The organism is Brevundimonas sp. FV2ps16, assembly GCF_058681075.1.
On record NZ_CM178728.1, the window covers coordinates 456,043 to 679,657 of the forward strand.

At 66.2% G+C, this 223,615-nt stretch carries 217 protein-coding genes, 2 tRNA genes, 2 pseudogenes and 1 riboswitch (1 of these 222 cut by a window edge); of the genes and pseudogenes, 90 read left to right on the forward strand and 131 right to left on the reverse strand.

The annotated features are described in order from the left end of the window. Positions 1-226 precede the first annotated feature (226 nt). Positions 227-859, reverse strand: a complete 633-nt coding sequence (locus tag ACW170_RS02110; RefSeq protein WP_492088062.1) for a TetR/AcrR family transcriptional regulator — start codon at positions 857-859, stop codon at positions 227-229. 109 nt (positions 860-968) lie between these two features. Between ACW170_RS02110 and ACW170_RS02115 the strand changes: the two genes are divergently transcribed. From ACW170_RS02115 to ACW170_RS02125, 3 genes are all read left to right on the forward strand, one after another. Then, a complete protein-coding gene (locus ACW170_RS02115; protein WP_492088063.1) occupies positions 969-1,943 on the forward strand; it encodes an SDR family NAD(P)-dependent oxidoreductase in 975 nt (324 codons plus the stop codon). A gap of 192 nt (positions 1,944-2,135) precedes the next feature. Continuing rightward, positions 2,136-2,882: an SDR family oxidoreductase gene (locus ACW170_RS02120; protein WP_492088064.1), complete on the forward strand. Its 747-nt coding sequence runs from the start codon at positions 2,136-2,138 to the stop codon at positions 2,880-2,882. A gap of 23 nt (positions 2,883-2,905) precedes the next feature. Further along, entirely contained in the window at positions 2,906-3,529 is a 624-nt protein-coding gene (locus ACW170_RS02125; protein ID WP_492088065.1) for a RidA family protein, read from the forward strand. A 240-nt stretch (positions 3,530-3,769) separates the two neighbouring features. Here ACW170_RS02125 and ACW170_RS02130 read toward each other — a convergent pair whose 3' ends face one another. Next, complete coding sequence (locus ACW170_RS02130; RefSeq protein WP_492088066.1) at positions 3,770-4,639, reverse strand: LysR family transcriptional regulator; 870 nt, start codon at positions 4,637-4,639, stop codon at positions 3,770-3,772. A 141-nt stretch (positions 4,640-4,780) separates the two neighbouring features. On the opposite strand from ACW170_RS02130, the gene ACW170_RS02135 reads away from it, so the two are divergent. The 3 genes from ACW170_RS02135 to ACW170_RS02145 all read left to right on the forward strand — a co-directional run bounded on the left by ACW170_RS02135 (position 4,781) and on the right by ACW170_RS02145 (position 6,920). Next, positions 4,781-5,488: a peroxiredoxin-like family protein gene (locus tag ACW170_RS02135; RefSeq protein ID WP_492088067.1), complete on the forward strand. Its 708-nt coding sequence runs from the start codon at positions 4,781-4,783 to the stop codon at positions 5,486-5,488. 259 nt (positions 5,489-5,747) lie between these two features. Further along, on the forward strand, positions 5,748-6,044 hold the full coding sequence (locus tag ACW170_RS02140; RefSeq protein ID WP_492088068.1) for a putative quinol monooxygenase: 297 nt from the start codon (positions 5,748-5,750) through the stop codon (positions 6,042-6,044). A gap of 486 nt (positions 6,045-6,530) precedes the next feature. Continuing rightward, a complete protein-coding gene (locus ACW170_RS02145) occupies positions 6,531-6,920 on the forward strand; it encodes a hypothetical protein (protein ID WP_492088069.1) in 390 nt (129 codons plus the stop codon). A 142-nt stretch (positions 6,921-7,062) separates the two neighbouring features. Here ACW170_RS02145 and ACW170_RS02150 read toward each other — a convergent pair whose 3' ends face one another. Together ACW170_RS02150 and ACW170_RS02155 are read right to left on the reverse strand one after the other, a co-directional pair. Continuing rightward, positions 7,063-7,785: a rhomboid family intramembrane serine protease gene (locus ACW170_RS02150; RefSeq protein WP_492088070.1), complete on the reverse strand. Its 723-nt coding sequence runs from the start codon at positions 7,783-7,785 to the stop codon at positions 7,063-7,065. A 314-nt stretch (positions 7,786-8,099) separates the two neighbouring features. Next, positions 8,100-8,738, reverse strand: a pseudogene (locus ACW170_RS02155) (IS110 family RNA-guided transposase); the annotation flags it as partial. A gap of 217 nt (positions 8,739-8,955) precedes the next feature. On the opposite strand from ACW170_RS02155, the pseudogene ACW170_RS02160 reads away from it, so the two are divergent. Further along, positions 8,956-9,681, forward strand: a pseudogene (locus ACW170_RS02160) (response regulator); the annotation flags it as partial. On the opposite strand, the gene ACW170_RS02165 reads toward ACW170_RS02160, so the two are convergent. Continuing rightward, complete coding sequence (locus ACW170_RS02165) at positions 9,618-10,994, reverse strand: methyl-accepting chemotaxis protein (RefSeq protein WP_492088071.1); 1,377 nt, start codon at positions 10,992-10,994, stop codon at positions 9,618-9,620. The pseudogene ACW170_RS02160 and the gene ACW170_RS02165 sit on opposite strands and share 64 nt — an antisense overlap. Positions 10,995-11,867: 873 nt before the next feature. Here ACW170_RS02165 and ACW170_RS02170 point away from each other — a divergent pair. Then, on the forward strand, positions 11,868-12,074 hold the full coding sequence (locus ACW170_RS02170) for a hypothetical protein (protein ID WP_201100159.1): 207 nt from the start codon (positions 11,868-11,870) through the stop codon (positions 12,072-12,074). Between the two features lie 637 nt (positions 12,075-12,711). Here the strand turns inward: ACW170_RS02170 and ACW170_RS02175 are convergent. Further along, entirely contained in the window at positions 12,712-13,353 is a 642-nt protein-coding gene (locus ACW170_RS02175) for a site-specific integrase (RefSeq protein ID WP_492088072.1), read from the reverse strand. A gap of 219 nt (positions 13,354-13,572) precedes the next feature. Between ACW170_RS02175 and dusA the strand changes: the two genes are divergently transcribed. Further along, complete coding sequence (gene dusA / locus ACW170_RS02180) at positions 13,573-14,553, forward strand: tRNA dihydrouridine(20/20a) synthase DusA (RefSeq protein WP_492088073.1); 981 nt, start codon at positions 13,573-13,575, stop codon at positions 14,551-14,553. 157 nt (positions 14,554-14,710) lie between these two features. Further along, a complete protein-coding gene (locus tag ACW170_RS02185) occupies positions 14,711-15,280 on the forward strand; it encodes a 3D domain-containing protein (protein WP_492088074.1) in 570 nt (189 codons plus the stop codon). A gap of 63 nt (positions 15,281-15,343) precedes the next feature. On the opposite strand, the gene ACW170_RS02190 is transcribed toward ACW170_RS02185, so the two are convergent. The 3 genes from ACW170_RS02190 to ACW170_RS02200 form a co-directional block, all read right to left on the reverse strand. After that, positions 15,344-16,234: a hypothetical protein gene (locus ACW170_RS02190; protein WP_492088075.1), complete on the reverse strand. Its 891-nt coding sequence runs from the start codon at positions 16,232-16,234 to the stop codon at positions 15,344-15,346. 90 nt (positions 16,235-16,324) lie between these two features. After that, positions 16,325-16,648 (reverse strand): Mpo1-like protein, encoded by a 324-nt coding sequence (locus tag ACW170_RS02195; protein ID WP_492088076.1) that lies wholly within the window; start codon positions 16,646-16,648, stop codon positions 16,325-16,327. Positions 16,649-16,686: 38 nt separating this feature from the next. Next, positions 16,687-18,591, reverse strand: a complete 1,905-nt coding sequence (locus ACW170_RS02200; protein WP_492088077.1) for a DEAD/DEAH box helicase — start codon at positions 18,589-18,591, stop codon at positions 16,687-16,689. A gap of 196 nt (positions 18,592-18,787) precedes the next feature. On the opposite strand from ACW170_RS02200, the gene ACW170_RS02205 reads away from it, so the two are divergent. Then, on the forward strand, positions 18,788-18,997 hold the full coding sequence (locus ACW170_RS02205; RefSeq protein WP_492088078.1) for a flagellar basal body rod C-terminal domain-containing protein: 210 nt from the start codon (positions 18,788-18,790) through the stop codon (positions 18,995-18,997). On the opposite strand, the gene ACW170_RS02210 is transcribed toward ACW170_RS02205, so the two are convergent. From ACW170_RS02210 to ACW170_RS02220, 3 genes are all read right to left on the reverse strand, one after another. Then, entirely contained in the window at positions 18,994-19,524 is a 531-nt protein-coding gene (locus ACW170_RS02210) for a hypothetical protein (RefSeq protein WP_492088079.1), read from the reverse strand. The two genes, ACW170_RS02205 and ACW170_RS02210, sit on opposite strands and share 4 nt — an antisense overlap. A 114-nt stretch (positions 19,525-19,638) precedes the next feature. Then, complete coding sequence (locus ACW170_RS02215) at positions 19,639-21,525, reverse strand: methyl-accepting chemotaxis protein (RefSeq protein WP_492089125.1); 1,887 nt, start codon at positions 21,523-21,525, stop codon at positions 19,639-19,641. A 97-nt stretch (positions 21,526-21,622) separates the two neighbouring features. Then, complete coding sequence (locus tag ACW170_RS02220) at positions 21,623-22,312, reverse strand: winged helix-turn-helix transcriptional regulator (RefSeq protein WP_492088080.1); 690 nt, start codon at positions 22,310-22,312, stop codon at positions 21,623-21,625. A 58-nt stretch (positions 22,313-22,370) separates the two neighbouring features. Here ACW170_RS02220 and ACW170_RS02225 point away from each other — a divergent pair, with 58 nt between their 5' ends. Genes ACW170_RS02225 through ACW170_RS02235 form a run of 3 tightly spaced genes read left to right on the forward strand, consistent with a single transcriptional unit; the run spans position 22,371 to position 23,648 of the window. Next, the gene (locus tag ACW170_RS02225) at positions 22,371-22,817 is read left to right on the forward strand and encodes a VOC family protein (protein ID WP_492088081.1); all 447 of its coding nucleotides are present in this window, start codon (positions 22,371-22,373) and stop codon (positions 22,815-22,817) included. A 13-nt stretch (positions 22,818-22,830) separates the two neighbouring features. After that, the gene (locus tag ACW170_RS02230) at positions 22,831-23,289 is read left to right on the forward strand and encodes an SRPBCC family protein (protein WP_492088082.1); all 459 of its coding nucleotides are present in this window, start codon (positions 22,831-22,833) and stop codon (positions 23,287-23,289) included. An 11-nt stretch (positions 23,290-23,300) separates the two neighbouring features. Continuing rightward, complete coding sequence (locus ACW170_RS02235) at positions 23,301-23,648, forward strand: DUF1428 domain-containing protein (RefSeq protein ID WP_492088084.1); 348 nt, start codon at positions 23,301-23,303, stop codon at positions 23,646-23,648. A gap of 5 nt (positions 23,649-23,653) precedes the next feature. Here ACW170_RS02235 and ACW170_RS02240 read toward each other — a convergent pair whose 3' ends face one another. The 6 genes from ACW170_RS02240 to ACW170_RS02265 form a co-directional block, all read right to left on the reverse strand. Then, positions 23,654-24,103: a hypothetical protein gene (locus ACW170_RS02240; protein WP_492088085.1), complete on the reverse strand. Its 450-nt coding sequence runs from the start codon at positions 24,101-24,103 to the stop codon at positions 23,654-23,656. A gap of 32 nt (positions 24,104-24,135) precedes the next feature. Further along, a complete protein-coding gene (locus ACW170_RS02245; protein ID WP_492088086.1) occupies positions 24,136-24,876 on the reverse strand; it encodes an extensin-like domain-containing protein in 741 nt (246 codons plus the stop codon). Positions 24,877-24,932: 56 nt separating this feature from the next. After that, a complete protein-coding gene (locus ACW170_RS02250; protein WP_492088087.1) occupies positions 24,933-25,112 on the reverse strand; it encodes a DUF2256 domain-containing protein in 180 nt (59 codons plus the stop codon). Positions 25,113-25,164: 52 nt separating this feature from the next. Continuing rightward, a complete protein-coding gene (gene rpoD / locus ACW170_RS02255; RefSeq protein ID WP_492088089.1) occupies positions 25,165-27,111 on the reverse strand; it encodes an RNA polymerase sigma factor RpoD in 1,947 nt (648 codons plus the stop codon). A 379-nt stretch (positions 27,112-27,490) separates the two neighbouring features. Next, a complete protein-coding gene (gene dnaG, locus ACW170_RS02260; protein ID WP_492088090.1) occupies positions 27,491-29,353 on the reverse strand; it encodes a DNA primase in 1,863 nt (620 codons plus the stop codon). 298 nt (positions 29,354-29,651) lie between these two features. Beyond that, a complete protein-coding gene (locus ACW170_RS02265) occupies positions 29,652-30,488 on the reverse strand; it encodes an LD-carboxypeptidase (RefSeq protein ID WP_492088091.1) in 837 nt (278 codons plus the stop codon). Between the two features lie 69 nt (positions 30,489-30,557). Between ACW170_RS02265 and ACW170_RS02270 the strand changes: the two genes are divergently transcribed. After that, positions 30,558-31,964 carry a UDP-N-acetylmuramate--L-alanine ligase gene (locus ACW170_RS02270; RefSeq protein WP_492088092.1) on the forward strand — a complete coding sequence of 469 codons (1,407 nt, stop codon included), beginning with the start codon at positions 30,558-30,560 and terminating at the stop codon, positions 31,962-31,964. On the opposite strand, the gene ACW170_RS02275 is transcribed toward ACW170_RS02270, so the two are convergent. The 14 genes from ACW170_RS02275 to ACW170_RS02340 all read right to left on the reverse strand — a co-directional run bounded on the left by ACW170_RS02275 (position 31,949) and on the right by ACW170_RS02340 (position 48,243). After that, positions 31,949-32,755, reverse strand: a complete 807-nt coding sequence (locus ACW170_RS02275; RefSeq protein ID WP_492088094.1) for a glycoside hydrolase family 16 protein — start codon at positions 32,753-32,755, stop codon at positions 31,949-31,951. The genes ACW170_RS02270 and ACW170_RS02275 overlap by 16 nt on opposite strands. A gap of 56 nt (positions 32,756-32,811) precedes the next feature. After that, positions 32,812-34,158, reverse strand: a complete 1,347-nt coding sequence (locus ACW170_RS02280; RefSeq protein ID WP_492088096.1) for a sulfite reductase subunit alpha — start codon at positions 34,156-34,158, stop codon at positions 32,812-32,814. 11 nt (positions 34,159-34,169) lie between these two features. Beyond that, positions 34,170-35,264, reverse strand: coding sequence for an FAD:protein FMN transferase (locus tag ACW170_RS02285; RefSeq protein ID WP_492088097.1), 1,095 nt, complete (start codon positions 35,262-35,264; stop codon positions 34,170-34,172). Between the two features lie 9 nt (positions 35,265-35,273). Next, positions 35,274-36,074 carry a DUF4198 domain-containing protein gene (locus ACW170_RS02290; RefSeq protein WP_492088098.1) on the reverse strand — a complete coding sequence of 267 codons (801 nt, stop codon included), beginning with the start codon at positions 36,072-36,074 and terminating at the stop codon, positions 35,274-35,276. Between the two features lie 11 nt (positions 36,075-36,085). Then, complete coding sequence (locus ACW170_RS02295; protein WP_492088099.1) at positions 36,086-36,595, reverse strand: DUF2271 domain-containing protein; 510 nt, start codon at positions 36,593-36,595, stop codon at positions 36,086-36,088. An 11-nt stretch (positions 36,596-36,606) separates the two neighbouring features. Beyond that, positions 36,607-37,287 (reverse strand): PepSY-associated TM helix domain-containing protein, encoded by a 681-nt coding sequence (locus ACW170_RS02300; protein WP_492088100.1) that lies wholly within the window; start codon positions 37,285-37,287, stop codon positions 36,607-36,609. A 70-nt stretch (positions 37,288-37,357) separates the two neighbouring features. Continuing rightward, positions 37,358-39,415: a TonB-dependent receptor gene (locus ACW170_RS02305; RefSeq protein WP_492088101.1), complete on the reverse strand. Its 2,058-nt coding sequence runs from the start codon at positions 39,413-39,415 to the stop codon at positions 37,358-37,360. Between the two features lie 89 nt (positions 39,416-39,504). Beyond that, positions 39,505-40,191, reverse strand: coding sequence for a Fe2+-dependent dioxygenase (locus tag ACW170_RS02310; RefSeq protein ID WP_492088102.1), 687 nt, complete (start codon positions 40,189-40,191; stop codon positions 39,505-39,507). 74 nt (positions 40,192-40,265) lie between these two features. Next, a complete protein-coding gene (locus ACW170_RS02315) occupies positions 40,266-42,620 on the reverse strand; it encodes a TonB-dependent receptor (protein ID WP_492088103.1) in 2,355 nt (784 codons plus the stop codon). A gap of 106 nt (positions 42,621-42,726) precedes the next feature. Next, complete coding sequence (locus ACW170_RS02320; protein WP_492088104.1) at positions 42,727-43,509, reverse strand: proteasome-type protease; 783 nt, start codon at positions 43,507-43,509, stop codon at positions 42,727-42,729. A 64-nt stretch (positions 43,510-43,573) separates the two neighbouring features. Then, positions 43,574-44,413, reverse strand: coding sequence for a transglutaminase family protein (locus ACW170_RS02325; protein ID WP_492088105.1), 840 nt, complete (start codon positions 44,411-44,413; stop codon positions 43,574-43,576). A 2-nt stretch (positions 44,414-44,415) separates the two neighbouring features. Continuing rightward, the gene (locus ACW170_RS02330; protein ID WP_492041545.1) at positions 44,416-45,354 is read right to left on the reverse strand and encodes an alpha-E domain-containing protein; all 939 of its coding nucleotides are present in this window, start codon (positions 45,352-45,354) and stop codon (positions 44,416-44,418) included. Continuing rightward, entirely contained in the window at positions 45,354-46,775 is a 1,422-nt protein-coding gene (locus ACW170_RS02335) for a circularly permuted type 2 ATP-grasp protein (RefSeq protein WP_492088107.1), read from the reverse strand. Before ACW170_RS02335 ends, ACW170_RS02330 begins: the two co-directional genes overlap by 1 nt. Positions 46,776-47,037: 262 nt before the next feature. Continuing rightward, positions 47,038-48,243: an NAD(P)/FAD-dependent oxidoreductase gene (locus ACW170_RS02340; protein WP_492088109.1), complete on the reverse strand. Its 1,206-nt coding sequence runs from the start codon at positions 48,241-48,243 to the stop codon at positions 47,038-47,040. A 152-nt stretch (positions 48,244-48,395) separates the two neighbouring features. On the opposite strand from ACW170_RS02340, the gene ACW170_RS02345 reads away from it, so the two are divergent. The 13 genes from ACW170_RS02345 (at position 48,396) to ACW170_RS02405 (ending at position 60,663) form a co-directional block, all read left to right on the forward strand. Further along, the gene (locus tag ACW170_RS02345; RefSeq protein WP_492088110.1) at positions 48,396-48,686 is read left to right on the forward strand and encodes a YerC/YecD family TrpR-related protein; all 291 of its coding nucleotides are present in this window, start codon (positions 48,396-48,398) and stop codon (positions 48,684-48,686) included. Between the two features lie 10 nt (positions 48,687-48,696). Next, positions 48,697-49,578, forward strand: coding sequence for an ATP phosphoribosyltransferase (gene hisG, locus ACW170_RS02350; protein ID WP_183198808.1), 882 nt, complete (start codon positions 48,697-48,699; stop codon positions 49,576-49,578). After that, positions 49,578-50,885, forward strand: coding sequence for a histidinol dehydrogenase (hisD, locus tag ACW170_RS02355; RefSeq protein WP_492088112.1), 1,308 nt, complete (start codon positions 49,578-49,580; stop codon positions 50,883-50,885). Before hisG ends, hisD begins: the two co-directional genes overlap by 1 nt. Continuing rightward, the gene (gene hisB, locus ACW170_RS02360; protein WP_492088113.1) at positions 50,882-52,306 is read left to right on the forward strand and encodes an imidazoleglycerol-phosphate dehydratase HisB; all 1,425 of its coding nucleotides are present in this window, start codon (positions 50,882-50,884) and stop codon (positions 52,304-52,306) included. Before hisD ends, hisB begins: the two co-directional genes overlap by 4 nt. Continuing rightward, positions 52,303-52,905: an imidazole glycerol phosphate synthase subunit HisH gene (gene hisH / locus ACW170_RS02365; protein WP_492088114.1), complete on the forward strand. Its 603-nt coding sequence runs from the start codon at positions 52,303-52,305 to the stop codon at positions 52,903-52,905. Before hisB ends, hisH begins: the two co-directional genes overlap by 4 nt. A 145-nt stretch (positions 52,906-53,050) precedes the next feature. Beyond that, positions 53,051-53,782, forward strand: a complete 732-nt coding sequence (gene hisA / locus ACW170_RS02370) for a 1-(5-phosphoribosyl)-5-[(5-phosphoribosylamino)methylideneamino]imidazole-4-carboxamide isomerase (RefSeq protein ID WP_492088115.1) — start codon at positions 53,051-53,053, stop codon at positions 53,780-53,782. Continuing rightward, positions 53,779-54,546, forward strand: coding sequence for an imidazole glycerol phosphate synthase subunit HisF (hisF, locus tag ACW170_RS02375; RefSeq protein ID WP_492088116.1), 768 nt, complete (start codon positions 53,779-53,781; stop codon positions 54,544-54,546). Before hisA ends, hisF begins: the two co-directional genes overlap by 4 nt. Then, a complete protein-coding gene (hisIE, locus tag ACW170_RS02380; RefSeq protein WP_492088117.1) occupies positions 54,543-55,175 on the forward strand; it encodes a bifunctional phosphoribosyl-AMP cyclohydrolase/phosphoribosyl-ATP diphosphatase HisIE in 633 nt (210 codons plus the stop codon). Before hisF ends, hisIE begins: the two co-directional genes overlap by 4 nt. 42 nt (positions 55,176-55,217) lie before the next feature. Next, complete coding sequence (zwf, locus tag ACW170_RS02385) at positions 55,218-56,675, forward strand: glucose-6-phosphate dehydrogenase (RefSeq protein ID WP_492088118.1); 1,458 nt, start codon at positions 55,218-55,220, stop codon at positions 56,673-56,675. Further along, on the forward strand, positions 56,668-57,384 hold the full coding sequence (gene pgl, locus ACW170_RS02390) for a 6-phosphogluconolactonase (protein ID WP_492088119.1): 717 nt from the start codon (positions 56,668-56,670) through the stop codon (positions 57,382-57,384). Before zwf ends, pgl begins: the two co-directional genes overlap by 8 nt. A gap of 1 nt (position 57,385) precedes the next feature. Further along, complete coding sequence (edd, locus tag ACW170_RS02395; protein ID WP_492088120.1) at positions 57,386-59,275, forward strand: phosphogluconate dehydratase; 1,890 nt, start codon at positions 57,386-57,388, stop codon at positions 59,273-59,275. A 29-nt stretch (positions 59,276-59,304) separates the two neighbouring features. Further along, complete coding sequence (gene glk / locus ACW170_RS02400; protein ID WP_492088121.1) at positions 59,305-60,276, forward strand: glucokinase; 972 nt, start codon at positions 59,305-59,307, stop codon at positions 60,274-60,276. Between the two features lie 81 nt (positions 60,277-60,357). Further along, positions 60,358-60,663: a hypothetical protein gene (locus ACW170_RS02405; protein WP_492088122.1), complete on the forward strand. Its 306-nt coding sequence runs from the start codon at positions 60,358-60,360 to the stop codon at positions 60,661-60,663. Between the two features lie 48 nt (positions 60,664-60,711). On the opposite strand, the gene ACW170_RS02410 is transcribed toward ACW170_RS02405, so the two are convergent. The 28 genes from ACW170_RS02410 to ACW170_RS02545 form a co-directional block, all read right to left on the reverse strand. After that, on the reverse strand, positions 60,712-61,521 hold the full coding sequence (locus tag ACW170_RS02410) for a DUF1295 domain-containing protein (protein ID WP_492088123.1): 810 nt from the start codon (positions 61,519-61,521) through the stop codon (positions 60,712-60,714). 62 nt (positions 61,522-61,583) lie between these two features. Then, a complete protein-coding gene (locus ACW170_RS02415) occupies positions 61,584-62,159 on the reverse strand; it encodes a DUF3885 domain-containing protein (protein ID WP_492088124.1) in 576 nt (191 codons plus the stop codon). A gap of 59 nt (positions 62,160-62,218) precedes the next feature. Then, positions 62,219-62,800 carry a nucleotidyltransferase family protein gene (locus tag ACW170_RS02420; protein ID WP_492088125.1) on the reverse strand — a complete coding sequence of 194 codons (582 nt, stop codon included), beginning with the start codon at positions 62,798-62,800 and terminating at the stop codon, positions 62,219-62,221. A 478-nt stretch (positions 62,801-63,278) separates the two neighbouring features. Continuing rightward, positions 63,279-64,076 (reverse strand): bifunctional hydroxymethylpyrimidine kinase/phosphomethylpyrimidine kinase, encoded by a 798-nt coding sequence (gene thiD, locus ACW170_RS02425; protein ID WP_492088126.1) that lies wholly within the window; start codon positions 64,074-64,076, stop codon positions 63,279-63,281. Further along, entirely contained in the window at positions 64,073-64,417 is a 345-nt protein-coding gene (locus ACW170_RS02430; protein WP_154726412.1) for a DMT family transporter, read from the reverse strand. The genes thiD and ACW170_RS02430 overlap by 4 nt, the downstream gene beginning before the upstream one ends. Positions 64,418-64,457: 40 nt before the next feature. Continuing rightward, complete coding sequence (gene folP, locus ACW170_RS02435; RefSeq protein ID WP_492088127.1) at positions 64,458-65,261, reverse strand: dihydropteroate synthase; 804 nt, start codon at positions 65,259-65,261, stop codon at positions 64,458-64,460. After that, on the reverse strand, positions 65,258-65,560 hold the full coding sequence (locus tag ACW170_RS02440; RefSeq protein ID WP_271164614.1) for a winged helix-turn-helix domain-containing protein: 303 nt from the start codon (positions 65,558-65,560) through the stop codon (positions 65,258-65,260). Before ACW170_RS02440 ends, folP begins: the two co-directional genes overlap by 4 nt. 3 nt (positions 65,561-65,563) lie before the next feature. After that, positions 65,564-66,217, reverse strand: a complete 654-nt coding sequence (locus tag ACW170_RS02445) for a hypothetical protein (RefSeq protein ID WP_492088128.1) — start codon at positions 66,215-66,217, stop codon at positions 65,564-65,566. A 60-nt stretch (positions 66,218-66,277) separates the two neighbouring features. After that, complete coding sequence (locus tag ACW170_RS02450; protein ID WP_492088129.1) at positions 66,278-67,492, reverse strand: acyltransferase family protein; 1,215 nt, start codon at positions 67,490-67,492, stop codon at positions 66,278-66,280. 289 nt (positions 67,493-67,781) lie between these two features. Next, positions 67,782-69,743 carry an ATP-dependent zinc metalloprotease FtsH gene (gene ftsH, locus ACW170_RS02455; protein ID WP_492088130.1) on the reverse strand — a complete coding sequence of 654 codons (1,962 nt, stop codon included), beginning with the start codon at positions 69,741-69,743 and terminating at the stop codon, positions 67,782-67,784. Further along, the gene (tilS, locus tag ACW170_RS02460; protein ID WP_492088131.1) at positions 69,740-71,104 is read right to left on the reverse strand and encodes a tRNA lysidine(34) synthetase TilS; all 1,365 of its coding nucleotides are present in this window, start codon (positions 71,102-71,104) and stop codon (positions 69,740-69,742) included. Before tilS ends, ftsH begins: the two co-directional genes overlap by 4 nt. Continuing rightward, the gene (locus ACW170_RS02465) at positions 71,095-71,943 is read right to left on the reverse strand and encodes a tol-pal system protein (protein WP_492088132.1); all 849 of its coding nucleotides are present in this window, start codon (positions 71,941-71,943) and stop codon (positions 71,095-71,097) included. Before ACW170_RS02465 ends, tilS begins: the two co-directional genes overlap by 10 nt. 43 nt (positions 71,944-71,986) lie before the next feature. After that, positions 71,987-73,123 carry a DUF3667 domain-containing protein gene (locus tag ACW170_RS02470; protein WP_492088133.1) on the reverse strand — a complete coding sequence of 379 codons (1,137 nt, stop codon included), beginning with the start codon at positions 73,121-73,123 and terminating at the stop codon, positions 71,987-71,989. A 116-nt stretch (positions 73,124-73,239) separates the two neighbouring features. Beyond that, positions 73,240-73,794, reverse strand: coding sequence for a peptidoglycan-associated lipoprotein Pal (pal, locus tag ACW170_RS02475; protein ID WP_492088134.1), 555 nt, complete (start codon positions 73,792-73,794; stop codon positions 73,240-73,242). A gap of 117 nt (positions 73,795-73,911) precedes the next feature. Continuing rightward, on the reverse strand, positions 73,912-75,288 hold the full coding sequence (gene tolB, locus ACW170_RS02480) for a Tol-Pal system beta propeller repeat protein TolB (protein ID WP_492088135.1): 1,377 nt from the start codon (positions 75,286-75,288) through the stop codon (positions 73,912-73,914). 119 nt (positions 75,289-75,407) lie between these two features. Beyond that, the gene (locus ACW170_RS02485; protein WP_492088136.1) at positions 75,408-76,235 is read right to left on the reverse strand and encodes a hypothetical protein; all 828 of its coding nucleotides are present in this window, start codon (positions 76,233-76,235) and stop codon (positions 75,408-75,410) included. A gap of 4 nt (positions 76,236-76,239) precedes the next feature. Then, the gene (locus tag ACW170_RS02490) at positions 76,240-76,695 is read right to left on the reverse strand and encodes an ExbD/TolR family protein (RefSeq protein ID WP_492088137.1); all 456 of its coding nucleotides are present in this window, start codon (positions 76,693-76,695) and stop codon (positions 76,240-76,242) included. A gap of 3 nt (positions 76,696-76,698) precedes the next feature. Next, positions 76,699-77,448, reverse strand: coding sequence for a protein TolQ (gene tolQ, locus ACW170_RS02495; protein ID WP_492088138.1), 750 nt, complete (start codon positions 77,446-77,448; stop codon positions 76,699-76,701). 144 nt (positions 77,449-77,592) lie between these two features. Continuing rightward, positions 77,593-78,018, reverse strand: a complete 426-nt coding sequence (locus ACW170_RS02500; protein WP_492088139.1) for a hypothetical protein — start codon at positions 78,016-78,018, stop codon at positions 77,593-77,595. A gap of 29 nt (positions 78,019-78,047) precedes the next feature. Further along, positions 78,048-78,506 (reverse strand): tol-pal system-associated acyl-CoA thioesterase, encoded by a 459-nt coding sequence (gene ybgC / locus ACW170_RS02505; protein ID WP_492088140.1) that lies wholly within the window; start codon positions 78,504-78,506, stop codon positions 78,048-78,050. 9 nt (positions 78,507-78,515) lie between these two features. Beyond that, positions 78,516-78,911 carry a hypothetical protein gene (locus ACW170_RS02510; protein WP_492088141.1) on the reverse strand — a complete coding sequence of 132 codons (396 nt, stop codon included), beginning with the start codon at positions 78,909-78,911 and terminating at the stop codon, positions 78,516-78,518. A gap of 54 nt (positions 78,912-78,965) precedes the next feature. Then, on the reverse strand, positions 78,966-79,997 hold the full coding sequence (gene ruvB, locus ACW170_RS02515) for a Holliday junction branch migration DNA helicase RuvB (protein ID WP_154727095.1): 1,032 nt from the start codon (positions 79,995-79,997) through the stop codon (positions 78,966-78,968). 148 nt (positions 79,998-80,145) lie between these two features. Further along, a complete protein-coding gene (gene ruvA, locus ACW170_RS02520) occupies positions 80,146-80,763 on the reverse strand; it encodes a Holliday junction branch migration protein RuvA (RefSeq protein ID WP_492088142.1) in 618 nt (205 codons plus the stop codon). Then, positions 80,760-81,278, reverse strand: a complete 519-nt coding sequence (gene ruvC, locus ACW170_RS02525) for a crossover junction endodeoxyribonuclease RuvC (RefSeq protein ID WP_008259243.1) — start codon at positions 81,276-81,278, stop codon at positions 80,760-80,762. Before ruvC ends, ruvA begins: the two co-directional genes overlap by 4 nt. 46 nt (positions 81,279-81,324) lie before the next feature. Further along, entirely contained in the window at positions 81,325-82,020 is a 696-nt protein-coding gene (locus ACW170_RS02530; RefSeq protein ID WP_492088143.1) for an MgtC/SapB family protein, read from the reverse strand. 45 nt (positions 82,021-82,065) lie between these two features. After that, positions 82,066-82,584, reverse strand: coding sequence for a hemerythrin domain-containing protein (locus ACW170_RS02535; protein WP_492088144.1), 519 nt, complete (start codon positions 82,582-82,584; stop codon positions 82,066-82,068). Between the two features lie 117 nt (positions 82,585-82,701). After that, positions 82,702-84,051 carry a hypothetical protein gene (locus tag ACW170_RS02540; protein ID WP_492088145.1) on the reverse strand — a complete coding sequence of 450 codons (1,350 nt, stop codon included), beginning with the start codon at positions 84,049-84,051 and terminating at the stop codon, positions 82,702-82,704. A 152-nt stretch (positions 84,052-84,203) separates the two neighbouring features. Further along, on the reverse strand, positions 84,204-84,977 hold the full coding sequence (locus tag ACW170_RS02545; protein ID WP_271164637.1) for a YebC/PmpR family DNA-binding transcriptional regulator: 774 nt from the start codon (positions 84,975-84,977) through the stop codon (positions 84,204-84,206). Positions 84,978-85,150: 173 nt separating this feature from the next. Between ACW170_RS02545 and ACW170_RS02550 the strand changes: the two genes are divergently transcribed. Continuing rightward, positions 85,151-85,348 (forward strand): hypothetical protein, encoded by a 198-nt coding sequence (locus ACW170_RS02550; RefSeq protein ID WP_492088147.1) that lies wholly within the window; start codon positions 85,151-85,153, stop codon positions 85,346-85,348. Between the two features lie 43 nt (positions 85,349-85,391). Here the strand turns inward: ACW170_RS02550 and ACW170_RS02555 are convergent, their stop codons facing one another. Next, positions 85,392-87,125: a cellulase family glycosylhydrolase gene (locus ACW170_RS02555; protein ID WP_492088149.1), complete on the reverse strand. Its 1,734-nt coding sequence runs from the start codon at positions 87,123-87,125 to the stop codon at positions 85,392-85,394. Between the two features lie 233 nt (positions 87,126-87,358). Then, on the reverse strand, positions 87,359-87,793 hold the full coding sequence (locus tag ACW170_RS02560) for an acyl-CoA thioesterase (RefSeq protein ID WP_492088151.1): 435 nt from the start codon (positions 87,791-87,793) through the stop codon (positions 87,359-87,361). A gap of 114 nt (positions 87,794-87,907) precedes the next feature. Here ACW170_RS02560 and ACW170_RS02565 point away from each other — a divergent pair, with 114 nt between their 5' ends. After that, the gene (locus ACW170_RS02565) at positions 87,908-89,038 is read left to right on the forward strand and encodes a zinc-dependent alcohol dehydrogenase family protein (protein ID WP_492088152.1); all 1,131 of its coding nucleotides are present in this window, start codon (positions 87,908-87,910) and stop codon (positions 89,036-89,038) included. 29 nt (positions 89,039-89,067) lie between these two features. Here the strand turns inward: ACW170_RS02565 and ACW170_RS02570 are convergent, their stop codons facing one another. The 3 genes from ACW170_RS02570 to ACW170_RS02580 all read right to left on the reverse strand — a co-directional run bounded on the left by ACW170_RS02570 (position 89,068) and on the right by ACW170_RS02580 (position 95,740). Continuing rightward, a complete protein-coding gene (locus tag ACW170_RS02570) occupies positions 89,068-91,539 on the reverse strand; it encodes a S9 family peptidase (RefSeq protein ID WP_492088153.1) in 2,472 nt (823 codons plus the stop codon). A 164-nt stretch (positions 91,540-91,703) separates the two neighbouring features. Then, positions 91,704-95,054 (reverse strand): autotransporter domain-containing protein, encoded by a 3,351-nt coding sequence (locus ACW170_RS02575; protein ID WP_492088154.1) that lies wholly within the window; start codon positions 95,052-95,054, stop codon positions 91,704-91,706. Positions 95,055-95,314: 260 nt separating this feature from the next. Beyond that, a complete protein-coding gene (locus ACW170_RS02580; RefSeq protein ID WP_492088155.1) occupies positions 95,315-95,740 on the reverse strand; it encodes a hypothetical protein in 426 nt (141 codons plus the stop codon). A gap of 108 nt (positions 95,741-95,848) precedes the next feature. On the opposite strand from ACW170_RS02580, the gene ACW170_RS02585 reads away from it, so the two are divergent. Beyond that, a complete protein-coding gene (locus ACW170_RS02585) occupies positions 95,849-96,634 on the forward strand; it encodes a hypothetical protein (RefSeq protein WP_492088156.1) in 786 nt (261 codons plus the stop codon). 30 nt (positions 96,635-96,664) lie between these two features. Here ACW170_RS02585 and ACW170_RS02590 read toward each other — a convergent pair whose 3' ends face one another. Both ACW170_RS02590 and ACW170_RS02595 read right to left on the reverse strand, forming a co-directional pair. After that, on the reverse strand, positions 96,665-97,513 hold the full coding sequence (locus ACW170_RS02590; protein ID WP_492088157.1) for a ribokinase: 849 nt from the start codon (positions 97,511-97,513) through the stop codon (positions 96,665-96,667). Beyond that, entirely contained in the window at positions 97,513-98,448 is a 936-nt protein-coding gene (locus ACW170_RS02595; protein WP_492088158.1) for a nucleoside hydrolase, read from the reverse strand. The genes ACW170_RS02590 and ACW170_RS02595 overlap by 1 nt, the downstream gene beginning before the upstream one ends. A gap of 127 nt (positions 98,449-98,575) precedes the next feature. Further along, positions 98,576-98,685, forward strand: a riboswitch (TPP riboswitch). Between the two features lie 56 nt (positions 98,686-98,741). Between ACW170_RS02595 and thiC the strand changes: the two genes are divergently transcribed. The 4 genes from thiC (at position 98,742) to ACW170_RS02615 (ending at position 102,773) form a co-directional block, all read left to right on the forward strand. Beyond that, entirely contained in the window at positions 98,742-100,652 is a 1,911-nt protein-coding gene (gene thiC / locus ACW170_RS02600) for a phosphomethylpyrimidine synthase ThiC (protein WP_492088159.1), read from the forward strand. 80 nt (positions 100,653-100,732) lie between these two features. Next, positions 100,733-101,161, forward strand: coding sequence for a hypothetical protein (locus ACW170_RS02605; RefSeq protein ID WP_492088160.1), 429 nt, complete (start codon positions 100,733-100,735; stop codon positions 101,159-101,161). Positions 101,162-101,175: 14 nt separating this feature from the next. Continuing rightward, positions 101,176-101,682 carry an ImmA/IrrE family metallo-endopeptidase gene (locus ACW170_RS02610; RefSeq protein WP_492088161.1) on the forward strand — a complete coding sequence of 169 codons (507 nt, stop codon included), beginning with the start codon at positions 101,176-101,178 and terminating at the stop codon, positions 101,680-101,682. An 11-nt stretch (positions 101,683-101,693) separates the two neighbouring features. Beyond that, positions 101,694-102,773, forward strand: coding sequence for a beta family protein (locus ACW170_RS02615; protein WP_492088162.1), 1,080 nt, complete (start codon positions 101,694-101,696; stop codon positions 102,771-102,773). 4 nt (positions 102,774-102,777) lie between these two features. Here ACW170_RS02615 and ACW170_RS02620 read toward each other — a convergent pair whose 3' ends face one another. Further along, positions 102,778-103,452 (reverse strand): sce7726 family protein, encoded by a 675-nt coding sequence (locus ACW170_RS02620; RefSeq protein ID WP_492088163.1) that lies wholly within the window; start codon positions 103,450-103,452, stop codon positions 102,778-102,780. Between the two features lie 53 nt (positions 103,453-103,505). On the opposite strand from ACW170_RS02620, the gene ACW170_RS02625 reads away from it, so the two are divergent. Both ACW170_RS02625 and ACW170_RS02630 read left to right on the forward strand, forming a co-directional pair. Then, positions 103,506-103,769 (forward strand): hypothetical protein, encoded by a 264-nt coding sequence (locus ACW170_RS02625; RefSeq protein WP_492088164.1) that lies wholly within the window; start codon positions 103,506-103,508, stop codon positions 103,767-103,769. Beyond that, positions 103,766-103,945 (forward strand): hypothetical protein, encoded by a 180-nt coding sequence (locus ACW170_RS02630; RefSeq protein WP_492088165.1) that lies wholly within the window; start codon positions 103,766-103,768, stop codon positions 103,943-103,945. Before ACW170_RS02625 ends, ACW170_RS02630 begins: the two co-directional genes overlap by 4 nt. Positions 103,946-104,486: 541 nt before the next feature. Here the strand turns inward: ACW170_RS02630 and ACW170_RS02635 are convergent. The 5 genes from ACW170_RS02635 to ACW170_RS02655 form a co-directional block, all read right to left on the reverse strand. Beyond that, entirely contained in the window at positions 104,487-105,158 is a 672-nt protein-coding gene (locus ACW170_RS02635; RefSeq protein WP_492088166.1) for a DsbA family oxidoreductase, read from the reverse strand. A gap of 67 nt (positions 105,159-105,225) precedes the next feature. After that, a complete protein-coding gene (locus ACW170_RS02640; protein WP_492088167.1) occupies positions 105,226-106,134 on the reverse strand; it encodes a DUF1206 domain-containing protein in 909 nt (302 codons plus the stop codon). Positions 106,135-106,191: 57 nt separating this feature from the next. Then, a complete protein-coding gene (locus ACW170_RS02645; RefSeq protein WP_492088168.1) occupies positions 106,192-107,658 on the reverse strand; it encodes a sensor histidine kinase in 1,467 nt (488 codons plus the stop codon). Further along, the gene (locus ACW170_RS02650) at positions 107,655-108,335 is read right to left on the reverse strand and encodes a response regulator transcription factor (RefSeq protein ID WP_166622061.1); all 681 of its coding nucleotides are present in this window, start codon (positions 108,333-108,335) and stop codon (positions 107,655-107,657) included. The genes ACW170_RS02645 and ACW170_RS02650 overlap by 4 nt, the downstream gene beginning before the upstream one ends. Further along, the gene (locus ACW170_RS02655; RefSeq protein ID WP_492088169.1) at positions 108,335-108,670 is read right to left on the reverse strand and encodes a PepSY domain-containing protein; all 336 of its coding nucleotides are present in this window, start codon (positions 108,668-108,670) and stop codon (positions 108,335-108,337) included. The genes ACW170_RS02650 and ACW170_RS02655 overlap by 1 nt, the downstream gene beginning before the upstream one ends. Before the next feature lie 227 nt (positions 108,671-108,897). Between ACW170_RS02655 and ACW170_RS02660 the strand changes: the two genes are divergently transcribed. Further along, complete coding sequence (locus ACW170_RS02660) at positions 108,898-109,269, forward strand: hypothetical protein (protein ID WP_492088170.1); 372 nt, start codon at positions 108,898-108,900, stop codon at positions 109,267-109,269. A 72-nt stretch (positions 109,270-109,341) separates the two neighbouring features. Here the strand turns inward: ACW170_RS02660 and chrR are convergent, their stop codons facing one another. Both chrR and ACW170_RS02670 read right to left on the reverse strand, forming a co-directional pair. Continuing rightward, a complete protein-coding gene (gene chrR / locus ACW170_RS02665; RefSeq protein ID WP_492088171.1) occupies positions 109,342-109,980 on the reverse strand; it encodes a cadmium/peroxide/UV radiation responsive anti-sigma factor ChrR in 639 nt (212 codons plus the stop codon). Further along, the gene (locus ACW170_RS02670) at positions 109,977-110,615 is read right to left on the reverse strand and encodes a sigma-70 family RNA polymerase sigma factor (RefSeq protein ID WP_492088172.1); all 639 of its coding nucleotides are present in this window, start codon (positions 110,613-110,615) and stop codon (positions 109,977-109,979) included. The genes chrR and ACW170_RS02670 overlap by 4 nt, the downstream gene beginning before the upstream one ends. A 65-nt stretch (positions 110,616-110,680) precedes the next feature. Here ACW170_RS02670 and ACW170_RS02675 point away from each other — a divergent pair, with 65 nt between their 5' ends. Beyond that, a complete protein-coding gene (locus ACW170_RS02675) occupies positions 110,681-112,033 on the forward strand; it encodes an NAD(P)/FAD-dependent oxidoreductase (protein WP_492088173.1) in 1,353 nt (450 codons plus the stop codon). Further along, positions 112,030-112,812: a DUF1365 domain-containing protein gene (locus ACW170_RS02680; RefSeq protein ID WP_492088174.1), complete on the forward strand. Its 783-nt coding sequence runs from the start codon at positions 112,030-112,032 to the stop codon at positions 112,810-112,812. The genes ACW170_RS02675 and ACW170_RS02680 overlap by 4 nt, the downstream gene beginning before the upstream one ends. 27 nt (positions 112,813-112,839) lie before the next feature. On the opposite strand, the gene ACW170_RS02685 is transcribed toward ACW170_RS02680, so the two are convergent. The 4 genes from ACW170_RS02685 to ACW170_RS02700 all read right to left on the reverse strand — a co-directional run bounded on the left by ACW170_RS02685 (position 112,840) and on the right by ACW170_RS02700 (position 115,935). Continuing rightward, positions 112,840-113,670, reverse strand: a complete 831-nt coding sequence (locus tag ACW170_RS02685) for a S1 family peptidase (protein ID WP_492088175.1) — start codon at positions 113,668-113,670, stop codon at positions 112,840-112,842. Positions 113,671-113,689: 19 nt separating this feature from the next. Then, positions 113,690-114,130 (reverse strand): DUF350 domain-containing protein, encoded by a 441-nt coding sequence (locus tag ACW170_RS02690; protein ID WP_492088176.1) that lies wholly within the window; start codon positions 114,128-114,130, stop codon positions 113,690-113,692. A 263-nt stretch (positions 114,131-114,393) separates the two neighbouring features. Continuing rightward, a complete protein-coding gene (rlmN, locus tag ACW170_RS02695) occupies positions 114,394-115,554 on the reverse strand; it encodes a dual-specificity RNA methyltransferase RlmN (RefSeq protein ID WP_492088177.1) in 1,161 nt (386 codons plus the stop codon). An 81-nt stretch (positions 115,555-115,635) separates the two neighbouring features. Continuing rightward, a complete protein-coding gene (locus ACW170_RS02700; RefSeq protein WP_492088178.1) occupies positions 115,636-115,935 on the reverse strand; it encodes a DUF6356 family protein in 300 nt (99 codons plus the stop codon). Positions 115,936-116,118: 183 nt separating this feature from the next. Between ACW170_RS02700 and ACW170_RS02705 the strand changes: the two genes are divergently transcribed. Both ACW170_RS02705 and ACW170_RS02710 read left to right on the forward strand, forming a co-directional pair. After that, entirely contained in the window at positions 116,119-117,426 is a 1,308-nt protein-coding gene (locus ACW170_RS02705; RefSeq protein WP_492088179.1) for a trypsin-like peptidase domain-containing protein, read from the forward strand. 344 nt (positions 117,427-117,770) lie between these two features. Continuing rightward, positions 117,771-118,106: a DUF2794 domain-containing protein gene (locus tag ACW170_RS02710; protein WP_492088180.1), complete on the forward strand. Its 336-nt coding sequence runs from the start codon at positions 117,771-117,773 to the stop codon at positions 118,104-118,106. On the opposite strand, the gene ACW170_RS02715 is transcribed toward ACW170_RS02710, so the two are convergent. After that, a complete protein-coding gene (locus ACW170_RS02715; protein ID WP_492088181.1) occupies positions 118,103-119,059 on the reverse strand; it encodes a class I SAM-dependent methyltransferase in 957 nt (318 codons plus the stop codon). The two genes, ACW170_RS02710 and ACW170_RS02715, sit on opposite strands and share 4 nt — an antisense overlap. A 257-nt stretch (positions 119,060-119,316) precedes the next feature. Next, positions 119,317-120,066 (reverse strand): Bax inhibitor-1/YccA family protein, encoded by a 750-nt coding sequence (locus tag ACW170_RS02720; RefSeq protein WP_492088182.1) that lies wholly within the window; start codon positions 120,064-120,066, stop codon positions 119,317-119,319. Between the two features lie 130 nt (positions 120,067-120,196). Between ACW170_RS02720 and thpR the strand changes: the two genes are divergently transcribed. The 5 genes from thpR (at position 120,197) to mmcB (ending at position 123,123) form a co-directional block, all read left to right on the forward strand. Next, positions 120,197-120,736 (forward strand): RNA 2',3'-cyclic phosphodiesterase, encoded by a 540-nt coding sequence (gene thpR, locus ACW170_RS02725; protein ID WP_492089126.1) that lies wholly within the window; start codon positions 120,197-120,199, stop codon positions 120,734-120,736. Further along, the gene (locus tag ACW170_RS02730) at positions 120,733-121,323 is read left to right on the forward strand and encodes a GNAT family N-acetyltransferase (protein ID WP_492088183.1); all 591 of its coding nucleotides are present in this window, start codon (positions 120,733-120,735) and stop codon (positions 121,321-121,323) included. Before thpR ends, ACW170_RS02730 begins: the two co-directional genes overlap by 4 nt. 61 nt (positions 121,324-121,384) lie before the next feature. Continuing rightward, complete coding sequence (locus tag ACW170_RS02735; protein WP_492088184.1) at positions 121,385-121,903, forward strand: lipocalin family protein; 519 nt, start codon at positions 121,385-121,387, stop codon at positions 121,901-121,903. 126 nt (positions 121,904-122,029) lie between these two features. Continuing rightward, positions 122,030-122,566: a carbonic anhydrase gene (locus ACW170_RS02740; RefSeq protein WP_492088185.1), complete on the forward strand. Its 537-nt coding sequence runs from the start codon at positions 122,030-122,032 to the stop codon at positions 122,564-122,566. Positions 122,567-122,676: 110 nt separating this feature from the next. Continuing rightward, on the forward strand, positions 122,677-123,123 hold the full coding sequence (gene mmcB / locus ACW170_RS02745; protein WP_492088186.1) for a DNA repair putative endonuclease MmcB: 447 nt from the start codon (positions 122,677-122,679) through the stop codon (positions 123,121-123,123). A 260-nt stretch (positions 123,124-123,383) separates the two neighbouring features. Here mmcB and ACW170_RS02750 read toward each other — a convergent pair whose 3' ends face one another. After that, positions 123,384-124,187: a C40 family peptidase gene (locus ACW170_RS02750; protein ID WP_492088187.1), complete on the reverse strand. Its 804-nt coding sequence runs from the start codon at positions 124,185-124,187 to the stop codon at positions 123,384-123,386. Positions 124,188-124,363: 176 nt separating this feature from the next. Here ACW170_RS02750 and ACW170_RS02755 point away from each other — a divergent pair, with 176 nt between their 5' ends. Continuing rightward, positions 124,364-124,846, forward strand: a complete 483-nt coding sequence (locus ACW170_RS02755; RefSeq protein ID WP_492088188.1) for a hypothetical protein — start codon at positions 124,364-124,366, stop codon at positions 124,844-124,846. A gap of 2 nt (positions 124,847-124,848) precedes the next feature. Here ACW170_RS02755 and ACW170_RS02760 read toward each other — a convergent pair whose 3' ends face one another. Then, a complete protein-coding gene (locus ACW170_RS02760) occupies positions 124,849-126,231 on the reverse strand; it encodes a leucyl aminopeptidase family protein (RefSeq protein ID WP_492088189.1) in 1,383 nt (460 codons plus the stop codon). 75 nt (positions 126,232-126,306) lie between these two features. Between ACW170_RS02760 and ACW170_RS02765 the strand changes: the two genes are divergently transcribed. Both ACW170_RS02765 and ACW170_RS02770 read left to right on the forward strand, forming a co-directional pair. Then, positions 126,307-127,107, forward strand: a complete 801-nt coding sequence (locus ACW170_RS02765) for a tetratricopeptide repeat protein (RefSeq protein WP_492088190.1) — start codon at positions 126,307-126,309, stop codon at positions 127,105-127,107. Between the two features lie 39 nt (positions 127,108-127,146). Continuing rightward, entirely contained in the window at positions 127,147-127,818 is a 672-nt protein-coding gene (locus ACW170_RS02770) for an HAD-IA family hydrolase (protein WP_492088191.1), read from the forward strand. A gap of 7 nt (positions 127,819-127,825) precedes the next feature. On the opposite strand, the gene ACW170_RS02775 is transcribed toward ACW170_RS02770, so the two are convergent. After that, positions 127,826-129,544 carry a methyl-accepting chemotaxis protein gene (locus ACW170_RS02775; protein ID WP_492088192.1) on the reverse strand — a complete coding sequence of 573 codons (1,719 nt, stop codon included), beginning with the start codon at positions 129,542-129,544 and terminating at the stop codon, positions 127,826-127,828. Between the two features lie 216 nt (positions 129,545-129,760). Further along, complete coding sequence (locus ACW170_RS02780; RefSeq protein WP_492088193.1) at positions 129,761-130,960, reverse strand: OprO/OprP family phosphate-selective porin; 1,200 nt, start codon at positions 130,958-130,960, stop codon at positions 129,761-129,763. A gap of 883 nt (positions 130,961-131,843) precedes the next feature. On the opposite strand from ACW170_RS02780, the gene ACW170_RS02785 reads away from it, so the two are divergent. Continuing rightward, positions 131,844-132,890 carry a DUF2332 domain-containing protein gene (locus ACW170_RS02785; RefSeq protein ID WP_492088194.1) on the forward strand — a complete coding sequence of 349 codons (1,047 nt, stop codon included), beginning with the start codon at positions 131,844-131,846 and terminating at the stop codon, positions 132,888-132,890. On the opposite strand, the gene ACW170_RS02790 is transcribed toward ACW170_RS02785, so the two are convergent. Next, positions 132,887-133,678: an SDR family oxidoreductase gene (locus ACW170_RS02790; RefSeq protein WP_492088195.1), complete on the reverse strand. Its 792-nt coding sequence runs from the start codon at positions 133,676-133,678 to the stop codon at positions 132,887-132,889. The genes ACW170_RS02785 and ACW170_RS02790 overlap by 4 nt on opposite strands. Positions 133,679-133,816: 138 nt before the next feature. Between ACW170_RS02790 and ACW170_RS02795 the strand changes: the two genes are divergently transcribed. The 4 genes from ACW170_RS02795 to ACW170_RS02810 all read left to right on the forward strand — a co-directional run bounded on the left by ACW170_RS02795 (position 133,817) and on the right by ACW170_RS02810 (position 138,037). Continuing rightward, on the forward strand, positions 133,817-134,200 hold the full coding sequence (locus tag ACW170_RS02795) for a hypothetical protein (protein WP_492088196.1): 384 nt from the start codon (positions 133,817-133,819) through the stop codon (positions 134,198-134,200). Positions 134,201-134,813: 613 nt separating this feature from the next. Continuing rightward, entirely contained in the window at positions 134,814-135,560 is a 747-nt protein-coding gene (locus ACW170_RS02800) for a TonB-dependent receptor plug domain-containing protein (RefSeq protein ID WP_492088197.1), read from the forward strand. A gap of 2 nt (positions 135,561-135,562) precedes the next feature. Then, positions 135,563-137,083 (forward strand): alkaline phosphatase D family protein, encoded by a 1,521-nt coding sequence (locus ACW170_RS02805; protein WP_492088198.1) that lies wholly within the window; start codon positions 135,563-135,565, stop codon positions 137,081-137,083. 39 nt (positions 137,084-137,122) lie between these two features. Continuing rightward, the gene (locus ACW170_RS02810; protein ID WP_492088199.1) at positions 137,123-138,037 is read left to right on the forward strand and encodes a LysR substrate-binding domain-containing protein; all 915 of its coding nucleotides are present in this window, start codon (positions 137,123-137,125) and stop codon (positions 138,035-138,037) included. A gap of 174 nt (positions 138,038-138,211) precedes the next feature. Here ACW170_RS02810 and ACW170_RS02815 read toward each other — a convergent pair whose 3' ends face one another. The 5 genes from ACW170_RS02815 to ACW170_RS02835 form a co-directional block, all read right to left on the reverse strand. Beyond that, a complete protein-coding gene (locus ACW170_RS02815; protein ID WP_492088200.1) occupies positions 138,212-139,501 on the reverse strand; it encodes a ComEC/Rec2 family competence protein in 1,290 nt (429 codons plus the stop codon). A 2-nt stretch (positions 139,502-139,503) separates the two neighbouring features. Then, positions 139,504-141,882: a TonB-dependent receptor gene (locus tag ACW170_RS02820; RefSeq protein ID WP_492088201.1), complete on the reverse strand. Its 2,379-nt coding sequence runs from the start codon at positions 141,880-141,882 to the stop codon at positions 139,504-139,506. Positions 141,883-141,974: 92 nt separating this feature from the next. Beyond that, on the reverse strand, positions 141,975-142,877 hold the full coding sequence (locus ACW170_RS02825; RefSeq protein ID WP_492089127.1) for a FecR family protein: 903 nt from the start codon (positions 142,875-142,877) through the stop codon (positions 141,975-141,977). 19 nt (positions 142,878-142,896) lie between these two features. Then, positions 142,897-143,400: an RNA polymerase sigma factor gene (locus ACW170_RS02830; RefSeq protein WP_492088202.1), complete on the reverse strand. Its 504-nt coding sequence runs from the start codon at positions 143,398-143,400 to the stop codon at positions 142,897-142,899. Positions 143,401-143,898: 498 nt separating this feature from the next. Beyond that, complete coding sequence (locus ACW170_RS02835; protein ID WP_492088203.1) at positions 143,899-144,219, reverse strand: hypothetical protein; 321 nt, start codon at positions 144,217-144,219, stop codon at positions 143,899-143,901. Positions 144,220-144,355: 136 nt separating this feature from the next. Between ACW170_RS02835 and ACW170_RS02840 the strand changes: the two genes are divergently transcribed. The 9 genes from ACW170_RS02840 to ACW170_RS02880 all read left to right on the forward strand — a co-directional run bounded on the left by ACW170_RS02840 (position 144,356) and on the right by ACW170_RS02880 (position 152,969). Then, positions 144,356-145,915 carry a recombinase family protein gene (locus ACW170_RS02840; RefSeq protein WP_444585063.1) on the forward strand — a complete coding sequence of 520 codons (1,560 nt, stop codon included), beginning with the start codon at positions 144,356-144,358 and terminating at the stop codon, positions 145,913-145,915. Next, positions 145,912-146,790 carry a plasmid partitioning protein RepB C-terminal domain-containing protein gene (locus ACW170_RS02845; RefSeq protein ID WP_444585064.1) on the forward strand — a complete coding sequence of 293 codons (879 nt, stop codon included), beginning with the start codon at positions 145,912-145,914 and terminating at the stop codon, positions 146,788-146,790. The genes ACW170_RS02840 and ACW170_RS02845 overlap by 4 nt, the downstream gene beginning before the upstream one ends. Continuing rightward, the gene (locus ACW170_RS02850) at positions 146,790-147,680 is read left to right on the forward strand and encodes a plasmid partitioning protein RepB C-terminal domain-containing protein (protein WP_492088204.1); all 891 of its coding nucleotides are present in this window, start codon (positions 146,790-146,792) and stop codon (positions 147,678-147,680) included. The genes ACW170_RS02845 and ACW170_RS02850 overlap by 1 nt, the downstream gene beginning before the upstream one ends. 310 nt (positions 147,681-147,990) lie before the next feature. Further along, the gene (gene hxsB, locus ACW170_RS02855) at positions 147,991-149,436 is read left to right on the forward strand and encodes a His-Xaa-Ser system radical SAM maturase HxsB (protein ID WP_492088205.1); all 1,446 of its coding nucleotides are present in this window, start codon (positions 147,991-147,993) and stop codon (positions 149,434-149,436) included. A gap of 200 nt (positions 149,437-149,636) precedes the next feature. Further along, positions 149,637-150,593 carry a His-Xaa-Ser system radical SAM maturase HxsC gene (hxsC, locus tag ACW170_RS02860; RefSeq protein WP_492088206.1) on the forward strand — a complete coding sequence of 319 codons (957 nt, stop codon included), beginning with the start codon at positions 149,637-149,639 and terminating at the stop codon, positions 150,591-150,593. Between the two features lie 85 nt (positions 150,594-150,678). After that, positions 150,679-151,539 (forward strand): His-Xaa-Ser repeat protein HxsA, encoded by an 861-nt coding sequence (hxsA, locus tag ACW170_RS02865; protein ID WP_492089128.1) that lies wholly within the window; start codon positions 150,679-150,681, stop codon positions 151,537-151,539. Positions 151,540-151,778: 239 nt separating this feature from the next. Then, a complete protein-coding gene (locus ACW170_RS02870; protein WP_492088207.1) occupies positions 151,779-152,015 on the forward strand; it encodes a DUF2188 domain-containing protein in 237 nt (78 codons plus the stop codon). Positions 152,016-152,021: 6 nt separating this feature from the next. Continuing rightward, positions 152,022-152,321 (forward strand): hypothetical protein, encoded by a 300-nt coding sequence (locus ACW170_RS02875; RefSeq protein WP_492088208.1) that lies wholly within the window; start codon positions 152,022-152,024, stop codon positions 152,319-152,321. Positions 152,322-152,492: 171 nt separating this feature from the next. Next, the gene (locus ACW170_RS02880) at positions 152,493-152,969 is read left to right on the forward strand and encodes a hypothetical protein (RefSeq protein WP_492088209.1); all 477 of its coding nucleotides are present in this window, start codon (positions 152,493-152,495) and stop codon (positions 152,967-152,969) included. A 16-nt stretch (positions 152,970-152,985) separates the two neighbouring features. Here the strand turns inward: ACW170_RS02880 and ACW170_RS02885 are convergent, their stop codons facing one another. The 6 genes from ACW170_RS02885 to ACW170_RS02910 all read right to left on the reverse strand — a co-directional run bounded on the left by ACW170_RS02885 (position 152,986) and on the right by ACW170_RS02910 (position 160,778). Beyond that, complete coding sequence (locus ACW170_RS02885; RefSeq protein WP_444759788.1) at positions 152,986-153,648, reverse strand: nucleotidyltransferase family protein; 663 nt, start codon at positions 153,646-153,648, stop codon at positions 152,986-152,988. Positions 153,649-153,695: 47 nt separating this feature from the next. Continuing rightward, the gene (locus ACW170_RS02890) at positions 153,696-155,603 is read right to left on the reverse strand and encodes a hypothetical protein (protein WP_444759789.1); all 1,908 of its coding nucleotides are present in this window, start codon (positions 155,601-155,603) and stop codon (positions 153,696-153,698) included. After that, complete coding sequence (locus ACW170_RS02895; protein ID WP_444759790.1) at positions 155,596-156,513, reverse strand: TniB family NTP-binding protein; 918 nt, start codon at positions 156,511-156,513, stop codon at positions 155,596-155,598. Before ACW170_RS02895 ends, ACW170_RS02890 begins: the two co-directional genes overlap by 8 nt. After that, on the reverse strand, positions 156,510-158,678 hold the full coding sequence (locus ACW170_RS02900) for an integrase catalytic domain-containing protein (protein ID WP_444759791.1): 2,169 nt from the start codon (positions 158,676-158,678) through the stop codon (positions 156,510-156,512). Before ACW170_RS02900 ends, ACW170_RS02895 begins: the two co-directional genes overlap by 4 nt. Beyond that, on the reverse strand, positions 158,675-159,478 hold the full coding sequence (locus ACW170_RS02905; protein ID WP_008263392.1) for a TnsA endonuclease N-terminal domain-containing protein: 804 nt from the start codon (positions 159,476-159,478) through the stop codon (positions 158,675-158,677). The genes ACW170_RS02900 and ACW170_RS02905 overlap by 4 nt, the downstream gene beginning before the upstream one ends. Positions 159,479-160,508: 1,030 nt before the next feature. Then, positions 160,509-160,778 (reverse strand): hypothetical protein, encoded by a 270-nt coding sequence (locus ACW170_RS02910; protein ID WP_492088210.1) that lies wholly within the window; start codon positions 160,776-160,778, stop codon positions 160,509-160,511. A gap of 183 nt (positions 160,779-160,961) precedes the next feature. Here ACW170_RS02910 and ACW170_RS02915 point away from each other — a divergent pair, with 183 nt between their 5' ends. Then, complete coding sequence (locus ACW170_RS02915) at positions 160,962-164,462, forward strand: S8 family serine peptidase (RefSeq protein ID WP_492088211.1); 3,501 nt, start codon at positions 160,962-160,964, stop codon at positions 164,460-164,462. Positions 164,463-164,558: 96 nt separating this feature from the next. Further along, complete coding sequence (locus tag ACW170_RS02920) at positions 164,559-165,917, forward strand: ComEC/Rec2 family competence protein (RefSeq protein ID WP_156796461.1); 1,359 nt, start codon at positions 164,559-164,561, stop codon at positions 165,915-165,917. Here ACW170_RS02920 and cap2-3 read toward each other — a convergent pair. Beyond that, positions 165,907-168,114: an anti-phage 6A-MBL system cap2_3 protein gene (cap2-3, locus tag ACW170_RS02925; RefSeq protein ID WP_492088212.1), complete on the reverse strand. Its 2,208-nt coding sequence runs from the start codon at positions 168,112-168,114 to the stop codon at positions 165,907-165,909. The two genes, ACW170_RS02920 and cap2-3, sit on opposite strands and share 11 nt — an antisense overlap. Next, a complete protein-coding gene (mblB, locus tag ACW170_RS02930; RefSeq protein ID WP_492088213.1) occupies positions 168,111-169,229 on the reverse strand; it encodes an anti-phage 6A-MBL system MBL-fold protein in 1,119 nt (372 codons plus the stop codon). Before mblB ends, cap2-3 begins: the two co-directional genes overlap by 4 nt. Positions 169,230-169,505: 276 nt before the next feature. On the opposite strand from mblB, the gene ACW170_RS02935 reads away from it, so the two are divergent. From ACW170_RS02935 to ACW170_RS02945, 3 genes are read left to right on the forward strand one after another with little or no spacing between them, the layout of a single operon-like run. After that, the gene (locus tag ACW170_RS02935; RefSeq protein ID WP_492088214.1) at positions 169,506-169,778 is read left to right on the forward strand and encodes a helix-turn-helix transcriptional regulator; all 273 of its coding nucleotides are present in this window, start codon (positions 169,506-169,508) and stop codon (positions 169,776-169,778) included. Beyond that, on the forward strand, positions 169,775-170,293 hold the full coding sequence (locus ACW170_RS02940; protein WP_008260190.1) for an ImmA/IrrE family metallo-endopeptidase: 519 nt from the start codon (positions 169,775-169,777) through the stop codon (positions 170,291-170,293). The genes ACW170_RS02935 and ACW170_RS02940 overlap by 4 nt, the downstream gene beginning before the upstream one ends. Positions 170,294-170,302: 9 nt before the next feature. Beyond that, positions 170,303-171,733 (forward strand): exonuclease domain-containing protein, encoded by a 1,431-nt coding sequence (locus ACW170_RS02945; protein WP_492088215.1) that lies wholly within the window; start codon positions 170,303-170,305, stop codon positions 171,731-171,733. A 242-nt stretch (positions 171,734-171,975) separates the two neighbouring features. Here ACW170_RS02945 and ACW170_RS02950 read toward each other — a convergent pair. The 14 genes from ACW170_RS02950 to ACW170_RS03015 form a co-directional block, all read right to left on the reverse strand. Then, positions 171,976-172,052 (reverse strand) — tRNA-Arg (locus ACW170_RS02950). 216 nt (positions 172,053-172,268) lie between these two features. Next, positions 172,269-172,739 carry a chemotaxis protein CheE gene (locus tag ACW170_RS02955; protein WP_492088216.1) on the reverse strand — a complete coding sequence of 157 codons (471 nt, stop codon included), beginning with the start codon at positions 172,737-172,739 and terminating at the stop codon, positions 172,269-172,271. A 10-nt stretch (positions 172,740-172,749) separates the two neighbouring features. Next, positions 172,750-173,343, reverse strand: coding sequence for a response regulator (locus ACW170_RS02960; RefSeq protein WP_492088217.1), 594 nt, complete (start codon positions 173,341-173,343; stop codon positions 172,750-172,752). A 4-nt stretch (positions 173,344-173,347) separates the two neighbouring features. Next, complete coding sequence (locus tag ACW170_RS02965) at positions 173,348-173,689, reverse strand: DUF8776 family protein (RefSeq protein WP_271165176.1); 342 nt, start codon at positions 173,687-173,689, stop codon at positions 173,348-173,350. Further along, entirely contained in the window at positions 173,689-174,234 is a 546-nt protein-coding gene (locus ACW170_RS02970; RefSeq protein ID WP_492088218.1) for a chemotaxis protein CheD, read from the reverse strand. The genes ACW170_RS02965 and ACW170_RS02970 overlap by 1 nt, the downstream gene beginning before the upstream one ends. Continuing rightward, the gene (locus tag ACW170_RS02975) at positions 174,231-174,620 is read right to left on the reverse strand and encodes a response regulator (protein WP_492088219.1); all 390 of its coding nucleotides are present in this window, start codon (positions 174,618-174,620) and stop codon (positions 174,231-174,233) included. The genes ACW170_RS02970 and ACW170_RS02975 overlap by 4 nt, the downstream gene beginning before the upstream one ends. Positions 174,621-174,638: 18 nt before the next feature. Continuing rightward, positions 174,639-175,679, reverse strand: a complete 1,041-nt coding sequence (locus ACW170_RS02980; protein ID WP_492089129.1) for a protein-glutamate methylesterase/protein-glutamine glutaminase — start codon at positions 175,677-175,679, stop codon at positions 174,639-174,641. Then, positions 175,679-176,539 (reverse strand): CheR family methyltransferase, encoded by an 861-nt coding sequence (locus ACW170_RS02985; protein WP_492088220.1) that lies wholly within the window; start codon positions 176,537-176,539, stop codon positions 175,679-175,681. The genes ACW170_RS02980 and ACW170_RS02985 overlap by 1 nt, the downstream gene beginning before the upstream one ends. Further along, entirely contained in the window at positions 176,536-176,991 is a 456-nt protein-coding gene (locus tag ACW170_RS02990) for a chemotaxis protein CheW (RefSeq protein WP_492088221.1), read from the reverse strand. The genes ACW170_RS02985 and ACW170_RS02990 overlap by 4 nt, the downstream gene beginning before the upstream one ends. Positions 176,992-176,994: 3 nt before the next feature. After that, a complete protein-coding gene (locus ACW170_RS02995) occupies positions 176,995-179,262 on the reverse strand; it encodes a chemotaxis protein CheA (protein WP_492088222.1) in 2,268 nt (755 codons plus the stop codon). Positions 179,263-179,289: 27 nt separating this feature from the next. Then, positions 179,290-179,664, reverse strand: a complete 375-nt coding sequence (locus ACW170_RS03000) for a response regulator (RefSeq protein ID WP_492088223.1) — start codon at positions 179,662-179,664, stop codon at positions 179,290-179,292. Next, positions 179,661-179,948: an STAS domain-containing protein gene (locus tag ACW170_RS03005; RefSeq protein WP_492088224.1), complete on the reverse strand. Its 288-nt coding sequence runs from the start codon at positions 179,946-179,948 to the stop codon at positions 179,661-179,663. The genes ACW170_RS03000 and ACW170_RS03005 overlap by 4 nt, the downstream gene beginning before the upstream one ends. Before the next feature lie 73 nt (positions 179,949-180,021). Continuing rightward, positions 180,022-181,956 (reverse strand): methyl-accepting chemotaxis protein, encoded by a 1,935-nt coding sequence (locus ACW170_RS03010; RefSeq protein ID WP_492089130.1) that lies wholly within the window; start codon positions 181,954-181,956, stop codon positions 180,022-180,024. 355 nt (positions 181,957-182,311) lie between these two features. Further along, positions 182,312-183,079: a CHASE3 domain-containing protein gene (locus tag ACW170_RS03015; protein ID WP_492088225.1), complete on the reverse strand. Its 768-nt coding sequence runs from the start codon at positions 183,077-183,079 to the stop codon at positions 182,312-182,314. Positions 183,080-183,484: 405 nt separating this feature from the next. Between ACW170_RS03015 and ACW170_RS03020 the strand changes: the two genes are divergently transcribed. From ACW170_RS03020 to ACW170_RS03035, 4 genes are read left to right on the forward strand one after another with little or no spacing between them, the layout of a single operon-like run. Continuing rightward, positions 183,485-184,792: a sensor histidine kinase gene (locus ACW170_RS03020; protein WP_492088226.1), complete on the forward strand. Its 1,308-nt coding sequence runs from the start codon at positions 183,485-183,487 to the stop codon at positions 184,790-184,792. Next, entirely contained in the window at positions 184,789-185,400 is a 612-nt protein-coding gene (fixJ, locus tag ACW170_RS03025) for a response regulator FixJ (RefSeq protein ID WP_492088227.1), read from the forward strand. The genes ACW170_RS03020 and fixJ overlap by 4 nt, the downstream gene beginning before the upstream one ends. A 58-nt stretch (positions 185,401-185,458) precedes the next feature. Further along, positions 185,459-187,963 carry a helicase-related protein gene (locus ACW170_RS03030; protein WP_492088228.1) on the forward strand — a complete coding sequence of 835 codons (2,505 nt, stop codon included), beginning with the start codon at positions 185,459-185,461 and terminating at the stop codon, positions 187,961-187,963. After that, entirely contained in the window at positions 187,960-188,238 is a 279-nt protein-coding gene (locus tag ACW170_RS03035) for an RNA-binding S4 domain-containing protein (RefSeq protein WP_492088229.1), read from the forward strand. Before ACW170_RS03030 ends, ACW170_RS03035 begins: the two co-directional genes overlap by 4 nt. Here the strand turns inward: ACW170_RS03035 and ACW170_RS03040 are convergent. Further along, positions 188,225-188,851, reverse strand: a complete 627-nt coding sequence (locus tag ACW170_RS03040) for a YceI family protein (protein ID WP_492088230.1) — start codon at positions 188,849-188,851, stop codon at positions 188,225-188,227. The genes ACW170_RS03035 and ACW170_RS03040 overlap by 14 nt on opposite strands. 183 nt (positions 188,852-189,034) lie before the next feature. Between ACW170_RS03040 and fdxA the strand changes: the two genes are divergently transcribed. From fdxA to ACW170_RS03055, 3 genes are all read left to right on the forward strand, one after another. Beyond that, positions 189,035-189,376: a ferredoxin FdxA gene (gene fdxA, locus ACW170_RS03045; RefSeq protein WP_017505910.1), complete on the forward strand. Its 342-nt coding sequence runs from the start codon at positions 189,035-189,037 to the stop codon at positions 189,374-189,376. A 325-nt stretch (positions 189,377-189,701) separates the two neighbouring features. Then, entirely contained in the window at positions 189,702-190,232 is a 531-nt protein-coding gene (locus tag ACW170_RS03050; protein WP_008260268.1) for a CarD family transcriptional regulator, read from the forward strand. A 117-nt stretch (positions 190,233-190,349) separates the two neighbouring features. After that, positions 190,350-190,733, forward strand: coding sequence for a hypothetical protein (locus ACW170_RS03055; RefSeq protein ID WP_492088231.1), 384 nt, complete (start codon positions 190,350-190,352; stop codon positions 190,731-190,733). 3 nt (positions 190,734-190,736) lie between these two features. Here ACW170_RS03055 and ACW170_RS03060 read toward each other — a convergent pair whose 3' ends face one another. Next, positions 190,737-191,264, reverse strand: coding sequence for a DUF3617 domain-containing protein (locus tag ACW170_RS03060; protein WP_492088232.1), 528 nt, complete (start codon positions 191,262-191,264; stop codon positions 190,737-190,739). 219 nt (positions 191,265-191,483) lie between these two features. Here ACW170_RS03060 and rpmB point away from each other — a divergent pair, with 219 nt between their 5' ends. Both rpmB and ACW170_RS03070 read left to right on the forward strand, forming a co-directional pair. Beyond that, entirely contained in the window at positions 191,484-191,780 is a 297-nt protein-coding gene (gene rpmB, locus ACW170_RS03065) for a 50S ribosomal protein L28 (protein WP_292123861.1), read from the forward strand. Positions 191,781-191,891: 111 nt separating this feature from the next. Beyond that, positions 191,892-193,622, forward strand: coding sequence for a M1 family metallopeptidase (locus tag ACW170_RS03070; RefSeq protein WP_492088233.1), 1,731 nt, complete (start codon positions 191,892-191,894; stop codon positions 193,620-193,622). A 164-nt stretch (positions 193,623-193,786) separates the two neighbouring features. Here the strand turns inward: ACW170_RS03070 and ACW170_RS03075 are convergent, their stop codons facing one another. Then, entirely contained in the window at positions 193,787-194,563 is a 777-nt protein-coding gene (locus ACW170_RS03075; RefSeq protein ID WP_492088234.1) for a transglutaminase-like domain-containing protein, read from the reverse strand. Between the two features lie 267 nt (positions 194,564-194,830). Here ACW170_RS03075 and ACW170_RS03080 point away from each other — a divergent pair, with 267 nt between their 5' ends. Both ACW170_RS03080 and ACW170_RS03085 read left to right on the forward strand, forming a co-directional pair. Next, the gene (locus ACW170_RS03080) at positions 194,831-197,014 is read left to right on the forward strand and encodes a histidine kinase dimerization/phosphoacceptor domain -containing protein (protein WP_492088235.1); all 2,184 of its coding nucleotides are present in this window, start codon (positions 194,831-194,833) and stop codon (positions 197,012-197,014) included. A gap of 57 nt (positions 197,015-197,071) precedes the next feature. After that, entirely contained in the window at positions 197,072-198,010 is a 939-nt protein-coding gene (locus ACW170_RS03085; RefSeq protein WP_492088236.1) for a DMT family transporter, read from the forward strand. Between the two features lie 18 nt (positions 198,011-198,028). Here the strand turns inward: ACW170_RS03085 and ACW170_RS03090 are convergent, their stop codons facing one another. Both ACW170_RS03090 and ACW170_RS03095 read right to left on the reverse strand, forming a co-directional pair. Further along, complete coding sequence (locus ACW170_RS03090) at positions 198,029-198,232, reverse strand: cold-shock protein (RefSeq protein ID WP_008264090.1); 204 nt, start codon at positions 198,230-198,232, stop codon at positions 198,029-198,031. A gap of 197 nt (positions 198,233-198,429) precedes the next feature. Next, positions 198,430-199,191 carry an extensin-like domain-containing protein gene (locus ACW170_RS03095; RefSeq protein ID WP_492088237.1) on the reverse strand — a complete coding sequence of 254 codons (762 nt, stop codon included), beginning with the start codon at positions 199,189-199,191 and terminating at the stop codon, positions 198,430-198,432. Positions 199,192-199,441: 250 nt separating this feature from the next. Between ACW170_RS03095 and ACW170_RS03100 the strand changes: the two genes are divergently transcribed. Then, complete coding sequence (locus ACW170_RS03100) at positions 199,442-201,127, forward strand: peptide MFS transporter (RefSeq protein ID WP_492088238.1); 1,686 nt, start codon at positions 199,442-199,444, stop codon at positions 201,125-201,127. 72 nt (positions 201,128-201,199) lie between these two features. Here ACW170_RS03100 and ACW170_RS03105 read toward each other — a convergent pair whose 3' ends face one another. After that, entirely contained in the window at positions 201,200-203,272 is a 2,073-nt protein-coding gene (locus ACW170_RS03105; RefSeq protein WP_492088239.1) for a TonB-dependent receptor plug domain-containing protein, read from the reverse strand. Between the two features lie 170 nt (positions 203,273-203,442). Between ACW170_RS03105 and ACW170_RS03110 the strand changes: the two genes are divergently transcribed. Next, on the forward strand, positions 203,443-204,360 hold the full coding sequence (locus ACW170_RS03110; protein WP_492088240.1) for a TraB/GumN family protein: 918 nt from the start codon (positions 203,443-203,445) through the stop codon (positions 204,358-204,360). Positions 204,361-204,364: 4 nt separating this feature from the next. On the opposite strand, the gene ACW170_RS03115 is transcribed toward ACW170_RS03110, so the two are convergent. The 3 genes from ACW170_RS03115 to ppk2 form a co-directional block, all read right to left on the reverse strand. Beyond that, positions 204,365-204,682, reverse strand: coding sequence for a hypothetical protein (locus tag ACW170_RS03115; protein WP_492088241.1), 318 nt, complete (start codon positions 204,680-204,682; stop codon positions 204,365-204,367). A 59-nt stretch (positions 204,683-204,741) separates the two neighbouring features. Continuing rightward, the gene (gene tldD / locus ACW170_RS03120; protein WP_492088242.1) at positions 204,742-206,172 is read right to left on the reverse strand and encodes a metalloprotease TldD; all 1,431 of its coding nucleotides are present in this window, start codon (positions 206,170-206,172) and stop codon (positions 204,742-204,744) included. Between the two features lie 424 nt (positions 206,173-206,596). Next, positions 206,597-207,346 carry a polyphosphate kinase 2 gene (ppk2, locus tag ACW170_RS03125; protein ID WP_492088243.1) on the reverse strand — a complete coding sequence of 250 codons (750 nt, stop codon included), beginning with the start codon at positions 207,344-207,346 and terminating at the stop codon, positions 206,597-206,599. A 148-nt stretch (positions 207,347-207,494) separates the two neighbouring features. Here ppk2 and ACW170_RS03130 point away from each other — a divergent pair, with 148 nt between their 5' ends. Then, the gene (locus tag ACW170_RS03130; RefSeq protein ID WP_492088244.1) at positions 207,495-208,616 is read left to right on the forward strand and encodes a serine hydrolase domain-containing protein; all 1,122 of its coding nucleotides are present in this window, start codon (positions 207,495-207,497) and stop codon (positions 208,614-208,616) included. A gap of 99 nt (positions 208,617-208,715) precedes the next feature. Next, entirely contained in the window at positions 208,716-209,873 is a 1,158-nt protein-coding gene (locus tag ACW170_RS03135) for an N-acetyltransferase (RefSeq protein WP_492089131.1), read from the forward strand. A 14-nt stretch (positions 209,874-209,887) separates the two neighbouring features. Here the strand turns inward: ACW170_RS03135 and mscL are convergent, their stop codons facing one another. The 7 genes from mscL to aroA all read right to left on the reverse strand — a co-directional run bounded on the left by mscL (position 209,888) and on the right by aroA (position 215,356). Beyond that, positions 209,888-210,310 carry a large-conductance mechanosensitive channel protein MscL gene (gene mscL / locus ACW170_RS03140; protein WP_492088245.1) on the reverse strand — a complete coding sequence of 141 codons (423 nt, stop codon included), beginning with the start codon at positions 210,308-210,310 and terminating at the stop codon, positions 209,888-209,890. A gap of 29 nt (positions 210,311-210,339) precedes the next feature. After that, positions 210,340-210,630 (reverse strand): integration host factor subunit beta, encoded by a 291-nt coding sequence (locus ACW170_RS03145; protein WP_267514773.1) that lies wholly within the window; start codon positions 210,628-210,630, stop codon positions 210,340-210,342. A gap of 246 nt (positions 210,631-210,876) precedes the next feature. Further along, positions 210,877-212,580 (reverse strand): 30S ribosomal protein S1, encoded by a 1,704-nt coding sequence (gene rpsA, locus ACW170_RS03150; RefSeq protein ID WP_492088246.1) that lies wholly within the window; start codon positions 212,578-212,580, stop codon positions 210,877-210,879. 195 nt (positions 212,581-212,775) lie between these two features. Then, the gene (cmk, locus tag ACW170_RS03155; RefSeq protein WP_492088247.1) at positions 212,776-213,420 is read right to left on the reverse strand and encodes a (d)CMP kinase; all 645 of its coding nucleotides are present in this window, start codon (positions 213,418-213,420) and stop codon (positions 212,776-212,778) included. Beyond that, the gene (locus ACW170_RS03160; protein ID WP_182714921.1) at positions 213,420-213,728 is read right to left on the reverse strand and encodes an addiction module antidote protein; all 309 of its coding nucleotides are present in this window, start codon (positions 213,726-213,728) and stop codon (positions 213,420-213,422) included. The genes cmk and ACW170_RS03160 overlap by 1 nt, the downstream gene beginning before the upstream one ends. Next, the gene (locus ACW170_RS03165) at positions 213,718-214,044 is read right to left on the reverse strand and encodes a type II toxin-antitoxin system RelE/ParE family toxin (RefSeq protein ID WP_492088248.1); all 327 of its coding nucleotides are present in this window, start codon (positions 214,042-214,044) and stop codon (positions 213,718-213,720) included. Before ACW170_RS03165 ends, ACW170_RS03160 begins: the two co-directional genes overlap by 11 nt. A 4-nt stretch (positions 214,045-214,048) precedes the next feature. Beyond that, positions 214,049-215,356 (reverse strand): 3-phosphoshikimate 1-carboxyvinyltransferase, encoded by a 1,308-nt coding sequence (aroA, locus tag ACW170_RS03170; protein WP_492088249.1) that lies wholly within the window; start codon positions 215,354-215,356, stop codon positions 214,049-214,051. A gap of 124 nt (positions 215,357-215,480) precedes the next feature. Between aroA and ACW170_RS03175 the strand changes: the two genes are divergently transcribed. The 3 genes from ACW170_RS03175 (at position 215,481) to ACW170_RS03185 (ending at position 217,392) form a co-directional block, all read left to right on the forward strand. Then, entirely contained in the window at positions 215,481-215,936 is a 456-nt protein-coding gene (locus ACW170_RS03175) for a TIGR02300 family protein (RefSeq protein ID WP_492088250.1), read from the forward strand. A gap of 223 nt (positions 215,937-216,159) precedes the next feature. Then, positions 216,160-216,235: transfer RNA gene (locus ACW170_RS03180), tRNA-Ala, on the forward strand. Positions 216,236-216,315: 80 nt separating this feature from the next. After that, on the forward strand, positions 216,316-217,392 hold the full coding sequence (locus tag ACW170_RS03185) for a mechanosensitive ion channel family protein (protein WP_492088251.1): 1,077 nt from the start codon (positions 216,316-216,318) through the stop codon (positions 217,390-217,392). 20 nt (positions 217,393-217,412) lie between these two features. On the opposite strand, the gene ACW170_RS03190 is transcribed toward ACW170_RS03185, so the two are convergent. Beyond that, positions 217,413-219,551: a malate synthase G gene (locus ACW170_RS03190; protein ID WP_492088252.1), complete on the reverse strand. Its 2,139-nt coding sequence runs from the start codon at positions 219,549-219,551 to the stop codon at positions 217,413-217,415. Positions 219,552-219,791: 240 nt separating this feature from the next. Between ACW170_RS03190 and ACW170_RS03195 the strand changes: the two genes are divergently transcribed. Next, positions 219,792-220,166, forward strand: a complete 375-nt coding sequence (locus tag ACW170_RS03195) for a hypothetical protein (RefSeq protein ID WP_492088253.1) — start codon at positions 219,792-219,794, stop codon at positions 220,164-220,166. 21 nt (positions 220,167-220,187) lie between these two features. Here the strand turns inward: ACW170_RS03195 and ACW170_RS03200 are convergent, their stop codons facing one another. Continuing rightward, positions 220,188-220,343: a hypothetical protein gene (locus tag ACW170_RS03200; protein WP_492088254.1), complete on the reverse strand. Its 156-nt coding sequence runs from the start codon at positions 220,341-220,343 to the stop codon at positions 220,188-220,190. 219 nt (positions 220,344-220,562) lie between these two features. Here ACW170_RS03200 and ACW170_RS03205 point away from each other — a divergent pair, with 219 nt between their 5' ends. Further along, positions 220,563-222,140, forward strand: coding sequence for a tetratricopeptide repeat protein (locus ACW170_RS03205; RefSeq protein WP_492088255.1), 1,578 nt, complete (start codon positions 220,563-220,565; stop codon positions 222,138-222,140). Between the two features lie 31 nt (positions 222,141-222,171). Further along, positions 222,172-223,615: the 5' portion of a peptide chain release factor 3 gene (locus tag ACW170_RS03210; protein ID WP_492088256.1), read on the forward strand. Its footprint extends 185 nt past the window's final position; 1,444 of the gene's 1,629 nt are visible here — the first part of the coding sequence; it begins with the start codon at positions 222,172-222,174; the stop codon falls past the right edge of the window.

Sequence of the window (223,615 nt, forward strand, 5' to 3'; positions counted from 1 at the left end):
CGCTCCAATGCGCCACGGATTGACCACCTTAGTTCCTGCGCTACGACAAGCTCCCAAGCGTAACCATCATGAGCGTTCGAATCGCTCCGGGCGCACCTATGTCAGGAGTTTCCTGGAGCTTCCCAGAGGCGCCGATTGTTTCCTGCAGGCGCCGAAAGCGGACGTCGCCAAAGGCGGTGAAGGGCGGGTAGGAGCCCTTGGCGTTCGACGTCCGCGCCATCCAGCATCAACCTTCCGGCGCTGCATTTCCACGCCGTGGCAGGAGGACCAAGTCCGCCGCTTCCTCAGCGTCGTTGAGCAGCGTCTTGCGCGGCGTGCCCATCTGCGCACGCATGGTCAGACCGCGCGACAGGTCGAGAACCTGGCTCGCACGCACCGCCACGGGAAAGTCGGACGGGATTTCCCCCGTGCTGATCCCGTCGCAGAAGCGGCGTTCCACGAGCGCTATGCCGCCAGCTATGGCGTTCTTCAGGAACTGCCTGACCTCAGCGTCGTCTACGAGGGGCGCGACGCACACCATTAGACATCCTGGGGCGGCTCCTTCCTGGGTCGCGCTTTCAACGGCGTGCCTGAGGAAGCCTACGAGCGAGTCGCGAAGCGTCGCCGGCGAAAAGAGCGCCTTCGCAGCGCGAGCGCCCTTCGCATCTGCGTACGCCCTGAGAGCGCGCAAGAATATCGTCCGCTTGTCCCCGAAGACGGAATACAGGCTTGGCCGTCCCACACCCATGCCCGCGACGAGATCGTCGATGGTCACGCCGTCATAACCCTTGGCGCGAAAGACCTCCGTCGCCTTTGTCAGCGCATCACCCTCGTCGAAGTTTCGCGGCCGCCCCCGCGATTTGGCCGCATTCTGAATCATTCAGTTCAAAAATCCTTGACCGTGACGAACCACGCCAATATATAACTGAACGGTTCATAATTAGCAAGTCCGCCCCCGAACCTCGCGCCCCCTAACCACGGAACCTACCATGGGACATTCGACTGCTCTCGTCACCGGCGCCACCTCTGGACTCGGTTTTACGGCAGCCCGCTTGCTCGCCGACGGGGGATGCCCGGAGATCGTAGTCACCGGACGCAGCCTGGCGCAGATCCGGGAAGCGGCCGATCAACTCAAAGCTAAGGCAAACATTGGCGCCTTCACGCCGCTGGAGCTGGATCTCAACGCGCCGGCCAGCGTTCAGTCCGCCCTCGCGGCGCTAGTCAAGCGTGGTCGGCCGATCGATTTCCTACTGCTCAATGCCGGGCTGGTTCCAGGTAAGGAGCGGGTGATGACTGCGGCGGGCGTCGAGGCTTCTGAAGCCCCGCTGATCGGCCATCATCAACTAACTGTCGGTTTGCTCCGCGCTAACCTGCTGAGCCCCAACGCGCGGATTGTTATCACCAGTGCGGAGCCTGCACGCGGGGGCGTACCCCTGTTCAAGTACACGGACGTGCCAGCCTTCGCGGCCAAGTACTTCCGGGGTGACCGTACCGTCGCTATTGAAGCCATGATACGCAGCGGGCCAAACGTGAAGTACGCGCCGCACAATGCGTATGCCGACGCGAAGCTCCTTATCGCTTGGTGGGTCGCGGCGCTGGCGCGCCGGCTACCACCCGGCATGGCCGTGTACGCCGTCTCGCCCGGCGCGTCGAACGCCACCAACGTGGCGCGAAACGCCGGCCCATTGTTGAAGTATCTGATGATTCCAATCACGAACCTCATTCCCGGAATGAATCAGACGCCGGAGACTGCGGCCGGTCGGTACCTCCAGGCGTCGGAGTTCGGAACCGATGTCTCAGGGCAATTCTTCGCCTCCGCTGCAGGGAAGTTCTCAGGCCCAATGGAGTTGCAGCGCCAGCCACACCTCCACGATCGCGCCAGCCAGGAAGCGACGTGGCAGGCCGTGGTCAAGGTCTCGGGCATCGACTTGCCTAGCCCGGACGCCTTAAGCGCGGTGTCCTGAAGGCGCGCGTCGCGGCAAAGGATCCCGGCGCCGCACCAGCCGGTGATTGCTGAGCTGGGCGGCTACGCGCTTAGTCTTTCGGTATTTCGAAGCAAACTGTCGGAAATGAGCCGGATCGCAGACTTCGCGGGCAAATAACATATTAAATAGTTAAAAAATATAGGCGCCAGCGACGCCGCAAGGAGAGCGCACATGGAACGGTACCAAGATAAGAAGGCAGTGATCATCGGCGGCACCAGCGGCATGGGGCTTGCGACAGCCAAGATGCTCCTCGACGGGGGCGCGCGGGTTCTTGCGACGGGTCTCTCGCAGGCCGGCGTGGAATCCGCGCTGAATGAGCTTGGGACGGGCGCCATCGTGGTTTCGAGCGATGTGCGATCGTTGACGGATATTGACGCCCTCGCCGCTCGGGTGAAGACCGAGTTCGACACGTTCGACCTGCTTTTCGTCAACGCCGGGTTCAGCATCCGCGCACCCCTGGAGAGCGTGACCGAGGCGGGCTACGACGAGATGTTCAACGTGAACGCCAAGGGTCCCTTTTTCACGATCCAGAAGCTGGCGCCGCTGATCAATCGGGGAGGCTCAGTCGTCCTCACCACCTCGATCGCGAACGTCAAGGGAATGTCCGGCAACGCCACCTACGCCGCCGCCAAGGCTGCGCTACGTTCCTTCGCTCGGGTGCTCTCCACTGACCTTCTTCCTCAGGGCATCCGGGTCAACGCGGTGTCGCCAGGCCCCACGGACACGCCGATCTTGAGCAAGATGGGCATGGACAAAGAAACGATCGCCAAAATGCAGGAGCAAATGAAAGGCATGGTTCCCATGAAGCGCTGGGGGACCCCGGAGGAAATCGCCAAGGCCGTCCTCTTCCTAGCGTTCGACGCGACCTTCACGACCGGCGCCGAGCTGCCTGTCGACGGCGGCTGGACACAGCTCTGAAATCGAACACCTGGCCGAACCTGATGGCCGACCTCGGGAAGCCTCTGATGACTCACCCAGCGCCTCATTCAGTCCTAAAGCAGGGGAAACTTCGCCGCGCCTTCGCGGTTGTCAGGGACTTCCTGAAAGCGCTGGAGTCCGGCAGCTCCGGCTATACGTTTGATCGCATCGAACGCTTGGAACGGGAGGTGGGACTACTGCTGGAGGAATCGCGGCAAAGCCGGGATCCGAGCGCAGCTCGCGCGTCAGCCTCGGTGAGCCGCCGCAACCCTCCCGCCATGTGGGATATGGCATCGCGCGGATGGTCGCAGATCAGCGTCGCGGAACCCGGTCGCCTCGCTTTCCTGTCCGGCCAGATCGCAGCGGCGCCGGGAATTAAAGAGGTCCCCGAGGACATTGCTGGCCAAGCAAAGCTTGCGACTGCCAGCCTCGCCGTCGCACTCAAGGACCTGGAGGTAACTTCGCAAGACATCGTCATGCTGCGTGTCTACGTCGTGAATGCGACCAGCGAATCGTTCGGGCAGGCCATAACCCCTCTTCGTGAACTACTCGGGCACGCGATGCCTAGTATCACCACGATTGGGGTCCAGGCGCTCTATACACCAGAAATGAGGGTCGAGATTGAAATGGTGGTGCGTCTCCCCTGAAGGGGGCATCACCCTGCTGATACTATATATCCTGTAAGAATGGCCGCTACCTTAGCCGCCGCAAGCCAGGAATCGCGCTCTAGAGGGCCAACGGCCACTCATAGTTCTCATGGGTGTCCGTATCAGCGCACCTATGTCAGTAGTTTCCTGGAGCTTCCCGGAGGCGCCGATTGTTTTGCCGCAGGCGCCTAAGGCGCACGTCGCCGAGGGCGGGGACTCTCCCAGCGCTGGGCTTGGCCGCTAGGTCTTCGAGAAGATCTCTTCAAACCAGCTGACGAATGCGCGCGCCTTCGCCGTCGGTAGCCTTCCAGTCGGGAAGAGGGCCCACAAATCTGCGTTGGGAAGCTTCCAATCGGTCAGCACCGGGACCACGCTCCCGCTCGCGAGTTCCGGGTCCATGACCCATCGCGAAGTGATCGCGAGGCCGAGGCCGGCGATCACCGCCTCACGAATGCCCTCGGCCGCGCTGAACGACAGCCGCGTGGGGATGCGAACGGACGTATCCTCTCCGGCGCGACGAAAGCGCCATTCCTCCGCGATCAGCCCCTGCGTGTAGACAAGCGCTGTGTGTTTGAGCAGTTCACCAGGACTGGAAGGAATGCCCATCCGCGCGAGGTACGTCGGGCTCGCAACGACAAATCGCTCGCAGGTGGCAAGTTTTCGTGCGGTCAGGCCTGAGTCTGAAAGCTCCCCCCCACGCAGCGCTACGTCGATATTCTCGCCCATCAAGTCGATGAAGCGATCGTCCAGGACGAAATCGACACGCAGATTGGGATGCCTCTCCAAGAATTCGCCGATCCTAGGAATGACGTGCAGTCTGGCGAATGTAACGGGCGCGCAAACGCGCAGCCGCCCGTCCAGCCCCTTGCCGAATCCGCGGGCGGCGGTCTCGGCCTCATCGGCCTCCGCAACAGTGCGGCGCGCCCGCTCGTAGAAGGCCTGGCCAGCTTCGGTCGGGTGAAGTTGGCGCGTCGAGCGGACCAGAAGCCGCACCTGAAGATGCTCCTCCAACGCCGCGACCAATTTCGACACATTGGGCTGGCCGATCCGCAAATCGCGCGCGGCGGCTGAGAAGGAGCCGGTCTCGACGACGCGGACAAAAACTTCCATCGCGTGCAATCGATCCATCGGGCGCCAACTATTCCATTTCTGAATAGGTGATATCGCCGCAACCACCCTGCTGCAATATTGCGGAATAAGTCATTTGAGCGTCACGCCAGCGATGATGCTGCGCTGCACAGGACAAGCTCGATGACTTTCCAGGAAACTTTCGCCAAGATCTTGCAATCCGATCTGCCGCTGCAAGGCAAGCTCGACGCGTTCAAGGTCGAATTCGATACCCGCCTGGCGCCCCCGGCGGCCGTCGAGGCCCTGCATCGCTCGGTGGACGAACTCATCGCATCGGGTGCGCCGGATCGCGCGCTGAAGGTCGGAGACGTGGCGCCGGCGTTCACGCTTCCCGACCCGGACGGCAATCCTGTTTCGTCCGAGGCGCTGCTGGCCAAAGGTCCCTTGGTGGCGACCTTCTATCGCGGCGTCTGGTGCCCGTACTGCAATTACGAGCTGACCGCGCTTGAGGCGGCCCGCCCACAGATAGAGGCGCGCGGCGCGAGCCTGGTGGCGATCTCCCAGCAATTGGCGCCTAACAGCCGCAAGTCGCAGCGGCAGAACGCGCTCAGCTTCCCAATCCTGGGCGACCATGGCGGCGAAGTGGCCGCGCAGTTCAACCTGCGCTGGACGCTGCCGGAGTATCTGCGCGTGGCCCACAGGACGCTCGGCGCCGACCTGCCGCAGTTCAACGGCGAGGACAGCTGGACCCTGCCGATGAGCGCGCGCTACGTCATCGCGCAGGACGGAACGATCGCCTATGCCGAGGTGAACGGCGATTATACCCGCCGCCCCGAGCCCTCCCTGATGTTCCCGGTCCTCGATCAGCTGGCGACTCAGCGCGCCGCCTGACTGCCCTTCACTGTCGCTCGATCCGCATTCCGGCGCCTTGGAGCGCCCAGGACAGGGGTCGGCGAAGCGAAATGCCGTCTGCGCGCCACCATCGTCCGATGCCGCTCCGGTACGGCGCGGCGCGGGTCCGCGCGCCGGTGGCAAGCAGACGCTCTCAAACGCGTAAGTCGAGATTTACGGCACGAAATTGAGCTGGCGATGAAGCCAGCTGAGTCCTGCGCGCGCAGCCGCGTGCGCATGTCAACCAAGGAGCAATGAAATGGCTAAGTTCGCATTCCTGATCGAGATGAGGGCCAAGCCTGGCAAAGAGGCCGAAGTCGAGGCGTTTCTCGCGAAAGAAGCATCGTTGGTAAAGGACGAGGCTGGAACCCTGACCTGGCACGGCTCGAAGGTCGAAGGGGAGCCGGGCGTCTATCGGGTGTTCGACACGTTCGTCGACGAGGCTGCTGGCGCAGCTCATATGAGCGGCCCTCCCGGACAGGAGTTCGTCGAGCGGGCAGACGATCTGTTCGTTGAGACCAAGGTCCTTCGCCTGCAGGTGATCGTCCACAAGTAAGGCCACACGTCGGCGCTTGATCGCCAATACCAACAAGCCTCCTGGGCGGCTTGGCGCGACGAATGCGCCAGCCGCCTAACCGCCCTCGGCAGGCATGATCTCCGGCGACTTAGCGGGTTTTCCTTTCGGCCAACATGGATGGTCATCGATGGCACCGGGAATGCGCTTCAAATCGCCAGCGCCCACTCATAGTTCTCACAGGCGTCCGTATCAGCGCACCACCGCCGGTGCTACGAGATGGTGCGCTGATGTTCGACGCAGATGCCGATCTCACGCCCTGAAGTGGACCTCCCGAAAGTCTGGGAGGCGTGGGACGCGGGCGTCACGCCCGACAACGCTCAAGGGCAGCTTCGCGCCAGAAGTGGTCATTCACTGTCGGCCGCAAACACGACATTCAGCGTTCGCTCTAAAGTCGGCTTTCCGGCCGACAGCCTAAGACGGTTCCCGACCCAAAGCGGACTTTGGCGATCTGTTCTATAAAGCGGAATGACTAGGTTCGATCAGATCCTCGACGAGGCTATAGCCGCCTGGCCGCCTAGGTTCGCGCTTCGGATAAGGCGGCTTCGAAGACGCGGCCACATTTTGCTCGGCTTGGTAGATTTGAGCGACGATGTTACGCGACTCATTGAAGGCAACCCGCGCGAAGTGCTCCTCACGAATATGCACTGGGCCATAGTGACAGCGGCTCACAGGTCGGCAGCTTCCTGGCCGCTACACACATTCACCATGCGTCCCGATGAGCTCAGGCGAGACTGGATAAGGGAGAAGTTTGAGGACGACCTCCGCTTTATACTCTCTATTGCAGATCGATGCGGCTGGACCCCTGACGATGTCGTCCTCGTCGAGAAATACTTCGCTGAGACCAAGACGAGGTAGGTCGGCTAACCACCCCTAGCGGGCATCGGGCGCGTCCGCTCTTCGCACCGGCAACCATCGCCGCCTTCGGCGCCAAAGCGCAGGGCCGAAATCGACCCAACGCGGCGGTTTAAGGGTTCGAGGGCCCCGCGCACACCCTGACTCAGTGGTGCGCGGGCGGCGGCGTGGGCGGCGCCAGCATGGGCATGGCGAACAGGCCGAACAGGAAGCCGCCGACGTGACCTTCCCACGCCACGGAGGGGCCGCCGCCCTTCGCCAGGTTGACGGCATAGAAGAATCCGACCGTCGCCAGATTGAGCCAGGCGACCAGCAACACCTCGTCGCGAATCCGCCGCGACCGCAGCGGGATCATACCGCCGTCGGGACCGATCCGGGCGACCGCGCCCCACAGGCCGAAGATCGCACCCGAGGCGCCGACCATCGGGAGCCCCTCCGGGTTGAGGGCCAGGTACAGTGCCGCCCCGGCGAGGGCCGAGCCCACAAAGAGTGCCGCGAACCGCCTCCAGCCGGTAGGCCCGAGTCCCAGCCGCACCATCGCTAGCGGCGTCAGCGGCAGCAGGACGCTGGCGTTCAACAGCAGATGGGTCAGCCCGCCATGCGAGACCACGTGCGTGGCCAGGGTGTACCAACGCCCCTCGGCAAGGGCCGGACCAGAGACGCCCCACGGCGCCGGGCCGCCGCCGGCCAGCTGGCCGGCGAACACGGCACCGCAGAGAGCGAGCAAGACAAGGGCGGGCACGCCGGCGGCGGAAAACAGCAGCTTCCAGGTACGGATGTCCCAGATCGGCGGGCCGGACCGCAACCGCCCCCGGCGGTCGCGCCGACGGGCGAACAGCGGCGGGCGATCAACGGCGGGCTGGTTCATGGCGGTCACTGTGGCGCAGGCCGGTGGGATTGGACAAGGGCAGCGTCCGCTTCCCATCTGTGGACGCCCCCCTTCAGCGCAAGAGTGAATCCGAGAGTTTCTGACACGTAGTCGGATGCTGCCATCTGTCCGGCCTTTACTGCGGCGGCGTACCGTCGCTGGCCTATATGGGAGTTCGCGGATCCGGTCCAAATCACCCAAAGCGTGCTCGAGGCACGGTGGAAAGCCCTGGTTTTCCTGATCCCGTCTCGCCGACTGTTGCGCCATATGCTCCTTCGCTCATCCTACGCTTCGACGTCTCGCGTTCGTGCTGGCTAGGCCTGCACGCCCGGAGCTCGGTAGACATCGCCCTTGGCCATGAGCGCCCAGACGATGCGGGCGTTCTTGTTGGCCAATGCGACGATGATCAGCATCTTCGGCTTTCGCGCCAGCATCTGGTCGAGCCATGACCCTGCCGGCGCGCCTCGGATGGCGGCCTGTTTTATGACGGCGCTGGCACCGATGGTCAGAAGCCGTCGAAGTGTTCGCTCGCCCATTTTGGTGATCGCGCCGAGCTTTTGCTGGCCACCGGTGGATCGCTGTCGCGGCGTGAGGCCCAGCCAGGCGGCGAAGTGACGGCCGCTCTTGAAGGCTTCGTGGGAGGGAGCGAGGGCGACCAGAGCCGTCGCCGTGATCGGACCGATCCCCGGGATGGTCATCAATCGACGTGCGACCGGATCATGCCTGGCGCGCGAGGCGATCTCCGCGTCGAGCACAGCGATCTGCTGGTCGAGCGTTCGCAAGGTCGAGACCAGAACCAGCAAAATGGTGCGCGCGGCGGGCGGAAGCGCTTCGGCCGGATCCTCCACGCGAGCGATCAGGCGCTCGACGTGCGGCACGCCCTTGGGAACGATCCAGCCGTACTCAGCCAAGTGACCGCGCAGGGCGTTGATCGTCTGGGTGTCTCTTCGGACGGCCGCCCCCGAAACAGCGCCAGCCTGGTCGATCCTCTTGTCGGATCGCCAGGCCCATCGCTCATATCCTGCATTCGACCGGGTGCTGATAAAGCCCTTCCTGCCCGCCGCCTTAGGGGAGCTTGCACTCGAGCTTTGCAGAGGCGGTGAAAGCCCTTCCGTCCCGGCCGCGGCCCCGAAAGTCGATCCGACATTCTCGGGACGGCGCGTCCTGCTCGTGGACGACAATGACGTCAACCTCATCGTCGCCACGGAACTGCTTCGCGATCTTGGCCTGGACGTGACCACGGCGCGTGACGGCCAAAAGGCTGTCACGGCTGCGCAAGACGGTGATTTCGACGTCATTCTCATGGACTGTCGGATGCCTGTGATGGACGGCTATGAGGCCACCCGAATCCTGAAATCCCGCATGGTCGAGGGCAGTCTTCGCCACACGCCGATTATCGCGCTGACGGCGAACGCCATGAAGGGGGACCGCGAAGATTGCCTCGCGGCGGGCATGGATGATTTTCTGGCCAAGCCGATCCGTAAACGTGACCTCGTCGCGGCGCTCGATCAGATATCGGATCTGTCCCGCCCGCCTTCGTCGTCACGAGAAGGCCCAGTCGCCACGATCCAGGCATCCGCAACACCCCGTGCGGCCACGCCCATTGAAACTACCCCGCCGCAAGTCAAACCGCTCGCGGCAGCCTCGCCGGTGCGCGTCCCGAAGGACGACACCCAGGCTGGACACAGGGACCAAGAAAACACCACCACGAGCCCCGAGCCTCGCAAGCCGATCCCGCTGTTCGACCCCGAGGCTTTTGCGCAAGCGCGGGCGACCGTGCGAGCTTTTGACACCTTGATTGACGTCTATCGCACAGACACGGCTGAGCACCTTCAGGCCCTGCAGAAGGCCCTGTCCTTGGGCGACCTTGGCGCAGCCGTTCTGCCTGCACACACGATTAAGAGCGGAAGTCGGATCTTGGGCGCCTCAGGACTGTCAGCGCTTGCCGAAGCCATCTCGCCCGCTTCCTGAGCGGCCTTGACCGTGTGCCCCGACACCGCGCCGATCTCGGCGGCGGCTGTCTGGCTGCGTTCGGCCAGTTTGCGCACTTCGGAGGCGACGACGGCGAAGCCCTTGCCGTGCTCCCCGGCGCGGGCGGCCTCGACCGCCGCGTTCAAGGCCAGCAGATCGGTCTGGCGGGCGATTTCCTGCACGATGCCGATCTTGTTGGCGATGGTGCGCATGGCATCCACCGCGCGGTTGACCGCCTCGCCGCTGGCCTCGGCGTCCTTGGAGGACTGGCGCGAGATCTTCTCGGTCTGGGCGGCGTTGTCGGCGTTCTGTTTGATGTTGGCGGCCATCTCCTCCATCGAGGCCGAGGCCTGTTCGGCGGCGGCCGCCTGTTCGGTCGCCCCCTGACTCATCTGCTCGGAAGAGGACGACAGTTCCTGGCTGCCGGAGGAGACATTGTCTGCCGCCGCCAGCGCGTCGCCGACCACGCCGCGCAGACGTTCGATCATACTGTTGAGATCACCCAGCATGTCGCCGATCTCATCCTTGCTGGTGATGGCCACCGTGCGGGTTAGGTCGCCCTCGGCGACGGAGCGGACGGCCTCGGACGCGCGTTGCAGGCCTTTGCGGACGATCAGGGTGAGGCCGACGCAGCCGACCACCGCGCCGATCAGGGCGACGCCCGCGGCGACGATCAGGCCGATACGCGCCTCCTCGAACACCGCCCTGGCGCCTTCTTCGGCCTGCCCCATCATCGCCTTGTCGGTAACGACGATAGCGCTGGCGGCTTGCTCGATCCCAGCTAGGCTGTCGCGCGCCTCGGTCATCATCACCGCCCGGGCGCCGGCGTTGTCGCCATCCAGGGCCAGCCGATGGATCTCTTCGCTGATCGGCTTGTACTCCGACCAGGCGCTCGCCAGCGCGACCCATTCAGCCTTGGCGTCTCCCGCTGCGGCGGCCTGGCCTTGCGCCAACAACGCCTCCAGCGCGACCCGGCCCTGACCGACTTCTTCAGAAAACTCCCGCACAGCCTCGGGATCTGTGGTCAGCAGCATGCCGCGTTCGCGTCTCACATAGCTGCTGAATTCAGTCTGAATGCTCTGAGCCCGGCTCAACTGTGCGGCCGGCCCGGCGACCACGTCATGGATCGCGGCGTGAAGCGACGACAGGTGACAGAGAGACACGCCGACCAACACGGCGATCGCCACGATCAACAACCCGAAGGTCACGATCAACTTGGCCTTGATGGTGAAACGCATGGCCTATCTCCCCGAGCAAACGATCAATGACGACCAGGCGCGAATTGAGGTGAGGCGGAATTCGGATTGAAGGACGCGAGTCGGCTACGGCCCAATCCGAAAGCCTCTCTGTTAGACGCACCCATCATCGCCTCAACCAATACGCAGGACCTGCCGCCCCACAACCGAAGATGAACATAACCGGGGGGGGCAGTTAAGCCGGCCTCAAGCGCGAAATAGGGAAAATAACCTAAGAGCTCCGCGTATTCCTATACACCTGACTTCATACGGCCCATGCCGCCGCAATCTTAGAGACCGCAACCTTAAGGTTCCACGGGTAAGAGCGCCGGATCATGACCGCCAGGCTTTCGCGCCACCTCAGCAAACGCCTCTCTTCACCGAAAATGGACCCCCGCCCCGTCACGCGTCCGCGCGGAGCCGAGTCCGCAAGCGCCGGGAGACCGGCGTCGCCTCGCGAGCGTCATAGTCATGCCCCGTCACGCCCGACGCGGCGGCGCGCGTCGCGCCGAGAAACGACCAGTCGGTCCGCTTGGCGAAGCCTGGGCGAAAGGCACGACGAAGCAGGTACGCCGCGATCCTCCTGGTCCCTGCTCGAACCCGGTCCACCATCCCGCTGGAGGGCGCGATCCCGCCCGACCTGCGGGCCCACGCCAGCGCGAACACCCATCAGCGCCCTGAACTCGTCGGCGCCCTTTCGTCGGCGGCGCGGCGCTTGGCGTCGTAAACCCCCGGCAGGGCTGACGTGGTCGGGGCCATGCCACGCGCCCAAGGATTGCACGATCCGCGCGCCGCGCAGATAGTCGCCGAGCGGGCCTCGACGCGCCTTCAGGCCGACCGCGCCCGCCTTGCCGATGTCCGCCGACAGGAGAGGGAATGACCGTCGAACAGTTGATCGCCGTCCTGTCGCGCCTCCCGCCTCAGCTTCGCGTCATCATGCCGGGCGAGATTTTCGAGTTCGAGGACGTCCACGCCGCCTTCGTCGATCTCGTCTGGTTCGATGGCCAGGCGTGGCGACTGACCGACGAGCGACAGGCGGATCGGACCGAGGTCGTGCGACTCTTCGGACCGGACGCGCCCTGAACCCCGGTCCCGGCGACACGGCCTCGCCGCCTGCACCACAACCCGCCCTGAGCAGGCGGAAATCGCCGTCCCCCTCGCAGGACGCAGATCGGAGCCAGCAGACCGGGATCGCCTGATCCGCTTTGTGGATCGTGGCGGTTCGCCTGAACGGTCGTCTTCCCCAACGGCGGTCGCGCGCCGCCTTCGCCGCCCCGGTCCCGGAGAGCCGCGTCCTGCGGTCCCGATCATCGCGCGGCAGGCGGTCTGTTGCACACGCGCGTCTGGTCGCCCCCCTGCGTCAACCGTCGCCTGCGCAGATGAAGGCTCCAAGCCCCGCCTTGTCCGCCTCTCTCGGGCGGCCCGATCACGCCGCGCGCGGCCTCTCCTGGCTTGATCTGTCCAATCGTCCCCCGGTCTTCGCAACCATCGACGCCGACTTTCTTCCCCGGCCTTTCGGCCTCCTCGCGAGACAAGAAAGACGTCGCCTCCCGGTCCTCCGCCAAGGCTTCGGGCCCCGTTGCGCCTGCGGCTGCGGGGCTGCGGACCGGCGTCCGCTCGGCCTGCCGATCGCCATCGAGGCCGCGGCTGGCGCGGCCCGATCCGCAAAAGGAGAGACGAACATGGCGACCATTGGAACCTTCACCCGCACCGACGACGCCTACGCGGGCGCCATCAAGACCCTGAGCCTGAATGTCCGCGCCGCGTAGTCCGACCACATGACGCGGAAGATCTCTTCCTGCCGCATGGCCGTGGCGATGGCGAAGCGGATCACCCGGCCCATCGGAATGATCTGGCGCGAATTACCCTCGAAATGTTCAATCAACCGCGCCAACTCCTCCTCAGTCGGTCGACGATCACGTTCGACGCCTTTGCCGACCAATCCGAGGCGTTTGAGCGCTAGGCGCGCCATGTTCACCGGCTCTGCCGAGACCGTCAGCCCATGCACGGCGATCGCGTGGGTGATGACCAGTTTGATGGCGCCGATGTCGATGCTCAGCGTCATCGGCCCGGCCCCCTCCTTCGCACGCTCTTTGCCGAAGTCGATGAACAACTGCCGATCAAGTTGTCCTAAGGTCTTCCGCCCCAGGCGAGCCTTGAGCATCTTCAGCGTCGCCGCCTTTGAGCGGCGCGGAGCCTTGCCGACCGATTTCATGTCGTCGATGTGCAGGTCGATGAGCTCGCCGAAGGACTTGATCCGCGCAACCTGAGAGTCTCGAGGTGTCTCCCCTCGATCAATCTGCCGCTCAGCATCGACCGCCCAAGCCTTGGCGTCTTCGTGCCTCACGAAGGTCTCGCTCACAGCCTGTCCCTTACGCCTCACTTGGACGCGCCACCGGCCGGACTTTTGTTTGCGGATGGAGGCCATGATTTGGGTACAAAAAGGGTGCAGTGAGATGTCGTAGAGGGGCGAAAACCGTCGAAAATGCGCGTAGAAGCGTCGGCGAACATCGTCTGCCAACCGCCTGAAAATACAGAAATAATGTCGATAAATCAAGCGCGTAGACTGGCCGTTGCGCCTATGATGGACTGGACGGATCGGCATTGCCGCGCCTTCCATCGGGCCCTGACGACGCGCGCCTTGCTCTATACGGAGATGGTGACGGCGCCGGCCGTACTGCACGGAGACCGGGATCGTCTGCTGGGGTTCGACGCCGTCGAACATCCGGTCGCCCTACAGTTGGGCGGGTCCAATCCGGCGGAACTGGCCCAGGCGGCCAGGGTCGGGGCGGCCTATGGCTATGACGAAATCAATCTGAACGTGGGCTGCCCGTCGGACAGGGTCCAGTCCGGCAAGTTCGGCGCCTGTCTGATGCGCGAGCCGGAACTGGTGGCCGACTGTATGGCGGCGATCAAGGACGCCGTCACCGTTCCCGCCACCGTCAAATGCCGGATCGGCGTCGACGATCAGGATGCGGCGACCAGTCTGTTCACCACGGTGGACGCCTGCGCCGCCGTCGGGATCGAGGTCTTCATCGTCCATGCCCGCAAGGCCTGGCTGCAAGGCCTGTCTCCCAAGGAAAACCGCGACGTGCCGCCGCTGGATTACGACTTGGTGCGCCGGCTCAAGCGCGAGCGACCGCACCTGAACATCTCGATCAACGGCGGGATCGCTGATCTGGACGAGGCCGAGGGCCATCTTGCGCAAGACGCGGACGGCGTTCGGCTGGACGGCGTCATGCTGGGTCGCGCCGCCTATCATGAGCCGGCCCTGTTGGGTCTGGCGGACCGGCGCCTGTACGGGGCTGAGACGGCGGATGTGGACGCCTTCTCCGCGCTGGAGCGCTATCGTCCCTATGTGGCCGCCCGTCTGGACGAGGGGGTGCGCCTGCCGGCCATCACCCGCCACATGCTGGGCCTGATGCACGGCCGCCCCGGGGCGCGGGCGTTCCGCCGCATCCTGACGGTCGAGGCGATCCGACCCGACGCCGGGCTGGAGGTGTTGGATCGCGCCGCCGACGCCGTGCGAGAGGCAGAGGCGCGTCGCGAAGACGCAGCCTAGGCTGGCGCTCAAAGAGCTTGATAGATTCAGTCGCTTAGCGCCAACCTCACAGGCTGGCAGAGCCGCAGGGCGCGGCACGCCCCTTTCTGGCCACAAGTTAACGCGACAAAACCGGCGCCGGCGGCGTTGGGAGCCGGTGCTGTCATGAGCAAATCGGATGATCGGCGCTTCCGCTGCCTTCGCCATTCTGTGGGCCGCCGTGTCTTCGCTTTCGAGCGAACCGGTCCCTTACAATGTCGCCGTTGCGGCGGATGAAGCCAGGGTTGAAACCCCGGCGCCCGAGATCGGTTCCACCGACGCCTCGTCCGACCTCGCCCCGAGCCTTAGCCCAGAACAGGCCGAACTGATGGTCGGCGATCCGGACTGGCGCGCCTCCGCGCGCCTCTATCATGCCGGCGGCGGCGGTGCGACGGGCAATGATTCCCTGGGTTGCCGTCCGATCGCGATGCGCACGGTCGCGGTCGATCCCCGCGTCATTCCCCGCCGTACCAAGCTGTTTATCCGCGAGACGGTCGGTTTGCGTCTGGCCGACGGCTCGATCCACGACGGCTACTGGTATGCGTCCGACACAGGCGGCGCGATCAAGGGCCAGAAGATCGACCTTTATACCGGGCACGGACGCGGCTCCATGGCCCAGGCCCGTCGCCTGAACATGCAGACCCTGACCATTGCCGACGCCGGTCGGTTTGACGGCTGCCCGCCCGCCTGGGAAAACGCCTCCAACTGATTGGACCGCGAAACGAAAGACGCCGGCGCGCCTCGCGGCCGCCGGCGTCTTTGTGGTCGCTCTCTAGTTCAGTTCGCTGACCTTCAGCGTCGACTGCACCATGTCGTCGCCGTAGGTGCCCACCCAGACGTCATAGCGACCGCCCTGGGGATTGGTGATCAGCACCTTGGGGTTCACCCCGCCGCCGCTGTCGTCGTCGCAATACCAGCGACCGTTCGGGGCGTTGATCAGCAGGGTGGTGTCCTCGGACGCCTCGACCAGGAAAGTCAGGTCCATGGAGCCGGGCTCGAAGAAGATCTGATAGTCCGCCGCCGCGCTGACCTTGCCCTCGCAGCCGGCCTTTGCGCTTGCCGCCGGGATCGAGCCGCCAGCCAGGATCGCCTTCTCGTGCGGGTCAGGCGTGAAGCCGGTTTCCAGGCTCACCGAGCCGAAATTGGGATCCAGACCAGGGTCCGGCGCACCGGCATCGCTCGCATCCGATCCACCCAGTTCGCTGATCTCCAGCGTCGACTGCACCATGTCGTCGCCATAGGTGCCCAGCCAGATGTCGTATCGTCCGCTCTCGGGCTCGGAGATCAACACCTTGGGATTCACGCCGCCGCCGCTGTCGTCGTCGCACAGCCATTGCCCGCCCGGCGTATTGACCAGCAGGGTCGTGTCATCCGACGCCAACGCGCGGATGGTCAGGTCGAACTCCCCGGCTTCGAAATTCAGTTGCAGGTCCGGGGCTGCGCTGACCGAGCCTTCGCAGCCCGACCGCGCGGCCGAGGCGGCCACGGAGCCGCCGGCCAGGATAGACTGGGTCCACGGATCCGGCGTGAAGCCGGTCTCCAACGCGACCTCGCCATAGTTGGGATCAAGCGTGAAATCCGGCTTGGCGCTGCTCTTCTGCGCGACGCTGACGCCGGGCGCGAGCACGAGCGCGGCGCTGGCCGCAATGGCGATAAGCTTCATGGACGATCTCCCTCCCCTGCGGTCTTGCGCCGCAGGACGATCCTATCCGCTTCCGCCGCACGGCACAGCTTCAAATCACAGCAGCTGTGTTCAGAACCGCCGTCGGCCGGACGCCGTCTCGAAGAACAGACGGAAGTCGCCCATCAGGCTCCACAGCGGATATTTGAACGTGGCCGGCCGGTTCTTTTCGAAGAAGAAATGGCCGACCCAGGCGAAACCGTAGCCGACCAGGGGCATGGCCAGAAGCCACCAGGGGTTCAACGTCAACACGAAGGCGACGAAGGCCAGGATCACCAGACCGGTGCCCACGACGTGGATCCGCCGACAGGCCCGGTTGGAATGCTCATGGATGTAATAGGGATAGAAGGCCTCGAACGAGGCGTATCGTCCCTGGGGTTCGGACGGCGTGTTCATGGGCGGAGGGTGCGCCTCCGCCCATGATCAATCAAGTCTCAGCCCTTGGGCTTGCCCTTGAAGCCTTCTTTCTTGAAGCCCGGCTTGGCCTTGAAGGGCTTCTTGGCGAACGGCTTGTCGGCGGCCGCATTCGAGCGCGGGTTTCCGCCGCCACCATCGGACTTCGGCGCCCAGGGCTTCTTCTTGAACGGCGGGCGGGCGTCGCCCTCGCCGCCGTCGGCGCGCTTGTAGGGGGTCTTCTTGAACGGACGATCGCCTTCGTCGCGGTTCGGCTTGCCGGAGAAACGGCCGGCCTTCATCGAACCCGGGGTCGGGGCTTCCGACGACGTGATCTTGACCTCGTCGTTCGAGGCGGCGACAGCCTCGCGGAAGGCCTTTTCGTGGGTCTTGGCGATCTCGAACCGGGTCTCTTCCGGGAAGGTGCGGATGGCGCCGATCTGGGGCTTGGAGATGCCGCCGATGCGGCAGATCAGCGGGATCAGCCATTTGGGATCGGCGTTCTTGTTGCGGCCCACGTCCAGGCGGAACCAGACCACGTCGTCCGCGCCCAGGCGATCGCCCGGCCAGGGCTGGGCGGCCGTGCCGTCTTCGTTGCGCACCGTGCGCTCGCGCTTGACGGGGCTGCGATCCGAGCCCGGATCGGACAGTTCTTCCGGCGCCGGCTGCTCCTTGCGCAGCAGACGTACCAGGGCGGCGGCGATCTCGTCGGGCGTGCGCTCGGCGATCATCCGCTTGGCGACGATCATGTCCTCGTCGGTGACTTCGGCCTCGAAGAACTCGGGCGACAGCAGACGGCCTTCATCGGCCTTGCGGATCTCGTCGAACGTAGGCGCGCCGGACCAGACGGCGTCGATGCCGGCGTCGTCCATCAGACGCTCGGCCTTGCGGCGACGCGAGTGCGGCACCAGCATCACGGAGACGCCCTTCTTGCCCGCCCGGCCCGTCCGACCCGAACGGTGCAGCAGACCGGCGCGGTTCATCGGCAGTTCGGCGTGGATGACCAGGCCCAGATCGGGCAGGTCCAGACCGCGCGCGGCCACGTCGGTGGCCACGCAGACGCGGGCGCGGCCGTCACGCAGCGCCTGAAGCGCGTCGGTCCGTTCGCGCTGACCCATCTCGCCCGACAGGGACACGGTCGAGAAGCCGCGTTCCAGCAGCGAGGCCTGGAGGTGGCGCACGGAATCGCGCGTCGAGCAGAAGACCATGGCGCGCGGCATCTCGTACCAACGCAGGGTGTTGACCACCGCGTGCTCGATCTCGTTGGGGGCGATGCGATAGGCGCGGTATTCGATGTCGGCGTGCTGACGCGACTTATCCGTCGCGTCGATCCGCACTGCGTCCTTCTGGTAGCGCTTGGCCAGGGTGACGATTTCGCGTGCGATGGTGGCCGAGAACAGCAGGGTGCGACGCTCGGCCGGCGCCTGGTCCAGGATGTGCTCCAGATCTTCGCGGAAGCCCATGTCCAGCATCTCGTCAGCCTCGTCCAGGACGGCGACCTTCAGCTCGGACAGGTCCAGATTGCCCCGGTCGATATGGTCCTTCAGACGGCCGGGCGTGCCGACGACGATATGGACGCCGAAGCCCAGGGCGCGGGCTTCACGCCGCGCATCCATGCCGCCGACGCAGGTGGCGATCTTGGCGCCGGAGTCGGCGTACAGCCAGCTCAGCTCGGCTGCGACCTGCATGGCCAGTTCCCGCGTGGGCGCAATGGCCAGGCACAGGGGCGCGCCGCCCGGACCGAAGATCGGCTTGTCGCCCAACAGGGTCGGGGCCGCGGCCAGGCCGAACGCGACGGTCTTGCCCGAGCCCGTCTGGGCCGAGACCAACAGGTCGCGTTCGGCGTATTCGACTTCCAGGACGGCGGCCTGAACCGGGGTCGGCTCGGCATAGCCCTTGTTGACGAGAGCGCGGTCGAGCGCGGGATGGACGGCGGGAAAGGGCATCGGCTACCTGGAATGACGAACAAGGGCGGTCGCCGAAACGACCGCGCCCGGCCGAGGACAGACCTCAGGCCGGGCGAATAATGGGCGCTCTATACACGGATAAAGGCGCAAGCGGGGCGGAAAACGCCGTTCACCCTGTTTGTTGCGGGGGCGTTGACCGGGACAGGTCCAGAGTGCGGGCTGAAGGAGACCGCCCATGCAGGCCATGTCTGTCGCCGCCGCCGGAATGCTCGGCGCCCAATCCCGGTTCGAGGCCGGCGCGCGCCGCACCGCGTCTGCACCGCTCGACAATCTCGCCGAGGAAACTGTCGAACGCATCCAGGCCAAAACCGCCTTCACCGCCAACGCCACCGTGGTGCGCACTGCGGACGAGATGAGCGGGACCCTGCTGGACATGCTGGCCTAGCTGTCGGTCGCTGGCTCAGGCCCCAGGATGCGCCGGATATAGGGCCAGGCCCTGGCCACGGCCGAAATCACGCCGACCAGGCTGGCGAAGAACTGAAAGCCCGCCCAGACGGCGCTGAACACCGCGCCGCCCAGGAACAGCTCGGACAGGGGATAAAGCACGGAGGCGATCGCGATCTGGAAATCGGCATAGGCGACCGAATATTCGATCGACCGGTCGGCGAAGAAGGCGATCACCACCGCCGCCGACACAGGCGACCAGAGCAGGGGCAGTACCAGCAGCACGGCCGCTGAAAGCACCGCCAGTTTCGTCCCCAGGGTCCAGTTCGACAGAAAACTGGCGACCACGCCCACGCCGAGGATCAGGGCGACCAGGGCCAGCAGGACCGGCAGAACCAGATCCGCCGCCGCCATCAGGTCCATGAACAGCATGCCGACCAGTATGGCCGCACCGCTGACCAGGAAGCCCGTCACCCACAGGGCGGCGTACTGGCTGAACCGCTGCTTCAGATGACCGATGTCGAACATGGCGTTCCCCGACGACGCCTCCCCCGAGGCCGCCTAAGGATACTCGCCTTCGACGCGAAGTCGACTCAGAGAACCGCGATCACCGGAATGTCGCAGTCCTCCGGTCGACGGGGATCAGAATTCCTCCCAGCCCTCCGCCGCAGGCGCGGCCTGGGCCTTGGGAGCCGCGCCGCCGCGACCGAGAGTCTTGAGGGCGGCGACCATGTGGTTGGAGCGGCCCGGTGCTGACGCCATGGGTGCGGCGCGTTCCGTCGGCGTCGAGGCCGATGCTCCCACCTTGAATTGCGCCATCGAGGTCTGCAGGGCCTCCGCGTCCTGGGCCAACGCCTGGCTGGCGGCGGTAGATTGCTCGACCATGGCCGCATTTTGCTGCGTGACCTGATCCATCTGATTTACGGCGGTGTTGACCTGGGCCAGGCCCACGGCCTGTTCCTGGGCCGAGGCGGCGATGTCCGACACCAGACCGTCGATCTCGGCCACCCGGTCCACGATCCGCTGCAGGGCCTCGCCCGTCTGGCCGACTAGGTTCACGCCCGACCCCACCTGAGTGGTCGAGGTCGAGATCAGGGTCTTGATCTCTTTGGCCGCGTCGGCGGAGCGCTGGGCCAAGGCCCGCACTTCGGAGGCGACCACCGCAAAGCCGCGACCGGCCTCGCCCGCACGCGCCGCTTCCACGCCGGCGTTCAGCGCCAGCAGATTGGTCTGGAAGGCGATCTCGTCGATGACGCCGATGATCTGGCTGATCTGAGACGACGAACCCTCAATGGCCTGCATGGCCTGGACCGCGTCGCGAACGATGACGCCCGAGGTCTCGGCGTCGCCCTTGGCGGCCTGAACCACTTCGGAGGCCTGGCGGGCGCCCGACGCGGTCTTGTTCACCGTGGCCGTGATCTCGTCCAGGGCGGCGGCGGTTTCTTCCAGGCTGGCGGCCTGCTGTTCTGTACGGCGCGACAGATCGTCGGCCGCCTGCGATATCTCGCCGGCGCCGGATCGGATGCTGGCGACATTGTTCAGGACCACGCCCATCGCCTGCTGCAGCCGGGCGATGGCGGTGTTGAAATCGATCTTCAGCTGTTCGCCGCGCGGCGATACATCGGTCGTGAACCGATGGGTCAGGTCGCCGTTCGACATGGCGGACAGACCCTCCGCCAGAGCGGTCAGGGCCACACGGTCCTCTTCGGCGATCCGCGCCTTTTCGGCCTCGTTGGCGCGGTGTTCGGCTTCACTCAGTGCGCGCTGGGACTGGGTTTCCGCCTCGAGCCGGATCTTCTCAGCCGCATTGTCGCGGAAGGTCCCGACGGCGACGGCCATGCGGCCGATCTCATCCGTGCGATCTTGGGCAGGAATAGCCACGTCGAGATCGCCGCCGGCCAGTCGATCCATGGCGCGGGTCATGGCGACAATCGGCTGGCTCAAGGCCCTCACGAGCCACAGGGTCATTGCGCCCGCAACCAACAGGGCCAGAACCCCGCCGACGATCAGGGCCGCGTATCCGGCCTCGAACGCGATCTTCTTGTCGCCCTCTCTCTGGGTCAGAACAAGCCGCGCCGCTTCGTCCACGGCCGTGACGGCCGCACGCACGTCTTCAAGCCCTGCCGTCTGCATCAGTTGGGCCCCGGCTTGGGGTCGGGTGGCGGGATCGCGGGCCAGACCCATCAGGTTTTCGGACTGTTGGTGGAAGGCGATCGTGGCGGCGCTCAGCGCCTGATGCTGGGCGGCGTACACATGGCTCGGATCGCTGGCGTCCAGGGCCGCGACCGCCTGATCGAAGCTCGTCTTGCGCGCCGTATAGTCTTGAAGCGCCTCTTGCCGGCCTGTCGCCACATAGGCGCGCATGGCGTTCTGTTCCTCGACCGCCGCCGTCAAGGCTCGGTTTGCAGCGTCGCTGATCTTTCGTGCGGACTGTTCGGCCGTATCGGACTGCTGGATCGTCATCAGGCTTAACAGCACCACCAGGGTGGCCACGCCGCACGCGCTCATCATGGCCCCGAGGGCGATCATGAGCTTGATGGATACCGATAGGGACCTGAACACGTCCGCCTCCGAATACTAGGGTGCGTCAGGGCCTAAGGCACACTCGTTACCAAACCTTCTAAGGCTAAGCTTCCAATACAACCTTTTCGGGCAGGTTGAAGAAGTCCGCAAACCGCTCGAAAACGCGAACATCGCCCTTGATCGACAGACCGCTGTTCGCTTCTAGCGCCGAAATCGGGACCTTGCCGTAAACTGCGGCCACGACCTGTTGCGGGCCTATGATCAGGGTGACGTCGGCGTCCCCAATCTCATCGCGCCGAGCCTCCAACTTCCCTCCCGACACCTCGACGCGGAAGGGGGTCTCGTCGAACATGAAGCCGACGACCATGGCGGCCTGCCCGGCGCGGGCCGGATCGAACATGGTCTTGAACGACAGCATGGTGGAGACGGCGCTGATCGGCAGGGTGGGATCATGGCCCGGCGACCGCGCAGCCCAGCGGCCCAAGACCATGAAGACCGGCTCGATCTCGCGGCCCCACTCCGTCAACTCATAGACCTGAACCGAGGCCGGAGGCGGCAGTTTTCGACGCCGCACGACGCCCGAGGCCTCGAGCCCCTCCAGCCTCTGGGTCAGAACATTGGCCGAGATCCCGTGCAGATCCTTCTTCAGATCGCCGAACCGGCGCGGACCCAGCATCAGTTCGCGTACGACCAGCAGCGCCCAGCGTTCGCCGATCAGGTCCAGCCCATGCGCCGCGCCGCACGCATCGTGGTACCGACGCCCCGGCTTATCGGTTACTTTTTCTAACTTCATAGTTGACTATTTTAATCTCTCGCGGCACGCTTGGCAAACATTGGGAGAGGAAAGACGAATGACCCAGTTGATTTTCATCAATCTGCCTGTCGCCGACCTGAACCGGTCCATCGCCTTCTATGAAGCGGTCGGCGCCACGAAGAACCCGATGTTCAGCGACGATACGGCGGCCTGCATGGTCCTGTCGGACGTGATCCACGTCATGCTGCTGACCCACGACAAATGGCGCACCTTCACGGACCGCCAGATTCCCGACGCACACGCCTCCGCCCAGATGCTGCTGTGCCTGTCGCGCGACAGCCGCGACGCGGTCGATGCGGTGGTGGCCCAGGCCGGGGCGTCCGGCGGGGCGGCGGACCCGAACAAGCCTCAGGACTATGGCTTCATGTACGGGCGCAGCTACGCCGACCCGGACGGTCATATCTGGGAGACCATGTGGATGGATCCCGCCGCCATCGCCGCCGGCCCCGAAGCCTTCGCCGCCCATGAACTGACGCCCGCCTGACCGGAAGACCGACATGTCCGATCACTTTGAACTCAGTGTCACCCGCCTGATCCAGGCCTCGCCCGAAGACGTGTGGAAGATCTACGTCGAGCGGACAGGCGAATGGTTCTGCCCCCGTCCCTGGACCACGCCCGTCGTCGATTGGGACCTGCGTGTCGGCGGTCGCGCCAATGTGGAGATGCAATCACCCGAGGGAGAGCGCCACGCCTATTCCGGCGTCTTCCTGGAGGTGGTCCCCGGTCGGCGACTGGTCTCGACCGGCGCCATGACCGAGGGCTGGCTCCCTCAGGCGGGCGAGATGAATTTCGTCCGCACCGACACCTTCGAACCCGAGGGCGCGGGCACGCGCTACACCGCCATCGCCCGCCACTGGGACGAAAAGGCGATGCAGACCCACCGCGCCATGGGCTTCGAGCAAGGCTGGGGCGCTGTCGCCGACCAACTGGCCGAACTGGCCGAAACCAACACCTGAGGAGAACGACAATGACCTATGTAAGCGGCTTCGTGACCCCGGTGAAAACGGCCGACAAGGACGCCTATCTGCGATGCGCCCAGGCCGCCGCGCCCATCTTCAAGGAGTTCGGCGCCCTGGCCGTCGTCGAGAACTGGGGCGTGGATATTCGCGACGGCAAGCTCACCGACTTCAAGATGGCGGTGAAGCTGGAGCCCGAAGAGACCGTGGTCCTGTCCTGGATCATCTGGCCCGACAAGGCGACCGGCGACGCCGCCGAGAAGAAGATGATGGAAGATCCCCGCTTCCACGAAATGGAAATGCCCTTCGACGGCAAACGGATGGTCGTCGGCGGTTTCGAGACGATCTTCGAGGCCTGATGCGTTCAGGCGCGCGCGGCCTTGAGCGCCGCCGTCAGGTCCTTGCGTCGCTTGGCGTGGCTGCGCTCCAGGTCCGAGCGTTCGGCTTCCAAGGCTTTCAACCTTTCAGCCAAGGCCGCGTCAGCCTCTTGATAGTCGGCGTCCAGGGTCTCCATCTCGGCCCGCAGACGCTCGATCTTGGCGATCCGCGCCTTCGACGGGCCGGCGTCTTTCTTCGGCTTGGCCGCCTTGCCGATCTTGCCGGCGTCAATGGACAGGCCGCGCTCGATCACCTCGCCCGGCGCCGCCAGGGCCGCGTCATAATCGGGTCCGCCGCTCAGTTCGCTGGCCAGGCCGGTGGCGAACAGATCCTGCTTAGATCCCCAGGCCACCAGCGCCTTGGGCCGCGAGCTGACGGCGACCGTGAAGGCGTGAAAGCCGTCCGACCATGTGAAGACCTTCAATCTCTGCGCCATGCGCCCTCTCTCCCAGGACGCGGATCGGCGCCCTAGCGACAGAAACGCGTGTCGGTCGCTTCCAGATGCAGGTGGTCATAGTGGACGGCGTTGTAGTCGGGGCTCAGCACCGTGCCGAAGACACGGCAGGCGTCATCGCGGATGCGGCGCAGGAACCTGGCCTCGGGCGCATCGCCATTCCAGTCGGCGGTGACGCTGATCCGCCGCCCGTCCCTCAACCGTACGCCAGCGAAGTCCAGAGCCGCCGCCTGGGCGTGGGCGCTGATCCGGGTCGAGCCGGCGCCATTGTTCACATTGCGACAGGCGTAGGCGCCCATGTGGTCGATCTGGACCACGTCCGAGCCCAGGATCTCGCGCGCCGCCGGCTCCAGCGACTGCCGCCGCCAGATGCTCAGCGCCAGGGCGGTCTGGCAGGTCATCTGCACATCCCCCGGCGCCATCCGCGCCACCGTGCCCATGTCGGCGCCCAGCACTCCGCCCTGGCTCAAACCGCAGACGGTGGTGTTCTGGCGGTCCGGCACAGGACTGAAGCGAACGCGCGCCGCCGTCAGCTGGGCCATGCACCGCCCGAGCTCGCCACCCTCGCGCGCCACAGCGCCCTGCGTCCCACCGTCGATCGGCCGGTCGATCAAGCCTCCGACCAGGGGCGCCGCCGACTGACCGGGATAGGGCGAGGGCCTCAAGGTTTCGGGCTCGCGGCGTATACAGCCGCTCAGGACGGCCAGCACAGCCAGACCCGCCAGGAGACGCGTCAGGAAAGGGGGCGAGGACATGGCCTCATCTCCTATCCGATTCCCGGCGAAACGCAGGTCACGAGGCGGAGAGCCGCCTATCGCCGTTCCGCCTGCCCGCCTGCCGCTCTGCACCGGTCCGAACAGAACCGCACCTGATCCCAGTCGCGCGCCCACTTCTTGCGCCAGGCGAACGGCAGGCCGCAGGCGGCGCAGATCTTTTGCGGCAGATCGGCCTTGGCCGGCGCGCGGCCCAGATTGACGTGTTTTCGACCCATGCGGGGGCCTCCACGAGAAAGGGCGGCCCCGTCGGAGCCGCCCCTGATCGTCTTAGCTGTCCAGGAAGGACCGCAGCTTCCGCGACCGGCTGGGGTGTTTCAGCTTACGCAGCGCCTTGGCCTCGATCTGGCGGATCCGCTCGCGGGTCACCGAGAACTGCTGGCCGACTTCTTCCAGCGTGTGATCGGTGTTCATGCCGATGCCGAACCGCATCCGCAGGACCCGTTCCTCGCGCGGCGTCAGGGACGCCAGGACGCGGGTCGTGGTCTCGCGCAGGTTCGACTGGATGGCGGCGTCGATCGGCAGGACGGCGTTCTTGTCCTCGATGAAGTCGCCCAGATGCGAATCCTCCTCGTCCCCGATGGGGGTCTCGAGCGAGATCGGCTCCTTGGCGATCTTCAGGACCTTGCGCACCTTCTCCAGCGGCATGGCCAGTTTCTCGGCCAGCTCTTCCGGGGTCGGCTCGCGGCCGATCTCGTGCAGCATCTGGCGCGAGGTGCGGACGATCTTGTTGATCGTCTCGATCATGTGGACCGGGATACGGATGGTCCGCGCCTGGTCGGCGATTGAGCGCGTGATCGCCTGACGGATCCACCAGGTGGCATAGGTCGAGAACTTGTAGCCGCGGCGGTACTCGAACTTGTCGACGGCCTTCATCAGGCCGATGTTGCCCTCCTGGATCAGGTCCAGGAACTGCAGGCCGCGGTTGGTGTATTTCTTGGCGATGGAGATCACGAGGCGCAGGTTGGCCTCGACCATTTCCTTCTTCGCCTGACGCGCCTCGCGCTCGCCCTTCTGCACCGTCTGAACGATGCGGCGATAGTCGTCGATCGGCAGGCCGGCTTCCAGGGCCACGGCGGCGACGTCGGCGCGGATGGTGGCGATCTGGCTGGCCTCGTTGTCGCTGAACTTGGTCCAGCGCACGCCCTGGTCCTTGATCCGCTCGGTCCAGGTCGGATCCAGCTCGGCGCCGAAATAGGCCTTCAGGAACTCAGGGCGCGAAATGCCGTAGCTGTCGGCCAGGCGCAGCAGACGGCCTTCCAGACCGATCAGGCGCTTGTTGATCGCATAGAGCTGCTCGACCAGGGCTTCGATGCGGTTGTTGTTCAGCTTCATCGTCTTCAGACGATCCGAGATGGATTTCGTCAGCGTCTGATAGGCCTTGGCGTCCTTGGTGCTCAGCACCTCGCCCTTCAGGCGGGTCTGGACCAGCTTGTCCTGCAGGCTGCGGAACTCGCCAAAGTCGGCGGCGATCAGGTTCAGAACCTCCATCACCCCGTCGCGCAGCTCGGCTTCCAGGGCCGAGATCGACATGCCGCCGCCGTCGTCGAAGTCATCGTCGTCATCGTCGTCGGATTCAGGCTTGTCTTCGGACGCCGGCTTCTCCTCGGCCTCTTCTTCCTCTTCGCTCTCGGGCTGGGCGGCGCCCGGCAGGGACGAGGGATTCAGCACGCCGTAGGTCGCGTCCAGGTCGATGACCTCGCGCAGCAGGATGCGGTTGTTCTCCAACTCGTCGCGCCACACCATGATGGCCTCGAAGGTCAGGGCGCTTTCGCACAGACCCGAGATCATGGCGTCGCGGCCGGCTTCGATCCGCTTGGCGATGGCGATTTCGCCCTCGCGGCTCAGCAGTTCGACCGAACCCATCTCGCGCAGATACATCCGCACCGGGTCGTCGGTACGGTCATAGGCGGCCTTGGCGGGCGCTTCGGCCACGGCGGTTCCGGCGGCGGCGGCGACGTCGGTGGACTGCTGCTCCTGCGCGTCCTCCTCGGCCTCGACGACGTTGACGCCCATTTCCGACAGCATGGCCAGGGTGTCTTCGATGGCGTCAGGTGTGACTTCTTCCGAAGGCAGGACCTTGTTCAGCTCCTCCATCGTCACATAGCCGCGCGCCTTGGCCTGTTTGATGAATTTCTTGACGCCGGCGTCGGTCAGATCGAGCAGGGGTCCGTCGGTCGAAACCTCGGCGTCCTGCGTCTCGGTCTGTGCGTTCATAGTCAGTTCGTCTCCAGCCGGAGGGGGTGATCAATCCACCCCGGCGAAAAATACAATGCCTGGCGAGGCGTAAGGTTACGCGCCCGCGCTGTCTTCCCAATTCTTCTCGACCTGGTCGCACATAGAAGCGCATCCCGCTCGACCCAGGCCGGCGGAACCCTTCATCCTGCCCTGGCGCATCTCACGCCAGGACCGAGGCGTCGAACGCCTGCGACCATCGGACCCTTGCCTCGGCGAGGGGCGCATTTGCGGCCTGGAATGGCGCGCCGGACTTCGCCGCCGCCTTCTCGACCTCGCGCACTAAGGCATCATGACCCGATTGCGCCAGATGGCGTCGCAACCGGGCAGAGTCAAGCGCATCCGCCTCAATCGGCGCGCCTCAGACCAGGGTGGTCCAGAAATCGGGCGCCGCGAACGAACGCGTGATGGCGTCGCGCTCGGCCTTCAGCCGCACCAGGGCGTCGATGCCCGTGCCCTGGCCCATATCCTGTTTGGCGGTCTCGATGGCGCGCGACAGGGCGGCCAGATGCGTCATCAGACCGAACACCTTCAGCCAGTGGGCGCGCGATTCCGCCACGGTCAGGTCCGACGACAGGAAGGAGGCGCCCGACTTGGACGCCGCCTTCTCGATCTCCTTCAGCAGGGGATCGAAGCCGGAATCGCGCAGCCGATGCCGCACCACCGCCGCATCGGACGCCTGACCGGACAGGCGCAGCCGCACCAGTTCCTGGGCCAGCCCCTCAAGCGAGGCGTCGCCGAAGCCCTGGACGCTGACCTCCTCCAGATGGTCGTCAAGCCGCTCAATGTCGTCGATCGCGGCATAGGCCAGGGCCGCCGCCACCGGACTGACCGCCCGGAACAGCGACTGCATCGCCTGCGCCCCCTCTACGGTCTGGCCCAGTTTGGGGGGCGGGCCGAACCGGCCCCGCCCCTGCCCCGGCGTCCAGGGCGCGCGTTGGGGCGTGCGCGGAAACAGGGCGTCGAACCGATCAAACAGATCGCGGCGATACTGTTCCGCCAGATCCTTGTCCTGAATGGCCGAGGCGGCGGTTCGCAATCGCGCCTTGAACCCCGCCTTGCGTTCCGGCGTGTCCAGCGGCTCGACGTCCTGCTCACGGCGGAACAGGACCTCGGCGAAGCCGTGGGTGTCGGCCAGGGCCTGGCGCAGGGCCGGCGCCCCCTTGTCGCGCAGGATGTCGTCGGGGTCCTGACCGCCGCTCAGCAGCGAGAAGCGGAACGACCGCCCGGGCTTCAGCAGCGGCAGCGAGCGTTCGATGGCGCGATAGGCGGCCCGCAGCCCCGCCGCGTCGCCGTCGAAACATAGCACCGGCTCATGGCTGACCCGCCACAGCCGCTCCATCTGCTCTTCCGTCAGGGCCGTGCCCATCGGCGCCACAGCCGGCAGGCCCGCGCGCTGGCAGGCGATGACGTCCATATAGCCTTCGACCACGATGATGGCCTGGTTGTTCTTGCTCTCCGCCCCCAGGATGCGCCGCGCCTCGGGCAGGCCGTAAAGCGTCGCCCCCTTGTGAAACAGCGGGCTTTCCGGGCCGTTCAGATATTTGGCCCGGTCGTCGGGGTTCATGGCCCGGCCGCCGAAACTGACGATCCGCCCCCGCGCGTCCAGGATGGGGAACATCAACCGATCGCGGAACCGATCATAGGGCTGGCCGCCGCTGTCGGGCGAGATCAGCACCCCCGCTTCGACCAGTTCGGCCGGCCGCGCCCCGCGCTGAACCAGGGCCTGTTTCAGCCCCTCGCGGTCATTGGGCGCGTAGCCCAGACCAAACCGCTCCCACTGATCCTCAGGCAGGCCGCGTTTTTCCAGATAGTCGCGCGCCGCCTTGCCGGGCGTGCGGCGCAGATTGGCGGCGAACCATTTCTGGGCCAGATCCATCCAGTCCGATAGACCCTGACGCTTCTGCTCGCGCTCTGCCTCCTTCGGGTCTTCGGCCGGCAGTTGCATCCCCGCCTCGCCCGCCAGCCGCTGCACCGCCTCGACGAAGCTCAGCCGCTCGGTCTCTTGCAGGAAGGAGATAATGTCGCCGTGCTTGCCGGACGAGAAGTCGTGGAAAAAGCCCTTGTCGTCATTGACGAAAAACGACGGCGACTTCTCCTTAGAGAAGGGCGACAGGCCGACATATTCCCGCCCCTGCCGCTTGAGCTTCACCGTCCGCCCGATCACGTCGGACGGGCGAAGGCGGGCCTTCAGTTCATCGATGAATCTTTCGTCGAAACGCACCCAGCGATCCATAAGCCTTGCGGCGCTTCGCGTCGATGATCGGACACATCGATGATGGGGTGCGTCGATGATCGGAGAACGATCAGGCGGTTCGTCCGGGCATCCCCCGAAGTCCGAACGAACCGCCGCATCGCAGAAGGCGTAAACCGCAGCGTCCCCCAACGCCTTGGCTTAACGAAGTCCTAACGCCTCGCGGACCTGCATCTGACGTTCACTCGCACCGACTGTCGAGAGGGCGCCGACCGGCGTGATGCGGATCGTGGCGGGACTGTGTCTTTCTCGCCGCGCCTGGTTTTTGTCACCGGCGCCCGAAGGGCACCACCTTGTTGGCGTGGTCATGCCCAATATCGGCGTAACCCAGAAATTCTATACCCGATCTCAGGCACCAGTAGCGAACAATCTCATCCGGAGACTGGCCGAAATCGGGATCATTTGGCGTGACATCAGAAACACGTCCCAGGCGAATTCCGGCCACACGTCGGATAGAGTCCTGGCCCGTCAAGTGAAACATCATTCGGTCGATCCGGTAGGCCGCCTCCGACACCTCCTCCAGCATCAGCACATGGCCGGCCAGATCGGGCTCCAGGTCCGTGCCCAGCAACTGGTCGATGATGGTCAGGTTGAAGGCGACGGCCGGCCGGGGGTCGGTCGCCAGCGACGGCTCGATCCAGTCCGTCCGCCCGGTCGTCAGCCAGGCCAGGGCGCCCGCAGCCGTCGCATCGTCCCCCACCGAATCCGAGGCCATCGGCCCGTGCGCCAGATGTTCGAACCCGGCCTTGTACATCCCCGCCAGCAGGCTGCCCGCGTCGGAATAGCCCATGTATCGCTTCTTGCGGGCCACGGCGTTCAGGCGCGGGATCACCGAATCGACGATGCGGCAGGATCCATAGCCGCCGCGCGCGAACCAGATGGCGTCGATGCGCGGATCATTGGCGAACTCGACGAAGGCGTCCGCCCGCGCCCGGTCGTCGCCGGCGAAATGGCCGTGTTTCAGGAAACAGGCGGGGTGAAACACCACCGCCACGTCGCGATCCGGATGGTGCTGCGCCATCCAGGCCTCGACCGCCTCGGCCCGCTCCTTGGCGAAGCGCGAACTGGCGCAGACCACGCCGATCTTGAAGCTGTTGCTGTTCACGTCCGTCTTCTTCGTCGAAATTGCAGTCCGCCTCTGGCGGATCGGCCCGATCCCCTGTTCTAAGGGGGCATGAACCAAGACGCCTCCTATTTCTTCTGCGGCATCGGCGGGTCGGGCATGTTGCCCCTGGCCCTGATCGTCCAGGCCCAGGGCCACCGTATCGAAGGCTCCGACCGGGCGCTGGACCAGGGCCGTACGCCCGAAAAGTTCGGCTGGCTGCGCGCCCACGGCGTGACCCTGCACCCCCAGGACGGATCGGGCGTGACCCGCGCCGCCCAGACCGTGGTGGCCACGGGCGCGATCGAAGAGACCGTGCCCGACATCGGCGCCGCCCGCCGCGTCGGCGCCGTCATCCAGACCCGGCCCCAGTTGCTGAGCCAGCTGTTCAACGCCGCCCCGACCTCGGTCGGCGTGGCCGGCACCAGCGGCAAGTCCACCATCACCGGCATGATCGCCTGGATCCTGAGCCAGACCGACCGCAATCCCACCGTCGTCAACGGGGCGGTGATGAAGAACTTCGCCGACGCCGATCACCCGTTCGCCAGCGCCCTGGTGGGCGCTCCGGACCTGTTCGTGGCCGAGGTGGACGAGTCCGACGGCTCCATCGCCGGCTATGACCCCACCGTCGCCGTCGTCTCCAACATCTCGCTGGATCACAAGTCGATGGAGGAGCTGCGCGACCTGTTCGGCGGCTTCACCACCCGCGCGACCACGGCGGTGCTGAACCTCGACAATCCCGAGACGGCGGCCCTGGCTCAGACGCTTCCGGCCGACAAGGCGATCACCTTCGCCCTGGGCGAAGAAAAGGCCGACCTGTCCGCCCATGACCTGGTCCCCCTGCCGACCGGCATGAAGTTCCGCCTGATCGAAGGCTGGAGCGAATATGATGTCGTCCTGAACGTCCCCGGCGCCCACAATGTCGCCAACGCCCTGGCGGCCCTGGGCGCGACCAAGGCTCTGGGCGTGCCGACGGCCGAGGCGGCCAAGGCGCTGGAGACCTTCGCCGGCATCCGTCGCCGGATGGAGGTGGTCGGGACCGTGAACGGCATCACCGTCATCGACGACTTCGCCCATAACCCAGACAAGATCGCGGCCACGCTCAAGACCCTGCACGCCTTCGACGGCCGCCTGCTGATCCTGTTCCAGCCCCACGGCTTCGGCCCGCTGAAACTGATGCGGCAGGAGTTCATCGACGGCTTCGCCGGCCTGATGCGTCCCGACGACGTGCTGTTGATGCCCGAACCGGTCTACTACGGCGGCACCACCGACCGCAGCGTCGGCTCGGAAGATATCGCCTCCGGAGTCCGCGCCGCCGGCCGTCAGGCAGAGGCTCTGCCGACCCGCGCAGACTGCGGCGACCGGATCATGGAGATGGAGCAACCGGGCGACCGGATCATCGTCATGGGCGCCCGCGACGACACCCTCTCCAGCTTCGCAGCGGAGTTGCTGGGCCGACTGGATCAGTCGGCCGGCTGATAGACCCGGACGTAGTCGACCTCCATCCGCTGGGGGAAGACGGCGTCGTCGACGCCTTCCTCGCCGCCCCAGGTTCCGCCCACGGCGACGTTCAGGATCAGATGGAAAGGCTTGTCGAACGGCCAGGTCTCCACATCGCGCGCATGGTCGTTGGCGAAGCGGTGGAAGTGCTGGTCGTCGATCAGGAAGACGATCTCGTCCGGCGTCCAGCGCACCTGATAGCGGTGAAAGGCGTCGCAGGCGTCGGCGACCTGGCGCGTCGCCGTGCTCTGGGTGCCCTTCACGTGGTTGTAGGCCTCGGTGTGGATCGAGCCGTGCACCACGCCGGGGCGATGGCCGACATGCTCCATGATGTCGATCTCGCCGCCGATGGGCCAGCCGGCCGCCTTTTCGGGCAACATCCAGATGGCCGGCCAGCTGCCGCGTCCGCAAGGAATCTTGGCGCGGGTCTCGATGAAACCGCGCGACCAGGCGGTGGTCGATATCATCCGCGCGGAGGTGTAGGCCTGTCCGCCCCAGTCGGCCGGGAGCGGGTTGAGGGTCTCTCGCCGCGCCTCAACGATCAGCACGCCGTCCTCGATGCGGGCGTTCTCCGGCCGCGCGGCCGAATAGTATTGCAGCTCCTCGTTATACCAGCCGGTCTTGTTGGCCTGGGTGTCGTATCGCCACTTCGAGGCGTCAGGCAGGCCGTCGCCAGAGAACTCGTCGGACCAAGTCAGGGCGTACCCCGCCGGAGCGGCGGGTGTTTGCGGCAGGGTCGAAAGCGCCGCCGCCAGCAGCATGGAAATCATCGGTTCCTCCTTTTCGTTGCCCTATTGATGGCAGGAAGGCCCGGCGGGCGGCAGCCCTAATAGACGTCGCGGCGGTAACGACCGGTTTCGAGCAGGTCCAACAGAGCCTCGGCGCCCAAGGCGGTCTCCAGCGCCGCATGAACGCCTGCGGCCATGCCCTCGAGACTGCCGCAGACATGGATGGCGGCGCCGCGACCGATCCAGTCGCGCAGTTCGTCCGCCGCCCCGGCGACCAGATCCTGCACATACCGGCCGTCGCCCGCATCGCGCGAGAAGGCGCGGTCCAGCCGACGCAGTACGCCCGACTCCAGCCACCCCTGAAGCTCCGCATCGAAGAAGGCGTCGTGCGCCTGCGTCCGTTCGCCGAACAGCAGCCAGGCGCCGCCCCCGGCCGGGCTCCGCGCCTTCAGATGCGCCCGCAATCCCGCGATCCCCGTGCCATTGCCGATCAGGATCATCGGCGTCTCGTCCGCCGGCCCGTGGAAGCTGCGGTTGGTCCTCAGCCGCATTCCGATCTCTTCGCCGACCGCCAGATCCTGGGTCAGCCAGCCGGACGCCAGGCCCGGCGTTCCGTCGGGGTGACGCATCAGGCGGATCAGGCATTCGACCCGTCCGTCCGACGGCAGGGAGGCGATGGAGTATTCGCGCGATCCGGGCGCGACCCCGTCGCGTTCCGGCAGTCCCACTTCTGCGATGTCCCCCGCCGCCCAGTCCGGCGCCGGCCCGACAGGTTCAAACGCGAGATGATAGGCTGGGCCGCCGGGACTGCCCGGATTGACCAGGGTCCGCTCGACCAGCCGCCATGGATAGAAGGCCGCCGGCGTCCAATCCGGCGCGGAGAGGCTTCCCGTGATCTGGTTCAGCTGATGCTGCCAGTGGCGGATGGCCCCGGCCTCGCCGTTGTCCACCTCGACCGTATCGAACAGGGGTTCGGCGCCCGACCGCCGCAGCCAGCTGTCCACCGCATGGCCGAAGCCGCAGAACTGATCATAGCTGCGGTCGCCGAGGGCCAGCAGTCCGAACCTCAGCTCCTTCAGTTCCGCCGCCTCGCCCATCAGTTTCCGCACAAACCGGGCCGCAGTGTCGGGCGGGTCGCCCTCGCCGGTCGTCGACACGATCAGCAGGGCCCGCGACGCCGCCTTCAAGGCCGCCAGATCCAGATCGGCGAACGACAGAACCCTCGCCCCGACGCCGCCGTCCTGCAAGGCCTTGGCCGTCATCCAGGCCAGTTCCTCGGCGAAGCCCGTCTGGCTGGCGAAGGCCACCAGAACCGCGTCGCCCTCCCCGGCCATGGCGTCCGATCGCGCCCGCGCCGCCGCTTTGGCCCGGCGCTCGCGCCAGACGACGAAGCCCACCAGGACCAGCCACAGGGCTGCCGCCCCGGCGGCCCAGAGCCAACGCATCGGGTCGCCTGTCACCAGGGCTCTTCCATCATGGCGGACAAGGCCGGCGTCATCCGCTCGACCGGCCCACGGGGCGTCCGCTCCACGAACAGGGCCGCCAGACCGATCGCCTCGGCATGTTCAGGCCCGTCGAACGGCCCCATGACCGTCAAGGCCGTGGCGTAGGCGTCCGCCTTCATGGCCGAGGGGTGCAGCACCGTCACCGACGCCACAGCATTGGTCACCGGCCGCCCCGTCGAACCGTCGATGGTGTGCGGATAGACCCGTCCATTATGTTCAAAGGCGCGGCGGTAGTCGCCGCTGGTCGCCATGGCCATGTCGTACAGGGCCGCCACGGTGCGCGGCTCGGTCGAGCCCTCGACCCGTTCGATCTCGACCCACCAGGGCTGGGCGTCCGGCTTGACGCCGCGCCCCTTCAGCTCGCCGCCGATCTCGACCAGGTGCGAAGTCGCCCCGATGGCCGTCAGCCGATCCGAGACCCGGTCCACCGCATGGCCCTTGGCGATGCCGGAGAAATCCAGCTTCATACCGCCCATCTGCATCAGGCCGCGCGCCTCGCGATTCATCCTCAACCGACGCCAGCCCGACACCGCCAGCGCCGCCTCGACCTCTTCGTCGGACGGCACCGGCAGAAGCGCGCCGCGCGGCCCCGGCGGGCCGAAACCCCACAGGTCGACCAGGGCGCCCAGGGTCGGATCGACCGCGCCATTCGTCTCGTCCCCCAGGTCCATGGCCGCGTCCAGCAAGCCCCAGAAGTGCTCGGACACCGACCACATCCCTTCGGGCGCGGCGTTGAATCGACTGATCTCGCTGTTCGGCTCCCAGGGGCTGAAGGCGGCGATCACCGCCGCCAGCTCCTGTTCGATCGCCGCCCGCGCCTCGACCGGCCCCAAGAGGGGCGGGCCGATCAGCCGCACGCTCCAGGTCGTGCCCATGGTTGCGCCGTGCAGCGACAGAACCACGTCGCCGGGCGGACGGGGCGGAACCCCGTCCATCGGCGGAATCAGAACCCGGTTGTCGGCGCGGTCGGCGAGCGGAACCGGGTCGCCGAGCGTGACCGTGGGCGGGGCGGCGCGGGATCCGCGCGAGAAGGGACTGTCAGACATGCCCGTGGCTTAGGGCAGGACTTCCATCACCGCCACATAGCTGGCGTTCGAACCGAGGGTCTCGCCCTGGGCCGGCGCGCGGACCGAGGCGTTCAGCCAGTACATGCCGGCTGCCGGCCAGGTCACGGTGAAGGCGCCGTCGGCGCCGGTCTTGACCGTCATTTCTTCGGGATTGTCACGATAGCGCACGCCGCCGCGCGCAATGGTCACATCCAGATCGGCGGCGGGTTGACCGTCTTTGACCAGTTTGAAGGTCGCGGCCTCGCCGGCGGCCAGGTCGTTGGGATGGGTCACGGGAACCAGTTCCAGACCCTCGCCGGTCGTCTTGAACACGGTCTCCGACGCGTTGTTCAGGGTGACGAAGGTCTCGATCCGGCTGGCGGTGCGGGTCGCCTGCACCTCGGTCGCGCCTGCGGGCAGAGCGGCCGGATATTCGGCCGCCGAACCGCGCCAGCGCTTCTGTTCGCCGTTCAGCTTGTAGCTGGCCATGACGCCGCCCATGACATTGGCGACCTTGTAGGTGCCGTTCTGCGTCAGATGGACGTCGAAGGTGGTGCGGTATTGGCCCTGCATCAGATGTTCCGGCTGAACGGCCGATCCGTCCGGCGCCGTCACGACCAGGCCGTTCATCCGCATGGCGGCGTGATCGGGGATGAAGACCCCGTTGGACATGCCGGCGTCGAACCCGACCCAAGCGTCATTGCCCGACAGGCTGGTCGAGGTAGGCGCCATCCAGGCGCGGTGGGCCTGGGCGGCCATCGGCGCGGCCAGGGCGGCGGCGAAGGCCAGAAGCGTGATCGTCTTTTTCATGGGTCAGTTCCTCAGCGAGAGACGGTGACGCGCACGGCGCCCAGTTCGGTGGAGCCGGAAGCATTGGCGGTATTGGCGCCGCCCCAGCGGAAGGGCACGCGCACGACCTCGCGCCCGCCCAGTTCACGGGCCGCCTCGACGACGATGTTGTACTGGCCCGGTTGCAGGCCGCGCAGACGGGCGGCGGGGACGGTGATGGTCTGGCGACCTGGCGCGCGGGTGGCGCCCGAGACGCCGTCGGCCGGCAGGCTCATGGCCCGGCCGCCCTTGCGCCACCAGGTGCGCAGGTCCTTCAGCCAGTCCTTGCCGTCACCCTCGTTGTTGCGGGTCTGCTGATACCAGACCGCCAGGGTCTGGACCGCCGTCTGATCGGGCCGCTCGATCCACACCGCCACATAGGGCCGATGATAGGAGGCGGTGTTCAGCCGCGGCACATCGACGGTGACCGACAGGTCCGCCGCCAGAGCAGGCGCGGCGGCGGCCAGGCCGACGGTGGTGACGACGATAGGGAGAAAGCGCATCCGGGACACTCTTAGTGAATGAAGATCAGGGCGATAACGACGGGGATAAGCAGGCCCAGGGCCGCCAGCGGCCAGGTGGACGGCCGCCCCTTGGCGTGCAGCCACATCAGCCCCAGCCCCGTCAGGGCGAAGATCAAGCAGGCGACGGCGAAGACGTCGATGAACCAGAACCAGACGCCGCCGGCGTTGCGGCCCTTGTGCAGGTCGTTCAGGTAGGCGATCCAGCCGCGCGTCGTCGTCTCGTGCAGCACGTCGCCCGTCGCACGGTCGATGGTCACCCAGCCGTCGCCGCCGGGCGTAGGCAGGGCCACATAGATTTCTTCGGCCGTGGTCTCGGTCGGCTTGCCGGCGATCTCGGCCTTCAGCGTCTGCGCCGACCAGCGGGCGACGGCGTCGGGGACGGGATCGGTCGTCTCCTCGGGGAAGTCCGCCAGTCGCGCCACCAGGGGCGCCGGCAGGGCGGCGGTCTGTTCGACCGTCACCGGATCGGCGGGGATCGAGGCCGCGTGGTTCAGGGTGATGCCGGTGAAGGCGAACAGGACCAGGCCGACCAGACTGACCGCCGCCGAAATCCAGTGCCAGGAATGAAGCTGTTTCAGCCAGAATGACCGCGCGCCGTTCAGCGCCGCCTTGGGCTTTTTCGAGCCCTTGGCGGGGGGCTCGGCCTGATCTTGTGCGGCGAGTTCGGTCACACGGTGGCTGTGCCACTGTTGCGAACCGTTTTCAATAGCAGTCCGTGCGACGAAATCGCCGCACCGATCGTCAGTAGCTGAATCTCACCCCGGCCCGCACCGTGCGCGGCGGGGCGTAGCCGGCGACGTCGGTCCCGGTCATCGACACCTCGACCTCTTCATCAAAGGCGTTGTCCAAGGCGGCCCAGACCATGACGCCTTCGCGCGCCGCCCATTCCGCCCGGGCGTCCAGGGTCACTGCGGGGTCCAGGGTCCGGCTGTTCAGATCATCGTCGAACCGCGCCGATTCATACCGCGCGGCCAGGCCCAGGGTCAGACGCTGCGTCGCCCGCCAGTCCAGGCCCGCTGTCGCGCTCCACTCCGGCGCCTGGGCCGGACGCAGGCCGGTCAGCTGCGGCGCAGCCGTCCCGCCGTCCACCTCGGCGTCGGTCCAGGACAGGGCGGCGTTCAGCGACAGGACCTCGGTCGCCTGGACCGACCCATTCAGTTCGACGCCCCAGGCCTCGATGGTCCCGGCGTTCTGGCGCTGGCGCAGCACGCCGCCGGCCGGCACGAAGCCCGCGCGGGGGAAGGTGCCCGGCCCCTCGCCGATCGTGACGTTGACGATGGCGTCCTCGATCTCGTTCCAGAAGACCGTCGCCCCCCAGGCGATCCCGTCCCGGTCGTAGGCCAGGCCCGTCTCGATCCCGCGCAGGGTCTCGGGCTCCAGCGCCGAATTGGCCTCAGTGATGTCGTTGCCGACCCGGAACGGCCGGTGCAGCTCGTTCAGCGTCGCCGGCCGGAAGCCGGAATAGGCCGCCGCCCGCCAGGCGTAGCCGGCGCCCAGCAGACCGCTCAGATCCCGCCGCGCCGCCAAACGGGCGCTGAACACCTCGCCCGACCGGTCTTCGTCCATCTCGTCCAGGATGGGAGCGCCGGTCGCCAGCGTGTATTCGTAGCGGAAGCCCGCCTCGTTCTTCCACTGGTCGTAACGCAACCCACCCGCGACCAACCAGGCGCCGTCGGTCCAAGACCCGTCCACATAGCCGCCGGCCACCGATGTCTCGCCGCCCGCCCGTCGTCCCCGGGCGAAGCCCGCGCCGGTGGGATTGCTGAAGAATTCGTTGGTCGCACCCTCGTTGAACCGCGCGTCGGCCCCGACCTCCCACTCCAGCCGTCCGCCGGCGAAGTCGGCGGTGCGACGGCGCAGAGCTGTGTTCAAACCCCAGCCCGTCGCGGGGGTCTTGTACTGATTGTTGGCCGGGGTCGTGGTCGATCGATCCGCCGCCACCGCAGCCGAACTGTTGGCGAAATTGCTCTCGATCCGCCAGGCCTGCAGCCGCCAGCCGTATCCGTCGACGGGCGGCGCCTTGGCCGCCGTGGCGCTCAGGCTGTGGCCACTGGCGTTGGACCGGGCGTTGAGCAGGCCAGAGCCGCGATCCTCCTCCCAGGTCGCCGCCCGCAGCGACAGGTTCGCCCCTTCGAGATTGAGCCCGTCCAGCGGCGCATCGACCCGCAGGGCGGCGCTGCGGCTGTCCAGATCCAGCGGCGTATCCGCCGCCCCCGCCGCCGGCCCGCGCACCGGCGTATAGCCGTCGCTGGCCTCATACAGGCCCGACAGGGTCACCCCGACCGGTCCCAGCATGGTCGATCCCGACCCCGCCGCCCGCGCCCCGCCGCGCTCGGCGACCGAGAAGTCCAGCACTCCGCCGCTGTCCCGTTCTGTCAGGCCGATGACCCCGGTCAGGGCGCCGGCGCCATAAGGCCCCGCGCCCGCGCCGCGCACCACATCCACCCGCTCCAGCGATTCCGGCGCGACTCGGGACCAGATCACCCAACCGCCGAACGGATCATTCAGCGGAACCCCGTCCAGCGTGACCAGGGTCCGCCCCGCGCCCGACGGCGCGATGGCCCTCAGCGAAATCCCCTGGGTCGTCGGATTGGCGGCTAGGCTGGAGGTGCGGCGAAACAGGGACACCGCCGGCACGGTCCGCAGGGCCTCGTCCAGCCGGGCGGATCGCTCCAGCACCCGTTCGTCCAGCCGCACCACCGAAAAGGCGGCGTCGGCGGCTGCGGGCGGCAGACGGGCGGCCGTCACCGTGATTTCGGACAATTGGGCGGGCGGAGCGGGGGGAGCGTCTTGGAACATCCCGGTCACAATAGACCAGCTTCGCCTTGGTTCACCCCTGCGACCTTATAACCTCGATTGAGGCCTCGAGGTCACAGGTGATGGCGACGTCAAACCTCGGACCAGCGCCGCAGCAGGTTGTGATAGACCCCGGTCAGCTCGATCACCGCCTGATCCTTGGGCCCCTTCTCGCGCGCCACCCGCTGGGTCGCGACGTCCAGGCGGAACAGCATCTCGCGGTCGCCGTCGTCGCGGATCAGGCTCTGCATCCACATGAAGGACGAGACCCTCGCCCCGCGCGTCACCGGCATCACCTTGTGCAGGCTCTTGGACGGATAAAGCACCAGGTCCCCGGCCGGCAGTTTGACCGACTGGGGTCCGTACATCTCCTCGATGATCAGTTCCCCGCCGTCGTAATCCTCGGGCTCCGACAGGAACAGGGTCGCCGACAGGTCGCTCCGTATACGGATGGCGCCCCCGCCCCGCTGCTGGCGGATGGCGTTGTCCACGTGCAAGCCGAACTCGCCCCCGCCTTCATAGCGGTTGAACAGGGGCGGAAAGATCGTGTGCGGCAGGGCGGCGGCCACAAACATCGGATTGGCGTTCAGCGCCTGAACGATCAGGGCCGAAACCTCCCTGGCCACATCCGAATCTTCCGGCAGTTGCTGGTTCCGCTTCGCCGTCGCCGACTGATGGCCCGAGGTGACGTTGCCGTCCGTCCACGGGCCGGCGTCCAGCCGATCGCGCAGGGCCTTCACTTCGGCCTTAGAGAAGACTTCGGGAATCTGCAGCAGCACGACAGGTCTCGCTCAAAGAAAGACGGCCCCGCCGGAAGGACGGGGCCGTCGAGGATAGGCCGGGGATCGAGCCTTTAGAAGCGCAGGTTCAGCGCCAGGATCGCCTGTCGCGCGGACGCGGGATCGGCGTGGTGAACACCATTGGTGCGGATGATATATTCCTCGTCCGTCAGGTTCTTCACGTTCAGCTGCAGGCTGGCGCGATCCGTCAGATCATAAGAGGCGAAGGCGTCCACACGCGTCCATTCCGGGGCAAAGACGCGGTTGTTGCCGCCGCCCGCGCCGCCCTGGTTCCCGCCGAAGGATTCGGAGGTGTAGTAGACGCCGCCGCCCAGAGTCAGCTTACGCGTGACGCGGTAGGTGCTGAAGAGGCTGGCGGTATGTTCGGGCGTATTGGCCAGAGAATCGCCTTCAAAGGCGCTCGGCACAGGCACGCCGTTCACGATGGTGACGGCGCCCTTCACCAACTCAGAGTCCATGTAGGTGTAGCCGCCGAACACGGTCCACACCGGGGTGATGCTGCCGGATACGCCCAGTTCCAGCCCCCGGACCTCGACTTCGCCGATCTGCTCATAATGACCGACGTCCACCAGGATGGCGGCGTTCTTGCGGGTCGTCTGGAACAGGGCGGCCGACAGCGCCAACCGATCACTGAAGACATTGGCCTTGGCGCCGACCTCGAAACTTTCACTGTCTTCCGGATCCAGAACCGTATTCGCCAGATCGCCCGACCCAGTGCCGCCAGATCCGTTCTGGTCGCCCGAAGAGATGGTGGGCGGCGTCGAGGAGGTGGACCAGGAGGCGTAGACGCTGCTGCTCGCCGTCGGCTTGAACACCAGACCGACCTGATAGTTGGTGAACTCCCAGGTGCGCTCGGGCACGATCGTATAGGCCGTCGTCGTCCAGACGCCGGCCGACTGGTTCGCCGTCGCATTAACGCCGCGCACGGAATACTGATCCCAGCGCACGCCCAGGTTCAAGATCAGCCGCTCGCTCAGGGTGATGCTGTCGTTGGCGTAGACGCCGATGGTCTCGGTGGTGTTCGAGCTTGTCGGACCGCGATTGATCACGCCCGTCCAGGCGTCGTCGGCGTTCGGACTATAGACTTGGGTGCAGTCGCCAGCGCCCAGCGCGCTCGTCGCTGTCGGATAAGAACCACTGACGGTGGTCAGGCCCGTCGGGCAGGCCGCGCCCGAGGTGGTGTAGGTCGAATAGGTGGCGTTGCGGTTCCGCTCACGCGACAGTTCCACGCCCACGTCATAGCTGTGCTTGATCGCCCCGGTCGCGAACTGACCATAGACGTCGGTCACATTGGCCAGGGTGGTGACCGGGTTCCAGCGGGTCTTGGTGCCCCGCTTCATCCAGTAGGTGCCGTCGGCTGCACGCCCCACATAGCCGCCGTCGCCGGGGTTGGTGACGATATAGTCGTTCAGGGTTTCGGAATAGCGGCTGACGTTGCGGATCGTGGCCACATCATTGATGCGATGCTCGGCCTTGAAGGTGAAGGTGTCCACCTCATTGGTCAGGTAGTCGCGATCCTTGACGCCGTAGAAGCTGTCGTAGGGCACATCCAGGATGCCGCTATCGGTCGTGCGCACACCGATCTTGGTGAACAGCGGGATTCCGTAGTCCGGCATCTGGTCGCTGGTCAGGTGATAGTAGCTGAACACCATCGACGACGGCGTGCCCAGGCCCGCGCCCAGGCTGATCGCCGCGCCCCATTTGTCGTAATCGACGCTGTCGCGACCGGGCACGTCGCCCTGCGCCCCCATCAGATTCACCCGCAAACCCGCCGTCTCGCCCAGCGGCATGTTGGAATCGATCGTGCCGCGCAGGTAGGAGTCCGTGCCGACGCTGGCTCCGATGTTGGTGAACTCGGTCAACTGGGGCGCCTTGGAGCCCAGATTGATGCTGCCGCCGCCGGAACCCCGGCCGGAATAGACGGCGTCAGGCCCCTTGATGACCTCGACCTGCTCCAGGTTGAAGACCTCGCGTTGCTGGCCGCCCGTGTCGCGCAGGCCGTCCACGAAGATGTTGTTGCCCGACGACTGCCCCCGGATGAAGGGCCGGTCCGCGAGCGGCTGTCCGCCCTCGCCCGCACCGAAAGTGATGCCGGGCGAGTTCATCAGCACGTCTTGCAACGAGGACGCCGCCGTCTGTTCGATGATCTGCTGCGGAATGATCGTCACCGCGCGCGGCGTGTCCAGCAGAGGCGCGACGAACTCGGGGCTGGCGGGTTCGCGGCGGATGCGGCGGCCGGTCACGTCGATGGCTTCGAGCCCGTCGTCCTTGCTGGTCTGCAGCGCGGTCGCGATCGGCGCGTCAGCAGCGGAGACCTCGGCGGCCAGGGCCGGCGCGGCGACCAGCATGCCGGCGGCGCTGGAGGCGAACAGGAGGGAACGGAGCGCAGCGGCGCGGAACTCGGACATATTGGGGCGACCTTTTGGCCTGATTTTGCGATGCGGTCGCAATAGAGCGCTTCACAATGTCGCACAAGCACAATTGCGACTTAATCGCATTGAGGCCCGAAGGACGTCAGGTCACCGCCTTCATTCGCACCGTCTTCGACGGCGTCAGGTCCAGCCAGGTCGGATCCGGCATGGCCTTGTGCGCGGCGGCCAGAGCTTCGGACCAGCGCCGGCCCAGGTCGCGGAAATAGGGATCGTCAGCATCGATGCGCCGTTCCATCCCGGTCAGACCGTCACGCGGAATTACGATCAGGTCCAGCGGCGGCCCCACCGCGATATTGGAGCGAATGGTCGAGTCGAACGAGATCAGCCCCAGTTTCACCGCCTCGGACAGGGGGGTGTAGTCATGAAGGGCGCGGTCCAGGATCGGCTTGCCGTATTTCAGCTCGCCGATCTGAAGATAGGGGGTGTCGGCCCCGCACTCGATGAAATTGCCCTGACCATAGACCAGATACAGGCCCATCTTGCCGCCGCCGATCTGGCCGCCCAGCAGCATGGAGGCGTTGACGTTCAGGGCGTCGGCGGTGGGCGAGGCCGGCGTATTGATCGTAGCCCGCACCATGGCCATCGCATGCCCCAGGATCTGCGCGGCGCGGAACAGGCTGGGCGCGGTCTCCAGGGTCTCCGGCCCGGTGGAGTCGGGCAGCTTGACCCCCTCGGCCACCATGGCCAGGGCCGTCTGGGTCACCGACAGATTGCCGGCCGTGGCCACGGCCAGGATCCGTTCGCCCGGCGTCTTGAACACGTGCAGCTTGCGATAGGACGAGATGTTGTCCACGCCCGCATTGGTGCGGGTGTCGGCGATCATCGCCAACCCCTCCTCCACCAGCATGCCTACGCAATAGGTCACTTCGCTATATCCGCTCCCGGTTCTGCGAATCGTTTGACGCTAACAGATTCCCCGGCCATGGCGATCAGGACCATCCCTTGGACTGATGTTGTTGCTGGCTCTGTTGCACAGGCCGCACATGAAGGGCGACCGTCAGGCTGCCGACCCCGCCGCCGTAGCTGGTCCCCCGGATCGGCGTCGCCCCCAGCGAGTCCAGCCCCACGGCGATGCGAACATAGTTTTCCGTCGGACAGATGCCGTTGGCCGCATCGAACCCGACCCAGCCCAGCCCCTCGATCCAGGCCTCGGCCCAGGCGTGGGCGGCGTCCTGATCGTGCTGGCCGTCCGACCGGTTCAGATGGCCCGAGACATAGCGGGCCGGCACACCCAGGGCGCGGGCGCAGGCGATGAAGATCTGGGCGTGGTCCTGACAGACGCCGCGCCGGATGTCGAAGGCCTCGGCCGCCGTATGGGTGGCGGACGTCGCCCCGACCTCGAAGGCCACGCCGCCATGGATCGCGCCCATCAGCCGGTGCATCCGCTCCAGCGGCGCGCCCTCGCCGATCTCTCGCGCGAAGTCGACCAGGGCGGGATTGGCCTGTGTCAGGCGGGTGTCGCGCAGATAGACGCCCGGCTGCAGCCGGTCGTTCTGGCCCCGGATCACGCCGCCGGTGTCCACGGTCGAGACCTCGCCCGTCACCCGGATGGTCAGGGCGTCGGTCGGCCGCTCGGTATAGAGGCTGTGAACAATATTGCCGAAGGCATCCTCGCTGCGCCGCAGCCGGGCGTCGACGTCTGTCTCGATACGCCATTCGCGCACCTGCTGGCTCTCACACGACTTGGGCGTCAGCCGCAGCATCTGCACGATGAACCGCGCCGGCCGGGCGTAGGCGTAGCGGGTGGAGTGGTCGATCCGTATCCGCATGGTCAGACCAGATATTGTTCGTGGACGGCGGCGGCCAGGGCGTTGTTCTCGTTCAGGAAGCCCTGGATGTACTCGTGCAGACCGGACTGGAAGATGTCTTCGATCCGGGCCTCGTTGAACTGGGTCAGGCGGTTGGAGGCCAGCCTCTGCGCCGGGCCGCGCCGGCCGTAATCGGTCGCCAGCCGCTCCAGATAGCTGACGATCATGCCCTGGCACGACGCCAGCGACCGCGGCATCTGCCGGTTCAGCACCAGCAGATCCGCCACCAGCCAGGGCCGCACGCTCTCGCGATAAACCCAGCGATAGGCGGTCAGGGCCGAGACTTCACGCAACAGGGTGGTCCATTGGAAATAGTCCAGCTGTCCCCCCACCCGCTCGCCGGGCGGCAACAGCAGGTGATATTTGACGTCCAGCAGGCGGGCGGTGTTGTCGGCCCGCTCGATCGCCATGCCCAGCCGCAGGAACCAGTAGGCGTCATTGCGCAACATGGTCCGCGACGAGGCCCCCTCCACCGCCAGAGACGTCGACTTCACGAAGTCCAGGAAGTTGGTGAAATCATCCCGCTTGGTCGGCTCGCCCAGTTCGTTCAGCCCGTTCCAGGCGCCGTTGATCGCCTCCCACAGCTCGATGGTCAGGGCGGTCCGCACCGAACGGGCGTTGGTCCGCGCCTTGGTGATACAGGCCTTGATCGAGGTCGTGTTGTCCGCCCCGAAGGCCAGATATTCGCGGACCGACTTCTCGGACACCGTGCGACCGGTCGCATCGAAGGCCGACTTGACGCCCGACGACGAAATCGCGCCGGCCCAGGCGGTGACGGTGGCCTGATCCTTGGCCGGCAGGGCCGCCAGGCGGATCGCCGCCTCCAGGATGCGCGCGAGAAAGTCCGCCCGCTCCATATAGCGGCCGGTCCAGTACAGGCTGTCTGCAGTGCGAGAGAGCATCAGTTATCCAGCACCCAGGTGTCCTTGGTTCCGCCGCCCTGGCTGGAGTTGACCACCAGCGAGCCCTCCTTCAGCGCCACTCGCGTCAGGCCGCCGGGCGCGACCCGCACCCCCGCCGGACTGGACAAGACGAACGGCCGTAGATCGACGTGCCGCGGCGACAAGTCGCCTCCATTCAGGGTCGGCGCCGTCGACAGGCTCAGCGTCGGCTGGGCGATGAAATCGTCGGGATCGGCGATCAACTTAGCGCGAAACGCCTCGATTTCGGCCTTGGTCGAGGTCGGTCCCACCAGCATGCCGTAGCCGCCGGAGCCGCCGACCTCCTTGACCACCAGTTCGTCCAGCTTACCCAGAACTTCTTTCAGCGCATCGGCCTCGCGACAGCGCCAGGTCGGCACATTCTTCAGGATCGCCTCCTCGCCGGTGAAGAAGCGGATGATCTCGGGCATGTAGGTATAGACGGCCTTGTCGTCGGCCACCCCCGTCCCGACCGCATTGGCCAGGGTCACACGCCCCGCGAAATAGGCCGACATCAGCCCCGGAACCCCCACCGCCGAGTTCGGCATGAAGGTCAGGGGATCGATGAAGTCGTCGTCGATGCGGCGATAGATGACGTCGACCCGCTTAGGGCCCTCGGTCGTGCGCATATAGACGGTGTCGTCATTGACGAAGAGGTCGCCGCCCTCGACCAGTTCCACCCCCAGCTTGTCGGCCAGGAAGCTGTGCTCGTAATAGGCCGAGTTGAACGGCCCGGGCGTCAGCACGACGATGGTGGGATCTTCGCCCGCCCCCGACGGCGCCGAGGCCTGTAAGGACCGCAACAGCATGTCGGTATAGATTTCGACCGGCCGCACCGCATGTTCGGCGAACAGGTCCGGGAACAGCCGCATCATCATCTCGCGGTTCTCCAGCATATAGGAGACCCCCGACGGCGTGCGGACATTGTCCTCCAGCACATAGAAGCCGTCCTCGCCGGTGCGGACCAGATCGACACCGGCGATATGGCACCAGACGTCGCCCGGCGGCCGGCGGCCCTGCATCTCGGGCCGATAGTGCGGATTGGTCAGGATCAGGTCGGCGGGCACGATCCCCGCGCGGATACAGTCCTGCGGCCCGTAGATGTCCTTCAGGAAGGCGTTGATGGCGGTGACCCGCTGCTTCAGCCCCTTCTCCAGCCCGCCCCACTCATCGGCGCCGATGATGCGCGGCACGACGTCGAACGGGATCAGCCGCTCGTTGGATTCCTCGTCGCCATAGACGGCGAAGGTTACGCCCATACGGCGGAAGAACAGCTCCGCCTGGCGCGAGCGCGCCTGCAGCAGATCCGGCGGGGCGTTTTCCAGCCAGGCCGCCAGGGTCTTGTAGCTGTCGCGGATCGCGCCTGATCCGCCGCCGTTCATTTCGTCGAAAGCTCTCGTCATCCGCCCCCGCCGCGTTGAGATCGCAGCTTGATCGATCCCGAACGAAAAGCGCAACAGTTTTGTTGCACTGCGGCGACGACTACTTGCCCGCAAACAAACCCTCTCCCGCTTGCGGGAGAGGTGGCTCGTCGTCCGCGCAGCGGACCAGGGTCGGAGAGGGAAGTCTCGTTTTACTAAAGGAAGACTTCCCCCATCGTCAGGCGTGTCGCTTCGCGCCACGGCCTGACACTTCCCCCGCAAGCGGGGGAAGGTCCGGTGAAAATCAGATCCCCACCGCCTTCATCGACACCGCCTGATCCGCCAGCTTCGCCACATCCACCGGCTTCCCCTTCCCGATCAGCTGTTTGCCCGCCATGAACTCCGGCGGCGCATTGACCGCCTCGACGCAGACCACCCGGTCGCCGTTCAGGTGAAACACCGCAAAGCCCCCCGCCGACGGATCGCCCCGCACCACCTGACGGTCCGCATCGAACGGCAGTCCGGCGATCTGAAGCTTGAAGTCGTACTGATCGGACCAGAACCACGGCACCTCCGCCGCCGGTCCCGGCCGCCCGACGATGGCCGCCGCCGCCTGCTTCGCCTGTTCCAGCGCATTGGGCACGCTCTCCAGCCGGTGCGAGACCCCGCCGTGCACGGGAATCGGCCGCCGCGTCATGTCGCCCACGGCGAAGATGGCGGGATCGCTGGTCCGCGCCTGCTCATCCACCACCACCCCGTCGTCGCATCTCAGGCCCGCCGACCGCGCCAGGCTTTCGCACGCCAGTGCGCCCACGCCGACCAGAACCGCATCCGCCTGCACCACCGATCCGTCCGCCAGCGTCACCCCGTCATGAGCGACCGCGACCACCTCGGCCCCGGTCAGGATCTCAACACCATGCGCCCGATGCTGAGCGGTGAAGAAGGCCGACAGGGTCTCCGACGCCACCCGCGCCAGCACGCGCGGCGCCCGCTCGATCACCACCGCCTCGGCGCCCAGGGCCCGAGCCGAGGCGGCCGCCTCCAACCCGACATAGCCGCCGCCGACCACCGCCAGCCGCCTGCCCGGCCCCAGTACGGCCTTCAGCCGCTCGGCGTCCTTCAGCGTCCGCAGCTCCAGCAGTTCGGGATGATCCCCGCCCGGCACAGGCAGTTTGCGCGCCGTCGATCCCGTCGCCAGGACCAGGACGTCATAGGTCTCGCTCGTCCCGTCGTGGAAGGCGACCGTCTTCGCCTCCGGGTCCACCGACACGGCGACCGTCGACGACCGAAACTCGATCCCCTGCTCCTCATAGAAGCTCAGCGGCCGCAGCAGCAGCGCCTCCAGATCCGCCTCGCCCTTCAGCCAGGCCTTGGACAGGGGCGGCCGCTGATACGGCGGCGCATCCTCTTCGCCCACCAGCACGATGGGGCCTTCATGGCCGTACTGCCGCAGAAAGGCCGCGACGGAGCCGCCGGCGTGCCCGGCGCCGATGATCAGGATCTTGGTCATGGCCGGACAGATAGAGCGGTGCGCGGGCCGGCGTAAGTCGTGATTGGTGAATCGTCAGTCGTGACTGGAGCCCGCGCGCCCGATCACGAGTCACCAGTCACGGCTCACGCCACCCCTTGACCGTTCCACTGTTACAGCATAGTGGAACGCGCATGACGATCCCGCCCGCCCGTGACGCCCTCTATGACGCCCTGCTGTCGATGCAGACGCGCGCCGAGATCGACGCCTTCCTGGCCGATCTGTGCACCCCGGCGGAACTGCGCGCCTTCGCCGAGCGCTGGCAGGTGGCGCGCCTGCTCGACGCCGGCGACAAGTCCTATCGCGAGATCGCGGCCGAGGCCCACGCCAGCCCCACCACCGTCGTCCGCGTCGCCCGTTATCTCAAAGACATGCCGCACCAGGGCTACCGCCTCGCCCTGGACCGCCTGAAGAACACGAACTGAGTATCCGAACATGAGCACCGTACAAGGCCGGCTTCGCATCGCCGTCCAGAAATCCGGCCGTCTGGCCGACCGCAGCCTGGACCTGATCCGCGACGCGGGTCTGAAATGGGTCAAGGGTCACAACGACCTGCTGTACCGGGTCGAGAACTATCCGATCGACCTGCTGCGCGTCCGCGACGACGACATCCCCACCTTCGTGGCCGACGGCGTCTGCGACCTGGGGATCGTCGGCGAGAACGTGCTGGAGGAAGGCCGCAACGGCGGGGCCAACGCCTCCGTGGTCATGCCCCTGGGCTTCGGCCGCTGCACCCTGAAGATCGCCACGCCCCCGACCCTGGCCTATGACGGCCCGGCCTCGCTGGACGGACTGCGCATCGCCACCTCCTATCCCAAGATCCTGCGCCGCTTCCTGGACGAGCGCGGGGTCAAGGCCGACATCGTCGTCATGCGCGGCGCCGTCGAGGTCGCGCCCCGGCTGAAGCTGGCCGCCGCCATCTGCGACCTGGTCTCGACCGGCGCGACGCTGGAGGCCAACGGCCTCGGGGCCAAGGACACGGTGCTGGAAAGCCAGGCCGTCCTGATCCAGTCCCCCGTCGCCCCCGAGCCAGCCCTGCAGCACCTGCTGGACAGCATCATCGAGCGGATGTCGGGCGTGGTGTCCTCGCAAGGCGCCAAATACGTCATGCTGAACGCCCCGCGTTCGGCGCTTGATGAGATCACGGCCATCCTGCCCGGCGCCGGCTCGCCCACCGTCATGCCGTTGATGGGCCGCGACGACGCGGTCGCCGTCCACGCCGTCTGCCAGGAGGCCGTCTTCTGGGAGACGCTGGAGAAGCTGAAGGCCGCCGGCGCCTCGGCCATCCTGGTCCTGCCCATCGAGAAGATGATGTGATGAAACTGATCGACTGGTCTTCCCTCGACGCCGCCGGCAAGAAGGCGGCCCTGGCCCGCCCGGCCCAGCGCACCGCCGGCGACGTGACCGAGGTGGTCCGCACCATCCTGGACGACGTGCGCGAACGCGGCGGCGCGGCGGTCGCCGACTGGTGCCTGAAGCTGGACAAGGCCCCGCCCCGCCGCATCGCCATCACGCCCGAGGCCGTAGCCGAGGCGCGCAACGCCCTGCCCCCCGGCGACGTCCGCGCCCTGCGCATGGCGGCCGAGAATGTCCGCGTCTTCCACCAGGCGACCAAGCCCGAAGACACGCCCTTCATCGAGACCACCCCCGGCGTGCGCTCCAAACTGGCCTGGCGTCCCATCGCCTCGGCCGGCCTCTATATCCCCGGCGGCACCGCCCCTCTTTTCTCCTCCCTGCTGATGCTGGCCATCCCGTCCGGCGTCGCCGGCGTGGGCCAGCGCGTCGCCGTCACCCCGCCTTCAAAAGACGGCGGCGTCCACCCCGCCATGATCCTGGCCGCCGCCGAGGCTGAGCTGGACGCCCTCTGGCTGATGGGCGGCGCCCAGGCCATCGCCGCCCTGACCTTTGGCGTCGAACTGGAGGACGGGATCATCCCCGCCTGTGACAAGCTGTTCGGCCCCGGCAACGCCTATGTCGCCGAGGCCAAGAAGCAGGCGTCTGCTCTTCCGGGCGGCCCCGCCGTCGACATGCCCGCCGGCCCGTCGGAGCTGATGGTCATCGTCGACCGCGACGCCGCGCCCGAGATCGCCGCCGCCGACCTGCTCAGCCAGGCCGAACACGACGCCGACGCCCAGGTCATCCTGGTCTCCACCAGCCGCGCCACCATCGACTACATCCTGTCGGAGGTTGAGACCCAGGTCGCCACCCTGCCGCGCGAAGCCATCGCCCGCGCCTCGCTGAACGAGGCTCGCGCCATCCTGGTCCGCGACCTCGACGCCGCCGCAGAAGTCGCCAATCTGTATGGCCCCGAACACCTGGCGATCCAGATCGACGACCCCGAACCCCTGGTGGACTCCATCAACGCCGCCGGCGCCGTCTTCGTCGGCCGGTTCGCGGCCGAGACCCTGGGCGACTACGCCGCCGGCCCCAGCCACGTCCTGCCGACCGACGGCGGCGCCCGCACCCTGGGCGGCGTCACCACCGCCAGCTTCATGACCACAATGTCGGTCCAGCTGGTCACGGAGGCCGGCGCCCGCGCGCTTGCGCCCATCGCCGCCCGCCTGGCCCGGATGGAGGGGCTCGAAGCCCACGCCCGCGCCGCCGACCTGAGGGCCGAAGGATGACCCTGCCCGCCCCCTACCCCCCGCTGGTCTCCGGCGGCGAGGGCCTGGATCGCTATCCCGGCGAGCCTGCCGCCCTGAGCGCCCGCATGGCCGCGATCTACGCCGTGCCCGCCGACCAGGTCCTGCCGGTGCGCGGCCTGACCCACGGGCTGGAGCTGGCCTATCGCCTCGCCGCCCGCGACGGCGGCTCGGTCGAGGCGCCCAAGGCCGAGCCCTATGACAGTCTCGCCGCCATCTATCCGGCCAAGGGTGAACCCGCAGTCGTGGTCATCCGCGCCCTCGGCTCGCCCGAGGCCGTGGCCGAAATGGCCGCCCGCGTCGCCCCCGCCCTGCTGGTGGTGGACGAAGGCCTGATCGAGTTCTCCGACAGCATCTCGGCCGCCACCGTCGTCGCCGATCAGCCGAACCTGGTCGTGCTGCGCAGTCTGTCCCTGGCCTATGGCCTGGCCGGCGCCCGCGTCGGCGCCGCCATCGCCCAAGCCCCGACCCTGGCCCGCCTCGCCTCGGTGCTCGAGCCCTACGCCCTGCCCGAGCCCCTGGTGCGGCTGGCGCAACAGGCGCTGGACCCGTCGCGGATGATCGAGACCGCCGAGCGGATCGCCTCGGTCCGGCGCGAGCGCGAGCGGATCGCCCGTGAACTGGGCCGCCAGATGCCGGTCGAGCCCGGCGTCGGCCCCATCCTCATGGCCCGGCCGGAAGACCCCGCCGCCGCCCTGGCCGCCCTGACGACCTATGGCGTCGCGGCCGACCTGTCGGGCGAGCGGCTGCGCCTGCCGGTCTCGATCAAGCCCGAGGTCAACGACCGGCTGCTGGCCGCCTTCGGCCTGACGCCCGCCAAGCGCCGCCCGGCCCGAGTCGGCCAGGCCGTGCGCGATACGAAAGAGACCCGCATCGTTTGCGCCGTCGATCTGGACGCCCCCGGCCCCATCAAGATCGAGACCGGCGTCGGCTTCTTCGACCACATGCTGGAGCAGATCGCGGCCCACGGCGGCTTCTCCGTGCGGCTCCAGTGCGAGGGCGACCTGCACACCGATCCGCACCACACGATCGAGGACAGCGCCATCGCCCTGGGCCAGGCGCTGAAACAGGCGCTGGGCGAGCGCAAGGGCATCGCCCGGTACGGCTTCGTCCTGCCGATGGACGAGGCCAACGCGACGGTCTCCATCGACCTGTCCGGCCGCCCCTATCCGCTGTTCGAGGGCACGTTCGACACCCCCTTCATCGGCGACTACCGCACCGACCTGACCGCCCACGTCTTCCGCTCGCTGGCGGAGGCCATGGGCGCCGCCGTCCACATCAAGGTCACGGGCCAGGACGACCACCACAAGACCGAGGCCGTCTACAAGGCCTTCGGCCGCGCCCTGCGCCAGGCCATCCGGGTCGAGGGCGACGCGGTGCCGAGCACGAAGGGGGTGTTGTGACCGAGGTCGCCGTCATCGCCTATGGCGCCGGCAACGTCGCCTCGGTCCAGTTCGCGCTCGAGCGTCTGGGCGCGACCGTGCGCCTGACCGACGATCCCGCCGTCATCGCCGAGGCCGAACGGGTCATCCTGCCCGGCGTCGGCGCGGCCGGCTACGCCATGAGCCGGCTGGCGGAGTTGGGCCTGGTCGAACCGATCCGCGCCTTCCCCCGCCCCCTGCTGGGCGTCTGCCTGGGCCAGCAACTGCTGTTCGGATCCAGTCAGGAGGGCGAGGGCGTCGATCTGCTGGGCTTCATCCCGGGCGCCGTCTCCCGGCTGGAGCCGGCGGGCGCCCTGCCCGTGCCGCATATGGGCTGGAGCCGGCTGACGCGCGACCGCGACGACCCGCTGCTGGAGGGGGTCGCCGACGGCGCCTACGCCTATTTCGTCCACGGCTATGTCTGTCCCGACGGCCCCGCCACCCTGGCCCGCGCCGACTATGGCGGCCCCGTCCCCGCCATGGTCCGCGCCGCCAATCGCTGGGGCTGCCAGTTCCACCCCGAACGCTCGGCCGAGGCCGGGGCGACGATCTTGCGGAACTTCCTGCAGGTCGCCGCATGACCCGCGCCGCCTCCCCCTCCCCGTCATCCTCGGGCTTGACCCGAGGACCGGACCATCCGCCGCTCGTGCGAGCTAGGCCCCGCACGAACCGATCCACGCCAGATCCTCGGGTCAAGCCCGAGGATGACGAACGGAAGCCGACCCTATGCTGATCTACCCCGCCATCGACCTGAAGGACGGCGTCTGCGTGCGGCTGATGCACGGCAAGTTTGATCAGGTGACGCAATACGACGAACAGCCCGCCGCCCGCCTCAGCGCCTTCGCGGCCGAGGGCGCCGAGTGGATCCACATCGTCGATCTGGACGGCGCCGAGGCCGGCCAGGCCATGCAGCACGCCCTGATCGGCGACCTGACCAAGGCCATCGAGGTCAAGATCCAGTCCGGCGGCGGCGTCCGCGGCGCCAATGATGTGGCCAAGCTGCTGGACGCGGGCGTGTCCCGCGTGGTCGTCGGCTCCCTGGCGGTGACCCAGCCCAACGACGTCGCCGCCTGGCTCAAGGGCTTCGGCGTCGAGCACATCACTCTGGCCCTGGACGTCAAGATCGAGGACGGCGTGCCCGTCCCCGCCCTGAAGGGCTGGACCCAGTCGTCGAGCGTCACCCTTTGGGAGGCGCTGGATCGTTATCCCAAGGGGACGGCGAAACACCTGCTGGTCACCGACGTGGGCCGCGACGGCGCCATGACCGGCCCCAATCTGGAGCTGCTGGCCGAGATCCGCCGCCGTCGCCCGGATCTGGTGCTCCAGGCCTCGGGCGGCGTCTCGTCGCTGGAGGATCTCGCGGCGGTCAAGGCCCTGGGCTGCAACGGCGCCATCGTCGGCCGCGCCCTGTACGAGAACCGCTTCACCCTGCCCGAAGCCATAGCGACGGCGGCATGACTGCGCGACGTATAATCCCTTGCCTGGACGTCAAGGACGGCCGGGTGGTCAAGGGCGTGAAGTTCGTCGGCCATACCGACATGGGCGACGCCGCCGAACTGGCCGCCCGATACCGCGATGCGGGCGCCGACGAACTGGTCTTCTACGACATCACCGCCAGCCCAGAGGGCCGGACCCTGGACTATGGCTGGATCAAGGATATCGCCCGGCTTCTGGACATTCCCTTCTGCGTCGCCGGCGGCATCCGCAGCGTCGATCAGGCCGCCCGCTGCCTGGAGCACGGGGCGGACAAGGTGTCGATCAACTCCCCCGCCCTGGAACGCCCGGAACTGATCGCCGAAATGGCCGCGCGGCTGGGCAGCCAGTGCGTCGTCGTCGGCGTCGACAGTCGTCTGGAAGACGGCGAATGGGTGGTCCACAAATACACCGGCGATCCCGACGCGCGTCGCAGCGCCGGCAAACGCACCCTGGACTGGCTGGACGAGGCGCAGAGCCTGGGCGCCGGCGAGATCGTGCTGAACTGCATCGACCAGGACGGGGTTCGACGCGGCTACGACATTGAACAACTGTCCGCCGCCCGCGCGCGCCTGACCATCCCCCTGATCGCCTCGGGCGGCGCCGGCGCGCCCGAGCATTTCAAGGCCGTGTTCGAACAGTCGGACGTCTCCGGCGCCCTGGCCGCCAGCGTCTTCCACACCGGCGCGATAGCCATCCCCGACTTGAAACGATACCTGGCCGACCAAGGCCTGGAGATGCGGATATGACCCTCGACCCCAACACGATCAACTTCGCCAAGGGCGACGGCCTGGTCCCCGTCGTGGTGCAGGACGCCGCCACGCTCCAGGTCCTGACCCTGGCCTATATGGACCGCGCCGCCCTGGACGAGACCATCCAGTCCGGCGAAGCCACCTTCTTCTCCCGCTCGCGCGGCGGACGCTGGCGCAAGGGCGAGACCTCGGGCGACCGGCTGCACGTCGTCGGCATAACGCCCGACTGCGACAACGACGCTCTGGTCCTGTCGGTCAATCCGGTCGGCGACGCCTGCCACCTGCACCGCACCAGCTGTTTCGGCGAGGCCGACGCGCCGGGCCTGGGCCGCATCGCCCGGCTGGAACGGACCATCGCCGAACGGGCCGCCGCCGATCCGTCCGAAAGCTGGACCGCCCGGCTGATCGCCGAGGGCCCGAAACGCATCGCCCAGAAGGTCGGCGAAGAGGGCGTCGAGACCGCCCTGGCCGGCGTCGCAGGTCCGGATGAGGAACTTGCCAGCGAGGCTGCGGATTTGATCTATCACCTCTTGGTGCTTCTCCACGTCCGTAACATGGTGTTTCAGGACGTGCTGGACGTGTTGGCCTCCAGAGCGGAAGCGGGCAAAGCGACGCCCAGACCTTAAAGGCGACTGATCCCGGATAATGGGATCGATCAGGGGACAAGTATGGCGGCTCTCATTCTGTTCGGCGGCGGCGGCGATCTGGCGATGCGCATGCTGTTGCCGTCGCTCTATTTCCTCGAGCACGACGGCCTACTGCCGGACGATCTCAAGATCATCGGCGCCGCCCGTTCCGAAGAGACGCCAGACGAATATGTGGCCAAGGTCCATGACGCCGTGAAGGCCAAGGCCGAGGCGGACAAGGCCTGGGACGACCATAGCTGGGCCAAGATGAAGGCCCGCCTGGACTATCTGGCCGTGGACGCCACCGATCCCGCCAGCCTGAAGGGCCTGAAGGATCGCGTCGGCGACGGCGAGGTCACCTCCTTCCTGGCCGTGTCGCCCTCGCTGTACGGCCGTATCGTCACGGCGATGAAGTCGGCCGGCCTGGCCGAGCGCAACTGCCGCATCGTGCTGGAGAAGCCGGTCGGCCGCGACCTCAAGTCCTTCCTCGAGATCGACGACGCCGTGGCCCACGCCTTCCGCGAAGACCAGGTGTTCCGCATCGACCACTATCTGGGCAAGGAGACCGTCCAGAACCTGACGGCGCTTCGCTTCGGCAACACCATTTTCGAGCCGCTGTGGAACAATCTGACGATCGACCACGTCCAGATCACCATCGGCGAAACGGTCGGCGTCGGCGACCGCTGGCCTTACTATGACGAGTACGGCGCATTGCGCGACATGCTCCAGAACCACATGCTCCAGCTGCTGTGCCTGGTCGCCATGGAGCCGCCGTCGGACCTGGATCCGGAATCGCTGCGCAACGAAAAGGTCAAGGTGCTGCGGTCCCTGCGCCCCATCACCCACGAAGAGGCGGAACGCGTCACCGTGCGCGGCCAGTATGTGGCCGGCGTGTCCGAGGGCAAGCCGGCAAAGGGCTATGACGAGGAGCGCGGCGCCGATTCCGACACCGAGACCTTCGTCGCCATCCGGGCCGACATCGACAACTGGCGCTGGGCCGGCGTGCCCTTCTTCATGCGCACCGGCAAACGGCTGCCCGAGAAGCGCACCGAGATCGTCATCCAGTTCAAGCCCGTCCCCCATTCCATCTTCGACAACGAAGAGGGCGAGGCGCCCGCCAATCGCATGATCATCGAGCTTCAGCCCGAGGAAGACATCTCCCTGACGGTGATGAACAAGCGCCCCGGCCTGGACAAGCGGATGCAGCTCCAGCCCATCACCATGAGCCTGTCGTGGGGTGTGGACGGCAAGTCCGCCGCCCCGCCGCGCCGCCGCATCGCCTACGAACGCCTGCTGCTGGACGCCATGCACGGCGACTCCACCCTGTTCGTCCGCCGCGACGAGGCGGAGCAAGCCTGGAAATGGGTGGACGAGGTCGCCGAGGCCTGGGCCGAGTCCGGCCAGAAGCCCGACGAATATGTCGCCGGCACCTGGGGCCCCGACAGCGCCGACATGCTGATGATGCGCACCGGCCGCGACTGGAACACCACCGATGTCTGAGACGCCCGTGATCGAAACCTTCCCCACCGTCGACGCCTGGGCCGAGGCCATCGCCGCGCGCCTGTCCGAGACCCTGGGCGCCGCCGTCCGCGACAAGGGCGGGGCTGTGTTCGCCGGCCCCGGCGGGACCACCCCCGCCCCCGTCTATCGCCGCCTCGCCGCGACCGACCTGGACTGGACGAAGATTGCCGTCACCCTGGTGGACGAGCGCTACGTCCCCGAGACCTCGCCTGAGTCCAACGCCCGGCTGATCCGCGACGTCCTGTTGCAGGACAAGGCCGCCGCCGGGCGCTTCATCCCCCTCTATACGCCCGAGGTCACCGTGGACCGCGCCGCCATCGTAGCGGCCCACGCCCTGGCCGATGCGGGCGGACGTTTCGACGCGGTCCTTCTCGGCATGGGGGAGGATGGCCATATCTGCTCCATGTTCCCCAACAGCCCCACCCTGAAGACCCTGCTGACCCCGACGCTGAAGCCGACCGTTCTAGGCGTCCCCCACGGCCGCGACGGCGCGGCGCCGACGATCGAGCGCCTGTCGATCAACCTGCCCTATCTGATGGCCGCCGGCCGGGTGATCCTGGGCCTGAAGGGCGAGGCCAAACGCCGCGTGTTCGAGCAGGAAGCCCAGGGCGATCCCAAGATCCAGCCCATCGCCGCCCTGATCGCCGCCGGCGTCCCCCTCGAAGTTCTGTATACGGAAGCCAGCTGACATGACCCTGCACCCCACGGTGGCCGCGGTCACCGCCCGGATTGTCGAGAAGAGCCGCGCCACCCGCGCCGACTACATCCGTCGCATGGACGCCGCCCGCGACAGCGGGACCGGCCGCGCCAAACTGTCCTGCGCCAACTGGGCCCACGCCTTCGCCGGCCAGACCATCGCCGACAAGCTGACCGCCATGGACGGGTCCAAGCCCAACCTGGGCATCGTCACCGCCTATAACGACATGCTGTCGGCCCACCAGCCGTTCGAACGCTTCCCCGGCGTAGTCCGCGAAGCGGTGCGTCAGGTCGGCGCGACGGCCCAGGTCGCCGGCGGCACCCCCGCCATGTGCGATGGCGTCACCCAGGGCCGCCCCGGCATGGAGCTGTCGCTGTTCAGCCGCGACGTCATCGCCATGTCCACCGGCGTGGCCCTGACCCATGACGCCTTCGACGCCGCCCTGATGCTGGGCGTCTGCGACAAGATCGTGCCCGGCCTGTTCATGGGGGCCCTGGCCTTCGGCCATCTGCCCGTCGTCTTCGCCCCGGCCGGCCCCATGCCCTCGGGCATTCCGAACGCCGAGAAAGCCCGCGTCCGCGCCGAGTACGCCCAGAACAAGGTGGACCGCCAGACCCTGCTGGAAAGCGAGATCGGCTCCTACCACTCGCCCGGCACCTGCACCTTCTACGGTACGGCCAACTCCAACCAGATGATGATGGAGTTGGCGGGCCTGCACATGCCCTCGACCGCCTTCGTCCATCCGGACACCGGCCTGCGCGACGCCCTGACCGCCGCCGCCGCCCAGCGCGCCGTCGAACTGGCCCGCAGCGGCGAGTGCCGCATGGCCGACGTCATCGACGAGAAGTCCATCGTCAACGCCATCGTCGCCCTTCTGGCCACCGGCGGCTCGACCAACCACGCCATCCACCTGGTCGCCATGGCCCGGGCGGCGGGCGTGCTGATCGACTGGACCGACATGGACGAGCTGTCGTCCGTCACCCCCCTGCTGGCCCGCGTCTATCCCAACGGTTCGGCCGATGTGAACGCCTTCCAGGCCGCCGGCGGCGTCGCCTTCGTGGCCCGCGAGCTGGCCCAGGCCGGCCATATCCACTCGGACGTGACCACCATCATGGGCAAGGGGATCGAGCCCTATTTCCAGGAGCCGTCGATGGTCGACGGCCAGCTGGTCTGGCGCGACGGGGTCAAGGAAAGCCTCGATCTCGACATCCTGCGTCCCGCCTCCAACCCCTTCGACAAGGAGGGCGGTCTGCGCCTGGTCAAGGGCGACCTGGGCCGCGCCGTGATCAAGGTCTCGGCGGTCAAGCCCGAGAATCGCATCGTCGAGGCGCCCGCCGCCGTCTTCGAGACTCAGGAAGACGCGCTGCAAGCCTTCAAGGACGGCAAGCTTTACCGCGACGTCGTCGTGGTCCTGCGCTTCCAGGGGCCCAAGGCCAACGGCATGCCCGAACTGCACAGCCTGTCGCCCGCCCTGTCGATCATTCAGGACAAGGGGTTCAAGGTCGCCTTCGTCACCGATGGCCGCATGTCCGGCGCCAGCGGCAAGACCCCCGCCGCCATTCACGTGTCGCCTGAGGCCCTGGCCGGCGGCCCCCTGGCCCATGTGAAGGACGGCGACATCATCCGCCTGGACGCCGAGGCCGGGGTTCTGACCACGGTGGGCGTCGGCGACCTGTCGGCCCGTCCCGCCGCCGCTCGCGGCGACGCCAACGCCGCCGGCACGGCCTGGGGCTATGGCCGCGAACTGTTCGGGGCCTTCCGCCACGTCGTCACCACCGCTGAAGAAGGCGCGACTGTCTGCTTCGCCTTCCCTAGCGGCGCCCAATCGCATACGGACACGCCACCCGATCCGAACTTCGTCGACCGGACCGTGGACGCCTGATCCGCCGCACCGACCGCAGGAAACGCCTTATGAATGACAAGACCCTCCTCGTCGGCGACGTCGGCGGCACCAATGCTCGCTTCGCCGTGGCCCGCATGGTGGACGGCAAGCCCGTGCTGGACCACCACGAGAGCTTCCCGGCCGAGACCTATCCGACCTTCCTTGAAGGCGTCGCCGCCTTCATCGAGGGCTGCGAGGTCAAGCCGACCGGCGGCGTCATCGCCGTCGCCGGCCCCGTCACCGACGGCGAGATCGACCTGACCAACTCGCCCTGGCGCGTGTCGGAAGCCGAACTTCAGACCCTGGGCCTGAAACCGGTCAAGCTGATCAACGACTTCGAGGCCCTGGCCTGGGGCGCCCCCGTGGTGCCGGAAGACCAGCTGGAAAGCCTGGGCGGCCCCGTCGACGGCGATCCGCACGCCACCGTCGCCGTCCTCGGCCCCGGCACCGGCTTCGGCGTCTCGGCCCTGGTGCGCGACGCCCACGGCAAGGAGATGGCCATGCCGTCGGAAGGCGGCCACGCCTGTTTCCCCCCCGGCGATCCGGTCGAGGACGAGATCCTGCGCATCCTGCGCCGCCGCTATGACCGCGTCTCCATCGAACGCCTGATCTGCGGCCCCGGCCTGCTGAACATGCACCGCGCCCTGGCCGAGATCGACGGCCGCGAGACCCATATCGAGGATCCGGCCCAGATCACCGAGACGGCGATGAACGACCCCGACAGCCCCTGCGGCGCCACCCTGGCCCGCTTCTGCGCCATCCTGGGCGCGGTCGCCGGCGACATCGCCCTGACCACGGGCGCGCGCGGCGGGGTCTATATCGCCGGCGGCATCGTCCCGCGCATCCTGCCCTTCATCAAGTCCAGCCCCTTCCGCCAGAGGTTCGAGCGCAAGGGCCGGTTCAAGGACTATATGTCCGAGATTCCGACCAAGGTGATCATGCACAAACATGCGGCCCTGCTGGGCGCCGCCCGCGTCGCCTTCGCCGAAGCCGAGGGCTAAGGCCTCACGAAAAGCTCACGGCGGCGTGAACCCAACCGCCGCCGTGACGTTTCCTCCGCTCCAAAAACGGAAGGAAACGCCATGAAAAAGTTCGCCATCGCCGCCGCCTCGCTGTTCGCCCTGTCGGGCGTCGCCGCCTGCGGTGAAAGCGCCGCTGACCGCGCCGCCGAAAGCCGCGCCGACGCCGTCGAGGCCCAGGGCGAAGCCCGCGCCGATCAGCTGGAAGCCCAGGCCGACGCCGCCCCGACCGACGCCCAGGAAGACGCCCTGAACCGCCAGGCCGATCAGGTCGAGGAAAACGCCGACCGTCGCGCCGACCAGATCGAGCAACAGGGCGGCAACGCCGACGGCGGCATGACCACCCACAACACCCCGACCACCAACTAAGGTCGGCGCCAACCGGCCCCCGTCGTTCGCGGCGGGGGCTTTTGCGCCTTAGCCCGCCTTAGGCGGCCACGGCACGAAGGCGCTGGTCCGCTTCACATAGTCCGCATACCCCGGCCGCGACCTGTTGATCGCCTTCTCCGTAATCCCGATCCCCGACCAGCGCGTCAAGGTGAAGGTCAGGAAGATCGGCCCCGCGATCGACCACAGGCCCACGCCCGTCTCGGCCGCGATCAGCCACAGCCCCCACCAGACGCAGGCGTCGCCGAAATAGTTCGGATGCCGCGTATAGCGCCACAGGCCGGTATCCAGCACCTTGCCCTTGTTCGCCGGATCGCGCTTGAAGGCCGCCAGCTGGGCGTCGCCGACGCTCTCGAACACGATCCCGACCACCGCCAGCACCGCCCCGACCCCGGCGACGACCCCCAGCCCCGGCTGGGCCGCGACCTGCCCCATCTGCACCGGCAGCGAGGTCAGCCAGGCCAGAACCGCCTGGGGCAGAAACACGAACAACAGCGCCGTCTTGGCGAACGACCAGCCGTGAGACTTTTCCTGATCCTCGACGATCTGCACATACCGCCCATCCGCCCCGCTGGCCCGCCAGCGCCGGAACAGGTGCCAGCCCAGCCGCAAGGCCCAGACCGCGCACAACCCGACCAGCAGCGCCTTGCGCGCGGGATCGCCGTCCGCGCGCGGCAGGGTCGCGACCGCCAGCAACAACATCCCCAGCGGCCAAACCGCATCGATGAAGCTGACGTCCTTCAGCTTCAGGGCGACCAGCCACAGGCCGAGCATCACGGCGACGATCAGGGCCAGGTTCAGTCCCAGCAGGATGAGGATGTCGGTCAGGGTCATGGGCATAGTACGCGCCACACCACACGACGGATCGCATCGTTACGCAGGCTCAGCCTACCGCGTCGGTCTCACAGGCCTTCAGGATGGCTGGATAGCCAATCGCCATGCTTCATCTTCAGCGAAGCAACCGGCCCCGCCTCAGCCAGAAACAGATCAATCCCGCCGTCGTAGGGAGCGAAGATCGAACCTGTCGCCTCCGACATCCAGAGCGTCGGACCGGCTTCGCCTTCAGCGATGCTTGCCAGAAGCGCGTCAAAAGAGCCTTCGGTCCATCGAACCGGCCCCGCATGAACTCGCCATACCACCTCGTCGTCATCGTCTTGCGCGAACTCGAAGACGGACTCGAGACCGAACTGCCGCGTGGCGGCGAACGGATCGTTGACGTCAGCCACATCGACCATTCCGGCAGGCGTCACCCAATGCGTCTGAACCAACCAGCACGGATCCGATTTCAGCACTTCTGCGGCAAGAAGATTCTGGCGTTCCAGGATCATGCGGCGCTCGTCGTCGCTGTCTGCGTATCGCTTCGAGTTGGGCAGCGAATGGAAACGAACCCAGTTCGCCGCGCCACTTTCCCTGAGCCTATAGCCGACAGGCCAATGACCATCGTGAAAGCGCGACCACAGCTGTTGGAACGGGTTCATCCCAAGACCGTAACCAAGTCGCCGACCAACGTCATCCACCCTGTCTTGCCGCCTGAGACTCAGCGCGGCTCAACCACCGTCAGCTCCGGCCAACGCCCCCGCGCATTCTCGATGGTCTTGGCCCAGCCCTTGGCCAGCGGCCGGTTCGGGTTCGGCCGGACGACCATAGCGAACACATTCTCCAGCCCGAACGGCGCCGCCACCGTGATCGTGTCGTCCGCCTCCAGCCGCACCCCGACGGCGAAGGTCGGGGCCACGAACCGGCCCAGGGCCTCGTCGGTCGCGTGCAACGGCGCATAGGGTTCGCCGAACCGGTTCTGGAACCACAGGTGCACCCGCGCCTGATTGCGCACCTCGACCTGACTGCGGAAGGGCTCGTCAAAGGCGGCGGCGACCTGTTTGATCACGACGTCCTCGGCCTCGTAGGACAGGTCCGACCCGTCGAAATAGGCCAGGTCGTAGTCCTTGATCCCGTACCCCGCCGGCCGCCCCGTCCTGGCGTTCCACACCGCCTGGTAGACGGCGCCCGACACCAGCCGCCAGTCGGGCAGATCAAACCCCCGCACCGTCCGCAGGACGTGCATCAGGCCGGGATCGGCGCGGACGATTTCGATTAGCTTCAGGCTCAGGGCGTCGCTCATTGCCTACCCTTAGCCTCCACGTCCGTTCAGCGGGAGACGTCGCGCGCCGTCATCCCCAGCCCTCTCCCTCCCCGTCATCCCAGGGCTTGTCCCTGGGATCCATACGCCCGGTATCGACGACGGCGCACTGCGTGGAAACACCGGGCGTATGGATCCTCGCCACAGGGGCGAGGATGACGACCCCAAAGCAAAACACGCGCCTGCAACGGCCGGCCATCCCACCCCCGACCACCTATTACGCGCACAATTTTCGAAACAAGCCTTCAGCAATTCAGAGACTTGAACATTAGTTCGACCAAATACCCGGCGCCCATTCAGCCCCGCTTATAATGGCGGCTCGGTCTTTGACATCGCCAGACGCCCATAGAAGTCGCCACGTGACACAGTGCCATTTCGCACCGGAAATTTTCGCTTTCACCACAGACACTTACGAGACATGGCACAGATGGCGCCCTATTTTAGCGCCACGCCATTCGCCTCAGCCCCGCACCGGCCAGCCGTGATCCAGCGGCCCATGCCCCCCGCCCAGACCCGGCGCGCGCCGGATCGCCTCGCCGACATAGGCCCAGGCTTCCGCCACCGCGACCTCCAGCGGCCGCCCCAGGGCCAGGCCCGCCGCGCAGGCGCTGGCCAGAGTACAGCCGGTGCCGTGGGTATGCCGGGTGTCGATCCGCTCGGCCTCCAGCACCGTCTCCCCGTCGGTCGTCATCAACAGGTCAATCACTGTCGGTCCGTCCACATGACCGCCCTTCATCAGCACGGCCCGCGCGCCCAGCCGCAGCAGGGCCTCGCCCGCCCGCCGCTGACCGTCGATATCGCGCACCGCCAGACCGGTCAGGGCCTCGGCCTCGGGCGCATTGGGGGTCAGTAGGGCCGCACGGGGGATCATCAGGGTCCGGACCGCCTCCACCGCCGCGTCCGGCAGCAGCGGATGGCCGCCCTTGGCCACCATGACCGGATCGACCACCGCCGGGGCGTCCGCCTCGTCCAGCAGGGCCGCCACCGTCTCGACCACCTCGACCGAGCCCAGCATGCCGGTCTTGACCGCATCGGTTCCGATGTCCTCCAGCACCGCCCGCGCCTGGGCCGCGATCAACTCCAGCGGCAGCGGATGGACGCCGTGAACCCCCAGGGTGTTCTGCACCGTGATCGCGGTGATCGCCGTGGCGGCGAACCCGCCCATCATCGTCACCGCCTTGATGTCGGCCTGGATCCCGGCGCCGCCGCCCGAATCCGACCCTGCCAGGACCAGCACTCTCCCCCGATGAAGGCTCATGCGTGCGCCCCCGAGAACAGCTTCAGCCCGACGATCCCCGCCACGATCAGCAGGATGCACACCGCCCGCACCGCCGTCGCCGGCTCGCCATAGACGACGATCCCGACCAGGGCCGCCCCCACCGCCCCGATCCCGGTCCAGATGGCATAGGCCGTGCCGATCGGCAGCTTCTGCGTCGCCACCCACAGCAGAATCATGCTGGCGGCCAGCGCGACCAGAACCCCCAGCGAGGTCAGCGGCCTTTGCAGGCTGACATTCTTCAGGCCGGACGCCCACAGCACTTCCAGCAGACCGGCGACGACCAGCGTCACCCACGGATTGATCGACATGACCCAGGACATGGGGACCAGATGGCCCAGGCCGTCGCCGGGGGCAAGCGTGTCACTCCGCTGCCGCCACCGCCGCCAGCAGCTTCAGCGCCTGAACCGTCTCGCGCACATCATGGACCCGCACCATCCGCGCCCCACGCCTCGCCCCCTCCAGGGCCAGGGCCAGCGAGCCCCCCAGCCGGTCGGTCGCCTCCACCGCCGTCGCATCGACCGCCTGGATCGTCCGCTTGCGGCTGGCGGCGTACAGCACCGGGAACCCCAGCCCGACCAGTTCGCCCAGCCGCGCCGTCAGCGCCATATTGTGCGCCAGCGTCTTGCCGAACCCTATGCCCGGATCCAGCCAGATACGGTCCCGCGCCACGCCCGCCGCCATGGCCGCCTCGGCCCGCTCGCGCAGATAGTCCCGCACCTCGCCCACCACCTCGCCATAGCGGGGATCGGCCTGCATCGTCCGGGGCTCCCCCCGCATGTGCATCAGCACCACCTCGCACCCCAGCTCGGCCGCGACCGCCAGACTGTCCGGCGAATGGCTCAGGGCCGTCACGTCGTTCCACATGCCCGCCCCCGCCGCGACGGCGGCGAGGGCCACGGCGGGCTTCATCGTATCGACGCTGATCGCCCCATCCCAGCGCGCGCGAACGGCCGCGATCACCGGCGCGACCCGTTCGATCTCCTCGGCCTCGCCCACCGGCTCCGCCCCCGGCCGAGTGCTCTCGCCGCCGATGTCCAGCACCTGCGCCCCCTGTTCGACCAGCCGCATCGCCTGGTCCACCGCCGCCTGCGTCGACTCCCACCGCCCCCCGTCGGAGAAGCTGTCAGGCGTGACATTGACGATCCCCATGACCTGAACCGTCATCCCGGTCTCCCGATCAGCCCGCCCAGGGCCTCCAGATAGACGCCGAACGCCTTGCGCCCCTCAGGCGTGATCGACACCCGGGTCAGCGGCTTGTTGTTCACGAAACTCTTGGCCACGGCGACATAGCCGGCCTCCTCCAGCTTCTTGATATGGACCGACAGATTGCCCTGCGTCGCCTCCAGCACCGTCTTCAGCTCGGTGAAGTCGGCGGCCTCGGCGTCGGCCAGATAGACCATGATCCCCAGCCGCATGCGGCCGTGGATGACCTCGTCGATCCGCCCCAGGTCGTTCAGCCCCATGGATCAGCCGGCGTCCGCATCGACGGTGCGCTTCCTCAGCGACTCGCGGGTGATGATCCAGCCCGGCCCCGCAAACAGCAGGAACAGCGCCGCCGTGGCGACATACAGATAGACCAGCGGCTGGCGCACCAGCAGGCCCAGCGCCACCGCCGTCGCCCATCCTCCCAGCGACGCCGCCAGCATCCAGCCCTTCTTCTTCAGGGTCCAGGCCACATACCAGGCCGCTGACTGAAGGGCGAAGATCATGGCCGGGTAATAGAGCCAGACGGCGAAGTCCTTGTCCCGCGCCGACCCGAAGCCGAAGACGATGATGATGGCCAGATTGGCCATGCCCGCCCCGCTGAAGGCCGCGTTCAGGGTACGGGTCACGATGGGGCTGGCCTTCGGCCGCTTGCGGTCCTCGCGGATCGCCCAGACCATCACCACCAGGAAGGCCACAGTGATCCCGGCGACGAAGGCCAGGCTGACTGGGCCCGGCCAGCGGACCACGCCTAGCGACTGGCCGATGTGGACCAGGCACTGAAGCCCGTACAACAGGCCGCCGGCCAGATACATGACCCCCATCGTCAGGGTCGCTCTCGGATCGCCCCCGCCCTGGACGATCGAACGGAGGAAGGCCAGGTCGGCCTCGGGCGTGCTGCGGGACGTGTCGATCATCGATGATTCCTCTGCGGCGGGCGCGTCACTCGGATGGACGCGGCGGCCGGGGTTGGCAAGCTATTCGGCGGGAGACAGGACGGGCGCGGGGCTGCGCCGCCAGGGAACCCGGCGACCGTTCAGCCAGCGGCCCATGAAGCTGTGTCGGATCAGCAGTTCATAGCTGGCGACCGAAACGGCCAGCACCCCGCCGACGACCAGCGCGAGCTTGACCGGCCAGGGCATGACCCAGTCCTGAACCAGCACCTGGGCCGCCATCACCAGCGGCAGATGAACGATATAAATCCAGTATGAGGCGTCGGCGAGATAACGCCGCGTCGGGCTGTGTCCCCCCAAGAACCGCAGAGCAAGGGCCATGGTCGCAAAGGCCGAGGCATAGGTCGCGACGCCGAACGCCGCCGCCGTCATCGCCTTCGTCGTCGGATCGGTCATCGGGACCAGATGCGGGTCCGGCCCGCCCGCCAGCATCAGGGCCGTGGTTCCGGCTCCCATCGCCAGTCCCAGATAGGCCGGCCACCAGGCCTGGATTCGGCCCAGCAGATCACGCCGACGATCCAGCAAGGCGCCGAAGCCGAAGGCCAGGCCGAACCCGACCAGGGCCGACGTATTGGGGATCAGTCCCGCGTCCGGCGTCGGCACGCCGAAGAAGGCGATCCAGTTCGGCTGGAACCACAGGGCCAGCGCGAGCGGCGCCCCCAGGACGAACGGCCCCCACGGGCCGATCAGGCCGGTCGTGATACCGTCGATCACCCTCCCCCAGGCGCCGCTCCGGTCCAGCGCGGCGAAGGGCGCCCTTAGAATCAGCAGCGCGACATAGAAGATCAGCAGCGCCCACAGGAACCACAGGTGGGTCAGCGGAATATTGGTCCAGTCGTATTCCGGCGTCGGCGGCGCATCGGCGGCCGTCATTCCTTGCAGGCCCGCGTTCCAGATCAGGACCACAACGATGGCCGTCAGCACCAGGCCCCAGAAAATGGCCAACGGCGCGGCGATCCGGACCAGGCGGTTCTTTACGAACCCCCACACCCCCGTGCGCGCCAACATCATGTGGGCGAACAGCCCCGCGATGAGGAAGAAGGTGGTCATTCGGAACAGGTGGATGACGAAGAACAGTCCGCTGGCCCACACCGACCGCTGGTCGTCGCCGACGATCCAGATCTGGGCTGGAAAGAAGGACATGCTCGCGTGGAGCAAGACGCCCAATAGCAGGGCCACGCCCCGCAGCCCGTCGAGGGCATGAAGCCGCTCGGTTCGATCGATTTCGTGTAGCGCCATGACAACCCTCCCGTTGCGGACGGGACGGTATCTCACAGACCAGTCTGAAATTCAAACTAGTTGAAAGTGCCCTTTGTCGCTGCTTGCGGATGGGGGTGATGGGCGCGGCGACGCAGGCAAAGAAAAACCGCCAGGAGATCGCTCTCCCGGTGGGTCCATTCACCACCGTCATCCTCGGGCTTGACCCGAGGACCGGATGTTCAGCGGCATTGCGTCAAAGGCGACGCACAGCCGGGTCCCCCGCCGATCCTCGGGTCAAGCCCGAGGATGACGGAGGAAGAGCCCCGGATCAGTGAACCGTCGGCACGCTGGTCGCGGCCGGGGCGGCGACCGGGATCTCGACCGTGGTTCCATCCGAGACCGGCGTCACCGGCACCGAGACCGAAGGGCCGGCGTTGGGGAAGTTGTTCTCGTCGCGGTTCGGGGCGACTCCCTTCTCCAGCAGATCCTTGATCTCTTCGCCGGACAGGGTCTCGTATTCCAGCAAGGCCTGCGACAGCTTCTCGTGATGATCGGCCTTGTCGGTCAGGATCTTGCGGGCCTCGTCCCAGCCCGAGGCGACCAGACGACGGACTTCCTCGTCGATGGTGCGGGCCGTCTCTTCCGAGACGTTCTGGCTGCGGGCGACCGAGTGACCCAGGAAGACCTCTTCCTGATTGTCGCCGTAAGCCACCGTGCCCAGCTTCTCGGAGAAGCCCCAGCGCGTGACCATGGCCCGGGCCAGCTTGGTCGCCTGTTCGATGTCGGAGCTGGCGCCCGAGGTGATGTTCTCCTTGCCGAAGATCAGCTCCTCAGCCACCCGACCGCCGGCCATGATGGCGATCCGGTCAATCATCTGCTGGTACTTCATCGAATAGCGGTCGCCTTCCGGCAACTGCATCACCATGCCCAGGGCGCGGCCGCGCGGGACGATGGTCGCCTTGTGCACCGGGTCGGCCATCTTGACGTTCATGGCGACAATGGCGTGACCGGCCTCGTGATAGGCGGTCAGGCGCTTTTCTTCCTCGTTCATCGCCATCGAGCGACGCTCCGCCCCCATCAGCACCTTGTCCTTGGCGTCCTCGAAGTCGCGGTGCGTGACCATGCGACGGTCCTTGCGGGCCGCCGTCAGGGCCGCCTCATTGACCAGATTGGCCAGGTCGGCGCCCGAGAAGCCGGGCGTGCCGCGCGCGATGGTCTTGGTGTTCACGTCGGCGGCCAGGGGCACGTCCTTCATATGGACGCGCAGGATACGCTCGCGGCCCGAGACGTCCGGGTTGGGCACCACCACCTGACGGTCGAAACGGCCGGGACGCAGCAGAGCCGGGTCCAGCACGTCAGGACGGTTGGTGGCGGCGATCAGGATGATGTTCTCGGACGCTTCGAAGCCGTCCATCTCGACCAGCAGCTGGTTCAGCGTCTGTTCGCGCTCGTCGTTTCCGCCGCCCAGGCCGGCGCCGCGATGACGACCGACGGCGTCGATCTCATCGATGAAGATGATGCAGGGCGCATTCTTCTTGCCTTGCTCGAACATGTCGCGCACGCGGCTGGCGCCGACGCCGACGAACATTTCGACGAAGTCCGAACCCGAGATCGAGAAGAAGGGCACGCCGGCTTCACCCGCCACAGCGCGGGCCAGCAGGGTCTTGCCGGTGCCGGGAGGGCCGACCAGCAGGGCGCCCTTGGGGATCTTGCCGCCCAGGCGCTGGAACTTGCCCGGATCCTTCAGGAAGTCGACGACCTCCTGCAGTTCCTCCTTGGCCTCGTCCACGCCGGCGACGTCGTCGAAGGTCTTGCGGCCCTTGTGCTCGGTCAGCAGCTTGGCCTTGGACTTGCCGAAGCCCATGGCGCCGCGCGCCCCGCCCTGCATCTGGCGCATGAAGAAGATCCACACCCCGACCAGAAGCGCGATGGGCAGAATCCCCATCAGCAGGCTCATCCAGATCGACTGGCGCGTGGTCTTGGCGTCGACATTGACGCCGGCGGCCAGCATGGAATTGACCAGCTGCTCATTCGGATAAGGGGTGGTGGCGGTGAAGCGTCCGTCGTTCTTGTAGACGCCGGTCACCTGGTCGCCGCGCACGGTGGCTTCCTTGATGTCGCCGGCCTCGACCCGCTGCACCAGCTGGGAATAGGTGATGGTTTCGGGCCGGGCGGCGCCGGGGCCCTGGGCCGCCATGCCGGTCATGGCTCCGCCTTGCGAGACGGCGGCGTAGGCCGCTAGCAGGGCCAGTATGATGACGCCCGTGATCGCCAGATTACGCAGGTTCATTGAGGTCCTCGGTCGTCCGCCGGCTCCGATTGGATCGACGGTCTGGATTGTCTGTCTCGGAAAATAGGCGCTTCCACGGCGTTACGCCATGGCGGCGCATTCAGATCGTCTTCATGCGTCGTTTCGTCCAGCGCCAGACTGAGCCTTTCGGAGACCAGTTCGCGCCGTTCGACCTGCGGACTTGCAAGAACCGGTCCCGCTTCGACGTCCCGGATCAGGACCGGAAACCCGCCACGCGTCGCGACCGGAAGCGCGCCGATTATGGTCCGATCGGCCGCCGACAGATCAGACAGACGCCCCCGCGCCGGAACGACGGACCAGCCCGGCGTCCGCGCCAAGAAGGCGAACCGGCCGTCCCAGACCGCTTCAACGCCGGTTTCCAGAACCAGCGACCCTGGCGGACGACGGACAAGCTCTCCGGCCTCGCGCATCAGAACCACAGTCGCGCCGTTCGCTTCGATCCGAGCCCCGCACAGGGTGGCCTCAAAGTCTTCCCCCGCCCCCAGTCGTTGCATCAGTCGCGCCAGCCGATCTCCCCGCGGCGGCGTCGCCCCGCCGCCGACACAGACCAGAGCGGCCGCCAGCGATCTGGCGCCGACGTCGCGCGCGACCCACGCGGCCCCCTCAGCCGTGACCGAAACTCCAATGTGAGAACCGCCGTCGTTTGTTCCCGCCGCCCCGCCGGCATGGCCAATATCCGGCGCCGTTCCCGCCAGCGCGCGCCGCGCCCGGCTACGGCCAAAACGCGGGTCGGTGTTGCCAGGGTCTTCGATCCACTCGGCCCCCTCAGCCGCCAGCCAGGTCCGCAAGGTTTCGCGCCGCTCGCCCAGCAGGGGCCGCAGCAGCATCAGGCCTCGCCCCTCAGGCCAGACCGGCGACGGCGACCATTCCCGTACCCTCCCCAGGGTCGAACCCTCGGCCCGCATCAGGTCAGCCTCGGCGACGTCGTCGGCCGTATGGGCGAACAGGACGACCCGCGCGCCGGCCGCGCGCGCCGCCGCCGCGATCAGCCGGTGCCGCGCCCCGCGCGCCGCCGCCGTCAGACCCGTCGTCGGCTTTTCACCATCCCAGGCCAGCGCCCGCCAATCGGCGCCTACAGCGCGCGCCGAAGCGCCGGCGAACCGGGTCCAATCCGCGCTTGAGGGGTTCAGTCCATGATCGACCGTCAGGGCCAACAGGGGTCGCCCGCGGTCGCCCGCCCAGGCGGCCGCCAGCCTCAACAAAGAGATTGAATCGCCGCCGCCGGACAGGGCGAGAGCGACCGGGCGGTCGTCATCCCGTCTCAGCCGTCGATCCAGCCCGGCAAAGACCCGGGCCGTCAGACCCGGGTCTTTTACAGCGCCGGCGGGCGTCAGCTGCACCCGTTGGCGGTCTTCATCTGGGCCGCGCGGGCCTTCTGGGGGTCTGAGGCGGCGGGGGCGTAGCGGCGCGTGAATTCGCCCAGCGCCGCGCAGCCCTGGGTCTTGCGATCAGTGGCGAACAGGGCGTCGGCCAGTTTCAGCGTGGTGTCGGCGGCCCAGCCGATACGCGGCCAGTCCTTCAGGGCGGCGGCGTAGAAGGGCACGGCCCCCGCCTTGTCGTTGGACGAGACGCGGATGTCGCCGAGGCGCGAATTGGCCTCGCGCGCCTGGGGCGTATCGGGCCAGGTGACGACCAGGGTCTCGAGCGCCCGCGCGCCGCGCGGCCGGTCGCTGCCCATCAGGCGCACAGCGGCGGCCAGATCCTGAACCGCGTCGCCGGTCGGCGAATTGGCTTCGATGGGGGCGTTCAGCTCAGCCGCCGTCTCCAGCTTCTCGATCCGGGCTTCGGCGTCCAGCAATCGGGTGCGCAGGGCGGCGCTGTCGCGCTGGGCCTCGTCCAGTTGGAAGGTCAGCCGCTCGTTGTCGCCGTTGATCCGACGCACCGTGGCCTCCAGATCCCCAAGTCGCTGATTCATCAAGCCGAACTGGCTCTGCAGCGTGACCACCTCCGGATCCGGCTCCACCAGCACCGGCTCGCCCGCAGCATTGCGCTGCGTCAGCGCCCGCTCCAGCCGGCGGACATTGCGGTCCAGCTGCTCGAGGCGACGTTTGTCCCATTCAATCGGTTGCATGATATTGGGCGCCGCCTGTTGCGCCACCGCGCCCCCGGCGATCAGGACAAGGCCGACGGCGGTGGCGGCGAAGGCGCGGGTGCGCATGAAGGAGAGCTTGAGCATCATGGGTCTCTAGGTTCCACCGATTTGGGGCCGCCGCAAGGCGCAGTCAGTGCCCAAGGCCCAGATAGAGGATCGACATGACGAACAGAACCACCACGATGTTGCAGAAGAACAGCAGAAGGATCGTTCGCCAAAGCGTCGAAAAGAACGACAGGCTGTAGGCCCCTTTCAGTTGGGCGAAGACATGGACGGGAATGGCCAGAAATCCGAGCCCGCTGACCCATGCGCCCAGGCTGCTGTTGATCGTCCCGGCCAACACCATGGCCATCAGCAGCAGGGCCATGAAGGTCAACGAGTATAGGACGAACACCCCGTGATCATACAGGGTGAAGCCTCGTCGCCAAATGAACAGAAGCGCCAGGAAGGGGATCGAGAAGGGCACAAGCAGGAAGGCGAACTTGTACATCGTCTGTTGCAGCTTATAGACCGCCAGGTCCGGATTCTGCAGCTTCTTCAACACCGTCGCGCCGAAGCCGTGATCGTTTTCGTCGGCCTCCTTGCCCATGACCTTCAGCTTGGTCGAGCCGCCTGACACCTTGTCGCCCGACGCGATGTCCTTGATGCTGGCCTGCCAGCTGCCCGGCTTAAGGCCGTCGGCGCGGCCTTCGCGCTGCTCGGTTTCCAGCCGCGCCAGCTCGGCCCGCTTCTGGGCCACCATCGCCTGGCCGCCTTCGATCCCGACACGGGCCATGCCGGACGGGTCTGTCACCGCCTCGGCCCGTACCTCTGCCAGGGCCTTCTCGGCCTCGACCAGTTCCTGACGTTGCGCCTGGATGTCCTGGGCCAGCACCACCGGCGCCTCGTGCTGGGGCATGAAGCTCAGCGCGAAGAACATGACGAAAAGGGTGAACAGGAAGATCGCCAACGGCGACACATACCGCGTCCGCTTGCCCTCGACCCATTCCCGCGTCAGCCGACCGGGATTGAAGGCCAGCAGCGGCAGGGTCCGCCAGACACGGGCGTCGAAGTGCATGACGCCGTGAAGCAGTTCCTCGCCCAGGTGCAGCAGGGTGCGGTGGACGTGGGTGGGCTGACCGCAGTTGGAACAGAAATTGCCGCTGGTCGGCGCGCCGCAGTCGGAGCAGAGCCCGTGTCCGGCCTCGCCCGCATGACCCGTCGGCTTTTCGATCGCCCCCGCGACCAATCCTCCGGTGATCGCGCCACCGGCCCCTTCGATATCCACGCGCCTATCCCCCCGGCAGAGCTTGAGCCCACTTAGCGGACGCCGGGGGCAAAAGAAAAGAGGCGCCGGACTGCGCCGACGCCTCTCATCATTCCAGTCCCTGGGGACCGTCGTCCTTAGCGCGGAGCGCCCGAAACGATGGCGGTGTGGGCGTTGCGGTTACGCGCCCAGCTGTCCTCGCTCGAACCCTCGGCGATCGGGCGCTCCTTGCCGTAGCTGATGGTGTCGATACGGCCGGCCGGCACGCCACGATTGATCAGATAGGTGCGCACGGCCTCAGCGCGGCGGGCGCCCAGAGCCAGGTTGTACTCGCGGGTGCCGCGTTCGTCGGCGTTGCCTTCGATGCGGACCGTGACCTGCGGATAGCGCGCCAGCCACTGGGCCTGGGCGTCCAGACGCGGCATGGCTTCAGGACGGACGTCATAGGAGTCCAGGTCGAAATAGATCCGGTCGCCGACGTTGACGACAAAGTCCTGTTCCGAGCCCGGCGCGGCGGCGCCCATGTTTCCGCCCGAGACCGGGCCGGTCGGCGCGGTCGGGTAGGCGGGGCCGGTCGTCGGAGCAGTCGGCTGGGTCGGCACCGCGCCTTCCACGGGCTTGCGAGCACAGGCCGCCATGGCGGCGACGGCGCAGCCGACCATGGCCAGGGTGAGGATGCGGGAAGTCTTCATTGGGTCGTCTCCTGAAACAGTCGGGGTGAGGACGGCGGCCTCAAGCGTGGCCGTATATTGTGCCGGGTATCGCTTTTGTATGACAGGGGGAATAACGGCTTGTTGACCGCTCGGCTGTCAGTTGGGGCAGCTGTCCGCCCCCTGGCCGAGGCCGATGTTCGATGGCGGCGCGTCCAGTAGCGGGGACCAGGCCGGGTCCGTGCCCCGACCGTTGTAGCCGGCCTGGGCCACCACACGCCCCGACAGGTCCACGGTCCACAGCCGGGTGTCGCCACCGCGCGTCTGGCGGGCGAACATCACATAGCGGCCGTTGGGCGCCCAGTTCGGCCCCTCCTCGAAATAGCTGGACGACAGGATACGCTCGCCCGATCCGTCGGCGTTCATCACCCCGGTCGAGAACCGGCCGCCGCCCTGTTTGGTGAAGGCGATCAGATTGCCGGTCGGGCTCCAGGACGGGGCCGTATAGACCCCGCCGCCGCGCGAGATCGGCCGCTGGCCCGATCCGTCGGCCCGCATCACATACAGCCGCGCCGTGCCCGACCGGTCCGAGTTGAACACGATCTGGCTGCCGTCCGGGCTGAAGGACGGCGAAGTGTCGATGCCCGGATCCGAGGTCAGGCGCGACAGCTGCCGGCTGCGCAGGTCCATCACATAGATGTCGGTGTTGCCGCCGCGGATAATGGAGAAGGCGATCTTGTTGCCGTCGTTCGAGAAGCGCGGGGCCAGCACCTGGCCGTCGAACTCGCCCAGGCTTTCGGTGCGGCCGGTCGTCAGGTTGCGCAGATAGATCCGGCTGTAGTCCTTGCCCAGCGCCACATAGGTGATCTCGTCCGGCTGCGAGATCGAGAAGCGCGGCGACATGATCACCTCGTCGCCCTGGGTCAGATAGGTGGGGTTGAACCCGTCCTGGTCGGCGATGGTCAGACGGTTGATCCGGTTCAACTGGGTCCCCTCTTCGGAGACGAACAGTACGCGGGAATCGAAGAAGCCCGCCTCGCCGGTCATCCGCTGATAGATGACGTCCGAAATCTTGTGCGCGATCCGGCGCCACTGCTCCTGGGTGGCGGTGAACTGATAGCTGACCAACTGGCACTGGCGGTAGGGATCATAGAGGCGGAAGCCGACGTCCAGCCGGTTGTCCGCCCGCGGCGTCACCGCCCCATACAGCACCGCCTGGGCCCCGATCTGGGTCCACTGCGGGTAGTTGGGCGCGTTCGCCAGCGTCAGCCCGGTCTCAATGAAGCCGGACGGATCCAACGGTTCAAAGAAGCCGGAACGCCGCAGATTGCCGCTGACCACATTGGAGATGTCCGTGCCGTGATCGCCGGTGAAGGGGACGATGGCGATCTGGAGGGGTTTGAGCACGCCGTCATCGACGACGACATCCTGCATCGGCGCGCCTTGGGAGCCCGCTTGAGCGTGAACCGGGCTGTGCATCATCGGCGCGGCCAGGACCGCGACGGCGGCCGAGGCCAGAAGTAGGTTCAGACGCATATATTTGCTCCCAGGCTTGGAAAGACAGTCTCGTCCTTATCGCTGGACGTTGTGACAATCGCCAGCTTCACGGCGATTGGGGCGACATTCGGTCGAGTTGGATACCCGTCACGGAATGTTTAGCGACTTCCGCACTTTCGCGCAGTTTCAAACCGGAAGGGCACTTCCTGAGCCTGGAAGCCGGTGGGTACGTCAAAAGGCGCTGCCGCGCGCAGCGCGCGAAGCATGGCGTCGGAGGCGGCCCGCCAAGTCGCATCATTGCGCGGCTGTTCCAGACGTGGCGAACCGACGATCTGCCCATCAGAAGTTAGGCGCACCGTCACCCGAATGGTCATGGCGTCCATACCCGGCAGATCGCAGTTCAGGTTCCAGTGGGGATTCACCTGCCCCGCCAACGCAGCAAGTTGCGGCCCGGTTGCACGACTGGCCGTTCCCGCCCCCTGCTGGCCCGTCGCCGGCCGCCCGCGTTGGTTGGTGTTGCGCGTCGGTCCCGCCAATGCGTCCAGATCCAGGCTGGGCTCATCCCGCTTTGGCGCGGGCCGCGCGGGGGTCGGCGGGGTCGGACGGGGCGGGGTGGGTCGAGCCTTCTCCGGCGTCGGCGGGGCGGGCCGGGGCGGCGTGGGTCGCGGCGTCGGCGTCGGACGTGGGGTCGGACGCGGCGGCGCAGGCGTGGGGGTCGGCGGCGGCGGCGTCGGCTGCGGGACCGGCGGCGTCGGCTCCTCCGGCGCGCTGACCGGGGCGGTGGCGGCGTCTTCGGGCGAGGGTTCCGGCTGCGGATTGTCGGCGGCCGCAGCCTCGATCACCGTCTCAGAGACGATGGACACCGGCACCGAATTCACCAGCGGCTTGGGCTCGTCCGCCTTGTGTGAAAACGAAACGAAGGCGAGCGCGACCACCCCGGCGTGCAGGGCGATGGATCCCAGAATGGCGGGGCTGGGACGACGCAAGCGATCAGGCCTCCGGCGCCGTGTCGGTGATCAGGTTCAGCTTGGTGAAGCCCGAGGCCGACAGCCGCGCCATCACCCGCGCCACCGCCTGATAGGGAGCACGGCCGTCAGCCCGCACGAAGACCGGACGCTCGGCCGCCTTGTCCGATCCGCCCGCCTCGGTCAGCAGGCTCACGGCCAGATCGTCGAAGGCCGTCTCGCTCTCGCCGATGAAGATGGCGCCCTGCTGGTCGATGCTGACCGACAGGGGTTCGTTGTCGGTATCGACCGCGCTGGCCTCGGTCTTGGGCAGTTCCACCGGCACGCCCACGGTCAGAAGCGGCGCCGAGATCATGAAGATGATCAGCAGCACCAGCATCACGTCCACCAGGGGCGTGACATTGATCTCGGTCAGGGGGCCTCTGCGCCCCCGCCGCCCGCGACGCGACCCGCCGCCGCTCGCACCGCCGCCCAGCGCCATGGCTCAGACGCCCCGCTTGAGGTTGAGGCCCGAGGTCGGGGCGGGGGCCGGGGGCGTCGCGGAACTGCCCAGACGCCGCGCCACGGCCGCCTGAAGATCGTCGGCGAAAGCTTCCAGCCGGCCGGTGAACTTGCCCGCGTCGATCGAGAACTTGTTGTAGGCGATATAGGCCGGGATGGCCGCCGCCAGGCCGATGGCCGTGGCGAACAGGGCCTCGGCGATGGCCGGCGCCACAGTGGTCAGATTGGTGTTGCCCGCCGCCGCGATATTGCCGAAGGCGTTCATGATGCCCCAGACCGTGCCGAACAGGCCGATGAAGGGCGATGCGGTCGCCACCACCGAAAGCACGCCCAGACCATTCTCGATCCGCTGGCCTTCACGCGAGATCAGGCTGTTCAGCGCCCGGTCGATCCGGGTCATCAGCAGGTCGCCTTGATGGTCGTTCAACGGTCCCTTCTGACGCGCCTCGCGCCAGTCGGACAGGGCGATGACCAGCATGCGCGGCAGGGCGTGTTCCGGCGACGGCCCGGCCTGGGTCGCCACATCTTCCAGCGACCGGCCGGACTGAACCGCCTTTTCGAACTCGTCCGCCTGTTTGTTCAGTGCGAAGAACCGGAAGGCCTTGTCGATGATGATGGTCCAGGACCACAGCGACGCCGCCGCCAAACCGATCATCACCGACTTCACCACCCAGTCGGCGGTCAGGAACAGCTCGACGGGGTTCATCATCGAGGCGTCGACGGGCGTAGTCATTCAGGCGCTCCGGGCGGAATCGGGTGCGGGGTTGGAAAAAACAGGCGACGCCCTCTTCGACCGAGCGGGCGTGACCATTGTGTGGCGAGGGCGGCTTCTAGCGGGCCAGAGGGCGCCCGTCACCTGACAGGCGCGTCATCCGGATCATTCCGACGCCGGACGACGGTTCGGATCGACCGCGACGGAGACCGGGGCGCCGAGGCTGATGATCACGCCCTCGTGGCCTTCCTTGGCGATGGAATAGGTGGCGGCGTCGCGGACCAGCTGTTCCTCGCAGGCCCGGTCGCCGGGTCGGCCCAGGGCCTCGCAGCCGCGCTTGGCCGCGTCGGTCCAGCCCAGCACCCGGCGCGTCGCCGCCTCGGCCCGTTTGATGGCGGCCTCGTCCTCGGCCGCCGCCTGGGCGATCAGGGCCTGACGCGCGCCCTGCTGGTATTGCAGCTCGGCCTGGCCCGCCATCTTGCGTTCCCAGACCTTGTAATAGGGGCAGCCGGCCAGGCCGCCGCCGATCACCAGGACCAGCAGCAGGAAGCTCACGATGACCGCGCTGGCGGTGATTCCCTGATTTTCCATGGTCTAACCTCCCCCGAGTTCGTCCGATCCTAATCGGCGCCGGCGCCTTTCGCCAGCCAGGGCGTCACCTTCTCGACCAACCCCTTCGACGGTCGACGCGGGCGGCCGTCCAGATGGATGCAGACCGCCGTCACATCAGCACGGCACAGCACTTCTCCGGCCCGCTCCACGCTCTGGCGGATGATCAGCCGCACCCCCTTCACCTGCTCATAGACAGTGCGCACTACCAGGGCGTCATCGATCCGCGCCGGCTTCAGGTAGCGGATGTTCAGTTCGGACACGACGAAGGCCAAAGGCTCATCCTGTTCCAGCAGATCGGCGTGGCCGACGCCGATGGCCCGCAGGAAGTCCGACCGCCCCCGTTCGAAATAGCGGACATAGTTGGCGTGATAGACCAGACCGGTGAAATCCGTGTCCTCGTAATAGACGCGCACCGGCAACAGGTGGTCGCGTCCGTCGAAACGGCCGGCGGTGGGAAGGTCGGTCATGGCCCCAGTCTAGCGCGTCGGCGGGGTGGTCAGGAAGCCGGGGCAATAGCGTTCGCGCATTTCGCGGAACTCCATCGGCAGGGGATCGTCGCTGAACAGGATGCGGTTGGGCAGGGAGACGAAACCGACCGCCGGACCGCCGCGCCGGCGCCCGACATAGCCGCAGGCCGCGCGTTTCTCGCCAAGCTCCGAATATCGCAGCTCTGCGCTGCTCCCGAGTTGCTCGTCGATCTGACGCGCCACACGCGGCATGGGCGCTTCCGGCGGCGTTGCGCGCGGCCCCTGAGCCATGGCCCACAGTCCGGCGGCGACGGCGGCGCAGCCGACGACCGCGACCGCCAGGCCCGCGCGGCGCAACGCCGTCGCTTTGCGGGAGGTCGGGACGGCGTCGGATCGAACGGTCATGGCGCGCTCCGCTTGGGCGGCGATTCAACGACACGAGCCGGGACTTGGCAAGCCTCAGTCGAACAGGTCGCCCGGCACGGGACCGGCGGCGGGCGGGGGCGGCGCACTCAGGCCCAAGTGGGCATAGGCCTTGGCGCAGGCCATGCGGCCGCGCGGGGTGCGCATGATGAAGCCCTGTTGCAGCAGATAGGGTTCGATCACGTCCTCGACCGCGTCGCGGGCCTCAGCGATGGCGGCGGCCAAGGTGTCCATTCCCACCGGCCCGCCGCCGTAGTTTTCGATCAGGGCCTTCAGGAAGCGCCGGTCCAGGCTGTCCAGCCCGGCCTCGTCCACCTCCAGCCGGGCCAGGGCTTTCGCCGCGACCAGTTTAGAGATGGTCTCGGCGCCGTCCGCCGAGGCGAAGTCGCGCACACGGCGCAGCAGCCGCCCGGCAATCCGGGGCGTGCCCCGCGCCCGCGACGCGATCTCGCGCGCACCGGCCTCGTCGATGGCCGCGCCCATCTTGCGCGCCGTGCCCCGCACCACGGCCGTCAGTTCGTCGGGCGTGTAGAACTCCAGCCGCAGAGGGATGCCGAACCGGTCTCGCAGCGGCGTGGCCAACAGGCCCGCCCGGGTCGTGGCCCCCACCAGGGTGAAGGGCGCCAGATCGATCCGCACCGAGCGCGCCGACGGCCCCTCGCCGATGATCAGGTCCAGCACATGGTCCTCCATGGCCGGATACAGGATCTCTTCGACGTTCGGGCTCAGCCGGTGGATCTCGTCGATGAACAACACATCGCGCGGCTCCAGATTGGTCAGGATCGCCGCCAGATCCCCCGCCTTGGCCAGGATCGGGCCGGACGTGGCCCGGAACCCCACCCCCAGCTCGCGCGCCACGATCTGCGCCAAAGTCGTCTTGCCCAGTCCCGGCGGCCCGAACAGCAGCACATGGTCCAGCGCCTCTGCCCGGCCGCGCGCGGCGTCGATGAAGACCTTCAGATTGCCCTTGGCCTGGGACTGGCCGACGAACTCGGACAGGGTCTGGGGCCGCAGGGCGCGGTCGAAGGCTTCGCCCGTTTCGGCTTCTGGAGAGATGATGCGGGTCATATCCAACTTCCGCTCATCCCGGCGAAAGCCGGGACCCAGTGTTTTCGCATCACTCTGCGCCGGGCGCAGACCCGAGCTCTCGGATCGACACCGGAGCGCCCAAAGACCTGGATCCCGGCTTTTGCCGGGATGAGCGGAACAGAAAATCTCACCGCCCCAACTCCTGCAGGGCCGCCCGGATCACCGCCGGCAGTTCCGCCTCGTCGCCCAGCCGGATCAGGGCCTGATCCACCGCCCGACGCGCATTGACCTCGGCCACGCCCAGCCCCAGCAGGGCCGAGACCGCCTCTCCGGTCAAGGACGGCGGGGGCGGCGCGATCTCGACATGGACGCCCGGCGCTGTGGGCGCAAAACTGACGTCCCCCAGCGGCTTGCCCTTCAGCTCGGTGACGATCCGCAGCGCCAGCTTGGGGCCCACCCCATTGGCCCGCGCCACGGCCGCCTTGTCCTCGCGCGCCACGGCCCCCGCCAGTTCGCCCGGCGGCAGCACGTCCAGCACCGCCAGCGCTGCCTTCGGCCCCACGCCCTGGATGGCCAGCAGGGTGGTGAAGGCCCGCCGTTCGTCCCGCGTGAGAAATCCGTACAGGCGCGGCCCCGCGTCCTCGCTCCACTGCGAATGGACATGGACCGTCGCCTCGTCGCCCAGCGCCGGCAGCCGTCCCAGGGTCCGCGCCCCGCACGACACGACATAGCCGACCCCGGCGCAGTCGATCAGGCAGTCCGCCTCTCCGACCTCGGCCAGCACGCCTCTCAATCGCCCGATCACGCCGCCCCCCGGTGCATGGCTTCCAGCAAAGACCGTTTCCTCAGTTGCGCATGGGTGACCGCCACGGCCAGGGCGTCGGCGGCGTCGGCCTTCACGTCGCCGGCCGTCGGCAACAGCCGCTTGATCATGAAGGCGATCTGGCTCTTGTCCGCATGGCCCGCCCCGACCACGGCCTTCTTAATCAGATTGGGCGAATATTCCGCGACCGCCAGGCCCAGTTTCGCCGGCGCCAGCATCACCGCCGCCCGCGCATGGCCCAGTTTCAGCGTCGAGGACGGGTTCACATTGACGAACACCTCTTCCACCGCCGCCTCCTCGCAGCCGTGGTCGGCGCAGATCGTCCCCAGGGCCTCGAACAGGAACAGCAGGCGTTCGGAAAAGGGCGCCGCCTCGGGCGGGGCCACCACTCCGTGCGCCACCCACCTCAGACGCGCGCCGTCCGAGACGATCACCCCCCAGCCGGTGCGTCTCAGACCCGGGTCCAGCCCGATGATTCTGACAGGTTCGTTCGCCATCCGTTCCCCTCATGCCGCAAAGAGGGTTATCGGGCAATGAACGGTTTCAGTCGTCGCGCGGATCGAGACGATACGAGGTCACGCCCGGCACGACGCTGAGTTGCTCCGCCAGGCGTTGCAGGTCCGCCTCGCTCGCCGCCTTCAGCCGCCAGGTGCGCCGCGCTCGCCCGTCCTCCGTCATTTCGAACCGCCCCGGGCGCACCTCGGCGTCCAGCGACCGCAGCGCGGCCTGGACCGCCGCCTCGGGCGAGGGGTCGCGTCGCTCCCAGCAGACGGCGGCGTCGATCACGGTCCGGCCCGGCAGGCGCCGGTCGATCAGCCTCAGTCCGCCCAGGATCACGGCCGTCGTCGCCGTGCCCAGCGCACCCAGTCCGTAAAGCCCCGCCCCGAACAGCAGACCGACGGCCGAGGTGATCCACAGCGACGCCGCCGTCGTCAGGCCATGAACGGAAAAACCGGTGCGGAAGATCACCCCGGCGCACAGAAACCCGATGCCCGTCAGCACGCCGTGCGCCATCCGGGTCGGGTCCGTGGTGATGTTCTCATTTGGCAGAGCGCGGAACGCCCAGTCGGCCTGAGACAGGGCGGCCAGCATCAGCAGAGCCGAGGCCAGGCTGACCAGGATATGGGTTCGGAACCCGGCCGCCCGCCCACGCCACTCCCGCTCAAGCCCGATCACCCCGCCGGCGACGACAGCGCCGACGATCGGCAAGATCGCACCTTCGAGACTACCCAGATCCATCCGCTCTCAACGACGCCTGAACCCGAGCGTTCCGCCGGCTGGCGCTCAGCCGTGGGCCTCGACATAGGCCTCGGGGTCCTTGTTGACCGGCCTTACCCCCGTGATGTGCTCGGCCTCAAAGGCGGCGAACTTCACCGCCAGCGCATGTCGCGTCGCCACGTCGGCGTTCAGGCGGAAGTCGGTCAGGCCCTGCCGCTCCTCCTCGCCCATATGTTTGGAGTTGACCACATTGGCCTCGCCCACGGCGGCGAACCAGCCGGGGCTGCCGACCTCATGCGCCTCGACGGCCTTGACCGCGTCGCGCAGCTTGTTGTGATCTTCGATAGCGTCCTCGGTCTCGCCCTCGACCGTGCCCTCGTCGGCGTCGTTCGCGCCCTCGCCCAGCCTTATCAGGTCGGGATAGAAGAACCGCTCCTCGGCCTCGGCGTGGACATCCAGAAAGGCCGACAGCCTCAGCCAGACTGCGCTCAGCGCCTCGACGTCCTTCGGCTCGATCTGTTCGATGATCGAGAACAGCCGGCGTTGTTCGGCGTGGTCGTCGAGGATCAGTTGGGTGATGTCCATAGGCGGTCGTCTCTGCGACCCGAACGTCATCCGCCCTGGCGGCCGCCGGGGTCGGCGGGTTTCGCGGTCCCCGCCTAAATCCCGGTCAACGGCGCAGGTTCCGCCCCCCGACTATGATCAGCCGACGATGGCCTGCAGCTGGGCGGCGGCGTCGGCGATGGTGGCGCGACCGCCACGGCCGCGACGGGCGGCGTCCAGGGCGGCGGCGGACATGGCGCCCTCGGCGCGGGCGCTTTCCAGGTCCTCGCGCAGGGCGCTGATCTGTTGGGTCAGGGCCTGAACGCGGGCCTCGTGCTCGTCCTGGGCGGCGGTCAACTTGGCCTGCAGCTTGGCGGTGCGTTCCTCGGCGCGGGCGATGGCCTTGTCGTGGGCCATGGCCGCCTTGGTCAGGGCCTCGGCGCGGTCGACGGCGGCGACGCGCGCCACCTCCATCGAGGCCTGGCGCTGACGCGATTCCTCGGTCTCGATCTCCAGGGTACGGACCCGTTCCACGGCGCGATCCAGCGCGACCTGAAGCGTGTCGGCCCGCCGTTCGACGGCGTGGGCGCCGGTCTGCAACTCGTTCAGGCGCGACGCCTGTTCGCTGTTCAGCACTTCCAGCCCATTGGCGCGCGCCGTGGCGGTGTCCAGTCGGGCGGTAAGGGCGGCGATCTCGGCGCGGGCCGATTCGACCTGGGTTTCCAGCGATCGGATGGCGCGGGCGGCCTCGGCCTGTTCGGAGGCGGCGCGGGCGCGTTCGGTGGCCAGCTGGCCTTCGCCGGCGGCGGCGGTGCGGGCCAGACCCGCGACCTCGGCGCCGACCTCGTCGATCCGGCGGCGCAGGGCGGTGTTTTCTTCCAGCACCAGGGCCAGGTCGCGCTGCACCTGACTGCGCGTCTTGTCGGATTCGGCGCGACCGGCCTCGGTCTGTTTCAACTGGTTGCGCAGGGCGTCCTGATCCTGCTCCAGCTCGCGGATCCGTTGAGCTGCGGCGCGTTCGGTCGTCTCAAGCCCCTCCAACCGCGTCGCGGCCTGGGCCAGTTCGCTGCGCAGACGCCCCAGATCGACCCGGGCTTCCTGCAGATTGTTCGTCGCCTCGCCGCCGCGCGCCGCCAGATCGTCGGCCTTGGCCTCGGACTCGGCCAGGGCGTCCGACAGTTTGCGGACCTCAGCGTTCAACGCGCCGACCTGCTTCATCGTCGCCGCATTGGCGTTGCGCAGATTGATCAGCTCGATGTGGTTGTCGCGCCGCGATTTGAACTCGGCGTCCAGCGGCTCGCGCAGCTGACCCAGCAGGCTTTCGAACGTCCCGAACCGCTGCGCCATTTCCGACAGCTGATCCAGACTGTCCTGGATCGTCTCGAACCGTTCGCCGATCAGGCCGGCGACGTCCTGTTCCGCCGCACGGTCCAGAGCAACCGGCGCGTCCTTGTTCTGGTCGCCTTTACCGCCCCGCGACAGCACCCTGTCGATCCTGGTCAGTTTCATGATTGTGCCCGCCTCGATGTCTCGCTTCGCGGCGGGCGTCCTCAATTCCGGCCCCGAAAGGCGAATCGAACCGCTCACCGTCCTGTGTGAGACGTTAATCGCGGGTTACGAAGGTGTCGAGACCTCCGTTCATCGATCAGGCCGTATAGGTATTATCCGGCGTATTTGGCGGCATCCTCGTCAGAGATGTCCTCGTTCGAATAGACGTTCTGCACGTCGTCCTCGGCGTCCAGCGCGTCCAGCAGCTTGAACAGGGTGCCGACGGCCTCGCCCGTGACCGTCACTTCCGACTGGGGCTTCCACACGATGGCGGTCGACTTGGGGTCGCCCAGCACCTTGGACATGGCCTCGGCGACTTCGTTCAAGTCCTCGAAGGCAGTCCAGATCGTGTGACCCGGCGCGTCCTCGTAGATGTCGGGCTTGACCAGGTCGCTCTCGACGTCCTGGGCGCCGGCCTCGATGGCGGCCTCCATGACTTCGTCCTCGGTGCCGGCCTCGGCCTTGTAGATGATCTGGCCGACCTTATCCCACATGAAGGCGACCGAGTTCATCTCGCTCAGCGCGCCGCCGTTCTTCTTGAAGGCCGCGCCGATGTTCGAGGCCGCACGGTTGCGGTTGTCGGTCAGGGCCTCGACGATGATGCCGACCCCGCCCGGGCCCCGCCCCTCGTAGCGGACCTCTTCCATTGTATCGACGTCGCCGCCCGAGGCCTTGTTGATGGCCCGCTGGATCACGTCCTTGGGCAGACTTTCGGCCTTGGCGTTGTTGACGGCCAGACGCAGGCGCGGATTGGCCGCCGGATCGGGCAGGCCCGACTTGGCCGCCACCGTGATGTCGCGCGAGAGCTTGGAGAACAGCTTGGAGCGCTGCGCATCGGCGCGCCCCTTGCGGTGCATGATGTTCTTGAATTTCGAGTGGCCGGCCATGGGATCGTCTTCGAGAGTCTGAAACCTGAGCCGCGCGTCCTAGCCGATGCGCGGCGGGCTGTCACGATAGCCGGACACGATGGGCGGACACGATAGGCAGGCACGATCCGCTTCGGGGGTGGAACCGCGACCGTTTGGGGGTATTGATCCGGGACGCTGCTATGGAGCCCCCGATGAACACCGCCGACATCTATGAGGCCGAGGGCCGCGCCGACGACGATCTGCACGAGGCCGACATCGTCGAATGGTACGAGACCCGCCCCGTCACCGTCTCCACCGCCGTCGCCGCCGGATCAATCATCACCGCCTTCACGCTGGGCGCCCTGACCGCCGTCGGCGTGCTGTTCTTGACCGGTCGGCTAGAGGACTGAACGTCCAATCCGTCCATCCCGGCGAAACGGGGATGGACGTAAGTCAGGGCTCGACCCGAAGCGCCTTAACGCGACACCCGGAGCAATCCTCCGCCTTCAGGATCAGGGTGTTGGTTCCTGACATGAAGGGCAGGTCTGAGGTCGTACTTGCTGCCGAGCCATCGTCGGGCGGCAGATCGACCGAAACCGCAGCGCCACCGTTCAGCGAAACTGACACCCGCCCCCCGGCTCCGATCACCGTGACGGGCCTCTTCCCTGCAGTCTCCGCCGTCACAGTGTAACGCAGCCACTCCCCCGTCTCGAACTCCGCGACCACCGGCGCGCCCTCGACCACGGCGATGTCTACCCCGTCGTTGCGCCAGGTCCGTCCCGTGTTCCACCAGGGCACGCGCTCGCCCGGCCCGTCGGTATCCGAATCATAGACGTCCTTCCACGCCACGCCCGACCGCCCCAGATCATAGTCAGCCGCCCGGATCGTCGCGCCCGCTGACCCGATCCGGTGCGGCACGAACGGAACCGCCGCGTCCGAATGGGGCTGGCGCAGCATGGCGTCCACCACGTCCCGGTGCTCGAAATTGTTCTCGAACCGAATGTCGTGGGTCGCCAGCCGCATCAGCGTGTCTTCCGCCTCCTGCGCCGTCGGCCGGGGCCCCTTGCCCGTCAGATAGGCGACCAGCCTGGGCCAGCCGGAGTTCGGCGTGATCTCCAGCGGCTGGTTGAAGCCGATCTTCTTCAGCGGCCAGAAGGCCCAGCCGATCCCCTCGTCCTCGACCAGGGCGATGGTCTCAGTGAACCAGGTATTGGAATTCTCGCCGGATTCGCCCAGCCACACCGGCGCGTTGGTCTCGTCCCTCAGCCGCAGGATGTCGGCGATCGAGGCCCGGTCCGTCGCGTTCCAGTATTTGTGGAAGCTGATCGCGGTATTGTCGTCCCACAGGGGCGTGACGCCGCGATAGTTGTTGCCCCAACAATTGCCCTCGATGACGATCATGTGCCGCGGATCGACCTCGCGGATCGCCGCCGTGATCTCCATCATCAGCGAGCGCAGCGGGGCGTTGGTCGTCTCTTCGCAGCCGTGGCCGCCGCCGGGCTTTTCGAAATCCCAGTTGGGTTCGTTGATCAGGTCATAGGCGCCGATGGCCGGCTCGTCGGCGTAGCGTTCGGCCAGCCGCCGCCACAGGGCCACGGTCTTGCGACGGTTCTCGGCGCTGTCCCACAGCGACGGTTTCGACGGATCCCGGTCCGATATGGCCAGGTCGCTCCCCTGCCCGCCCGGCGCGGCGTGCAGGTCCAGGATCAGATACAGGCCGTTGGCCTTGACCCAGGCCAGCAGGGCGTCGACCTCGGCGAACCCCTCTTCCTTCCAGGTGTCGCGCCCCGCGACCGGCTCCTGATCCACGGGCAGGGTCAGCCGGTCATAGTGCATCGGCAGCCGCACCGAGTTGAAGCCCCACCGCCCCATGGCGTCGATGTCGGCCTTGGTCGTGTGGTTGGCGCGCCAGGCGGCGTAGAAGGCTTCGGTCTTCTCCTCGCCGATCAGATCGGCGATCCGCGCCCGGATCACATGCTGCGGACCCAGGGCGCCAAGCTGCAGCATATAGCCTTCCTGCAGCACCCAGCCGCCCAGGCCCATGCCCCGCAGGATGACCGGCTCGCCCGCCTCATCGACGATCCGCGTCCCCTCGGCCCTCAGGAAACCGCCCGTCTGAGCCTTCGCCCCATAGGGCGCACATAGCATCGCCATCGCAGCCAGGGCCGCGATCCACTTCGTCTTCATGGCGTTCCTCCACGCTCCCTTTTTGGGAACGTTCTCACGAGAAGCGCGGGATGGAAAGGTCGCCAACTCAGACCTTCCCCCGCTTGCGGGGGAAGTGTCAGCGCGTCGAGCGAAGCGAGACGGCTGACGATGGGGGAAGCCTTCTTGCTTAGGCGACACTCCCCTCTCCGACCCTGGTCCGCTTCGCGGGCGCCGGGCCACCTCTCCCGCAAGCGGGAGAGGTCTTCAGCCCCTCACCCCACCTTGAGGTTCTCCACCACAGCCCTCAGCTTGGCGGGCAGGGGCTTGGGTCGGCGCGTCTCGGCGTCGACATAGACGTGGACGAAATGGCCGACGGCGGCGGGCACGTCGGCGCTGCGCTTGAACACGGCGAAGCCGTAGCTGACGCTGGAGGTGCCGATCCGGTCCACCTTGATCCCGACCTCGATCACATCGGGGAATTTCAGCGCCGAGGTGTATTGGCAGCCGCTGTCCACCACCAGGCCGATGGACTCGTCCAGGGCGTTGGCGATCAGCAGGTGGGCGTTCACCGCCGAGTCGACGAACTCGTAGAATTTCGCGTTGTTGATATGGCCGTACTGGTCGTTGTCGGCCCAGCGCGTCGAGACCATGTGGAAGGCCTTGTAGGTCGCGCGTTCGGCCAAGGGCCCCAAATTGCTCTTGGGCATCGTCAGTCGTCCTCTCCCCGGCGACAGTCCGCGTCGCCTTCAACGCGACGCTCGGGCTTGGACGACGTTGCGTCAAGCGCCTATCGGTAGGGGACAGATGACGAAGGCTTGACCATGAGCATCCAGACCCGTGCCGCCGTTCTGTCCGCCATGGGCGCCGCGCGCCCCTACGCCGACAGCCGCCCCCTCTCCGTCGAGACCGTGACGCTCGACCCGCCGGGCCCCGGCGAAGTCTTGGTCGCCATCAAGGCCGCCGGCCTGTGCCACTCGGACCTCAGCGTCATCAATGGCGACCGTCCCCGCCCCCTGCCCATGGCCCTGGGGCATGAGGCCGCAGGCGTGGTCGAGGCCCTGGGGGACGGCGTCACAGACCTGGCCATCGGCGATCACGTCGTCATGGTCTTCATGCCCTCGTGCGGCCATTGCGACCCGTGCGCCGGCGGCCGTCCCGCCCTGTGCGAGCCGGGCGCCGCCGCCAACGGCAAGGGCGAGCTTCTGTCCGGCGCCCGCCGCCTCTTCCGCGAGGGCGAGCCGGTCAATCACCACCTCGGCTGCTCCGCCTTCGCCGAACGCGCCGTCGTCTCGCGTCGCTCCCTGGTCAAGATCGACCCCGACCTGTCATTCGAGGAGGCGGCCCTGTTCGGCTGCGCCGTCCTGACCGGCGTCGGCGCCGTGGTGAACACCGCAGGGGTCAAGGCGGGCCAGAGCGTCGTGGTCATCGGCCTGGGCGGCGTCGGCCTGTCCAGCGTCCTGGGCGCCCTCGCCTCCGGCGCCTCGCCGGTCGTCGCCGTCGATCTGTCAGATGACAAGCTGGCCCTGGCCCGCACCCTAGGCGCTGTCCAGACCGTCAACGGCGCCGCCCCGGACGCCGTCGATCAGGTCCGCGCCCTGACGAACGGCGGCGCCGACTTCGCCTTCGAAATGGCCGGCTCAGCCCGCGCCCTCGACACCGCCTGGAAGATGACCCGGCGCGGCGGGACCACCGTCACCGCGGGCCTGCCCCCACCCGACGCGGCCCTGGCCGTCAACATCGTCTCCCTGGTCGGGGAGGAACGCACCCTGAAGGGCTCCTATATCGGAACCTGCGTCCCCAGCCGCGACATCCCCCGCTACGTCGCCCTCTACCGCCAGGGCCGCCTGCCCGTGGACCGTCTGATGAGCGGCGTCATCCCCCTGGACGACATCAACGCCGGCTTCGACCGCCTTCACGCCGGCGAGGTGGTGCGGCTGGTGGTCAGACCCTGAAAGTTAGGCCCTGCCCCCCAGCCCCGCGATCACTCCGCCGGTTTCGGCGGCGCGTTCTTCACATACTGGTCCATCCAGCGGGTCATCTCCCACAGGGTGTGGCCCACCGATTCCCGCGCGCGATAGCCGTGCGCCTCCAGCGGCAGGGTGACATAACGCGCCGTCGCCCCCAGCCCCTTCAGCGCGGCATAGAACCGCTCGGACTGGACCGGGAAGGTGCCGGAGTTGTCGTCCGCCTCGCCGTGGATCAGCAGGATCGGTTCGTTCAGCTTGTTCGCATAGGTGAAGGGCGACATCTCGATATAGATCTCGGTCGCCTCCCAATAGTTGCGCTGCTCGGCCTGGAAGCCGAACGGCGTCAGCGTCCGGTTATAGGCGCCCGACCGCGCGATGCCGGTGCGGAACAGGTCGCTGTGCGCCAGCAGGTTGGCGGTCATGAAGGCGCCGTAGCTGTGGCCCCCGACGGCGATCCGGTCGCGATCCGCCACCCCCATGCCGACCACCGCATCGACCGCTGCCTTCGCATCGGCGACGAGTTGTTCGACATAGGTGTCGTTCGGCTCGGCCCCGTCCTTGCCGATGATGGGCATGGAGGGGTTGTCGAAGATGGCGTAGCCCTGGGTCAGCAGGAACAGGTGGCTGGACCCGCCCGGTCGTACGAACCGGTTCTGCACATCCACCGTCTGGCCGGCCACCGCCGCATCGGTGAACTCGGCCGGATAGGCCCACATCAGCATGGGCAGGGGCCCGTCGCGATCCTTGTCGTAGCCGGCCGGCAAATACAGGGTCCCCGACAGCTTGACCCCGTCGGCCCGCTCGTACGTCACCAACTGGCGCGTCGCCCCGGCCAACTGCGGCGCCGGATCGGGGAACTGGGTCAGGGCCGTGGTCTGGCCCGTCGTCAGGTCGCGGATCTGCAGGTTGGGCGGATCCAGCCGCGTCTCGCGCTGGGTCACCACCCGCTTGCCGTCCGCATCCAGGAAGCCGACCACCGCCTCGTAATCCGTGTCGGCCGAGGTCCACAGCCGCTCGCTGCGGCCCGTCCCCGGGTCCATGGCGGCCAGGAAGGGGAACTCGCCCTGCGGCGTCGCCCCGGCGCCCGACATAAGGATCCGCCCCTGAGGATCGAACCGGATAACCGACCGTCCGGCCGCATTGGGCTGGGTCACCGGCTGGCCCGGATTATCGTATCGGGCCTGATAGTTCCGCTCCAGCAGCACCCTGCCCTCGCCGGGGTTTGACGGATCGACCACGAACCGCGTCTCATGCCGGGTGTTGAACCAGCGGCTGTTGACGATGGCCAGATCGTCCTTGCCCCAAACGATCCCGCCGTAGCGTTCCTTCAAGTCGATCAGCTTGACCGGCTCAGCCGTGAAGGGCGCCGCCTGCATGAAGACCCGGTCTCGGAACTCGACCTCGCGCTTGAGATCGCCGCCGTCCAGCGCCTCGACCCAGGTCAGGGTCGCCGGCGCATCGGCCCGCCAGCTCACCGAACGCGGCCCCGGCGCCACGGCGTCGAAGGCGGTCGGCACATCATCCCGCAACGGCAGATCGGCGATGGTCCGCACCACCCGCCCGTTCAGGTCCGTCACCACGATCTCGGTCGGGAACAGGCCCGCAGGCACGACATAGGAATAGGGGCGCTTTGCCACCTCATGCAGGATGTACTTCCCGTCCGGCGACACGGCGCTGTCCAGATAGACCGCCGGCGCCCCGATCGTCCGTACACGGCCGTTCAGCGGAACCAGGGTCAGCTGCGACGTGAAATAGTGATCGAACAGGGCCTCGTCGCCGGGGTTCGACAGCAGGTCCTGATAGGTCCGCACCGGCGCCACCCGCCCGGCCGTCTCCTCGATGTTCGGCCCCGTCGGCGCCATGGTAACATCTGGCGCCGGACCGCGCCCGGCCGGCACGGCTTCAACCAGCAGACCCGAACTGTCGGGCAGCCATTCATAGCCCGACCCGCCCGTCATATTGACCAAGGGCTCGGTCAGTTTGCGCGCCCGCGCCGAGGCCACGTCCACGACCCACAGCTCCAGCCCCGTCGGCCGGTCCAGCACCAGGGCCAGCGATTTTGCATCCGGCGAGAACCGCGGCGCCGTGAACCGCGCCTCGGCCGGCAGGGCCACGACCCGCGCCGGTCCGCCGTCCACCGCCTGCAGGCTCAGCCCCGTCAGCCAGGACACCCGGCTCTCGGCCATGCCGTTGTTGCGCGGATTGATCCGCGCCCCCGCCAGCCGCAGCATCGGCTCAGCCAAGGCCTTGATGCTGGGCAGGTTCGACCGGTCCAGCAGCACGAGGGTCTTGCGGTCCGGGCTCAGCATCGGCGCCGGCGTCGGCTTGGCGTCCAAGATGTCGGCGATGGGCGACGGCGGCTGCTGATAGACCGACACCGTCTGCGCCGCGCTTTGACTGGCGCTCTGGGCGAACGCCGCCCCCGCCGTCGACGCCATCAACACCGCCGCCAGCGCAACACCGGCCCCACGAACGTGCATCATCATCCGAAATCCCCCACGAGTTGCAAGCGTGAGACCTAACGACACACAAGGCGCGGCGCCAAGACGTTTTGGCGTTACACCGTCACAATCGCTCGCCGCCGCAGACGCCGCCCAACAAAAACGGCGGCCCCGTCGGAGCCGCCGTTTCTAGATCCCGCCCCCGTGGATCAGAACTTCATCGTCACCGTGGCGTTGTAGGTCTGGTAGTCCAGATCCTCTCGATCGACCATGGACGCGGCCTTCAGCGTCACGCCGAACCGGTCGCCCTCGATGGCGACCGAACCGCCGATCTCGGCCCAGTCTGAGTCATTGCTGGCCCCGGCGAAGACGCCGCCGAAGGCGTCAGCGGCGACGAAGGCCGCTTCCACATTCCGGTTGTCACCCGCCAGGTCATGCACCCACCGTACGTCCAGCGCCGGCTTGATGACCCAGCGACCGCTGCGGGTCTCCCCGCCGACGCGCAGCCCGACATGGTGCTGCAGCGAATCGTACGACTGGTCGCCTATGGTTAGAGCCGCGACGCCCCCGGCCTCCTGATAGGCGTCGATATCGACCGAATAGGCGTTCAGCCCGATGTTCGGCTGCAGCTTCAGCCCGCCCATCCCCAGATTGAAGCCCAGCTCGGCCCCGCCGCTGACGACCTTACCGTCCGTCTCTCCATCCGAACGGAAGCTGTCGCCGCCGATCGAGAAGCTCCGTTCAGTTTCCAGGTCCGCCGCGCCGTAGCCGATCTTGGCCCCGACATAGGCGCCATAGGCCAGATCGACGGCCCCATACAGGGTCGCCTGCACCTGACGGCTGTCGGCCGTGCTGATCCCCTCGGCGAAGTCGGACTCGCCCTCGGCATAGGCCAGGCTGGCGCCGAGGGTCAGGGCGTCGATGGTCCGCTCCAGGCCGCCGATGACGTACCAGGCGCTCTGGTCGTCGCTGCGGCTGTCGGCCAGGGTCCCGCGCAGTTGCGTCGCTTCGCCCTCGATGGCGCCGACGCCGAAATAGGCCGAAACCCCCTGCTTCCAGCCGCCCCACCGCGCGCGCTCCTGCGCCTCGGCCTGACGCGTGGCCATGCCGGCCGCAGCCGCAGTCGCCGCCGGATCCATCGACGCGATCTGCACGCCCGACCCGATCAGGGTCAGCCCTTCAGCCGGCCCATCCGAACGATCACGCGCGATCCGTCCGTCCACCACCCCGCGCAGAGCCTCGGTCTGTGCCGAGAGCATGGTCAGGCCCGAATGGGCGGCGAAGGGCGACAGGCTCTCCAGCCCGACCTCCAGCGCCTCGTCTTCCAGCAGATCGGTCTGGGCGTAGATGTCGGCCAGGGCCGCATAGTCGGTGGCCCTCGCCGCATCCAGAACCCCGCCGAGGGTCCGCTGCGCCCGGGAATTCGGATTGATGAAGTCCATATAGGACGCCGCCTCGATCTCCACCTCCACGCTGTTGGCGGTGTAGTCCAGAACCGGATACAGGACGCCCGAGATATCGGTCACGGCGTCGAATTCGCCGTCTACGCCGCCCTGAGCCGTCAGCACCGTATACTGCTCGCCAAAACGGGGCGCGCTGACGAAGCCGAGACCCAGCAATCCACCCAGCGAGGCTATGCCGGTCGTGCCTTCGAAGCTGTCGGCCAGCACCGTCAGCCGATCCGACTGATCGCCGTCGATGTCGATGAACAGGCGCGAGCCTGACGCCAGCACCAGATCGCTCAACAGAGTCAGTTCGCCGATCTCGCCCTGACCGCCGGGGGCGATCGAGCCCATGACCGAGGTCAACACTGTCGCATCGATCACGCCCGCGCCGCTCAGCACGCCGCCCGCCAGCAGCATTTCAAAGGTCAGCAGGGCGCCGTCCACGTTCAGCTGACCGGCCCAGAGGCTGACGTCGTTCTCGGCGAACAGCAGGCCATCCGCGACGATGTCCAGCACCGCGCCGCTGGTCCCGATTGTCAACCGGTCGATGACGGCGACGTCGTTCAGCGTCGTCGTGCCCGCCGACATCAGGTTGACGTCGTAGAACAGCGGGTTCTCGCCTTCGAACACATCGCCCTGGACGTTGAACGGCACGAAATTCGTCGCACCGGGTCCGCCCGGCACGATCTCGAACGGCAGGGTCGCGCCCGACGCCGTGCCGACCGCCGAGGCCTCGTGCCGCACGGCCAGGTCGGAGGTGGTCTCGCCGCGCGAACTGCCGGCCGCCCCGCCCGCGACGATCCCGCTCATATCCACGATCGTGCGGCCGCCGGTCACCTCGCTGCTGACCGGCTGAGCGCCCCCGGACAGGGCGTCCTCGCGGTCGTGATTATACTGGGCCAGTTCGCTGGCGTCGACGCAGTCGCCGAAGAAGCAGATGCTGCCCCACTCGCCGCCGCGCGAATCGACCCCTTCGGCCGGAGTGTCGGGCAGGCCCGTGACCAGATTGCCGTTGGCGTCGATGATCTTGTAGTTCGGATCCATCATCTGGACCCAATGGGTCGGGTCGAACCAGTCGCCGTTGCCGCCGGTCGTTGTCACATACTTGTAGGGGTTGTTGGCGACGATCCAGTCGGTGAACAGATACAGCGGCTGATAGCCGGCGGTGGTGCCATAGCTGGCCGCTCCCTGGCCGTTGAAATACCGCGACCCCAGCGACAGCACGCCCACGATGACCGGCGTGTCGAAGGCCCGATCCAGGATCAGGGGACCGCCCGAGTCGCCTGAGGCCGTCATGCCTTCCTGCTCCAGCGCCACATCGTCGCCGAAGATGTTGAAGTCGAAGGTCGCGGTCCCGGCCGGATCGTCGAAATCGACCATATAGAGGTTCTGGCTCAGCCCGCCCTGGGCGCCGTCGCCGAATAGGAACAGGTCGATGTCGTCCAGCGACGTCAGGGCGCCGACCATGTTCTCGGCCGCGCGTCGGCGGAAGTCGACCCCCTGAACCGACCCCAGGGACCCGGTCCCGCTGCGACCGTAACCGCCGGTGATCACATGCCGGTCTTCGTCCCCCGTCAGCGGCGAGAACAGCATGGCCCAGGTCGGCACGCCCCTGGCCGGCGAATCCAGCACGCCGATGGCGACATCGGCCTCGAAGAAGCCGCCGCCCTGCGCATCATCCAGCGAGCGCGGGTCATAAAGGACCCGGCTCATATTGTAGTGCTGATCGACGTAGCTGGTGGCGTAGTCGCCGCTGGTGATCCAGTTCAGGATGCCGTCGAAGGCGTCGCCCTTGAAGCCGACGCTGATCGGCACGCCCAGGCCCATGGAGCCATAGGCGAAGTCGGGAATGTCGTTCACGCAGTGGGCCGCAAACAACACGGTGCGCGGATTGATCAGGCTGCCTGTGCAGATTCCCACCGAGCCGCCGCCGGTGTCGACGATGATATTGCCGATCCCGTTGATCGCATCCGGGTCGGCCAGAACCGGCGGCGCGTTCGGGCTGAAGTTGTCGTTGGGCACTTCGGCCGCCGCCGTCCCGGCCGTTGCGATCAGCCCGATCACCGAAGCCGTCGCCAGCCAGTGACGACGCCCCGTCCCGTTGCGCTCAATCATGCCGTGTACTCCCCTCAAGAATCCAGGGAGCCACCGTGCCGTATTATTTCCCGACTGCAATAGGCGAGAGACCGGCTTGGACCGATTTGTGTCAATAGCGATACACCTAGTATAGCACAGCTTGGGCGTGATGACGCTCCCGGCTTCACCGGGCCTTCGCGAGCGAAGCGCCCGTCTCAGACCTTCACCATCCCGAACGCCGGCTTGATCCCACGCATGGTCTCTAGGCGCTGGAAATAGGAACCCGGCCGAAGCAGCAGCTAATCAGCGAACACATAGCCCCAGCTCCGCCGCTTCGCGCACCATCTCGGCATAGACAGGATCGGCGATATAGAAGCCCAGCCCGCCATGAAGCGGCGCGCATTTTTGAACACGCTCATCGTCGGCGCGGCGTCTTCTTGCGGCTGGATAAAGGTCTCAGCGGCGAAGGTGTCGAACCCAAGGTGTCTCAACGCCCGCACCACCCCCGCTGCGAAACTGCGGCGCCCCGACACATTGTGCGCCTCATTCAGTATGACGATCTGTTTGTCGGTCGCGGCCTCGACCATAGCGGCGATCGCGTCCCGACTTTGCGTGCCCTCAAGGTCGGGCAGGGCCGTCGCGTCTGACCGCACACGCTCCTCGCCGAAGGCTGTGGCCTCATCCCCCGCAAAGGCGGCGTATTGGGGCGACAGCGCCTGAGCCATCGGATCACCCGCCCCGGCCTCGACCCCGCCCCTCACATTTCATCGATATTCGAGATTGAAATCCTCATCCCGGGCGATACAGTCCCGCGCGGTCATCGGGGGGTGGTTATGACAGCTGGGAACAATGCGCCTGCGCGCACGTCGGCGGTTGAACGGGTCTTTCCGGGCCTCGCCATCGTCATGGTTCTCGTCGTCGTCGCGGGCTTCTCGCTCCAGTTGGCGGCGGGGCGGTCCAGCTTTGACGCCCCGCTGCTGCTGCACGCGCATGCCGTCGTCTTCATGGGCTGGCTGGCGATCTTTTTGACGCAGAATCTGCTGATCGCCACAGGTCAGGTCCGGTGGCATCGGCCGCTGGGCTGGCTAGCGACCGTCTGGCTGGCGCCCATGCTGATCCTGGGCTGGCTGGTGACCGAGGCTATGGTGCGTCGGGGCGAGGTTCCCTTCTTCTTCCGGCCCTTGCAGTTCCTCGTCTTCGACCCCCTGTCGCTCCTCACCTTCGTGGGCCTGACGATTGCGGCGGTCGTTCTTCGGCGATCGACCGACTGGCATCGCCGCCTTCACTATTCGGCCATGGCGATTCTGCTGGGACCGGGCGTCGGTCGGCTGCTGCCCATGCCGTTGCTGGCCCCCTGGGCGTGGGAGGCGACGGCAGTCGTGACCCTGCTGTTTCCGGTCATCGGCATGATCGTCGACCTGCGGAAAACCCGTCGGATACACCCGGCCTGGTATTGGGGTCTGGGGGTCCAGGTCGCGATGATCGTGGCGATCGAGGCCGTCACCTGGTCGCCGGTTGGGACGCGCCTGTACGAGATGGTCGTCGCCGGCTCCCCCGGAGCCGCCGTCGCCCCCCTCGACTTCCCTCCGCCTCCCGGCCCGCCGCCTCCGGCCGCTTGAGCCGAGACGTCCCGGTCAGCGCCCGGTCGATCAGCCCCTCGCCGCCGCGGCCAAGACCTCCGCCCGCTCGGGCGCCGAGGGCTGAGCTCCCGGCCGCATGGCGGCGACAGCGCCCGCCGCACAGGCGAAGCGCAACGCCTCGCCAGGCTCCATCCCCTCCAGCAGGGCGACCGTGATGGCGGCCACGAAGGCGTCGCCGGCCCCGGTCGCATCGACCGCCTCGACCACGGGCGGGGTCGCCCAGGCCATTTCGACGCCGCGCTGGTACATGACGGCGCCCTTGGCGCCCTTGGTCACCACCACCCGGCCGCCGCCGCGGTGGAGGCCGTCGCCGTAGAAGGCGGCCTCGGTCTCGTTGACGACGATCAGGTCGGCGCGGCGCAGCAGCATCTCCGACACCGGCGCGGCGGGCGCCAGGTTGGCGCAGACGAAGCCGGTGGCCCGACCCACCGCCGCCTCGACCGTCTCGACCGGCAGCTCCAGCTGGACGATCAGGGCGCCCTCGATCCGCTGCGGCAACTGCTCCGGCGTGACCATATGATTGGCGCCGGCCGCCACCACGATCTGGTTCTCGCCGCTGGGATCGACGGCGATCAGGGCCACGCCCGTTGGAGCCGCCACATCCACCTCGACCCCCGCCAGATCGACGCCCAGATCCGACATCAGAGCCAGGGCCTCGCCGGCCAGGGAGTCGTTCCCGACCCGGCCGATCAGGCTGACCTCGGCGCCCAGTTTCTCGGCGGCATAGGCCTGGTTGGCGCCCTTGCCGCCCGGATAGCGAGCCAGGGTCGCCCCCGTCACCGTCTCGCCCGGCGCCGGCAGGCGGGAGGCCGCCGCCACCAGGTCCAGGTTGATCGAGCCGACGACGGTGATCCTCATCACTTGGCCTTCAGCGTCTCGGCCAGCAGGTCGAACACCCCCTGCGCATCCGCCGCCCCAGCCCAGCGATGGCGCGCCGTGGCGGGATCGACGCGGAACTCCACCGCCGTATGGCCGCGCGTCAGTTCAGAGTTGGTCTCGACCTCCATCCGGCAGGGCTTCAGGGTGAACAGCTCCGGCTTCATCAGCCAGGCGATGGGACAGGGGTCGTGCAGGGGCGGCGCCGCCTCTCCGGTCGCCTGCCGCTCGGTCCGTTGCGAGAACCGCAGCAGGGCCGCCGTCGTGCGCGCGGGTTCGGTGCGGATCTTCTCGATCGCGCGGATCCGCTCCTCGGTCGCCCGCACCTGGTGCGTCGCGTCCAGGCCGAAGGCGATCACCTCGCAGCCCGAGCCGAACACGACCGCCGCGGCGTCCGGGTCGGCCCAGATGTTGAACTCGGCCGAGGCGGTGATATTGCCGCCTTCGCTGCGCGCCCCGCCCATGACCACGACCGGTCCCAGGCGTTCGGCCAGCCGCCGCTCGCGCTTCATCGCCAGGGCCAGGTTGGTCATCGGCCCCAGGACGGCGACGGCGACCGATCCGGCCGGGCGTTTCATCACCAGATCGACGATGGCGTTGGCCGCCGGCCCGTCGCCGATGATGCCCGTCGGCGCGAACGGCTCCAGGTCGCCCAGACCCTCCGGCCCGTGAAAGTCGCCGGCTCCGGCCGGGGGGCGTTTCAGCGGGCGCTCGGCGCCGCCGAACACGGGCACGTCTTCACGGCCGGCGATCTGGCGCATCATCCGGGCGTTGCGCTGGGTCAGGTGAGCGGGAACATTGCCCCCCACGGTGGTGACGGCCAGCAGCTCCAGCTCGGGGGCGGCGAAGGCCAGGAAGAGCGCCACGGCGTCATCCACGCCGGGGTCGCAGTCGATGATCAGGGATTGGATAGACACGGCCCCCGTTTGCCGATCCCGCGCCCGGCGGGCAACCCCGTTCTGTCCCTTATCCCACGCGAATCCGGCGTCTTTTCCAGCCAAGCTGGCTTCGGCTTGACGTCATCCTCCCCCCGCGTCACCTTGAGGCCGTTCTCCGGGGTGTCGCAATCGAGCGGCTGAGATAGAGGTTTTTCCTCTGACCCGTCGAACCTGATCCGGGTCATGCCGGCGAAGGGATGAGTACGCTTTCCGGTCCCCGTTACAGGACCCTCGCGCCCGACGTCGGCGGACCTCAACCGTTTGAGGCCGCCATGAATATCCAAGTCACCCCGCCCGCCCTGCCCGAAGAGCCGAACGTCGAGCTCGCCCTCAAGGACGCGCGCGAGCAGGTGATGAAGGAGACCGGCGCCATCCCCACCGGCGAACGCGCCGGATCGCGCAAGGTCTATGTCGCCGGCGAGCTGTACCCCGACATCCGCGTCCCCTTCCGCGAGGTCGCCGTCCACCCGTCGGCCAATGAGCCGCCGGTCACCATCTATGACAGCTCCGGCCCCTACACCGACCCGACCGTGACCATCGACATCAAGCGCGGCCTGCCGCACGTGAAGTCGTCGTGGCAGCTGGATCGCGGCGACATCGCCCCCGTCGCCAACCCGCGCGAGGTCAAGCCCGAGGACAACGGCCACGCCAGCGGCAAGAACCTGGCCCCCCGGTTCGACACCTCGAACCACCGCGTCTTCAAGGGCGTCGAGGGCCGCCCGGTGACGCAGTATGAATACGCCCAGGCCGGGATCATCACGCCCGAGATGGAATATGTCGCCATCCGCGAGAACCTGCGGCGGCAGCAGAACAGCCCCTGCATCCGCGACGGCGAAGACTTCGGCGCCTCCATCCCCGACTTCGTGACGCCCGAGTTCGTCCGCCAAGAGATCGCGCGCGGCCGCGCCATCATCCCGCACAACATCAACCACCCCGAGGTCGAGCCGATGATCATCGGCCGCAACTTCCTGGTGAAGATCAACGCCAACATCGGCAACAGCGCCGTCCTGTCGTCGGTGGACGACGAGGTCGATAAGCTGGTCTGGGCCACCCGCTGGGGCGCGGACAATGTCATGGACCTGTCGACCGGCCGCAACATCCACAACATCCGCGACTGGATCATCCGCAACTCGTCCGTCCCCATCGGCACCGTGCCCATCTATCAGGCGCTGGAGAAGGTGAACGGCATAGCCGAGGACCTGACGTGGGAGGTGTTCCGCGACACCCTGATCGAACAGGCGGAACAGGGCGTCGACTATTTCACCATCCACGCCGGGGTGCGCCTGCCCTTCGTGCCGATGACGGCGAAACGCGTCACCGGCATCGTCTCGCGCGGCGGCTCCATCATGGCCAAATGGTGCCTGTCCCACCACAAGGAGAGCTTCCTCTACGAGCATTTCGAGGACATCTGCGACATCATGCGGGCCTATGACGTCAGCTTCAGCCTGGGCGACGGTCTGCGCCCCGGCTCGATCGCCGACGCCAATGACGAGGCGCAATTTGCTGAGCTACGCACCCTGGGCGAACTGACCAAGATCGCCTGGGCCAAGGGCTGCCAGGTCATGATCGAAGGCCCCGGCCATGTGCCGATGCACAAGATCAAGGCGAACATGGATGAGCAGCTGAAGCACTGCCACGAGGCGCCCTTCTATACGCTTGGCCCGCTGACCACCGACATCGCCCCCGGCTATGACCACATCACCAGCGCCATCGGGGCGGCCATGATCGGCTGGTTCGGCACGGCCATGCTCTGCTACGTCACGCCCAAGGAGCATCTGGGCCTGCCGGACCGTCAGGACGTCAAGGACGGCGTCATCACCTACAAGATCGCCGCCCACGCCGCCGACCTGGCCAAGGGCCACCCCGCCGCCCGGTTACATGACGACGCCCTGTCGCGCGCCCGGTTCGAGTTCCGCTGGGAGGACCAGTTCAACCTCGGCCTCGACCCCGAAACCGCCCGCAAATACCACGACGCCACCCTGCCCAAGGAAGCCCACAAGACCGCCCACTTCTGCTCCATGTGCGGCCCGAAATTCTGCAGCATGAAGATCAGCCAGGACATCCGGAGGGATGCGATGGCGCAGAACGATGCGGGGGCGAGTCTGGTGGATGCCGAGGCCGGGATGGCGGAGATGAGCGCGAAGTTCCGCGCCGGGGGCGGGGTGGTGGAGGTGAAGCTGTGACCGAATTTGACGCAGAACACCTTGAGAACACCACGAGCTCTGCTATCTAGAAGTCATCGACTGGGCGATAGGGGCGCACGGTGAAGAAGTTTATCCTCGGTGTGGTCGCGACCTTAGCCCTGCTGTGGTTAGGATATGCGGGGCCACGCCAACCGGCTGCTAACGACTACGCAGCGTATAGCGCCCTTCTCCTAACCGCAGTCGGGGTGCTCGTTACCGTTCTCGGTGTTTTCGTAGCCATTCTGGCAATCGCCGGATATGCGGAGATGAAAAGAATGGCACGCCAAGTCGGCGAGGAATCTGCTGTGAAGCACGTTCGCGAAGAGCTTGAGACAGGCTCCCTAGGAACAAATATCGATACGCGAGTAATGGGATTCATTACTGAAAAGTACGACGATAATCGCTTAAACCAGATGATTGAAGCGCGGATTTACCAGCTACTACCCGGCCGGCGCACCGAGAACGCTATTGATAGAGCCTTAGATGACGACGCTGATGATTATTCTTAAAAAGAGGAATAGGCATGGCGATAACTAGTCGCGAATGGCAATCACTTGACGGAAGCTTAAGGGCCACAATACAACGTATTCAGACACAAACCCCCGTCAAGCTTTCATCCCTCGCCCGGTCGCTTGGCTTGCGAGTGCAAGCATCCACCTTGCCTGCTGGAATATCCGGAGAAATCCGTCCTGACCCGGAGCGCCAGGGGGACTTTCTAATACGTGTAAATCGGCATGACTCTGCAAAGAGACAGCGGTTCACCGTGGCTCACGAGATCGCACACTTCCTTCTCCATCGAGATCAGATTGGAGACGGCATAAAGGACGACATTCTCTATCGCTCTAGATTGTCGGATCGAAGAGAGGCGGAAGCCAATCGATTGGCCGCCGACCTTATAATGCCTGCAAATCTGGTCGATGAATGGTTGAGGCGCTCTGACGCGTTACACGTAGACAATCCCGTAGAGTATCTTGCTCAGATATTCGACGTCTCAGAGCAGGCAATGAAAATTCGGCTTGGGCTGGCTTAAACGGAATTCGAATGGCCAATCGTGAACTAGAGCGAGTGGCGTACTTACCGATTTTATCGGTGAGGCCAGCAGAGATGAAAGCGCTCCAGGAACTGCCTGAGCGTGATAAAAACCTCATTCTTCCATGCTTCAAACTTCGCCCCTGGGCAGGAGCATACCAACTATCCAGCGCGCTGGATCGGATTGAAGACGCGTACGGCAACAGGCCATTTTTCCTAGATCTGGCAGATGAAGAACCAGCGCCCGCAACGCCACGACCAGTTCACGAGCAGCTTGCAGCTTTGCGAAACCCGGCGAATGGTTACGATAACTGGTGCGAGTTTGTTACTCAGCGCCCGCACGTGATGCCTGCAGTACAGGTTGGTGAACCGGCCGAACTTTCGGCGCAAACAGCTCGTCTTTTTGCATTAGGGACAGGCATTTTAGTGCCCATTCCAAGAGCTGCGTTCGATCAGATCGACGGCATCGCACGCGCTGTAGGCGCAGTAACTCAAGGAGGAGTTGACGTTTGCTTCCTTCTTGACTTTGGCCGGCAAGGGCTCGAGCTCCTTCAGCAGCAGGTTACGTGCGTGGGATATACACAAACCATCGCAGCGCGCTGCCCCCACGCCTTTGTGTCATTTTCAGCATCTTCATTCCCCGATTCATTTGCCAACATTGACCGGCAAGACATCTACGAGAGACAGCTGTTTGACGGTGTGCGGATTGCGCTACCCGGTTCAAGACTGATCTACAGTGATCGCGGTAGCGCCCGAGCCGAACGGCAGGGAGGCGGGGGCGGGCTACCAGCTCCTCGGGTTGATTATGCACAAGCTGCCCGCTGGCGATTTTACAGAGCCGGCAACGGCGGTGATCGGATGGCCGAATATCAAGCGCAGGCACAAGCGCTGATGGATGAACAAGGAGTTTGGGATCCTGATCTTAGACTTTGGGGCACGCAGATGATCGAACGTACATCGCTAGGCGATTTGGACGCCATCATTTCGCCCGCTCGATCAACGGCAGTGCGTATAAATATCCATTTACATCAGCAGCTCTTCTACGGAGAACCTGGCCGCTTGCACGAAACCGACGAAGAGTGGACTGACTAAAAACTCAGATCTTTCGGCTGGCTTCGTCGGAAAATGCTTCAGACGCTTTCCTATTCCACTCGGACCAACGGCGCTCTTGATCAGAAATCCAATCATGATGAATTTCTCTCGCTTCTCTAAAGCGACTTAGATAATTCAAGCTTTCAATAGGCACTCGTTGCTTCCGGCCGATAGATTTCCAAAATTGGTCGCTGGTTTGATGGAACCGGCTTCTGAAAACCATCTCAAAGGCGTCGCTTTCCGCCAAATTTTTGTACTTATTCTTGTCGCGCTCTGGAAGAAGAGTGTACCGCGCATGGGACCGATCAGAAACAAGCCCCGCCTTAAGCATACGAAAATTTTTTGCCGAGTCGAAGCTCCACAGCTCCACGCCAACGACATCTGAGTCCGGCAGAGAGGAAAGATGTTTTGGCGCGACAATCAACACAACCCTATCAAAATATTCTCTATATACTGCCATCTGCTGCTTTAATCTTTTCAGGGTATCTTTCCCTGACTTGATTTCAACGCCTGCGAGATGGTTGGTGAGGATGGCCAGGTCTGCTCGCACGCCGGTATTTTGTAGCCGATACTCACTCGTCAACACTGTCGTCTTATCGACATCTCCATCGCGCCAGAGCTTTGTCAAAAGCTCTGCCTTGATGGTGCGTTCGTTGAAGATTGGCTGAATGACGGGCATGTGTGGGGCTTACGGCAAGGAGTGTCACCTAGTCGAGACGGGCGGAAGACAATATGTTTCTTCCCACATCGCCGCATCAGCCTGGACACAGGTTCAAACTGATCAGTCTGTGTCTGCCCTCGGTCGAGGCGTCCATCGCCCGCTTGGCTCACCGGATAGAACGCGGTGGTCACGACATACCGGAAGACACGTTGCGCCGCCGTTTCGCGCTAAGCCTCGACTATCTGGAGACGGCCTACAAGCCGCTGGTGGACTCGTGGGAGGTCTATGCGAGTAGCGACGAGGGCCTGGGACTGCTAGAAATGAGCCCGCGATGAGCAAGATCTTCGACACCGAAACCGTCCTGAAGGCTGGACGCGACGCCGCCCTGATCGCGCGCACCGGCACGCGCGAGGAGAAGTCCGGCAAGTTCCTGCCGCCGCCCGGCTGGAAGGGGCATCTGGTCACCGCCGCCGATGCTCCGGCTGCGCCCCGGAAGAAGAAGACGGCCTAACCCTCCCTTTCGTCATCCTCCGGCAAGCCGCGTCTTCGCGGCGCAGACCGGGGGACCCAGCGGCCTGCGTGAGCAGGACCCTGTCGCGGACTCGGCGTTCGAGATCCGTGCGGCGGACGCATCGCCTGCGGCGCCGCTGGGTCCCCCGGTCTCGCTACGCTCGCCGGAGGATGACGAAAGTTTGGGACGGCGCGGATCGAGGGGCTGGCCCCCTCCGTCTCGTCGCTGCGCGGCGATCCACCTCCCCCAAGGGGGGAGGATCTCTAGGGCGACCGAAATCCTCCCCCCTTGGGGGAGGGGGACCGCCGCGCCTCTTGCGCGGGGGTGGAGGGGGCCCGGCGCGCACAATTCCGCGACGAAAGCCCCCGGTTTTCAAACCCCTGATCCCCGCGCCGGGCGATCATCTCATCACGGTCCGAAACGCGCCTATACTTCCCGCCGGGTCTTTGACATCGCCATCCCCTGCGCCCGTCGCCGCGCGCCAGAATAGACGAAAATAGACTCATTTTTTTCGAGTCGAATGAGTCTATTTCGCCGGCCGTCAGACCTCGGCCGCGATCTTCCTCAGGGCCTCTTCGAACACCTGGGCCGGCTGGCCGCCGCTGATCAGATATTTGCCCTCGACCACCACCGCCGGGACCGAGGTGATCCCCCGCGACCGCCACAGGTCCTCGGCCCCGCGCACGTCCTGCGCATAGCGGCCCGAGGCCAGGACCTCGCCCGCCTCGGCCCGGTCCAGCCCGGCGGCCTCGGCGGCGCGGGTCAGGACGCCGGCGTCGGTCAGGTTGCGGTTCTCGGTGAAATGGGCCGTGAACAGGGCCTGTTTCAGCGCCTTCTGCTTGTCGGGCGCGGTCTCGTGCGCCCAGTGCAGCAGGCGGTGGGCGTCGAAGGTGTTCCAGATGCGGCTGTCGTCGGTCATGCGCATATCGAAGCCGACCTCCCCCGCCCGCTCGCGGATCATGGCGCGGTTGGCGGCCGACTGCTCCGGGGTGGCGCCGTATTTGCGGCCGATGTGGTCGACGATGTTCTCGCCCTCGGGCGCGATCTGGGGGTTCAGTTCGAAGGGCTGAAAGGCGATGTCGGCGCCGATCCCCTCGCCCTCAAGCCTGGCCAGCGCCGTCTCCAGCCCGCCCAGGCCGACCACGCACCAGGGGCAGACCACGTCGGAGACGAAGTCGATCTTCAGGGTCTTCATCGGCACAGCTTGGGTCATGGCGAGGGCCTTCTGGAACAGGATGTGTTGCGGAGCATAAGGGAAGGCCCCGCGCGACGCCAAGGCCTCAGCCCAGCGTCAGGTCCCGGGGCAACCGGATCCTGCGCCAGCGCGCCTCCACGAAGGCGAAGGCGCCGAAGGCCATCAGCCCCGCCGCCGTCAGCCCCAGCACCCACGACCCGCCGGGCTGGGCCTCCAGCGCGTCCAGCGCCGCCGCCGTCGTCGTCACCTCGCCCGACCGCGCGTGCAGCCCCGCCAGGACCACGAAGACCCCCAGCGGCAGATAGGCGAAGCCCCGCGCGCCATAGCCCGCCCGCGCCAGGGCCGCCGCCGGCCGGCGCACCGCCTCGGGACAGGCCAGGGCCGCGTCGAAGTCGTCCCGGAAGGCCCTGACGATATTGCCGATCCCGACGCCCAGCACCACCAGCCCCGCCGCGATCAGCAGCAGGCCGCCGAACGGCAGGTCCAGGATCCAGGCCGCCTTCTCCTGGTTCTCGGCGATGCTCTCGGCCCGTTCCGCCGCCTGGCTGGTCGCCTCGCCCGCCTCGTCCAGATACTCGAACACCCCCGCCGCCAGCAGGCCGTAGAACAGGCCGCTGGCCGCCTGGCCCGCCCGCGTGGCCCAGCCCTTCAGGTCGGTTCCCTCATGGTCGGCGTCGAACAGGGCCTGCAGCACGCGCCAGCCGACGAAGGCCCACAGGCCCAGGCCCAGCAGCACCAGCCAGACCCGCCCGAACGGCTGCTCCGCCAGCCACCCCGCCGCCCCGCCCGCGCCGACCGCGTCGCCGATCCTGTCGGTCGCCGCCAGCAGGGTCAGGGCCCCCGCCGACAGATAGACGAAGCCCCGGGCCCCATAGCCGACCCGCGCCGCCCCCTCGATCAGGCGCGACAGCCGGGGCGTACGGCGCGCGGCGGGGACGCGGCTGCGGACGGCCTCGCCCAGGGCGGCGGCGGCGTGACGAAGACGGGCGAACATGGCGGCTCCAGCGCGGCGGAGCGGTTCAACGCCCCCGCCCGCCGATGGCTCCCGCGCTCAGGCGCGCGCGGCGTGAGCCGCCGGCAGCTCCAGCACGACCTTCAGCCCGCCCATGTCGCTGTCGCCCAGGGTCAGCCGCCCGCCGTAGGCGCGCGTCAGGTCCTCGACGATCGACAGGCCCAGGCCCGAGCCGGGCGCGCTCTCGTCCAGCCGGGCGCCGCGCTTCATCACCGTCTCGCGCTGGTCGGCGGGCAGGCCGGGGCCGTCGTCCTCGACCACCATCACCATCTGGCCCAGGCCGTTCTCGCCGGCCGAGACGCGGACGCGGCGGGTGCTGAACTTGGCCGCGTTCTCGATCAGATTGCCCAGGATCTCCTGCAGGTCCTGACGCTCGCCCAGGAAGGCCAGGTCGTCGGGCGCGCGCCAGTCGATCTCGGAGCCCTTGTCGCGGAAGACCTGTTCGATCATGACCGCCAGCTCGTCCAGCACCTCGGGCACCGGCGTGGTCTCGCCCAGGCCGTGGGCGGCGCGGGCGGCGGCGCGGGCGCGGCGCAGATGGTGGTCGACCTGGCCCTGCATGACCCGAGTCTGGCGCCGCACCAGTTCGGGCAGGGCGCCCTCGGCGGTCCCGGCCTCGGCCAGCATGACCGAGATCGGGGTCTTCAGCGCATGGGCCAGGTTGCCGACATGGGTGCGCTGGCGCTCCACGACCTCCTGATTGTGGTCCAGCAGCCGGTTGACCTGTTCGGCCAGGGGCTGGATCTCCAGCGGATAGGACCGTCCGATCCGCGCCGCCTTGCCGTGGCGCACGGCTGCGATCTCGTTGCGCAGATCATAGAGGGGCCGCAAGCCGACCTGGACCTGGATGAAGACCGCCGAAACCAGGCCCAGCCCCAGGATCAGCAGGGCGACCCAGGTGACGGTGGCGAACTGGCGTGTGTCGGCGTCCACCTCGGACCGGTCGATAGCGGCCAGGAAGATCACCGGATTCTCGCGCCGGGGAATGGATTTCATGCTGGCGGCGACCCGCAGGGGCTCGCGCGTGGTCGGGTCGTTCTTGGGGCCGCGAGTGTTGTAGGTGATCACCTCGCCGAAGGCCGCATCCAGCCGGGACGGCAGGTCCGCCGGCAGGGCCAGATCATAGGCCCACAGCGAGGTCGAACGGGCGATGCTGACCATCCGTCCGTCCGGCTGAACCTCCAGGATCTGCCAGTATTTGCCCGACAGCAGTCGCAGTGTGCGGGCGTCCTGGATCTGGGGAACCACCTCGCCCTCGCCGGTGCGACTGGCCGCCACCACGATCTCGTCGATGGTCTCGTCCAGCATGTCGCCCAGGCGCCGCAGCGCCGATTCCTGGAAGGCCTGGGTCAGGACGATGGCCGCGATCACCAGGGCCACCAGGATCCAGGCCGAGGCCAGCCAGATCAGCCGTCGCGTCAGGGATCGGCCTGGACGGCCCAGATAGCGGCCCCAGTCGGCGCGTCGATCGCCAGAGGGGAGCTCGGGCGTCGCCGCCTCGCTCACGCCGCCTCGGACTCGCCGACCAGGGGCGTCAGCCGATAGCCCAGGCCGCGCACGGTCTCGATCCGGTCCGGCCCGACCTTCTTGCGCAGCCGGCCGATGAAGACCTCGATGGTGTTGGAGTCCCGATCGAAGTCCTGATCGTACAGGTGCTCGACCAGTTCGGTGCGGCTGATGACCCGGCCCTGGTGCATCATCATGTAATGAAGCAGCCGGTACTCCAGCGAGGTCAGCCGCAGCGGCTCGCCATTGACGCTGGCGCGCGCCGCGCGCGGGTCCAGCCTCAGGCCGCCGCAGGCCAGGGTAGCCGAGGCGATGCCGGCCGAGCGGCGCAGCAGGGCGCGCAGACGCGCCAGCAGTTCCTCGGTGTGGAAGGGCTTGGTCAGATAGTCGTCGGCGCCGGCGTCGAAGCCCGCCACCTTGTCCGACCAGGCGCCGCGTGCGGTCAGGATCAGCACGGGCGTGGTCTTGCCCTCGCGCCGCCAGCGCTCCAGCACCGACACCCCGTCGATCTTGGGCAGGCCCAGATCCAGAACGACCACGTCATAGGGCTCGTTCTCGCCCAGATAATGGGCTTCCTCGCCGTCGGGGGCGTGGTCCACGGCGTATCCGGCGTCGGACAGGGCGGCCTTCAGCTGGCGCGACAGATCGACGTCGTCTTCGACGAGAAGGACACGCATCAGTCTGGCCTGGGACGCTGGTTGTTGTTGGAGCCGCCGTCGCGCGTGCGGCCGGTCTGACCATCGACCACGACCTCGCGGACGCGACCGTCGCGTTCCACCAGGACGGAGTAGTTGCCGTCGCCGCGCGGGCGGGTGTCGATGGGGCGCCCCCCGACGGCCTCGCCGCCACGGCGACGCGCCTCGTCTGGACTGACGCGCGGCTGGCGCGGTTGAGGCTGCGATTGGGTCTGCTGGCGTTCGTCGCGCGACTGTGCGCTCGCCGCCGGAGTCAGGACCGGAGCGAGGGCCAGGGTCGCGACGGCGACGATCAAACTGGCTGACTTGCTGAACATGGGCGTCAATCTGGCGCCGTTCTCCTGAACAGGCCCTGAATGATCCGTATAGAATAGGGCGGACCGAAACGCCATTGCGCGAACGCCGGATCGCTCCGCACCTGACGCATTTCTCATCTAGATGAACCGAACCTGAGCGCCCCTGTTCAGATCGGGCTCAGCCCCCGCATCGTCATATCTCCTCATCGCCGGTCAGCCCGACCGGCCCGAAACCGAGGAGATACATCATGCGGAAGTTCATCATCCCCGCCGTCGTCCTGGCCGCCGCCGCCTCGGCCGCCCTGCCCGCCGCGGCCCAGTCCTATGGCCATCATGGCCGCCCGCCGGTCTATCAGGCCGGCTATGGCCACTGGCAGTCGATCAATGCGCGTCAGGACAACCTTGACCGCCGTATCGACCGGGGCGTTCGCACCGGTCAGCTGAGCCGTCGTGAGGCGAGCCGCCTGCGCAACGAGTTCAACGGCCTGTTGCGCCTCGAGGCCAACTATCGCCGTGGCGGCCTGACGGCCTGGGAGCGCAACGACCTTGATCGCCGCTTCGACCGCCTGTCGGCTCAGATCCGTCATGAGCGTAACGACCGGGACAACCGTCGCGGCTAGGGTCAACCACCGTCCCCGAAACGATTGGGAGCGCGGTCCGCAAGGGCCGCGCTCTTTCGTTTGAGCCCCCGCCTACAGCTTGATGAAGGGCTGGATCAGCTTGCCCAGCCAGCCGTCCAGCTGAATCTGCCCGTCCAAAGCCACGACGCACAGGCAGGGCTCCTGCGACACCACACGCGGCTGGTGCAGCACCTCGGTGTCCGCCTCTTCGAAGTCGCCCACATCGAACCGTTCGGTCTCGGTGGCGTAGGCGCCGTGGATGACGCAGGTCAGTTCGACGCCGCCGTGCGTATGTTTGGGCGTCTCGCGGCCCGGCCCGATCTCCAGCAGGATGACCCGGCAATCGCCGTCGCGCGGCGCATGGACGTCGCGGGCGCGCATGCCTGGACCCAGCCATCGCCATGGGCCGAGCGCATAGCGGCGCAGAGGCTCCGGCAGACCGGCCATGTCGTTCAATGGCGTAGAGGCCAGGGCCTGTCCGGCGTCCGCCTCGACACGCGCCAGGACGCGGGCCAGGGCGTCGTCCGGCATCGGCGCGGGCTCCAGCTCGTCCAGCAGACGGCCGCCCACGGACTGAAGCCGGCGCACCCAGGCGTCGTTCTCGGGCCGCATCGCCAGGTGGGCGGCGACCACCACGGCCTCCGGCGGGCTCAGCGTGCCGGCGGCATAGGCCAACAGCCGCTCTTCGGAAGGGTTGTGACGGGCGCTCATGCCGCGCCTCCGTCGTCGTCAAGCAGGGTGCGCAGTTTGATCATGGCCTTGCGTATGCGGGATTTGACCGTACCGAGCGGCAGGTTCAGCTGCCGCGCGATCTCGGAATGGGGATTGTCCTGGAAGAAGGCCAGGCGAAGAACTTCGATCTGGTCGGCCGAGAGCCGCGCCATCGCCGCCTTCAGCCGCGCGGCGTCCTGGGACATCGACAGGATCTGGTCGGGCCGTTCCGGCTCGTCCTGGGACAGTTCGATCTCCGGCATCGGAGTCCGGCGCGCGTCCTGACGCAGCACGTCCAGCCGCCGGTTGCGGGCGATGGTGAAGATCCAGGTCGCGGCGCGGGCCTTGGCGCTGTCGAACAGCTCCGCCTTGCGCCAGACCGTCAGCATGGCGTCCTGGGCAAAGTCCTCTGCCGCGCCTGCGGGCGCTCCGGCCTTCATCAGATAGGCCTTCAGGCGCGGGGCGAAATGTTCGAACAGGCGCGCGAACGCCTCGCGGTCCCGCCTCAGCGCCACCGCCTCGATCAGCCGGTCATACTCGCCGTCCGTCGGCGTCACAGGCGGCCGAATCCGCTGATAATCTGAGACCTGTCCATACATGGACCCTAATACGGTTCCGGTGAAAGTCTGGATCATTTCGTGATCCGGGCGGCGGATCACCGCGTATCTTCAAGGTCTTTTCGTCCTTTACCGGAGTCCCCATGCCCCTGTCGTCCCCCACCGAGACCGGTCCGCGGCTGCGGATCGCCGTCGTGGGCTCGGGGATCGCCGCCCTGTCCAGCGCCTGGCTTTTGTCCAAACGCCACGACGTGACGATCTATGAGCGTGACGATCGGCTGGGGGGCCATTCCAATACCGTCGAGGTGCGCACAGCCACCGGCGAGACGGCGGTGGACACCGGCTTCATCGTCTTCAACGACGCGACCTATCCCAACCTCATCGCCCTGTTCGCCCATTTGGGGCTGGAGACGCGGGCCACCGACATGTCCTTCGCCGTGTCGCTGGACCAGGGGCGGTACGAATACGCCGCGCCCGCCCTGTTCGCCCAGCGCCGCAACATTTTCCGCCCGCGTTTCTGGTCGATGCTGAAGGAGATCCTGCGCTTCTACCGCTCGGCGCCCGCCGGCATGGCGGCACTGGGCGACAGCGACCTGACTCTGGGCCAATACCTGAAGCGCGAGGGTTTCAGCGAGGCCTTCCGCGACGATCACCTGCTGCCGATGGCCGCCGCCATCTGGTCGTCGCCGGCCCACACACTGATGGATTATCCGGCTGAATCCTTCCTGCGCTTCTGCGGCAACCACGGCCTGCTCAAGCTGGTCGGACGGCCGCTGTGGCGCACTGTCGTCGGCGGCAGCCGGGTCTATGTCGAGGAATTGGCCCGCCAAATCGGCGCGAGTCAGCAAGGTGATCGGGTCCGGCTGCGGCGTGGCGTGGACCAAGTCCGGCGTGTCGAAGGCGGCGTGGTGGTTCAGGACACGACCGGCGCCGAAGAACGGTTCGACCATGTCGTCATCGGCGCCCACGCCGACCAGGCCCTGGCCATGCTGGCCGAACCGACAGCGCGCGAGCGCGAACTGTTGGGCGCGTTCAAATACAGCCGTAACCTGACCATCCTGCACACCGACGCCGGTCTGATGCCGCATCGCCGCCGCGCCTGGGCCTCGTGGAACTATATCGGCGCCGACGACGGCCTTTGCGTCACCTACTGGATGAACAAACTCCAGGGCCTGCCGGGCCAGGACCTGTTCGTCACCCTGAATCCGCCGCGCCCGCCCGCCGCAGGAAGCCTGCTGCGCAGCGAACTGTACGAGCATCCGATCTTCGACCCCGCCGCCATCAAGGCGCAAAAGGATCTGTGGAGCCTGCAAGGCCAGGGCGGGGTCTGGTTCTGCGGCGCCCATTTCGGCGCCGGCTTCCACGAGGACGGGCTTCAGTCGGGCCTGGCGGTCGCTGAACAGCTGGGCGGCGTCCGCCGTCCATGGACTGTTGAGAACGAGAGCGGCCGCATCCACCTGTCGGCGCCGGCGGCCCAGATGGAACGGGCGGCGTGACCCAGACCTCGGCCCTCTATGTCGGCGGCGTCTTCCATTCGCGTCTCAGGCCCCGACAACATCGGCTGAACTACCGCGTCTTCTGGCTGCTGCTGGATCTGGCCGAGATCGACGCTCTGGACGCTCGATTGAAAACCTTTTCGCGCAATCGGTTCAACCTGTTGTCCTTCCGCGACCGGAATCACGGCGACGGCTCGGAGCGCCCGCTGCGGGCCCAGATCGAGGCGCGTCTGGCCGAGGTGGGGGTGGACATCGGTCACGGCGCGATCCGGATTCTGACCATGCCGCGCGTGTTCGGCTTCGTCTTCAATCCGATCAGCCTCTATTATTGCCATCACAAAGACGGGCGGCTGGCCGCCATGGTGTATGAAGTCACCAGCACCTTCGGCGAGCGGCGGTCCTATGTACTGCCCGTGCTGGCGGCCGACGCCGAGACCGGCCGGTTCCGCCAACACGCCAACAAAGGCCTGTATGTCTCGCCCTTCATGGACATGGGCATGACCTATGACTTCCGGGGCCAGGCGCCGGGCGACACCCTGGCCTTGGCCGTCAACGGGACGGATGGCGACGGCCTGCTGATCGCCACGACCATGACCGGACGCCGCCGGCCGATGACCGACCGCGCCCTGGCCCTCGCCGCCCTGGCCATGCCGCTGCTGACCTTTAAGGTCGTCGCCGCCATTCACTGGGAGGCGCTGAAACTCTGGCTGAAAGGCGTGCCCCTGACCCGTAAACCCGCGCCGGGGCCTGGCGTTCAGGACCTGCGTCACAGAGGTTAGGCCCCGCGCTGCCCATCAACCGACCTCTTAGACCGACAGACACACCACCTGCGCCACCCGCAGGTCCCGCCGCAGCGCATCCGCCACCCGGCCATAGTTGTCGATGGTCACCGGCTCGCCCAGCGCCACCTCGTCTGCGCGCTGTTCACCGCGAATGGCGGGGGCGAAGGATTCCGGCGCGGTCGTGTAGATCCGCCCCCGACGCGGCGCCTCTGCGATAGTGACGCCCAGGACGCGGCCGCGCCCGTCCATCACCGGCGCCCCCGACAGGCCCGACAGCGTTCCCTCCAGCCCGTCGGTGCGTCCGACCTCGGCCCAGGCCAGGACCGGTTCGTCATGGGCGCCGCGCCCGAACACCTTCAGGGTCTCTCGACCCAGCAGGCGGGAGGTCACCTCCCCGGCTCGCCCCTGGGGAAAGCCCGGATGGAAGGCGCGCTGGCCCTTGCGCAGCGGCGTCTGGGCGGCGACCGGCAGAGCCGGCGGGCCCCCGTCGGTGATCAGCAGGGCCACGTCGGCGCGCGGCGCCAGGCGCACATCGGCGGCCACGGCCCGGCCGCCGCCGATCACCAGGGCCGGACGACGACAACCCTCGACCACATGGCGGGCGGTGATCCAGCGGCCGCGTCCGGCGATGGAGAAGGCGGTGCCGGATTGGGGTGTGAACGGCGCATCCGGCGCATCCAGGGTCACGGCCGTGTCGAACGGGGTGATCGGGCCCAGCAGAGCGCCTTCGATCTCGTCCGGCGGCGGCGGCGCGGGCGGGGCGTCGGCGTTCTCGCGCCGGCCCAGCGACACGGCCAGCAGCACGCCCGCGACCGCGCTGTAGATGGCCCAGTCCGGCAGGCGGGGGAATTGCATGACGCGATCCGTTCGCCGCTCAGCCGGTCAGGGCGGCGGACAGGATCAGAGCGGTCGCCAGCTTGGCCCCGACCAGGACCACGGCGGCCGAGACCTCGCCGTCCTTGATCCGCTGCGGCAGGCCGTGCAGCATCAGGTCCACGACCCGGAAGGCCAGCAGCTGCAGCACCAGGGTCGCCACGCCCCAGATGGCGATGTCGCGCACCGAGGTCGAGACCGACAGGGACACCGCCAACGGAATGGCCAGACCCACCAGGATCCCGGCGAAGGCCACGGCGGCGGCCGGATTGCCCTCGCGGATCAGGGCGATCTCCCGCCACGGCGTCAGCAGGGCGTAGACGGCCGCCCCCGCCGCGAGCAGCAGCAGGGTGACGGCCAGGTGCATGACCATGACCGGAAAGCCCGAGGCGAAAGCCTGCACCTCGGCGCTCGACAGGACGTTCGACAGTGAGGGGTCCATGTCCACACGCCTTGCCCGATTGCCGCCCCAATCCGCAAGCGCGGCGGAGACACAGTGCGTGACATTATGTGTCGAACACGGGTCTCCTCCCCCTCTGGGGGAGGTGGCGCGGCGCTTCTTCAGCGCCGTGACGGAGGGGGTCTTTCCGCATCACCGGCGTCCGCGAGGCTTAAAAGCCCTCCACCACGCAGCCTGTCCTCGGGCTCGCCTCTGGCGAGACCCGTAGGCGCGGTCTTCCTCCCCATCTCATGGGAAGGAGAAAACTACGCCGCCGCCTGCTCCGCCTTCCTGAGCGTGCTCGCCCGCACCTTCTCGCTCTCGGACTTCAGCTGGCCGCAGGCGGCCAGGATGTCGCGGCCGCGCGGCGTGCGGATGGGCGATGCGTATCCGGCCTTGTTCAAGATGGCGGCGAAACGCTCGATCGTCTTCCAGTCCGAGCATTCGTATTCGACGCCCGGCCAGGGGTTGAACGGGATCAGGTTGATCTTGGCCGGAATGCCTTCGATCAACTTCAGCAGGGCCCGCGCCTCTTCCGGGCTGTCGTTGACGCCCTTCAGCATCACGTATTCGAACGTCACCCGGCGCGCATTGGACAGGCCCGGATAGGCCCGGATGCCGGCCATCAACTGGTCCAACGGATATTTCTTGTTCAGCGGCACCAGGACGTCGCGCAGGGCGTCGTTGGTGGCGTGCAGGCTGATGGCCAGCATGGCCGCCGTGCGCGTGCCCAGGGCGTCCAGCTGCGGCACTACGCCCGAGGTCGAGACGGTGATCCGGCGCCGCGACAGGGCGATGCCCTCATTGTCCGAGATAATGTCGATGGCGTCGGCGACGTGGTCCAGATTGTAGAGCGGCTCGCCCATGCCCATGAAGACGATGTTCGACAGGCGACGGTCTTCTTTCGGAGACGGCCATTCCTCCAGATCGTCACGCGCGACCTGGACCTGGGCCACGATCTCGGCGGCGGTCAGGTTGCGGACCAGCTTCTGGGTGCCGGTGTGGCAGAAGGTGCAGTTCAGGGTGCAGCCGACCTGGCTGGACACGCACAGGGCGCCGGCGCGACCGACGTCAGGGATATAGACGGTCTCGATCTCGATGCCCGGCGCGGTGCGGATCAGCCATTTGCGGGTGCCGTCCTTGGACACCTGGCGTTCGACGATCTCGGGCCGGGCCAGGGTGAAATGCTCGGCCAGCTTGGCCTGCATATCCTTGGCCACATTGCTCATGGCCGAAAACTCGGTGACGCCGTAGTGATGGATCCAGCTCCAGACTTGGCTGGCGCGCATCTTGGCCTTCTCAGGCGGACAGACATTCGCGTCGATCAGGGCCTGGCGCAGACCCTCGCGCGTCAGACCGGACAGGTTGACGGGGGCCTTGACGGCTGGCGCGTTCGAGACACGGGAAAGATCGAGCGTGATGCTCAAGGCGGCGATCCTGGATGCGGTTTAGCCGGCCTCTATAGCACAAACCCCGGCAATTGCATGACCGGCCGGTTCAGGAGGCGCCTACAGCCCCACGTCCCAGACGCCGGCGTCGCGCATCCGGGTCAGTTTCGCCTCTTCCGCCCGGCCGCCCATCTCCTGGGCCATGCCGCGCACGGCGGTGGAGACTGTGGTCTTGTGCACGCCCGGAACCAGGGCATGGGCGAAGGCGGCGCCGGCCAGCCGCAGCAGGCGGAAACCGAAGGCGGCCGAAGCGGCCATATGCTGGACATAGGTCTCGCCGACCTGGCGGGGGTGCTCGCGGAACAGGCGGTCGAACGCCGTCGAACCCGAGCGGGCGCGGTCGATCGTCGTCTGGCTCATACGGCGGCTCCGGCGGTTCGCGTGCGCCGATGGTCACGTGGGAGCGGGCCTGACGCAAGCCTTGTTTTGCAACCACCGACACAAGCCGCCGCCCAGCCCATCGTCATGCGCGAGAACTCGGGCTAGAGTCGCGCCTCGATCAAGGGACTCTCGATGACGCTTCGCTCAAAGGCCGCTTCCTCCATGGCTATAGCCGCGGCCCTCATGGCCTGCGCCGGTCCGGTCCTTGCGCAATCCGGCCCCAGCTATCTGCCCTATGACGCCCGCCGCGGGGTGTTCAGCTTCGCCCCCGGCCTTGAGGGCTCCCTGCCCGCTGTGGTCCAGGTGACGACCCTGGGCCAGTCGCGCGGTCCCAGCTCGGACGCCGAGGCTCCCAAACCCTACGCCTCGGGCTCGGGCGTCATTGTCGATGCGGCCCAGGGCATATTGATCACCAACAACCACGTGGTCGAGAACGGGCGCAAATTCACCGTCGACCTGACCGACGGCCGGCTGTTCGACGCCGTCCTGGTCGGGGCGGACAAGGCCACAGACATCGCCGTGCTGAAGATCGTGCCCGACGGCCGGCCGCTGAACCTGAAACAGGTGCAGACGGTCGATTCCGACACCCTGCGCACCGGCGACCTGGCCTTTGCGGTCGGCTATCCCCTGGGCCTGGACCAGACCCTGACCATGGGGGTCATCTCGGGCCTGAACCGTTCAGGCCTGGGCGATGCGGTCGAGGACTATATTCAGACCGACGCGGCCGTGAACTCGGGCAATTCGGGCGGGCCGCTGCTGGACAGTCGCGGCCGGCTGATCGGCATCAACACCGCCATCCTGTCGGGCGGCATGGGCGGAGGCAATGACGGCATCGCCTTCGCCGTGCCCACGCGGATCATGCTGTATGTCGCCGACCAGCTGAGGAGCCACGGCGCGGTCAAGCGCGGCGAGACCGGGGCCATCTTCGCCTCCCTGACCGCCGAGCGCGCCCGCGAGATGCGGCTGGGCATCGTGCGCGGCGCCGTGGTCGCCGACGTGGCGCCCGGCTCGCCGGCCGAGCAGGCGGGCCTGCGCGACGACGACGTCATCACTCGTATCGAGGGCCGGCCGGTGGCCAACGCCGGCTCTGTCAACGCCACGGTCGGCATCGCCGCGCCGGGGTCCGGTCTGGACGTGGTCTATCTGCGGGCCGGGCGCGAGGCCACGACGTCCCTGACGGTCGCGACCCCGGTCGAGGGCGCCGTCCATATCGGCGCGGATCGGGTGTTGGCGTACGGCGCGACGCTGCGCGATCTCGACGACGAGGTCCAGGTGATCGCTGTTGAGGGCGGCTCAGTCGCGGCCCAGGGCGAGCTGATCGCCGGCGACATCCTCACTTCGGTCGGGGGGACGCCGGTCGCCGACGCCCGCGCGGCGGCCGAGGCCCTGCGCGGATCGGCGGGCGCGGTCTCGGTCGAGGTGCGACGCAGCGGCGACACAGTGACGGTGAACCTGGAAATTCCGGTCTGAGGCCGGAACGAGCCCGGATCAGGAGCCGACTGTGGCGCATCCGATCCGGGCCTGGCTCCAGACAGCGAAACACCCGCCTTGCCTGGGAGGGGGAGGGGATCGGCAAGGCGGGCGCTCGCTTGGAGGAAGCATCGGCCGCCGGAGCCCTTGGTGGAAACATCCAGGGGGGCTGGGGGGGGCTGTTCAGGATCCGGACGCTTCCGAACTCCGACGAGCCGATGATCGCTATTTCGCCGCCCAAACAGGCGGGCGAAGGACCGAAACAGGGCCATTTGGTGTCGCTTGCATTTTCTTCGCTTGCCCGCCCCTCTGGCGCTGCACCAGAGGGCGACTAAGTTCAGGTCATGAGCATGAACCCGCACGAAGCGCCGCCCTCCGCCGGCCCGGTCTTCTTCGACCGGCGTGAACTGGACCCGATCCTGCGGGTTTACGGCCGCATGGTCGCTCAGGGCGAATGGCGCGACTACGCCATGGTCGGCCACAAGGACTTCGCCGAGTTCGCCGTCTTCCGCCGCTCCGGCGACGCGCCCCTCTACCGCATCGAAAAACGCCCGGCCCTCCAGACCCGCCAGGGCCAGTGGGCCGTCATCGGCGAAGGCGGCCAGATCCTGAAACGCGGCCGCGACCTGGCCCAGGTCCTGCGGGTGTTTGATGGGCGACGGTTCCAGGTGGTGGATTAGGACACGGGGTGCAGGCTCTTGCGGACGATGATCCCGATGGACGTCGTCGCAAATCCCCGCAGCATCATCTTCAGATGAGGGTCGTGCCGATAAGGGGGCAGATCAAGATAACGATCAACCGGGCCTTCCCCGGGGGACCAATCCATCTCGGCGACTTCATGGCCTTTCGCCCTCAAACGAGACGCAAGTTGCTCAAGGTCACGTCTGCGAAAGAGAACCGTACCGAGATTGTCGACAGTCTCTTCTTCTGAAAAGACGTTGTACTCCGTCGTATGAACCGCCCAGCCTCCGGGCGCCAGGCAGTCGATCGAACGCTCGATAAAGGCCAAGCCCTTCTCGATCGATCCAAGGTGCTCCAAGGCGCAAGCCGACCAGCAGAAGTCAAATCCAACGAGATCGTCGGGAACGGCATTCATGTCGCAAAAACGGAACTGGACATTGCGGTCGAAAAGCTCGTCGGGACAAACGACGGGATTGCGGAGCGCCTCCTTGCTGTCGGCGTGCTGGTTCGTGGCTTCCCAGCCTGCGGCCACCTTCCCATCAGGCGCCAAATCTGTCGCCGTGACGCTGACTCCTTCCGAAGCGAAAAACGCCGTCAGGGGTTCGCGACCGACACCAAACCCCAATCCCCGACGCCCTGAAACGCAAACGCCCCGCTCCCAGAGCGCCTGCGAGATAAATACAAACTCCCAGAGTTTGCGATGGTACCGCAGACCTTCGCCCAGGCGCCTCGTCCAGAAAGAAAAATAGGGCTGTTGGAAACTGTCCTGCCGGCACATGGCGCTGCGATCAAACACGCGTTCACCGGGCGCGGCGTCACTCAGCAGCGGGGGCTGCCCCTGCCAAACTGCAGGATCAGGCAACATCAACTGCGCCAGCGCCTGTTGCACCTCGCGGCGCTGCTCGGACTGCAGCGCCTCGATATTGCGTATGGACCGTTCGGCTGCGGTCAAGCGCAGAGGCAGGGTTAGGAGGCGGCTGAAGGCTCGCCCCCGGCGGCGAGCCCATCTCAAAATTCCCATAGATCGAGCTATCCCCAAAAAGACGTCTCTGGAAGAACGCTCGCCACGGAATCAACCGTGCGCATTTCTACCCGTGAGTGTGAATCGGCAAGCCAAGCTATACGTCTGATTTTCGTACTTCTCTACTCCGCCCGCCCAAAAAAAGGGCCCCGCGAGGGGCCCTTTCCGCATCCGTCTTGCGACAGCGCTTAGTTCCGGTTGCCGCCCATGAAGGCCAGCAGGAATTGGAACAGGTTCACGAAGTTGATGAACAGGCTCAGGGCGCCGAAGCCTGTGGCCACGCCCATGGCGTTCTGGTCGCCGCCCAGGGCGTAGTAGGTCATCTTCAGGCGCTGGGTGTCATAGGCGATCAGACCGGCGAAGATCAGCACACCCGCGCCGGAGATCATCAGGTACAGGGCGCCCGACTGCATGAACATGTTGACGATCGAGGCGATGATCAGGCCGATCACGCCGAAGATCAGGAAGGTGCCCATGGCCGTCAGGTCCTTCTTGGTGGTGTAACCCACTAGGCTCAGACCACCGAAGGCCGCCGCCGTGACCAGGAAGGTCGAGGCCAGCGAGGCGCCGGTGTAGCGCAGGAACAGGATGCCCAAACCCGCGCCGATCGAGGCGACCACGGCCCAGTACAGCAGGTTCACGCCCTTGGCCGTCGGGTTCTTCATGAAGAACATCGAGCCGAACAGCAGCACCAGCGGCGAGAACTGGACGATCATGCCCAGCATGGTCAGGCCGACGCGGCCGTCCGGCGTCACCCCGAACAGCAGCTGCTGCACCGCCGGCACATTGCCGGTCGTATAGGCCAGGGCCGCCGCGACCACGAGGCCCAGAGCCAGCTTGTTGTAAACGCCCAGCATGAAGCCGCGCAGGCCGGCGTCCACCGACATATCGGCCGTCTGCGGCAGGGGGTGGGCGTAGCCGTTGTTGAAATCGCTCATGGCGACGAACTTTCTCCGATTGGCCGAAGAGACTTCTTCGGTCACAGGACGTGAATATCGGGAGCCGAGGCCCCCAGTGCAAGGAAAACCGGACTTGGAGAGGCCGGTTCCGACCGCTACCTTCGGTCGCATGTTGCGCCTGTTCACCGCCCTGACCCTGCCGCCGGACGTCACGGAGACGTTGAAACGCCGCCAGTCGGGGCTTCCGGGCGCGCGCTGGCGGCCGCTGGACGCCCTGCACGTCACCCTGGCCTTCTATGGCGAGACAGACGAGCGCCGGGCCGACGACCTGGCCTCCGAACTGGCCCGCGTCGCCGGCGGCCCGTTCGAGATCGTGCTGAAAGGCGTCGGCGCCTTCGGCGACGACCACCGCAGCCACACCCTCTGGGCCGGGGTCGAGACGCCCAACGAACGGCTGACCGTGCTGGCGGGGCGCTGCAAGAAGGCCGGCGAACGGGCGGGCTTGACGCTGGAGGCGCGCGACTACCGCCCCCACGTCACCCTGGCCTATCTGAAGCCCCAGACGAACCCGGACCGGATCGGCGCCTGGATGGCGGGCCACAATCTGCTGCACTCGCCGCCGATCCGCATCGACCGCTTCGGCCTCTATTCCAGCGTCCTGACCGGCGACGGCAGCCAGTATGCGCTGGAGCGGGAGTATCTGCTGTGACCGCCCCCGACCCCGCCTACGTCGTTCCGCCGCACGTAACCCTCGGTCCGACGCTGGAGACGGCGCGTCTGATCCTGCGTCCGCCGACGGTCGAGGATTTTCCCCGCTGGGCCGAGTTCATGGCCGATGAGGAGACCGCCCGTTTCATCGGCGGCGTCCAGTCCCCGCCCCAGGTCTGGCGCAGCCTGTGCGCCATCGCCGGCATGTGGGCCCTGACCGGCGAAGGCATGTTCTCGATCCTGGAAAAATCGACGGGTCTGTGGATCGGCCGGATCGGCCCCCTGCACCCCTATGGCTGGCCGGGCCGCGAAGTGGGGTGGAGCCTGCACCGCGACGCCACCGGCAAGGGCTATGCGGTCGAGGCGGCCGCCGCGACGATGGACTACGCCTTCGACGTCCTGGGCTGGGACGATGTGATCCACTGTATCGACCCCGACAACCAGGCCTCAGCCCGGGTGGCGGCGCGGCTGGGTTCGGTCAATCGTGGACGCGGCCAGTTGCCGGATCCGATGCAGGACCATGTGATCGACCTGTGGGGTCAGACGCGCGCCGACTGGGCGGTCAATCGGGCGAGCCTGAATCCCTGACGGCAACCGAAGGCCCGTTTTCGACGTATCCGCTTTTCAACCTCGAACAAGGATACGCCCGATGATCCGCGCCGCCCTGATCGCCGCCGCCCTGGTCGCCCTGCCTTCGACCGCCCTGGCCCAGTTGCGCAACGTCGATCTGGACCGGTTCGACGGCCGCTGGTTCGAGATCGAACGCAGTCACAACGACGTCCAGAAGGACTGCAGCCGCGCCCAGATCGACTTCACCCCCCAGGACCGAGCTGATCGCTATCGCTTAACCGTCACCTGCACCCGCCGCGCCGACGGCCGCAACGAGGTGCTGCGCGCCAACGCCCGCATCGCCGACACCACGACCAACGCCAAATTCCGCTTCACCCTGCCCGGCCTGCTCAGCTTCGGGGGCCTGGCCGGTCAGAACTACTGGGTCTGGGACCACGACCCCGAATACAACTGGGCCATCCTGGCCCTGCCGAACAAGTCCGACTGGTGGATCTGGCACCGCGACCAGAACGCCTCTGCGGCGGAACGCGCCCGCCTGATGGCCCGCGCCCGCACTCTGGGCCTGGACATGAGCCGGGTGGTCAGCACCGGACGCTAGCGGAACAGACGCTAAAGGCGCTCATCCTTAAGGGCGTATTGCCGCCCTGGCCCGGACGACTACCTAATAGTCAAGCTTATCGAACACAGATACCCGTGGTGTCGCAACCCACCACGGAGCTACCTCATGAACGGCTGCTGTGCTCACACCGCCCCCTCCCTGTCGCGCCGGAGCGCCTTTGGCCTGATCGCCCTAGGCGCCGGCGTCAGCCTGATGTCCACCCTGGCCCCGGGCGTCGCCCGCGCGCGAGGCCATACCGATATCCTGCTGCTGACCTGTATGGACTATCGTCTGACCGACGACACCGTCGCCTATATGGAAGGGCGCGGCCTGCACGACAAATACGATCACATAGCTCTGGCCGGCGCCTCGCTGGGCGCCATAACCGACAAATACCCCGCCTGGGGCCAGGCCTTCTGGAGCCATCTGGACGTCGCCATGGAGCTACATCACGTTCACAAGGTCGTGGTGATCGATCACCGCGACTGCGGCGCCTACAAGGTCATATTCGGCGAGGAGGCAGTCGATACGCCTGAGAAGGAGCTGGCGCTCCACACCCAGGAGCTTCACGCGATCCGTGACGCCATCAAGCAGCATCACCCGGAGATTGAGGTCGAGCTGGGTCTGATGTCCCTGGACGGCAAGGTCGAGGAAATCGCTTAAGGCAGGGCCTCCGCTCACACGCCAAAAACGCGCCCGAAATCCTCAGCCTGTCATCCTTGCCGGACGACAGGCTGCTTGCGTTCGGAACATATCCGGAACATAAATCCGGCATGGCCGCCACCGCCGTCTCGCTCGAACTGGTCTTCAGCAGGCCGGAAACCACCCTGTCCGTCACGCGCGGAGCGGCGCGGCTGATGCTGGACCTGGGCTATGCGCCCTTGCTGGAGGTCGGCCTGCCCAATGGGCGGCGCGCCGACGTCATGGCCATCGGGCGGCGGGGCGACATCGTCATCTGCGAGGTGAAGTCGGGGGTCGACGACTATCGCGTCGATCGCAAATGGCACGAGTACGCCCCCTTCTGCGACGCCTTCTATTTCGCCGTCGCGCCCGAGTTTCCGCAAAGCATCCTGCCGGAGACGCCTGGCCTGATCGTCGCCGACGGTTTCGGCGGGGCCGTGGTGCGCGACGCCCCGACGACGCCACTGGCGCCCGCCCGCCGAAAGGCCCTGACCCTGGCCTTCGCCCGCCTGGGGGCGATGCGGACGATGCGGGACTAGGGTTCGGCGCGCGCAATTTTGCGAAGAAGACCGTGCCGGTTCAAGGCCTTGAAGAAGGCCTGCGGGGTTCGACCTGACGCGTTCCAGAACGGGCCTATGATCGGATCTGGGTCTTTGACATCGCAAGCAAGTCACGCACGCGGGCGCCCAACATCGCTCAGCTTTCACAAGCTAAAACAGCGCCTTGGTTGCCGATTGCACAGATTGCACCGGTTTCGACCAACAGTGCAATTCCAGCGGCGAGACCGGGACGTCCCGCTTCAGAGGCGGCGGAACACAGCGGTGGCGAGGCCTTCGGCGGTCAGGCGCGCCTCGACCTCGATCAGGGCTTCGATCACCACGCCCCCCCCATGGCCGACAGTCGTGTCGCCCGTCGAATGGATGATCCGCTCGGCGTCGATCATCATGGCGGAATGGCTGGTCAAGTCGTGATCGCCGGCGGGCGCGAGCCAGACCACGACATCCCCGCGCTTCAGCGCCCCGGCGGATACGGCCCGGCCCAGTTCGGCCTGGCCGTCAGAATGACGCGGACCCGCCAGGCCGCAGGCCAGCAGGGCCTGCTGCACCAGGCCGGAACAGTCGGTTGAGATCGAGGATCGGGCGCCCGGTTCGTGCGGCCGGCCCAGCAGGCGTTCGGCCACCGCGACCAGGTCGCGCTCGAACTCGCCGACCGGCGCCAGATCGGCCTCGGCCACACCCTCGGCGGTCTCGACCACCAGGGCGTTCAGCGGCAGGGCGGCGTCCACGGCGGCGACCCGGCGCGTCGCCAGGGGCGCACCCATCGACAGGCTGTCCAGCACCACCCAGCCGACCACGCCGTCACGACGGGCCCGGCCCCAAACTCGGCCATCGGCGCGGTCCAGCACGTCGAAAGCCTCGCCGTGAAGCAGCTGATCGATCCGCACGTCCTGGTCCGACAGGATATCGGCCACGGCGACGCGGCAGTGCATAGCCTCCGTCTTGCGATAAGCCGAGGCGCGTACCAGCCCTTCCAGCGCCTGTTCGGCGAGGTCGGGGCGGGCCAGTCGGTCGCCGGGCGGAAGAAGATCGAGGACGTCGGTCAAACGCGGTCTCGCATTGGCTTGGGCGACCGTCTTACGCCCCGAAGCCGAATCCCCCGTTAATGGCGGTCGCTTTTCGACGCGCCTCCCGGATGCGGCGCTCCGCTTGACGCCTGGGCGCGGCGCCCCATCTCCTGATCGACCGCGATGACGCGGACGGGCTTGCAGGGGGTGTCCCGGTGTTTACGTCCCTAATCCTCTTTATCGTCCTCGGCCTGACGATCTTCGATGAGGGTCCGGTCGGCGGCGTCCTGCGACGCTGGCTGGTTTCCGTCCCAGCGCAATTTCTGTCGCAACTGTCCCGGGGGCAGTTGATCGGCCTGGCCTGTTTCGCGCTCATCGGAGCGGCGGCCGTCACCCTGTTCGAAGCCGAAGGTTTGAGGCTGTTCGCAATGGCTGCGCCCGAGATGGTCGGCTGGTTCCTGATGTTCGACGTGACCGTGCTGTTCGACCTCCTGGTCCTGACGGTCAGTCTGCACGCCCTCGCCGGCTGGCGGGGCCTCGGCCGCCTGGCGCAAGCGGCGCGGGATCAGGGCCTGCGCCTCTGGGCTAAGGTTCGGACACGGGCCCGATTCCGCGCCCGTCGCCTGCGGCGCCCCCGTCCGCCCGCCTCCGGGTCGCTGGACGACGAGCCGGGACGCGACATCCCCGCCTGGGCCTGACCTTAGCCCCCGTAGCGGCGCTTCAGCAGGGCGTAGCAGGCCCGGATCGCCTGGGCCTCGCCCCCTTCGGGATAGCCGGGCCGGGCGCGGGGGTTCCAGGCGAAGATGTCCATATGGGCCCAGGCGCCGGTCGTCGGCGCGAACCTTTGCAGGAACAGGGCGGCGGTCACGGACCCCGCCTGGGCCCAGGCTGACGGGTCGTTCTTCAGGTCCGCGATCTCGGTGTCCAGAGCCCCCCGATAGCCGGCCCACAGCGGCATCCGCCACAGGGGATCGCCCACCTCGCCCCCCGCCGCCAACAGCCCGGCCGCCAGGGCCTCGTCATCGGTATAGAGGGGCGGCAGGTCCGGCCCCAGGGCGACCCGCGCCGCCCCGGTCAGGGTGGCGAAGTCCAGGGTCAGGTCCGGCTCGTGCTCGCCCGCCCGCGTCAGGGCGTCGGCCAGGATCAGCCGCCCCTCTGCATCGGTGTTGCCGATCTCTATCGTCAGCCCCTTGCGGCTGTTCAGGATATCGCCCGGCCGGAAGGCGTCGGCCGAGACCGCATTCTCCACCGCCGCCACGATCACCACCAGCCGCACCGGCAGATCGGCCTGCATGACCAGCCGCCCCAAAGCGAGGGCGTGGGCCGAGCCGCCCATGTCCTTCTTCATGTTCCGCATCCCGGCGGCGGGCTTCAGGTCCAGACCCCCGGTGTCGAACACCACCCCCTTGCCGACCAGGGCCACCAGCGGCAGGTCCGTCTGGTCCAGCTTCCAGCCGATCTCGATCAGCCGGGGCGCCCGATGCGGCGCGGCCGCCCGACCCACGGCGTGGACGGCCGGGTAGTTCTCCTCCAGCAGGGCCTCGCCCTCGGTCACGGTGATCACGGCCCCGGCGCTCTCGGCGATCTCGCGGGCGATGGTCTCGATCTGCAAAGGCCCCATGTCGGCGGCGGGGGTGTCGACCATCTCGCGCGCCAGGGCGCAGGCGGCGACGATCCGCGTGGTCTCGGCCACGTCCACCCCCTCGGGCGCGACCAGCCTTGCCGGCGCCCGGTCCGGCCGCGCCTTGTACCGGTCGAAGACATAGGCCCCCAGCAGGAAGCCCAAGGCCGCCTTGCCCGCTTGGTCTGGCTGAAGCTCCAGCCGGTACAGGCCGCCGGGCAGACGCGCCGACAGGCCCCGCGCCGACATCGGATCGAAGGCCCCGCCGGTCCCAACCAGCACAGCCCCGATCCCCTCGCCCTGGGGCGCGATCAACAGCTGACCGGCCTTGCCCTCGAATCCGTGCAACCCGGCCCAGCCCTTCATGGCGTCGTCCAGCACGTCCTTGGGTCCAACGAAGCGGATCGGAACAGCGCCCGCCCCGTCTTCAGCGGCGACCAGAAGCGGATGAGATTGGGACATGGGAGGCCTTCTTAACCAACAGTTGACGCGAACCGGCGACTCTGGAGCCGACCGAGGACCGTCAGGACTCCACCCATGTCGCCCATGCCCGCCCTTCTCGCAACCGCCGCCCTGCTGTGCCTGTCGGCCGCTCCGGCGCTCGCGGCCGATCAGGCGCCCGCCCGCGCCCCCGCTTCGGCCGAGGCCCGCGCCGCCTATGAGCGGATGGACGCCCTGTCGCGCTCGGTCTTCTGGGCCAGTGAGCAGCAGACCAATCCGGCCGACCCCGTCGCCGGGGTCAAACTCGCCCAGGCCCTGCGCGAACTGGGCCGCTACGACCAGGCGGCCGAGGCCGCCCAGGCGACCCTGACCGTCCAGCCCGAGAACCTGGACGCCCTGCTGGAGCTGGGCCGCGCCCATATCGCCCGGGGCCAGGCCTTCTACGGCGTCGCGCCACTGGAGAAGGCGCGCGACCAGGCGCCGCGCGACTGGCGGGCCTATTCGCTGCTGGGCGTGGCTTATGAACAGGTCCGTCGCTTCGACGACGCCCAGGCCGCCTGGAGCCAGGCCCTGGCCCTGTCGCCCGACAATCCCGATGTCCTGACCAATGCCGCGACCGCCGCCCTGACCCGTGGCGACGCCCCCGGCGCCGAAGCCCTGCTGCGCCGCGCCGCCGCCCAGCCGACCGCCTCGGGCAAGGTCCGCCAGACCCTGGCCATGGCCCTGGGCCTGCAAGGCAAGATGGGCGAGGCCGAACAGATCCTGCGCCGCGAGCTGCCGCCGGAACAGGCCGAGCGGAACCTCGAGTGGCTGCGCACGCGCGGCGCCCCCGGCGGAGCGGCCGGTTCGACCGCGCCGGACACGGCCCGCACCTGGGATTCGCTACAGGGCGGCTGACGGGGTTTGCGCCGGGTCGTCCCCCGTGCTGGATAGGGCATGGCTTCCTCCCCCCACGCGACCAAGACCTATCAGGCCTTCCTGTTCGACATGGACGGCACCCTGATCACCTCGACCGCCGCCGCCGAGCGCGTCTGGACCCGCTGGGCCCAGCGTCACGGCCTGGACGTGGCGAGCTTCGTTCCCACCATCCACGGCGTCCGCGCGGCCGACACCATCCGCCGCCAGAACCTGCCGGACATCGACCTGGCGGCTGAGGTCGCCTGGGTCGAACGCGGCGAGATCGAGGATGTGGACGGAGTGGCGCCCATTCCCGGCGCCATCGACTTCGTCAAACGGCTTCCGCCCGACCGCTGGGCCGTGGTCACCTCGGCCACCGTGCCCCTGGCGCGCGCGCGACTCGCCGCCGCCGGCGTGACCCCGCCGGGCCTGATGATCACCGCCGAACGGGTGGAGCGCGGCAAGCCGGACCCGGCCGGATATCTGTTGGCGGCCCAGACCCTGGGCTTCGACATCGCCGACTGTCTGGTGTTCGAGGACGCAGAGGCGGGGATCAAGGCCGGCGAGGCTGCCGGCGCCGACGTCGTTGTCGTCACCGCCGCCTGGACCCACCCGCTGGAAACCGCACACCCGACGCTGGCCGACTACGCCGAGGCGCGGCTGGAGATCGAAACCGACGGGCAGCTGAGGTTCGCGCCTCAGGCTGACTGAGCAGGCGTTACGCCGCCGCCGAGATGTAGGACTCGTCGTCGGGCACCGCCTTGAACACGGACACCTTGCTCCTGAGCCGGTCGGTCTCGGCGCGAATGGAGTGGCTGGCGGCCGTGCTCTCTTCGACCATGGCGGCGTTCTGCTGGGTGAAGCGGTCCATCTGGGTCACGGCGGTGTTGACCTCGTCCAGGCCGCTGGCCTGTTCGACGGTGGCGCTGGCGATCTCCGACACCAGACCCGAGATCTCGCGGACCTGATCGACCACCTTGCCCAGGGCCGCGCCCGTCTGGTTGACGAGGCGGGCGCCCAGCGAAACCTGCTCGTTGGAGCTGGAGATCAGGCCCTTGATCTGTTTGGCGGCGTCCGCCGACCTCTGCGCCAGCGCGCGCACTTCCTGGGCGACGACGGCGAAACCGCGACCGGACTCGCCCGCCCGCGCGGCCTCCACCCCGGCGTTGAGCGCCAGCAGATTGGTCTGGAAGGCGATCTCGTCGATCGTGCCGATGATCAGTTCCATCTCGCGCGACGAGGCTTCGATCAGGCCCATGGCCGTCACGGCTTCCGTCATGGTCTGGCCGCTGCGCTCAACATCCGTATGGGCGGAATCGACGGCCTGTTTGATCTTTCCTGCGCCGGCGGATGTGGCGCGGACCGTGACCGTGATCTCGTTCAGGGCCGCGGCGGTCTGTTCCAGGCTGGCGGCCTGCTGTTCGGTGCGCTGGGCCATCTGGTCGGCGGCGGCGCTGACGTCATGGGCGCCTTCGCCCAGGCTGGCGACGCCGCTGGAGATGTCGGCGATCAGATCCTTCAGGCTCTTGAGCGCCGTGTTGTAATCGCTGCGAAGCTTCTCATAGTCCGCCGGGAAACGCTTCTGGATCGGCGACGTCAAATCGCCCTGCGCCAGCTGTTCCAGGGCGGTCGAAAGGTTCTGCACGACTTCGCGCGCCGCCGCGTCGGCGCCGGCGCGGGCCTCGTCGGCCTCCGCCTTGGCGCGGTCGGCCACGGCCTTCGCCTGGTCGGCCTCGGCCTTGGCCAGGGCGGTGTCGCGGAACACCAGAACGGCGCGCGCCATATCGCCCACCTCGTCGGCGCGATCCGCGTCCACGGCAATGTCATTGTTTCCGCGCGCGAGCTGGGCCATGGCCCCGGTCAAGGTCGTGATGGGGCGCGCGATCATGCGGCTCAACATCACCGACAGACCGACGGCGATCCCGATGAGCGCCAGACCGCCGATGACCAGCGCGGCCATTGCCGTGATGATGGCGGCCTCCTGCCGCGCGCCGTTATCTTCAATCCGCCGGACCTGCTCATCGCGAATTTCGCGTAGCGGCAGGACAGCTGCACTGACCAGAACCGTCTTCCCGGCGTCGCGGACAGCCTGTTGCGCCTCTTCGCGCCGCCCTTCACGGACCTCGCCGATCAGCCGATCGCCCCAGTCCTTGCGCCAGGCAAGCGTGGCGACGCGAGACTTTTCAAGCTCTTCCAGCAGCGCGGGGTCGGTGAGCGTGGTCTTCAACTCCTCCGAAACACTGTCGTATTCGTCGCGGCCTTCGAAATAGGATTTGAGATAGGTCTCATCGCCGGTGACGAGGAAACCACGAAACTGGCTGTTTTGGCGGAGGATTGCGGTCTCCAACGCCAGGCTCTTGGAGTGGATGGACTGTGCGAGGTTGTTGCTCTCGGTGGACGACCGGATCGCCATGATGGTGGCGAAGAAGATCATCATTATAACGGCCGCCGAAACGCAGATCGCTACAAATGAAAAACTCAGCTTACGCGGAATGTTCATTGCATTGATCATTACCTGCTCCACAAGAAACACATTCGGGCATTAATCTTGCGCCGAATGGCTTAATAATTCGCTCTTTTTCAAAGCGAAAACATGCACACTAGGCGCCATCCTCATCCCGGCCTGCTGCCGGGATGAGGACCCAAAGTTACGTTAGAAGGTGACGCCGACGCCGGCGCTGACGGTTTGACCACTATCCTCGGTCGGATAGGCGCCCGAGCGATTTTCGGCAGTCCAGTGGATGAGGTTGAACTGGAGGCGAATGACGTTATCCAGGTACCAGTTGACCCCCGCAGTCGCCGCCCAGCCCTCGCCCGCCGTCGGGACGCCGGAGTAATCGATGTTCTCATACCGGGCCAGCAACTCGATCGCGCCGGGACCGCCGTCCAGGACCGGCCTTAGAACGCGTGGCTGCGCGAAGGTGCCGAGGTGAGCATTGTAAGGCGGCAGTTCGCCGGTGAGGAAGTAGCCGCTCGACAGGCTCCAGGCTTCGCTGACGAAGTCCGGCCGTCCCGCATCTAGTTCGGCGTTGCGCTTGCCCGCCTCGCCCATGACCCAGAAGGGTCCGGCATAACCGCCGGCTTCGACGCCATAGCCTCGCGTGCCTGTGCCGCCGGTCAGGGTTCCGCTCGAGACCCGCAGGGCCCCATTGAAGCGGCCACCGATCGACGTGTTGCGCGTCAGAGACCCGGCGCCCTCGGCCAGTTGCTCGTCGAAGCCCCAGGCGCCGAGGTGAAGAGTGGCGCGCTCGGTCTTGACCGGATTCCAGTGGACCCGCCCCATTAGCGTCTGGCTGTCGGAGACCACTTGGCGGTTATCGATATAATCGCCGCTGAGGGTCAGCGAGGCGTGCCCGCTCTTCCAGAACACGCGCGGCATCAACGAAATGCCGTAGAAGCCACGCTGCGGAATGATGGCGGTCGCGACGACGTTGCGCTCCAGGAAGGGCGGAGCGTCAGAGCCGCTCGAACCCTCGAAGCTGCGGTCGTTGAACATGTTGCCGAAGCGGACATCGTAGGACATGTCGCCGACCTTGTCGCGCCAACCGACGAAGGCCGTGCCCACGTCGGACACGTTGTCGGCAAAGTCGTTTTCGAACTGGTAGAAGAAGTTCGGACCCGCAGAACCCTCGATCCCGATCCGCAGGGCGCGCATTCCGGTCGTCGTGATGTTGCGCGCGTCATAGTCCGACCCAAAGGTCGAACTGGCGTGGCTGATGATACGGCCGCGCATTTTGAACCGGTATTTGCCGTCCGCGGAATAGAAGGCCGGCAGTCCGCCTTTCCATTCCGTCGTCACGCCGGCGGTGTTGTTGGCCTCGGCGCGGGCCTGGTCAGCGGTCTGTTCCGCCAAGCCGGGCTGCACGATGTTGGTCGCGAAAAGTTCTGCTGCGCTGTCGCCATCTGTGCTTGCGCGACGCGGAACGCCTGGCGTCCGAACCGCAGCCGAAGGTGACGGAGCGGCCGTTCCGACGGGTTTGGCGGCTTCGATCGCATCGAGCCGGGCGCGAAGCGCGGCGATTTCACCAGCCTGGGCGCGAACCAGAGCAGCAAGCTCAGCCTGATCGACAGATTCCGTCTGTGCGAAACCAGGGCTGGCGAAAAGAACAGCCACTAACGCCGTACCAGCAAGAAGCGTATTTTTCATTTCATGATATTCCCTGATTGTCCCGAAGACCCGCATCAATATTCGAGTGCACAAATATTTGGAGATCACGGTTCAGTTTACTTATGTTTCTGCGCCATTTTGATGCGATACATTTCTGCAATCACATCGAAGTCCATATTGCTTGCACCTCAAGCGCGCGCCCTTATCGGAACGAACGAAGATTTAGCCCACACAATATTGGTACAAATACATACGTAAAAACCCCTAACCCCTAATCGGCCCTGCCGTCATTTATTGGTTTTGAGGTTAACTTAACGATAATCGCCAATGCGTAGCTTCCCCTATACGTTCGGATCAATTTTATTGGGATTTCAATATTTAACCTTCTGAAAATGTTTGGCGTTGCACATGTCTTCGTTCATGGCTGAATAGATTTCAGGCCGATCTAGGCGCCCCTTAATATGAATGCGGAATTTATGTCAGCGTCATACATATCGCGCCCGACAATCATCAATACTGATTACCTTTAGACCGATGCAGGCAAATATAGATGAAAAGCGTGCATCGACAGCATACATATGCGCCCTTTCCTGAAGTTCAGAGCCCCAAGAATATTGGAAATATGAGCTTGAAGACTGACGGCACGCAGGACTTTTTACTCACAGCCGACAGATGTCGCGCTATGGGCTCGACCTTTATCGCCTCTGTCCTAGAGTCCGTCGTCGCCCAGTTGCCACGCGCCCCGGTCAGCGCCGCCATGATTCGCAACTGGCCGGGCGACCCAGCGGCAGCCGCCCTTGCCCTGCGGGTCAACGGCGCGCTCCACGCCCTTGCGCGGCGGGAAACCCCAAAGCGGCTCGCGCAGCTCTACCGTGGAGAGCACAACGACTTCGACGGCGCCATCGCCGCCGCGTTATCGGAACAAGACCATTTCATCGCCGACTGGCTTCGGCACCCGACCCAGACGAACGAGGTGGCGCGGGCAGGCGCGACCATGGCCGCCCTGATGGCGTCAGCGCGCCGATGGGGCATGCCGTTCGAACTGCTGGAATTGGGATCGAGCTGCGGTCTGAACCTCAACCTCGCGCACTACGCCTATCGCCTGGGCGGCACTGAGGCGGGGGATCGCGTCTCTACTGTGCGGATCGAGCCCAGATGGCGGGGCGCGCCTCCGCCAATGGTTCCCGTCTCGATCGCCACGGCGCGTGGGGTGGATCTGCACCCTCTTGACGCGTCAGATCCACAGGACCGCGAGCGCCTTCTGGCCTTCGCCTGGGCCGACCAACCCGCCCGGATAGATCGCCTGGAGAAGGCGCTCGAGATCGCGCACGCCCATCCGCCCCAGGTCGATCTGGGTGACGCGCCCGCGTGGCTGGCGCAGCGTTTGGCAGAGCCGCAGCGGGCAGGCCATTGCCGGGCCGTGGTCCACACCATGTTCCTGCAATACCTCGACCAACGTCATCGCGCCGACCTCGCGGCCATACTGGATGCGGCCGGCAGCCGGGCGACGCCGGACCACCCACTGGTCTGGATCAGCTTTGAATGGACGGCCGACCGCAGCGAGGTCGAATTACGCCTCACATCCTGGCCTCGCGGCGAGACGAGGGTTCTGGCGAAATGCCACCCCTACGGCGATGCAATTGAGTGGCTGAACGACGAAACGCTCGCCCCCTAGATCGCCTTGATCGCCCCGCCATCCAGCCGGATCAGTGATCCGGTGACATAGGCGGCGAGCGGGCTGGCCAGGAAAGCGGCGATGGCGCCGAACTCCTCAGTCGTCCCGATCCGCCCGACGGGGATGGATTTGACGGATGCGGCCCTGGCCTCCTGCGCCGTGACGCCGGTGCGTTCGGCCGTCGCCTGATCAAGGCGTTCGATGCGAGGCGTATCGATCCTGCCCGGCAGCAAGGTGTTGACCGTCACCCCGTCCGGCCCGACCTCGTTGGCCAGCGTCTTGGCCCAGGCGGCCACCGACGCCCGCAAGGTGTTGGACACCCCCAGGGCCGCCGACGGCTCGACTACGGTTATCGAAGCGACATTCAATATCCGCCCCCAGCCGGCGGCCCGCATCCGCGGCAGCACCCGATCAGTCAGCCGGAAGACCGACAGCACCATGGACTCGAAATGATCGCGCCAGACCGAGGGCTCCAGCCCCGACACGCCCGACGGCGGCGGCCCGCCGGTGTTGTTCAGCAGGATCTCGATATGTCCGCCCAGCAAATCCTCCGCTAGGTCGACGGCCTTCAGCAGCGCCTCGTGATCGGCCAGGTCCGCCGCGACCACGACCGCCCGCCCCGGTCCTGCTGCGTTCATCTCGTCCGCCACAGCCTGAAGCTTTACCGCATCGCGCGACAACAGGGCCACATGGACGCCTTCCGCCACCAAGGCGGTCGCTACGGCGCGGCCCAAACCGGACGAGCCGCCACAGATCAGGGCGCGCTTGCGGGCGAGTTTCAGGTCCATGTCGGCTCCATGCTTGGGTGGGGCTGCAGATATCGGGTTTCCGCTGCGTCAGTGCAACGCGACGTTAACCGAAGCGGCGCACCATCCTTCTCATATGGCCGCCAGAAGCTGTCTGGATCGGCCTTGGAGGGCCGGCCCATGTCGACCAAGATGACCTCGAGCGTGCGTCGCCATAGCGACCATTTCGAGCCGCAGGACACCGATCCCCACGAGCAGCGCCGCCTGCGCGGCCAGCTGGAGCAGATCGATTACGCCGCCTATATCGCCAACAAGGAACTGATCGGCCACACCCTGACCGGGCTGGACGCCGCCTCCTTGCAGAAGCTGGCGGTCCTGACCGCAGGCGCCCGCGCCAAATGGGCCGCCGAGGCTCTGCGCCTGGCCCACTCGGGCTCGCCCGTCACCGCCGACCAGGTCGCCCGCCTGACCGCCGCCCGCACCGCCTTCGACGAGCTCGCCGAAGTCTACGAGGCCCTGCGACGCATGGTTGAGCGGGGGTATGCGGTGTTGAAGCCGTCCTAGACGGAACGCCTGGTGGAGCCGAGGGACGCCAGAGGGATCGGTTTCGTCGGCTATGGACGGCTCTGCGACTCGGGCGTTGGAGCCGAGCAGCGGAGTCCGGAGATGGGCCAGAGGCTCGTCGGCCGATTGCGATCGCCAAACCCTGGTCGCGTCAGCCGGGTGTCCGACACCAGGCCGCCGTCGGTCCTGCCGTCGAGCATGATGCCGACCACGTCCCGAAGGGAGAAGACCGAAAGCAGGGCGACGAGGTCAGCAATGTCGGGACCACTTAAGACCTGCTCGATCCGAGCCCGCAATCGCTGGGGTCTAGGATTTTGGCCCCTTAAGCAGACCACTTAAGAGCTGCTCGGATCGAGCCAGAACCCCTTAAAACGTGCCCAATCTTGCAGCGCCCTTTAAAATATCAGCGATGATTGGCTCCGATAGCGCCGATCCGGGCGCGAAGTCTTAAACTCGCGAAGTCGGGCTTGGCATTGTCTCGCCCGTCCTCGTGCGGCGGCCGGAGCAGGCTCACGCAAGAGCGTTGCGTTCTGCGCAACACATGTGCCGGATCGAGCGATAACGACCCTCCGGCGAACCGGGTAGTCGGCCCCTGCACTTCGGGGGATATCGAATGAAGACCGCACTACTCGCCGCCGCCGGCCTGAGCGCCCTGGCCCACGCCGCCCATGCCCAGACTCGGGGTGCGACCCCGGTCGACGAAATCGTCGTCACCGGCACGCGTTCACCAGGCCGCGCCGCCTTGGCCGCGTCGACGCCGATCGACGTGGTCTCGGCCGAGACCCTGGCGGCGACCGGCTATACCGATCTGAACCGCGCGCTGAACCAGCTCCAGCCGTCGGTCAACTTCGCCCGCGCCGCGACGACGGCGACGGCGGCCAACACCCGGCCGATCACCCTGCGCGGCCTGGCGCCGGACCAGGTCCTGGTCCTGGTCAACGGCAGGCGGCGACACGCCAACAGCGTGCTGAACGTCAACAACAGCGTCGGACGCGGCACGGCGGGCGTCGATCTGGACGCCATTCCCGAGAGCGCCATAGCCCGGATCGAGATCCTGCGCGACGGCGCCTCCGCCCAGTACGGCTCGGACGCCATCGCCGGGGTGGTCAACATCATTCTGAAATCCGATGCGGCGGGCGGCGCGGCCTTCGCCTCGGCCGGAGTGACCGGCGAGGGCGACGGCGAGACCTGGGCGACGGGCGGTCATATCGGCTTCGCTCTTGGCGACGGCGGCCATCTGACATTGTCGGCCGAGGCGCGCGGGCAGGCCGCGACCAATCGCGCCCATGTCGATCAGCGGTTCGGTCGGGTGGGCCTGAACGGCCGCAGCTTCTTCGTCCGCGCCTCGGCCCGGTTCTGAAGATGAACCGGCGCGATCTGGTGGCGGCCGCCCTTGGCCTGGCCGCGACCCGTTTCCTGACGCCCGGGAGCGCGACGGCCGGAGATGGCAAGGCGGCGTCGACCGGCTATCCCTTTCCGCTGGGTGTGGCCTCCGGAGAGCCTTCGACGGACGGCTTCGTCTTGTGGACGCGGATTCCCGATCAGCCGACGGACGTCGAGGTCGGCTTCGAAATCGCCGAGGACGACGGCTTCCGGCGCATCGTGCGTCGCGGCCGGGCGATCGCGCATCGATCGAGGGGCGGGGCCGTGCATCTGGAGGCGACGGGGCTGGAGGCCGGCCGGTCCTATGCCTATCGCTTCCATCACGACGCGGCGGTCAGCCGCACGGGACGGACCGCCACCTTGTCGGCGGCGCCGGAGCGTCTGCGCCTGGCTCTGACGTCTTGCCAGCATTGGGAGCATGGCTGGTTCACCGCCTATGCCGACATGATCGCCGCGGCGCCGGCTGCCGTCCTGCAGGTCGGCGACTACATCTACGAAAAGTCGTTCGGCCAGGGCCCCGACGTGCGCGCCTTCGGCGCCGCGCCGCCCGTCAGCCTGGCGGACTATCGGGCGCGGCACGCCCTGTACCGCACAGATCCGCACCTGGCGGCCGCCCATGCCGCCCTGCCCTTCATCGTCGCCTGGGACGATCACGAAATCGAGAACGACTATGGCGGCGAGGTCGCCGGCGTCACCGCCGATCCGGCCGCCTTCCTGCATCGACGGGCGGCCGCCTATCAGGCCTATTTCGAACATATGCCGTTGCGGCCCAGCGCCTTGCGGGGCGACGGCGGCGTGCAGTTGTATCGCCGTTTCGGTTTCGGCGACCTGGCCACGGTCCATGTGCTGGACACGCGGCAGCATCGGACGGCGGGTCCGTGCCGCGTCGCCGGCCATCTGGGCGGCCGAATCCTGGAAGACTGCGCCGCGGTGTTCGATCCCGAGGCCAGCATGCTGGGACAGACCCAGGAGACTTGGCTGACGGACGGCCTGACGGGCGACCAGGCGACCTGGACCGTGCTGGCGCAGCAGACCTTGTTTTCGCGCCTGGTCCTGCCGACAGGTCCCGAGGCCCGGTATTCGGATATCTGGGACGGCTATCCCGCCAGTCGCGACCGGGTGTCGGCGGCCTTGGCGGAGAAGCCCAATCCGGTGATCCTGAGCGGCGACGTCCATTCCTTCTGGGTCAACGACGTGCTGCGCGACTTCGCTCGGCGGGATCGGCCGCCGATCGCGACCGAGTTCGTCACCAGTTGCCTGGCCTCGCGAAACGGCCCCGAGGCCTTCTTCGGGCCGGCCAAGGGTCTGAACCCGCACGTCCGACATCTGGACAATCGGCGGGCCGGCTATGTGCTGCTCGATTTTGACCGGACGCGACTGACGGCGGATCTGCGCGCCGTCGACGACCTGACCGATCCGGACAGCGCCTGCCGCAGCGCCGGGCGGTTCGTGGTCGACGCCGGGCGGCCCGGCGCCCGGCCGCTGCCGGCCATAGACTGACGTATTTCGGTGATGCGGCGGTGCTATCGGCGTCGCCTCATGCTTCGCAAGGCGCCGCCTCTTGAATCCGTCGAGGTCTTCATCGCCGCCGCGCGGGGCGGAAGCTTTCGCGCCGTCGCTCGCGACCTGGCGCTGAGCCCCTCGGCGGTCAGCCGACGGATCGCCGGGCTGGAGGAATTCCTGGGCGTTCTCCTGTTCGACAGGTCGGGTCCGACGCCGATCCTCAGCGCCGCCGGCCTGCGATATCTGGAAAGGGTCGAGCCGGGACTGCGCGCCATCGCCGACGCCACCGACGCCATGGCCGCGCCGCGCGGCGGACGCCTTCGGATCGCGACATCCCACTCATTCGCCTCGACCTGGCTGCTGCCGCGCCTGCCGGCCCTGTTGGAGGAGGCGGACGTCGATGTGGAACTGGTGATCGGTGCGGGATTCGACGCCCTGGCCTCGAACGAGGCGGATATCGGCATATGGGGCGGGCGGGTCGCGCCGGACGGTCTCAAGGCGGTTCCCCTTTTCGAAGTGACCGCCGTGCCGGTGGCGCCGGAACGTCTGGCCAACGGCCGCGCGCCGCCACGCCCCGGCGAGTCGCTGGTCGATTTTCCGCTGGTCTCGGTGCACCGACCGAAAAACCTCTGGCAGCGTTGGCTCGGGGTCGCCCCGCGTCAGGTCCGCTCCTTCGAGACCCTGCACATGATGTACGAGGCCTCAGCCGCCGGTCTGGGCGTCGCCTTGGCCACGCCGCTGCTGTCCGAGCCGTTTCTGGCCAGCGAACGACTGCGCATCTGCTCGAGCGAGGCGCGATCTCTGGAGCTGTCCTATGATGTCTTCCACCCCTCCGCACGACCTCTACGCGGCGCAGACAAGGCTTTCACGGACTGGATCACAAGCCAGGTCGCGGAGTCTCTGGCGAGGTTCGAACGGCAAAGATCCGAAGTAGAGGTTCACCAAAGTTGAAGCGATGATGTGCTGCTACGGTTGTCGGCAGTCACTTCGTGAGCACCTTCAAAGATTACCGCTTAGGCGCAAAGCTCGTCGACGATTTTCGGTAGAGCGACTGAGCTTTTCAAACCCCGACACCCAGGACTTTTGTCGCGTATCTAGACAGCCCAAATCCCGCTCCAAGGAATTTCAGACGCTGCCCGTTTTCCCTCCGCCTCCCGCTGTCAGAGGCCCCACGACTCTGATGACCCTATCGGCTTCGTCACGATTGCTGGTGACGACGATGTCGTAGGTCGACCCGCCCGGAGCGACGCGAACCACCACATGGCCTTCTCGGCTGGCCAGCCGCCCTGTCAGCCAGGGCATGGCCAGATCGGTTGTCTCGTCTAGGGCTGTGGCGAAGACGTCTCGGGGGCCGGGATAGAGGCGTGGATTGAACACTCGGTCCAGAGTGCTGGGGCTAGGGTGCAGCGCATGCCAGGCCGACACGATCCAGACCCTCGGCTGCATCGCTCTTGCGGCCTCTGCGCCGGTGGCGTCGAACATTCCATGATGCGGCGTTAAGGCTACGTCCACCCGGCCACAAGCGCGGGCGGCGGCCGTCTCTACGTCCCGCCACGAAAGGGCGCCGTCATACGTTGAACTCGTCAGGTCGCCCGCCGCAAAATAACCGAACGCGCCATAGGAGACACGAAGGGCTGCAGACCAGACGTTTTCCTCAGGGATATCGGCCGCCGACAGGGTCGCCATGTCAGGAAAGATCGACCGGCTAGTCTCGTCCCGGCCGGTCCAGACCTGCCCGTTGACAGCCAGATTGCGGATTGAAAACTCAGGAACGGTAGAGGCGTCCCGGCCGCGCCGCAACTGGTTCAGCGCCCCTGCGGTGAAACGCTCGACCGATCGACCGGCCGCAAGCCGCGCTCTGACGAAGGCCTCGTAGTTCGCCTGGAACGGCAGGTTGATGAGACGCGGCAGGTCATAGGATGGATAGGCCCGATCGATCAGTCGTCGGATCGGAGTAATCGCATCGACGTCCGTAACGCCGGAAAGACGATAGTCCCCGCCCGGAGCCAGAGGCGTCGTCTCGTCTACGTCCCCCACATGATCAGGATGCTGGTGGGTGGCCAGGAACACATCCAGTTCGGTCGCGCCGACGTCGCGCAATCGCCGCTGGGCGTAGCGCCCGATCCATTCTCCCGGACGCCGGCTATCATCCGGCCTAGCGGTCAAGGCCGGGGGCGCCGGAGTCAGGGATGCGCCCGCGTCGATCATGACGGTGGAGCCGTCGGGCCCGACGACCAGCGTGGCGTCGCCGCGTCCTGTCGAGACGTGGTGGATGTCGAGCATCCCCAGTCGCCAGGGTCGCAGCGGCTGACCGACGACATCGCCGTCGTCGGTCGCCGCCTGAACCGCGCCGCCCCTTGCGCCGGCCGCCAGCGAGGCAGCGGCCATCAGCAGGGCGCGACGCGACCAGCCCATGGTCAGAATCGCGCCGACAGGGTGACGCCCCAGGTGCGGGGCTCGCCCAAATATTCGGCCAGAACGCCCTGGGTCGAGTTGGTCAGGACATAATCCTTGTCGGTTAGGTTCCTGACCCAGGCCGTGGCGCGCCATCCGCGATTGGCGGGCTCATAGCCGACCATCAGATTGGCCAGGGAATAGGCGTCGATCTGCAGATTGGGATCGGCGGCCGCGCCAGTGTTGTAGGTGTCGGTATAGGCCCAGCTGGCTGAGCCGATCAGATAGCCGGTCTGGCCCAACGGCAGGTCCAGGTCGGCGGCCAGGGACGCCTTGTTCTCGGGCGACGATCCCAGGGCGTTGCCGGTATAGGTCGCGCCGCCGGGAATGACGAAGGCGTCATAGACAGTGTCCAGATAGCCGTAGGTCGCGGTCAGCCCCAGCCACCCGGCCGGCCGATAGGCGACCTCCAGTTCCGCGCCCTTGATGGTCGCCTCGCCGGCGTTGGTGATGGTTAGGATCCGGGTGAGGTTGTTGAAGAAGAGCTCCTGCTTGTCCTGATAATCCATCTGGAAGACGGCGGCGTTCACCCGCAGGCGCCGATCCAGCCATTCGGACTTCACCCCCAGCTCGTAGTTGGTCACCGTCTCCGGGTCGAAGGGCTTAGTCAGGGCGGCCAGGGCGGCGGCGTCGGTGTTGAACCCGCCGGCGGTATAGCCGCGCGTGACGCTGGCGTAGGCGTGGAAATCCTCGGTTGGAGACCAGGTCAGCACCGCGCGCGGCGTGACCTCGCTCCAGTCCGCCTTCAGGTTCCGGGCGACGAAACCGCCTGCGGCGTTGATCGCGTCGACACGATTCAGCGACGCCGTCTTCTCGTCACGGGTCCAGCGGGCGCCCATAGTCAGATCCAGGTGGGCCGGCAGGTGCAGGGTTCCGTCGGCGAAGACCGCATAGCTGATCGTGTCTACCGCCTGGTCGGTCAGGACGTTGGAGGTGACCCGCCCCGTGCCGGCGGCAAGATTGCGAACCGTCAGCTGACGCTTGGCGTCTTCGTCGGCGTAGTAGAGACCGGCGACGAAATCGCCCCAGCTCCATTTGGGACTGACGTAGCGGATTTCCTGCGACAGGACCCCGACCTGGTCGACGTCGCGGTTCACGGTCTGGCTGCCCGTGGTCAGGAACTGATAGCCGGCGCCGACGCCGGAATAGTCCTCGCCGGACTGTGAGGCGCGATGGCCGCTGATCGAGACGAGCTGACCGACCGGCAGGGTCCAGTACAGACGCGCCGAGGCGCCCCATTGGTCCCGATCAAAGGCTTGGTTGAAACCGAGTTCCGACGTGCGGCGGTCGCCGTCGTCGCCCAGCGTCTTGGATGACAGGGTGCGCCCGCCGTTGTGGTCGTCGCTGTAGTCGGCGTTCAGCAGGATTTCCAGGTCTTCCGTGGCGCGCAGCCGGAACTGACCGCGCAGGCTGCGGCTGTCCAGATCGTCCTGTTCCCGCCCGGTCAGCCGGTCATGGCCGAAGCCGTCGCGGCTCTTCAGCGAGGCGGCCAGACGCACCGCTGCATCCTCGCCTAGGGGCGCATCGACGAAACCGTCGAACTGCCGAAGATCATACGAGCCTGCGGAAATCCGCGCCGATCCGCCCAGGTCGCCATAGCCCGGCTTGCCGGTGTCCAGCACGACGGCGCCGCCGGTGACGTTGCGCCCGAACAGCGTGCCCTGCGGTCCCTTCAGCACCTGGATGGAGCTGAGGCCGTACAGCTCGAAGGTCGCGGCGCTGTTGCGCGGAACGAACAAGTCGTCGACGACCACGGCCACCGGCTTGTTGGCCCCGATCTGGCTGAAGGTATTGGTCGCGCCACGTACGGCGATGGTCGGGCTGCTCTGGTTGAACGACGAGACCAGCAGGCCGGGCGTCAGGCGCGACACGTCGCGCAAGGTCTCCAACTGATGGCGTTCCAGCGTTGCACCGGAGAAGGCCGTCAGGGCGATGGGCACCTCCTGGGCGCGCTGGTCACGCTTCTGGGCGGTTACGACGATGTCCTCGACGGCGGCCGGGGCGGCTTCGTAGCCTTGCAATCCGCCCTGAAAGCCGCCTTGGGCGCGGCGCAGGACGATGACTCCGTTCGCATCCGAAACGATCTCCAAGCCCGCATCCTGGGTGAGCCGTGCCAAGGCCGCCCGCGGCTCCATCCGCCCCGAAACGGCGGTGCTGCGCAGACCCGCCATGGCGTCGGCCGGAGCCACGATCTGTAGCCCGGACTGGCGGCCGAAGAGCGAGATGGCGGCGCTCAAATCCTGCGCCGGGATGTCGAAGCTGCGCTCCTGCGCAGCCGCCGGAAGGGCAAACACGATCGCGGCCGCAGCGACGCCGCAGCCCAGCCAAGGTTTAATGGACATGTTGAAGATTCCAAGCGCGCCGGTCCCCGCGCCGGCTTCCAGGACTAGATGCGGGCGCGAGATTTTTCCCCCATGCCCGATCGGAAAATTATTCAGGCCGGGCCGGCGCGGCTGATCCGCACCCCGGTCGATGTCGGCGTCGTCTCCAGCCCCAGGCTCAGGGCCGCGGCGCGGGCGAATCCCGTCGGATCGCTGAGGTTATAGACCCCGGCCACCTTCATCCGCGCCACCACCGGATCGTCAATCAGAATGGGGCGGTCGGCATAGCGCCCGAACTCTTGCGCCGCCTCGCCAAGAGTCAGACCGGTAAGATCCAGCCGCCCCTCGCGCCACGCCATGCCGCGCTCGATCCTTTCGAGCGATAGTCGCTGTGTCGCCACCGCGCCGTCCGGTGCGACCTGCTGCCGATCCCCGGCCTGCAGACGGACCGGCGGTCCGGCGCCGCGACTAACCTCCACCACGCCTTCACGCACCGCCACGTCGACGCGTCCGTCGTCGCGCAGGCGGACGGTGAAACTGGTGCCCACGGCGCGCACCCGGACCACATCCGCCACAACGATGAAGGGACGGGTCGGGTCCTTGGCGACGTCGAACAACGCCTCGCCGCGCGCCAGAACAATGCGCCGCTCGCTCCGCCCCAGGTCCGGGCGCACCACTGTGTCGGTGTTCAGAGTGATCGCAGACCCCTCGGACAGGGAGACACGCCGCACATCGCCTCTGGGCGTGACGATCCGCTCCCCTCGCAATGCGCCATAACCGACGGCGCCGACCAGACTGGCCGCCAGCAAGGCGCCGCCGCCCATCATCATGTCGCGACGACCTAAAGTCCGGCGCGGCGGCCTGTAATCGACGCCGAGCGCGGACGCGCGGTCCAGATAGGCGCTCGCAGCCATAGCCCGGGCATAGGCGCCGGCGCGGCGCACATCCGTCTGCGCCCACGCCTCCAGCGCGGCTTGATCTTCGACGGAGAGAGGGCCGCGATCCGACTTCGCCACCCAGGTCAAGGCCGCCGCTTCAATCTCTGCAGCGCTCTCGCGCGTTTTGGTTGGGGGCGTGCTGGTCAGCCTCATGGTCCTTAGATGCAACGACCCGCCGGCTTCCGCCACGTCCGATCTTCGCGGTCAAGATTCCAAGCGCCTTGCCGATGTGTTTCTCGACCGTGCTTTCCGACAGTCCTAGACGCTGGGCGACCTCGCGCTGGGACAGGCCTTGGATTTTGCGTAGGGTGAAGACCTCGCGGCATTTCGGCGGCAGGGCGGCGACGAGCGCGGCGACGCGCCCCAGTTCCTGCCGGTCGGCGGCGATCCGCTCAGGGCTGGGCGCGTCGGACGGCGCCTGCAGGCCGTCCGCAGCCTCGGCCAGCGCGTCCAGACTGATGACACGCGACCGACGCAACGACTGATAGACGACAGTCTTGGCGACCTCGAACATATAGGTGCGCGGATTGCGGATATGATCGACTCGCTCCAGCCCGGCGAATATAGCGTAGGTTTCCTGGACGATGTCGTCGACTTCCATTCCCGCGAGCGCTCGGCGGGAAAGCCAGACTCGCAGTTCCGCCTCATTGGGAAAGACCCACTGGCCCAGCCAGATCGCGCGCTCTGTGGAAACCAGCCCCATCGCCGCCCGATAGCAGGCGCCTGTGACGATCCGCTGACACCATGGCGGCACCCAGCGACGGCCACGTAGCCCGTTTTCAAGGATTTCAAATTAAGCGTTGAGCCCAGGCTCCGCATATCAGAAGCCCCGCTCTCTTCGGAGGGCGTGGCTTTTTGCTTGTCTGGAGCGAGCGATTGGGGCGCACTGTGGGGCGGGCCTGTTGGCCTAGCCGACTAGATCGCTGTTCCACAACAACAAATCATCAATAGCTGTCGGGACCACCTAAGACCTGCTCAGTCCGAGCGCGCAATCGTTGGGATCTAGAAATCTGACCACTTAAGCCGACCACTTAAGAGCTGCTCAAATTGAGCCGAAACCACCTAAGACCTGCTCATTCTTGGATCGGTCGTTGAATCGTCAGTGGAAATCCACGCCGCGGCGTCCGGCTTCGATAAGACCCAAGAGCTCACGCAGCGGCCGCTCCATCGCTTCGAGCTTGATCGCACAGAGCCGCCCCTGCCGCTCCGACGCAACGAGCATCGTGTCGAAGACTGCGTCGGAATGCTTCATGAGTTCGACGAGGTTTTCGCCGCTCGGTCCATTTCGGGCTTCGAACCAGTTCTTTACGGCTCGCTCGTTGGCGTTGGTTATTCGGCTGACGATCTTTCGCGACGAAAGCGTCGATCCCCACTCTGCGTGCAGGGCATCAGCGATGAGCTTCGGGAAGGCGTCCATCATACACCTCACAAACCGGAAATTGTTTTCCGGTTTTGGACCGAAGTTTTCAGTCCAAATTCGGAAAAGACTTTCAGCGCCGCTGTGACTACGCCCCTTCTTTGACCGCCTCGTTAAGGCGGAAGCTTGTGCGTGCGATATGGACCGAGACCGCGTTCAGCACGAAGGCGATCCCAAACGCGTCCTGCGCGCGGCGCAATATGTGCGCATGTCCACAGAGCATCAGAAGTACTCAACTGAGAACCAAGCCGAGGCCATTGCCGCCTATGCGGCCCGGCGCGGGTTCGAGATCGTCAGGACCTATGAGGACGCTGGCAAAAGTGGCCTGCGGATGGATGGGCGGGCCGGACTGCAGAAGCTGATCGCCGACGTCCGAAACGGACTCACCGATTTCAACGCCATCCTGGTTTACGACGTCAGCCGCTGGGGTCGGTTCCAAGACTCAGACGAGAGCGCCTATTACGAGTTCATCTGCCGCGAGGCGGGGTTGGCGGTCCACTACTGCGCAGAACAGTTCGAGAACGACGGCAGCCTCAGCGCCACGGTCATCAAAAGCATGAAGCGCGCGATGGCTGGTGAGTACAGCCGCGAGCTTTCCGCCAAGGTCTTCGCTGGTCAGTGCCGGCTGATCACCTTGGGCTATCGACAGGGCGGTCCGGCTGGCTACGGCCTCCGCCGCCAGCTCGTTGATGAGCACGGCAAGCCGAAAGCCATCCTTTCGCGAGGTGAACATAAGAGCTTCCAGACCGACCGCGTCATCCTCACCCCCGGTCCGCCCGAAGAAGTGGACGTCGTCCGCCGGCTCTATCGGCTTTTCGTGCTGCAGCAGCGCTCCGAGACAGAGATTGCGGCCCAATTGAACGCCGAGGGTCTGGTGACGGATTTGGGCCAGCCGTGGACCCGCGCGACGGTGCATCAGGTGCTCACCAACGAGAAGTACATCGGCAACAACATCTTCAACCGTTCGTCCTTCAAACTGAAGGCAAAGCGGGTGACGAACGCGCCGGACATGTGGGTTCGCAAAGATGGAGCGTTCGAAGGCATTGTAGATCCCGACTTCTTCGACGCAGCTCAGCGGATCATCCAGGCTCGGTGCGCCCGCTTCACCAATGAGGAGCTGTTGGCCAAGCTGACACAGCTGCTGGAACGCAGAGGGGCGTTGTCCGGCGTCGTCATTGACGAGTTCGACGACATGCCGTCGAGTTCCATCTACCGCCACCGGTTCGGGAGCTTGCTCCACGCCTATCAGCTGATCGGCTACTCCCCTGCGCGGGACTACCGCTACATCGAGGCGAACCGGGCGATCCGCGCGATGCATCCGGACGTCATGAGCTCAGTTCTCGCGGGCCTTGTCGATGCGGGTGGTCAGGCTGTCTCGGCAGACGATGGCCTAGTCACCATCAACGAAGAGTTCACTGCATCCGTCGTTATCGCCCGATGCCTGGAAACGTCGGCAGGCGGCTTGCGGTGGAAGATCCGGATCGATCAGGGCCTGCGGCCAGACATCACGATCGCAGTCCGCTTGGAGCCAGGAAACGTCGAGGTTCGCGACTACTACCTCCTGCCCTGGATTGAGTACGGCTCCGACCCGAGCCTTCGCCTGGCGCCGGACAACGGCATCCTGCTGGACACCTTTCGGTTCGACACCCTCGAGGCCTTCTACGACCTCGCCAAGCGTACGGAGCTAGCCGCTGCATGATCGACGCTCCAGAAATCCGCATGATCCCTGTGAACGGCATCACCGTTCTGAACCCACGCGCACGCAACAAGCGCGTGTTTCAGGAACTGGTCACCAGCATCGAACGGCTCGGGCTGAAAAAGCCGATCACCGTCAGCCAGCGACCGGGCCGCTCGCGCTACGATTTGGTGTGCGGCCAAGGCCGTCTGGAAGCCTTCATCGCTCTTGGACAGGAGCAGATCCCCGCCGTCGTCATTGAGGCGTCTGAGGACGATTGCTACGTTATGAGCTTGGTCGAAAACCTCGCCCGTCGCCAGCACACACCCCTGGAGTTAGTTCGCGCCATTGGCGCCCTGCGTGAGCGTGGCTACTCGATCAATGAGATCGCCGCCAAAGTCGATTTCAGCCCCGAGTACGTGAGCGCCATATGTTACCTGCTGGAGAACGGTGAAGAGAAGCTGATCTCCGCTGTCGAGCGTGGGGTCATCCCGCATACCATCGCCATGGAAATTGCTCGAGCGAAGGACGGCGACGTTCAGCGCGCTCTCGCGCAGGCGTATGAAGAAAAGGCCATCCCCGGCAACCAGATCCTCGCGATCCGGCAGATCATCGAGCAGCGCAACACCAGCGGCAAAGGCATCCACAATCGTCGCGCCGTCCACAGGAACCAGAAGCCGGTCACAGCCGACACGCTGATCCGTTCTCTTCAACGCGAGACCGACCGGCGCCAATCCTTCGCCCGTCGGGCCTCCCTCACTCGCTCGCGACTGGTGTTTGTCATCAACGCTCTCAAGCACTTGCTCAGCGAGGAACGGTTTCAACTGCTAATGAGGGTTGAAGGCATTCATACTCTCCCCTCGGCCTTGGCGGCGCGGCTCAGCCAGGAGCGAGGGTGATGGTCGCGGTCAAAATTGCCTTCGAGCAGCGGGTGCGTCTTCTCCCCCTCGATCAGATCCTTCCTTCGAAGATGCTGTCTGCCGCCGTCATCGATTCCGCCAAGTACAAGCGGATCGCCGCCTCGGTGGCGGAGGTCGGCCTGGTCGAGCCGCTTGTCGTGGCCCAGGTCCGATCAGGAAACGCCCATCCTCTGTTGGATGGCCACGTCAGACTCAGCATCTTGAAAGAGCTGGGTGTCGAGACAGCGCGATGCGTCGTGTCATCGGACGATGAGAGCTTCACCTACAATAAGCGCGTGAACAGGCTGGCGACGATCCAGGAGCACTACATGATCGTGCGGGCGATTGAGCGCGGTGTTTCCGAAGAGAAACTGGCCCGTGCGCTCAACGTCGATATCGGCGCGATCAGGCAGCGACGTCAGCTCTTGAATGGCATTCACGAGGATGTCGCCGAGCTCTTGAAGGACAAGCCTGTCGGCATTCAGGCCTTCCAGAAGCTGCGAAAAATGAGGCCCATTCGGCAGTTGGAAGTGGCCGAACTGATGGTGTCGGCCAACAACTACAGCGCCAGCTACGCCAGGGCCCTGCTTATCACCACGAGGCCGGCGGACCTCGTGAAGCCAGAGGCAAAGACCATCGCCGGCTTGAATCCCGAGCAGATCGAAAAGCTGCAACGGGAGTTGGACGCGGGATCGCAGGACTACCACGAGCTCGAAGCCTCATATGGCGATGATACGCTCGTGCTCGTGATCGCCGCAGGTTTCCTAGAGCGATTGCTCTCGCGGCCCACGATTGAGAGCTACCTGGCTGAGGCACACACAGAGATGCTGCAGACATTTCGATCGGTCGTGTCGGCCGCCTCGCTAGATCAGACCGCCCAAGCTGCCTGATCAAAGTGCGGATGGGGACCGGGACCCAATAAGCGCCGGGACCGTCGGAGAAGCCGCCGTGTGGGGCGGATCAAGGACGGTGGCGGGGATGACGGCGACCCCGTTCGGAGCCCGCTAGGCTGGCCGGCATTTGGTCAGCCGATAGGTGCGGCCGAAGTTAGCGAAGTGGATACCGCTCGCTTCGGCGGCACCACCTATCCAGCCCGCCGGGTCACCAAGCTTTCGAACAACCCCTCATCACATAACGCGAGTTGGTGATTGCAAAGCGGAAACAGCGCGCGCATTAGACAACCAGAGCTTGAGGGGGCTTATGAGACGATCGACTACTTTGGATGCGGATGGGCGCCGCGTTCTGGTTTCCAATGATTTTGGCGACTACGCGATCCTATGCGCTGCAGATCACTCCGATCTGCTGGCTGACCGAATTTTCGCCAGCCATCCTAAGCACGCCGACCTTGAAGCACGGGCTCTGCTGGATTCGTCTCCGAAAGAGCATTGGTCTGACCTTGAACATGCAGCGTACGCGACACGAAAAGCCTTTGCGCTAGAAGGGCCCTCACTTCACATCTTTGTTGTGACGCTGCGTTGCGATCATAGCTGCCACTACTGCCAAGTCTCCCGCGCTGCTGTCGGCGCGACCGGCTTCGACATGAGACAGGCTGATGCGGACGCCGCAGTGGATCTGGTCTTCCAATCCCCATCCAACGACCTCACTATTGAGTTCCAGGGTGGCGAGCCGGCGCTGAGGTTCGACCTAGTTCGCCGAATAGTGGAACGGGCTGAAGCCAGGAACATGGACGCCGGACGTCGCCTGACTTTCGCAATGGTATCGACCCTGCACCATCTGACAGAAGACGATTTGATCTTCTGCCGAGACCACTCCATCCGCCTATCCACATCAATCGATGGGCCGGCGGAATGGCACGATGCCCATCGCCCCAATCCGACGCGAGACAGTTGGGAACGCACAATCGCCGCGCTCGGACGAGCTCGGGCCATCCTTGGGGACGACGGCATCAGCGCCCTGCCGACCCTCACACGTCGTTCAATGACCGATCCGCGCAAGCTGATCGATCACTACCGGGACCTCGGCTTCCCCTCGATCTTCCTTCGCCCGATCAGCCCCTACGGTTTCGCCCTGAAAACGCGAAAGAAGGTCGGCTATGATACGAGTGACTTCCTCGCGTTCTATGTCGAGGCGCTCGAATACATCCTGGCGCTGAACGCGGCGGGGGAGCAGTTCGAAGAAACTTACGCTTCGATCCTGCTGCGCCACATGCTGACGCCCTTCCATTCGGGATACCTCGACCTGCGCTCGCCCGCAGGCGCCGGCCTCGGCGTCCTCGTCTATAACTACGACGGCCAGGTCTATCCGGCAGACGAAGCGCGCATGGCTGCCGAGACCGGCGACGATCGCTTTGCTCTTGGTCGGGTCACCGACACCTTCGAGACTCTCATGAGTTCGCCGGCCATGCGCTGGCTCGCGTCGGGCTCCGTCGCAGAGGTTTTGCCGGGTTGCGAGACCTGCGCCTTCGTCCCCTACTGTGGAGCTGATCCCGTCTATCACGCCGCCGCTCAGGGCGATCCGATTGGTAATCGAGAGACTAGCGACCACTGCATCCGACACACTTTCATGTTCTCGCTGCTGTTCAACAAACTGGCGGACGCAGACGCTTCTACGATGACCACTTTCCTGGCGTGGGCGCTCTCGAAGTCTCGCGATGAGATCGTCGCACCGGGTCATATCGACCGATGAGCCTACCCCTTCACACCCATGGCCAGGTTCAAGGCGTCAGAGATGTCGGCATCTTCAAGGTCCTGACGCCTGAGGAAGCTGTGACATCAGGACTGCCGCCGCAGGATGTCCTGCTTTGGAACGCTGAGGATGACCGCTACGCTGGCAGCGTAGGGCATCTACTCCAAGAACCAGGGCGATTGTCTGTAAGCAGCCTCCGCATGCCCGAAGTGGTTCAGCCGGGCGACGTCATTCGCCTTCGAGAGGGATCGAGCCAGATTTCGGTTCTCTTCCGCAGGGGATCTGAGGCCAACACCCTCTTCGTCACGGAGCGGTGCAACAGCCGATGCCTTATGTGCTCCCAGCCGCCGCGCGACGACGACGATAGTTGGCGGGTGGACGAGCTACTTCGCCTGATCCCCCTCATCGACAAGGGCGAGGTCCAACTTGGCATGAGCGGTGGGGAACCCACCCTCCTAGGTCACGATTTGAGGCGACTGATTGAGTCCTGCCGCGTCGAGTTGCCAGACACCACGCTGCACATCCTAACGAACGGGCGACTGTTCTCGGACCCCGCGCTCGCCGAAGCTCTCGTCGCCATAGCGCCCGACGATGTGATCTGGGCAGTACCGCTTTATGGAGACGTGGCCGCCGCGCACGACGAGGTCGTCGATGCCGAGAATGCCTTCGTCGAAACCCTTCAAGGTCTGCACGAAATCGGTCGTCTCGACGGCCGCGTTGAGCTTCGCGTGGTGCTGCACCGCATGACGATCGACAGATTGCCGGAGCTCGCCTCTTTCATCTACCGGCGCCTCCCCTTCGTCGAGCATATCGCGCTCATGGGCCTGGAACCGATGGGGTTCACAAAACAGAACAGAGACCGGTTGTGGATCGACCCCATCGATTACCTCCAGCCGCTCAGTGACGCGGTCTTTCACCTAGCCAACCGCGGCTTGGCAGTGTCGATCTACAACCTACCGCTCTGCATCCTGCCGGATCGCCTACGCCCATTCGCTCGCCAGTCCATATCGGACTGGAAGAACACCTTCGCGCCGGAATGCACCGGCTGTGACCTGATCTCCAGTTGCAGCGGCTTCTTCGCATCCGCTGGCCCGACATGGCGTAGTCGCGCCGTCAGCCCCGTCAAACTCCAGGAGCCTTTGCATGAAGTGGCTTGATCAACTTAGCCTCCTGCTCGGCGTAGCCAGCCCCTTCGCGACCCAAGATCCCGCACTAGCAATGCCCGCGTTGGACGCCAAACCAATGCTTGAGCCTGCGGTCGCAAAACGCGAAGTCACCTATTGGCGTGACCCCGCTCAAACAAAACGACTGCTCGAACTTGCTGGTCATCGCAGCCACCGAAGCCATAGTTCTCACCGGTCTCACAGTTCTCACCGATCAAGCAGCGGAGGTTACCGGACGCCGAGCTATACGCCGCCGCCTGCTCCGCGCAGGCCCACTCCTCGTCCAAGCGCCCCGGCACCAATCTACACTCCGCCCAGCACAACGACCCGGCCATTCGTTTCGTCAGCCTATTCGACACCCTCTGAGCAGATCGGCGGGCGAGCCTTCAGTCAGGCTGAGATCCGTCAGATCGTAAGCAGGGTACAGACCGCTCTCACTGTACGGGGATATGACCCAGGCGGCGTGGATGGCCTGATGGGCGAGAACACGCGCAACGCACTCCGTCGCTTCCAATCTAGCCAAGGTCTGTCGCAAACCGGCTATTTGGACCTTCCGACACTGGATGCCCTCGGCGTGACCGTGGAGACGCCGTCACTCGGGGCTGTGACGACTTTGCCTGACGTTGGCGCTGTAGAAGCGCCTCCGGTCGTCGCGCCACCTGAAGCGGTGTGGATCGACCAGCCCAACGCCTCCGATCTGGAACGGCTCCGCCCGCAGGGCGTGTTCAGATCGATTGAGGGCGGCGCGATAGTTCAGTGTCAGGTGGCCGACGACGGCACGCTGACCGACTGCATTGCGATTTCAGAAACACCCCCAGGCCGGCGGTATGGGCAAGCTGCCGTAAGGGCAGCTGCGCTGTACAGGATGCGGGTGGACGGAGCATTTGCAAACTTCGTCGGGCAGACCGTGACGGTCAGAGTTCGTTGGCCCTCTCGCTGAAACAGATGCCACGTCTATGAAGGCGTCTCGAAGCGGCAAGACCGGACCTTCTCCGGGTGCCGGAAAACGGTCACCAAGTAGGCGCACAATCAAAGCAAAACGACCCAGCGGGGGGCTAGGTTAGGCTGGTTTCGACCGGCAACCCTACATTGACCCTTGTTCGACGAACACCCTTGAAGCCGCACCATTGCAGCCCATCTGAGAGGAACAAACTAAGACTGCTTGCACAGGAGCTAAAAGTGCCGATCGACAAATATACCCTTCACCGCGACACAGAGACCGAGAAGTGGCGGCTTGAGAAGGAAGGCTCAGACCGCGCAAAGCGCGTGTTCGAGAATAAGGACGACGCATTGAAGGGACTGCGGGACGCGGTGGGCCCGTCAGGCGGCTCCGTCAGGATCCGGAAAGTGGATAATACGATCCAAGAAGAGCGTACCTACCCGCGATCGAAAGATCCCAAGGGGTCGAAGGGCTAGCGGGCGATGGCAGTCTTCGCGATCAGTTTCCGTCTTGATCAGGGTCCTGATTACGCGCGGAGATGGCAGTCGGTCGACGCCGCGGTGCGTCGCTTTTCTGCCGGCCCGCCGTTCGACGAAACGACATCATTCTACGTCCTTGAGGCGAACGCCTCCGCCGACTCTCTTTGGAACGCGCTTGTCACCGGTTCCGACCTCGACATGCGCCGCGACGCGCTGGTCGTGCTCAATCTGTCGGCCAAGGAATCCCAGTTTGGCGGTACGGCGATGCCTGATCGATTGAACGCCCTGCTTGCTGCTCGATGAGCGGTGACGGCGTAGGCTGGCTCGGCGCCAGAGGCAGCCACCGACTTCATGAAATGCCGCCTTAGACGCGCCCCCGCATCCAAGCGCGCGCATTCTGGGCAAAATCACGTTGGCCTTCACCGCATCGTGCGTTACGTCCGGCTGATCGCCAGTTGAGCGCTCGCGGACTGGGTGAGTGAAACCATGTTGAGAAGAGGTCGCGGCGACTGGAGCCGCCGGTGGCATTCAACAGTAGCATCGAAGCCTGAACCGGACGGTAGTGATCTAAGGTCTCCAGCATGGAAGCGTCGTCGCGCCGATTATAAGCTAATCAAGGAACTGACAGATGTGGTCTTCCGGATCGTCCAGATGTGGGCGGTTATCGCAATCGTCTGGTTCCTGCACCTCACGTTAGGTCACTGGGCAGCTGCTCTGGTGGCAATCATGTTGATCTTTGGGCTTATTTTTTACAGCCTAACCGCCCCTCACATCGCAGTTTTAGATTGGCGAGAAGCTCGCAACGAAACGAAGGTTGGCCGCTGGTGGCATGTGTTCTGGATTACCAATTCCGTTATAGTATTGATCTTGGTGTTCAATATCGACCCCATCGTCTATGCCTTCAATGCCAAGGAGATGGGCGACATTTCGAAAGGTGTAGTTGATCCGTGAGACGTGCGCGCATCCACTAGGTTTCAGAGCTAAGTTCGCCGAAAATGCGGATCAGATCCTGAGTTACCCGTTCTTTGATCTCCTCCTGTAGGGCCGACCATTCCACAAGATCGACCTTCAATCCCATCGCCGCGGCCAGCTCATCGGCAATCCTCAACTGATCCCACCGGCTGAATGTGCCGCCCCCCACTGGCGCGACTTGGAAGGTCAAGTCGATGTCGGACTCGGGACCATCCTCTCGCCGCGCCGCCGATCCGAACATATACAACGCGGTGATCCCCTCCTCACGCAGACGCGGTTCCATCTTCCTGAGCTCGGTCGCGATGTCGTCGTGGCGGGAGCCGGGCTTCGGATGCGGCGCCCTCAACGGCGGCGGAGGGGGCAAGGCGTTCAGAAGCGGCGCAAACGTGTCTATCACCCGCCTCGCCAGCGCAGTCGCAACTGAGACAGGCGGCGGCTGGTCATTGAGAACCTGATCCATTGTCGGCAGCCCTAATGCAGCAATCTCCGGGTGCCGCGCTCTGTAGGCAGCCGAAAGCCGTTCGCAGCACTGCTCGATCCGGCCTAAGCGCCACCAGATCACTTGGTCGGCCAGTTCGCTGCGCACGGCGAAGCCTTCGTTCAAACGGTCAATCCATTCCGCAATCTGCAGCAGCCGCCCTCGATCATCCTCAAACATCGCCAAGTCCTGCGTGAAGACCAATCAGCATTGGAACATCCGCCCCATCAAGCCCACCATGTAAGCTTAGCCGCCTCGTCACGCACCGCGGCTTCGAGCTCATGGCGGTAATGGAAACCTTGACCGAGGGACTTCACTTCGGGCCAAGCGCCCAGCAACTGCCAGATATCTTTCGGCAGCAAGCCAAGTCTCGACGCCGCCTCCCGCGAGGTCATAAGCCGAAGGCCGGTCGCCTCTACCTCCTTACGATTGTAGCGTGGTGTTTCGTGTTCGATCCTTGCCAGAATGCTTCTTTCCCGGAGCCAGGCCACATCCTGAGCCGTGCAGTTCAGATACGCCTCCACCTCGCCTGGCGTCATCCAGCTCCGATAGAATGCGCCGTAGCTCTCTACATCGAAGCGGTAAGGCGATGGTGCACTCGGGCCTCCCATAATCATGGCCCGGGCTGCCGCTTCGTGTATCGCCAAGTGTGATCGACCTACGATTTTCACCACCCGCAACCCTCCAGGCAGCTTCTGTCGTATGGCGGCGATCAGGACGGGCGCCCACGGCTTCTCTCGCCCGCCAACACCACGGAACGCCTCGGACAACGGGACAAATCCTGCGCGGGGATCACCCCAATCGAAGGCATGCAGATCATCGATCAGGCTCTGGGCTGAAGCTCCAGACAAGGCGCTGGCGCCTCGTAGCATGAGTACGGAAAGGTCTTGCTCCGGGTTTAGCCACCCCATCGAGAGGAGTTGTTCGATAGCCGTTTCAGGAATGGATACGGCGGCCTTTAAATCCCGACGAGAGACGCTCGCTTTTGCTCGGCCGGAGAGCTCCTGGACGCTGGCGCGTTCCACGCGGATGTCCGTGTCACCAAGCACCACTGGCCTCACGGAGAGATGACCTGCGGCAGCCAATTCTCGGACATGACTTGCGGTAGTCGAAAGAACATGTCCCGCCTGGGACAGTGTCATCGAACTCGAATGACACGCAAGGGGCCCTCTGCCCCCTCCGGAGTTGCGCCGATACTCCTTTACAAGCCTTTCCAAATTCGAACTCACACAAGCGTTCGAACTCTCTCGGGCGGCATACGGCAGATAAAGAATGAGGGGCGGCTGCTCCTGCTTTCTCTGATCCCGATACAGATCCCAGATCGATCTAGGGTATTCGAGAACCAGCCGCGCGCCATCAGCGAGGTCTCGTGGCGACCAACTCGGCATTGGTCGTTGACCGGTCGTTCGCGTGCGGTACGCTGCCCGACCGATCGCGACCGTGAGCTCGTACACGTCGGTGGCTGACTGCACCCGAAAGAATGGCGGGACCTGATTGATCGCCGCCGCGACGACCTCTTCATTCTCAGAAAATAACTCCAGCACCCATCTCAGCAGCGGTCTATCCTGCTGGGGTACAGCTTTGTGGTCGCGGCCCGAAGCTGGAGCTCCACACCCTTCACAGTGGTTGAGGCTCCTCGCCAAAGGCCAGATAAGCTTTCGGCGGCATACGCCGCAACGGTCGGTTAGAGCCCTCCAGGTGACGGGGCAAAAGTTCAGGTGCGTCACCATCCACGTCGCCTGATCAGACTCGATAGACATGCCGGATGCGGGCAATCGACGACCGTACTGGCAGATCATGTGAGGACGCAGATACACGCCTCCCAGACGTCGCTTTCCATCCTGTGATAGCGCCCGGCTTCCCCAGAGCTGGTCAAGCGACGCTAGATCCACGCCCATCAGCTCGGCCAGCTCGGGAAGAGCCGCGGCCAGCCTGCTGAGAAAGTCGCCTTTGATGTTCAGCTTTAGGTCGATCAGCGCCAGAAAGCTGCGAACCGATCCGAGATGGTTGGCGTCAACGACACGAGCGACGTAGCCAAGGATTGTTTCGCCAGGAGCTGGAGAAACGGGGAAGAGTAATCTCTTCCCCGCACCCAGTTGCTGCGGCTCCTGGAACGAGATCGTCCCATCAGCCATGCCGGCCCTCCAAGGGGTTGCGCTTCACAAATCCCTGCTCAACAGCCCAATGATCGATGGCCCAAGACAAGTCCTGTACTTCAAGGCATTGCCCGCCTCGCATAATGGCCGCCCCCAACGCCACGTTGATCAACCGGGACACACGGCCGATGACGCCATTCGAAACCTCAAAAAGGGCCGGCATCATCCCCAGCGCGTTGAGGTTCGACCGCTGAGGCAGGAGATTTTGGTCGAAAACGACGCCCTCAAGTTCCGTCACAAAACGAGCGAAAAGTGCTCGATCAGCCGGCCGCCTGACGTCAAGGGGCGGAAGATCGCACGGCGGCAGGAGCCGCCCATTCAGCTGAAGGTTACGGCCAAACATATTCTTCGCGTCCTCGGTCCCCAGGAAGATGATCGGGACGACGCCCATGTCCAATAGGCCCTTGAGCGTATCGGTTACGTCTGTCTTTGGTCCTTGGCGATAGTTCAGATGCTGAACTTCGTCGCAGATCAGCAACTCGGTCTTGAACCGCTGGAAACACGCGATAGCTCGACGCCTGAGAAGCGCTTCATTGCCGTGGTGGGCATGCATATCGCCGAAGGCGTCAAGAACGGACGTCATCAACCTCCGAGGGGTCGAGTCGTTCGCGATGCTGATTTTCAGGATCGGAATGAAATCCTCTGTGCGGGGCCTGGCGGCCTCGACACTGGCGATATAGGCGTCAAGGGCTGTCGTCTTCCCTGACCCGGTCGGCGCCAGGACGCGGAAGCCCTTCTGCGGCCGCCCCTTGGTTCGCAAACCCAACTGCCGAAGATGGTCGCAGCGGCTGTGCAGCTCGAGGTGCGGTGGGTAAGGCACAAAGATCGCCTCGAACCTGGCCTGCATTTCGGCCACGACAAGGTTCCGTGCAAGTGCGTCGGCGTTCATTGAGACACCCCCCAATCACCGTCGTCGATGGTCCATTCCTCTAAAGGCGGCGTGCTTGCCGCGCTGGTAGGTGACGGCGATTTTGGACGTGGTTTCCGGACGCCCCCTCGTTGCGGGCGCGAAGACCTTTGGTGGTCATCGGTTCGCTCAGAGGCGAGGGCGACTTGGGGGATGACGGGCGCCATGCCGTCGTGCCGAGCCTCAGCATATCTGAGCTGCAAATGGTCGCCGCCAAGTGCTTGGATCTTCGGAGAGGTCAGAAGACGTGCTTGATTTCGATTGATGCGCTTTTTTGCCTGAGCGGAGAACACCGTCCGGATCCTCTCGCTCCAATCCTGGCGCAGTAATCGGCGCTCTTCGGCAGTCTTGTCTTGTTCCTTACGCTCCCAATCTAAAACCCGTTTGCGTTGCCATGCGGTAATCCCCTCAGCCTCTTCAGGCTTGGTGCAGGGAAGAGTTTGAAACACACCCCGCTTGGCGTTCCAGACATGAATAGAGCCGATATTGGCCGGATTGAATTTGACCTTAACCGTGGCGGTGGCTGATCCCTTCCGTCGAGGTCGCATTGCCTCGAGTCCAGCGAGATCCTCAAGAAGCTGGCCCGTCACGGCTGCATCGTGATAGCTCAGGCCAAACAGCAAGATCCCGGATGTCGAGAGGCGGCGCTCCACCTCCGCTCCCACCATTTTATCGAGCTGGGAATCATCCCCGATCACAGGCACGCCCCCCTGTAAGCGAACGCCCCTGCTCCACGCCTTGATCGGAGGCTCGCCGAGGAAGGTGTGTAGGTCCTGATGGTACAAGCCGATGGCGCCCTCGAGGAGGTCTTCGAGCTGCTCGAGGGTGAGAACAGCATCTTTCTGCGGCGTGAGGCCCCACGCTCTCATCTGCTCGACCGGAAATGAACCTCCGGGCAACCGCTTGTTCAGCAGCTCATTCAGGGTGCGGAAAGACCGCTCCACCACAGCTTTGTACGTTGGTGATGCGGATGGAGCCCATCTGACGCTCGTCCCCACATCGGTCATTCCAGACTCGAAGGAAATGCCGACAAACTCTAGGCCGTTATCGACTACGATCTCATCAAACTTCCCGTAGATGCCGGCGAGCTCGCGGCAATTGGGATACTGCTCGAGCATCTGAAGCTTCGGCCGATTGGCTCGCTTGATGCATTCGGTCACCGAGTAAAGTGACGGGGGCTCAAAGCTCAGAACCCAGCCTACGATGCACCTGGAATGAACATCGATAAGAATCGTCAGCCACGGCCGCCCCAGGTACCGAACCTCATCGAGCTCCATCACCAGATGGACGTCCAACAAGGTGTGATCCATGGCGCCAAGCAACAGCGGCCGATGCGCAACCAGCCCTTTCCCGATGGCTTTGAATCGCTTTCTGGCTTCCGCCAATCCCCACTTGGTGGCCACGGTATCGTAGCACTCCAAGGAACGCACATGCTGACGGAAAGCCTCTTTGCTGGGCACTGAGACCACTCGCCATTTGCGAGATTTAAGGTAGCGATTCAGGCCTTCCAGATACGCCACCAACGCGTCGTAACTCTGGGCGACATTTCTGCTGTGGTCGGACCAGTACCCCACGGCTTCTTCGTGCATCCGTCGCCGGACTGATGGCGCCAGTTGCTTCTCGCGGGAAACGCGGCCGCTCAGGCTGACCATGACCTTGAGCGCGCGATTACCGGTGTCGCCACGATCTTGAAGCCAACGACGTACCGTGGCTGGTGACGGCGTCTTATGGCTTTCAAGCTGCCGGGGCTTGTCTGCCCAGATCTTTGCTAAAGCCTCCCGTATGCCCCGATCGCTCTTTGAGAAGTCCAGTCGGTCCAGCGAGGAGAGGGTAATTTGCCGAACTAGCGCGCGCGGATCTCGCGTGACTATCGCATTGTAGTCGTCTTCCCTAAGCCCAGCCTCCTTACGGGCTTTCGAAGCGTTGGGAGTAAGGTTCAGCCGCTTCACCAGCCCACGGGCGAACTGGCCGATCAGCCAGTCCATTGAAGGCGAAACATATTCGCCCGTATCGAGCGGGATCTGGTACGGCGCGCCGGTCCGTTCAGAGCGGAACAAGAGGAAGCCGCTTCCCATCGCCTGATCGAAAAAGTGGCGCTCGCCGTCGATCTCCCAGAGTTCGCCGCTTTGGAGTTGAATGTCGGTCATTGCACATTCTCCAGCCGGTCGCTGACCAGCTCGACAGAGGTTTCGGTGAAGAGGGGTCGTGTGAGGTCGATCCGGACGATGCGTTTGACGGCCATCGCCTTCAGCTTCGCGATGCCTAAGAGTCGGTCGCCCAGGACGTCGCCTAGCTCGCCCATGGTCAGGGGAGACCGACGCAGAAGCGCCTCGGTAACGATGAACACGTCGGATCGGTCAAACTCGGTGAGGCGGCAGGATTGCACCTCTAGGATGTTCTCGTAGACGTATTCTGGGTCCAGAAGCTCAGACGCAAAGACGATGCGGAAGCGCCAGCCAACGCGCTCACAGATGATCCGCACGGCCTCAAGCTTCACGGCATAATGCGGATCGCGGAGCGCTCGTCTGTCTCGTTTGATCTCGACGATTTCAATCGAGTTGTCCGCCAAAAGACGGAGGCAATCGACGATGTAGGTCCTCTTGACGCCGGCGATGATGAACTCAAGGCGAAAGGGCTGAGCCCGGTAATCGACGACGTCGGGATCGACTTCACTATGCATAAAGAAGGCACGCTCGAGCATGCTTTCATACGGCAGCGGCCGTCCCGCTTTTCGGCTGGCATAGGTTCCTGTGACGATAGGCCGACGCCCCGTCACTATCGTCCTGATTGGAGCTCCATTCGGCGTCACGACGATCGTCGCCGTCGCCGAAAGAGATTCCCACGATAGTCCGTTTTCCGTTTCGACAGCTACAGCACGAATGGCATCGTCGAGCGCCACAGCGCTTCGGATGGCAGGCGTGCGGAAGCCATGATGGAGGCTGTCCATCTGATCTCCTTTGATTATTGAGTGCGTTGGGTTCCGGCCGAGCGAGGCCGTCCCCTTTCACTGTGAAAGGGCCGTTGACATCCAGCTCGCCTGGGGAGATCATTTGCCCATCGTCGCCACAACGATTGGGACTAGACTTCCCCAGCACGAGCCTTGGGCATCGCTCAGGGCTCGAGTTGTTTCTGAAGCAAGCCTCAGAGACTGTTCAGGTTTTTACGGCGGCTTCATCGGAAAACTCCCTCACTAGGCCGGCAGAGGCTGGCTCATTCTGGCAACTCAACGCGAAAAGGATTCGCGGTAGCCGGTAGGAAGTTTCGCAAGACTCGCGCGATAAATACAAATATTAAAATTTTGCCGAGAGGCCGTCCGCCCATACAGGCGTAGACTTTATAAACAATCGTTTATATTCTACTTCCAATTAGTCTTGAAGAGACAGTATTGAATATTGAACATGACCCCAGCCGCCGGTCCCGGCTCGGATTCGCGCCGTTACTCGGATCATTTCGGTCAGTTCTTGACTCAACGCGGCGGTTGGCGACGTCCGCTTTCCGGCAGGGCCGATCAGCGGCCAGCAAGCGCCGAACATGACTCGTTTTGTGGACGTCGGCAGCCACCGCTTCTGGGTTCCGGCGCTCGGCATGAGGTCAACCGACTACATCAAAGTCCGTTCCCGACGTCCCGATAGGTCGTTTTCAGTTCGTTACCTGCGCTTTTCGGCACCGTGGTGCTGAGAAGTGAGACGACATTGGTGATGGACGGTGCGCCGAACTGGGCCTTCACTGCTGCACGAAACGCATTGGTTGGGTCGTAAACCTGTACGCCATCTCGAATTTTTGCTCGGGGACCTCGCCCTTAAGGCGGAACGGTCGACGCCTATGCGGCGGTTCCCGAGGGGCTTCCGCTTCGTTTCGATCGACGCGTCCGCCGGCTTGAAGAGCTCGCGATAAGGTCCCCTCTCAGCGTGGGCGGACACCTTAAAGCTCATCGTGGAGAACGCCTCGGCGGTTCAAGACACGCGCCATCTGCTTACTCAAGCCTGGGTCAGGTGCATGTCGGTAATGGCCGGTTCCTCCTGCACCTGAGGCGTGATGATCCCACCCATGGGGATCCGCAGCGGCTCATACAGGCCCAGTTTGGCGCCGACGCCCTGACCGGGATCCAGACGGTCGCCATGGAGGTCGCGCAGGTCTCGATGGAGACGTTCAGGGAAATCTATCTGATGCTCGACTTGGAACCGCCGCTGGCGGAACTGTCCGATGCTTGATCGTGCACCCTGCGCGCCTCGCGTCGCAGTTGACATGTCCGTCGCCGCGGCGAAGGTTATCGATGGGATACCCATTCGACGTGATGTGGGACCGTTCTGAAAGTCAGCCCCATGGCTTCCTCGCAAGATCGACGCGGTCGCCGGTTTCTGATCAGAGCTTCGGCTGAGGCACCCCCTACGGGCCTTTCCCTGAATGGCTCCCGCCTCGAGCTCGAAAAGATGTTCGAGATTCCATCGCGGACAGGGCAGCAGGGCGTCGCGCCGGTCCAGGCATGGTACGCGACTGAGATCGACCAGCCCCTGGAGGAGAACCCGTGGGATGCGGCGCATATGCTGGGGCGTGGCGATGCCGCGTTCTCCGCTGCCGGCGTAAGCCTGGTTGAGCCTGACCTGGAGCAGTCCGCCTTTCCGACAAGCCCGGCTCGAACCGATCTGTTTCAGGCTGTCGCGGATCCCTGTTTCAAAAACCCTCAGGACCGACGCCTGCCCCGAGGCGCGACCGCCGACTGGCATTTGGGGACCGCCTACAGCCAGTTGGCCGACGCTCGTGCCGCAGTCGCGGATCGGGGCGGTCGTGTCGTTATCGCCCACCTGGACACCGGCTTCGATCCCGACCACCACGTCATGCCGACAAACATGGACTTCGCCCGGCAACGCAACTTCACGGGCGAGGGGCGGCTGGACGACGCCCGGGACAGGGCGGTCCTGAGTCAACTGACCAACCGCGGTCACGGACATGCGACCCTTGGCCTCTTGGCCGGTTCGTATCGGCTCCCTGTGGAGGCTGCGGAGCCCTTGGGCGACGGTCCCCTGGGCGGCGCCCCAATGGCGTCGGTCATCCCCATTCGCGTCGCCAACGCCGTCGCCGTTTTCTGGACGAGCGCCATCGCCAAGGGGATCGCCTACGCTACCGACATGGATGCTGAAGTGCTTTCGTTGAGCATGGGCGGTGTCGCGTCCTTCGCCTGGGCCGATGCCGTGAACCGGGCCTATGAGCGCGGGATGGTCATGGTGGCGGCCGCAGGCAACAACTACGGCCATCTGCCCACCCGCCATATCGTCCATCCGGCCCGGTTTCAGAGGGTCATCGCCGCCTGTGGTCTCATGGCGGACCATCGACCCTACGACAACCGCCAACCGGACATCATGCAGGGCAACCACGGGCCGCTCTCCAAGATGAACACGGCGCTCGCCGCCTTCACGCCCAACGTACCCTGGACGAAGTTTGGATGCGGCGGCGCCGTCGGTCTTCACGGCTCGGGCACGTCCTCGGCGACGCCGCAGATCGCCGCGGCTGCGGCCCTGTGGATCCTGGCGCATCGCGAGAAGCTGAATGCCTACCCCGAGCCGTGGATGCGCGGAGAAGCGGTCCGACAGGCCCTGTTCGCCAGCGGCGCCATTCCGTCGGAAGTCATGACTGCGGGCGAGGCGCAAGAGAAGCTTGGCCGCGGCATGCTGCAGGCGATGACCGCCTTGGGCGTCGAGCCGATGGCCGCCGAGGCGCTGCGCAAGCCCGCGCGGGACAGCGCCCTGTTCGCGGCCTTCCGCGTCCTGACCGGCCTCGGCATCACCGGCGAAACGCCGCGGGCGGCTATGCTTGCCCTCGAGATGACCCAGCTGAGCCAGACCGGCCGCAGCGTCCAAGATGTTCTGGCCGACCCCGATGCCCCGCATGACGTCATGAGCGATGTCGATCGTCGCCGCTACGTCGAAGCGATGCTGGATGAACGACGAATATCCCGGACCCTGCGCAGCTATCTCGATCCCCGGACGATGCGCGGCCCGCCCGCCGAGCCGCCGAAGAACACCGGCGCGCCGCCCCAGCCCGGCCAGGTCGAACGCCGCATCGTGCGATCCCCGCCGGCCGAACGCCGGCTTCGCATCTTCGCCTCCGATCCGAGCTTCGCCGGCGTTCATGAGACTGCGCATCTCAGCGAGGTCGTCGTCTCGGTCCCGTGGGAGGGTGCGGTCAGGGGCCACGCGCCACTCCAGCCGGGGCCTGTCGGCGAGTATCTTGAAGTCGTCGATATCGATCCAGCCAGCGGCTGCGCCTATGCCCCCGTAGACCTCGACGACCCCTACCTGCTGGCCACCAACGGCCTGCCGCCATCCGAGAGCAACCCCCAGTTTCACCAGCAGATGGTCTATGCGGTGGCCATGACCACGATCCGTAATTTCGAGCAGGCGCTCGGCCGGGTCGCTCTGTGGGCCCCGGAGCGACGGATGTGGGCCCGGAAGGGACAGAAGGCCGTCTATGACGACTTCTTCGTCAGGCGGCTCAGGATCTACCCCCACGGGTTGAGAGAGGCGAACGCCTACTACAGCCCTCGGAAGAAGGCCCTCATGTTCGGCTACTTCCCGGCCGCCCCGTCCACGAGCGGCAGCACCGTCCCGGGCTCCACAGTGTTTACGTGTCTGTCACACGACATCATCGCGCACGAAGTGACCCACGCCCTCTTGGACGGTCTTCATCGCCGGTATCAGGAAGCCACCAATCCCGACATGCCGGCCTTCCACGAGGCCTTTGCCGACATCGTTGCGATCTTCCAGCATTTCAGCCTGCCCGGGCTCCTCGAGCAGGAGCTCAAGCGAACCGCGGGTGATCTGGGCAAGGGCGGCATGCTGGCCGAACTGGCCCGGCAGTTCGGCGAAGGGATCGGCCGCTCCGCCGCCTTGCGCTCCGCGATCGGTCAGCCAGCCGGCGAGGTCGACTACCGGAACCTGGACGAGCCGCACGACAGGGGCGCGATCCTTCTGGCGGCCGTTTTCGCCGCTTTCCTGACCATTTATCGCAGCCGGTCAGCGGATCTCCACCGGATCGCCGTCGACGCCGGGGGCACGCTCCGTCCCGGCTCGATGCATCCCGACCTTCTTCGAAGACTGGCGGACGAGGCGCGCAAGAGCGCCGCCCACGTGCTGCGGATGTGCATCCGCGCTCTGGACTACTGCCCGCCCGTGGATCTCACGTTCGGCGACTATCTCCGGGCGCTAATTACCTCTGACGCGGACCTGGTGCCGGACGACCGGTTCGGATACCGGGTGGCCTTTCTTGAGGCGTTCCGCAGTCGCGGCATCTACCCCGATGATTTGCGGACAGTTTCCACCGAGTCGCTCCGGTGGCAGGAGCCGACGATCCCGCTGGAGGGGCTGTCCGAAATCCTGGCCGATCTGGATCTGAGCTGGGATCTGGACGCGGACAGGGCGCGCGCGGCGGCCAGCCGCGCCGTCAACGGCGGCAAGTTCCACGACTGGCTTGAAGAGCGACTGACGCCGGCCCTGGCTGCCCAGCTTGGGTTACGACTGAACCTGTCGCCCGGCGGACAGGACGGTGCGTCCGGTCGCTGCCAATGCCGGAGACCAGATCCGGAGACCGCCAAATCAAGGTTCGAGGTTCATTCCATCCGGCCGGCCCGTCGCGTGGCGCCGGACGGAAGTTTCCTGACAGATCTGGTGGTCATCCTCACCCAGCGCCGGTGTGAGTGCCTGGGGGCCGATGACATATCAGGACCCGGCTACTGGCAGAGAGGCGGCTGCACACTCCTGATCGACACCCGAAAGGGACGGGAGCGCGTCCGCTACTGCATATCAAAACGGATCGACGCGCCGGCCCGCATCGCCCGAGCGCGTGAGTTTTCGATCAACCAGGGCGGCAGTCTGCGGGGACTGTATTTCGGCGACGACCTCGGCGAACCGTTCGCGATGCTGCACAGGGGGCATTGAACGATGGCCAGACCAGCTCCCTCTCGCGTGATAGCCCCGGCGTCTCCAAACGCGACCGTTCGTCTTTACCGCCAAGGGCTAGGCGACTGTCTTCTGGTGACGCTCGATGACGGCTCGGGGTCTCCGTTCCGGATTATGATCGACTGCGGCATCTATCAGACCGCTTCGAACGCCAAGGCCAAAATCCGTGCGGTTGTCGAGGACATCATCGAGGCGAGCGGTGGCTTCGTGGATCTGCTGGTCGCGAGCCATGAGCACTGGGACCACATCTCCGGTTTCAACCAGGCCCACGATCTGTTCGCCAAGCCTTCGGAAGGACGGATCCCGGGCAAGCTCGCGGTGGGCAAGGTCTGGCTGGGATGGACCGAAGACCCAAACGATCCGGACGCGAGAAAGCTGGAGGCCGAGAAGGCGCTGGCGTTACGGGGCGTGACCGCGGCGTTGGCACTCGCCGAGGCCCGATCGGCGACTGCGCTCGCCAAGGGCCTTGGGTCGATACTCGATTTCTTCGGAGCGAACCGCACGACCCGTGATGCGCTCGAGTTCGTTCGCGGCCTGGCTCCCGAAACGCCCCGCTATTGCCGACCCTCGGATCCGCCATCGTCGATCGCGCCGGGGTTTCGAATCTTCGCTCTCGGGCCGCCTCTGGACCCCAAAGCAATCCATCAGCTGATTTCGGAGACCGAGGTTTATCACCTCGGCCCCCCTTCCTTTGAAAGCGAAGCGTTTGTCGGCGTCGTGGAGACGCAACTGGCCGGACGTGGTCTGGAACATGATCCAGGCCAGCCGTTTGACGTCTCGCAACGGCTGGGCATGGACTTCGAGCAAGCCCCAGCGGCACCTTCCGATGCGCCGACCGACGCGGAGCGCTTTTTCTGGGAACGTTACTGGGGGCCCGCCGCCGACGACCCCCTGACGGATCAGGACTGGCGCCGGATCGATTCCGACTGGCTGGGCTCAGCTGCGGATCTCGCGTTGAAGCTGGACAACGCCACCAACAATACCAGCCTAGTGCTTGCCGTGGAGTTCATCGCCAGCGGCAAGGTCTTGCTGTTCGCCGCCGACGCCCAGGTCGGCAGCTGGATGACGTGGCCGGGACTTGAATGGACCTTGCCAGATGGCGAGGTGGTGCGCGGCGCGGACCTGTTGAGGCGGACCGGCTTCTACAAGGTCGGCCATCATGGCAGCCACAATGCGACACTCAAGGCCAAGGGACTGGAGACCATGGCGTCCCCGGACTTGATCGCAGCCATTCCCGTCGATGAAGCCCTTGCGAAGAAGGTCGGCTGGGGCCGAATGCCTCTGCCGGGCTTGATGAGTGCGCTGGCCGAGCACACTAAGGGACGCGTGGTGCGCACCGATCAGGATTTCGTAGGCATCGGGAACGAGGCGGTCGCTTTTGAAGCCGCACTCGTCCGCACCGAACTTTTCTACGAGTTCCGGATCAATCCGTAATCGAGAACACCGCCTCGATCCTGCCGCCGTCTCCCGTGCCGCACCGCACGAACAGGTCGTCCTGGCCGACGATCGCCATCAGGTGCGGGCGACCCGCCCGGCCCAGGCGGTCCTGCAGAAATGAGAACACGATTTCATCGTCGTCGCTCGGACGCACGGCGGCGCCGTCGGGGTGGGAGTGCCATTCGCCGAGATAGTCCAACTGATGGGCCGTGCGGGTCTGGATTTTGGAAACCGCGGCCTTCAAACCCGAGGAGCCGCGTTCGAAATAGGTGGGAGACTGCCGGCTGTCCGGCGGGGCCGGCAGGATCATCGCCACCTGAATCGAGCGACGACTGTAGTCGACGGCGCCCAACATCACGCCGCCGGTCTCGGAAGGAAGGGCGGCCGCCCGCAACGCGCGGAACTGGTCCACGCACGCGCCGCTGAGCGCGATCCGCCACCCGTCCTCTAACCACAGAAACTCCGGCGGCGCGCCGAGGTCCACGGCCGCGACACCGCCGTCGTCCAGCAGCCGCCAGACCAAGGTGGTCGCCTCGGGGCGCGAGGCGGCGCGCTGAAGCTGTTCGGCACCGATCGCCGACAAGACCGCAACTTGCCAGGGCGGCAGAGGGCGCGACAGATCCTGACAGGCGTTGCCATAGCGAACCAGGCCTTCGCGGCCTTCAGCAAAATGCCCGGTCATGTCCTCGCGGGTGGCGGCCGCGGCGAAATAGACGGCTTCCAGTTGGTCGATGCGCCGAAGCCGGGCTTCATCCTCCATGAGGAGGACAAGATCAGACCCGGTCGGATTGAAGAACAGGCTGGCCCGGCGGGCGCCAGACGCTTGGTCGGCCAGCCAGCCGAGCACCGCGGGCGAGGCGCTCAGGTCAACGATCAGGTCCGCTGTTCGCAAGGCTTCGTCGAGCGCCGTCGCCTGCGCACCCGGCGACAGAACATCGGCGATGATCACGCCGTCCACCGAGGGCTCGCTCAGTATGCCGTTCAGTTGCACCTCAAGGGCTTGGGCCTTGGCGGCCCCGACCGCCCAATCGCCTTGGCCATGACGGACGGTGTTGTGTGGCAGCACCGCGTCGCTATCGATGAACGTCCACCGGCCGAACGCCTGCCGGACCGCCACACCTGCGAGGTTGGAAGCGATCGCGCCGGCGCCGACCGCGACGATCTTGCGGTCGTCGGAAACCCGGCCCGACATGGCTGCGGCGGCCCGTCGGTTGACGCGGTGAACAATCCGCCAGGCAATCAGGTCGATACCGCCCAAGTCGGCAGGACCCTTGGGAATCCGAACTCTGGCGACAGAGCCGTCCGCGAGGAAGACGCCCAGAGCCTCGCCGATCTCGAGGATCGACTTCACCGAGGTGAAGGCGCGAATCTCAAGGCTGGTGGCGGACGTGTCCTTACTCGCCGTCTTGGGCACGAGCAGGATCAGCAGGAGCTGTAGGCGACCCGCGTCTTCGGTCACGAAATTCTCGAGCAGTTGCTGGCCCAGCGTGTCGACCAGATCTTGTCCCGATTTCGCGGTCAGAGCGCCGAGCGCTTCCAGCGTCCGCGGCATTTCATGCAACGCCCCATGCACTATCAGGGGCAGGGTCACATAGACCACGCCAAACTTGGACCGGACCGAGCGCGACGGATCATGGCCCAGTTCGACGTACATGCGCCCGGCGATCTCTGCGGCGCCCTGTATATGGGGGGTCACACCGGGCCGAAGTCCGTCAGACGGCAAGATCAAGGTGTCGGACGACGCCGGCAACAAGGGCTCGAGGTCCTGATCCGGATGGTGCAGTTCGCCTCGGGCCGTCCGCGTAAGCCAGTCCTGGACGCGAAGGAGAAGATTTTCCGGTGTCAGCCTTCGCTTCAACTCACTCCAGGGAACTTCCCAGACGCAAAGGCTCAGCTTGCCGTCTGCGTCCGGAATACTCGTGTGCACGAGGCCGAGAGGGAAATCCGCCCGCGCAGTCCGGATCCTGGGTTCGCGACCGTCGTCGGCCGCGAACCGGATTTCGATCGGCTCCGTCGAGTGCAGCGGGACGACGGGATGCTGCGGCACTTCGACGGCGACCGCCACGACCACCACGTCCGTCCCGTGCTCCGTTGTCGCGCTAACCAAGGAGACGAACGGGCTATCGAGAGCCAGAATGTAATCGACGAAAGCCTGCGCCCGCCGCCCAACCAGTCGCGCGTTTTCGGCCGTCACCGAATCCCCGCCCGCGGAGCGGCGTCGCCGACCGCTGCGCCGGTGCTGGTCAGGATGGCCCGCTTGCGGGTGACGCCCAGGCCGTCGATCTTGAACACTAGCGGCTCGGGCTTAGCCGTGGACGGTTCCTCCATGGAAACCAGGAAGGGGCCGGACTTCAGTTTGGCGACGTCGCGGTAGTAGGCGGCGGCCTGCCGGTGGGGCGGCTGATCGGTGTCGTCGGTGGGAATCGGGCAGCTGGTCGAGACGAGAGCCCCTCCCGGCTGACCCTGGGTTTCGTAGAGCCAGCGGGTCGGTTCGGCCGGGTCGGTCTTCGTCGTTCCCTTTTCGGCGGCCAGCGACTTGTAGCTGCAGTGGTGGGGGATGTTGTTGATGTCCCAGAGCAGCCGGTCGTGGTTTTTGCGCCGGCGCGTCTGCCGGATGATGCCTTCGATCACCTCGTATCCGCAGTCGGCCGCCAGGATCAGTCGCGTCGTCCGGCCCCCGACGTCGAAGGTCGCCTGCATGAACAAGCCAGCCTCGTTGCGTTCGATCAGTCCGCCGTCATCGCAGCGTTCGGCAAATGGCGAGTGCACAAAAAATTCGACGCCGTCGTCCGCCAGCGAGAAGCCCGGAGCCAGCTGACCGGCGTCGGTGATGCGGTGCCTGCGGGTGTCGGGATCGATGCCTTCGCCGCGCATCCATTCGTCGAGCGCCCTGGGGCGCGAGAAAATCTGGACGCCGTAGTCATTCTTCAGACGGTGACGGAGCTCCTGTCGGATGATCCGGCCTTCTTCGGACGGGTTCTTCTCCAGCAGGGCCGCCGCCGGAGCCCAGAGCGTCGTGACCTTGATGCGGTCGCCGCCCTGATACTTGTCCGCATGGTCGAACTCGAACACTTCACTGACGCGATTGATGTGGTCGCGGTCCAGGTGGCTGAGGGCGAGGGTGTCGACGTCGTCACGGCCGGCGGTGTCCAGGGCGTCTCGCAGCGCCTTCTCCAGATCGATCCGCTTTTCGTTCTCGTCATTCTTGGCGGCCACATCGGCGAAGTCGAAGACGATGTTCCGGTTGTTCTCAAGTTCGATCAGGCAGCTGTCGGCGTTGCCGATCGGATAGAACGTCACTGTGTGCATGGCCAAATCCTCCGTGCGCATTCGGGCCGATGAGATGGATCGGCACTCGCCAAGGGCTCGCATCCGAACTTGGGCTCGCGGGGAGACCGAGCGCGTCACTAATTCCCGAGACTCATAGCGGCGTCAACACAAACTTAGTAGTGTTTATGATAATCACACCGTGTTTGCCGCATTGACACGGCCGGGCGGCGCAAAGCAAACAAATCGATTATGAACCCAGACCCCCGCTACCAGCAGTTCGGAGAAGCCATGGCGTTGCGGCGCCAGGAGTTGGACATGACACAGGCCGATCTCGCGGTGAGGGTCGGACTTTCACGAGCCTCGATCGCCAACATCGAGCGTGGCCGGCAGAGCGTCCTCCTGCACCAGGCGTGCGACCTCGCGGCGGCCCTCAGGCTCGACCGGGTCACCGATCTCCTCCCTGCCGTGCGCCCGGCGTCATTGGAGGATCAGGATCTGGCCCTGTCCGACGAGGTCAGCGCAACGGCCAAGGCGCAAATCTCAAGCATGATCGCCGCGGCGATGGCCATCTCCCGGCCTCGGTCATGAAGCGGCCGGATGTCGCCGAGGCGCGTCAGAACGCGGGACGTCTCCTCGCTGCGGCCAAGGTTCGCTCCGCCCCGGTGCCCGTCGAGAGGATAATCAGGGCGGCGGGCATCGTTCTCCAGCACGCCCCCTTGGCCGATGATCTCTCGGGCATGGCGTTTATCAAGGATGGCGTGGGGATCATCGGGGTCAACGCGCTTCACCACCCCAATCGGCAACGGTTCACGCTCGCTCACGAGTTCGCCCACCACCGGCTTCACGACGATATCCTTCGAGAGACGGTTCACTTGGATCGGGGATTTCGGGTTCTGAACCGTGACCGTCTGGCCTCCGAAGGCACGGATTGGCGAGAAGTTGAAGCCAACGCCTTTGCGGCGGAGTTCCTCATGCCCCAGTTTCTGCTCGAACCCTTGGTCGACGCCGAGGGCCTGGACCTCGAGGATGACGAAAAGGTCAACTCGCTCGCGCGCCGGTTCCGCGTAAGCACGGCGGTGGTCCGCTACCGCCTGTGGTCCTGAGGGTCTCGCTTGGGCTTCGTCTTCTACGACACAGAAACGACGGGGCTAAGTAAAGGCTTCGATCAAATCGTCCAGTTTGCGGCGATCCATACGGACGGTGATCTGAACGAGCTGGATCGCTTCGAGCTGCGCTGTCGGCTTCAGCCCCATGTAGTCCCACACCCCAAGGCGATGCTGGCCAATCGCCTGTCGATCGAGCGGCTTACGGACCTCAGCCTCCCCTCCCACTACGACATGGTGCGGGAGATCCGAAGGCGGCTGTCGGGATGGGGCCGGGGAATCTTCATCGGCTACAATTCAATCCGGTTCGACGAGGAGATGCTGCGGCATGCCTTCTTCCAGAACCTTTTTCCGGCCTACCTCACCTCCACGCCGGGCTGCGGTCGGGCGGACGCCATGCATATCGTCTTGACCGCCTGTGCAGACGCCTCGGCCTGCTTGACCCTGCCCCTCGCCGCCGACGGTCGGAAGACCTTTCGCCTAGAGGCGGTCGCGGCGGCCAACGGTCTGAATGTCGACGCTGCACACGACGCCATGGCCGACGCCCAGATGACGCTTGCGCTGTGTCGGCGCGTAGCTTCTGAGGCCCCCGAAATCTGGAGCCGGGCGATCCGAACCTCGAATAAGGCGGCCGTCGCCGATCTCGTGGCGTCTGAGCCGCTATTCATTCTGACTGAATTTTACGGGTTCGAGGCGTCGCACCGAGTCGTCGCCTGCTTGGGCCCGGAGGCGGGAAATCCTAATGGGCGGCTATGTTGGGACTTGGCCTCAGATCCGGCCGAAGCTGTTCAACTACAGACCGACGACCTCGCTGCCTTAATCTCTCAGCGCGAGGGGCCCCTGCGGCGTCTGAAAACCAACGCCGCCCCGGCGATCGCGATGAGCTGGGATGCTCCGGAGGACTGGGCGCTGGGCGATGTCGATGAGGCCGAAAGACGTGCCGAGTGGCTCCAGGCTAATCCAGAGCTCAGTTCGAGAATCATTGAGGCTCAAGCGGCCCGCTGGGCAAACAGTCCGCTCTCGCCCCACGTAGAACTGCAGCTCTACGACCGGTTTCCGGACGATGACGACCTGCGGCTGATGGCGGACTTCCACGGAGCGCCGAAGAGTCGTCAGCGTGAGATTGTAGATAGCTTCGCCGATGTGCGCCTGCGGACATTTGGCCGCAGGCTTCTCCATATGGAGCACCGGTCTGCTTTTATAGGAAATGACCGACGGGCGGCGGACGCTGATCTTGCTGAACGCCTTCTGATTGACAAGAACGGACCGCTGACGATGCCAGCGGCCCGAACGCTGGCTGCTGAACTAGTCGCGTCTGGCGTGGCAGATGCCGAAGCCCTTCTCAAAGACTACGGCGTCTGGCTCGATACTCGTATTGCGAGGGTCGAGGCGTTCGTGGATACGCTGCGCCCGCGACTGGGCGCTAGGCCGCAGGTGTAACGGACGGTCCCGTCGGCGACTCCAGAGTCCAACACAACCTAATCCATGCCTTCCTAAGAGACGTGTCGGGCGCCACGGTCGGGAACTTCGTCCAAGGAGTGCGAAAGCGAAGGTCCGCTTTGTGGCGGCGATCGAAAGTCTGCTCGCGGCGCATTTCAGACCCCACATGCGTGCGAGCCATTCCCATGTTGCGCCACTCTTAGCTGGTTTTGAGCCAGTTCTAAGTGGTCTCAACAATAGCATGGCGACCCCGGCAGGACTCCAACCTGCGACCTCGGCTTTAGGAAAGCCTTGCTCTATGCGGCTGAGCTACGGGGCCAACGGAGATGACCTAGCGGTTCAGGCGATCTGGGGGAAGATGGGTGCGAGCGGCATAGGTGTTTTTGGACGCGAAGCCGCCGATACCGCCGAGACCGAGTTGTGGTTAATCGACCTTAAGATACAACATGTTGCGGGGAACAAACGACGAATCGGGCAGAGTGGCCGATTCGGTCCTGATTCGTTTCACCCTTGTTCCGCAGCAATGCGTCGCCTGTTAACCGGCGTGGGCGCCGCGTTGGACGACCGCGTGCAGGCCCGCCAGCAGATGATCAATCGCCTCGCCGCCCTCGCAGTCGTTGGCCAGGATGAGGGTTAGGGCGTGGGCGTGAACTTCGACCGACGGCCAGGACCAGGTCTTGGCCGCCGTCATCTGATGCGTCGCCTCGCACAGGCTGTAGGCCGCCGTGTAGAAGGGCGGGATTTCCAGAAAGCCGGCCAGATCCACAAGGGCCGAGGCGAGGGCGTAGATCTTGCTGTCCGCCTTCGGCGGCCGGCGGCGGCACAGGCTGTTCAACAGGTCGACCTGGGCCTGAAGAATTTCCATGATCCGGTCGCGGTGACTCTCCAGGCCCTGCTCAGCCCGTTCGACCGCTTCTTCCATGGTGATGCCGCCAGGGCGGGCCATCTGCCTTTGCAGCGAGGTGCGGACCTTGCGGATACGGGGGGGCTCTGGGGCGGCGGTCATGACGCGATACTCATAGACTGACCTTCATGGGCTTCAGCATCATGTCGATCGTGTCCTGGTCCATATTGGCCTCGACGGCTTCCCCGAGGTCCCCGGACAGATCGGTCTGACGCCGGCCTTCTTCTCCTGGCGGAGGGCCATAGTTGCGAACGCGGCGATCTGGGCCGACGTAGCTTTCCACCTCGACGAAGTCGCGGGAATGGGCGCCCAGCCAGGCTATGCGTCTCAGCAGAACCGAGGGCGTCAAAGGCTTGGCGACGATGTAGCTGGCGCCGCAGTCCCGGCCGCGGGCGACCCGGGCATGGGCGGCGTGGCCCAGAATCATGATGACGGGGGTGAAACGCGCCGGTTCGGCGGCCTCGCGTCGCAGCCAGCGTACGAAGTCGTAGCCGTCCATTTCAGGCATGGCGCAATCGACGAGGATGAGATCGACGGCGCGACGCTGAAGCAGTTCAACCGCGTCCTTGGCCGCGTGGCATTTCAGCTGTTCCCGGACGCCGAAGCCCTGGACGATGGAGCTGAGGAGATCCAGCGAGGTCGGTTGGTCGTCAACGAGCAGAACCGTCGAATGCGCCAGATTGATCTTGTCCGGCGTTCTCGTCACGGCGTTAGAACAACATCAGATCGCCCGAGTCCGATGCTCCGGCCGTCTGAACGCCGGCGGCGGGGCGCAGGCGCACCGCCATGTCGGCCAGGGATATGCGGCTGACGGACTCGGCGGGCGTGGCGCCGTTGCCCAGCATTCGCAGCACGCCGGAAAGGGCCTCCAGCCTTTGGGTCAGAGCGTCCAGGGCCTGGGCTTCCGTCAGCGCCTCCGCCCGATCTTCGGCCGGCGCGCGACGCACCAGGCGGCTGACCAGAGCCTCGACGTGATCGATCCCCTCGCGCACGCCCATCAGCTCGTCGGCGATGGCGGCCAGAAGTTGCGCGTGTTCGGGGGGGGCGTGCATCAGAACAGCTCCAGGGCGCCCGTGTCGACGGGGGGTGGCGCGACGGGAATGGGCTTGGGCGCCACGGTGTCGGTCACAGCGCGTTGCATGGCCTTGCCGGTCACCGGCCAGTAATGCACCCGCCGACCGCCGTCGCCGCGAAGACTGCCGCCCACGACGGGAATGCCTTCGTCGCGCAGGAATTTCTCGGCGAAATCGGCGTTGGAACGCCCCACGTCGCGAAGACTGTCGAACATGCGGCCGCCGCCGAACAGCTTGGCCTCCAGCCGCTCACGGCGACCGCCGGCCTTCAGCATGTCGTTGATCAGCAGTTCCATGGCGTAGGCGCCGTAGCGACGCCCCGCGTCAGTGCCTGCGCCCGAACCCTCAGGAAGCAGGAAGTGGTTCATGCCGCCGATCCCCGCGACCGGGTCCCGCAGGCACATGGCGACGCACGAGCCCAGGATCGTGCTCAGCACGACGTCCGGGTCGCTCGTGATATGGTGTTCGCCCTGGCCGACGTGCACCTTTTTTTCTTTGGTGTCCTTGAGGGCGGCGAAACTCATGTCAGAGCACCGAAGACGGCTTCCAGCTTGCCTTTCAGCTGGGCGACGGTGAAGGGCTTGACCAGATAGTTGTTGACCCCGAACTGCACCGCCCGCTGCACCAGTTCGCGGTCGGCCCGACCGGTCAGCATGATGAAGGCGGTCTTGGCCGTCGGGGGGTGGGCGCGCACCGCGCGCAGCAGGCCCAACCCGTCCAGATTGGGCATGTTGTAGTCCGAAATAATAAGGTGCGCGGGCTTGGAGATGATGTCGCGCAGGGCGATATCACCATCAGCGGCTTCGCGGATCTCGCGCACGCCCAGTTGTTGCAAGCTGGTGCGAACCAGCGAGCGCATCGTCATCTGATCATCGACGACCAGGCAGTGGAGAGAGGCGGCTGCGGGCATGGGGGCGCTCCCGGGGGGTCAGGCGATCGACCGTGCGCCCGAGTCGGCGCACAGTTCTAGGATGGCGGGGGACAGGCGGTGCAACGGCAACTGCCGCTCCACGGCGCCCAGTTCGAAGGCGGCTTTCGGCATGCCGTAGACGACGGAGGTCGCCTCGTCCTGCCCCAGAGTGCGTCCGCCGGCGTCGCGAATGGCCTTCAGGCCCTTGGCGCCGTCGCGGCCCATGCCGGTCAGGATCACGCCGGTCATCGGCCGCTTCAGCCGAACGACGGACTCGAACATGACATCGACCGAAGGGCGGTGTCCGTTGACGGGGTCGCTCTGCACCAGATGGCAGCGCGGCGTCATGCCGGGCGTGACTTCAAGGTGGGACGCGCCGCCGGGCGCGAGATAGATGTGCCCGGTCTTCAACTGGGCGCCTTCAAAGGCTTCGGTCACGGTCGGCGCGCAGACCCGGTCGAGGCGAGCGGCGAAGCTGGCGGTGAAGGTCGCCGGCATATGCTGGGTGATGATGGTCGCCGGGCAGTTGGCCGGGAAGCCGCTGAGAACGGTCAACAGCGCCTCGACCCCGCCGGTCGAGGAGCCGATGGCCAGGATGTGGCTGGCGGCCGGCCGATAGGCGCTGGGCGCAGCCTCCCTGGCGGGGATGTCGGTACGGGCGCGGACACGCGAACGGGCCGCCGTCTTCACCTTGTCGATCAGGTCGTGGAAGGCGTCGACGCTGGCCACGGCCGGCTTGGCCACGGCGTCCACGGCGCCGATTTCGAGGGCCGCCAGGGTCACGTCGGTGCCGGCCGCCGTCAGCGTCGAGACCATGACCACCGGCATCGGCCGCAAACGCATGATCTTCTCGAGGAACTCCAGCCCGTTCATATTGGGCATCTCGACGTCCAGGGTCAGAACGTCAGGATTCAGTTCCTTGATGGCGGCGCGCGCTTCGATCGGATCGGCGGCCGTGCCGACGACCTCGATCTCGGGGTCCGACTTCAGAGCGGCCGAGATCAGGCCGCGCATCGTCAAGCTGTCATCCACCACCAGGACCTTGATCTTGGCGCTCATCATGCGGCTCCCAGGCGGTAGGTGGTCAGACCTGCGGTCTGAAGCTTGTTGGCGGCCGGCCCGGCGACGCGCTCGGAATGGCCGATATAGAGGGTGGCGCCGGGCTGCATGAGCGGCACGAAACGGCTCCAGACGCGCTCCTGCGTCGGATCGTCGAAATAGATGACGACGTTGCGGCAGAAGATGACGTCGAACTTGCCCTTCATCGGCCAGTCGCCGATCAGGTTCAGTTCTTTGAAGGACACCAATCGTTTCAGTTGCGGACCGGCGGTCCAGGCTCCGCGATCGGCTCGATTGAAATATTTGCGCCACAAGGTCGCCGGCGCCGGCTCCAGCGCCTCTTCGGAATAGGTGCCGTCATGGCCCTGGGCGACCATGTTCGGGTCGATGTCAGTGGCCAGAATGCGCACATCCAGGTCCGCCGCCTCGGGCAGGACCGACAACAGGGTCAGGGCCATCGAATAGGGCTCCTGCCCGTTCGAACAGGCCGCCGACCACAGCCGCACCCGGCCGCCGGCGCGGGCCCGCTCGACCAGCTTGGGCAAGACGCGGTCGCGCAGATCGTCGAAATGGTGCGGCTCGCGATAGAAGCGGGTCACATTGGTGGTCAGGGCCGCCGTCATCTTCTGGCGTTCGTCGATTCCATCGACGCCTTCGACCAGGGCGCAATAGTCGCGGAAGCTGGACAGGCCCAGAGTCCGTAGACGTTTGGCCAGACGCGAATAGACGAGCGCGGCCTTGCCCTCGTTCAGCGCGATGCCGGCGTGGGCGTGCAGCATTTCTGCGATCTGACGGAAGTCGTCAGCGGTGAAGACGAACTCACCCTCTACGATCGATCCCCGTCCAGCTGCGGGATTCATGCGGCGTCCGCCTCGACCTGCGGCAGGATATGATCCAGTTCGATCAGGCTGATCATACGGCCTTCGATGGAGAAGATGCCCTTGACGAAGGTCTTCACCTGGTCGCTGGCGACGTCCGGCGTCGCCTGCACCGAGGCGTCGTTCATCTCCAGGATGTCGGACACGGCGTCGACCAGCAGGCCGACCATCCGGCCGCCGATATGGGCGACCATGATGACGTGACGGGCCGTCGGTTCGGACGTCTCGAGCCCGAAGCGCGCGCCCAGATCGATGATCGGCAAGACGGTGCCGCGCAGATTGATGACGCCTTTCATATAGCCGGGCGAACGCGGCAACGGCGTCGCAGGGGTCCAGCCGCGGATCTCACGCACCGACATGATGTCGACGCAGAATTCCTGTCGGCCGATGCGGAAGGCGATGAGTTCGCGCTGGGAGTCGTTGGCTTCATTCATGGTTCAACTCGCGAGCTTGAAGTCGGGGCGGCCGGATTTGCGGCGCATGTCGGTGACGAGGACGTCCACGTCCAGGATCAGGGCGACGCGACCGTCGCCCAGGATGGTCGCGGCGGCGACGCCCTCGACCTGCTGGTAGTTGGTCTCGAGGCTCTTGATGACGACCTGGCGCTGGCCCTGGATGGCGTCGAACAGCAGGGCCGCCTGCTGACCGCCCTCGGTCTCGACCACCACGGCGACGCCTTCGTTGGGGACCACAGGCGTGTCGCGGAAGCCCATGGTCATGGCGACGTCGATCAAGGGCAGAAAGCGCTCGCGGAAGCGGATCACCGGATCCACGCCGCCGACATAATGCAGGTCGCTTTCCTGCGGCGTCAGGCTCTCGACGATGGCAGGCAGCGGCGCGATCAGGATCTGATCGGCGGCGGACACCACCATGCCGTCCAACACCGCCAGGGTCAGCGGCAAGCTGAGGGTGAAGGTCGAGCCCTTGCCGGGCACTGAGCTGATCGAGATGCGACCGCCCAGGGCCTGGATCGAGCGCTTGACCACGTCCATGCCCACGCCGCGGCCCGAGATGTCGGACACCACGGCGGCGGTGGAGAAGCCCGGCAGGAAGATCAGGTTGTCGATCTGCTCGTCGGTCAGGGCGGCTTCTGGCGCGATCAGCCCCTTGTCGATGGCGATCTTCTTGACCCGCTCGCGGTTGATGCCGCGCCCGTCGTCGGAGATTTCGATGACGATCCGGCCCGAGCGGTGCAGGGCCGCCAGACGAACCGTGCCCTCGGCGGGCTTGCCGGCGGCGATTCGGTCCTCTGGCGTTTCCAGCCCGTGGTCGATGGCGTTGCGCAGCATGTGGGTGATCGGTTCCGCCAGGCGCTCGACCACGGTCTTGTCGACCTCAGTGTCCTCGCCGGCGGTGACCAGGCGAACCTGTTTGGAGACCATGTCGGCGACTTCGCGGACCAGGCGCGGCATGCGCTGGAACACCGACTTCACCGGCTGGGCGCGAATGGCCATGACGCTGTCCTGGATCTCGCGCGTCAGCAGCTCGAGATCTTCCAGGCCAAGGGCGATGCCCGACGAACGGGCCAGGCCGCTCTCCAGCACGCGCTGCGACAGCATCGCCTGCTGGATGACCAGTTCGCCGACCACGTTGATCAGACGGTCGACCCGATCCAGATCGACGCGGATGGTGACCGGCGCAGGGGCCACGGGTGCAGCCACCTGGGCCGGCGTGACCGCGGCTGGCGTCGGCGCAGGCGCAGCGACCGGGGGAGCGACAGGCGCGGGAGCCGGGGCCGGTTCAGGCGCCGCAGCGATGGGGACAGGGGCAGGGGCAGGTGCAGGCGCAGGGGGCTCTACGGGCGCAGCGCCGGCGGCTTTCGCCAAAAGGGCGGCGACATCCAGGTCGTCGCTGGCCGGCAGCACCGCCGGCGGCTCCTCTTCGAACTCCAGAGCGGGCGCGCCGCCCAGGGGCGAAACGGTCAGGTCGCAGTCGGCCTCGACGAAGTCGAACACCTCGCGGACGACCTTTTCGTCGACCTCGGCGGTCAGGTCGATCGTCCAGGTCAGATAGCCTTCCTCGGCGACCAGGATATCGAGCGTCGGCAAGCTTTCAGCATCCACCGATACGGTGATCGGCCCAACGCGTCCCAGTTCGCGAAGCAGGAGGCCGGCTTCGTTGGCGCTGCCGTACATGCGGCTGTGCGGCTTGAACAGCACGCGCCAGCCCGTCTGGGCCTCAGGCGCTGCGGCCTCGATCTCGCCCGAACCGCCCAGATCGGCCAGATCGGCCAGAGGCTCGTCCAGAGCGGCGTCGAAGGCCATGGGGGTGAAGCCGAAGTCGTCTTCGTCTTCCTCGACAACCGGCGGCGCTTCGCCGCCGTGGGTCAGGAGTTCAAGCTCGTGCACCAGACCGGCCGAACGCTCTTCGTCGACGGGCGGCGCCAAGCCTTGCGCCGCCTGGATATGGTCCGCCAGCACGTCGGAGGCGCGCAGCAGGGTCTTGATCGTAACCGTGTCGCAGGGCTTTCGACCACCCCGTAACTCGTCCATCAGGGTTTCAAAGACGTGGGCGAAGCGAACCAGAGCCTCCAGGCCGAACGCCCCCGCCCCGCCCTTCACCGAGTGAACGGCGCGGAAGACGGCGTTGATGGTTTCAAGGTCGGTTTGACCCTGTTCCAGCAGCATCAGCTTCGATTCCAGGTCCGCGAGCAGTTCGTCGCATTCCTGGAAGAAGGTGGCTTTAATGGCTTCGAAGGCGTCCATGGCTTGCGGCCTGACCGATCTCTTGGGTTAGGCCGCGACGCGGCGAACGGCGTCGACCAGTTTGGCCGGGTCGAACGGTTTGACGATCCAGCCCGTCGCGCCGGCGGCGCGGGCGCGGGCCTTCTTCTCGGCGTCGCTCTCGGTCGTCAGCACCAGGCACGGCGTGGCGCGATGGTTCGGATCGGCGCGCATGCCCTCGATGAAGCCAAAGCCGTCCATGCGCGGCATGTTGATGTCCGTGATGACCACATCAACCGCGTCCGCGCCTTGAGCGGCCAAGGTCTCCAGGCCGTCGATGCCGTCAACTGCCTGGATGACGTGGTAGCCCGCGTCCTCCAGCGCCATCAGCAGCATGTCGCGCATGGTGCGGGAATCATCGACGGTGAGCACTGTCTTTTTCACGCGAGCGTTCCTTCAATGAGGTCTTGAGCGTTGATTTCAGGCGCGCCGAAGGCGGCCCATTGTTCGGAAAAACCTTCAGACCGGGGTTCGATCGTCAGATCGGCCCCGTCGGCGGCCCAGGTCTTCTTGGCCGACAAAAGCACCTGCAGACAAAGGCCGCCCAAACGTTCGACGTTGGAAGCGTCCACGGTGATCGCCTGTCCGCGTCGGGCCAACAATTCGGCCTTCAGCGGTTCGGCCGCATTCATGTCCAGCACAGGCGCAAGAACGATGGCGTCAGTCATGAAAACTCTCCTCCCTCTGCCTCACAGCCAAGCATCGCATGGCGTTGGTAAATATCGCTTGAAGAGGGAATCATCAGAACTCTTCCCAACCCTCGGCGTCCGCCTCGACCTTGGGCGCTGCGCCGCCACGGCCCACGGTCTTCAACGCCTGGATGACGCGGCTGACCGGTTTGGCGGGCGAGGCCGCCGGCGCTTGCGAAGAGCGAGCGGGAGCCCGACGCGGCGCCGCGGCGTCTTGCGCGCCCGCGCCGACCTTGAACTGAGCCACGGAGGCCTGAAGGGCCTCGGCCTCCTGGGCCAACGAATGGCTGGCGGCGGTCGATTGCTCGACCATGGCGGCGTTCTGTTGAGTGACCTGGTCCATCTGGTTGACCGCCGTATTGACCTCTGCCAAGCCGATGGCCTGTTCCTGGGCCGAGGCCGCGATTTCCGACACCAGGCCGTCGATCTCGGCGACCCGGTCCACGATCCGTTGCAGGGCCTCGCCGGTCTGACCGACAAGTTTCACGCCCGAACCGACCTGGGTGGTCGAGGCCGAGATCAAGGTCTTGATCTCTTTCGCCGCCTCGGCCGAGCGCTGGGCCAGGGCCCGCACTTCGGAGGCCACGACCGCGAAGCCGCGACCGGCCTCGCCTGCGCGGGCGGCTTCAACGCCCGCGTTCAGGGCCAGAAGATTGGTCTGGAAGGCGATTTCGTCGATCACGCCGATGATCTGGTTGATCTGGGCCGACGAGCCCTCAATGGCCTGCATGGCCTCGACGGCGTCGCGCACGATGACGCCCGAGGTCTCTGCGTCGCCCTTGGCGGCCTGGACCACTTCGGAGGCCTGACGGGCGCCCGAGGCGGTCTTGTTGACCGTGGCGGTGATCTCGTCCAGGGCGGCGGCGGTCTCTTCCAGGCTGGCGGCCTGTTGTTCGGTGCGGCGCGACAGGTCGTCGGCGGCCTGCGAAATCTCGCCTGCACCCGAGCGAATGCCCGCCACATTGCCCAGCACCACGCTCAGGGCCTGCTGCAACTGGGCGATGGCGGCGTTGAAGTCGGTCTTCAGTTGCTGCGAACGCGGCGACACCTCGACCGTGAACCGGTGCGTCAAGTCGCCGTTCGACATAGCCGCGAGGCCCTCAGCCAAGGCCGTCAGCGCCACACGGTCTTCTTCGGCGATCCGCGCCTTTTCGGCCTCGTTGGCCAGGCGCTCCTGTTCGGACATCGAGCGGTTGGCTGCGGCCTCCTGCTCGACGCGAACTTTATCGACGGCGGCGTCGCGGAAGGCGACGATGGCCTGGGCCATCTTGCCGAACTCATCCTTGCGGTCGGCGCCGACGATCTGGATGGTCGTGTCGCCCGCCATCAGCTTCTGCATATAGCCGATCATGCTGAAGGTCGGCCGAACGATGGACCGAGTCGCGACCAGGCCGGCGACCAACGCCATCAGTATCGCGCCGGCCAGGCCGATCACCACGGCCATCAGCGCTTGGTTAGCGGCGGCGGCCTGAGCATGACGCGATGCTTCCAGGGCAGTGTCGTTGGAGGCCTTCAACTCATCGATGGCGGCTTCGACAGGCTCAATGAACTTGTCGGCGGTGCCGGTCTGGCCCACCATCTGCTCCGCCTCGGCGAGACGCCCTTCGGCGATCAGACCCTTACCGACCTGAACGATGTTCTCGTACCAGCCGTCGGCGGCTTGGATGGCCTTGTCGATCGGAGGCTGGCGGTCAGCGGGAAGATCCGCCCGCAATTGCTCAAGAGCCTCCTTGAACTTGGCGCGGTGACCATCCAGGCGCTCAGTATAATAGGGGTCCTGGGACAGCAGATAGCCTCGATAGGAGTTCTCCTGCTTCGAAAGACGGAACTCAGCGGCCGCCAGGGTGCGGTTCAGTTGATTTTCCACACTTCTGGCTTCGTCGGCGTTTTGAAGTGCGAACAGGTTGGTCACCACGACGGCGCCCATGACGGCGATCGCCGCGAGGACGATACCGAAAGCGAGAGCGAGCTTGCGCCCCACCGGCATGTTTTCAATGAAGTTCAACTTACTCTCCCAGGGTCTTCTTACGGACCAGAATCAATCGGCACTGACAGACCGAGTCCCTCTTCGAAGGCCCCCGCCGCCCTTTCCCGCCCCCAGCCCCTGCCTGGATCGCTCGCCTCAGGGACGAGGTGCGAGCCAGGAAAACACTAGGCGCTAACAACAACCTGCATCTGCCCAACAACAATGGAAGGATGATTAATACGAATTCTGAACCGGAGCTTAGGTAGGAATGCGTAGAGCCGCCGCGAGTGCTGGAACATGAGGTAGTTCAGTAGGATGCGGCCGTTTCGCTCGGCGGTGAAACGGCGACAGGACTGCCGACATCGGTAACTTAGGCCTAGGGGTGCGCCTCGCTGGCCCTTAGCTTTTGCATGAGGCCGACCATGCCGAACGTCGATGTCGCCAGGGTGCGGCTCATCGCTAGGCCCATCAGCAAGGCCGTGAGGATCGCGCTTGCGAGACCACCGGTCACGGTGATGACGGCGTTGCGCGACGCCGCAACCTGCGCATGCCGCGAAGCCTCCAGCGCCACCGCGTTCACGTCCTTAAGAGTATTGATCGCGTATTCGACCGGCTCGACGTGCCTGTCAGACACCCCGATGTTCCCCACCAATTGTTCGGCCTCGATCATTCGGCCCTGAGCGACCAAGGCCTGACCCGCCAAAGCGACGTCCCGGTGCCAGCTGTCGGCCGCCTGCAAGGCTTGGTCGATCGTGGCTTGATGCTCTTGCGGCGTGGCGGCGCGCACTTCTTCAAGGGATTTCTTGAACTCGGCGCGGTGGGTTTCCAGCCGGTCGATGTAATAGGTCTCCGCCGAAAGCAGGTAGCCGCGATAGGAGTTTTCCTGCCGGGCCAGGCGGAATTCCGTCTCCGCAAGCGCGCTGTTTAACCGTTCCTCGCGCGCCAGCGCCTCGCCGGCGCCCTTCAGGGCCAACAGGTTCGTGACCATCAGGGCGCCCATGACCACCAGCGCGCCGAGCGTCAGCGCCCAGGTCAGCGTCAATTGGCGGCCTGCCGCAAGTTTTCCGATCAACTTCACGCCAATCCTCCCTTGGTGCCCGAACACAAGAATGAAGCCCAGAAAAGCGGGCGTGCTCCCGAGCATGTGCTCGCCCCCCTCTTCAGAAACCAACATTCCGCGAAACGACAATGTGGGCCTGCTCCCTACGAATCCTGAACCGACGGTTAAGTATGAACGCGTACGAAAGGTTGGGTCAGCCACTGCCTCAGGCTGTGCCCTTTATGGCGATCATTCGCCGCGGTGACGCCCCTGAGGACAATATTGCTTTCCAGCGGAGGCTATGCCGGTATAGAAAATACGTCAGAAAAGCGGCGACGGTGCGGTTGAGATGGTTTCGCAGCAGCGAGATCCCATATGATGCGAGGGAAAGCAGAGGCCTTTACTGACTTTGTAAGGGGCCGAAGCTGGCAACCTGCCGTCACACCATCACGGAACGGCGTTTTTCTTGCTTGCGCCTGCGTATCGATAGCATCAGTCGTCAAGGTGGCGTTGCAGGATATCGAACACGTCCATTACATGCCGCTGTTGGGCGCGGTCATGGCGACCGCCCTGCTGGGGAATCGACCCGCCACCTTTTTCGCCATCGTGCTTTCGGTCGCCGCCGATCTGATCATGACGACGCGCCTGAGTCTGACGGAAGCGACCGCCAACACCATACTGTTCGTCCTGATCGCTTCAGTCATGGCCGAAGTCTGTCACCGGCTGGCGAGCAGAACGGCGCTGTTGCACAGCATATTGACGTCGGTTCCCGTGGTGACGCTGGACGGCGAGGGCCGCATTCTTCGCATCACCGCCCCTGCGGCCGATCTTCTCGGCGTGGCCCCGGCTAATGCGCTGAACCGCGACTTCAGCATCTTCGCGCCGGATTTCGGCGAACGGACGCTGAACGCCTTGTTGCAAGGCGACGCCCTTACGGCTCCCGCGGCGGGCTACTGGATGGCGCGTCGGCCGGATGGCGAAATCGTTCCCCTCATCATCCACGCCAGCCTCTTGGCCCACAGCGTCGATCCGGAGCGTGTCGTCCTGTCCCTCGCGGATCAGAGACAGGCTCTGGCGGTCAATGACCGGATGCGGGAGCTGATGGGGCAACTCAGCAGAAGTTGGCGGCTGAATTCGATGGGCGAAATGGCGGCCACCCTCGCGCACGAGTTAAACCAGCCGCTCACCGCCGCCACCGTCTATCTTCATGCGGGGCAGACGGACATCGCCCGCGCCGGTCCGATCGGCGACAGCGCCAGCCGCGCCTTGGATCTGGCGAAGACCCAGTTGCTGCGCGCCGGGGACATCATTCGCCGCATGCGCGAACTGATCGCCACCGGTGGCCCGCAACTTACGGAGGAGCGGGTGTCGTCAATGATCGAGGACCTGCGTCCCTTGTTCGATCTGATCCGGCAGGACACCGGTGTGGCCATCCGCATAGATGTGCACGAAGCCCGCGACCGGGTTTTGGCGGACCGAATCCAATTTCAGCAGGCGATCGCCAACCTAGTCCGCAACGCTGTGGACGCCGTTTGTGGACACAGCGAAGGGATTGTTTCGGTGACGGGACGCAGCCTAGCTAGCCAAGGTTATGAAATTCGGATCGAAGACAACGGCCCCGGCATCGCCGAAGACCAGATGGACCGCATCTTCCAGCCAATGATGACGACAAAGGCCGGCGGCATGGGCCTGGGCCTGTCGGTCACCCGCTCGATCGTCGAAAGCCATGACGCCGTCTTGACCGTGGGCCGAAGCCCGCTGGGCGGCGCAGCCTTCTCCTTTAGTCTGTCCCCCGTCTCGGAGCTCGAAGCCGCATGACCGACCATTCCGTCTTCGTCGTGGATGATGATCAAGCCATGCGAGACTCCCTGCTGCTGCTTTTAAGGGGCGAGGGCATCCGCGCCCGAGGATTCGCCAGCGCCGCCCTGTTCCTCGAGTCGCTGCCGGACGAGAAGGCCGCCTGCGTCATCACAGACCTGCGGATGCCGCAGGTGGAGGGGACCGAGTTGATTCAGCGTCTTCGGGTTCTAAGAGGCGAAACCTGGCCTATCATCGTCATTACCGGCCATGCCGACGTCCCCCTGGCGGTGCAGTTGATGAAGGCCGGGGTGATTGATTTCATCGAAAAGCCTTTCGATCCGAACCGTATCCTTGAGGCGGTGCGAGGCTGTCTGTCGGTGCTGGAGCGCCACGGCGTTGAAAGCGAGGTGCGGGAACAGACCGCCGCCCGCCTGGCCACCCTGACCCCGCGCGAGCGGCAGGTGTTCGACGCCCTGATCGACGGCAAGTCGAACAAGGAGATTGCGTTGATTCTCGACATCAGCCCCCGCACGGTCGAAATCTTCAGGGCCAAGGTCATGCAGAAGATGCAGGCCACAAGCCTGTCCATGCTAGTGCGCCTGGGCCTCAGCGTCGCAGAGGCCTGAAACTCCATATCAAACGCCCCTTGAGCCGCACGGAAATCGTCGCCACCTTATGCAGGTCATGAGCGACCGGTCCGCAGGCCTCGCCCCATCCCGCGTCACCGCGGTTCTGGGGCCCACCAATACCGGCAAGACCCATCTGGCGGTCGAGCGGATGCTGGGTCACGCCTCGGGCATGATCGGCCTGCCGCTGCGGCTATTGGCCCGCGAGATTTACGAGCGGATCGTCAAACAGCGGGGGGCGGCCGCCGTCGCCCTGATCACCGGCGAGGAAAAGATCGTCCCGCCGCGACCGCACTATTTCGTCTGCACCGTCGAGGCCATGCCGCTGGAGCGGTCGGTCGAGTTCCTGGCCGTGGACGAGATCCAGTTGGTCGCAGATCCTGAGCGGGGCCATGTCTTCACCCAGCGACTGCTGCACGCGCGCGGCCGGTTCGAGACCATGTTCCTGGGCGCCGGCACGCTTGAGCCGTTGATCCGCCGGCTGGTCCCGGACGTGGAGATTGTGACACGGGATCGACTGTCCACCCTGTCCTACGCCGGGTCCAAGAAGCTGACCCGCCTGCCCCGCCGCAGCGCCATTGTCGCCTTCAGCACCGAGCGGGTCTACGCCATAGCCGAACTGATCCGGCGCCAGAGGGGCGGCGCGGCCGTGGTCATGGGCTCGCTCAGCCCCCGGACCCGCAACGCCCAGGTCGCCCTGTACCAGTCGGGCGAGGTCGACTTCCTGGTCGCTACCGACGCCATCGGCATGGGTTTGAACATGGATGTGGACCATGTCGCCTTTGCGGGCCTGAGAAAGTTTGATGGGCGGCGGACTCGCTGGCTGCACGCCCACGAGATCGGTCAGATCGCCGGTCGCGCCGGCCGCCACCTGCGCGACGGCACCTTCGGGGTCACGGCCGAGGCTGAGGATCTGGACGACGACCTGGTCGAACAGGTGGTCGAGCACCGGTTTGATCCGGTCGAAGCCGCCGAATGGCGCAACGCCAGACTGGACTTCGACACCCTGCCCGACCTGCTGCGCTCCCTCACCGTCACGCCCCAACGGGCGGGGCTAAGCCTGACGGCCGAAGCCCTGGACGAGACCCTGCTGCGCCGCCTGATCAAGGACGAGGAGGTGGCCCGTATCGGCCGGTCGCGCGGGGCCGTCATGCGGCTGTGGGAGGCCTGCCAGTTGCCGGACTTCCAGAAGACGACGCTGGATGAACACGCCCGTCTGGCCAAGGACGTCTTCCATGCCCTGACCAGCAAGCGGGGCCGGCTGACCGACGACTGGATGGCGCCGCGCTTCGCCTTCGTGGATCGCGACGACGGCCAGATCGACCAGTTGTCGGCGCGACTGTCGGCTGTCCGTACCCTGTCCTACATCGCCAACCGCCCTGACTGGGTTCACGACGCCCAGGGCTGGCGCGACAAGACCCGCGCCCTGGAAGACCGCCTCTCCGACGTTCTGCACGAGCGGCTGACCGCGCGGTTCGTCGACCGTCGGACCACCGCCCTGATGCGGGCCCTGAACGTGCGCGAGGACACGTTCGCAGGCGTCGCTGAGGACGGCGAGGTCACGGTGGAGGGCCAGGTGGTCGGTCAGCTTGAGGGCGTCCGCTTCCAGATGGAGAAGGGCGCATCGGCCCTGGAAGACCGCACCCTGCGCCAGGCGGCGGTCCGCGCCGTGACGCCCGAGATCAACCGCCGCCTGGGCCGTCTCGCCGCCGAGACCGACGACGGTTTCGCCGTGACGCCGGATGGAGCCGTCCTGTGGCGCGGCGTCCTAACCGCCCAGATCCAGGCCACGCCCGCAGGAGCCGATCCCTTCGCGCCCGCCGTCCGGCTGCTGGGCGAACTGGGGCCGACACCCGCCCGTGAGCGGGCCAAACGCCGCATAGAGGCCTGGCTGGCGTTCGAGGCGGGCCGCGCCCTGCGTGATCTTCGCCGTCTGCGCCAGGCGGTGGAGTCAGGGGCCCTGAAGGGCCTGCCGCGCGGCATCGCCTTCCGCCTGATCGAGGCTGGCGGCTTGATCGATCGGCGTGATGTCGAGCGCGACCTGGCCGCCCTTAGCCAGGTCGAGCGGCGCACGCTGAAGAGCTTCGCCATCCGCATCGGCGCCCATTCCGTCTGGCTGCCGGGCCTGCAAAAGCCCCGCGCCCGCCATTTCGCCCAGGCCTTCCTGGACGCCCCCCTGATCCCGGCGACACCCGACCTGATCCCAGCGCCGCCCGAACCACCGTCGCCCCGCCTGCTTTCGGCCCACGGTCTGCGCGCGGCCGGTCGTTGGCTGGCGCCGGTTGAGACCCTGGAAAAGATGGCCGACTTGCGCGCCGCCAATACTGCGGATCGCGGCCGGCTGTCCGACGCAGCCCTGGTCGACCTGGGCTGGACCGCCGATCAGGCGAGACAGGTTATCGCCGCCCTGAAGACAGAACGCGCCCGCCAGCCCGACAAGCCCGGCGTCGCGCCGAAGCCGCCCAAGGATTCGCCCTTCGCCGCCCTGGCCGCCCTGACAGCGCCTGCAGCGACGTCGACGCGAGCCAAACGGTCTCGGCGTCGTCGAAAGGCTCAAGCTTGAGCGACAACGCCTGCCGCATCGACATTTGGCTGTGGCGCGCCCGATTTGCGAAGACGCGGGGCCTGGCCGCCGATCTGGTCGAGAGGGGCGCGGTGCGCCTGACCCATCAGGGACGCGAGGCGCGGTTGGACAAGCCCAGCCGCTGCGTTCATCCGGGCGACCTGCTGACCTTCGCCCAGAACGGGCGGGTGACGACTCTGAGGGTCGAGGCCCTGGGCGAGCGGCGCGGACCTGCTGAGGAGGCCCGCGCCCTTTACGCCCTTATTTCTGAATGACGAACTCGCCTTCGATGTGCAGCTTCACCTCGTCCGAAACGGCCGGCAGGGCGTAGTTGATGCCGAAGTCCGAACGCTTGATGGTGGCTTCTCCGTCGAAGCCAGCCTTGTAAGCGCCCATGACCGTGCCGGCGCCATTGAACTCGACCTCGATGGTCACGGGCTTGGTCACGCCGCGCAGGGTCAGGTCGCCGACCACGGTCGCCTCGTTGGCGTCGTCCGCATCGACCGTCACCGAGCGCGAGACGAAGGTTGCGGTCGGATGATTGGCGGTGTCGAAGAAGTCAGCGGTCTGAAGATGGGCTTTCAGCCGGTCATCGTTCGGCGCGACGTCGGTCAGCGGGATGGTGGCGGTCAGGGTCGAGGCGGACGGATTGGCCGGGTTCAGCTTCAACTCGGCTTTCACGTTCACGAACTGACCCGTGTAGGTCGAGAGGCCGAAATGGTTGACCGACCAGGTGATCTTGCCGTGGCTGGACTCCAGATCATAGTTCCCGGCGGTGACCTCGGCCGGGTTCTTGGTCAAGGCCGCCTGGGCCACCACGGCGCCGCCGGCGGCGAGGCTGACGGCAAGGGCGCCGGCGAGGGCGTATTTCATGAAGGGGGTGCGCATGGTGATGTTCCGGTTGAGGACTGAGATATGCAATCACTACAGTTGCGATTTAGCCTGACTGTTGTCAAGGCGCGCCAGGCCGCCTGCGAACGTCTCCAAGCTTAAGCCCCGCTGTTGACAGTTGGTTGCACGGCCGCCATGTCGCAGCCTCTCACCCACAGTCCTGATCCTTTTCGCCGCCCAATGACCTACATCGTCACCGACGCCTGCGTGAAATGTAAGTTCATGGACTGCGTGGAAGTGTGTCCGGTGGACTGCTTCTACGAAGGCGAGAACTTCCTGGTCATCGCGCCGGACGAGTGCATCGACTGCGGCGTCTGCGAGCCCGAATGCCCCGTCGACGCCATCGTCCCCGACACCGAGGACGAGCCGGACGGCAAGTGGCTTCAGGTCAACGCCGAATACGCCAAGGTCTGGCCCAACATCACCGTTAAGGGCACGCCCCCCGCCGACCGTGAACAGTATGAACGCGAGACGGGCAAGTACGAGAAATACTTCAGCCCCAAGCCCGGCAAGGGCTCCTGAGCCGGCGACGGTTTTCGGCGTCAATCCCTGCCGGACGACCAAGGTCAAACTGTCGCAAATCCTCGGCAGGCCTGTGGACGTTTTGAAAATCCGTCATTTTGTGATAGGGTCTCTTTCATTGGATCGGGCGGTCCGCGAAAACTTCGCGCCGCCCGTGTTTGCGACAGAATCCCGCCCATAGACGGGATCGGCCAGAGGTTTGGTGATCCGTTTCCGCATTTGACGCCCAGCATGACCTCCCCGACGGCTCCCACCGACGGTTGAGGTCCTGTTTGCGTCGATCGCGCCTTCGCTTCGCCCGGCCCTGAACCGGGAAAGGACGAATATGACGAGCAAGACTGGTCTGGAGTTCAAGGTTGGCGACGCGGTCGTCTATCCGGCGCATGGCGTCGGCAAGGTCGCGGCGGTCGAGACTCAGGAAGTCGCGGGCATGTCGCTGGAAGTCTATGTCGTGACCTTCGACCACGAGAAGATGACCCTGCGCGTTCCGACCAAGAAGGCCGCGACGGCCGGCCTGCGTTCGCTGGCCGCCGACGACGTCGTGACCAAGGCCCTGACCACCCTGAAGGGCCGCGCCCGTATCAAGCGCACCATGTGGTCGCGCCGCGCCCAGGAATATGAAGCCAAGATCAACTCCGGCGACCTGATCTCCATCGCCGAAGTGGTTCGCGACCTGCACCGCGCCGACACCCAGCCGGAACAGTCCTATTCGGAGCGCCAGCTCTATGAATCGGCCCTGGACCGGATGGCGCGCGAAGTCGCCGCCGCGAACAAGATCGACAAGGACGCGGCTGTCGAACTGCTGGCCAAGTCGCTCAGCGCCAAGAAGCCGATCCCGACCGCTGAAGCGGCCTGATCCCGGCTCCAGACGAACGAAAAGACCCCGGAGCGATCCGGGGCCTTTTTGGTTTGACCGACATCAAGGCGGATTAGCCGCGCCCAGGGTCTGATGTGTTCCGACAAGGAGCCGATCATGACCGACGCCGCCGCCCCGCTGGGCTTCCACCACATCCGTCTGGAACTGGCGCGCGAACCGCAGCACCCAGAGGGGGACCACGACGCCGGCTATGACATCCTGGCGCCGCTGAAAGCCGACCGCCGCCTGGACGCCGCCGCCTGGCGCGAGGCCCCCGAAAAATGCCGCGTCCGTCGATTCTCGCACGGCGCCACCCTGGCCTTCGGACGACTGCGTCACGCGGCGCCCGACCGCTGGTTCCTGGATTTCGAACCCGGCGAGGCGGACGACGCCCACGGTTTCCGCCTCGCCGACGAAATTCTCGAGACCGGCGAATACGTCAGCCTGTCCACGGGCGACCAGACCCATACCTATGTGGTCGCCCGCACCGAACCGGTCTGAGGCTCAGAAATATTCGGCGTTGGCCGGGCATTGGGCGCTGATGCGACGCGCGGTGATCGTGGCGGGAATATAGGGCGTGCCGCGCAGCAGCTGGGCGCCGCCGCGGAAGCTGAAGCTGGTGTCCTCATAGGTTCCAGAAAGTCGCACATTGACGCGACGGCCCTTCTTGTCCTGACACGTCCCCTCGAACCGCGCCTGGCCGTCTCCCACCACGCGTGTCGGATAGGTGCAGCGCCAGCGGTTGGTCGACAGGCCGCCGAAGAAGCGGTTGATCTCGCTGGGGCGGACGCACTTCTGCTCCGTGTCGCGCTGGCCGACCGCGCTGGTCGTGTATTCCCAATAGCCGGGCAGCACCTCGGCCTGGGCCGGCGCCGTCTGGGCGGGCGCGATGGCGGGTGCGGCCAGCATGACGCCGCCCGCCATCACCGGCGCCAGCACGGCCCACAGCTTGAGGGACCGGGCGCGTTTGGACAGAGAAGCGATCGGGGAGGAGCGAGACATGGCGGCCTTCTGTTCAGCTTGGATCTTCATGATATGACTCATAGCGCGCGTCATTTGAATGACGCCTGAACGACACCCGGTTCCGACGCCATTGCGGCGATCCCCGAAACCGGGCCAAGACTCGGCTTGACGCCCGACCACCTCTTCCCTTATACGGCCCCCTCTCGCGCGGGCTGTTCCCCGCGCGTACTTGTTTCATGCGTCTTCTCCCACGCTTCGGGCCGGACGCCGCACCTTAAGGATCTGACGATGTCGCGTCGTTGCGAACTCACCGGTATCGGCCCGATGGTCGGCCATAGCGTGAGCCACTCGAACATCAAGACCAAGCGCCGCTTCCTGCCGTCGCTGAAGACGGTCAAGGTCACCTCGGACTCCCTGGGTCAGACCTTCTCGCTGCGTATCTCGAACGCCGCGCTGCGCACCCTCGACTACAAGGGCGGTTTGGACGCCTTCATCGTCAAGGCCCGCGACGAGCAGCTGTCGATCGCCGCCCAGCGCATCAAGCGTCAGGTCCGCGCCAAGCTGGCCGAGCAAGCCGCCGCCTGATCGGCGACAGCTGAAACTGTTCTGGAAGGGGCCGGCGGCGACGCCGGCCTTTTTCTTTGCGCGCCTTCCGGGGCAGGGCTAATCCCGAACCGTAACCGGAGGGGATTCCGCATGACCGTCGCCCGCACACTAGTCTTCACGACCGCCGCCCTGACGCTGTCGGCCTGTGCGACGCTGAGCGACGCTCCGCCGCCGGTGCGCGATTCCACCCCCTACACCCTGGCCACGGACCAGCCTCTGACCGCAGAGCAGCAGGCGATGCGGTTCGATACCGCCGATCTGTCCATCCGGGTCATCCTGCAGGACAAGGCGATCGACGCCGTCGCGGTGCTGGGCTTCACCGCCAAGGCCCCCCTCGCTCGGCTGGTGGTGGATCTGGATACGCTCCTGCCGATCTCTTCGGTCCAGATCGACGGCGTCGCAATGGCCGCCGACCGCTGGTCCAACCCCGAAGGGCGGCTGACGGTCGATCTGCCCCAGACCCTGACGACAGGCCAGTCCGTCGCTCTGCGCGTGGCCTATGCCGGCCAGCCCCGCGTCGCGCCCCGCGCCCCTTGGGACGGCGGCTTCGTCTGGTCGACCGCGCCCTCGGGCGAACCCTGGATCGCCACCGCCGTCCAGGGCGAAGGCTGCGACATCTTCTGGCCCTGTATCGACAGCCCGCATGGCGAGCCCGCCCGGGTCGATCTGCACATCACCGTCCCGTCCGACCTGTCGGCGCCGTCCAACGGTCGGTTTCTGGGCAAGGTCGATCACGGCGACGGCTGGACCACCTGGAACTGGTCGGCGAAGAGCCCCAACACCTACGCCATCGCCCTGAACGTCGGCCCCTACGAGGAGGTCAGCGGCGAGTACCAAAGCCGGTTCGGCAACACGATCCCGATGAACTACTGGCATCTGAAGTCAGATGCGCCTGAGAAGGTCCAGGCCCTGTTCGCCGAATTCCCCAAGATGCTGGACTTCTTCGAGGCGAGCGTCGGCCCCTTCCCCTTCGGCGACGAGAAGATGGGGGTGGTCGAGACCCCGCACCTGGGCATGGAGCACCAGACCATCAACGCCTACGGCAACGGCTACAAGATCGACGGGCGCGGCTATGACTGGCTGCTGCAGCACGAGTTCGCCCACGAATGGTTCGGCAACCAGCTGACCAACCAGAACGCCGACGACATGTGGCTGCACGAGGGATTGGGCAGCTATATGCAACCCCTCTACGCCCGCTGGCTGCTGGGCGACCGCTACATGCAACGCGAGCTGGCGAACCAGCGCGAGGGGTTGGTCAACAAATTCCCCGTGGTCTCAGGCACGCCCAAGACCGAGGACGAGGTCTACAAGGGCGACGTCGGCCCCGGCGGCGACATCTATTCCAAGGGCTCGTTGATCAGCCATTCGCTGCGGATGCTGATCGGGGACGCCGCCTTCCACCAGGCTCTGACCCGTCTGGTCTATGGGACGGATGATCCCCGGCCCGGCGGCTTCCAGCCCCTGTACCGTTCGACGCCGGACTTCCTGCAGATCGTCAATGAGGTGACGGGCCAGGACTACGGCTGGTTCTTCCGCGGCTATCTCTACAACGCCGCCCTGCCGGTGCTGACCCAGACGCAAGACGGCGACGTGCTGCGACTGGAATGGGCAAGCGGGAACGGCGAAACCTTCCCCATGCCGTTGGACGTCGAGATCGACGGCCGCGTCCAGACGATCGCCATGACCGACGGTCGCGGGCAGGTCGCGGTCCCGGCCGGCGCCCACATCCTGATCGACCCGCAGAACAAGGTGTTGCGCCAGATGGACGTGATCGACGCGCTGCAGGCCTATAAGGCAGAGCAGAAGGCGAAGACGCAGTAGTTTCCCACGCGCAATCTCCGTCATCGCTCCCAATCTCCGTCATCCTCGGGCTTGACCCGAGGATCGGATGATCTTCAGCTCATACAGAAGCGTTAGGCCCAGTCCGCCACTACGCCCGATCCTCGGGTCAAGCCCGAGGATGACGGATGGGTGTTGGAAAGACCCTAAGCCGGCGCCACCGTCACCGACTGCCGCACCATCTGGCACCGTTCCTGAGTGGTCAGGAAGGCGATGTCCGCCGCGTCGCGTCCGCAGGCGATCCGCACCAGACCCTCGACCGGCGCCAGCCGCGTCGCATCGACCAGCCACCAGCCGTTGTCCAGCCAGACCTCGAAGATGGCGTGGAAGTCGGGCGGGTTCAGTTGGTGCGCGAAGGCGCTGACCGCCCGCGCCGGAATCCCCGACGCCCGGCAGAAGGTCATGCCCAGGTGGGTGAAGTCGCGGCACACCCCGGCCCGGTCGATGAAGGTGCGCGCCGCCGTGGTCTCGGTGTCCGACACCCCGTGCTCATAATCCAGGTTCTCGGTGATCCAGTCCAAGATCGCCAGCACCCGGGCCCCGCCCGAGGTGTCGCCGAACTCGCGCGTGACGAACCGACCGAACTGGTCTGACGGGCAATAGCGGCTCGGTTGCAGATAGGGCAGAACCTCGGCCGGCAGTTCACCCCAGTCATGTTGCGACACGCTGGGCGGAAGCCCCTTCAACACGCCGTTCTCGACCACCGCCTCATAGATCAGGGTCACCTCGCCCTCGACGTGGCAGCGCAGGGTCCGGGCGCCGAAATCGACGTCCTCGTCCTCGTGAAACTCGACCGGCGGATCGAAGGTCAGGCTTTCCTGGAGGATGTCCTGGCCCGGCCAATGGGCGACCTGGATCTTGTAGATGGCGTCCGTCGGCGGATCGAAACGATAGACGAGCTCGGCGCGGACGCGCAGTTTCATATAGGGACCAGTCAATTGGAAGGGGGAGTCAGCCCCCAACGCCACGCGACTGCGGCCGTTCCATGGCCAGGCTCTCACACAGGTCCACGCCGCCACAAAACGTCCGCAACCGTACGTTTCGGATCGGAAATAGACAAGCGACAGCAATATGTTAGTGTAATCACCTATGGCATCCCCCCTAATCGACACTTCCCCTGATGGATGGATGCGGCAGCGCTTGATTGGCGCCCTTTCGGATAAGACGTCGCCGACGGAAAGCCGTCAGGCGTGACCGATTCCGCTCTCGAGGACGACATCGACCTGACCGATTGTGATCGGGAGCCGATCCACGCGCCGCAGGCGATCCAGCCCCACGGCCTCCTCCTGGTCCTGAATGCCGAGACCCTGACCATCGAACAGGGCGCAGGGCTCATAGAGGAACTGACGGGCAAGCCGGCGTGGATCGGCCAGGACGTGGCGGTTCTGCTGGGCGATGTGGTCGGCCGCCGCCTGAGCGGAATGGCGCGAACCTCGGAGACGGGTTTCGCCGGCCGCTGGCGCGCCGCCAATCGGCTGGAATACGACGTGGTCGCCCACTACGCGGGGGACCCGGGTCGGGCTGACGGCCAGGATCGGATGATTGTCGAGATCGAGCAGAGCTCGCAGCAGGCTCGGCTCGGCGTCGAGTTGATCGCCAGGATCGACGCGGCAGGCGCAGCGCTCGAGCGGGCGGCGTCGGTTCAGAGCGTGTGCGAGCGCGCTGCGGAGGCCTTTCGCAGCCTGACGGGCTTCGAAAGGGTCATGATCTATCGCTTCCTCGACGACGAGGCGGGCCAGGTCATCGCCGAATCCCGCGCGACCGGCGCCGGATCCTTCCTCAACCATCATTTCCCCGCCACCGACATCCCCCGTCAGGCCCGCGCCCTGTATCTGCGCAATCCGGTTCGGGTCATTCCCGACAGCCGCTATGCCCCACAGCCCCTGCGCCCCGTCGCGCCTGGCGAGACTCCGCTGAACATGAGCGACAGCGGCCTTCGGGCCGTCTCGCCGGTCCATATCCAGTATCTGAAGAACATGGGGGTGCGCGCCTCAGCTTCGGTGTCGATCATCGTCGATGACGCCCTGTGGGGACTGGTCGCCTGTCACAGCACGACGCCGCATCTGCTGCCCTATGAGCTGAGGGTCGCCTGCACCACCCTGGCCCGAGGTCTGGCCCGCCAGCTGAAGACGAAGGCCGACGCCGAACTGTATCGCGAGCGCGTCAGACTGCGCCGGCTGGAGGACGAACTGATCGTCCGCCTGTCCACCGACCGCGACCTGGACGCCGCCCTGGCCGAACATTCGGGTCAACTGACCGATCTGGTCGGGGCGGACGGTCTGGCCATAGTGCGGAGCGACCAGATCGCCTGTTTCGGCTACGCCCCGCCGGAGGAGGCTGTACGCCGACTGTCGAACTGGCTGTGCCGACAACCCGGCCTGCGCCCCGTGGCCTCCAGCGCCCTTTCCGCCTTGCTGCCCGAGGCCGAGGCCTGGCGCGCCCACGCCAGCGGCCTTTTGGCGGTTCGATTGGCAGGGGACCAGCCCCTGTCCCTGTTGTGGTTCCGCTCGGAAATCCTGGAGACGGTCCGTTGGGCCGGGGATCCGTCCACCGCCGTCAAGTCGACGTCCGGCGGCGCCCTGACGCCCCGCGCCTCCTTCGAGGGCTGGTCCCAGACTGTTACGGGCCGCGCCCGACGCTGGAGCGCCGCCGCCGTCGAGTCCGTCGCACGCCTGAGGGACGCCCTGTCTGACTTCGCGGCGGTCAACCAATTGCGCAACCAGAACCAGTCGCTGCTGGCGCGGCTGACGGAGCGCGACCTGAAGCTGGAGCAGCAGCAGTATCTGATGCGCGAGGTCAATCACCGGGTCCAGAACAGCCTGACCCTGGTCTCCAGCTTCCTGGGCCTCCAGGCGCGGGACCTGGGCGAAGGCCCCGCAGGCTCGGCCCTGCAGGAGGCGCGACGGCGCGTGCGCGCCGTCTCGACCGTCCATACGCGTCTTTATCGGGGCGATCAGGACGCCACCATCGACATGTCCCGCTATATCCGCGAACTGGTCGATGACCTGGGCGCCAGCATGGGCGCCGACTGGGCCGCCGTCATCGAGACCGACCTGGCGCCGGTCTGTATCGACGCCGGTCGAGCCGTGACCATGGGGCTGATCCTGACCGAGCTAATCATCAACGCCCAAAAATACGCCTATGACGGCCGCCCAGGCCCGCTTCGGATCAGCCTGAGCGAGTCGGGCGACATGCTGCGACTGGTCGTCGCCGACGACGGCAGGGGCGGTCACAAGGCCGGCAAGGGCTTCGGGTCGATGATGATCGGCAGCCTGGTCGCCCAGCTGGACGGCCGTATCGACTATCGCAACCAGGCGCCGGGTCTGGAAGTCGTGCTGCGGGCCAGGATCGACCCCGTCTCCGAACTGGTCTGATCATCGGGCAAGACGGCTCCCTGTGGCGGAAGGTCGCGGGGCGGCGTAAGAGGCCGCATGCCTCCCCTCGCCTCACGCGTCTCGTCGCTCGTCTCCCCGCGCGCCTTCGCCTTGATCGTCCTGCTGATCGCCGCCTGCGTGCTGGGCCTGGCGCCGATCCTGGTGCGCCTGACCGAGACGGGACCGGCGGCGGCCGGATTCTGGCGGTTCATCTTCGCCCTGCCTTTGCTGACTCTGCTGGCGTCGCGCGAGCCGGGCGGGATCGCCGCCCCATCGAAATGGGCGCTGCTGGCGGGACTGTTCTTCGCCCTGGATCTCAGCTTCTGGCACTACGGCATCGTCATGACCTCGGTCGCGAACGCCACGGTCCTGTGCAACCTGACGCCGGTCGTCGTCACCCTGTTCGGCTGGATCGTGCTGAAGGAGGCCCCGCGCCGACTGTTCCTGCTGGCCCTGGTTCTGGCCATGGGCGGCGCCTTCGCCATGGCGGCGGGCGCCGATGGGGGCCAGGGGACCAATCCGCCGCTGGGCGACGCCTTCTCCCTGTCGGTGGCGGTCTGGTACTCGGGCTATTTCCTGGCGGTGAAGGCGGCGCGCGCCACGGCGGGCGCCATGCGCGTCACCTTCTGGGCCACCCTGCTGGGCGCGCCCCTGCTGCTGATCGTCGCCCTGGCCCTGGGCGAGGACATCATTCCGGCGAGCGCGGCGGGATGGGCCGCCTGTGCGGCCATGGGGGTGATGCACGTCTTCGGCCAGGGCGGCGTCGCCTGGGCCCTGGGCAAGCTGCCGGCTTCCATCACCGCCGTGACCATCCTGATCCAGCCGGTCGTCGCCGGCCTGCTGGGCTGGTGGATATTCGGCGAGACCCTGACGCCCATACAGGCCCTGGGCGGCGCCCTGGTGCTGGGCGCCATCGTGATGGCCCAGCGATCTCAGAAGACGCCGGGATCACAAACGAAAACAGGCGCAGAGGAGACCCCCGCGCCTGTTCCATAGCCTTGTCGGCCGTTCGGCTTAGAGGAGCTTGAGGTCGATCGCCGAGGTCTTGCCGCGCTGGTTTTCCAGCTCGTATTCGACCTTGGCGTTTTCATCGAGACCCTGAAGGCCGGCCTTCTGAACGGCGGTGACGTGCACGAACACGTCAGAGCCGCCGCTGTCGGGCTGGATGAATCCATAGCCCTTGGTGGGGTTGAACCACTTGACCGTACCGGTCGCCATGTCTGCGTCTCCGTAAACGCGCTTTTCCAGGCGGATCCCCCTCGGGGTGACCCGACAATCCATCTGGACAGCTCGTTCAGGCGAAGGAGCGAGACGCGGGTGTGGACCCCACGCAAAATCCGGACTGTGCTGTTGTTGTCACCCGGCTTTTCCAGTCGGTCAACAGCAAAGCGATTCGCCTGAGGGGTGATTCAAGCTTAACGGCACAGGCCGCGCTCGGCGCCGTCGATATGCAGGTGGTTCTCATGGGCGGCGTTGTAATCCGGCGTCAGAACCGTGGAAAACAGCCGGCAAGCGCCGTCGCGCACCGCGTGCAGGAACCGCCCGCCCGGCTCGCCCGCCGGACCCTGGCCGCGCCAGTCGTTAAGCACGCTGATCGTTCGCCCATCCTCCAGCGTCACACCCGCCACATCGAGGGCGTTGGCGCGGGCGTGTTCGCTGGGCCGCTCCTGCACGTCCTCCGATCCATAGATCCGGCGGCAGGAATAGGTCCCGTAATTCTCGACCCGCGCCGGGGCCGAGCCCAGTATCTCGCGCGCCGCCGGCTGCAACACCTGGCGATCCCAGATGACATAGCGGACCGCCAGCGGGCATTGCATCACCACATCGGCCGGGGCCAGGGGCGTGACCGCCCCGCCGGTGATCCGCACCGCCCCGCGCACGACGCAAAAGCCACCGTCGTCGCGATCCGTCGCCCGCGAGACGTCTACGCCCGCCTCGCGCAGCACCTGCATACAGGCCTCCGTCGCCCCCTCCACCTCTTCCGGCGCCGCCGTGGCGGGAAGGTCGAAGTCCGCCACCTTGGCCGCTGTCGCACGCCCCAAGGGTTGGTTGAGGTCCAACGGCTTCCACGGCAGGTCCTGGGGCGGCGCAAAGGCGTTCAACAGCGCAAAGGCGGCGCAGGCCAACAGCCCGACCTCCCAAAGCAGATTCCAGAAATCGGCGAAGTCGCGCTTCATACATCCCCAGCATGGACCGCACACGGTCCCGCTGGCAAACGCCGCAAGGACGCGAAACGTTCATCCGGCGCGTGATCCGGTAGAAGGGGGCGCGACAGCCTTAACACTTGTTCGGATTTGCCCGCTGTGCTGGGTATGCGCCTTTCGCGCGCCCACTTGCGGCGCGGCAGTTGGGAGTGAGCCGTTGACAGCGACGGATGGGGGGGCGCTCGAGCCTCGCAAGACTTTCCTCGGGCACCCGCGGGGCCTGGTGGTCCTGTTCTTCACCGAGATGTGGGAACGGTTTTCCTATTACGGCATGCGGGTCCTGCTGACCCTGTATCTGGTGCAGCATTTCCTGTTCGGCCCGGCCGAGGCTCAGGGCATCTACGCGGCCTATGCGGCCCTGGTCTATCTGATGCCGGTCATCGGCGGCATGATCGCCGACCGATATCTGGGATCGCGCAAGGCCGTCATCATCGGGGCCGTCCTGCTGGTCATGGGTCACTTCACGATGGCCTTCGAGGGCACGGGCGGTCGTGAAAGCCTGACCATCGGCGACACCACCTATCAGATCCAGGTCGACGGCCGCGATCAGAACCGGCAAATGTTCGCCGTCAACGGCGACCAGCGCGTGCCCATATCGATCACGCCGGAGGGGGTTTCGACCCTCGGCGCCGAACCTTCCGCCGCAAACGCCGCGACCGCTCCTGCCGCCGCGGCCGGTTTCCCGGCCTTCACCGCCACAGGCGGATATACGCTGGAAACCGAGCGCGATACGGCGCTCGGCGAGCCGGTCCTGTTCCTGGCCCTGGCTCTGATCATCGTCGGCGTGGGCTTCCTGAAGGCCAACATCTCGACCGTCGTCGGCGCCCTGTATGAAGAGAACGATCCCCGTCGCGACGGGGGTTTCACCATCTTCTACGTCGGCATCAATCTGGGTTCGTTCCTGGCGACGGCGGCCTGTTCCTATCTCGGCTTCAACTATGGCTGGGCTTACGGCTTCGGCCTGGCGGGCATCGGCATGCTGTTCGGTCTGCTGACCTTCGTCCTGGGCCAGTCCTGGCTTGAAGGTCGCGGCGCACCACCCATCCCGGTGGAGGGGCGTTCGATCCTGGGCGTGCCGCTGGTGCCCTTCTTCTGGATCGCCGGCCTTGTCGCCGTCATCCCGACCTGGCTGCTGATGCAACGCCACGAGATCATCGAGACGGGCCTGCCCTGGATCGCCGGCGTCATCTTCGCCTCGGTGGTCGGCTATACGGTCTTCCGGCTGAAAGGCGCCGAACGCAGCCGCATGCTGGTCGCTCAGCTGCTGATCTTCTTCTCGGTGCTGTTCTGGGCCCTGTTCGAACAGGCCGGGTCGTCCTTGACCCTGTTCGCTGACCAGTCGACCCAGATGCCCAGTTGGTTCAACGCCGGCTACACTCAGATGTTCAACCCCGGCATCATCATCATCGGCGGTCCGATCATCGCCGCGCTGTGGGTCTGGCTGGCGAAACGGAACCTGGAGCCCTCGACCCCGGTCAAGTTCTCGTTCGGCCTGGTCTTCGTGGGCCTGGGCTTCCTGGTCCTGACCTGGGCGGCGGGAACCCAGGCCAATGACGCCTTCCGGGTGCCGTTGCTGTTCCTGTTCCTGACCTACTTCTTCCACACGATCGGCGAGCTCTGCCTGTCGCCGGTCGGCCTGTCGATGATCACCAAACTGTCGGTGGCGCGCGTGGTCGGGATGATGATGGGCGTCTGGTTCCTGTCCAGCTCGGTCGCCCACATCGTCGCCGGCCTGATCGCCAAGGCGACGGCGACCGATACGGTCGCCGGGGTCGTGACCAGCCCCGCGCTGGCGCTGCAGACCTATGGGTCGATCTTCGGCACCATCGGCTGGACGGGCGTCGGCGTCGGCGTCTTCCTGCTGCTGATGTCGCCCCTGCTCAAGAAGGGCATGGCCGGGGTTCACTGAACCCGCAGCACCTGACGTAAAGAAGCCCCGGCGGAGCGATCCGCCGGGGCTTTTTGCTGGGCCGGGCTCGGCTCAGAAGGTCTTGCGGACCCGCAGCGAGACGAAGGTGCGCGGATCGAAGCTGCTGTCCTCGACAAAGGCCACGGCGCGGGTGTCGCGGTCGGCGAAGACCGTGCGGCTGCTGGTGAAGTCATCCCACAGGTTCAGTTGGGCGCGGATGGCCAGGGTCGGGCTGGGCTTGTACTCGGCGAACATCTCGTAATAGTCCGTGCCGCGCCACCTGGAGACCTGATCCGGCGAATAGCTGCTCTCGCCCAGATAGGGCAGCCAGTTCACGCCCCATTGCAGCTTCCAGCGGGTGATGTCCTGTTCGATGCCTATATTGGCCTGGGTCGGCCGTTCGTCCGAGATGGGACGTTCCTTGCCTGTGGTCGGATCGGTGACGGCGGTCTTGTTCCAGTCGTTGCGGAAGGTGAAGCGGGCGCCCGACAGGCCCAGCTTTTCCAGCGGCACGGTCACGTTCAACGACAGCTGGTCCAGCGTTCCCTCGCCGATATTGCCCACCGCCGACAGACCATCGTCCAGGGGTATCCAGTCGATGGCGTCGATGATCTCGTCATGACGATAGCCGATGGAGACCACGCCTTCGCCCCAGAATCGGCGCTCATAGGTCAGTTCCGAGATCCAGCGCTGCTCCGGCTCCAGATCGACATTGCCGCCATAGACATTCTCTTCGTCCAGGTCGGCCGAGGCGGCGAAGTCCGAGAAGTCCAGCTGTCCCAGCTCGCGCTCGAAGCGGAAGCGCAGCTGGTTGTTGGGCATCGGGGTCCAGGTGGCCATGAACCGAGGCTTGGCGAAGAAGAAGCTCTTCTCCTGATTGGCGTCGCCCGACTGGCTGATGGTTGAAGCTTCCAGCCGCACTCCGGCCTCCAGCGTCAGGTCCGGGTGCAGCCGCCATGTGCCCTTGGAAAAGGCCTCGCCGCGCGTCTCCTCGACCTTGACCGAGGCGCTGGGCAGGGGAATGGGCACGCCGCCTTCGCTATAGGCCTGGTCGGTCTGGCGCATATTGTAGGCGACCTCGCCGCCGGTCTCGATCGTCAGCTTCGGCGAACGTTCGTGGCGAACCAAGGCCCGCAGAATGGTCTCGGAGTTCTCGCCGGAATAGGCGAACACCTGTTCTGGCGCGTCCACGCTGTTGTTCAGGACATTATAGGTCGAGACCCCGTCCCAGCTGCCGAACTCGTGCATCAGCCGGGTCTCCAGCTTGAAGCGGTCGTTGAGGGGCCGTTCCCAGGTGACGCCGAACTCGCCGCCGTCGGCGTCCTCGCTGTCCAGGCTCTCGCGGAAGGCGGTTGCGGATCGGCTGGTGTTGTACCCCTGCCAATCGTTGATCCCGTAGCGGGCGGTCAGATCCACCTTCCCGCCCGCCAGCGGCCCGGCATAGGTGCCGCGGATCGAGTTTCCGCCGCCATAGCCGTCGGTGTCGGTGATCTCGTCGCGCAGGATGTTCCCGGCTGCGTCGCGGCGGATCAGGCGGCCGGGACCATTGGAATCGCTCATACTGATCCCATCCGACAGGGTCACGCCCCAGCTGCGGTCGCCGTCGCGCGCCGTGAACTGATAGCTGCCGCCGTAGAGGTCCTGACCCGATCCCTCGAACTGGGTGGTGTTCCAGGTCAGGATCGACTGACGGCTGGCCTCCTTCTTCAAGATGACGTTCACCACGACCGAAAAGCCTTGCATGTCGATGCCCGGCGCGCCGCCGCGGATCAGCTCGACCCGTTCGACCTGACGGGCCGGAGTGCGGCTGAGAACGTTGGAGCCGGCGTCGTTCTTGGAGGCCGGGCGAGCGTTGTTGATCAGCACATTGCCGACGGCCCCTTCGAAGCCCCGCGCGCCGCTGCCGTCGTCCAGCTCGAAGCCGGGCACGCGGTTGACCATGTCGAGCGCCGTATTGGGGCGCTGGGCCAGGAAGAAGTCCGGCGTGAAGATCAGGACGCCGCGCTGGGCGGCGTCGGCCAGGGGCGCCTGGCTGGTCGGGCCGGTCGGCACGGGCGCCTGGGCCACCTGCGGTTCGTCGCCGGCATAGGCGCTCGCGGCGGAAAGCAGCAGGGCGGTGGTGGCCAGCAGCAGGGTCTTGGTCATCGGTCTTCCCCTCTCGTTCGTTGGCGAGAGGTGTGCCGATCCGCCGCATTCATCTCCAGTTACAAGGCCGAAAGGTGGATTAAATCGACGACAGCATTACCGGGATTTCATTACGAAACAGAAAGCCACTGTACTAGGTTAGTGTAATGATCAGACCCTTCTCTATTATCGTGGCTCTGTTGCTTGTTTGTGGCGATGGACGACCGGCGGCGGCACAGGATGCGGCACCGGCTCCTGACGCGGTCGAGGACATCATCGTCACCGCCCGTCGAATCGAGGGGCCGATGTGGGAGGTTCAGCGCGGCGACAGCACCCTGATCCTGGTGGGGTCGATCGACGGTCTTCCGCGAGACATGGAATGGCGTACAGACGCACTGGTCTCGGCGGTGGAAGGTGCGGATCGGGTGCTGTTTCCGGTACAGGGCCAGGCGTCTTTGGCGGATGTCGGGCGGCTGATCTGGCGGATGCGCACTCTGACACGCCTGCCCAATGATCGCACGAGCGCGGACTACCTCCCCGCCGAGCTCGAGGCGCGGGTGGAGCGGATTACGGCCGAGGGGCCAAGCCGCAAGAGCATGCTGATGCTGTCGGCCGATTTGATGGAACACGGCGGCTATGCCCGCCGCGCGCGGCCCGTGTCGGAGGTGGTGCGCGGGGCGGCGCGCAAATCCCGCAAGCCGGCCGAGCCGGTCGGCGTCTTCCGGGGCGACGAGATGGTTGAGAAGATTCTGACCACGCCGCCCGAAGCCTATCTGGACTGTATTGAACGGGCGACGACGGCCGCAGAAGCCGGCGAGGCCGAGGGCGGACGGCGGGCCGAGGCCTGGCGACGCAGGCACGTTCCGGCCGTGCTCGCTTCGCCGCTGGAGCAGGCGACGAACACCTGCTCCTATTGGGCGGTGATGGGCGAGGGCGAGACCTTGCGGGGCATCTGGAACAAGGCCGTAGACGACGCCCTGTCACAGCCCGGCGTAACGGTGGCCATTGCGCCGCTTCGTCTCTTGGCGGAGCCGAACGGCGTCCTGGACCGGTTGGAAGCCCAGGGGCTGGAGCCGCTCGGACCCGACTGGCGGCCCTCAGCCCCCTGACCCCTTAGTTCGCAGGGGCCTGACGGTCCGGCACGGCGTCGCGTGCGGCGTCGCCGATGTTCTCAGCCGCGCCGCCGACGCTCTCTGCGGCTCCGGCGATCGCGTTGGACTCGATGGCGTCGTTGCGGTTCATGTTCATCAGGAACCAGCCGATGATCAGGACCAGGGCCAGGCCGATGACCAGGGCGATGACGCCGCCCAGGCCCCCGCCACGACGGCGCTCGACGACGACGGGGTCTGCTGCCGGAGCGGGGGCGGGATCGTTCTCGGTGATCCGTTCGACCCGGCCGTCAGGGTGTTCGACGGTGCGTTCGGTGGGCATGGTGTTCCTCTCCAGTGTGGCGAGGAAACACGCGCTCGGCGATTAGGGTTCCGGCCGGGTCAGACCGCCGTTCCGCCGACGGTCAGGCCGCCCATCTTCAGCGAGGGCTGGCCGATGCCGACGGGCACCCCCTGGCCGGCCTTGCCGCAGACGCCGACGCCGGGGTCGAAGGCGAAGTCGTCGCCGATCATCTGGATCTTGGTCAGGGCCGTGGCGCCGTCGCCGATCAGGGTGGCGCCACGGACGGGTGCAGTGATGACCCCGTCCTCGATCAGATAGGCCTCGTTGCACTGGAAGACGAACTTGCCGTTGGTGATGTCCACCTGGCCGCCCGAGAAGTTGGCGGCGTAGAGGCCGCGCTTGGTATTGGCGATCATGTCGGCCTTCGAATCCTTGCCGCCTTCCATGAAGGTGTTGGTCATGCGCGGCATGGGCATGTGGGCGAAGGACTGGCGACGGCCGTTGCCGGTGGCGGCGACGCCCAGCTGACGCGCCGACAGTCGGTCGTGCATCAGGCCGACCATGATCCCGTCCTCGATCAGGACGGTGCGCGAGGTGGGGGTGCCCTCGTCATCGACCGACAGGGAGCCGCGACGACCGGCGATGGAGCCGTCGTCCACCACAGTGACGCCGGGGGCGGCAACGCGCTGGCCCATCATGCCGTTGAAGACGGAGGAGCCCTTGCGGTGGAAGTCGCCCTCGAAGCCGTGGCCGATGGCCTCGTGCAGCAGGACGCCGGGCCAGCCGGCCCCCAGGACCACGTCCATCTCGCCCGCCGGGCAGTCGATGGCGTCCAGATTGACCAGGGCCTGGCGCAGGGCCTCGTCCACCTGGGCCTGCCAGCGTTCGGGCGCGACCCAGGCCTCGAAGCCCGCACGGCCGCCGGCGCCGGACGAGGCGCTCTCGCGCTTGCCGTTCTGTTCGACGGTGACGGAGACGTTCAGGCGGACCAGGGGGCGGATGTCGCGCACCACCCGTTCGTCGGCGCGCAGGATCTCGATGGCGCGGCGCTCGCCGACCAGGGAGGCCGAGACCTGGACCACGCGGGGATCGCGGGCGCGGGCCCAGGCGTCGATCTCGGCCAGCAGGGCGATCTTGTCGGAGAAGGCGGGCGAAGCGAGGGGATCAACGGCGTCGTAGAGCTGCTGATTGGTGGCGCGCGGCCCCTCGGCGACGCGGGCGGCGTGGCCTTGCTTGGCCAGGGCGGCGCTGTCGGCGGCGCGGCGCAGGGCGGCGGCCGAGATCTCGTTGGCGTGGGCATAGCCGGCGGTCTCGCCCGCCACGACCCTGAGGCCGAAGCCCTCGGTCGCGTCATAGGCGGCGGACTTGAGCCGGCCGTCGTCGAACACCAGGCTCTCGCTCTCGGACCGCTCCAGGAACAGCTCGCCGTCGTCGGCGCCGGCCAGGGCCGTCTTCAGGATCGACAGGGCTTCGTCGGTATCGACGCCGGCGGCGTCGAGGATGGGGGGCGGGGCGGCGTGAACGGTCATGGGCTGTAGGTAGGGGCTGGAGGGCGGTTCGTCACCTGTGGCGAGGAATAGACTCAATCCACTCGAATTTTTCGGAGTCGATTTTCGTCCATTGTTTAGGCGATCTCCTTGCGGCGGTTGGGCCAGGGGAGAGGCTAACACGGCTGGGAGGCGTGATAGGTCGAAGGCGGGTTTGACGAAGTAAGGCGTTGAATTCCTTGATGCGAAACCCGCGCAATTTGGATAGCAACCCCGCCTTCGTCATTCCGGGCGGAGGGCCGCTTGGGCCCGAAGACCCGGAACCCAGCGGCGCCGAAGGCGAAATGGGTCCGCCGCTCGGTGGTCGAAGGTCGGAGTCCGCGACAGGTTCGCGCTCTCGCGCGCCGCTGGGTTCCGGGTCTCCGCTGCGCTTCGCCCGGAATGACGAAAGGAAGGAACGAGCCGGCTACCGCGCCAGCTTTCCCTTGGCCTTGCCGGCGGAGAAGACCACCTCCGTGTCAGGCGCCGCGATCTCCTCGCCGCAGTGGTCGAGAACGGCCAGGATGTATCGGAGCACATTCACCCGCGCCGTCTTCTTTTCGTCTGTGGCGACGACGGTCCAGGGCGCGAAGTCACGGTCCGTCTCGTCCAGCATCCGGTCGCGGGCGTCGGAATAGGCGTCGAACCGGGCCTCGGCCTCGGCGTCCAGCGACGACAGCTTGAACCGCTTCAGTGGATCGACGCGACGTTCCTTGAGCCGCTTCGCCTGTTCCTTGCGCGATATGTCGAGCCAGAGCTTGATCAGGATAATCCCGTCGTCGGTCAGCATCCGCTCGAACCGGGGGGCGTCGGTCAGGAACTGGGCGTACTGCTCGGGCGTGCAATAGCCCATCACCGGCTCGACCCCGGCGCGGTTGTACCAGGAGCGGTTGAAGATAACCGTCTCGCCCGCCGCCGGCAGATGCGGGATATAACGCTGGAAATACCACTGGCCGGTCTCCCGGTCGCTGGGCTTGGGCAGGGCGACGACGCGGGTCTGGCGCGGGGACATGTATTCGGTCAGCCGCTTGATCGCCCCGTCCTTGCCGGCGGTGTCGCGCCCCTCGAGCACGATAACGACCCTCAGACCGTGTTCGATGGTCCAGGCCTGGGTCTTCACCATGGCGAGTTGAAGCTGCTCGAGCTCGGTTTCGTAGGCGTCGGTTTTCTTTCCCATGGGGGCGACAGTGGAACGGGGGCCCCGCCAGAGCAAGCGGAGCGGCGGGACGCGCCCCGAAGATGACGGTCTTCTCACGTGCCCGCACCGCCCGCCGGGGTTAGGGTGGTCCGAACCGGGAGGGGTTTCGACGATGCTGAACCGCCGAATGCTAATGATGTCCGGCGTCGCCGCCGCGACCGCCGGAGCGACGGACGCCAGAGCCGCATCCGCCGACGCCTATGAAGCCGCGCTGGACGCCGCCTTCGCCCAGACCCAGCCGGTCGCTCTTGCCGGCGGCGTGGTGACGCGCGAAGGCCTGGCCTGGTCCGGGGTGCGGGGCTTGCGCCGGGTCGGCGCAAGCGATCCGGCGAGCCTGAACGACCGCTGGCACCTGGGGTCGAACACCAAGGCGATGACGGCGGCCCTGTACGGGCGACTGGTCGATCAGGGACGGGCGGACTGGGAGGCGGCGATGGACGTGCTGTTTCCCGGCCTGAAGATCGATCCGGCCTGGGAAGGCGCTCGCCTCAGCGACTTCATGCATCACCGGGCGGGTGTGAAAGACGCCGACACCCTGGGCATGGTCTTCTTCATGACGGCGCGGGGCGACCCCCGGCCCTTGCCCGAGCAGCGGCGGGCCGTGGTCGAACGGATTTTAGGCGCCGCGCCGACGGGGACCAAGGGGGCGTTCGAATACGCCAACGCCAACTATATGCTGGTCGGGGCGGCGATCGAACGGATCGCGGGACAACCGTGGGAAGAGACGATGCAGGCCGAGCTGTTCGGGCCCTTGGACCTGAGCTCGGCCGGGTTCGGGGCGCCGAAGACCAATACGGCGGGAGGGGACAATGTCTGGGGCCACCGGGGCGAAGGGCCCGGCCGAACAGCCGTAAACCCGGCCGATCCGGGTGCGGACAATCCGGCTGCCCTGGGCCCGGCGGGCACGGTCCATATGAGCCTGACCGACTATGGCCGCTGGCTGAGACTGTTCCTGACGAACGGCGACGGCTGGCTGAAGCCCGAAACGATCCGGCGACTGACGATCCCCGCCACGGGCCCGGGCCCCGGCGAAGGCCTGCCCTACGCCCTGGGGTGGATCGCGCCGCCGCAGATTCCGTGGGCCGGCGGACCGGTCCTGACCCACGATGGATCGAACACCCTGTGGTACGCCACCGCCATAGCCGCGCCCACGCGAGGCCTGGCCTTCATCGGCCTGAGCAACGAGGGCGCCGGCCAGGCGGCGACCAGCGGCCTGATGCGAAATCTGATCGCAACCTTGGGCGCTTAGGCGGCTCAATCTGGCCCGACGCCTGCAGTGTCCCGGCTCAAGTCGTAACCCCGGTCCCGATATGGGCCGGCTTGAGTATGGGAGACAGCGCCGTTGCCTGTGCGGCCTATCCGTCGATCCGACTATGAGGCCCTGAATCGGCTGCACCGACAGGTGGGCTGGCCCGAGCGGTCGCATGCCGGGTGGCGCTGGCTCGAACAGAATCCGGCGCGGCTGGACATCAACGCCCCGGTCGGCTGGGTCGTCACAGATGTGAACGATGCGCCCGTCGCCATGCTGGGCAATCTGATCCAACGGTTTCGCCGGGGCGACCGGGTGCTGCACGGGGCGACCGGCTTTTCCATCATCGTGCCGCCCCAGCACAAGGGCACCAGCCGGCCGCTGATCGAAGCCTTGCTGGCCCAGCCGGATCTGTTCGCCCGTTACACCCTGAACGCCAATGCGCGCTCGGCGCCCCTGTACCGACTGTTCGGACTAAAGCCCGGCCCGACGCCGACCCATGCGCTGAAACTGGCGTGGGCGGTCGATCGCCTGGCCTGTCTGAAAGGCCGTCTGTTGCGGACACTGCTGGGCCATGTCTCGGCGGAGACCGCGCGGCGGTTGGGCGAGCGGCTGATGAACCCGCGTCTGTTCCGGCCCTGCCGTCTGAGCCTTCCGGCGGACGTCGTGATGTTGCGCGACACCGGCGAGACCTCGGCCTATGCCGACTTCTGGCGCACCCTGGCGGCCGAGGGGCGATTGCTGGCGGATCGCAGCCCCGAGGTGCTGAACTGGCGACGGTCCGATCCGGATCAGACTCTGCCGCCGATCCTGCTGGGCCTCATGCGCGAGGGACGGCTGGTCGGGATGGCCGAAGCCCTGATGACCAAGACCAGCCTGATCGAACCGCCCTGTCTAGACATCATCGATCTGGTCGCGCTGAAGGACGCGCCCCAGGCGATCGAAACCTTGGCGACCTGTCTGATCGCCAACGCCCGCACCCTGGGCGCGGCCAAGGTGCGGCTGCAGGTCACGACGCCGGAAATCCTGGATCAACTGGGGGCCTTGCCGCCCAAGGCGCGGCGCGAGGGCGGATGGGGCCACTGCCACGCCATCATCGAGGATCCGGAGCTGGCGCGCGCCTGGTCGCCGACGCCGTTCGACGGCGACTACGCCGTCTGCGCCCGCGCGGTGCCCCTGCCCCGCGCCTGGCGCGCGCCGCTGCGCGGCCAGATCACGGCGCCAGGCGCGGGGCAGGGGCTGGCGCAGCGCGGCTGAGGCCGACCTGAGGCTCAGGCGCCGGGGCGCGACTTCAGCGCGTCACGGATTTCAATCAGCAGCGCTTCGGTCGTGGTCGGCGCGGAGGGGGTCGGATCGGGCTTGGCGGCCTCCTGGCGGCGCATGGCGTTGATTCCCTTGACCACCATGAAGACCACGAAGGCGACGATCAGGAACTGGATCACCGTATTGGCGAAGGCGCCATACTGGACCGCGACCTTTTCCACCGCCTCAGTCGCCGGGTTTTCCGGGCGCAGGACCCATTCCAGTTCGGAGAAGTCGATGCCGCCGGTCAACAGGCCGATAGGGGGCATGACCACCTGATCGACCAGGCTCTTGACGATGCCGTTGAAGGCCGCGCCGATTATGACGCCGACGGCCAGATCGACGACGTTTCCCTTGACCGCAAACTCGCGGAACTCGGACAAAAGGCTCATAGGGTCGCTCAGTCTTTAGGCTTTGGAATTCAGGCGTCGCCGGAAGCGTTCAGACGCTCGCGAAGTTCCTTGCCGCTCTTGAAGAAGGGCACGGCCTTGGCCGGCACGTCCACCGTCTCGCCGGTGCGCGGGTTGCGCCCAAGGCGCGCCGGGCGGGACCGCACCGAAAAGGCGCCGAAGCCGCGCAGCTCGACCCGACCGCCCTCAGCGAGAGCGCCGGTCATCTTGCCGAGGATGACATTCACCAGCCGCTCCACCTCCGCATGGGTCAGATGGGTGTTCTCGGCCGCCAGTTTCTCGATCAGTTCGGACTTGATCATCAGGGCCCCTGCCAGCGCGTGATCGACGGGTCAGCGCCCGCCGAGGATCCAGGCGCTCACCCTAACCCCCGCTGGGCGCGGGAAAAAGCCCTTATCCACCAAGGATAGGCGGCATTCGCACGATTTATGTGCGGTTCCGCGCACTCGCATGCGTCAAAAAGAGAAAAGGGCGGCGGGATTGCTCCCGCCGCCCTTCAGTCTTTTCTACGCTACCGCGAAGCGCGCGGCGCTCTGTGGCTCTAGCGCTTAGTCCTTGGTGCCGGCGTTCTTCAGCGCGGCGCCCAGGATGTCGCCCAGCGAAGCCCCGGAGTCGGACGAGCCGAACTGTTCGATGGCTTCCTGTTCGTCCTTCATTTCCAGCGCCTTGATCGACACCGAGACGCGGCGCGAGGCCTTGTCCACGGCGGTGATCATCGCGTCGATGCGATCGCCGACGGCGAAGCGTTCCGGACGTTGCTCGTTACGGTCGCGCGACAGGTCCGACTTGCGGACGAAGGCCGTGACCGGCGCGTCGTCTTCACCGAATTTGACCTCGATGCCGCCCGACTCGATCGACGAGACGGTGACGGTGATCTGCTGGCCGCGGCGATAGGTGTCGCCCTCGCCGATCGGATCGCCGCCCAGCTGCTTGATGCCGAGCGAGACGCGTTCCTTCTCGACGTCGACGTCCAGGACCTTGGCCTTGACCATCTCGCCCTTGCGGTAGCGCTGGATGGCTTCTTCACCCGAAACCGACCAGTCCAGGTCGGACAGGTGCACCATGCCGTCGATGTCGTTGTCCAGGCCGATGAACAGGCCGAACTCGGTGGCGTTCTTGACTTCGCCCTCGACGGTCGAGCCGATCGGGTTGTTGGCGACGAAGGCGTCCCACGGATTGTCCTGAGCCTGCTTCAGGCCCAGCGAGATGCGGCGCTTGGAGGCGTCGACGTCCAGGACGACCACGTCCACTTCCTGAGAGGTGGAGACGATCTTGCCCGGATGGACGTTCTTCTTGGTCCAGGACATTTCCGAGACGTGCACCAGGCCCTCGACCCCGGCTTCCAGCTCCACGAAGGCGCCGTAGTCGGTGATGTTGGTGATGCGGCCCGTGTACTTGGCGCCGACCGGATACTTGGCTTCCACGCCGTCCCAGGGGTCCGACTGCAGTTGCTTCATGCCCAGCGAGATACGTTGGGTGTCCGGGTTGATCTTGACGATCTGGACCTTGACGCTGTCGCCGACGGCCAGGACTTGCGACGGATGCGAGACGCGCTTCCACGACATGTCGGTGACGTGCAGCAGGCCGTCGATGCCGCCCAGGTCCACGAACGCGCCGTAGTCGGTGATGTTCTTGACCACGCCTTCGCGGACTTCGCCCTCTTGCAGCTGGCCGACCAGCTCGGTGCGCTGTTCGGCGCGGGCTTCTTCCAGGATGGCGCGACGCGAGACGACGATATTGCCGCGCGGGCGGTCCATTTTCAGGATCTGGAACGGCTGTTCCTTGCCCATCAGCGGGCCGACGTCGCGGACCGGACGGATGTCGACTTGCGAGCCGGGCAGGAAGGCCGAGGCGCCGCCCAGGTCGACGGTGAAGCCGCCCTTGACGCGACCGACGATGGCGCCGTTGACCGGCTGGCCTTCGGCGAACACGACTTCCAGACGGGTCCAGGCTTCTTCGCGGCGGGCCTTGTCACGGCTGATGACGGCCTCGCCCAGGGCGTTTTCGACGCGCTCGAGGTAGACCTCGACGTTGTCGCCGACCTTCGGCAGCTTGGCGTCGTCGCCTTGGCCGAATTCGCGCATCGAGATGCGGCCTTCGGTCTTCAGGCCCACGTCGATGATGACGATGTCTTTTTCGATGCCGACGACGCGGCCGTGGACCACTTGGCCTTCGCCGAAGTCGCGGCCCTGAAGTTGTTCGTCGAGCAGCGCGGCGAAATCGTCGCGCGAGGGGGAGAGGGTGTCAGTCATGAAGCTGAAAAGCATTCCGTAGGGGCTGTGGCGCGCGACCGGACGGTCCCGCGCGAGGTGGACGCTCCCGACACAGCAAGCCGCTGCGCCGAGGCGATAGGAAAAGATAGGCAGGTCGTCAGGATGCGAGGCCGTTCAGAACGATCAGGACGCCCGCGGAAGCCGAGGGTGGACGCGTTGGATTTGCGAAATGGGTCAGAGACCGTGTTTCGCGCGCGCCGCCTCGACGATACGGCGGGCCGCATCGAAGGCCGCCTCTATACCCATGTCGGTGGTGTCCAGCAAGACCGCGTCTTCCGCCTGGACCATCGGGGCGGAGCCGCGACCGGCGTCGCGCTCGTCCCGGCGCTGGATATCGGCCAGCATCTCGTCGAAGCCGATGTCGAAGCCGCGCGCCGTCAGCTGTTTCCAGCGGCGGTCGGCGCGGGTCTCGGGCGCAGCGGTGACGAACAGTTTGGCCGGGGCGTCCGGGGCGATCACCGTGCCGATGTCGCGCCCGTCCAGCACCGCGCCCCCGGCCTGGGCCGCGAAGGCCTGTTGCAGGTCCAGCAGGGCGGCGCGGACGCCGGGATGGCCGGCGACGCGACTGGCCGCCTCGCCCGCCTCGCCGGTGGTCAGGCGGGGATCGTCGGACACTTCCGATGCGTCCAGCCCCCGCGCCGCCTCGGTCGCCGCCGCCTCGTCGTCCAGCGAACCGCCGGCCTCCAGCAGTTTGACGCCCACGGCGCGGTACAACAGGCCGGTGTCCAGGTGCGGCAGGCCATAGGTCCGCGCCAGCCGGGCGGCGATGGTGCCCTTGCCCGAGGCGGCCGGGCCGTCGACGGCGATGATCAGCGGCATCAGGCGGCGGAGTCCACGCGAACGGGGGCGAGGCGCAGCCCCAGGGCCTGCATCACCTTGAAGATGGTCGAAAGCTCGGGCCGTCCCTCCTCGCTGAGCGCGCGATAGAGGGCAGTGCGCGACAGTTCGGCGTCCCGCGCCATCTGGGTCATGCCCTTGGCCCGGGCGACGACGCCCAGGGCGTTGGTGATAAGCCGGGGATCCCCAAGCTCGGCGGCGGACTCGAACGAAGCCACCAGAAACTCCTCGACCGCCTCAGGCGTGTCGAGGAAGTCAGCCGCGTCGAAGGGAACAGTTTCAATCGGCATGTCTCAACTCTTTCGCCAGAAGCAACGCCCCCTCGATGCCCCGCTTTTGAGACGACTTATCGTCGCCTCCGAGCACGACGACCCAGGCGCGGTTTCGCTGATACACATACACTCGATAGCCAGGGCCGACGTCGATCCGCAGTTCGCTGACGCCTTCCCCGACAGGTTTGACGTCGCCCCAGTGTCCAAACTGAAGCCGGGTCAGCCGGTCGGCGATCCTAGCCAGCGCCCGTGCGTCTCGCAGTCTTGAACGCCAGCTCACGAACTGTGGCGTCAGTTCTATCGTAACGCCCACATTGTCGTCTATAGGCGACATTTCGTCAAGCGACCCGCCCGCCCAGACCGTTCATCATCTCGACGAAGCCGGGGAAGCTGGTGGCGATCATGCCGGGCTCGTCGACCGAGACCGGCTGATCGGCGGCCAGGCCCAGGACCAGATGGCTCATGGCGATGCGGTGATCGTGGGCGGTGTGGACGGTCGCGCCGCCCTTCACCGGGCCTCCAGTAACGATAAAGCCTTCCGGCTCCTCTTCCACCTGGACGCCGCAGGCGCGCAGGCCCTCGACCATCAGCGAGATCCGGTCGCTTTCCTTGACCCGCATCTCGCCCACGCCGCGCATGACGGTGACGCCTTCAGCAAAGGCCGCCGTCGCGGCCAGGATCGGATATTCGTCGATCATGGAGGCGGCGCGCGCCTCGGGCACGACCACGCCCTTCAGGGGCGAGTAACGGGCGGTGATGTCGCCGACGTCCTCGCCGCCGGCCTGACGCCGGTTGGTGATGGTCAGGTCGGCGCCCATTTCGATCCAGGTGTCGAACAGGCCGGTACGCAGCGGGTTCAGCATCACCCCCTCGGCCGTCACCACCGAGCCCGGAACCACCAGGCCCGCCGCCAGGGGGAAGGCGGCCGAGGATGGATCGCCCGGCACGGCGACAAAGGTCCCGGTCAGGGCCTGACCGCCCTTCAGCGTGACGGTCCAGCCCTCGCCCATCTCTTCCACCCCGACCTCGGCGCCGAAAGCGCGCAACATGCGTTCGGTATGGTCGCGGCTCTTTTCCGGCTCCGTCACCGAGGTGACGCCCTGGGCGTTCAGCCCGGCCAGCAGGATGGCCGACTTGACCTGGGCCGAGGCCACGGTCTGCACATAGTTGATCGCCGTCAGGGTTCCGCCGGTCAAGGCGACCGGCAACCGGTCTTCGGCCGCCAGCCAGCCGAACCGGGCGCCCATGTCGGCCAGGGGACCGGTCACGCGCTTCATCGGCCGCTTCCGCAGCGAGGCGTCGCCGTCGAAGGTCGCCGTCAGCTCATAGCCGGCCGCCGCCCCCATCAGCAGGCGCACACCGGTGCCGGCGTTGCCGCAGTCGATCACAGATGCGGGTGTTTTGAAGCCGCCCGCCCCTTCGATCCGCCACTTCCCGTCGCCGGTCCGCTGGACCTTGGCGCCGAAGGCTTCGACCGCACGGGCGGTGGCCAGGACGTCGTCGCCTTCCAGCAAACCCTCGACCTCGGTGACGCCGGAGGCCATGCCGCCCAGAATCATCGAGCGGTGTGACATCGACTTGTCGCCGGGCGCGCGAACCGTTCCGGCAAGGGCGTCAGAGCGTCTGGAAGTCAGTTGAGACGGCATATTCACCCGCTTCAGGCTGTGTTGGGGAGGGAGCCGCGCGGGCGGCGCGAAAGACAGCTTTTGACAGCGGCTCCTAGGGGTGGCAAGGGACCGCCCCGAATTCAACCCGTTGAAGGTTCCAAACGTGGCCAATCCCGAACTGGGCGCCAAACAGGTTTGCCCGAACTGCCAGGCTAAGTTCTACGACCTGAACCGCCGCCCCGCCCACTGCCCCAAATGCGGCACCGACTTCGATCCCGAAGAGGCGCTGAAGCTGCGCAGCCGTCGTGTCCGTCCCGGCTATCCCGCCGACGACGAGGACACGGACGATCAGGTCAAGGACAAGAAGGCCGAGTCCGACGAGGACGAGGAAGAAGAAGTCCGGGCCCCGGAGATCGACGAGGAAGGCCATGAGCCGATCCTGACGCCGGACGACGACGACACCCCCGCCGACGCTTCGGAAGAAGCCGGCATGGGCGCCACCGACGGCGACGACGACGATCTGGGCGACGATGACGACGACTCCGTGCCGTTCATCGAAGACGACGACGATGATTCCATCGAGGACGAGATCGCCAAGCCGTCGCGCGACGACGACTGATCTTTTCTGTTGCGTCCGCCGCGTTTCCCTTTAGGAGACGCGGCGGACGCAACAGCCTTTCGAACCCTGGTTTGGTTTGAAATCACTGCTGTTTTTCACATCCGGAACCGATGTGAAAATAAATGTCGAAACGGGCTTGATCGTAAAAAAGCTCTGACATAGGTTCCGCCGCCTCGCCGGGGGCCATCGCAAGATGAACCGGGCGAACCAGACCGCAAGGTCCGGGGCTTTAGCTCAGTTGGTAGAGCGCTTGCATGGCATGCAAGAGGTCAGCGGTTCGACTCCGCTAAGCTCCACCAGTTTCCAGAAGCCCGGCTGTGAAAACAGCCGGGCTTCGTTGCATCTGGAACCTGAGCGGTTCGCCGCGCGCTTGCGCCCCATGACGTCTCCACTCCAGGCCGGCCTCGAAACCATCGACGACACCCAGATCATTCGCGTGGCGGGGGCCAGCGTCACGATCGGCGGCCTGGTCAGCGGCCTGGTCATACTGCTGGTCGCCCTGATCCTGAGCCGGCTGGTGACCCGGGCCTTGCGACGGGTGCGCGAACGCTCGGAACGCAGTCGGCAGGTCCTGTATCTGCTGGAGCGGCTGGCCGGTTACGCCATCATCATCGTCGGCCTCATGTCGGCCCTGTCGGCGGCGGGGCTGAACCTGTCGTCGCTGGCGGTCTTCGCCGGCGCCCTGGGCATAGGCGTGGGTCTGGGCCTGCAAGGCGTGGTCAAGGAGTTCGTGTCCGGCCTGTTCCTGATCTTCGACCGGATGGTGTCGGTCGGGGACTATATCGAGATCGAGGATATCGACATACGCGGCGCGATCATGGAGATCGGGCCGCGCGCGACGCGGGTGCGGACCAATGACAACGTCAATGTCCTGGTGCCGAACTCACGCTTCATCGAACAGCCGGTAACCAACTGGACGCTGAAGGGCGACACCCGGCGCATCCACATCCCCTTCGCCGTCGCCTATGGGTCGGACCGGGGCAGGGTGCGCGAAGCGGTTCTGGCCTGCGCGCGGGCCAGCCCCTTCACCCTGCCCGAGACCGAGGCGCGCAAGAGCCAGGTCTGGCTTGTGGGGTTCGGCGACAAGGGGCTGGAGTTCGAACTGCTGGTCTGGCCCACGCGCGAGGCCGTCAAACGGCCGGCGGCCATGCACGCGGCCTATACCTGGCTGATCGCCGACGCCCTGGACGCCGCCGGGATCGAGGTGCCCTTCCCCCAGACCGACCTGCGCATCCGCAGCGCCTTCGGCCTGGAAGGCGACGACGCCCTGGGGCGGCTGGGTTACGGCCGAGAGGCTGGTCCAGCGGCGGCGCAGCCCCCCGCGCGTCCGGCCCAGCCCTCTGTCTCCGCTTCGGGCGCCAGCAACGACGCCGCCGAGGACCTGATGATGGCCGAAGACGAGGACGGTCCCCTGGAACCCGCGCCCGGCCTGCCGCCGGGACGGACGGGGGGTTAGCGCTCCACCGCTTTCCGCCCTCAGTGTGCAGCCTTGGCCTTCAGCCGGAAGGCGTGAAGCAGCGGCTCGGTATAGCCGCTCGGCTGGTCCACGCCCTCGAACACCAGGGCGCGGGCGGCCTGGTAGGCCAGGCTGGCGTCCGGATCCGGCGCCATGGGGCGATAGAGGGGATCTCCGGCGTTCTGGGCGTCGACCTTGGCCGCCATGCGCAGGAAGGCCGCGTCCACCTGATCGGGGGTGCAGACGCCGTGCAGCAGCCAGTTGGCGATATGCTGCGAACTGATCCGCAGGGTCGCGCGATCCTCCATCAGGCCGATGTCGTGGATGTCGGGCACCTTGGAACAGCCGACCCCCTGGTCGATCCAGCGGACGACATAGCCGAGGATGCCCTGGGCGTTGTTGTCCAGCTCGGCCGCCACCTCGTCCTCTGACCAGTTGACGCCATTGGCCAGGGGCGGGGTCAGCAGGGCCTCCAGACCCGGCGTCGGGCGGGTCGCCACCTCGGCCTGGACGGCGAAGACGTCCACCGCGTGATAGTGAAGCGCGTGCAGGGTGGCGGCGGTCGGCGACGGGGTCCAGGCGGTGTTGGCGCCGGTCCTGGGGTGGGCGATCTTCTGGTCCAGCATGTCGGCCATCCGGTCGGGCGCGGCCCACATGCCCTTGCCGATCTGCGCCTTGCCGGACAGGCCGCACTTCAGGCCGATGGCGACATTGCGCGCCTCGTAGGCCGTGATCCATGCGCTGGACTTGATGTCGGCCTTTCGCACCACCGGCCCGGCCTGCATGGCGGTGTGGATCTCGTCGCCGGTGCGGTCCAGGAAGCCGGTGTTGATGAAGACGATCCGGTCCTTCACCGCATGAATACAGCCCGCCAGATTGGCCGAGGTGCGACGCTCCTCGTCCATCACCCCGACCTTGATCGTATGGCGCGGCAGGGCCAGTAGATTCTCGACCGCGTCGAACAGCCGGTCGGTGAAGGCCGCCTCGTCCGGCCCGTGCATCTTCGGCTTGACGATATAGACCGATCCGGTCGCGCTGTTGCCGAAGGCCCCGAGCCCCTTGATGTCGTAAAGCGCGATCAGGCTGGTGACGACGGCGTCCATGATGCCCTCGGGCGCGTCCGAGCCGTCGGCCAGACGGATGGCGGGCGTGGTCATCAGATGGCCGACGTTGCGCACGAACAGCAGGCTGCGGCCCTTCAGGGTCGTTTCGCCGCCATGGGGCGCGGTCCAGCGACGGTCAGGCTCCAGCGCGCGGGTCAGGGTCTCGCCGCCCTTCTTGAAGGTCGCGGCCAGGTCGCCGCGCATCAGGCCAAGCCAGTTGCGATAGGCCTCGACCTTGTCGGCGGCGTCCACAGCCGCAACCGAGTCTTCCAGATCGACAATGGTGGTCAGGGCCGATTCCAGCACCACGTCGGCCAGACCCGCCGGGTCGGTGCGCCCGACCGGGTGCGACGGGTCGATCACCAGTTCGATGTGCAGGCCGTGGTGCGCCAGCAGAATGGAAGCAGGCGAGGCCGCGTCTCCGGCGAAACCGACGAACTGGCCCGGATCCTTCAGGGCGGGGACCAGGGCGCCCTCGATCACCGACCAGCTGGCGACATCGGCGTGCGAGCCCTCGGCCAGGGGCGCCGCCTCGTCCAGAAACGCCTTGGCGCGGGCCACGACCCGGGCGCCGCGCGCCGCGTCATAGCCGCCGCCGGTCGGCAGGTCGCCGAGCGCATCCGTGCCATAGAGGGCGTCATACAGGCTGCCCCACCGGGCGTTGGCGGCGTTCAGCAGGAAGCGGGCATTCAGCACCGGCACGACCAGCTGCGGCCCGGCCATGCGGGCGATCTCGGCGTCCACGCCGCTGGTGCCGATGGAGAAGGGCGCGGGTTCTTCGATCAGATAGCCGATCTCGCGCAGGAAGGTCTGGGAGGCGGCCACGTCATACGGCCGCCCCCGACGCGCGTCGTGCCAGTCGTCGATCCGGGCCTGAAGGTCATCACGCCGGGCCAGCAGGGCGCGGTTCTCCGGGGCGAACCTGTCAAAAACGGCCGCCACGCCCGACCAGAAGCCCGCCGCCGCCAGCCCCAGGCCCGGAAGCACGTCTTGTTCGATCAGGGCCACGAGTTCGGCCGCGACCTTCAATCCGGCGCGATCTTCATAGGTGGTCATGGCGGCCCTTCTCCGGCGACGGCCGGGCTGTAACAATGCGTGATCACGTAAGCCGACCACGCCCGGCTTCGCAAGGGTCACGTCGCGTCAGCCCGTTCGCTTTTCGTCGAATGGAGAAATCCGGGCGCGGCCGTCGGTCACAAAGGCTTAACCGCGTCCGTGAACCGGACCTCAAGCGAACTGCCCTAAACCTGACGACACGGACGACATCGCGTCCGGCTCGCTGGAAGCGTTTCGCCCATGCTGTTTCTTCTGAACGACGTCGTGTTCGATCTGGACGAGGCCTGCCCGGTCACGCCCGCCGACGCGCGCCGGTTCGAGAAGCTGGGCTTCGACTATGTGCTGGAGCTGGGCTGCGAACTGTTCGCCGAGGATCCGCTGCTTCACCGCAACGACCCCGACCGCGCCCGCCGTCTGGCCTGGCTGATCGCCGAGCGCAGCCCGGACGTCAACGCGGCCCTGTTCGCGGCGCCCGCTGCCGCCTGCAACCCCGATCTTGTCGAGCCGCGCTTCTGCACCCTGCCCGACGCGGTCATGGGCCAGTTGCATGACAAGGGCCGGCGCCTGGACGCGATCGCCGCCGATCGCGCCGTCTGGAACCGTCTCGCCGCCTGAGGCGACCGCCTTAAACCGCCGTCAGAACGCCGTGAACACCAGGTGCACGATGGTGGCGACGGCGAAGATGAAGCCGAAGCCCATCACCAATCCCAAAGCCGGGTGCATCTTTTGGGGGTGTTCAATGCGCGAGCGGTCGAGACCGGAGACGCGGTCTTCAGGATGGATCACTGCCATCGTCTTTTCCTTTCCCTATGGTCCCGGTTTGATCCGGGAGGGGAACGTCGGGCTCTGACGGCCTGATCGTCCTCCGACCCGACAATGACTCCAATAGCCCCTTATGGCGAGGGGTTATTTGATGTGGCGCAAACGCGCAGCACTCCGTCGAAATCGCACGTCGCGGCTTTACGGCGCCGCACAACCTCTGCGACTAGAAGCGGAGTAGCGGAGGCGATCATGAAGTTGGCGGGATTGCGGGCGGGCGTCGCGGGGGCGATGGCCTTGCTGGGGCTCATGGGGGCGACGACGGCCCGGGCTGATTGGCTGCGCGCCGAGAGCGAGCGGTTCGTCATCTATAGCGACGGCAGCGAGCGGTCGCTTCGGGACTATGTCCAGAAGCTGGAGACCTTTGACCGGGTCATGCGCTATCGTTCCGGCTTGCCGATGAACGAGGCGCCCCCGCGCAAACTGCCCCTCTATCTGGTGAGCTCTAGATCCGGCCTGCTCCGGGTCCATCCCGGCACCGCACAGAATGTCGTCGGCACCTATTTCCCAACCTCCGAGGACATATTCGCAGTCGCCATCAGGGGCGAGAACGACGAGGTGCTGCTGCACGAATACGTCCACCATTTCATGCTGGGCAGTGCTCCGGCCGCCTATCCTGGCTGGTTCGTGGAGGGCTTCGCTGAATACTACATGACGGCCGATATCGCCGGCGACGAGGTCAAGCTAGGAGGCTTCAGCGAAAATCGGGTTTATTGGCTTTTCCACGGCACTTGGCTTCCTCTGGAGACCCTTCTCCGGTCCCGGCCTGCGGACATCACACGCAGCAGCCAACGTGAAACCTATTATCCTGTGGCCTGGCTGCTGACGCATTGGTTTTTCAGCGACCCTGCGCGCCTGCAGCAACTCGCCGTCTATCTGACCTCCGTGTCCGCAGGCGGCGATCCGGTCGAGTCCATGGAAACCGCGACAGGCATGAGGCTGGACGAACTCAGGGGCGCCTTGCGTCGCTATATCAACAAGCGGACCCTGGCCATTCGCCTCATCAAGAGCGACTTCCCGGCGGCCGACATCGTCGTCACCCGCCTGCCCAAGTCAGCCAATGATCTGCTGCTGATCAATCAGAGACTGAAGATCGGCGTAGAGGACAAGGATCGAGCCGCCCTGGGGCAAGAGGTGGCGGGGATATCGGCCCGCCACGGCGACGACCCGCTGGCATTGTTGACCGCCGGTCACGCCGGCATGCATTTTGGCGACCGCCCAGCCGGAGAGCGCGCCTTGCAACGGTTGATCGAGCTCGAGCCCGACAATGTCGAGGCCTTGCAGTTCCTGGCCCAAGAGCGCCTGCGCCAAGCCCGCGACGTCGAGGACGCCGCCGAGAGCATGACGCTGAAGCGCGAGGCGAGAACCTATCTGGGCCGCGCCTACGCCGCTGCGAACAACGACTATCGGACCCTGATGCTGATCGGGGAGATGCGTAGCGGCGAGCCCGGCTATCCCAATGAGAACGACATGCTGACGCTGGGCCTCGCCTTTGACCGGGCCCCGCAACTGGCCGAGGTCCGCCTGAGCTACGCCGCCGCCTTGATCGAAACCGAGGAGAAGGACGAGGCGATCAGTGTGCTCAAACCGTTGGCGAATAATCCGCACGGCGGCGGCGCGGCGGATGTGGCGGCGCGGATGATCGCCGCGCTCGAGGGCGGGGAGCCATTGCCTCCGCTGGATGAGCCGCTTGACGACGCAACGGCCTCCCAGCCCGAACCTCCATCGGAAGACAGCCCTGAATCGCCCCCGGCGCCCGCCAGCGAGTGACTTTCTCGGCCGGGCGCGCTAGTCGCGCGCCATGACACTGACACTGCCCGAAGAGGCGGCCCGCCGCCGGACCTTCGCCATCATCGCCCACCCGGATGCGGGCAAGACGACCCTGACCGAGCATATCCTGCTGGCCGGCGGCGCCATTCGCGCCGCCGGGGCCGTGCGGGCGCGGGGCGAGAACCGTCGGACGCGGTCCGACTGGATGAAGATCGAGAAGGAGCGCGGGATTTCGGTCAGCGCCTCGGTCATGACGTTCGAGCACGACGGCAAGATGTTCAACCTGCTCGACACGCCGGGGCACGAGGACTTCTCGGAGGACACCTATCGCACCCTGACCGCCGCCGACTGCGCCATCATGGTGCTGGACGCCGCCAAGGGGATCGAGCCGCAGACGCTGAAACTGTTCGAGGTTTGCCGGCTGCGCGACATTCCGATCATCACCTTCATCAACAAGCTGGACCGCGAGGCCCAGGACCCGATGGCCCTGCTGGACGATATCGCCTCGCGGCTGCAGCTGGACCCGGCCCCCATCTGGTGGCCGGCCGAGAGCGGCAATCGCCTGCGCGGCATGGTCGAGGTCGGCACCGGCCGGTTCCAGCCCTATACCCGCAAGATCGCCGGCTCGGCCGAGGATCCCGAACACCCCGCCGCCCTGCCGCTGGACCAGGCGGCCCAGTATTTCGAGGCGGGCGAGCAGGATAATCTGGCCGAGGCGGTCGAACTGGTCGAGGGCGGCTATCCGGCCTTTGACCGTCAGGCCTTCCTGGAAGGCCATATGACCCCGGTCCTGTGGGGGTCGGCCCTGCGCCATTTCGGCATCGACGAACTGCTGAAGGCCATCGGCGACTGGGCCCCCGCGCCCAAGGTGATGAAGGCGAGGAAGGAATCTCCCCCCGAGACCCGCAACGCCTCGCCCGCCGTCGATACGGTGGTCGAGCCCGGCGCCGACGAGGTCACCGGCTTCGTCTTCAAGGTCCAGGCCAATATGGACCCCAACCACCGCGACCGGATCGCCATGTTCCGCATGGCCTCGGGCGCCTTCAAGCGCGGCATGAAGCTGAAGGTCCAGAACACCGGCAAGTCCTTGTCGGTCAATGCGCCGATCATGTTCTTCGCCAGCGACCGGGAGCTGGCCGACGACGCCTTCGCCGGCGACGTGATCGGCATTCCCAACCACGGCGTGCTGCGCGTCGGCGACAGCCTGTCGGAAAGCGGCGTGGTCCGCTTCGCCGGCCTGCCGAACTTCGCGCCGGAAATCCTGCAACGGGTGCGGGTCAAGGACCCGCTGAAGGCCAAACACCTGAAGAAGGCGCTGGAAGGCCTGGCCGAAGAAGGCGTGACCCAGCTGTTCCGGCCCGAGATCGGGGCCGACTTCATCGTCGGCGCCGTGGGCCAGCTGCAGTTCGAGGTCATGGCCGACCGCCTGGGCGAGGAATACGGCCTGGACGTCATCTTCGAGTCGTCCCCCTATG

Coding starts and splice junctions, on each gene's coding strand:
- ACW170_RS02110 (WP_492088062.1), bottom strand. CDS start 859: ATGATTCAGAATGCGGCCAAATCGCGGGGGCGGCCGCGAAACTTCGAC.
- ACW170_RS02115 (WP_492088063.1), top strand. CDS start 969: ATGGGACATTCGACTGCTCTCGTCACCGGCGCCACCTCTGGACTCGGT.
- ACW170_RS02120 (WP_492088064.1), top strand. CDS start 2,136: ATGGAACGGTACCAAGATAAGAAGGCAGTGATCATCGGCGGCACCAGC.
- ACW170_RS02125 (WP_492088065.1), top strand. CDS start 2,906: ATGGCCGACCTCGGGAAGCCTCTGATGACTCACCCAGCGCCTCATTCA.
- ACW170_RS02130 (WP_492088066.1), bottom strand. CDS start 4,639: ATGGAAGTTTTTGTCCGCGTCGTCGAGACCGGCTCCTTCTCAGCCGCC.
- ACW170_RS02135 (WP_492088067.1), top strand. CDS start 4,781: ATGACTTTCCAGGAAACTTTCGCCAAGATCTTGCAATCCGATCTGCCG.
- ACW170_RS02140 (WP_492088068.1), top strand. CDS start 5,748: ATGGCTAAGTTCGCATTCCTGATCGAGATGAGGGCCAAGCCTGGCAAA.
- ACW170_RS02145 (WP_492088069.1), top strand. CDS start 6,531: ATGACTAGGTTCGATCAGATCCTCGACGAGGCTATAGCCGCCTGGCCG.
- ACW170_RS02150 (WP_492088070.1), bottom strand. CDS start 7,785: ATGAACCAGCCCGCCGTTGATCGCCCGCCGCTGTTCGCCCGTCGGCGC.
- ACW170_RS02165 (WP_492088071.1), bottom strand. CDS start 10,994: ATGCGTTTCACCATCAAGGCCAAGTTGATCGTGACCTTCGGGTTGTTG.
- ACW170_RS02170 (WP_201100159.1), top strand. CDS start 11,868: ATGACCGTCGAACAGTTGATCGCCGTCCTGTCGCGCCTCCCGCCTCAG.
- dusA (WP_492088073.1), top strand. CDS start 13,573: ATGATGGACTGGACGGATCGGCATTGCCGCGCCTTCCATCGGGCCCTG.
- ACW170_RS02185 (WP_492088074.1), top strand. CDS start 14,711: ATGATCGGCGCTTCCGCTGCCTTCGCCATTCTGTGGGCCGCCGTGTCT.
- ACW170_RS02190 (WP_492088075.1), bottom strand. CDS start 16,234: ATGAAGCTTATCGCCATTGCGGCCAGCGCCGCGCTCGTGCTCGCGCCC.
- ACW170_RS02195 (WP_492088076.1), bottom strand. CDS start 16,648: ATGAACACGCCGTCCGAACCCCAGGGACGATACGCCTCGTTCGAGGCC.
- ACW170_RS02200 (WP_492088077.1), bottom strand. CDS start 18,591: ATGCCCTTTCCCGCCGTCCATCCCGCGCTCGACCGCGCTCTCGTCAAC.
- ACW170_RS02205 (WP_492088078.1), top strand. CDS start 18,788: ATGCAGGCCATGTCTGTCGCCGCCGCCGGAATGCTCGGCGCCCAATCC.
- ACW170_RS02210 (WP_492088079.1), bottom strand. CDS start 19,524: ATGTTCGACATCGGTCATCTGAAGCAGCGGTTCAGCCAGTACGCCGCC.
- ACW170_RS02215 (WP_492089125.1), bottom strand. CDS start 21,525: ATGATCGCCCTCGGGGCCATGATGAGCGCGTGCGGCGTGGCCACCCTG.
- ACW170_RS02220 (WP_492088080.1), bottom strand. CDS start 22,312: ATGAAGTTAGAAAAAGTAACCGATAAGCCGGGGCGTCGGTACCACGAT.
- ACW170_RS02225 (WP_492088081.1), top strand. CDS start 22,371: ATGACCCAGTTGATTTTCATCAATCTGCCTGTCGCCGACCTGAACCGG.
- ACW170_RS02230 (WP_492088082.1), top strand. CDS start 22,831: ATGTCCGATCACTTTGAACTCAGTGTCACCCGCCTGATCCAGGCCTCG.
- ACW170_RS02235 (WP_492088084.1), top strand. CDS start 23,301: ATGACCTATGTAAGCGGCTTCGTGACCCCGGTGAAAACGGCCGACAAG.
- ACW170_RS02240 (WP_492088085.1), bottom strand. CDS start 24,103: ATGGCGCAGAGATTGAAGGTCTTCACATGGTCGGACGGCTTTCACGCC.
- ACW170_RS02245 (WP_492088086.1), bottom strand. CDS start 24,876: ATGTCCTCGCCCCCTTTCCTGACGCGTCTCCTGGCGGGTCTGGCTGTG.
- ACW170_RS02250 (WP_492088087.1), bottom strand. CDS start 25,112: ATGGGTCGAAAACACGTCAATCTGGGCCGCGCGCCGGCCAAGGCCGAT.
- rpoD (WP_492088089.1), bottom strand. CDS start 27,111: ATGAACGCACAGACCGAGACGCAGGACGCCGAGGTTTCGACCGACGGA.
- ACW170_RS02270 (WP_492088092.1), top strand. CDS start 30,558: ATGAACCAAGACGCCTCCTATTTCTTCTGCGGCATCGGCGGGTCGGGC.
- ACW170_RS02275 (WP_492088094.1), bottom strand. CDS start 32,755: ATGATTTCCATGCTGCTGGCGGCGGCGCTTTCGACCCTGCCGCAAACA.
- ACW170_RS02280 (WP_492088096.1), bottom strand. CDS start 34,158: ATGCGTTGGCTCTGGGCCGCCGGGGCGGCAGCCCTGTGGCTGGTCCTG.
- ACW170_RS02285 (WP_492088097.1), bottom strand. CDS start 35,264: ATGTCTGACAGTCCCTTCTCGCGCGGATCCCGCGCCGCCCCGCCCACG.
- ACW170_RS02290 (WP_492088098.1), bottom strand. CDS start 36,074: ATGAAAAAGACGATCACGCTTCTGGCCTTCGCCGCCGCCCTGGCCGCG.
- ACW170_RS02295 (WP_492088099.1), bottom strand. CDS start 36,595: ATGCGCTTTCTCCCTATCGTCGTCACCACCGTCGGCCTGGCCGCCGCC.
- ACW170_RS02305 (WP_492088101.1), bottom strand. CDS start 39,415: ATGTTCCAAGACGCTCCCCCCGCTCCGCCCGCCCAATTGTCCGAAATC.
- ACW170_RS02315 (WP_492088103.1), bottom strand. CDS start 42,620: ATGTCCGAGTTCCGCGCCGCTGCGCTCCGTTCCCTCCTGTTCGCCTCC.
- ACW170_RS02325 (WP_492088105.1), bottom strand. CDS start 44,413: ATGCGGATACGGATCGACCACTCCACCCGCTACGCCTACGCCCGGCCG.
- ACW170_RS02330 (WP_492041545.1), bottom strand. CDS start 45,354: ATGCTCTCTCGCACTGCAGACAGCCTGTACTGGACCGGCCGCTATATG.
- ACW170_RS02335 (WP_492088107.1), bottom strand. CDS start 46,775: ATGACGAGAGCTTTCGACGAAATGAACGGCGGCGGATCAGGCGCGATC.
- ACW170_RS02340 (WP_492088109.1), bottom strand. CDS start 48,243: ATGACCAAGATCCTGATCATCGGCGCCGGGCACGCCGGCGGCTCCGTC.
- ACW170_RS02345 (WP_492088110.1), top strand. CDS start 48,396: ATGACGATCCCGCCCGCCCGTGACGCCCTCTATGACGCCCTGCTGTCG.
- hisG (WP_183198808.1), top strand. CDS start 48,697: ATGAGCACCGTACAAGGCCGGCTTCGCATCGCCGTCCAGAAATCCGGC.
- hisD (WP_492088112.1), top strand. CDS start 49,578: ATGAAACTGATCGACTGGTCTTCCCTCGACGCCGCCGGCAAGAAGGCG.
- hisB (WP_492088113.1), top strand. CDS start 50,882: ATGACCCTGCCCGCCCCCTACCCCCCGCTGGTCTCCGGCGGCGAGGGC.
- hisA (WP_492088115.1), top strand. CDS start 53,051: ATGCTGATCTACCCCGCCATCGACCTGAAGGACGGCGTCTGCGTGCGG.
- hisF (WP_492088116.1), top strand. CDS start 53,779: ATGACTGCGCGACGTATAATCCCTTGCCTGGACGTCAAGGACGGCCGG.
- hisIE (WP_492088117.1), top strand. CDS start 54,543: ATGACCCTCGACCCCAACACGATCAACTTCGCCAAGGGCGACGGCCTG.
- zwf (WP_492088118.1), top strand. CDS start 55,218: ATGGCGGCTCTCATTCTGTTCGGCGGCGGCGGCGATCTGGCGATGCGC.
- pgl (WP_492088119.1), top strand. CDS start 56,668: ATGTCTGAGACGCCCGTGATCGAAACCTTCCCCACCGTCGACGCCTGG.
- edd (WP_492088120.1), top strand. CDS start 57,386: ATGACCCTGCACCCCACGGTGGCCGCGGTCACCGCCCGGATTGTCGAG.
- glk (WP_492088121.1), top strand. CDS start 59,305: ATGAATGACAAGACCCTCCTCGTCGGCGACGTCGGCGGCACCAATGCT.
- ACW170_RS02405 (WP_492088122.1), top strand. CDS start 60,358: ATGAAAAAGTTCGCCATCGCCGCCGCCTCGCTGTTCGCCCTGTCGGGC.
- ACW170_RS02410 (WP_492088123.1), bottom strand. CDS start 61,521: ATGCCCATGACCCTGACCGACATCCTCATCCTGCTGGGACTGAACCTG.
- ACW170_RS02415 (WP_492088124.1), bottom strand. CDS start 62,159: ATGAACCCGTTCCAACAGCTGTGGTCGCGCTTTCACGATGGTCATTGG.
- ACW170_RS02420 (WP_492088125.1), bottom strand. CDS start 62,800: ATGAGCGACGCCCTGAGCCTGAAGCTAATCGAAATCGTCCGCGCCGAT.
- thiD (WP_492088126.1), bottom strand. CDS start 64,076: ATGAGCCTTCATCGGGGGAGAGTGCTGGTCCTGGCAGGGTCGGATTCG.
- ACW170_RS02430 (WP_154726412.1), bottom strand. CDS start 64,417: ATGTCCTGGGTCATGTCGATCAATCCGTGGGTGACGCTGGTCGTCGCC.
- folP (WP_492088127.1), bottom strand. CDS start 65,261: ATGACGGTTCAGGTCATGGGGATCGTCAATGTCACGCCTGACAGCTTC.
- ACW170_RS02440 (WP_271164614.1), bottom strand. CDS start 65,560: ATGGGGCTGAACGACCTGGGGCGGATCGACGAGGTCATCCACGGCCGC.
- ACW170_RS02445 (WP_492088128.1), bottom strand. CDS start 66,217: ATGATCGACACGTCCCGCAGCACGCCCGAGGCCGACCTGGCCTTCCTC.
- ACW170_RS02450 (WP_492088129.1), bottom strand. CDS start 67,492: ATGGCGCTACACGAAATCGATCGAACCGAGCGGCTTCATGCCCTCGAC.
- ftsH (WP_492088130.1), bottom strand. CDS start 69,743: ATGAACCTGCGTAATCTGGCGATCACGGGCGTCATCATACTGGCCCTG.
- ACW170_RS02465 (WP_492088132.1), bottom strand. CDS start 71,943: ATGATGCTCAAGCTCTCCTTCATGCGCACCCGCGCCTTCGCCGCCACC.
- pal (WP_492088134.1), bottom strand. CDS start 73,794: ATGAAGACTTCCCGCATCCTCACCCTGGCCATGGTCGGCTGCGCCGTC.
- tolB (WP_492088135.1), bottom strand. CDS start 75,288: ATGCGTCTGAACCTACTTCTGGCCTCGGCCGCCGTCGCGGTCCTGGCC.
- ACW170_RS02490 (WP_492088137.1), bottom strand. CDS start 76,695: ATGGCGCTGGGCGGCGGTGCGAGCGGCGGCGGGTCGCGTCGCGGGCGG.
- tolQ (WP_492088138.1), bottom strand. CDS start 77,448: ATGACTACGCCCGTCGACGCCTCGATGATGAACCCCGTCGAGCTGTTC.
- ACW170_RS02500 (WP_492088139.1), bottom strand. CDS start 78,018: ATGGAAAATCAGGGAATCACCGCCAGCGCGGTCATCGTGAGCTTCCTG.
- ybgC (WP_492088140.1), bottom strand. CDS start 78,506: ATGACCGACCTTCCCACCGCCGGCCGTTTCGACGGACGCGACCACCTG.
- ACW170_RS02510 (WP_492088141.1), bottom strand. CDS start 78,911: ATGACCGTTCGATCCGACGCCGTCCCGACCTCCCGCAAAGCGACGGCG.
- ruvB (WP_154727095.1), bottom strand. CDS start 79,997: ATGACCCGCATCATCTCTCCAGAAGCCGAAACGGGCGAAGCCTTCGAC.
- ruvC (WP_008259243.1), bottom strand. CDS start 81,278: ATGGCGAACGAACCTGTCAGAATCATCGGGCTGGACCCGGGTCTGAGA.
- ACW170_RS02530 (WP_492088143.1), bottom strand. CDS start 82,020: ATGGATCTGGGTAGTCTCGAAGGTGCGATCTTGCCGATCGTCGGCGCT.
- ACW170_RS02535 (WP_492088144.1), bottom strand. CDS start 82,584: ATGGACATCACCCAACTGATCCTCGACGACCACGCCGAACAACGCCGG.
- ACW170_RS02540 (WP_492088145.1), bottom strand. CDS start 84,051: ATGAAACTGACCAGGATCGACAGGGTGCTGTCGCGGGGCGGTAAAGGC.
- ACW170_RS02545 (WP_271164637.1), bottom strand. CDS start 84,977: ATGGCCGGCCACTCGAAATTCAAGAACATCATGCACCGCAAGGGGCGC.
- ACW170_RS02550 (WP_492088147.1), top strand. CDS start 85,151: ATGAACACCGCCGACATCTATGAGGCCGAGGGCCGCGCCGACGACGAT.
- ACW170_RS02555 (WP_492088149.1), bottom strand. CDS start 87,125: ATGAAGACGAAGTGGATCGCGGCCCTGGCTGCGATGGCGATGCTATGT.
- ACW170_RS02560 (WP_492088151.1), bottom strand. CDS start 87,793: ATGCCCAAGAGCAATTTGGGGCCCTTGGCCGAACGCGCGACCTACAAG.
- ACW170_RS02565 (WP_492088152.1), top strand. CDS start 87,908: ATGAGCATCCAGACCCGTGCCGCCGTTCTGTCCGCCATGGGCGCCGCG.
- ACW170_RS02570 (WP_492088153.1), bottom strand. CDS start 91,539: ATGATGATGCACGTTCGTGGGGCCGGTGTTGCGCTGGCGGCGGTGTTG.
- ACW170_RS02575 (WP_492088154.1), bottom strand. CDS start 95,054: ATGATTGAGCGCAACGGGACGGGGCGTCGTCACTGGCTGGCGACGGCT.
- ACW170_RS02580 (WP_492088155.1), bottom strand. CDS start 95,740: ATGGCTCAGGCGCTGTCGCCCCAATACGCCGCCTTTGCGGGGGATGAG.
- ACW170_RS02585 (WP_492088156.1), top strand. CDS start 95,849: ATGACAGCTGGGAACAATGCGCCTGCGCGCACGTCGGCGGTTGAACGG.
- ACW170_RS02590 (WP_492088157.1), bottom strand. CDS start 97,513: ATGAGGATCACCGTCGTCGGCTCGATCAACCTGGACCTGGTGGCGGCG.
- thiC (WP_492088159.1), top strand. CDS start 98,742: ATGAATATCCAAGTCACCCCGCCCGCCCTGCCCGAAGAGCCGAACGTC.
- ACW170_RS02610 (WP_492088161.1), top strand. CDS start 101,176: ATGGCGATAACTAGTCGCGAATGGCAATCACTTGACGGAAGCTTAAGG.
- ACW170_RS02615 (WP_492088162.1), top strand. CDS start 101,694: ATGGCCAATCGTGAACTAGAGCGAGTGGCGTACTTACCGATTTTATCG.
- ACW170_RS02620 (WP_492088163.1), bottom strand. CDS start 103,452: ATGCCCGTCATTCAGCCAATCTTCAACGAACGCACCATCAAGGCAGAG.
- ACW170_RS02625 (WP_492088164.1), top strand. CDS start 103,506: ATGTTTCTTCCCACATCGCCGCATCAGCCTGGACACAGGTTCAAACTG.
- ACW170_RS02630 (WP_492088165.1), top strand. CDS start 103,766: ATGAGCAAGATCTTCGACACCGAAACCGTCCTGAAGGCTGGACGCGAC.
- ACW170_RS02635 (WP_492088166.1), bottom strand. CDS start 105,158: ATGACCCAAGCTGTGCCGATGAAGACCCTGAAGATCGACTTCGTCTCC.
- ACW170_RS02640 (WP_492088167.1), bottom strand. CDS start 106,134: ATGTTCGCCCGTCTTCGTCACGCCGCCGCCGCCCTGGGCGAGGCCGTC.
- ACW170_RS02650 (WP_166622061.1), bottom strand. CDS start 108,335: ATGCGTGTCCTTCTCGTCGAAGACGACGTCGATCTGTCGCGCCAGCTG.
- ACW170_RS02655 (WP_492088169.1), bottom strand. CDS start 108,670: ATGTTCAGCAAGTCAGCCAGTTTGATCGTCGCCGTCGCGACCCTGGCC.
- ACW170_RS02660 (WP_492088170.1), top strand. CDS start 108,898: ATGCGGAAGTTCATCATCCCCGCCGTCGTCCTGGCCGCCGCCGCCTCG.
- chrR (WP_492088171.1), bottom strand. CDS start 109,980: ATGAGCGCCCGTCACAACCCTTCCGAAGAGCGGCTGTTGGCCTATGCC.
- ACW170_RS02670 (WP_492088172.1), bottom strand. CDS start 110,615: ATGATCCAGACTTTCACCGGAACCGTATTAGGGTCCATGTATGGACAG.
- ACW170_RS02675 (WP_492088173.1), top strand. CDS start 110,681: ATGCCCCTGTCGTCCCCCACCGAGACCGGTCCGCGGCTGCGGATCGCC.
- ACW170_RS02685 (WP_492088175.1), bottom strand. CDS start 113,670: ATGCAATTCCCCCGCCTGCCGGACTGGGCCATCTACAGCGCGGTCGCG.
- ACW170_RS02690 (WP_492088176.1), bottom strand. CDS start 114,130: ATGGACCCCTCACTGTCGAACGTCCTGTCGAGCGCCGAGGTGCAGGCT.
- ACW170_RS02700 (WP_492088178.1), bottom strand. CDS start 115,935: ATGAGCCAGACGACGATCGACCGCGCCCGCTCGGGTTCGACGGCGTTC.
- ACW170_RS02705 (WP_492088179.1), top strand. CDS start 116,119: ATGGCTATAGCCGCGGCCCTCATGGCCTGCGCCGGTCCGGTCCTTGCG.
- ACW170_RS02710 (WP_492088180.1), top strand. CDS start 117,771: ATGAGCATGAACCCGCACGAAGCGCCGCCCTCCGCCGGCCCGGTCTTC.
- ACW170_RS02720 (WP_492088182.1), bottom strand. CDS start 120,066: ATGAGCGATTTCAACAACGGCTACGCCCACCCCCTGCCGCAGACGGCC.
- thpR (WP_492089126.1), top strand. CDS start 120,197: ATGTTGCGCCTGTTCACCGCCCTGACCCTGCCGCCGGACGTCACGGAG.
- ACW170_RS02735 (WP_492088184.1), top strand. CDS start 121,385: ATGATCCGCGCCGCCCTGATCGCCGCCGCCCTGGTCGCCCTGCCTTCG.
- ACW170_RS02740 (WP_492088185.1), top strand. CDS start 122,030: ATGAACGGCTGCTGTGCTCACACCGCCCCCTCCCTGTCGCGCCGGAGC.
- mmcB (WP_492088186.1), top strand. CDS start 122,677: ATGGCCGCCACCGCCGTCTCGCTCGAACTGGTCTTCAGCAGGCCGGAA.
- ACW170_RS02760 (WP_492088189.1), bottom strand. CDS start 126,231: ATGTCCCAATCTCATCCGCTTCTGGTCGCCGCTGAAGACGGGGCGGGC.
- ACW170_RS02765 (WP_492088190.1), top strand. CDS start 126,307: ATGTCGCCCATGCCCGCCCTTCTCGCAACCGCCGCCCTGCTGTGCCTG.
- ACW170_RS02770 (WP_492088191.1), top strand. CDS start 127,147: ATGGCTTCCTCCCCCCACGCGACCAAGACCTATCAGGCCTTCCTGTTC.
- ACW170_RS02775 (WP_492088192.1), bottom strand. CDS start 129,544: ATGATGATCTTCTTCGCCACCATCATGGCGATCCGGTCGTCCACCGAG.
- ACW170_RS02790 (WP_492088195.1), bottom strand. CDS start 133,678: ATGGACCTGAAACTCGCCCGCAAGCGCGCCCTGATCTGTGGCGGCTCG.
- ACW170_RS02795 (WP_492088196.1), top strand. CDS start 133,817: ATGTCGACCAAGATGACCTCGAGCGTGCGTCGCCATAGCGACCATTTC.
- ACW170_RS02800 (WP_492088197.1), top strand. CDS start 134,814: ATGAAGACCGCACTACTCGCCGCCGCCGGCCTGAGCGCCCTGGCCCAC.
- ACW170_RS02805 (WP_492088198.1), top strand. CDS start 135,563: ATGAACCGGCGCGATCTGGTGGCGGCCGCCCTTGGCCTGGCCGCGACC.
- ACW170_RS02810 (WP_492088199.1), top strand. CDS start 137,123: ATGCTTCGCAAGGCGCCGCCTCTTGAATCCGTCGAGGTCTTCATCGCC.
- ACW170_RS02815 (WP_492088200.1), bottom strand. CDS start 139,501: ATGGGCTGGTCGCGTCGCGCCCTGCTGATGGCCGCTGCCTCGCTGGCG.
- ACW170_RS02820 (WP_492088201.1), bottom strand. CDS start 141,882: ATGTCCATTAAACCTTGGCTGGGCTGCGGCGTCGCTGCGGCCGCGATC.
- ACW170_RS02830 (WP_492088202.1), bottom strand. CDS start 143,400: ATGGAAGTCGACGACATCGTCCAGGAAACCTACGCTATATTCGCCGGG.
- ACW170_RS02835 (WP_492088203.1), bottom strand. CDS start 144,219: ATGATGGACGCCTTCCCGAAGCTCATCGCTGATGCCCTGCACGCAGAG.
- ACW170_RS02840 (WP_444585063.1), top strand. CDS start 144,356: ATGGACCGAGACCGCGTTCAGCACGAAGGCGATCCCAAACGCGTCCTG.
- ACW170_RS02845 (WP_444585064.1), top strand. CDS start 145,912: ATGATCGACGCTCCAGAAATCCGCATGATCCCTGTGAACGGCATCACC.
- ACW170_RS02850 (WP_492088204.1), top strand. CDS start 146,790: ATGGTCGCGGTCAAAATTGCCTTCGAGCAGCGGGTGCGTCTTCTCCCC.
- hxsB (WP_492088205.1), top strand. CDS start 147,991: ATGAGACGATCGACTACTTTGGATGCGGATGGGCGCCGCGTTCTGGTT.
- hxsC (WP_492088206.1), top strand. CDS start 149,637: ATGCCCGAAGTGGTTCAGCCGGGCGACGTCATTCGCCTTCGAGAGGGA.
- hxsA (WP_492089128.1), top strand. CDS start 150,679: ATGCTTGAGCCTGCGGTCGCAAAACGCGAAGTCACCTATTGGCGTGAC.
- ACW170_RS02875 (WP_492088208.1), top strand. CDS start 152,022: ATGGCAGTCTTCGCGATCAGTTTCCGTCTTGATCAGGGTCCTGATTAC.
- ACW170_RS02885 (WP_444759788.1), bottom strand. CDS start 153,648: ATGTTTGAGGATGATCGAGGGCGGCTGCTGCAGATTGCGGAATGGATT.
- ACW170_RS02890 (WP_444759789.1), bottom strand. CDS start 155,603: ATGGCTGATGGGACGATCTCGTTCCAGGAGCCGCAGCAACTGGGTGCG.
- ACW170_RS02895 (WP_444759790.1), bottom strand. CDS start 156,513: ATGAACGCCGACGCACTTGCACGGAACCTTGTCGTGGCCGAAATGCAG.
- ACW170_RS02900 (WP_444759791.1), bottom strand. CDS start 158,678: ATGACCGACATTCAACTCCAAAGCGGCGAACTCTGGGAGATCGACGGC.
- ACW170_RS02905 (WP_008263392.1), bottom strand. CDS start 159,478: ATGGACAGCCTCCATCATGGCTTCCGCACGCCTGCCATCCGAAGCGCT.
- ACW170_RS02910 (WP_492088210.1), bottom strand. CDS start 160,778: ATGTCAACTGCGACGCGAGGCGCGCAGGGTGCACGATCAAGCATCGGA.
- ACW170_RS02915 (WP_492088211.1), top strand. CDS start 160,962: ATGTTCGAGATTCCATCGCGGACAGGGCAGCAGGGCGTCGCGCCGGTC.
- mblB (WP_492088213.1), bottom strand. CDS start 169,229: ATGCACACAGTGACGTTCTATCCGATCGGCAACGCCGACAGCTGCCTG.
- ACW170_RS02935 (WP_492088214.1), top strand. CDS start 169,506: ATGACACAGGCCGATCTCGCGGTGAGGGTCGGACTTTCACGAGCCTCG.
- ACW170_RS02940 (WP_008260190.1), top strand. CDS start 169,775: ATGAAGCGGCCGGATGTCGCCGAGGCGCGTCAGAACGCGGGACGTCTC.
- ACW170_RS02955 (WP_492088216.1), bottom strand. CDS start 172,739: ATGACCGCCGCCCCAGAGCCCCCCCGTATCCGCAAGGTCCGCACCTCG.
- ACW170_RS02965 (WP_271165176.1), bottom strand. CDS start 173,689: ATGCACGCCCCCCCCGAACACGCGCAACTTCTGGCCGCCATCGCCGAC.
- ACW170_RS02970 (WP_492088218.1), bottom strand. CDS start 174,234: ATGAGTTTCGCCGCCCTCAAGGACACCAAAGAAAAAAAGGTGCACGTC.
- ACW170_RS02975 (WP_492088219.1), bottom strand. CDS start 174,620: ATGCCCGCAGCCGCCTCTCTCCACTGCCTGGTCGTCGATGATCAGATG.
- ACW170_RS02980 (WP_492089129.1), bottom strand. CDS start 175,679: ATGAGCGCCAAGATCAAGGTCCTGGTGGTGGATGACAGCTTGACGATG.
- ACW170_RS02985 (WP_492088220.1), bottom strand. CDS start 176,539: ATGAATCCCGCAGCTGGACGGGGATCGATCGTAGAGGGTGAGTTCGTC.
- ACW170_RS02990 (WP_492088221.1), bottom strand. CDS start 176,991: ATGAATGAAGCCAACGACTCCCAGCGCGAACTCATCGCCTTCCGCATC.
- ACW170_RS02995 (WP_492088222.1), bottom strand. CDS start 179,262: ATGGACGCCTTCGAAGCCATTAAAGCCACCTTCTTCCAGGAATGCGAC.
- ACW170_RS03005 (WP_492088224.1), bottom strand. CDS start 179,948: ATGACTGACGCCATCGTTCTTGCGCCTGTGCTGGACATGAATGCGGCC.
- ACW170_RS03010 (WP_492089130.1), bottom strand. CDS start 181,956: ATGCCGGTGGGGCGCAAGCTCGCTCTCGCTTTCGGTATCGTCCTCGCG.
- ACW170_RS03015 (WP_492088225.1), bottom strand. CDS start 183,079: ATGCTCGGGAGCACGCCCGCTTTTCTGGGCTTCATTCTTGTGTTCGGG.
- fixJ (WP_492088227.1), top strand. CDS start 184,789: ATGACCGACCATTCCGTCTTCGTCGTGGATGATGATCAAGCCATGCGA.
- ACW170_RS03030 (WP_492088228.1), top strand. CDS start 185,459: ATGAGCGACCGGTCCGCAGGCCTCGCCCCATCCCGCGTCACCGCGGTT.
- ACW170_RS03040 (WP_492088230.1), bottom strand. CDS start 188,851: ATGCGCACCCCCTTCATGAAATACGCCCTCGCCGGCGCCCTTGCCGTC.
- fdxA (WP_017505910.1), top strand. CDS start 189,035: ATGACCTACATCGTCACCGACGCCTGCGTGAAATGTAAGTTCATGGAC.
- ACW170_RS03050 (WP_008260268.1), top strand. CDS start 189,702: ATGACGAGCAAGACTGGTCTGGAGTTCAAGGTTGGCGACGCGGTCGTC.
- ACW170_RS03055 (WP_492088231.1), top strand. CDS start 190,350: ATGACCGACGCCGCCGCCCCGCTGGGCTTCCACCACATCCGTCTGGAA.
- ACW170_RS03060 (WP_492088232.1), bottom strand. CDS start 191,264: ATGAAGATCCAAGCTGAACAGAAGGCCGCCATGTCTCGCTCCTCCCCG.
- rpmB (WP_292123861.1), top strand. CDS start 191,484: ATGTCGCGTCGTTGCGAACTCACCGGTATCGGCCCGATGGTCGGCCAT.
- ACW170_RS03070 (WP_492088233.1), top strand. CDS start 191,892: ATGACCGTCGCCCGCACACTAGTCTTCACGACCGCCGCCCTGACGCTG.
- ACW170_RS03075 (WP_492088234.1), bottom strand. CDS start 194,563: ATGAAACTGCGCGTCCGCGCCGAGCTCGTCTATCGTTTCGATCCGCCG.
- ACW170_RS03085 (WP_492088236.1), top strand. CDS start 197,072: ATGCCTCCCCTCGCCTCACGCGTCTCGTCGCTCGTCTCCCCGCGCGCC.
- ACW170_RS03090 (WP_008264090.1), bottom strand. CDS start 198,232: ATGGCGACCGGTACGGTCAAGTGGTTCAACCCCACCAAGGGCTATGGA.
- ACW170_RS03095 (WP_492088237.1), bottom strand. CDS start 199,191: ATGAAGCGCGACTTCGCCGATTTCTGGAATCTGCTTTGGGAGGTCGGG.
- ACW170_RS03105 (WP_492088239.1), bottom strand. CDS start 203,272: ATGACCAAGACCCTGCTGCTGGCCACCACCGCCCTGCTGCTTTCCGCC.
- ACW170_RS03115 (WP_492088241.1), bottom strand. CDS start 204,682: ATGCCCACCGAACGCACCGTCGAACACCCTGACGGCCGGGTCGAACGG.
- tldD (WP_492088242.1), bottom strand. CDS start 206,172: ATGACCGTTCACGCCGCCCCGCCCCCCATCCTCGACGCCGCCGGCGTC.
- ppk2 (WP_492088243.1), bottom strand. CDS start 207,346: ATGGGAAAGAAAACCGACGCCTACGAAACCGAGCTCGAGCAGCTTCAA.
- ACW170_RS03130 (WP_492088244.1), top strand. CDS start 207,495: ATGCTAATGATGTCCGGCGTCGCCGCCGCGACCGCCGGAGCGACGGAC.
- mscL (WP_492088245.1), bottom strand. CDS start 210,310: ATGAGCCTTTTGTCCGAGTTCCGCGAGTTTGCGGTCAAGGGAAACGTC.
- ACW170_RS03145 (WP_267514773.1), bottom strand. CDS start 210,630: ATGATCAAGTCCGAACTGATCGAGAAACTGGCGGCCGAGAACACCCAT.
- rpsA (WP_492088246.1), bottom strand. CDS start 212,580: ATGACTGACACCCTCTCCCCCTCGCGCGACGATTTCGCCGCGCTGCTC.
- cmk (WP_492088247.1), bottom strand. CDS start 213,420: ATGCCGCTGATCATCGCCGTCGACGGCCCGGCCGCCTCGGGCAAGGGC.
- ACW170_RS03160 (WP_182714921.1), bottom strand. CDS start 213,728: ATGCCGATTGAAACTGTTCCCTTCGACGCGGCTGACTTCCTCGACACG.
- ACW170_RS03165 (WP_492088248.1), bottom strand. CDS start 214,044: ATGTCGCCTATAGACGACAATGTGGGCGTTACGATAGAACTGACGCCA.
- aroA (WP_492088249.1), bottom strand. CDS start 215,356: ATGCCGTCTCAACTGACTTCCAGACGCTCTGACGCCCTTGCCGGAACG.
- ACW170_RS03185 (WP_492088251.1), top strand. CDS start 216,316: ATGACGTCTCCACTCCAGGCCGGCCTCGAAACCATCGACGACACCCAG.
- ACW170_RS03190 (WP_492088252.1), bottom strand. CDS start 219,551: ATGACCACCTATGAAGATCGCGCCGGATTGAAGGTCGCGGCCGAACTC.
- ACW170_RS03195 (WP_492088253.1), top strand. CDS start 219,792: ATGCTGTTTCTTCTGAACGACGTCGTGTTCGATCTGGACGAGGCCTGC.
- ACW170_RS03200 (WP_492088254.1), bottom strand. CDS start 220,343: ATGGCAGTGATCCATCCTGAAGACCGCGTCTCCGGTCTCGACCGCTCG.
- ACW170_RS03205 (WP_492088255.1), top strand. CDS start 220,563: ATGAAGTTGGCGGGATTGCGGGCGGGCGTCGCGGGGGCGATGGCCTTG.